This is a genomic window from Bacillus sp. ISL-4 (assembly GCF_018613275.1).
Lineage (GTDB): Bacteria > Bacillota > Bacilli > Bacillales > DSM-1321 > Peribacillus > Peribacillus simplex_E.
Genome location: NZ_JAGGQN010000020.1, coordinates 1 through 230,686, shown reverse-complemented (window position 1 = coordinate 230,686; position 230,686 = coordinate 1). Strand labels below are relative to the sequence as shown.

The window sequence follows — 230,686 nt, the reverse complement described above, 5'->3', positions numbered from 1 at the left end:
TTTCTACTAATAATCGCAGATTCCGTAAAGCGAAACTTCTTGGATATAAGGTAATGTCCTTTAGCTTATCAGGCATTTACATGATGACGAGGTTTATGACCCTTGCCGTGTTGGTGATAGGAGCTTGGCTAACATTTCATGGGCAGCTCTCTTATGGTGAACTGGTTGCTTTCGTCTTATACGTTAACGTATTATTTAAACCGATCGACAAAATCAGTGCGTTGATGGAACTCTATCCAAAAGGGATGGCTGGCTTTAAGCGTTTTACGGAACTTCTGGATGTCGCGCCTGATGTCGTGGATAAAAAGGATGCAATAGAAGTAACCACCCTTTTGGGCGATATTTCCTTTAAAGACGTTTCTTTTAACTATGAAGATAAAAAGCCGGTTTTAAAAGGTATTGATCTAACAGTTAAAGCGGGTGAAACCATCGCTTTTGTCGGGCCTTCAGGAGCCGGGAAAACGACTATATGTTCATTGATCCCACGATTTTATGATGTTAATGCCGGCTCGATTTCCATTGATGGAATTGATATTCGTGAGATGACGAAAAAGTCATTGCGATCACAAATTGGCATTGTCCAGCAAGACGTGTTTCTTTTTACAGGAACTGTAAAAGAGAACATTGCGTATGGAATGCTTGACGCATCGGATGAACAAATTCAAAAAGCCGCAAGGAAAGCCCATTTGGAGACTTTCATTGAAGGCCTTCCGGAAGGCTATGAGACTCAAATAGGTGAACGCGGCTTAAAATTATCGGGAGGACAAAAACAAAGGATTGCAATAGCAAGGATGTTTTTGAAAAATCCGCCAATATTAATTCTCGATGAGGCAACCTCTGCACTCGATACTGAAACGGAAAGAATAATTCAGCAGGCTCTTACTGAACTAGCTGAAAACAGAACTACGTTAATCATCGCACACCGTTTGGCAACCATTCGAAACGCTGACAAGATCGTGGTAGTAACGGAAGAAGGAATTGCTGAAGAGGGCGGTCACGATGACTTACTTAAACAGGGGGGCATTTTTGCCAATCTGCATCAATTACAATTTCAAAAATGATAAAAAGCTATATGTCCTCACAAGGACATATAGCTTTTTAAATAGAATAGGGTGGAGTTCAATCAATAATGATCTCTATAAAAACATAATTTTCAATTAATATTTCTATGAACAAATTGAGGCGAAATCTAATAGGATAGCCTATAACAATAGGATTGGCTGTGCATACAATAAGGGTAGACGGTGAGGCCATAAACCAGAAAAGATTAAGGAGTGTAAATCGTGAAAGTAATGACTATTTTAGGGACTCGACCTGAAATCATCAGATTAAGTCTAATTATAAAGAAACTGGATCAATATGCCGATTCACATATTCTAGTGCACACTGGACAAAATTTCACCGCATCCTTAAGTGAAATATTCTTCCAACAGCTAAAGGTACGAACCCCTGATTATGTCTTGTTGAATCAACAGCAAACTCTTGGTGAACAGTTAGCGGCCATATTTAAAAAATTAGAGGTCATCCTATTAACTGAAAAGCCCGACAAAATATTAGTGTTGGGGGATACAAACTCCGGACTCAGCTCTATCTTAGCAGAAAGAATGGGCATACCGGTTATTCATATGGAAGCAGGGAACCGTTGTTTTGACTTGGAGGTGCCTGAGGAAAAAAATCGTCGTATTATTGATGCTGTTTCAAGCTTTAATTTACCATATACTCCTCAAAGTAAAGAAAATCTCTTGAAGGAAGGTATCCCGAGTAACAAAATATATTTATCGGGAAACCCCATTTACGAGGTCTTGAACCATTACGATAATGAAATCGAGCAAAGTTTAATCTTGGACAAAAGGAATTTGGATAAGGAAGATTATTTCCTCGTTACCATTCATCGTGCCGAAAATGTTGACCATGAAGACCGTTTGCTGGAGATAATGAAGGGCATTAATTTAGTTGCCGAAACCTATCAAAAAAGAATCATATGCAGTTTACATCCCCGGACAAAATCCCGCATTGAACTCAGTCCCAAATTAGAAGTGCATCCATTAATTGAATTTCATGAGCCATTTGGTTTCTTTGATTTCGTAAAACTTGAAAAAAACGCTTTTTGTGTGCTGACCGATAGTGGAACCGTTCAAGAGGAATGTTGTTTGTTCCATGTACCGACAGTTACGATACGAAAAACAACGGAAAGGCCAGAAACCATTGAGTCGGGCAGCAATATGTTATCAGGAATTGACGCTAAACAAATCGTCAATTGTGTGAAGGTTATGGTTAGCCAGCAAAAAGACTGGACTTTTCCAGAAGGTTACGACCATAAAAACGTTTCAGATAAAGTACTTAAAATAATACTGGGAGGCCATGAAATTGATTAAAGATCGAACAATCTTGGTAACAGGCGGTACAGGCTCATGGGGATATGAATTGGTTAAGCAGTTATTAGATTTTGAACCGAGTGAAATACGGATTTTTTCAAGAAATGAGTCCAATCAATTTACAATGAAGCAAGAGTTTGATAATAATCCGAAATTACATTTCATAATCGGGGATGTAAAAGAGAAGGAAGCTTTATTGGAAGCTTGCCAAGGTGTTGATTATATTTTCCACTTGGCAGCGTTAAAGCATGTTCCTGTATGTGAAGATCAACCCATTGAAGCTTTAAAGACGAACGTAATTGGAACACAGAATGTTATAGAAGCCGCTATAAGCTGTAATGTACATTCGGTTGTAAACATTTCTACAGACAAGGCATCGAATCCATCCAATTTTTATGGTCTATCAAAGGCAATGGCCGAAAGACTGATCATACACGCTAATACATTAAACACCAAAACAAGATTTGTTTGTATCAGGGGCGGAAACGTGCTGGGCACAAATGGAAGTGTCATTCACGTTTTTAAAAAGCAAATTGAAGAAAAGGGAAAAATCGGGATAACCGACTTAAACATGACGAGATTCTTTTTAACCATTGAAGAAGCGATTAAATTGGTATTTAAGGCAACCTTTGAAAGCATTGGCGGAGAAATTTTCGTAATGAAAATGCCGTCCTGTAAAATTATTGATCTTGCCCAAGTATTAATGGATGCTTCTAATAAAGAAAATGTAGAGGTTGAAATTCTAGGAATAAGACCAGGAGAAAAAATCCATGAGATCCTGCTTTCAGAATATGAGAGCACAACGGCGATTGCCTATGACGATGAATATTATGTAATACTTCCATCCATTCATATAGATGGGATAAAAGAACATTACTCTAAATACCAGCCGGTTAGTTTAGAAGACTATAACTCTGGAACAGGACTAATGGATAAAGCCCAGATTAAGGAAATGTTAAAGCAAGGGGGCTTTATTTAACATGAAGGTACTAGTCCTTGGTGGACAGGGGATGGCAGGCCATGTAATAAAAGAGTATTTCACACAAGGCCCGAATTATCAGGTGACATATACGTCAAGGGATCCGAATGATAAAAATGGTCTATATCTGGATGTAACCGATTTAACGAGTCTAGAGGAAATCATCGATAAAGTTAAACCTGAAATTACGATTAATTGTATCGGCATTTTAAATGAGCATGCTAGTGATAATACGAAACTCGCTTTTCAGGTTAACAGTGTTTTTCCCCATCAGCTTGTTAAATTGACCGAACGCAATAATGGAAAATTGATTCATATCAGTACAGATTGTGTATTTTCTGGTATAAAAGGTGATTATACTGAGGATGATGTCCCCGACAGTTCCACAATTTATGGCCAATCAAAACATTTGGGAGAAATCATTAGTGAAAAACATTTGACTATACGGACCTCCATAATAGGCCCGGAACTAAAAGAAAATGGAATTGGTTTATTTCTTTGGTTCATGAAGCAAAAGGGAGAAATAAAAGGATACGAAAAAGTGCTATGGAATGGTGTAACGACTCTTGAACTGGCTAAGGCACTGGACACGATGATTCAAAAGAACATTACTGGGTTGTATCATCTGGGTTCAGACGAAAAGATTTCTAAAGCGGCCTTATTAAAATTGATTTCTGAAATCTTTGAAAAAAATGATGTGGAAATCATTCCGAATTCAAATAAAGTTCTGGATCGAACCATAAAGAATAGTAGATCTGATTTTAAATACCAAGTTCCAACTTATGAAAAGATGTTAGTAGAATTAAGAGAGTGGATGAGATATCAAAAAACATACGGACCGATTGGTTAACTTAAGTATTAACCAACTTATATAGGCCTGATAGGCTTAAGTGGAAGAACCTCACAAAATAAATAATGTAGAGAATCTTATTATTTATTTGTCTATAGTGGCTTTCTTTAGGGTGGAAATCTGAAAAAAACCAATATTAATGGTCAGGATAGGTTGAAATATGCTAATGACCATTAGTATATTACATATGTTAATTATCAAATGCATCGATAAATTACTTTGGATGAAATAGATTAAAGGTGTATTCAACGTTCCCCGGGAACTTAGAAATACATTCTTTATGCTGATGGTGGCTCACAATATACAGGAAGTGAATGTACTTCGTCTTTATTAAAGTAGGAAGAAGTCTACCAAGTTTAATATCTAGACTTTTTATACACCAAAATTAGCGGTTCGTCCACCCCTTAGGATTTTAAAATATTCGATTAGTTTCATTCCATAAAATAAATTCATGACAAATTTTCAGGTTCTCCGGATGGAATAGGAGAAAAAACCGCTTCCTAGTAATTAGAAACGGCAATAATAACATATTTTTTTGCAATTTTTCAATGTTTTAAGGGGATCTTAGTTTGAATGATTAAATTGTCCATAAAGGAAAAGGTTTCATCAAATTTATATATTGAAATACTAGTTCAATATTTTAGTTGTGGTGTCATAAACTAAGCGTTGAAGCTAATGCCGCTTAGTATCGTTTTCCAATGATGATTATTCGAATTCCAAATATCATCGTTAGGAAGTTCAATAACACAGACTTTACTTAGGGGCCAATTGTTTTCAACAATGCCGTTTACATTGGCATGTTTGATAACGAAGGATAACCGCCTTAATAGGTAAGCGAATTCTTATCTGTTTTAAAGTGAAGCCTATATTGTAATGCTCGTCCAACTGGCCTCCATTCAGCTTTGAAAAAACAATTTAAGACCTTATGCAGGAGTAGTAGTGGCACATGTGAAACGGCAAAAATCTATATAATTTAGAAACTGAACGATTGTTAGCATATAAAACATGCTAATGAGTAAGGAAAGGATAACAGGCTATATTAACCCATCTCCAGCTTTTATGAAGTGATGGATGTAAAAGCCTAATCTGCCCGTTCACCATTTCCTTACGCTCATAAGCTGTTCTGACCTGTGTATGAAAGTTTATTTGTTCCAGCTAACTTGTGCATCGATTAATTCATTCACATAGTTACAGTAAAAATGCATCACCATAAACTAGGAAATGAAATAACAACATTCTAAGACTAGATAACATTTATTAAATGGAGACTTATTTAGAGAATTACGATAAGGAAAGGATCGTCTTATTGTAACTACATCTTACTCGAGAAGGAATAGGTTTCGGATAACCCTTGGAAAATATCAGTCTTTGGATACCAATTCAGTAATTGCCTTGCTTTTCTGTTAGCAAGGCAGCTGTTTTTAATATCTCCTGTTCTTCCAGCTGAATGGACTGTATTCACTTTTGAACCATGAATTTGTGTTAGCATTTCCAAAAGTTGATTTACTGACGTTTTCTGTGCAGTGCTGACCTGGATCGTTTCTTGATTTCCTCGATTCACTGAAGCGATGTTAGCATGTACTATATCTTTCACATATATAAAATCACGAGTTTGTTCACCATCACCGTGAATGCTTAAAGGCATTCCCTTTTTGAGCTTTTCTAAAAAAACCGCGACCACTCCGCCTTCCCCTTTTGCCGTTTGTCTTGGCCCATAAACGTTTCCATAACGGAGAATCGTATAGGGGAGCCCATAAAGTTGATTAAACAAGCGGATATATGATTCAGCAGTCAGTTTTGATAATCCATAATAAGAAATGGGTCCTGTCAGGTCATCTTCGGAAATCAAGTCTTTCTGTAAATTTCCATATACCCCTGAGGTAGAGGAAAAGATCAGTTTACTTACAGCCGATTCATGACATGCCCGAAGAATATTAATCGTTCCATTTATATTCACATCAGCATCATATTGCGGTTCGAGTATGGACCGGCTCACATCCGCCTGTGCAGCCAAGTGGAAGACGATATCTGGCTTTTCTTTAACAATGATCTGACCAGCGACCTCGCTGCATATATCTTCAGTATGGATGATGGCATTGGGATGTACATATTCCATGTGTCCGGATATCATGTTATCCAATACATGTACCTCGGCACCATTTAAGATAAGTTCTTCAACTAGATGGGAACCAATGAACCCAGCCCCACCTGTCACGATAGCCTTCATACATCATACTCCTTTTATATGTTTTTAGTATTGTATGTTTTACGGTCAATAATGGCCTAAACAGTTACCTAGCCCTTTCTAAAAAAGAAAGGAAAAAGAAAAGATGCTGACGCAATCAAGGTGTCAGCATCTTTTCTGCAGAATTATTTATTTCTTTTTTTGCGAAGTGCATTTTCATATACACCTAACACCTTTTGGACAGCTTTATCGGGTGACCAATGTTTCAGCCCCCATTTTTGGGCATTAAATCCAAGGGTTTTCATATAGGACTCATTCTCCAATAAATAATTGATATGCATGGTTAACATCTGTTCATCCCCGGCAGGTGATAATACACCTGTAATTCCATGTTCGATGATTTCTGGTACTCCACCCACATCACTGGCAATGACAGCTTTTCCGGAAATTTGCGCTTCTATTACAGACAACGGTTGATTTTCCATCAAAGTTGGGAGAACTAAGATATCCGATATGGATAACAAATAAGGAACATCATCCCGTCTTCCCATAAAGATCACATCACTTTTCAAGCCCGCTGCTTTGCTTTGATTTATTAATTCTTCTAGCATAGGGCCGTCCCCAACTATCCAACAAACCCAATCATTTCGACTTTTTTTTAATTGAGAGAGTGCGCCTAATAAATGATGCACTCCTTTAAACTCAGAAAGCCGACCAGTATAAATAATCACTTTCTTGTCGGTTGGGCGTTGGATTGCAGTTTTTTCATCCATTCTTTTAAGGAAGGATTCAGTATCGTAACCATAGTGGTACACTTTAAGTTGTTCTGCAGGTACATGAAACTCGCTCGTTAAAGTATTTTTTAGCCATTCATTTGCCACGATTGTAATTTCAGCATAAGTAGCCCCTTCAAATTCGAGTTTATCAAAATATACGCAAGCTAGGTTGGATGTTGGGGTTTTATGAATGTGGGTGACATAATGCTTCATCTCATGAGCAACGCAGCCATGAAGGGTAGCGACTAAAGCTGTCGTGTTGGATTTTATCCGATTTATGCAAACTGTCGAAAAAACATCTTGAGTATGAATTAAATCGTATTTTTCCAATCCTAAATTACGGACACCTAACTCATAAAAATAACGAAGAAGCTCATAATATTTGACCACAGGATCTACATGTTTAGATGAGTAGTTTTGTTCTAATAATTTTGCTGTACGTAGAGGAATCAGTTTATCTTTTTCTATCCTTCGATTTTCATTAATAATGTGTACATAGTTATGGCCTTCACCATAACCTAGTAAGTCGACCTCATGTCCAAAAGACTCAAGCTTTTCTTTTAATTGCTGCATATAGTTCCATACCCCACCCACATGTGGAGTTATCCAAAACGTGGCAAGCAATATTTTCATGAATATATCTCCCATCTGTTAGTACTTAGAAGTTCATCAAATTCATGTACTTTTTTATATAAGTATTCAGGAAATATACTTGTGATATAGACGGATGTCTTCTTAGCATAATATACTTGATACAGAATATTTTCAAATGAAGAAAAGAACTAAAAAAGAGTGACTGCTAAGACATTCATGTTTGTTCTGCAAGTATCATAATTATAAAAACCTGGAAAAGCTTTTATTCTCGCTTTGTAAGTGATTGAAAAGAATATGTATTTATTAAACTAAAAAAGACAAAAAAACAGCGAGCTCCTGTAAAATAATGTTACGGGCTCGCTATATATTGTTTGCGGCGTTAAGGCTTTCAGGGCCTGTACGAGTTGGTACCAGAACTATTCCTCCTGGTATACTGATGAACGCTTGATACACTAAACTTCCGGGGTTAGGTGGTCTATAGTCAGCACCAGTTACAGTTATTATTCTTCTAGAAGCAACTCCTAATGCACCGATAACTGGTGATGTTTCTGTTGCTGAATAGACAAGGACACGTTCTGGTCCTAGGCCTCTATAAATTTCAATGGTAATAGGTACGGCAGCAGTAACTAAAGAGCTAATAGCAATGGTGGCGGTGAATTGAACTCGAAGGTTAGGTCCAGCACCTCCTGTGGTTAGGCCTAGTGTTGCAAAAAGCGCGGGCGTTGAGGAAAGTGGTATTGCGATCCCGCCACTGATACTTATGTTCTGCGATATTTGAGCGTCTAAAAATGTTCCCATAATGTACACCTCTTTTCTAATAGTATATTCTAATATATTAATAGGATTCTGTTTTTGTATGGACAAGTTTTCCTTTTATTTAAAAGATAGTAATAATTTTATTTAATTGATTGATTGATTGATTGATCTTTGGTCTGGTAATAGTCTCATTTATACTTTCTTAGAATAATGCAATCAATACTAAAAAGAGGGCGAGCTCACCAAAAGGCGAAAACTGCCCGCCAGAATCCCTTATCCGATTTGTTTCTAATTAGTTATGCTAACATAAGAACCAAGCTTCTCATGAGCTTAATAGCTTTTGTTTTTCATTTTGAAATTCTTCTTCAGTAAGATAACCTTGTTCTTTCAATTCTGCTAACCTCTTAAGATCCTCAATATGATTGGAACTATTTATTGGGATATAATTAAACAACACCAATATTTGATTTGTACCTGTGCGATCAAGCACTCGATACCCTTGCTTTGCTTTTGTCGCTATTCCTTCACCATTTGGCATGCAGTACCCATTAACTTCGCAACTGCCATCATCTCTAACTAACAGTTTTCCTAACAGACCTATGGCTATCCATTCAGGTCTGCTACTGCGAGGTTTGTATTCAACGGCAGCATCCCAATCAGGGTTTAATACAGGCTTAAGTTCTGTACGTTTCGGCACGACTACATTGCCTCCAGCGTCTAATACAGAAGGAAGTATGGTTTCTTCGTACAAAATTTCACCCCATTCTGTAGTCAAGTACTTGTGTTTCCATCGAAGCTCTCCACTATCAGCTAAGTAGGCGGGGTTTGCGCTTGATATTCCCAGTATAAAATCATCTTGACCATTTGCTATACGCACTTTATCCTTTTCCAATGAAACGAAGTACCCGAATTCGATGGGGTTTCCATCTGTCGTTTCGAACATTTCCGCATAATCTGCTGCCGGAGTGGTGAAGGTTCCGTCAATTTTTACATTTCCGTTGCTTAAAATTTTGGCAGCCAAACCAGGCGTTGAGGCATTAATGCCATTTGCCAGGTACCAAGAATACGGCAGCTCGTTTGCTGCACCGAATTGTCCCATGACATGGACGCCTTCCAAAAGGTTCGCATTAGTTGATTGTCCCTCCGTGTGGGAGAAAAAACCAGACGCAACCGTGTTAACACCTTCAGCATGAGAGGTAAAACCGCTCGCAATGTTAAGAGCACCTTCAGCGTGGGAATTTTGGCCGAGTGCTTGAGTCTGGTTTCCTTCGGCATGAGAAAGGTCGCCTGAAGCGGTAGTACGCTGCCCCTCCGCATGCGCAAAAATTCCACTGGCCAATGTCAAGTTTCCTTCGGCATGAGACGCCCTACCATTAGCGGCCGTTTGGTCACCTTCTGCATGCGAGGATTCTCCTTGAGCCCTTGTACCTTGTCCCTCCGCATGTGAGACAAGCCCACTGGCGACCGTATTTTCCCCCTCAGCATGAGATGCTATTCCCGATGCAGTCGTTAGATTTCCCTCTGCATGGGCATGTAGGTTCAAGGCCCGTGTGTTCGATCCCTCGGCGTGGGAGGCATAACCGGAGGCTAAGGTTGAGCTACCTTCCGCATGGGCCGTATTTGCACTTGCTCTCGAAAAATATCCCTCAGCGTGGGAAGCCACACCTTCCGCCAACGTAGTGGAACCTTCCGCGTGGGAAGAACTTCCATTAGCATTGGTCAAAAATCCTTCTGCGTGGGAAGCCAGCCCCGTGGCTGACGTGTTAGCCCCCTCCGCGTGAGCCACACCAGCTGTCGTTTCGGTCTGAAACCCTTCTGCATGAGAAGCGTCCCCACCTGCAATTGTATTACTTCCTTCGGCATGTGAAGCCACCCCATTTGCTATTGTATTAATCCCTTCAGCTTCTGAACAAATTCCAATTGGATTTTGATTACATCCATTCGCCATTATTTTATCTCTCCTTAGTATAAGATTTGTAATTCCTCGTTAAGTGCACCAACATTTAAATGAAATGCTTAAAATATTGTGGCCTTTTCATTAAATATGGTGAAAATAATCTGATTGTAAAAAAGTTCATAACATACCTGTTTTTATGATAGCTACTAAATGTTAAAGAATGATTATTATACAGAAGAGGTAGTAAGAAATGTTTTCGTTATTATTGTATGTATCAACTATATATCGATATGGACTAAACATTCATTTGCGGTGCCTTTACATTTGGACTACTGTGAGTACGCTTTAGTGGAATATTATCCTTTAAAGATATTTTAATAATTAATAAGTCACAGCAGAATTTGCCCTTTTCTTATTAGAAGGAGAGAGCAGCCCATATCAACTGGTGGGGGGGGGCATATTGTAATATAGAGGCAGCATTGTGATGCACCAACGATTAATAAAAATTGTTATGTATTGGAAGAGATTGAAACGGTCGAATGATGAATTATGAGTATTAAGTGAGTTATATGAGTTGAGGGCCTTTTAACCATGAGATGATTTAAGACGAATATTAACATCATTAACGATTGGATGAGAAATCTATGAATCAACAAGGAAAATTAATAATCACAGGGGCTAGTGGGTTCACAGGTCGACATGCATGCACACACTTCCTGAAATCAGGATTTGATATTACGGCAGTTTCAAGAAAAAAGATGAATATCGAAGGTAGGATACATGCAGAATGTTGTGATCTGACAAATGGAAACGATGTATATAACCTTATCAAAAGGACCAAACCTCAATACCTTCTTCATTTAGCTGGACAGAACCACGTTGGGGAATCATGGTCGGAACCCGTTTCAACCCTGGAGGCAAATACCATGTCCACTGCATACTTAATTGATGCCATCCGTAAAGAAAGTCCGACTTGTAAAATCGTGATAGTTGGCTCAGCTCTTCAAATTGATCCTAGCTCCATCTCATCAATTCCCCATCCTTATAGTTTAAGTAAAACCCTTCAAGTACTTATTGCACAATCATGGGCAGTTTTATATAACATGGACATCATCATTGCAAAACCATCCAATCTAATTGGACCTGGATTATCCAATGGTGTTTGTTCCATTTTCGCAAAAAAAATTGCAGAGATGGAAAAGAAGGGGATGGAAAAGGTGCTTGAGGTCGAAAATCCAAAAGTCCAACGTGATTTTCTGGATGTAAGAGATGCAGTGAGGGCTTATGATCTTCTTTTGAAAAGGGGACAGCCTGGGGAAACGTATGATGTTGCTTCAGGTAATAATCGTTCTTTAGGAGAAATCATTGAAGGCTTCAGGTCGTTAACAACAGGTGATATTAAGGTGAATTCACAACGAAATGATCTAACCGAACATAAAGTGGCCAAGGACCCTATAAAGCTAGTGAATTTAGGGTGGAAGCCAAGTATCCCACTTGAATCATCATTAATGGACACCCTTACCTTTCAGCGCGGTTTAAAGTAAAAGTGCTGAAAATCAAATGAAGGCGTTGGTAAAATACTTTATCTAAAATGTTTTTAAGGGGGGTAGGCAATGGAGCCGAAAGTATCAATAATTATTCCATTTTATAATTGTTCCTATATAGATAAGGCCATTCAAAGTGCGCTTGATCAAACATATAAGAATGTAGAGGTCATAGTTGTAGATGACGGTTCGACAATTTTCACAGAAAAAATCCAGCCGTTCTTGGAAAAAATCCGTTACTTAAAAAAAGAGAACGGAGGAACAGCTACAGCATTGAATCATGGGATACATGCAGCTACGGGAGAATATATCGCTTGGTTAAGCTCGGATGATTATTTCCTGCCTGAAAAAATTTCTAAACAAGTGTCTTTTATGATTAGCCATCAAGCAGAAGCAAGTTTTACAAATTATGATTGCATTGATAACGAAGACCAATTGTTATTTTCTTGGTATGGAAAACGCTTTACAGACATCAATGAAGTGTATCGTACTTTTTTACTTTATAATGCAATAAATGGTTGTACTGTTATTATAAAGAAAACCGTTTTTGAGAAAGTTGGTTACTTTAATCCTTATCATCGCTATACACATGATTATGAAATGTGGCTGCGTTTATTGGTAAATGGTCATAAAATGTATTATTTGGATGAAGCCTTAACGAAATTCAGGATACATGAAGAATCGGGTACATGTAAATTCCAATCGGAAATGCAGGAAGATATAGTTACTATTGAGAGCTATTATCGACCACTTCTTATAAAAAATATGGAAAAATTATAAGAGCAGGCTTTTATTTTGATATGAAGAATGGAGGAAATCATTTATGTCTGAAGAGTATCTGGATATTTTTATGCATGTCCCCAAAACAGGAGGAACGACCTTAAGTGCAATCTTTAGAAAACAATATAAAGCTAATGAAATATTCGATCATGACTCTTACGAATTCAAGATTAAAAAAGTTGATCAATTAGGGGTAGAGGAAAAGAGAAAAATAAAAGCTGTAGCGGGTCATTACAATTATGGAATACATCAGCATTTTTCAAAACCCTCTAATTACTTTACGATGTTACGTGATCCAGTTGACCGTGTCATATCCTTATATTACTTTTTACAAAACTATCATCCAGGATATGAGAGAGTAAGAGACATGACTCTAGAGGAATTTGTATTAAAAGATCCTGAAGCCCAAAATCATCAAACAATATTGGCATGTGGTGATCCTGAAAATCCTGACATTACAAAAGCCAAAGAAAACTTAAAGACATTTACTGTGGTGGGAGTCACTGAGTTGTTCAATGAAACACTTTTTTGCTTAAAAAAGGAATATGACTGGGGTGATATTCATTATACAAGAAAAAATATTACTAAAAATCGCTTGGCCAAAGAAGAAGTGCCATCAGGGCTAATAAACTTGATCAGAAAATATAACGCAATGGATTTGGAATTATATGATTATGCAAAAAAACTTCTTAATCGAAAACTTAAATCACTTACAGTAGACGAACAAAAGCAATTGGAAAAGTTTAAATTGGAGCAGAGTGCCTTAAACTAGTTCCTGATTGGACAATCAAATAAGAAACCGCCGAAATGAAAAAATTCCGGCGGTTTCTTTTCACTTGCAGTCTACTCCCAAGGATTTCAGCATATTGATGAAATTTTGAGCATACAAATCTGGACTAAAATGAGTTTTGACGTGTTCAAGGGCATTTGACCGGATACTTTCCCTTATTGCCTTGTTATTCATTAATTCTTTTGCCTCTCTGACTGCATTATCGATATTTCCTAAAGTGTAAAACTTTCCCGTTCGATTATGAATGATTGAGCTCCTTACCCCATCGGAATCCGTCGTCAGAACAGGGCATTTACAACTCATCGCTTCAAGCAGTGCGTATGGGGCTCCTTCCACTTTTGAGGTAGAGCATAAAAAGCCTCCTGAATCTCCGATTAGGGAATAATAATTGGCCATTTTGGAATTAGGGACATTTGAGTGTACAGTAAGATTTTTGCTCAAATTTAATTGTGTAATTAATCTTTTAAATTTCACTCTTTCATTAGGGACACTTAAAGTGGGATCTTCAAACATAAGTAACTGTAAATTTGGATAATAATTGTGAACTAGTTGATACCCTATTTGAAGAAATTCCCTCCAATTTTTGTTATCTTCAATTCTGCCGATCCATGCAATTTTCCTAACGCCATCTAAAGGTAATGATCGGTATGAGAACTGACTTGTATCAAAACAATTATTGAAACTGAATTTGGGAACTGAAGGGTAAAGTTCATCTAATAATTGCATGATGTGTGGAGTTTTTGGATTAAGAAATCCATCAGCATAGGCATTGACCTGTGGAATGGCATTTGAAAGCGCTCCTCTTGCTACATGTTTGGGACCGTATCCTTGAATTTCTAATATCATCTTTCCATTATAACCCAAGGCTCTAAATCTTGCTAAAGCTTGGAAATCTGAAACGACAACGACAGCGCTATATTTTCCATCCTCTAAAATTTTTTTGATTTCGCTATCATTGTTCGATATAAATGTTGGTCCAATGTGAACATTTAAAAGTTTTTGTTTTCTTTTGTTTTCATAATAAAGAAAATGAGCATTTATATTGAATTTTTTTAGAGCGGCAAATCGTTGTCGGTTTAAGGTTTCCACCCCACCGCTTGGAACGTAAAAAACAAACAGTATATTCATTCTTCCTCCTCCTCAAACAAAATGAAGCATCAGGACTATGGGATAAGGTTGAATCATATTAAGGCAACAAGGTTCTATTGATTCATCCTTTTTAAAGAAATTTAAACACATGAATTATATATATGATTCGACGGGGCGATTATATCTAAGTTATTCAGATTATACTTCCCATTTTAATTCTGGTTCATGTCATATGAAGGAATATTACATATCTTAATAAGATAGAAATAAACATAAGAATGAAAATACACAATGAGAAAGTGTTTGTATAGAAAATATAAAGCTGATTATTAGGAAGGCGGTTCACATATGTCAAAAGTATCTATTGTTGTTCCGTTTTATAATTGCCCCTACATTGATGAAGCATTGGAAAGTTTGATGAACCAAACATATAAAAATATTGAAATTATCGTTGTGAATGATGGCTCTACAAAATATTCAGATAAAATCACTCCGTATCTTGATAGAATTATATACATCGAAAAGGGAAACGGTGGAACAGCGAGCGCATTAAATATGGGCATCAAAAATGCGACAGGTGACTATTTTTGCTGGCTCAGTTCAGATGACATCTTTTACCCTGAGAAAACAGAAGTTCAATTAGACTTTATGAATAAAAATCGAGCGTTATTTAGTTATACTTCCTATTATTGTATAAATGAAAATGGGAAAGTTATCACCCCTAGTTTAGGTATACATCTGCCAAATAAATTAGAATTAATTAAAGCAATGAGCAAGGGAAATGTTATTAATGGCTGCACTGTAATGATAAATAGGAAGATATTTGATCTAATTGGAGTATTTGATGAAACACTTCCATATACCCACGATTATGATTTATGGTTAAGGATAGTACAAAAATTTGACATACAGTTTTTGTCTCAACCTTTATTACTTTATAGGGTTCATCCACAAATGGGCTCGAACAAACATGCAGTTAGTATCAAAAAAGAAACTTTTCTCGTTGTTAATCGACACCGAGCTAAAATGAGACAATTAATGTTAAAACAACTTAGAAAACAATAATTATATAGATTTAATATGCCACTAGCCTTGATTCGCTATAGTCGGAAGTCCTTGTGTTTAAACAAGGGCTTTTTTTCTATTTTAATCGAAGAAATTAAATTATTTTTTTTACTATCAGGTTAGGAAATTAAGTCTGTTTAAGCTGATGAATTCAGGAATGGTTGGCCATAGCCATTCGAGGGGAAGCGTTTAAGTGAATTTTTTGACTTAATATATAAGTCTATAGCAAGTAAGTGTTTTTTTGCATAGCATATAGAAATCAATCCCTCGCATTTCCAATATGTGGTTATTGTTTTTTGAACATGTTCTTTTAATCTAGAAAAATCAATATTTTTTGTTAGGTATTACTTAAATCAAATATAAGACGAGCATCCGTATTATGTTGATGCTTTTTAAAGATACCTCCAAAAAATGTATTATTGCAATGCGTATAGGATTGTCTACAATGCGACAAAGCACCTTTAAGATATAAGAATTACGTATTTAATAAAAAAGGAAATCGTTTTGTAGGAGGATAACATGAGAAAGCTCATCATATTCGCATTTATCGGTTTTTTGGCTCAGTTAATTGATGGATCCTTAGGTATGGCATATGGGGTTACTTCAACATCGCTGTTGTTGACATTTGGAATTGCACCTGCAGTGGCTTCTGCATCCGTACATTTGTCCGAGGTAGTGACTACTGCTGCTTCTGGTATATCTCATATGAAATTCGGGAACGTTGATCGTCAAGCGCTTTTAAAATTAATCATTCCTGGTTCAAATGGGGCATTTGCAGGGGCGTGTTTTTTGAGTAATTTACCAGGAAATATAGTAAGACCTTATATTTCAATCTTTTTGTTTATTCTTGGCGTATATGTACTTTTTCGTTTTTTAAATATTTCTAAAACAAGAAATGAAAGAAAATCAATTAATATATCAAGAAAAAAATCAATCGTTTTGGGGTTAATAGCTGGATTTGCAGATGCCACCGGTGGGGGAGGGTGGGGCCCGATTACAACTCCAGTCCTATTATCTCAAAATGGTGTTCCTGCTAGAAAAGTAGTTGGTACGGTGGATACGAGTGAGTTTGCTGTTGCTGTTTCTGCAACGTTGGGGTTTCTTATTGCATTAGGTTGGCAGGAAGTGAACTGGTTTTGGGTAATTGCACTTATGGCAGGGGGAATCATCGCCGCACCCATCGCTGCCTGGATCGTTACTAAATTGCCATCTTATTTATTGGGAGTCCTTGTAGGGGGATTCATTATTCTGACGAATGCACGAACGTTGATTAACACTTGGACGTTTCTTGATCATTGGTCTTCCGTTATTTATATGCTCATATTAATTGGCTGGACAGTATCATTAGTGTATGTCATCCGAAATAATAAAAATCCTGTTCCATAATGAAAAAACAAAGGGGAGATAATATGGGTCAAGATGAGTATATCCATCATCATTCATTTTCCATTACAAAAGAACATAGACAAGCTTTACATGGACATAAAAGCTTTATTCTTTGGTTTACAGGTTTATCAGGTTCAGGTAAATCAACCATAGCGAATATGGTCGAAGGAAAACTTCATGAGAAGGGGATCTCGACATATATTTTAGATGGAGATAATTTACGGAATGGATTAAATGAAGACCTTGGTTTTAGTTCTGAAGATCGCAAGGAAAATATACGCCGAATAGGGGAAGTTGCCAAAATTTTTATCGATAGCGGGATAGTGGTATTAGCCACGTTTATTTCGCCTTATATTAGTGACCGAGAAGATGTCCGAAAAAAGGTACAAAAGGGTGAATTTCTTGAGATTTATGTCAAATGTCCTTTAGAAGCCTGTGAGAAACGAGATCCCAAAGGGTTGTATAAGAAAGCGAGAATAGGAGAGATCACTCTATTCACAGGGATTTCAGCCCCTTATGAAGAACCGGTAAACCCTGAAATCATGATTGAAACCAGTCAATATTCTATTGAAGAATGTGTTCGGCAGATTATGAACTTCTTAAAAGATAATGGGCATTTAGGAGATGTAAATATTTAGGTCTGAAAAAGAGACAATGGATCGTACAAATGATAGAGGTGTTATATATGGATGACCAAAGAACCATCATTGAACCACATGGCGGCAAGCTTATTAATCGTGAATTAACAGGAATTGCCCGTAAAGAATATTTGGAAAAGTGTAAATCGCTTTCGTCCCTGAACATCTCAAAATGGATTATTTCGGATATTGAGATGATTTCAAATGGTGGATTTAGTCCACTTATTGGATTTATGGGGGAAAAAGATTACCAGAGCGTCTTAAAATATATGCATCTGGCAAACGGATTACCATGGACGCTTCCCGTTACGCTTCCTGTAACAAAGGAAGATGCGAAGAGTATAAATGTGGGGGATGAAGTTGCTCTATATAGTGTTGAGGGAGAACTGTCCGGGATCATTCAGGTAGAAGAAATGTTTGAATACGATAAACAGGAGGAAGCTACACTCGTTTATAAAACAAAAGAATCTAACCACCCTGGGGTCAAAAAGCTATTTGAGCAAGGGAATGTGTATATTGCTGGTCCTATTTTCCTGGTAAATAGGCCTTCACATAAACCGTTTGAAGAATTTTATATGAGCCCAAACGAAACTAGAAAAATGTTCACCGACTTAGGTTGGAGTACTGTGGTCGGGTTTCAAACTAGAAATCCAGTGCATCGAGCCCATGAATACTTGCAAAAAACGGCATTAGAAACGGTTGATGGGCTTTTGTTGAATCCTCTTGTAGGTGAAACGAAAAAGGATGATATACCTGCAGATGTACGGATGGAAAGCTATCAAATTTTATTAAAATATTACTATCCATTGGACCGAGTCCGACTTGCAATTTATACAGCGGCCATGCGTTATGCAGGTCCCAGGGAAGCCGTCTTTCATGCGCTTGTTCGAAAGAATTATGGTTGTACACACTTTATTGTCGGCCGTGATCATGCTGGGGTAGGAAACTATTATGGAACGTACGATGCACAAGAAATTTTTAGCCAGTTTGACCCTATGAAAATAGGTATTAAACCATTGTTTTTTGAACATAGCTTTTACTGTGAAAAGTGTATGAATATGGCTTCGTTGAAGACATGTCCTCATTCTGCTGATGATAGGTTCATTTTAAGTGGAACGAAAGTCAGGGAAATGCTTCATGATGGTCTTACTCCACCACCTGAATTTACTCGCCCTGAGGTGGCAGAAGTACTTATTAGGGGCATGAACCAAAAAGGGTAGGATAACCAAAAGGGACACAACTACTATCCTATCGAATCTCATCCGAGGAAGTCCTTACAAAGGGTTTATTTAGTCCTTGTTAACGTGCTGTATCCCCCTTCAATCTGAAAAGCCGTCTGTATTTTAATATTACCGCACCAAATCATATACTTATAAGCTCATATTTCTTCGCGGTGGTTAATTGGCTACCCTCATTATTCAAATAACTTTGTACAACCTGTATATTTAATTTCTCTGAATAAGTTTAAAAATGTATCCCCTTTTTTAGGCATAATAAGATCCATCCAAGTAGTAGTCTAACATCCATGTTCGTTTTACACTGTCTAACTAAGGGGATAATAATGTCATGCGGAAGCGGAAGTAGAGAAATATATTTTAAAAATTGATGATATTCAAATCCCATAAAGCTAGTGATTTATCCGTATAGTTCATTTCTCCTTCCGTACAATTCTCATTAATAACCAAGATAGGTTTTGGAAAGTTGAATGGCTCAATCTCTAGATTAAGAGGGCGCCAGCTTCCTGTCCTTATTTCATGATTAAGCGAAAGGTTAGTAAATGTAGTCGTTAATAAATATCTCGACTGGCTTGCTTTAAAATTGTTTAAAGCTAAATGAATATCAGAAAAACTAAAATGTACGAGGCAATCTCGACAGAGGATTAAATCACCTGTAGGCAGACGATCTTTTGTAATGTCCATACGAAAAAACTGTACATTGTTTAATGGATATTCTTTTTTATTTCTTTTTATTATCTCATCGACGATATCAATCCCAATATATAATTCTGTATTTTTGTATATTTCCTTCATCCAATTAAAATCACCACATGGTGCATCTATCATTTTTTTTATCTGAAGTTGTTTTATTATGCTTGGTAATTCCTGAATGAGTGTTTTGGTTTGAGTAAGTGATGAACCCGTACCAGATACAGACTCATAGTTTCCCCACATGTTTTTCTTATAAATATTTGTAAATAACTCTTTCATTTACATTCTCACCTTTCATCATTTTGAATTATTTAGAAAGGGATTATAAAAACGACATGACTCTCTTAGGGAGATAGGGCGCTTCTTAAAACCTAGAAATCTATATTAAATTTGGCAAAGTACCAATCATCATCATATTTTCGTTTTTGAAAGTAGGCCCGTCGCTGCTTTTTAACTCCATCTAGGAGAACTTGGGATTCAATAGGGTTTGCTTTTACATGGATCATGAGTTTTTTGCACTTTTGTATGCGATGAGTATTAAAGTGAGAGTAGGCCATCCTTAATAAATTATAATAAACTTCATCATAGCTAACTTCGTAGGGGTGAGTTTTTCTGAATAAATGGATTATTTTTAAATTAGGCAGAACGTGGCAGCGAAATCCAAACAGCCATAGCTTAATAGAAAGCTCTACATCTTCATGTCCCCAAGTTTTAAATCCCGTTTCAAATCCGCCCACATCTTCAAACACTTTTTTTGAGATAATAAAACATCCTCCGGGTAATACGGCAGTTTCAAAGAGGCCATTTTGTTTAGAGTTCCATTTAATTCTAAGGTTTGACTTTAAGGTCTGACCATAGCCGATGAAAACGGAATTGCCAAACGAAGCGATTGCTGGGGTTACTGCATCTGATTTTCCAGTAAGGAGGGGTTCTACAATATGATCGATCCACAAATCTTCAAACTGTAAATGAGCATCGCAAAAAATCAGGAATTCACCAGAAGCTTTTGTTGCCCCTAAATTTCGTGCGTTTGCAGCCCCAATTCCTTCAGTTTCAAAAAGTTTAACCTGGTTTGCGTGAATATAGGTATTAAGGAAATCACAGCAATCATCTGAAGATCCATCGTTTATAATAATCACTTCGAAGGAATAATGTGTATCAACAGAAAATAATGAATCAAGAGTGTTTTTCACGTTTTCCCCTTCATTTTTGGCAGGGAAAATTATTGAAATTAAAGGATGAGTTTTCACTTCGTTTATCTCTCCTTTTGTAACGAATTTTTCATTATTAAAATAGATCAAGGACAGTGAAATAGATATTAAGAGGGGGATTATCACAATCCTTGATCTGCGGTTGCAAGTAGTCGTTAAGTTTTTGTTTGTTGTTTAGTTAAAGTGGTAGTACATATACTATAAATAAAGGTTATTATTGATGTTTTCTAAAATTCTTAAAGGGATCTATCGCTGTTTTTTGCGCTCCAGAATGTAAATTATATAAAGGATGATTTTTATAAAACATATCTAATGAAAATGAATCTGTATTAGTGTTTTTAAATTTAGAATCTGGGTAATCTTTTTTCTGATACGATGACATTATCCCTGAATTGTAATTTTGTTGAGTTCTATCATTTTCTGTGTAACTCGGTTTATTTTGGGGAAAGATTGTTTGACAATGTGATGTTTGCATTTTAAAATTTTGGCTTGTAGTTTTTTGTTGGATTGTATCATTCGTGAATCGAAACGCATTTGGTTGATTAATTACTTCTTTGTTATTTGGCGAATTGAAATTCCCCATATTTACACGAGTATTTCCAACTTGCTGTTGAATTCCATTATTATTAAAAGGTTTTTCCATTTTTCTTTTTGGTTGCAAATAATTTTTTTCTTGTTCTTGAATATATTTTGCCAGTTCATCTTTATAACGGATTTCTTTTTCTTTTTGATCCTCTACCATTTTATTTATGGTTTCTATTTTTTGAATATAATTAAATTCTTTTTCTGTAAAATCTGTTATGGATTCGGTTAAGTTCTTAATTTCCTGTTGGTGTTGCTTTTCATTTTCCTTTAGATTGTTAATTGTCTGTACTAAATTATTAATTTCCACTTTATAGTGATTTTCTTGCTCTGAAACAAGAGCAATCATTTGCTTTAAATGATCAACTTCTTGTTGATGTTGATTTTCATTTTCCTTTAAATTGATAATCGTCTGTTCTAAACTTTCAATCTCCACTTTATAGTGATTTTCTTGCTCTGAAACAAGAGCAATCGTGTGATTTAACTGATCGATTTCTTGTTGATGTTGCTTTTCATTTTCCTTTAGGTAGTTAATCGTCTGTTCTAAACTTTCAATCTCCATTTTATATTTATTTTCTTGCTCTGAAACAAGAGCAATCGTGTGATTTAACTGATCGATTTCTTGTTGACGTTGATTTTCACTTTCCTTTAGATTGTTAATCGTTTTCTCTAAATTATCAATCTCCACTTTATAGTGATTTTCTTGCTCTGAAACAAGAGCAATCGTGTGATTTAACTGATCGATTTCTTGTTGATGTTGATTTTCATTTTCCTTAAAATTAATAATCATTTGCTCTAGGTTTTCAATCTCGGCTTTATATTTATATTCTTGCTCCGAAACAAGAGCAATCGTGTGATTTATCTGATCGATTTCTTGTTGATGGTGATTTTCATTTTCCTTAAAATTAATAATCATTTGCTCCAGATTCTCAATCTTGGCTTTATATTTATTTTCTTGCTCCGAAACAAGACCGATGGATTGATGTAAATGATCAATTTCTTGCTTGTAGTGGTCTTCTTTTTCGGTAAGTCGGTTGTTAGCTTTTTCTAAGTTACCAATGTCCACCTTATATTGACTTTCCTTTTCCGATAGATGGTCGATTGTCTGAACATAATTTTCAATTTCATGTTTAAAGTTTTCGATAACTTGTATATGATGATTTTCCTTTTCGGAAAGTTCAATCATGGCTTTTTCTAGACTTTCAATCTCCACTTTATATTTATTTTCTTGTTTAGATACAACGCTAATCGTTTGATTTAACTGATCGATTTCTTGCTGATGGTAGTTCTCTTTTTCCTTTAAATCTATAATCATCTGTTCTAAATTTGCAATGTCCACCTTATATTGACTTTCCCGTTCCGATAGGTGGCCGATCATTTCATTAAAATTTTCAATTTCATGTTTAAAGTTTTCGGTAACTTGTTTCTGCTGCTCTTCCTTTTCGGAAAGTTCTGTCATGGCTTTTTCTAAATTATCAATCTCCACTTTATATTTATTTTCTTGTTCAGATACAGCGGTAATCGTGTGATTTAACTGATCGATTTCTTGTTGATGGTAGTTCTCTTTTTCCTTTAGATCGGTAATCATCTGTTCCAAATTCTCAATGTTCACTTTATATTGACTTTCCTGTTTAGATAGTTGGTCGATCGTTTGAGTATAATTTTCAATTTCATGTTTAAAGTTTTCGATCATTTGTTTATGATGATTTTCCTTTTCGGAAAGTTCAATCATGGCTTTTTCTAAATTATCAATCTCCACTTTATATTTATTTTCTTGTTCAGATACAACGCTAATCGATTGATTTAATTGATCGATTTCTTGCTGATGGTAGTTTTCTTTTTCCTTTAAATCTATAATCCTCTGTTCTAAATTTGCAATGTCCACCTTATATTGACTTTCCTGTTCCGATAGGTGTCCGATCATTTGAGAATAATTTTTAATTTCATGTTCAAAGTTTTCGATAACTTGTTTATGATGCTCTTCCTTTTCGGAAAGTTCGATCATGGCTTTTTCTAAACTTACAATCTCGGCTTTATATTTATTTTCTTGTTCAGATACAACGGTAATCGTTTGATTTAATTGATCGATTTCTTGCTGATGGAAGTTCTCTTTTTCCTTTAAATCGGTAATCATCTGTTCCAAATTTGCAATGTTCACTTTATATTGACTTTCCTGTTTCGATAGGTGGTCGATCGTTTGAGTATAATTTTCAGTTTCATGTTTAAAGTTTTCGATAACTTGTTTATGATAATTTTCCTTTTCGGAAAGCTCGATCATGGCTTTTTCTAAACTTACAATCTCGGCTTTATATTTATTTTCTTGTTCAGATACAACGCTAATCGATTGATTTAACTGATCGATTTCTTGCTGATGGTAGTTTTCATCTTCCTTTAAATTGTTAATTGTCTGTTCTAAATTTGCAATGTCCGCCTTATATTGACCTTCCCGTTTCGATAGGTGGTCGATTGTCTGAACATAATTTTCAATTTCATGTTTAAAGTTTTCGATAACTTGTTTTTGCTGCTCTTCCTTTTCGGAAAGTTCGATCATGACTTTTTCTAAACTTTCAATCTCCACTTTATATTTATTTTCTTGCTCCGAAACAAGAACGATGGATTGATGTAAATGATCAATTTCTAGCTTATAGTGGTCTTCTTTTTCGGTAAGTTGGTTAATAGCTTTTTCTAAGTTACTAATTTCCAACTTATATTGACTTTCCTGTTCGGATAGGTGGCCGATTATTTGAGTATAATTTTCAATTTTTTGTTTAAAACTTTCGATCATTTGTTTATGGTGATTTTCCTTTTCGGAAAGTTCAATCATGGCTTTTTCTAAATTTTCGATCTCCAGTATATATTTATTTTCTTGTTCAGATACAATGCTAATCGTTTGATTTAACTGATCGATTTCTTGTTGATGAAAGTTTTCATTTTCCTTTTGATCCATAATCATCTGTTTTAAATTTGCAATGTCGGCCTTATATTGACTTTGCAGTTCCGATAGGTGGTCGATTGTCTGAACATAATTTTCAATTTCATGTTTATAGTTTTCGTTAACTTGTTTCTGCTGCTCTTCCTTTTCGGAAAGTTCGATCATGGCTTTTTCTAAATTTTCAATCTTCACTATATATTTATTTTCTTGTTCATCGGATACAACGCAAATCGTTTGATTTAACTGATCGATTTCATGTTGATTGTATTTCTCTTTTTCCTTTAGATCGGTTATCATCTGCTCTAAATTTTCAATGTCCACCTTATATTGACTTTCCTGTTCGGATAGGTGGCCGATCATTTGAGTGTAATTTTCAATTTCATGTTTAAAGTTTTCGATAACTTGTTTATGATGATTTTCCTTTTCAGAAAGTTCGATCATAGCTTTCTCTAAATTTTCAATGTCCACCTTATATTGACTTTCCTGTTCGGATAGGTGGTCGATCCTTGAAATGTAATTTTCAATTTCATGTTTAAAGTTTTCGATAACTTGTTTATGATGATTTTCCTTTTCAGAAAGTTCGATCATAGCTTTCTCTAAATTTTCAATGTCCACTTTATATTGACTTTCCTGTTCGGATAGGTGGCCGATCCTTGAAATGTAATTTTCAATTTCATGTTTATATTTTTTAATATCTTGTTTATGATGCTCTTCCGTATCTAAAAGAGTTTTTTCTAAATTATTAATCTCCACTTGATATTGCTTTTCTTGATCGTTTAAAAGATCAATGGTTTTTATAAGTTGATTCATTTCATTTTTATAATTCATTTCTTTTTCATTAAGAGAATTAATGGTTCCTTTTAATTCTTGAATTTCGTTTTTGAAAGTATTTTGCTCTTGAAAATAAAACATGACTTTTTCAATTAATTTCTCAATTTCTAAATTAATGCTTTGTACATCTAAATTAGTTATTTTTTTATTTACTGGAGCAAGAAGTGATTTCACCTCTGAAAGCCCATCCGCCATTTTTTTAAAACCTTCATCGCCGATCTTTTTGAATTCCTCATCTTTTACATTTTGCTTTTGGGCGGACTCATAATCTTGAATTTTCTTTTGAAGAGAAGCAATTTCCCCTTGTAATATTTTATTCTTATCTGCAAGTGTTTTTATGTCATTTTTGTTCTTTTCGTCGTTTGTTTTGGTTCCTTTAACGTACTGTAGTTCGGTCTTATATTTCTTTATTTCTTCTTCTAATTTCTGAACCTTGGTTTCTGCACTCTTCCTTTCATGTTCCTTCCGATTGATTAGTTCTTGATATGTTCTTTGTTCATTTATCATTTCTTCATTGTGTTTTATTAATTTTCTTATTTTCTTTTTACTATAATCCACTTCGTATTCATTAACTTTTGATTTGTATAGGGAAAGTTCAGATCTAAGGTGAATGATCATTTGCTGAAGTTGTACTGGAGTTATTTTATTCAATTTACTTTTTTGTATTTCATTGGCTTTTTCATCATCTGTATACAAAAATAACCACTCCTTATTTTTGATCACGTGTGAACAGACTGCAATCTCCCGCCATTACCAATAAGGAATCAATTAGACAGGATGAGATTCAGCTACTGTAAATGACCAAGAAGTTCCTATGCGGAGATGTTTATCAAGATTTTTATGGGTGTGGTAACTTTATATGGAGCACTAGTTCGTGAGAGTATAGGTGTTGCTTCGTGATAAGGAACACAGCGACACCAGGGGCATGGTAGACAAAAGTAAATTCCTCCTCATAAAATTATCATCTTGAAAGAAAATCTTGAATTTCTATTTTTCAATATTCATTTGACGGGTTTTAAATCAAACACCGATCCCTTTAAAATGATTCCATAATAGTTATATGTCCCGTATTTCAAATTGGTGATTATATTTATTATCTTTTTAATTCCCTCACAATTTCACAAACAATTTAAGACTGCTATGTTTATTCTTTATCATTTCTTCATTACTCTTACATATCATTAATATTGAGTGATATAAGGGGTGTGATGAACAAGCAGCAAGGTATTATTTTATCCTTTCGAAAACCAAATCTGTAACAGGATTAACATAAAGGGGGATACATAAATGGATTTTAGAGTAGAAGTTGGAGATAAGGAGGCAGGAACCATACCTTATGAGTCTCTCCCGGCATTTACTTATCTTTTTAGGGAAATGGGTTTTGATGTGCAGCCAGATACTGAAAATCAGAAAGTACAATTATGTTCTGCATTGCATGGTAAAAGAATTGTACTTTCTTCCGATTATGATGTTAAACATAACACCTTTAGAAAGCACCTTCTAGAAAGGAAGGTACTGGAGTATATTCAAACATTCCTTTCTGCATGTGGGGCAAAGGTGATTCTTATAGATGAAAAGATGGAATCAGAAAGGGCAGATTTTCATGTATACTTATCACTCTTTGAAATTCCAGTAATAAAAGAGCCCATTCTTGAATTAATTCATAATTCGAAATCAACTAATAAAAGGTTATTGGATATTTTTCATTATGAATGTACAAGAACTGGAACAAAATTTAAATCTAATGAAGTAGTTAGAGGCGCAAATAACCCGTTTATTAATATACAGATAATGTATCCTGTTATGGCGGAAGAAGATTTTTGGAAAAAATTCGGTGAAAAATATGCGATGTCCATAACAATAGGAATATTAGCCAGATTTCAAGAAAGTTCGCCTTTATCTGCTTTGTCATTAGTTCCAATTGAAATTTTCTCAAACATGTTTGTTCCTTCCCAAAATACTCGGTTAAATTTGGAGCCAGCCCTGCAAAAAGAAAAAAGGTTACCAGAAAAGAAAAGGTTTTTATTAAAGAAACCAACTATTAATAAAAGAAAAGAAGCCGAAGTGTTTTTAGATTATCATATTTTTATTGAAGAACTTGAAGAACGTAACAAAATCAAGCTTATCGGAAATCTTCATATTAAAAATATAGGTACGGAAGTTTTGCGGAATCCAGTTATCTGTCTGCGTTCCACCCCTTCAGAAAGTATAAAAATATCCGGGCAAATATTGCCGCCGAATGTTGCCGATACTTTGGGGGTAAAGAAAAATGAAGAAACAAAAGGGTGGAAATATATGAATGATGAATGGTTTGAAGAAATGGAAAAGGGTGAAACCTGGATATGTCCCATTCAATCTAAAAATATTAACCCTAGGCAAACAGAATCTTTAACTAACTTACAAATAAGCGTCCTTCAACCTGTAGAAAACAGCAATATTCGTGTAGAAGCTTTTGTGTTTTTTAAAGAACAAGATCTTGAAATCAGTTCAAGTAATCAAATTTCCTTATTATTAACAAAGAAACAATAATGTAAAAGGGTAAATGGCAGAGCATATGAGGGGTGGAAGTGGGGTGGTTGAAGGGAATTATCACTTTGAGAAATACTTATTGGATAATATGAAAGTGATAAAATTATTGGACCAAGCGATAAAACAGAATAAAGGCTTTTCTCTTGCCCGATTTGGAATAGGTGAAATAAGCTATTTAAGCTGGCCAGCCAATGGATTATTAGTTCAAGAGTTTAAACGGTATGAATCTTATGCGGGCGTATCCAATTCACCAGAAATAATTAGGAGGGAATTGGTCAGGTCATTGCGGGATACAGACATTGCTGGTTTGATAGCTCCTTGGAGACTGGATCCTTGGGCAAAACAAACTCGAAATGTACTTAAACAACTGAAGTTCATGCCTTCGAAAGCTTGTTGTGCTTGGATCATGCAAAGTCTCTTAGGCGAGGGGGAATTATGGCCATGGCTGAGTAATAAGAAGGTATTTCTTGTTGGACGTCGTTCAAAAGAAGCAGAAATCGTTTTTAAAGAACAAGGGGTGCAAATTACTGGCAGTATAGATTTAAATGGATATGCAGAATTAAGTGGAGTGCAAAATGAGCTACAGTCTAATCAGGAATGGGAAATGGCGTTAATTTCTGCCGGGATTCCGGCAACCATTTTAGCTCCAAGAATTGCAAAATTGACCCAGAAGGTTGCCATTGATTTCGGGCATGCCCTTGATATGATTCTTGATGGAAAAGAATACAAACATTCTGACCTAGTAAAAAAGTGGAATGATCAGTTTTCCTAAATAGGAAACAAAAACTAAATATAATCCTTGTAGGGAAATAAATATAAAATAATACTCGCAGATTCAACCTTGAATTCATAAGGATGAGGTGCGAGTATCTATTTGCACTAAATTCAGTTTACGAATTTTAATTGTATCGGAAAGACGTTTTTTCCTGTTAGTTGGAAACACTTTAATTCAGGGGTCGAATTTGCAAACGAAATAATAAGGTGAGCTACCTCTGGGTAGTTATTTAAGGAAATATCTCCTTCTGACGGATAAGCACAATCTGTTGGATGGGAATGGTAGATGCCAATCAAATCTTCATTCCTCCTATCGATAAGTTCAAATACATGACGAATTTGATTTAAATCCATCGAGTAGGAAAAGGAGCTCCTATTGACATTTTCCATTGGCCAAATGGTTTCTGCGACCCCATTTTCCCCCGAAAGCAGCCCACAGGCTTCATAAGGAAGTTCTCGTTTGCAATGAGAAATCAATTTTTGCCTAACTTGATTGGTGATGTAAAAAGCACCGGATGTTAAACTTAGATCATTTGTTTTTTCCACAGCAACCTTTTGCTCGTACTGGCCGAACCTGAAGGGTAGAGGGAGTGCTTGGTTGTTGTTGTTGAGCGGGCTGCTGGTTGGAAATTCCTAATTTTCTTCTTACTTTACGTCTTAGCTTATCAGATGCCATTTTTTTCTCTCCTTTTATAGGTATGTTCTATAAATATGAAAACATGAATCCTTATGTAACCTAATAATTAATAAATGGGTCGCCTAAAATCCGGGATACATGTACTAAGTGTTGAAGTAAATAATAATTTCAGATTTTCCAAGTTTCTTTACAAAAAAAAACCGAGAGAGTATCATCCCTCGGGTTTTTATTTTTATACAGGAAAACGATCGCAATCTCCTGCTTCAACCTCTAATCCAGGATTAGCCACTTCTGTCAGAGCAATAGTGACAGTTGAAGTTGCGCCAGTTATTAAAAGTGTAGCAGTATCTCCTAAAGGATCAGCATCAGCTAGAATAAGTGTGAATGTCGCGTTTTCTGGTACACCTCCGGCTGGTGTTATAACACCAGTACCAGTTACAGTAAGCCCAGTTACTACTCCAGCAGCATCTGTAGCACATGTAGGCTGGTTAAAGTCATTGGCTGTAAACGTGAAGCTTTGGTCAATATCAGCTTCTCCTGGGGTTCCAGTAGGAGTAGGAGTAGGTCCTAATGTATCGATGTAGGTAACTTGAATCCTACTACCAGAAAGGGTACATTGGTCACAAACCAGGGCAGTCAAATCTAAGTTTCCTGATGTTGAACCACCTAGACCGTCCTCAAATACAAGGATGGTTGCTTCGCCATCGAATTCTGCTGCACCTTGGCAGTCACAGTTCAATGTTGGGAAGAAGGTCGGGCATTGTTGAGGGAATCGTGGTGTTGGGCACACGAACCCTTCTTCTTGAATTGGAATGACAGGACGTGGTCCACAGAACTTAGCCTCGACCTCTAGCTTAACCTCAGCCTCGACTTGAACATCTTTACACATGGTCACATCAAGTACAACCATGTCACCAAGCATTTGATTTAAAACAACTGTACATTGAACATCGAAAATATTACAGTTGATTTCTGTTCCCTCTGGGAAGCATAGGATTACTTCATCCATGAAACTAACAGGTACTACGAAATTACACCCTGGTAGTGGTTCTCCATTGCAAAAGAATTGAACGCGGATATGGACATGGAAGGCAAGGGAAACAATTTGGGCACCTGGAACAGTAGGAATGTTAGCTGGAATGGCTCCGATAAAATCACAGCTTCGTGTACCAGCTACTTCCGAACAAGTAGCTGTTATCGTATTACCATCATGACGTGCATCTTCAATTGCTGCAAAACATGCCTCAGGTATTTGAACTTTATTGCGATCACGATTTGTTAGAACAACCCAGTCATATACTTTAGTAACACGAATACATTCAGGTCCGATGGGGTTCGGTACCACTTGTCGGCCCTGAATAGATTTGACGTTCCTTTTTTTCATCAAACATCTTTCCCTTCAGTATCAGGTTTTGAACACATTAACATACTATGGGGATATCTTTTTATGGGTACATTTTTCTTGGAAAATGGGCTAATAAAATTTCGGGATTTATAAATGTATATTTATATAATCAAAATTCAAATCATAAAATATTAAAAGAAAGATTAGGAGGTGAATAGGTGTTGGCTATTGAATGGCTTGATTTTATTATATTAATATTGGCTACCTTCCGGTTAACTCATTTAATTGTCTTTGACGAAATCACTTCATTCATCAGAAAACCTTTCTTGACTGCCACCATCCAAGAAAATGCCTCTGGACAACTGGAGGAAATCATTGAAATAAAAGGATCAGGACTTCGTTATTTCATGGGTTCGCTTTTAAGTTGTTATTGGTGTGTAGGGTTCTGGTGTTCCCTTATTACTGTACTTACTTATTATTATTTTCCTGCTGCTTTTCCAATCTTACTGGTCTTAGCTGTGGCGGGAGGTGCTGCTTTTATTGAATCTAAAGTATGAAAGTGCAGTTTCCCTAATCGTGTAGAGGTAGACAATGAAAGCATAATGAACAATTATGTAATTTGATTAGCGGATATAGTTATTCAGACTAATATTGTATGCTGATCATCATAAAAGTGCTTTATAGACAGAGAGGCTTATATTCTTAGGTTAAAGTTTAGTCAGCTTGGTGCAGTGTTGTATATTGATAGCAAGTACAAGGGGCATTAAGTTCTATTGTAAAGCATCAGGGAAGCATACGATTGATTAAAATCCATTCGATACGAATGGATTTTTTTAAAATAATAGGAATTGAAGGGGAATATAAAGTGGAGGAAAACTTCATTAAAAATACTTGTCGGCCGAGATCATTCGGGTGAGGCAATTATTATGTCCTATGATGCCGAAGAAATCTTTAGCCAGTTTGACCCGCTGAAAATAGGCATAAAACCCCTGTTCTTAGAACACAGATTTTCTGCAAAACATGTTTGAATATGGCTTCCCTGAAAACATGTCCCCATAAATATAAAGATTGGTTTAATTCGAACCAAAGTCCAGGAAATGCTCCGGAAGGGACTTATCCGCCAGTTCAAGAATTCCAGTTAACATCATTTTTAGTTTGGATTGTGATTATTTGGTATTTTGGTTATTCTTTATTAAACGGACTGAGCAGGATAGTTAAAGTACAGTTATTGAAGATTCGTAGATATTAAGGGAATATAACGAATTGGAGGAGGATTAATGAAAGCGATCGTGTACACGTACGGTTCTCCCGCTGTTCTTCAAATGAAAGAGGTAGAAAAGCCTGCTCCTAAGGAAAATGAAATACTGGTAAAATCGGAAGCAGCAATGGTAACAATGGGGGTTATTCGGTCACGGAGCTTTACAGTCCCCCCTCTCTGTTTGGCTGACTGCTAGGATAATAATGGGATTAATGCGTCCCAAGAAATCCATATCGGGCTTGGAGTTATCTGGGGAAGTTGAGTCAGTAGGGAAAAAATGTCAAGTTGTATAAAGCAGGTGACCAGGTTTTTGCAGCTTCCCAAGTGGGATATGGTGCTTATGCCGAGTATAAGTGCTTGCCTGAAGACGGGCCAGTTTCCATTAAACCTATGAATTTATCTTTTGAGGAATCTGCAGCCATTGCAATTGGGGCACGTACAGCATTGTTTTATCTTAGAAAAGCTAACATTCATAGTGGTCAAAAGGTTCTTGTTTATGGTGCTTCAGGAAGTGTTGGAAGTTGTTACAGAGGTTTGCAGTACCGCGAATGTAGAATCTCTTGGAGCCGATAAGGTCATCGATTTCACTTCCAGATTTGGTGAGACCTATGATGTTATTTTTGAAGCGGTAAACAAGTGTCCGTTTTCAGCTTGTATGAAATCGCTAAAGAAGGACGGAACCCACCGTACCGGTACCCGGTGTTCGAATGCTATGGACTAAATTGACAACCATCAAGAAGCTGATATTGAGTCAAAATTCACTGTAAACCCCCGAAGCTCTAAACTTCCTCAATGAACTTGTTGAAGCTGGGAAGTTAAAAGTGGTCATTGACAGATATTATGCGTTTGAAGAAATAGTTCAAGCCCATACATATGTAGAGAAAGGACACAAGAAGGGAAATGTCGTAATAACTATGGAGCATTACAGCGAATCCTAATAAATGATACAAGATAATAAACAAGCTCTTATAAAGCTAAAGGGTGCGTTCTAATTATAAGGTTAGCCGGTTTATACTGGGTTGACCTTTTTTAAAAATGGAAGTCTGATATATCAGTAGTCAGGGTATTACTTACGGGTGTTGCGCCACAAATTTATTGAGGAGAGGCCCTGATTGGAAAGGCGATGATTTATTAAGAGGAATCTAATTTTAAGCAAAGGGAGTGGAAAAATGTTTCCTATATTAGAAACTGAACGGTTGATCTTGAGAGAATTGGTGGAAGGTGATGCATTAGAAATATTAAAATGCTTTTCTAATCCAGAGGTATTACGATATTATGGGCAAACTCCATTAACAAATACAGATCAGGTGAAGCAAATCATTAGGAATTTTTCAAAGTATTTCGATGAAAAACGAGGTATTAAATGGGGAATTGAATTGAAAGGGAAGGATGGAATCATTGGGACAATTGGATTTCAAGAATGGTCTCATGAACATAAAAGAGCAGAACTAAGCTATGCACTTTTCCCAAATGAATGGGGTAACGGTTATGCAACAGAATCTGTCAGTAAGGTGATTTCTTATGGTTTTAAAGAGCTTGACCTAACGCGTATTGGAGCTATTGTTTTTATTGAAAATAAAGCATCCAATAAGTTGTTGACAAATTTAGGTTTCAAAAAAGAAGGGATATTGAGAAATTATATGTACCAGAATGATGTTTCATTTGATACCAATCTATACTCTTTAATAACGGCATATCCTCAATAAAATAACAAACTATAATGAAAGCTTCACAGACTAAGGGGTAATTGTTAACTGTTTTATGGGAATCAAAAATGAAAATTCAGATATATATTTAAAAATTCATTGTTTTCCTGTAAGATAACAATATATAAAAAACCTGTCGACTTGTCGACTTACTTAGAAAACGTGAGGAAAACATAAATTATGGAATTCGAAAAAAGTCTTGAAAAAAGTTGGAGTAATCAACAAAACGCTGGTTTAACAGCATATTTAAAGAAAATGAAGGGCGAAGCTAGAGAAAAAGACAGAATTGATTATATGGATTCCTTTGTTTCAGCTATAGGTGGACTCATTGCTATTATCATTATTAGTTTTATAGCTGTCTATTTAGGATATCCTATGGCATTAGCTCCTCTTGGGGCGAGCTGTGTTATTGTTTTTGGTGCGCATAAAAGTCTCTTGTCACAACCCCGTAATGTTATTGGAGGACATATAATCTCTACAACTTCAGCCCTTATCATTTGGAGCATCTTTGGTAAAAGCCTATTCATTATCGGTCTGGTACTGGCTATTGTATTAATTATAATGACTTTTACCAAAACCGTTCACCCACCCGCAGCGGCTAGTGCACTCGTTTCGATCAATTCTCAAGTTGGTTGGGGATTCCTGATTCCGATTGTAATAGGTACCTTATTATTAGTTTTTATATCGATGATTTATAATAACTTATTTCAAACTAGACAGTATCCAAAACACTGGTTATGAAAAACCTATTTCATATACTGTATATGTGACTGTTTTATAGCTCCCCGCTTATTGTAATGACTACTTTACTTCAATAAGCGGGGAGCTGTGGCTTTTCTTACTAATAGAATTAAAAACCTTACTTACCATCATATTACATGGAAAATAGCGTTTGATAATGATTTGCTAAAGCTTGATGGGCAGTGGTAAAATCCCAGTAAAAAAGGTGAATGTTCATGTCTGAACCAGTAATAGAAGATTCTTAGCAAATCAGTTTGCAAAATATTCGCCATCACTCACAGCATATCCATTTAGGAATTGAAATTCTTTTCGTTGGACGGAATGACTGATCACATGTGTTGGCCGTTCTCCTGAAAATTTAAAGTTTTTGAACAAACAAGCCTGTATCTACCTTGGATCAGGCTTTTATGTATATATAGAAAATTAATCACGAGAGATATTACGTTTATAGACTTTGAATAAAAATCATGCTTGAATCTGCGATTGTCTAGAATTCTTTTTGAAAATCACCTTCGTTTTAAAATGTGAGAACAAATAACAGCCTATAATCACAATACCACTGCCAATTCCTTGTACCCACGTCATTTTTTCACCTAATAATAGAAAGGCTAAAATTGCAGTGAAAATAGGATTAAAATTCAAGAAAATACCTGAAGTTGTTGTACCTAATTTTTGTACACCAATGTTCCAAAGTACCATACATGCTACAGTTGAGATAACGCCTGTATATAAAATAGATTGGATGAAAGAAGTATTTATATTAGTCACTGTAAAATTAGAAAAATTAAACGGAAGAAGGACTATAAGTCCAAATATACCAGAATATAATGTAGACATCATGGGTGTAGTTGTTATCATGGCCCATTTGCTACAAACGGAATATATTCCCCAAACACATACAGCAGCCATCATATATAAATCACCTGTATTAAATCGTAATGAAAGAAATAGATCAATATTGCCTTTTGAAAGGACAAGTATTACGCCAATAAGCGAAAAAAACATAGAAAACATTTGTAGAATATTAATTCTTTCTTTTAAAAAGAAAAATGAAAAAACAGCGATTGAAATCATGTTTAATGTTGATATTAATCCAACATTCGTGGCGGATGTTTTCTCTAATGCTGCAAATTGTAAAAGGTTAAATAGAACCACACCAGTAATTCCCATCAAAATTAAAGGAAGGATTGCAGTTCGAGGGGGAAATATCTTTCTTTCTTTCCACCATACAATTGGTAAAAGACAACTAATAGCAATGATCCACCTTAAACTCGTCAAAGTTATCGGAGAAGCATGACCGACAAGCGATTTTCCTACGACAAAGTTCCCGCCCCATAATAAACTTGTTAAAAGTAATAACGAAAAATAATAATACTGCATATCTTTTTGCTCCTTTTCATCTTTCACAGTTTAAGTGAAAAAAGATCGAAGCCATTGTGCACAATGACATTTCAATTTTCATAATTAATTACTGCTAATTTTAACATTATAGTTCGTTACTTTATATATTATTTTGTATAATAGAAGAAACTTAAAATAATATTAAAAAATATTACTGATATACAGAATTAAATTAAGTTTTGCTATTGGGATGATACTGTTTTTGGAACAATTGTAAAAGGAGTGACTATAAGTGGAATCTATCGTAAGCAAGGTTCTAGATAATGTTGATATTCAAATTTTAGATTTACTACAAAAGGATGCACAGTTAAGCAACACTGAGCTTGCGAAGCGTGTCAAGTTATCTCCACCAGCTATACATTCAAGGATAAAACGTTTGGAAAATGAAGGATTTATTAATGGACAAGTAGCAATTTTAAACCAGGAGAAGCTAGGTTTTGATTTATTATGTTTTATTTTTATGAGTACGAATATACATCAAGCTGAAAAACTGGAAGTTTTGGAGAAGGCATTAGCTTCTATGTCAGAAGTATTAGAGTGCCATTGTTTAACAGGTGAGTATGATTATCTTTTAAAAGTGGCTAACAAAGATCGGAAGGAATTAGAAATATTTATTAGAAAGCTAAATAAACTAGGCATAACAAGAATTCAAACTAGCCTAGCTCTCAGAGAAATTAAATATTCAACAGTTTTACCCATATAGAAAAAAAGTCCCGTTCGTAAAAGTACACTTTTACGAACGTTTTTTGATAGAACTAGAGAGAGAAAAGTAGAAGAAGGAGTAAAAAAATGAAGTCCTTAAATTTGGAAACATACAAGTCTGCAGCATGGATCAAAAGGAAGGACCGCAACTTCAGGCCATGAGATAAAAGGGGTTGGATAAAAAAACTTGTCAAAAAAAATAGCCTTTGCAAAAAGAGAACATAGGTTATTTATTCATGGTCAAGTTATATGAGTAGATATAAATCCATTTCTAAGTTGAACTATAATGTTCTCTCTAAATTTTGAACGTCTTTTGATTTTGTTAAGGAGCGATTATAGATTGGATACTAAGGAACGACTCTGTCTTTCAATAATTACATATCAACATCACTAGAAATACTAAGCTTATGATCAATCCCCGATAAAATCATTGCTCTTATAAAATCATTATATGCTCAACTAGTTTAAGCACTGAGCCGTGCATCGATTAAAAAGCAGTACACTTCTTTCGGAGGGCACTGCTTTTTTAAATTTCTCCCGTTTATTATGATTTTTTAATCAGAAAATCGGTATTGAAGACTCGCTTAATGAATCATAAAGTTTATTTACTTAACAAAATTGCTTCTGCGTTACTCGGTTGAAGAGCTATTTGTAGTGCTCTTTTTTCTTCATGGTTTAAAGGGACCAATGGTAAGCGGACACCTCCAACATTTAACCCCCGCATATTTAATGCTGATTTTACCGGTGTTGGGTTTGGAGCAGCAAATAATGCTTTCATAATTGGAAGAAGGTTACGATGTGCAGTGGCAGCACCTTGGGCATCACCATTTTTAAAGCTATTGATCATTTCTTGCATTTCATTACCAATTATGTGTGAAGCTACCGAAACAATGCCTGTTCCACCGATGGCTAAAACCGGTAATGTTAACCCATCATCGCCGCTGTACAATGTAAAATCGCTAGTTGTTTTGCTGATGATTTGTGCCATGGCATCTAAGTCACCACTTGCTTCTTTTACTGCCACGATATTGTTGATTTTTGAGAGGCTAACAATCGTCTCTACTGACATGTTCACAGCACTTCGTCCTGGGATATTATAAAGCATTACCGGCAATGATGTTGAATGGGCAATAGCACTAAAGTGCTGAAATAATCCTTCTTGAGAAGGCTTGTTATAGTATGGGGTAACGAGCATGATTCCGTCGACTCCTGCTGCCTCTGCTTGTTTTGTTAAGCTGATGGAAGCCTTCGTGTTATTTGAGCCAGTTCCAGCTATGACTGGAACTCTTCCATCAACAACTTCTACAACAATTTTGAATAAATCGACTTTCTCTTCTGCAGTTAATGTAGGAGACTCTCCAGTTGTACCAGCTATTACTAATCCATCAGAACCATTAGCAATTAAATAATCTACTAAAGTTCTCGTAGCATTAAAATCAACCTCATCATTATGATTAAACGGGGTAACCATTGCGGTTAAAACTTGGCCAAAATTCATAACTTCACACCCTTTTGTATAATTTTTTAAAAATTCAGAGGTGGATAGGGCCATTCAGGAGTAAACGCAAAAAAGCAACAACGAGGATTCGCTGCTGCAGTAGAAACAATATTTATCAAAAAAATGTTTCAGCGCATTAGATAGCCCTCCATATAGTTTCCTATATGACAGTCCTGCATTTATTCAATAGCAGAACCAGCTTCAAGAACATGAGATTCTTTCCGCTTCGGCAAATTCCCCTTTCCACAATAGTCATAGGATCTCATTCTCCTCAAAATGTGTACTAATGGTCTTTGCTCCTCTATCCTCACTTCAAAAAGTATGAAGTAAGAAAATATTTAATTGACTGTAATATAACAAGGAATCCTTTTTATTGCAAGGCCAATTTAAAATATTTTTTTAGAATACATGGATAACCATGGGGATGAATACGGTATAGGGGCGGATTCTTCTTTTTTAGTATTATGTAATCTCAGCATTAATAGTTTATAAAACAAACTGTATGAAAAGTTTCACTCTTTTATAGTCAGTTTTACAATTGATATATCTTATAGAAAATTAGTATTTATCTTATGAATACTTAGAATAATGATCAAGGTGGGGAGGACAACATGATAAATATAAAATTAACAAAGGAAAGAAAAGATATGAAAATCCGTGACGTTTGGGAAGCAAGAAAACGGATCGCTTCAATGTAAGGAGGACTCCATTGATTCATTTATTCTATCAAAATTGAAAAGGATGGCCATTGCTTACATCAAGCTAATGTTAACAACCTATCCAAAGATAAAATTATCTGTCGTCCAATAAAAACTGATCCGAAACAATTGCTTGCACGAGGAAAACAAACCGGAGGCTTTCGATAGCATTGTAGCTGGCAATTTTACCAGCGAGTATGTTGTTGAAATTGGAAGTAAATCCGTAGCCAAACAAGATCAAACTGATTGCTTTCATTCCTTTCAGGATTGGAACGAGATACTTATAAACAGCATACGTCGTTCCAAATCCATGAGATGGAATGATAAAAGCCATTAAGATTCGAGGGATTGTTAACAAAGAAAATTGATCAGGCATTGAACGGCGAAATGTACCGTCCATAGCAGGCAAAAGGAGAAAAGATGTCAAAAAACGCAATTCCACCGAGAAAAGTCGTTAACAGGAAGTTTGCATTAATAACGACCAGTGTTCGCAGAAATAATGAGAGCCCCGCTTGAAGAATAAATACCTGCTTTGGCCAAAGCATTATACGGATCTAAATTCCATAATTGTGCCGTATAGCAGGACGTCTGACCTTTCATTATCCATCCGTTTCCACCGGAACTAGCACAACTTGTAAATGCTCTCTTGGTCGTGCCATTATAACTTGTCAACCCAAACATTTGCATAATAATCGTAAGGAGCAGACGAATAATACTTTAAGTAACCCCACGCCGTATGACAATAAGCACTTCCTTTTAGCTGAACATATCCAATTTTCACACCGTTTTTATAAATATATTCCGTTTCATAAGTGATTGGGATTTAGAAACACAACCTGTCGAATAAGGGTTTGTATTATCGTAAGACAAGGCAAATGCTTTATTCATTGGTGCAATCGCAAAAAACAGTCCAAAGACAAGCGTTATTACCATCACAATATTTAATAATTTTTTTATAATAACCTCTCTCCTTTCCTTCTTCTAGACTTTACCATATGAAAATTGGTTTTTTTATGTACTGTGGAATAATTTACCATTTGTATAAATATTACCATTTTACGAGTAACTACGTAGTTAAGGGATAGTTCCCCATTCCCAGCAAGCAAAGGCAAATCATTACCACAAGCGAAAAATTATCTTAAGTTTTCCTTCAGAATCAATTTAAGTGAACGGAAGGACTATTGGCCATAGGTATTTTTTGATTTTTTAATATTTAAATTACACTGAGCCAATATTTTATTAATAATGTAAAGTTACTATTTTAATTGGTAAACCACATAAAAATTTAAAAACGAGGAGGATATTTGTCTTTTTGCAAAATACTTACATTATTAAAGCGGCTAAACGATAAATAGGGGGAATTGATTTTGAAAGCGAAAAATAAATTTGCTGCAATGCTGACAGTTGTAACGGTAGGATTAACAACTTCTTTATCAAATGTACAAGCATTCTCGGAATCTTCAAATTCAGATAATAAACGTAAACCCGAGCTCGTTTTTCCTGTAATCAGTGATGTACATATAGATGATGGATCAAGTGATGATATGAACAAGTTTAGAAAAGCCATGGATCAATTAAACAAAGCTGCGCCTAAACAGGATGCTTTTGTTGTCGTTGGGGATTTAACGGACTATGGATACGCTACTGAATATGATAAGTTCTTCTCCATTTATAATGAGAAGAAACAAGGCGATGTCCAATCCATGTTTACAATGGGAAACCATGATTATTGGAATGGACTTTCAGTAGAAAAAGCACAAGATCGTTTTCTCGAGAAAACAGGAATGGATTCTCTTTACTATCATAAAAAAGTAAATGGATATGATTTTATTACGTTAAGTCCGGAAAATGGCAATACGCATGGTTTATATTCTGTTAATCAAATTAACTGGTTAGGCGAAAAGTTAGCTGCAGCAGAAAAAGAGAATCCGGATCAACCAATCTTTGTTTTTCTTCATCAACACATTAAAGACACTGTGTATGGAAGTGACTTATGGGGAACTCAGGAAAATAAAGAACTTTTATATGATACATTAAAGAAACATCCACAGGTTATTACATTTTCAGGCCATTCTCATTATCCACTTGAAGACCCTAGAACGATTCATCAAAAAGACTTTACGTCTGTTGGCACGTCTTCTGTAAGTTACTTGGAATTAGAGCCGGGCAAACTTCAAGGGTTTCATCCAGAAGGATATCAGGATATTAGTCAAGGTATGATTGTAGAAGTTTATAATAATGAAGTTGTCCTTAAAAAACGGGACTTTCATAAAGACGATTGGACAGGAAAACCATGGGTAATCAAAAATCCTTCTAAAAAAAGGAACTTTAAATATACAGACGATCGAGATCAGTTACCACCGGTTTTTGCAGGTAAAGACAAGGCATCGATTGTAAAAGAAAAATCGACACTAAAAAGTTTAAATATTACATTTCCACAGGCAAAAGATAACATGCTCGTACATTCTTATCACATTACAGCCAAAAACAAGGAAACAGGGGAGTTAGACGCAGACTTCACCGCATTTTCTGAATTCTATATTGATCCTGTTCCAAAGAATTTAGAGTTCCCTGTAGCTGGTCTTAAGCCAGGTACGGATTATGAAATTATGGTACAAGCACTAGATTCATTTAACAATAGCAGTAAAAAGGTGTTACTGGCTGAAGGCCAGACAAAAGCCCTGGAAATGGTCGCAGCACATGCTTCTCCTTATTTAGTAACGGCAGGTGAATCGACTACACTCCAAGTGAAGGTGAAAAATTATGGAAATGATAGTGTGAAGGGGAAAATTGAAGTTGATGCACCTGAAGGGTGGAGTGTGGAGCATAATGAACTTGATTATGAGCTTTCGGGAACTGAAGAAAAAATGTTGCCAATTAAAGCTACACCTAGTAAGGAAAGTTCCGGTTCATCAAAATTCACGTTTACTGCTTACGAGGGCGGCCAAATAATTGGCTCCAAGAATATAAATGTATTCGTAAACATGTTGCTTGGAGAAAGTTTTGACCAATTAGAGTCTGCATTAAAGCCAGCAGTGAATGAAAACATTCCAAGTTCTATTCTCGGTTGGAGCCATGCAGCCCCTAACGGCTGGTCGGTTACAAATAGCTCAAATATGCCAGCAGGTACAATGGAGTGGCAAGGTTGGAGCTTTACAACAAAGGATTTTTGGACAAAAGCAGAAGACCAAGATCGTAACAAATTTGAGCTTGGTCAAGGTGTTATAGCTGTAGCGGATCCTGATGAATGGGATGATAACGGTTCACCATCATCAAAAGGTTTTTTTGATAGTACATTAACTTCACCTTCTGTAAAAGTTGATGGTGCAAAAGATCTGTACTTAGGATTTGCATCCCATTATAAACAAGAAGGAACACAAACAGCTGAAGTAACTGCTGTCTTTGATAATGGGGAAAAACAACAAGTTCTCGTTTATGACAATAAAGCTGCTTCCGATAATAAAAATGGACATGTTTTGAATAAGTATGAAGTTAAATCGATTAAGGTTCCTGAAGATGCTTCTTCGATGACAGTACATTGGAGAATGTATAATGCGAAAAATAATTGGTTTTGGTCGATAGACGATATTAGATTGGATGACCAAATGATCGTTTCACCATCTGAATGAGAAGAACAGGTGAACTTTTCTTAAAATTTGTATTAGTAAAAAGCGGACTTTCCTTAAGGGATAAGTTCGCTTTTTCTTTATTTATAATGGTTTATCACTCATTTATTTCGTATCTTTGTTAAGATAATACATCAAAATGAAGGTATAGTTATTAATTTATAAATCATTGAAGTGCGGCTTTTTTTAACTCTTGGATAATTTATAAACCATTCAATTATTATAAAGGGAGGATGAAAATCAATATTTTAACAAATCAAATCTTCGGGTGGAGTTTTTATTCCTTTAGTCTTTAAACTATTGGTAAGAGAGGTTCATAATGAAAAGATCTCAATATTAATAGTGAATTGTAATTTTTCAAAAGAGAAAATAAGATATAAACCTATAAAAATGGAATATATCTTTTGAAGGTAGTGGACGGGTTAATAAACTTACTAACAAGGAAAAAAAATTAAACAGTCAATACCACTTTGATAAAGCTCAAGTTCAAATAAAAAAAATAAATTCTTAAAGACAGATTTTTCATCAGGAAATACAAAATTCCCGACTAAAAGTTCAATTAAAAAGAGTAAGGGAATGTATTTTTAAGAAAACCTGGTTTTGTATGATTTTCAATCCTATAAATATCCTAGTATAGAAAAAAAAAAATTTTCTTTTCCGTTCTCATTCTATAAATCTTGACTGGAAGGATGAAATTATTACATGTTATACCTCTAAATATTAATTAGTGAAATAGAGGATTTGTTAAATTGTTATAAAATTCAAAAAATGGTTTGACATTAGTAAAAATGGAAGCTTATAATCAACGTAAGATTTCAAATTCAAAAACCGAGTTTTATATTATAGAACAAATTAACCCTTCATTTTATTAAAAGTAATCGTTTAAAAAGTCATGAATCAACTTGAAAAATGTAATTAGAGGTGAAGTGTTTTCCTTACTCCGAATAAAACAAAAACGGAGTTTTATATTATAAAACAAATTAATTTTGGCTTATACAAGGGTGAGGAGAAATTATTAAGATCAGTCATAAATGATAACGCTTACAAAAAAACTTTAGGGAGGGTTTTTATTGAAAAAAAGAAAGTTTTTTGTATTCTCGACAAGCTTAACTCTTGCAACGGCATTACTTTTATCAGGATGTGGTGGAGGTGAGGGAGAAAAGACCAGTGGATCTGGAGTTGAAAAGAAAACAATTAAAGTGGCAAATTATTTTGCTGAAAACCACCCTCAAAACATTGCCTTGAGAGAAAAATTTAAAAAAATGGTAGAAAAAGAGAGTAACGGTGAACTAGAGGTTCGGATTTATGCGAACAGTACATTAGGTGCAGAAAAAGAATTTTATGACGGCGTCAGAAACGGAACGATTGAAATGGGTGTTCCAGGACTAATTATGCAGTCGGACATTCCGAAAATGGGTGTTCCGGAATGGCCCTTCCTATTTAGAGATTACGATCATGTAAAGAAGGTATTGAATGGACCTATTGGAGAAGAATTGACAGAAGAGCTTGATCCAAAACATGGAGTGACTCCGCTCGCATGGAGTGCAAATGGATTTAGGATGTTTTCGAGTAATCGTCCAATTAAGAGTATGAAAGATTTTGATGGACTTCGACTCAGAATGCCGAACATTCCGAATTACATAAAATTAGGTGAATCATTGGGGGCGAACGTTAGCCCATTACCTATTTCAGAAGTTTTTACCGCACTTGAACAAAAGGTGGTTGATGCTCAAGATAATCCCATTGCCACGCTGAGATCCTCGGGGTGGAATGAAGTTCAAAGTGATGTATTAGAATCCAAGCATATGTTCAGCCCCAATATTTACATTATTAATAGCAAATTCTATAAAGGGCTAACAAAGGAGCAACAAAAAATCATACAAAAAGCAGCAAAAGAGTCGGCAGCATATGAGTTTGAATTGATGGAAAAAAGTTATGAAGATGACAAAGCATATCTTAAGGATAATGGAATCAAATTCACTACGCCTGACGAAGACTTTTTAGAAAAAATGTTAAAAGCATCTCAACCTGTTTATGATGACGTCTTTAAGGAAAATGACTGGGCGGAGGAGCTCGTCGGAAAAATAAAAGCAGAATGAAGCAGGCGCTCTAGATAGGAAGGGGGAGATGTATAGGTGAATAAAATATCCAGAATCTTGGAAAATTCATTGAACATTATTATGGCAGCTGCTTTAGCAATAATGGTCGTACTCGTGTTTGGTAATGTAGTTCTTCGTTATTTCTTTAATTCAGGAATTACTTGGTCAGAAGAAATGTCAAGGTATCTCTTTATTTGGTTGACGTTCCTCGGCGCCATCGGAGCTTTCAAAAACAAAGAACACTTAGGTGTCGACATGGTCATTAAACGGCTCCCGAATAAAATGAAAAAAGTGGTACTTGTTATTAGTGATTTGATGATGTTATTCGTTCTTATCTTAATCCTGGATGGAAGTTGGAAAATGACTATGATAAACATTGATAGTGCTGCACCGGCCACTGGAATGCCACTGGCTTTTGTATATGGTACAGGTATTCTTGTAAGTATTTCAATGGGCAGTATGATCATTTTCAATTTGTATCGGATTTTCTTCAATAAAATTAAAGATGAAGAATTGGTGATGATAAGTGAGTCAGAAGAGCTAATTTCCCTCCATGCTGATGATTTTGAGTCAGATATAAGGATAGTTAAGGAGGAGAAGCAGGGATGATAGGTGTATTTGTCGGATCTTTACTGGGAGCCATGGGACTTGGAATACCTATTGCATTTGCCTTACTTGTTAGTAGCGTAGTCCTTATGTACTTTCTTGGTATTTTTGATAGTCAAATTATCGCACAAAACCTAATCAGTGGCGCGGATAACTTTCCTCTAATGGCCATACCGTTCTTTATGCTGGCAGGAGAGGCGATGAATCGGGGCGGTTTATCACGGCGTATCGTTGAGATGGCAATGAATTTGGTTGGCCATATCAAGGGAGGCCTTGGCTATGTTGCGATCATTGCGAGTGTGTTGTTTGCGAGTTTATCAGGATCTGCTGTTGCCGATACGGCAGCGCTTGGGGCTATATTAATTCCAATGATGGTGAAGTCCGGTTATGATGTGAACCGTTCAAGTGGGTTGATTGCATCAGGTGGTATCATTGCCCCGATCATTCCGCCAAGTATTGGCTTTATCATTTTCGGTGTCGCGAGTGGTGTGTCCATTACAAAGCTGTTCATGGCAGGAATCGTTCCAGGTATTTTACTAGCGGTTGGACTTACGGTTACCTGGGCCATTGTTGCACGAAAAGATAATGTCGCCGTTAACCCCCGAGCTTCAACAAAAGAAATACTTACTTCTCTTCGTCAAGGCATTTGGGCTCTATTCCTGCCCGTCATTATCATTGGCGGATTGAAATTCGGTTTATTTACACCTACTGAAGCGGCAGTGGTGGCTGCTGTCTATGCAATATTTGTCGGTCTTGTAATCTATCGCGAAATGAAAGTGAAAGATTTGTATGAGGTCTTTGTTCATGCAGGAAAAATGACGAGTGTTGTCATGTTTCTGGTCGCTGCAGCACTCGTGTCATCCTGGTTGATAACTGTAGCCGATTTACCTCGTCAGGTAATTGGATTGCTGGAACCATTTATGGATCATCCATTCCTTCTATTAATAATGATAAACCTATTGGTTATCGTAGTTGGAACTGCTATGGATATGACACCGACAATCCTTATTCTAACACCTGTCTTGATGCCATTGGTGGTCGCTGCAGGTATTGATCCAGTTTACTTTGGTGTCCTGTTTATCCTGAATAACGCCATCGGTTTACTTACACCACCTGTCGGAACCGTTTTAAATGTCATGTGCGGCATAAGTAAGATCAGTATGGAAGATATCATGAAGGGGATTTGGCCATTCTTGCTCGTTGAAGTGATTGTATTGATCTTGTTGATTTTGTTTCCTTCCTTAGTGCTGGTTCCTCTAGAATGGTTTACCTCCTAAAGGAATTTATCAAGTAATTGGTCTGTATGCTGATATTCATCTTATTTAATAGGAGGAAAAAGAAAATGAATAATTTGTTCAAACGTTTGGCGGTTGGAGTTTTACTGCCTTCATTACTACTATTAAGTGCTTGCGGAAGCGGACAAAATGAAAGCGCCTCAGCTGATGGTATTCAGAAAAGAACAATCAAAGCAGGGATCGGAAATAGTAAAATGCATCCACAAGGAAAAGGAATGGAGAAATTTAAAGAACTGGTTGAAGAAAAAAGCGGGGGGAAAATGAAAGTCCAAAACTTTTTTGATGCCACCCTCGGAGATGATCAGAAAATGACAGAAGCTCTTCAAGGTGGCTTACAGGAAGTAACTGTTCCTTCAACCTCACCACTTGTTGGTATGATTAAGGAATTTGGAATTTATGACTTCCCATTTGTCTTTAATAATGAAGAGGAAGCTTATAAAGTACTTGATGGTGCAGTAGGAAAAAAACTTTTGGATAAATTACCGGAACATGATTTAGTAGGTTTGGGATACTGGGAAAATGGTTTCCGAAACTTAACCAACAGCAAACACCCTGTTAAAACGGCTGAAGATTTCAAAGGGCTTAAACTTCGTACCATGCAAAATGAAGTGCATTTAGATGCATTTTCAAAGTTAGGGGCGAATCCATCGCCGATGGCCTTCTCAGAAGTATTTACTGCATTAGAAACAGGCACTGTTGATGGTCAGGAGAATCCACTCGCAACAATTCAAACGCAAAAATATAATGAAGTGCAAGAATACTTAAGTCTTACAAATCATGTTTATACACCATTTGTATTCCTTGTAAGTAAAAAGTTCTGGGATGACCTATCAGAACAAGAGCAAGAAATCATGAGTGAGGCCGCACAAGAGGCTGGAAAGTATCAACGGGAAGTTAACCAAAAAGAAAATGAAAAAGCCCTTAAGTATCTAAAAGAAGAAGGAATGAAAATCAATGAAGTAGAGCCGGAAGAAAAGGAAAAAATGAAGAAAATCATCCAACCAGTGACGGACGAATATGCTCGAAAATTCGGGCCGGATCTTGTAGAGGAAATGATGAGCGAAGTTGAAAAAGTACGCGGTAAATAATCCAGACTGTTTGGAGGATTGAAAATGGATATTATCTCTGAACTTTTACGTGAAATCCAATTACCGAAAATGGTCAAAGTGAGGCAGAAATTTCGTACACCTCAAATCGCTGATGTAGCTGGTGAGGTGAAGAAGGCGATAAAAGAAGCAGGTGTCTTATCAAGAATAAATGAAGATGACAGGGTGGCAATTGCAGTAGGAAGCAGAGGGGTAGCGGACCTTCCTACTCTAGTAAGAGAAACGGTGGCTGCCGTTAAGGAGGCTGGTGGCAATCCTTTTATAGTCCCTGCAATGGGAAGCCATGGGGGTGCTACAGCGGAAGGACAAATCGATGTGTTGCTTCAGCTGGGTATTTCAGAAGAATCGGTTGGAGCGCCAATAATGTCATCGATGGAAGTTATTCAACTGGATGAATTGCCAAATGGGCTCCCTGTCTATATTGATAAGCTTGCATATGAATCAGATAAAATCATAGTCATTAATCGGATAAAACCACATACGGCATTTCGTGGACCGGTTGAAAGCGGACTAATGAAAATGATTACAATCGGTTTAGGCAAGCAAAAGGGAGCCGAAGCTGCACATGCATACAGCTTTAAGTATATGGCGGAACATGTCCCTGAAATGGCGAAAATTTCCTTAGCGAAAGCTCCTATCATATTTGGTCTTGCGACTATTGAAAATGCCTATGATAAACCAGCGAAAATCGTCGCAGTCCCAGCAGAGGAACTGGAGGAAGTGGAACCGGGACTATTGCTTGAAGCAAAATCATTGATGCCAAAAATCCATTTCGATTCGATCGACGTACTTATTGTAAATGAACTCGGAAAGGATATTTCGGGAGATGGAATGGATCCGAATATCACGGGTAACTTCGCCACTCCATATGCTACCGGGGGGCCAGAGGTTAAACGGACCGTTGTACTTGGACTTACTGAAAAAACTCACGGTAATGCAAACGGCATCGGCATGGCTGATATGACGACGAAGGCCGTCATGAATGAAATTGAGTGGGAAAAAGGCTATGCCAATGCACTCACAAGCACAGTGACAGATGTAGTAAAGCTCCCGATGTTTTTAGATACGCAGGAATTAGCTGTTAAAGCTGCTATCAAAACGTGCAATGCCTTCGATTTGAATAAAGTGAGAGTGGTAAGAATAAAAAATACGCTTGAAATCAGTGAAATTTGGATTTCTGAAAGCATGATGGAAGAAGCTTTAAAAAATAAAAATATAGAGCTCCTTTCAGAACCAGAAGAATTGGCACTAGACTAAAAACCCTCGTTAATATTTTAAGAGAATGTAAGAATTCATTTGAAATCAGAAAAGGAGTGCTGAAATGACACACCTATATCCACTTATTGATAACGAGATAAACCCTTACCGCGATAATGTACAGGGAAAAGCAAATGAACCCATTACGGTTGCGGGTTTGTTGGATCGTTCGAAGCTGACGCTTGGCTCCACATATGAAGGGGGGAAGCCTGATTGGACGCTTGAAGAAATTTATTTGCGGCTCGAGAGGAATGCCCCGCGTATCGCAATTATCGGTGGTTCGTCCGATCATCCGGCCCACATAATGGATTACCAAACGTCGGCACGGGCAGCAATACGCATCTGGCAAAACGGCGGCGTGCCGTTTCATTTCTCGACACCGGTAATGTGTGATGGAACTGCGCAAAACAATCAAGGAATGAGTTACTCTCTCCAGAGCCGAAACGCGGTTGCACAAATGGTTGTCAACCAGCTAGAAGCTCACAGTTATCATGGTGCATTCGTCATTCAAGGGTGTGATAAGCAGCCTCTTGGTGTTGTAAGTGCACTCGCACATGTTGATCGTGTTCGCCGAAACCGTGGTGAAGCCCCCTTTTTCGCAACATTCGCACCTGCTCACGTATTAGAAGGCGGTTCGATTCCAGCTGACGTGATCGAGGAATTGGAAACTCTTGCGAAAAAAGCGGAAAGTAAAGGAGCTAATGATGTAGCCGATGATTTACGAGATACGATGGCATATATATTGCAATGTTCATCGAATACTGCATTTCAGGGCGTGTTTGAAAGGGCGTATGAAAGAGGAATATTGACGAAGGAACAGCATAAATATTTTGAAATGAGACTTGCTGTCGCAACATGTGACGGGCAGGGCGGTGTATGTGCCTTCAATGGTACGGGGAATAGTTCACGTCATTTAGTGGCAGGCATGGGTCTCGTTCATCCAGCCGTGGAGCTGTTAACCGATCCACCAACACAACGCCAGATTAACTCGGTGATTGATAGCTTCGCCGGCATGATAAATGAAGAGCGCTACGGCGTGGCCAACATTGTCGCTGCGAACATAAAAAATGCAATCCGTATTCACAGCGCTTCGGGCGGTTCTACTAACTTAATGATGCATATTGTCGCAGGCATGCTTTATGCAGGATTCAAATTCAGCTTATGGGACCTTGACCGAATTCATCATTCACATCCAATTCCTGACTTATTTGATTACAGTTTGACAGAAGGAAGGGACATTTATTCACTTGCGATGCAGTGTTGCAGCGGGACAAGCAGAGGAATGGAAACACTTTTTTATGAACTTATCGAGAATGGTGTACCAATGGATCAGGATGCGCCGACCGTCGCAGCAAAAACCTGGAAAGAACGTCTTGCGATTACAAGTAGCCTAAAAGCGGTTAATGTAAAGAAAAATCAGGTCATTTTATCCAATCCAAGCCGTGGATTCAGCGGTGTTGATGTTTTAAAAGGAAACTTCTTTGAAAGCGCCGTTGTAAAAATCAGCGGAATGCCGACACCACAGCTTGACCAATTCGATGATAAGCTTGCATTTATCCTTTATTACGAAAATGAAGATGATGCAAATAAAAGCCTGCTCGATTCAAATCTGCTTTCAAAAATAAAAGAGCAAAAGCTTTTCGAACATAATCTATTGCTTGAATCTCTTAAATACAACAATGAGCCGGAATGGTCTCTTCTAAAAACTGCTACATATGGGGAGTTATTTGACAGGATGGTTGAAGAGGGCACATTGAAAATTGCGGTCATTATCTCAGGGCAGGGGCCAGTAGCATTCGGAATGCCGGAAATGTTTACACCAATGCAACACATCAATGCAAATCGTGTTATGAAAAAAATCGCCACAATCATTAGCGACGGCCGCTATTCAGGAGTCACATATGGTGCTGCTATAGGACATATGACACCGGAATCGTATGAAGGCGGCGGCATTGGTTTACTTAAATCAGGGGATGTAATTCACCTTCAGCTTCGTGATCGACGGATTGATTTTGTGAATGCTACTCAACTTCATTCAGGAAAGGTTGTTCATGAATTTGCGGATCATTTTAAAGAAGAAAGACAATCATTGGCAGCTGAACGCAAGCAGCGGATGAAAGTTAGACAAAAAATGGTTGCTGCCAGCAACAGGATGTTTGGACATACAGATGCAGCAAATGGTGTTGTCCCAATAGCTGTCATTGAGGATGCGGTACTCGATTATGAACAGGATATTTTACTTCAAGGAAAAAAAGTAGAAATAAAGTGAGGAATGCTCGTCATAAATCCGATAATATAAAGGTAGACAGAATAAAAGGAGTGAGGAACGATGCCTATCATCCAATCGGTGGAGCGTGCCTTGAAAATATTGGATTTATTTGATGAGCGTGAGCGCGCACTAACTATCACAGAGATAAGCAAGCGAATGAATTTACATAAAAGTACGGTTCATTCACTATTAAAAACCTTACAGGAGCATCACTATATTTCACAAGGCGAAGAAAATGGAAAATACTCGCTAGGGTTAAAGCTTTTGGAGAGGGGAAGCGTTGTTGTGACCCATCTCGATTTGCGCAACGTAGCAAGAAAACATCTTGAATGGCTTTCAGCAACAACGAATTTAACGCTGCACCTTGTCATATTAGACGGTCAGGAAGGTGTCTATGTCGATAAAGTGGAGGGCACAGGGGTAACGGTCCTCTATTCCCGTATTGGCCGGCGTGTTCCGATTCATACGAGTGCTGTTGGCAAATCTCTTGTTGCAACCAAAACGGACAGTGAACTGGATTTGCTCTTGGACGGCTATGATTATACGGGTCCTACCGAAAGATCGATTAGATCCAAGGAGCAGTTTTTAGCGGAAATCGAAAAAGCACGCATTAATGGCTATTCAATGGATAATGAAGAAAACGAACCGGGCATTTACTGTCTTGCTGTACCGATAAAAGATTATTCAGGAAAGGTAATCGCTGCAATGAGTGTATCGATGCCTGCTTCGAAAGTAAATGAAGAAACACATGAGTATTATGTACGTCTCTTAAAGGAATGCAGCAGTAAAATTTCGCAGGAGCTCGGTTATGAATATCAAAAAATATAAATGAGGCCTGCCATTTAGGAGGGAACTAAAAAATGAGAATTATTCGCTATGTAAAGGAAAATAAGAAACAACTTGCTGCCGTGACAAACGAAAACAATGTGGTGGACCTTCCATTTACGGATTTTATGTCGTTGATTACAGCGGCACGCCATGATAACAGAACGGCGTTTGACATTGTAAAACAAATTGTCTCCGAAGGGAAAAAGCGGCCATTGGAAGGTCTTCAATTAACAACGCCTATCGATGCACCGGAAGTATGGGCATCTGGCGTTACGTATAAGAAAAGCAAGGAAGCACGTAACTACGAAGCAACACAAGGAAAGCTGGACCGCCAAACTTTCTATGACAAAGTTTATGATGCTGTGCGTCCTGAGATTTTCTTTAAATCGACTGCAGCAAGAACCGTGGGCCCGAATGATCCGGTATACTTGCGTTCTGATTCAAAATGGCAAATTCCGGAGCCGGAGCTTGGTCTTGTCATCGATAAAGAGGGAACGGTACTCGGATATATCGCAGGTAATGACATGAGCTGCCGTGATATTGAAGGTGAAAATCCGCTTTATCTTCCACAGGCAAAAGTATGGAAAAACTCTTGCTCCATTGGACCGGCCATCTTGTTAAAAGAGGCTGTTCCGGATCCATATGAGCTTAAAATCATGTGCCGTATTTATCGAAATGAAGAAAAAGTATTTGAAGGTGAAGCGAAAGTAAACCAACTGAAACGAAAATTGGAAGAGCTTGTCGACTATTTAGTCTTAGATAACACTGTTTTTGACGGATCAGTGTTACTTACAGGTACATGCGTGGTTCCGCCAAATGAATTTACATTGAAAGGCGATGACCGAATCGAAATCGAAATACCAGGGATTGGAGTATTAAACAACCCGGTTATCCAAAGTAAAGCAGTTCAAACAATTTAAGGGGTGACAAAATGGGCGAGTACAAAACACTTTACTTAAGTACGAAAGATAGTGTAGCTGTCGCTTTATCCGAAATCCCTGCAAACACATCGGTCGTTGTGAAGACAGACCTTGAAGAACTTGTCGTACCCATTCTTGAACCGATTCGTTTTGGACATAAGTTCGCAGTCAAAGCCATCGAACAAGGAGCAGACATATTTAAATATGGGGAAGTCATAGGGGCAGCCTCAGCTTTTATTCCCGCTGGTGCACATGTTCATGTACACAATTTAGAAGGTAAAAGAGGAAGGGGTGACAAAATTGCTGAATGAAAAAATGCAGTTTTGGGGCTACCGCCGTCCGGATGGTCGCGTCGGAGTCCGGAATCATGTACTGATTTTGCCAACGATAACATGCGCAACCCAAACTGCACAGCGCGTCACAGAATTGGTGAGCGGAACCGTCACATTCATTCATCAGCATGGCTGTGCGCAAGTGGGCTCTGATTTTGATCAAACGGCCAGAACCTATGCGGGAATGGGGATGAATCCAAATGTATATGGTGTCATAGTACTCGGCCTTGGCTGTGAAACACATCAGGCGCACCGTATTGGAGATGAAATTGCTAAATGCGGTAAACCAGTGGAAACTGTATCGATTCAGGAACATGGCGGCACTCTTCAAACCATTGCCGAAGTAGCTAAAATTGCGGTCAAAATGGTCCAGGATGCCTCAATGGTGCAACGGGAATTATGTGATTTTAGCGAGCTGATTGTCGGCACTGAATGCGGTGGGTCTGATGCATGCTCTGGCTTATCGGCTAACCCGGCAGTCGGACGTACAAGCGATTTGGTTGTTCAGCAGGGGGGAACCGCAATATTAGCGGAAACGACTGAACTTATCGGTGCAGAGCATTTGATCGCTAACCGGGCGGCAAACGACCAGGTAGCCAAAAAAGCTTATGCGGTTATTAAAATGATGGAAGACCGCTCGATTCAAATGGGCGTAGACATCCGCACCGGAAATCCGAGTCCGGGAAACATTGAGGGAGGTCTCAGCTCAATCGAAGAAAAATCACTGGGGGCAGCGACAAAATCAGGCACAACCAGGCTGGAAGAGGTCATTGATTATGCCCAGGTGCCCACAAAAAAAGGGCTCGTATGGATGGATACGCCTGGCCACGACATTGAGCAATTGACGGGTATGGTCGCAGGCGGGGCCCAAATCGTTCTCTTTACAAGTGGAAGAGGGACGCCAACAGGTTCTCCTATAACACCCGTCATAAAAATCTCAACTAATACACCAATGTTTGACAGGATGAATGAAAATATGGATTTAAATGCAGGTACGATTGTTGATGGTTTAGAAACCGTTGATGAGGTGGGAAGTCGCATCATGGAAGAAATTCAACATGTTTCAAACGGAAAACTAACAAAAGCGGAGATCTTAAAGCAGCATGACTTTGGTATTTGGAGAATTGGACCGACATTCTAAAACGAAAAAGGAGCTAAAGATTATGATATCAACTACATTTGCAACGAAGACATATAAAAATTTCATTAATAATGAGTGGGTGGATGCATCTTCTGGAAATACAATCAAAAGCATTAATCCTGCGGACAAAGAACCGGTTGGCTACGTTCAAAGCTCAACCGGAGATGACTTAAACAAGGCTGTAGCTTCTGCGCATAAGGCAAAGAGGGATTGGCGCAGGCTCGGGCAGTCTGCACGTGGGCAAATCCTTTTCAAAACGGCCAATATATTGGAAGAAAATCTAGATGAAATTGCCGAAACCATGACTCGCGAAATGGGTAAAACGTTACCTGAAGCAAAAGGGGAAACGGCACGAGGTGTTGCGATCCTCCGTTACTATGCTGGTGAAGGGATGCGGAAAGACGGCGATGTTATACCATCATCCGATAAAGATGCCCTCATGTTTACAAAACGCTCCCCACTTGGTGTTGTCGGTATAATCACGCCATGGAACTTCCCGGTTGCAATTCCCATCTGGAAAATGGCTCCAGCTCTTGTATATGGCAATACAATCGTATGGAAACCCGCTACGGAAGGGGCCGTTACAGCAGCGAAAGTCATGGAGTGCTTTACCAAAGCAGGCTTCCCTGAGGGTGTTGTGAATTTTATTACCGGTAAAGGATCAATCATTGGCCAGGGGCTCATCGATCATCCGCTTTTAAATGCAATCACATTTACAGGTTCTGAAAGTGTCGGTCAGAGCGTCGCAAAATCAGCTTCCGCCCGCGGCATAAAATATCAGCTTGAAATGGGAGGCAAGAATCCAGTCATCGTGACGAAAGATGCAAACATCGTCCAAGCAGTCGAGGCGGTCATCAACGGTGGATTTCGTTCCTCCGGCCAAAAATGCACAGCTTCTAGCCGTGTTGTTGTTGAATCATCGGTCTATGATGTATTTAAACAAAAACTAGTTGAAGCAGCATCGAAAATAACGGTTGGCAACGGCCTTCAAGAGGGAATTTGGATGGGCCCCTGTGCAAGCGAAAGCCAGTTCAATACGGTGAAAGAGTACATTGAAAAAGGCAAGCAGGAGGGCGCAAAACTTATATATGGCGGGGAGATATTAACTGGTGGGGACTATGATGGGGGCTTTTTCATTACACCAGCGATTTTTGAAGATGTGACGACGGATATGGTGATTGCGCAGGCAGAAATTTTTGGACCAGTTATCGCGCTTATGAAAGCTAGCGATCTAGTCGAAGCGATAGACATGGCAAATAATACGAAATACGGATTGAGTGCTTCAATCTTCACATCAAATATTAGCTCGATTCTGGAATTCATCGATGAAATTGAGGCAGGGCTTGTCCGTATTAACGCAGAAAGTGCGGGCGTAGAGTTGCAAGCCCCATTCGGAGGCATGAAAGCATCGAGCACGGGTTCGCGAGAGCAAGGTGAAGCGGCGAAAGAATTTTATACAGCCATAAAAACGGTTTTTATTAAAGGTTCTTAATAAGAGTAAGAGAGGTTTCCATGTTTGAAAATCTCTCTTTCTTCCAAAAAAAAACAATGCGAGGTGCTTGATGAAAATCATAAAAATTTCTTTATACAAAGTTCCACCCCGCTGGCTGTTTTTAAAAATCGATACGGATGAGGGCATTTCCGGCTGGGGAGAGCCTGTCGTGGAAGGGCGTGCTGAAACGGTTAAAGCAGCAGTTAACGAATTGACCGATTATTTGATCGGGAGAAATCCGAACGACATTGAAGACATCTGGCAAACACTTTATCGAGGTGGATTTTACCGTGGGGGGCCAATTTTAATGAGTGCCATTTCTGGCATTGAGCAGGCACTATGGGATATAAAAGGAAAATACTTCAATATTCCTGTATACCAAATGCTCGGCGGTAAAGCTCGCCAAAAAATTAAAGTGTACTCATGGGTCGGAGGAGATCGACCAGTGGATGTCGTTGCTGCTGCAATCGAAAAACAGAAAGAGGGCTTCCTTGCTGTCAAAATGAACGCATCAGAAGAAATGAATTACATAGATAGCTTTTCGAAAGTAGAGGCGGTCATCGAACGCGTTGCTTCAATTAGGGAAGCGGTTGGCAAAGACTTTGGCATTGGTGTGGATTTTCATGGAAGGATTCATAAAACGATGGCAAAGGCGATTGTGAAAGAACTTGAACCGTACCATCCAATGTTCATTGAAGAGCCGGTGCTTCCGGAAAATAATGAAGCACTTCGTGAGATTGCCTGGCATACTACGTGCCCGATTGCGACGGGTGAAAGGATGTATACACGCTGGGGCTTTAAGCAGCTTCTTCAAGATGGTTATGTCGATATTATTCAGCCGGATCTATCCCACACAGGTGGTATTTTAGAAGGGAAAAAAATTGCCGCGATGGCAGAAGCCTATGATGTAGCGATCGCTCCGCACTGCCCGCTCGGTCCGATGACTCTCGCTTCATCAATTCATTTGGACGCAACGACACCGAATTTCATTATTCAAGAGCAAAGCCTTGGTATTCATTACAACGAAGGCGTGGACATTCTCGATTATATGAAAAATCCAGAATTATTCGACTATGAAAATGGTTATGTGAACATTCCGGATAAACCGGGTCTTGGGGTGGAAATCGATGAGGAAAAAGTGAAGCAGGCAGCAGAAACCGGACATGATTGGAAAAACCCCATTTGGCGTAATGAAGACGGGAGCATCGCTGAATGGTAATAAAAGGAGGAAAAACAATGGACTTTCATGGCATCATTCCACCGGTAGTCACCTTATTTGATGAAACGGGGAACTTAGATATGGCGCTGAACAGGAGCTATATCGACCTATTAATCTCACGGAATATAGACGGTATTTTATTGATGGGAAGTTCAGGTGAGTTCTCATCGCTTACAACAGAAGAAAGAAAATTATATGTACGCGAAATGATAAAGCATATTAACAACCGAGTGCCTGTTATGGTCGGGGTCGGGCATACCGCATTAAAAGAGGTGCAAGAACTGACTTCTTATGCAGAAGAGCATGGAGCGGACGGCGTTCTCGTAGTCAACCCATATTACTGGAAGCTGTCTGACGAGCAATTATACCGACATTTTTCCAGTGTAGCGAATCATACTAATCTGCAAGTTTTCATTTATAATATACCGCTCTTGACAGGTCAAAATTTATCAATCGAATTGATTAAAAAATTAGCTGAAGATCATTCAAACATTGCAGGTATTAAAGAGACGGTCAGTGATTTCGGGCACCTTCGTCAAGTGCTGGCGGAAGTGAAGAAAGTTCGCAGTGATTTCCGCGTCTTCTCTGCTTTTGACGAGCACTTGCTTCCGGCTCAAATGATTGGTGCAGCGGGAAGCATTAATGGAAGCGCTGTCTTTGCGCCGGAAATTTCCGTTGATTTATATCAATCGTATCATAAAGGTGACCTTGCTGAAGCACAGAAAAAGCATCAAGTGATTTCAAAACTGATGGATGTGTACAATTACGGTCCGACATTTTTTACTGCCATGAAAGAAGCAGTTCATCAGCGCTGGTTTGACGTTGCGGCTGGACACCGTGCACCATGCGACGTATACCCTGCTGATTTGAGTGACAAAGTAGCTGCTCTTTTAAAAAATATAAATATGAAAGAAGGCGTCCAAAAATGAAAGAATCACGAGACTTGCTCGAACGATTAGGCTACCCATCAACTGATCTTAAAGAGCTACCTACATCAACGAAAACATTTCCAGACGGTGCTCAATACCGCATTGAACTCCCAAGCGTAGAAGGTCCAATAGCACTAAAAGAAACATTGAAAGAAATTGACAGACTCGGTCTGACTATTCACCGAATATCTCAAGGCAGCGGTATCATGCTTCAAACGGATGAAGAAATTATAGAAATGTGTAAAATGACAGCAGAGCGAGGCATGGAACTGAGTTTGTTTGTCGGTCCCAGGGGTTCATGGGATGTCAGTGCGGGACCGCTTACGCCAGGAGGCAAATCTCAGGGAATCCGCCATGAGGGCTCCGATCAGCTTGTTTATGCCATGGAAGACCTGAAAAGAGGGGCTGCACTAGGTCTTCGCGGTGCGTTAGTTGCGGATGAAGGACTCCTTCTTTTAACGAAAGAAATGAAAAAATACGGACAGCTTCCGGAAGACTTTGTTGTTAAAGTATCGGTTCAAATGGGTTCAGCCAATCCAGTATCCGTCAAATTAATGGAAGACATCGGTGCGGATACCTACAACGTGCCACCTGCATTAACGCTGTCTAAACTTGCAGCGATCCGACAATCAATAGACATTCCAATTGATTTATACGTTGAAGTTCCGGATACCTTCGGAGGCTTTCTTCGCTATTATGAAATACCGGAAATAATTCGTGTATTGGCGCCTGTTTACATCAAATTCGGTCTTCGTAATCACCCAGATGTATACCCCTCAGGGAAACAATGGGAAAGTACGAACATCTCACTCACAAAGGAACGTGTACGCCGTGCCGCAATTGGTATTCAAATGATCGAACGATACTATCCAGAAGCAAAAACATCGAAACTAGGTGCAAAAGGACTCGGAATTGCGAAAATTGAAAAGGCAGCAGTGAAATAATGATATTAACGTGAGGGATCCCGTCTGATATTTACGTATTTATTACTAAAAAGGAGTTGAGCCCAAATGTCCTTTAAAATATTATTAACGGATTACGAATTTGAACATTTGAAATATGAAGAAGAGATTTTTCAAGAAAGCGGTCTTGAAATCGAATTCATCAAAGCGCAATGCAAAACTGAAGAAGAAGTAATGGAGCAGGCAAAAGAAGTGGATGCAATTTTAAATCAATATGCTCCTATCTCACGCCGAGTTATTGATTCGCTTGAAAACACGAAAATCATTTCCCGTTACGGTGTTGGCGTCAATACAATTGATCTCAATGCGGCTAAGGAAAAGGGGATTACTGTCGCCAATGTACCAGATTATGGCATGGAAGAAGTATCGAATCATGCATTGGCACTTTTACTTTCTTCGGCGCGGAAAGTAACACTGTTAAACAAGGAAGTGAAAAAGGGTAACTGGGACTTTAAGGTGTGTGTCCCGATTCATCGCTTTAATGAGCAAACTGTTGGGGTTCTAGGCTTTGGCCGGATTCCGCGCCGTTTCATTGAAAAGGTGAAACCGCTCGGCTTTAAAACTGTTGCTTACGATCCTTTCGTTTCGGCAGCAGACATGGCTGCGGTTGGGGTTCAAAAAATGGATCTCGACGAAATTATAGCAGAAGCCGATTATTTGTCGATCCATGTGCCCTTAATTGATGATACATACCATCTGATCAATGAGGAGCGCCTTAAACAAATGAAGAGAAATGCGGTTATCATCAACACGGCACGTGGACCGATAATCGATGAAAAAGCACTTTCTGATGCACTTGAAAAAGGGGTAATTGCAGGTGCAGCACTTGATGTGACAGAGAATGAGCCGGTCAGCACCGATAGCCCGCTGCTAACAATGGACAATGTCATCATTACACCGCACAGCGCCTGGTATTCAGAGGAAGCAATGGTTGAACTTCGTCAAAAGGCAGCGAGAAATATCGTTCAGGTGCTAAACGGAGGATTAACACCATACGCTTTGACTTAGGAAAGGGGAAAAATATGAAAATAGCGACTTTTTCCGTACAAACCGAACAACACATCGGTCTTGTTAAAAATGATCAAATTATTAGTTTAACGGCTCTCGGTCCAGAAGAATTTCCAGCTTGCATGAAAAAATTCATAGAACGAAGCAGCGAGTTAAGAACACGTGCTGAACAGTTAATTGAGCAACGGGTTAATGACGATGCAATATTCAATCTGTCAGAAGTAAAAATCCTGCCGCCAATCGCAAAGCCGGATAAAATCATTTGCGTAGGACTTAACTATTTTGATCATTGCAAGGAAACGGGGATGGAGCCTCCTGAATCACCGGTCGTTTTTTCAAAATATGCAAATGCCATTGCCGGCCATAATGATGCGATTGAAATTCCAATTAATTCAACCGCGGTCGACTTTGAAGCAGAGCTTGCGTTTGTCATTGGAAGAGAAGCGAAACATGTATCAGAAGAAGAGGCAAATGACTACATCTTTGGCTATACAATTATGAATGATATTAGCGCCCGAGACTTGCAATTTCAGGATGGCCAGTGGTCGAGAGGCAAAACGGCGGACACATTTGCTCCATTTGGTCCTGTTATCGTGACACAAGATGAAGTGGGTGACCCCCACAATCTAGCGATTTCGCTTGAATTAAACGGTGAAATTATGCAGGATTCAAATACAAGCAACCTAATTTTTACGGTTCCGAAAATCATATCATTTTTATCACAGTCCATGACACTAATGCCAGGTGATTTGATTGCAACTGGCACGCCACCAGGCGTTGGAATGGGAAGGAATCCGAAAATCTGGTTGAAAAACGGTGACCGGATGAACATCAGCATTGAGAAGATCGGTACGCTTTCTAATCACGTAATAGCATGACAAGAGAAAGAAGGTGATGACATGGATGTTGTAACCATCGGAGAAACAATGACGATGTTTACCCCGAATGAAGAAGGTCCACTTCGCCACGCCCGATCTTTTTCAATGAAGTTTGGCGGAGCGGAATCCAATGTCGCGATCGGGTTAAGCCGCCTCGGTCATAGGTCACGCTGGATAAGCCGCCTCGGCGAGGATGAATTTGGCGATGCCATGCAATCGTTCATTCGCGGAGAAGGCGTTGATGTCTCTTATGTAACAAGAGACCCTGTTGCGCCTACCGGAGTCTTTTTTAAAGAATTCAGAAGGCTGAATGATACTAGAGTTTATTATTACCGGAAAGATTCGGCAGCTAGCAAAATGACGGCGGATTTACTACCTGATCTTGCCATCCAAGACGCAGCTTATCTCCATATTACCGGAATTACCCCTGCACTAGGGAATTCGTGTCAGTCGCTCTTGGATAAAGCGATCCGCATTGCTAAAGAAAACGGAACAAAGATCGTCTTCGATCCGAATATTCGCTTGAAAATATGGCCTGATGAAAATGAAGCACGTCACATCATAACAAAGTACGCCTCGAAAAGTGATATCGTCATGCCTGGGGTGGCCGAAGCCGACTTTTTATTCGGCTCCCATACTCCGGAGATGTTTGCCGATCATTTTCATGAACTCGGTGTCGAAACCGTTTTACTTAAATTGGGCAAAGAGGGCTCTTTAATTTCAGCCCCGTCTGTACCGAAAACATACGTTCCTGGATTCTATGTGGAACGGGTCGTGGATCCCATCGGGGCTGGTGATGCTTTTGCATCCGGTGTACTTTCCGGCCTGCTTGATGGACTGCCGCTAGATGAAGCTGCAAGGCGTGGAAATGCCATGGGAGCAATGGCAACGATGGTAAATGGCGATGTTGAGGGTTTGCCGGTCCGTGCCGACCTCGATTTGTTCATGAGTGGCGGCGCTGATGATGTGACGAGGTAGAAAGGTGGAAAAAATGACTAAACTTGAAGAGCTTAAACATGGGAAGCTGGTCGCCGTCATTCGCGGTGCACGCCCAGATCAAATTATACCAATCGCCCGGGCCCTGAAAGAGGGCGGCATCCGAACGCTAGAAATAACAGTGGAAACTCCCAAGGTGTGCCATTTAATTGAAAGAGTGAAAGAGGAGTTCGGTGATGATATCATAGCCGGTGCCGGTACAGTATTGGATCCTGAAACGGCCCGTGCGGTCATCATGGCAGGGGCAGAATTCATCTTTTCTCCAACCGTCAATGTCAAAACGATTAAAATGGCGAAGCGCTATGGCGTTATTAGTATCCCTGGTGCGCTCACACCAACCGAAATATTGACTGCATATGAGCATGGAGCTGACATTATCAAAGTTTTCCCGGCAGATACACTGGGTGTTAGCTACTTTAAAAATCTTAAAGGACCGCTTCCTCACATTCCCCTTATGCCAACTGGCGGTGTAAACCTTGACAACCTTGCATCTTTTTTTAAGGCAGGGGCCATCGCGGCGGGACTTGGTGGTTCATTGATCAATCCTACGAAATTGATTACAGGTGAAGATTACACCAGGCTGACAGGAACGGCAAAAAATTTTTCAGCTATCGTACAAAAAAGCTAAAGCAATCCGTCGCTTATATGAATTTCAGTCCAATAGGCGCTGGGAATGAAAGCATGACTGTGTTTATTTCCTCCTTTCTTACCAATTTGATGTATCTCTTTCAATCTTTTAGTAGTCCATCAAGGGTGTTATTGCTGGTGGACAGTAGATAAATTCAGACAAACCAGAAAGGGGAAAAATGCTATGTTACTAGAAAAGTATAGAAATCTGCAGAGGATTCTCCAAAAAATGGAGTCGGTTGTGGTCGCTTTTTCAGGAGGGGTGGACAGCACTTTTTTGCTAAATGTTGCTATTGCTACTTTGGGTTATGATAATGTGTTAGCCATTACAGCAGATTCGGAAACCTATCCGTCGAGTGAGTTGAAAGAAGCCATTGTGCTATCAAAATGGATTGGTGCCAACCATCGAGTCATTCAGACATCGGAGTTGGCCATTCCTGGATATTCAGAAAATAATCAGAATCGCTGTTACTTTTGTAAAAGTAGTTTATTTGACCACCTGCTTCCTATTCTTGAAGAAAATGAATTTAATAATATTATTTATGGCGTCATTGCTGATGATGCTAACGAATTTCGTCCAGGTATGAAAGCAGCTAAAGAAAAAGGAATCAGGGGACCTCTTCTAGAAGCCGGTTTATTCAAAGAAGAAATAAGAGTATTGTCCAAGCAAGCCGGTTTGCCAACCTGGGATAAACCATCATTCGCTTGCCTATCTTCACGCATTGCATATGGCGATATCATTACGAAGGAAAAATTGACGAAAGTGGATAAATCAGAAGCATACTTAAAATCATTGGATATTCATCAGGTAAGAGTCAGGACGCATGAGGATACTGCCCGAATTGAAGTTGAACCCGTTGATATGCCGCGAGTGCTCCAATACCATGTGGCGATCACGAAACGACTGAAGCAATTTGGTTATAAGTATGTATCAATGGATCTCACGGGCTATACAAGCGGAAGTATGAATATAGCACTTAAAAAGGAAGAGAAGTTATGATTGATGATATTTTAGAGCAGGTTCAAAATGGTTCATTGACAGCAGCTGAAGCAAAGGAAAAACTTGCATCATATGAAAATTTAGGGTTTGTAAAAATTGATCATCATCGTAAAAGGAGACAAGGCTTTCCCGAAATTGTGTTTGGAGAAGGGAAAACAGCTGCGCAAATTTTAACGATTGTACAATCACTGCGGACAAGGAATGATTCTGTGCTTGTGACTCGTATTTCTCGGGAAAAAGCAGTATTTGTACAAAAAGAGTGCAGTGAATTTGAGTATAACGATATGGCACGGACACTTGCTTGGGTTAAAGAAAAGCCTAAATCCGTTGGTTCATATATTGCAATTGTGTGCGCCGGGACATCAGATTTGTCCGTTGCTGAAGAAGCTGCCGTGACGGCCGGAACACTAGGTATTCCAGTCAGGCGTATATACGATGTTGGTGTTGCTGGGCTGCACCGCCTCCTTGATAATATAGACGAGATACGAGGGGCTACCGTATCAGTTTGTGTAGCGGGGATGGAAGGGGCACTCCCAAGTGTGTTAGGAGGCCTTGTCGCGAATCCAATTATTGCTGTTCCGACAAGTATCGGTTACGGTGCCAATTTTAACGGTTTATCTGCACTTTTATCAATGCTTAATTCATGCGCATCGGGTGTAAGTGTGGTGAACATCGATAATGGATTTGGTGCAGCCTACAATGCAGCGATTATATACAAACTTGTACATAAAAAGGAGATCAATGATGATGAGGACATTATATTTTGACTGCTTTTCCGGCATAAGCGGAGATATGGTTATTGGTGCGTTGATTGATGCAGGTGCAGACCCTTTACAAATGGAAGAAGAGTTAAAAAAGCTGAATATAGATGAAGAATATAATCTGTCATGGGGGAAAGTCGTCAAAAATGGCATTACGAGTACTAAATTTGATGTCATTCTTACCAGTAAATCAGAGCAACCACATGAACACAGCCACAGTCAAGGACATGAACACAGCCACACTCATGAAACCGAACCCAACCATAGCCATGCACCTCACAATCATCATGGTAGCCGCACCTACAAACAAATTGTAGAAGCCATCAATGAGGCAAACCTTAATGAATCGGTAACAAACATGTCACTCGCCATATTTAAGAAGATAGGTGAAGCGGAAGGGCACATACACGGGCTTCCGCTTGATAAAGTTCACTTTCATGAGGTAGGAGCTGTAGATTCAATAATAGATATAATCGGGGCTGCAATTTTAATCGATCAGCTAGGTATTGAATCAGTTCAGTCATCAGCCATTCCAACGGGATCTGGACATATACATATTGATCACGGTGTATATCCGGTTCCTGCACCTGCCACACTTGAAATATTAAAGGGGGTACCGATTGCCTCAAACGTTATTCGTTCCGAATTAGCAACGCCGACCGGTGCTGCCATCGCTGCGGTTTTAGCTGAAAAATTTGGCACGCCTCCAACCATGACTGTCGAATCGATTGGCTATGGTGCGGGGACAAAAACATTTGAAAATCATCCGAACGTTCTTCGCATTATTATAGGGGAGATCCAATGAAGCACCCACCTGATCATGAGCATCTTGATGGACAAATGGTAAAAATGGAAGTGAATCTAGATGATATTTCCGGTGAATGGCTTGGTCATGTAATGGATTTGTTGTTTGAATCAGGAGCGAATGATGTATTTTATACCCCAATCTTCATGAAAAAAAATCGACCGGGGGTGTTATTGCAACTTCTCTGTTCACAGCAGGAGATTTCGAAAATCAAGAAAATATTATTTGCTGAAACGACGACTCTCGGTATACGCTACTATCCACTTACCGTGCACAGGCTCGAACGATCTTTTTTACATGTAGACACACAATGGGGGCAAGTGACGATAAAGAGAGGGTACCATGAGGGCCAACCCATACAGCAGGCACCTGAATATGAAGATTGCCGTAAAATTGCCGTTCAGAACAATATACCTCTTAAAAGGGTGTATGAAGAAGTATGGAAGTGTCTCGGTGAGGTGGTAGAGAAATGAGCTTGGTGTCGATTCTTACATTAGGATTCCTATTGGGGATAAAGCATTCGTTAGAGCCGGATCATGTTATTGCAGTAGCAACCACGGCAGGAAAAACGAAAAAATTATCTCGGTCCACTCTAATGGGGGGTATTGGGGAATAGGGCATACATGTACGCTGTTTCTTATAGGTATGCTATTCATTTGGATGAAAGGGGAAATTCCAGAGTCGTTAAGCATGACGCTGGAATTCGGCGTTGGTATTATGCTTGTTATGCTAGGGGCGAAAAGTTTATTTAAAGCTCGCCCTGATATCACGAACGACAAAGATAGATTTCGTCCTTTTTTGGTGTCTGCTTTAATTGGGTTCGTCCATGGTCTCGCGAGCAGTGCCGCAATGGTCATTCTAACTATGTCGACCGTAAACGGTATAGGTGAAGGATCCATCTATATCATTATATTTGGCGCAGGGACGATAATTGGCATGCTGTGCTTTACAACTTTACTAGGCATACCGTTTGCTTTGAATGGAAAGGATATCGTTTTAAACCGAATCTTCATCAAACTGGCGGGAGCTTTAAGTTTTGCATTCGGACTTTATTATATATACAAATTGGGTGTAACAGAAGGCTTGTTTGCAATCTGGGCTAATTGATTTGCTTTATAAGCATGACTGGAATCTCAGGCTGTCTGTGACCCATAGACAGTCTCTTTTATATTTATTAATATATTAAAACCAATAGTAAATAAACAATATGTCTTCAACGAGGTTTCTCAGAAAGAAAAGGGCCACAGCTGACAAAAAGGCTTGTCATAATGGGCATATTTCAATGGACATGTCCATGTGAATTTAGGGGTGTTTTGTAACGGATATGTATCTCCAATTATTATTCTGAAAGAATGTTTCAAGTGTTTAAAATCATCTGAAGATGGAGGAGAGGGTGGACAAAATATAATAAGACCCTATGACACTGCTAAGCCATTAAGATGGTAGTGTTATAGGGTCTCTTATTCTGGTACGAAGAAAGTTATTGAATCTCTAGGGGCTGCCGTTGCCGCTAGGCAGATATACGTTTATTTTTCCTTTGTAGAATCCATATTTCAATTGCACCGGAGCCAAGCAATACCCCCGAAACAATAAAGATGAGTCCAATGAAATGTGCAGGCACAATGGCTTCATTGAGGAAAAATGCTGCCCCTAACAAAGAGAATAAGGTGTTTAAGTTAAGAAAAATGGATGATTCGGCTGCGCCTACCTTACCAATGGCATAATTATAGCTCATGTGCCCGAGGGCAGTGGCAAAAATGGCGGAGAAAATGAAAGCTCCCCAGATGGAGGGTGGTGCAGCTGCCAGTGAAGATAAGCCCTCTGGTTCCTTCCATAAGCTGATGGCAAAAAGAATAAAAGACCCGATCAGCATCATGTAGCCGGTTAGTAATCGTGGATCCATTGTTTTTGAGGCTTTATTGATAAGTATGAAACTTAATGCCTGTGAAAGTATGGAAAGTAAAATATCCACATCCCCCAGATTAATAGAATGAAGTCCTCCACTTCCTGCCATAACGGTAAAACTCACACCTAGGGCACCGCATATAAAGCCAAAAAGCCTAATTAAAGTGGGCTTTTTACGAAAGAATATCATGGTTAAGATGACAGTCAGAATTGGCCCCATGCCCAAAATCAGTCCAGCATTCGATGCAGAAGTCTTCGTCAATCCCTCAGCTAAAAAATAATGATGAAAAACGACACTCAAAAGTGCTCCTCCAAAAACGTAAAAAAGTTCACTTTTTTTTGGAAGGCGTATTAGTCCAAAGAAGAAAAGGATAAGAATGACTATAAGAGAAGCAGTGAAAATTCTCAAAGAGGTTATTGTTACGGGCTGTGTATTCGCAACTAAAATTTTAATAACTGAGACATTTAACCCCCATGTTATCATTATTCCGGTAAGTAAGATGTAAATTTTCAAAAAACTCATTCCCAAAAACAACCTTTCATACTTATTTAACAATTGATATATTATACAACTTTCTCCAAATTAATAGCAAAGAGTTAAATTTGATTGAAAGCTCTTGGATGAAAATCAGAATCTCTTAATCATTAAAAAAAGAGGGAAGGAATAAGTCCTTCCACTTTACCGTAATATGGTTTTTTTATCATAAATTTGGCTGAAAAATAATATGAAATATATCGAATAAAAATAAAATTATAAATTATCAAACTTTTCTATTGTTTTTGGTAGGGTTTTCATTTACAATTTCCTTATGATTTACCAAACCGGTTTAGTATTTTACTAAATCGATTTAGCTAAAAAATGTAATGAAAGTGATATGATCAAATATTTTTGTTTTTATTTGTGATTGTTCGAAAGAAGGAGGTACTGTATTGTCATCAAAATATGGTGTTTTAACGCTCGGCGACGCCATGATTACGCTAAATCCGGAAGAGACAGGACCTTTAAGATTCGTTAACCGTTTTGAGCGAAAAGTAGGAGGCGCTGAACTGAATTTTGCGATTGGCTGTGCAAGGCTTGGCATGCGGGCAAAATGGATAAGCCGCTTAGGCAAGGATGAATTCGGTAAAGTTATATATAATTTCGCTCGTGGGGAAGGCGTGGACATGAGTGATGTTGCCTATGTAAATGGATATCCAACATCTCTTAACTTTAAAGAAATCCGGGAAGATGGTTCCGGAAAGACATTTTATTACCGTTATCAATCTCCCATTTTAACTTTAAAGCCGGGAGATATAACAGAGAAGATGTTTGAAGAGATTGATATAGTCCACCTTACTGGAGTATTTTTGGCTATAGATCCTAAAAATGTGGATATTGCCAAGAGGGTAATGGATATTGCAAAACAAAAAAATATACCTGTTTCATTTGATCCGAATATCCGCCTAAAGCTATGGTCCATCGAGGAAGCAAGATCAGTATATTATGATATTTTTCCATATGTTGATATTTTGCTTACAGGTTTGGATGAAATAAGATTGATCATCGGAACTGACTCTAAAGAATCTTTGGTGGAATTCGCAAAGGTGAATGATATTGATCAGCTTGTCATTAAGGACGGGAAACATGGTTCAAAACTATATACCAAAAATGATTGGCATGAAAAAGAAGCCTTCCCTGTTATACCTGTAGATACTGTTGGTGCGGGCGATGGTTATGATGCCGGTTATATTTACGGATATCTTCATGGCTTATCAATTGAAGAAAGATTGACATTCGCAAATGGTGTAGGAGCTCTTGTCACCACTGTGGCTGGGGACAATGAAGGATTACCATATTTGGATGAAGTAATGCCTTTCATACAGAATGAGGCTGTTATAGAAAGATAGATGACTGAAAGAAATGAGGGGGATAAATGGCAACAGTAACGATACAAGCCGAGGAAGCAAAACGATTAGTCATACAACAGCTGACCAAAGTGGGTTTAAATGAAGAAAATGCCGGGAAAATCGCGGAAGTATTGGTTCATGCCGATCTCAGAAATGTCAATTCCCATGGTGTCTTGCGAACAGAGCATTATGTGAACCGTTTACAGGCAGGAGGAATAAATCCCGATGCCCAGATTTCCTTCCAAAAGACAGGGCCCGTTACCGGTGTAGTTGATGGAGATGATGGATTTGGGCATGTGATTAGCGACGTGGCCATGGACCATGCAATCGAAATGGCTAGAGATAATGGCGTGGGCATGGTGACTGTTCATAATAGCAGCCATTGCGGGGCACTAAGCTATTTTGTTCAAAAAGCCGCTGATGCAAAGTTGATTGGCATCGCGATGTCACATACCGATAAAATTGTGGTCCCGTTCGGAGGAAAAACATCATTTCTTGGTACCAACCCAATCGCTTACGGAGTTCCTGCCAAAACGAAGAAACCCTTTATTCTTGATATGGCAACATCCAATGTTGCGCTGGGGAAAATCCTCCAGGCACGTGAAGAAGGAAAGGAAATCCCTGAAGGATGGGGAGTGGATGAAAATGGAGCTAATGTCACAGACCCGAATAAAGTCGTTTCCCTTTCCACTTTCGGAGGCCCGAAAGGCTATGGTCTATCCGTAATTGTAGATGTGTTTTCTGGATTATTGGCCGGTGCGGCATTTGGCCCGCACATTGGAAAAATGTATGACGACCTTGATAAGAAACGGAAGCTTGGACATTATTTTTGTGTAATTAATCCTTCGTTCTTTACGGATACTGATATATTTTTAGAGCAAATGGATCAAATGATCGAAGAGCTGCAACAGGTTGAACCTGCTCCAGGGTTCGATCGCGTATATGTACCGGGTGAGATTGAACAAATCAATGAAGAAAAAAACCTGAAACAAGGTATTACGATAGCATCAAGTGTTTATGAATTTCTTACAAAGTAGGTGGGGAAATGAAAGCGGTTCAAGTACGGAGAGCTCATGAACTGATCATTCAAGAAGTGGAAAAACCTCGTATTTCAAACTCGACGGATGTCCTTGTGAAAGTAAAAAGAGTCGGGATTTGCGGATCGGATATGCATATTTATCATGGTACGAATCCTCTTGCTACTCTGCCGCGTGTCGTTGGGCATGAAGTAGCGGGAGAAGTTGTGGAGATAGGTCAAGGTGTCGCGGGCATAAAAGTGGGGGACCACGTTGTTATTGAGCCCATCAGTTATTGCGGGGAGTGTTACGCCTGCCGTAAAGGCCGCCAAAATGTTTGTGAAAAACTTTCCGTTTTTGGGGTACATGAAGATGGTGGGATGAGGGAATGGTTCGTCCTTCCGGAGAAACAATTACATGTTGTGGATTCCGCTTTAGCTTGGGAAGAAATAGTATTGGCTGAGCCATACACAATCGGCGCACAGGCCGTTTGGAGAGGCGAAGTGGAGGAAGGGGAAACAGTGCTTATCCAGGGAGCCGGGCCTATTGGAATTTGCATATTAAAGATGGCAAAGCTTCAAGGAGCATCAGTGATGATCACGGATTTAAGTGATGAGCGTTTGGAATTCGCTAAAGAAAGCGGCGCCGATATCACCGTCCATGCTGGAAAAGAAGATGTTCAAAAACGAGTGGAAGAATGGACGAATGGCGAAGGGGCCAACGTTGTCATTGATGCAGTATGCTTACCGATGACATTCGAATTGTCTTTCGATGTCGTGTCAACGGCGGGGCGGATTGTCGTACTCGGTTTTGATGAACGTCCTTCATCGGTTTCCCAGCTACCAATCACAAAAAAGGAAGTATCGGTGAAAGGATCTAGATTGCAAACCAATCAGTTCCCAAAAGTGGTAAAACTTTTAAATGAAAGAAAAATCAGACATGAAGGTTTAGTTACCCATACATTTTCGCTCGATGATATCCAGGAAGCATTTAATTTTGTTGAAAATCATCCAGAACAAGTTCGAAAAGCGATCATCGTTTTTAATTAAGGGGGTAGGAGTTATGGATAAACATTCAATCATACATCGAATAACGGAAACGAAAGTTGTAGCTGTTATCAGGGGACAGGATGCAAAGGAGGCGGCACAACTTTCTAAAGCAGCTGTGGAAGGCGGTATTCAGGCAATCGAATTGACGTATACAACACCGGGAATTGAAGAAGCTTTCAAAGATCTGCAAAATACGGATGCACTATTAGGAGCAGGCTCGGTACTTGATTCTGAAACGGCTCGGCATGCGATTTTAGCTGGCGCCAATTTTATCGTCAGCCCCTATTTTGTCAATGGCGTAGCCGAACTTTGTAATCGATACGGCATTCCCTATATGCCTGGATGCATGACAATTAGAGAAATGGCTACTTCATTGGAAGCAGGTTGTGATGTTTTGAAGTTATTTCCGGCAAACCATTTTGAACCTTCTTTCATCAAGTCGGTTAATGGTCCACTGCCCAATGTAAGGATCATGCCAACCGGCGGAATTAATTTGGATAACATGAAGGACTGGCTGAATGCAGGCGCGGTAGCAATCGGGATCGGCAGTGACTTGAACAAAGCCTATCAAAATGGCGGCTATGAAGCCGCAGTGGAATTAAGCCGAAAATACATGCAAAAAATTGCGGAATAATGGAGGTGCATGATGAACATTACATTTAGATGGTACGGTAAAGACAATGATACCGTTACACTGGAGCACATTAAACAGATTCCTGGAGTGAAAGGAATTGTCTGGGCACTTCACCAAAAACCTGTTGGTGAGGTATGGGAAAAAGAAGAAATTCAAGAAGAAATTGAGTATATCCAATCATTTGGTTTTCACACGGATGTCGTAGAAAGTGTAAATGTCCATGAATCGATTAAATTGGGTAATGAAGACCGCATGATATATATAGAGAAATACAAAGAGACGATCCGGAATCTTTCGGAAGCTGGAGTGAAGGTCATTTGTTATAACTTCATGCCGATCTTTGATTGGACTCGGACGGAAATGTTCCATCCTTTGAAAGATGGCTCAACTGCCCTGTTTTATGAAAAGGCGAAAGTGGATACGTTAGATCCTCAAGATTTAATTCGTACTGTAATGGAAGCTTCAGATTTAACTTTACCAGGTTGGGAACCAGAAAAGATGGATAGAATCTCTGAATTATTCGAAGCTTACAAAACTGTGGACGAAGAGCAGCTATGGGCGAATCTTGAAATATTCCTAAAAGAAATATTACCTGTTGCAGAGGCTTGCGGTATAAAAATGGCAATACACCCGGATGATCCGCCATGGTCCATTTTTGGCTTGCCAAGAATCATCACCGGTGAGTCGAGCTATGAAAAACTGATCTCGATTTCGGATTCACCATCGAATGCGTTTACCTTGTGTACAGGATCGATGGGGGCAAACCCTGAAAATGATATGGTCCAGGTGGCTAAAAAGTATGCAGACCGTTCACCTTTCTCCCATATACGCAATGTGAAGATTTATGAAAATGGTGACTTTGTGGAAACATCCCATCATACCCAGGATGGATCGATCAATATACAGGGCGTCGTGGAAGAATTGAATAAGCAAAATTATACTGGTTATGTCAGACCGGATCATGGCCGCCATATATGGGGTGAAGTTTGCCGCCCAGGTTACGGTTTATATGACCGAGCATTGGGAATCATGTATTTGCTCGGATTATGGGATGCATATGAAGCTACTAAATTAGGTGAAAAATCATGATTCCCATTCATGAAAACTTATCGAACAGGGTGGCAGTTATCACTGGAGGCAGCGGTGTTTTATGTTCCAAAATGGCGGTGGAATTGGCCCGTCATGGTGTCAAGATAGCTATATTGAACAGAACGGCGGAAAAAGGGCAAGAAGTGGTCGAACTCATTGAACAAACTGGGGGGACTGCGATTTCCATTGCAGCAGACGTTTTGGATAGAACCTCATTGGAAAATGCAAAAGGGAAAATAATAGAATCGTTCGGAAGAGTGGATCTATTAATAAATGGTGCGGGAGGCAATCACCCTGATGCCATTACAGCTCCAGAGAAATATGGGGAAGAAGCAGAAGGAAAATCCTTTTTTGATTTGGATGAAAATGGTTTCACTCAGGTTTTTGCCAGTAATTTCACCGGTGCATTTTTGGCCAGTCAGGTTTTTGGGAAAGAGTTATTGCAAGTGGAAGCACCTGTTATCGTGAATGTATCTTCCATGAGCGCCTACGCTCCAATGACTAAAGTACCAGCATATAGTGCTGCCAAAGCTTCGATAAATAATTTTACCATGTGGATGGCTGTTCATTTTGCCGAAGAAGGTTTACGGGTGAATGCCATTGCTCCAGGATTCTTTTTGACAAAGCAAAATCGGGATCTTTTGCTTAATGAAGATGGCAGCCTGACGGCAAGATCTAATAAAATCATTACTTCAACACCCATGAAGCGCTTTGGGCAGCCTGAAGATTTACTTGGTACATTGCTTTGGCTAGTTGATGAATCCTATTCGGGCTTTGTCACGGGAATTACGGTACCAGTCGATGGGGGCTTCATGGCATACTCAGGTGTCTGAATTCAGGTCCAATAAAAGGCAAACAAGTGACCGTGAGTAAATTAGTTCCATGGTATGGGAAATTGACTTTTTTACTGCATTAGAAGGTGATTGTAAAGCTTTCCTTATTATAATAGAATATTCCTTATATATCTAAGCCATTTTGGTAATAGAGAATTGAAACCACACGATAGGAATGAATGAATTGAAAACCATTACAATTACTGATGTCGCCAATCACGCGAAAGTATCAAAAAGCACAGTTTCCCAATACCTGAATAAACGTTACGAATATATGAGTGAAAAAACCAGGAAAAAGATTGAAGAAACAATAGAAGAGTTAAACTATCAGCCTAATATAATAGCACGCAGTTTAAAACAAAAGTCCACTTTTACCGTTGGGGTGGTGGTTGCCAATATCCTTCACACGTTTTCAACTCAGGTTATTAGAGCTATAGAAAACTACTTTTATGAACAAGGGTTCCATATTATCGTATGCAATGCAGATGACAATCCTGAAAAGGAAAAGAATTATATTGAAATGCTAAGAGCTAAACAAGTAGATGGGATCATCATATTCCCCACAGGGGACAACCTTGATTTATATCAACGTATGAAGAGTGATCATTTCCCGATTGTTTTCATGGATAGGACGATCGAAGAATTGGATATTGCAACAGTCATGCTCGATAATCACCTTGCTTCCAAGTTAGCGATCGACAGATTTATTGAAAAGGGTTATAAAACCATTGCAATCATAACCACTTCAATAATACGTGATATCAGTCCTCGTATCGAACGGATCCAAGGGTACAAGGATTCACTCGCGACACATGGGATACCATTCAATTCTGAATATATTAAAACAGTGAACGCAGATGAAATTCCGGTTGCACTTTCAGAATTTTTCGAATTGGAAAAGCCGCCTCAAGCCATTTTGGCAGGAAATGATATCGTACTTAATGAAGTGTTGCGTTATATGAAACAGCACGAAATCAATATACCTGGTGACATAGCGGTCATAGGGATCGATGATGTGCCCTATGCTAGTTTCTATACACCGACCATCACAACGGTTAATCAGCCAGCCATTGAAATGGCCAACTTGGCAGCGGAGTTACTGCTTAGTCAAATCAATAAAACAGGAATAGAGGATACAAGCGTGCATCGCTTGAAACCGACTTTGCTTTCAAGGAATTCTTGCTAGAACCGGATGTAAGAATTCCTGTGCAAAAGAAAGCGCTTTTTTACGGGAATTCTAAACCGATTTAGTTAAAGGTCATATAGGCTTTACTCTTGGTTATTAAATGGAAACGTTTCCAAAAATGCTGCTGCATTTATTGAAACGTATAGGGGGGTATTTTATGTTTTCAAATGGTAGAGGAATGGTTATCGTTTTCTTGTTCTTGGCAGGTGTAATAAATTATCTGGACCGATCTGCACTGTCCATTGCAGCTCCGTTCATCCAAGATGATTTATCCTTAACAGCAACACAGATGGGGATTATTTTTAGTAGCTTTTCAGTTGGTTATGCCATATTTAATTTCCTTGGAGGAATGGCGTCCGATAAATGGGGTGCAAAGATCACGCTTTTCGTGGCGATGATCGTTTGGTCTTTATTCAGTGGTGCACTTGTACTTGCTGTCGGTTTTGCAAGTATGATAATCATCCGCATACTGTTTGGGATGGGCGAAGGCCCTCTTTCTTCAACCATCAATAAAATGGTGAATAACTGGTTCCCAGCGAATCAGCGGGCATCTGTCGTTGGTTTGACGAATAGCGGGACGCCGCTTGGTGGCGCGATTGCAGGTCCTATAGTTGGATTTATTGCCATCTCATATGGATGGAGAGTTTCTTTCATTGCCATTATGGTGATTGGTCTTATATGGGCGATTTGCTGGTGGAAGTTCGTTAAAGAAAAACCAAAAGAGTCAAAAGAACAGAAACATACGGGAAAATCTTATGTCGCGGCAACATCGGAAGGAAAGGTGAAATTCACCTTTTATTTAAAACAAAAAACGGTTTTATTTACAGCTCTAGCCTTTTTTTCTTACAACTATATTCTCTTCTTTTTCTTAACTTGGTTCCCAAGCTATTTGGTGGATGCACGCGGCCTAAGTGTAGAAAATATGAGTATCATTACAGTGATTCCTTGGATTTTTGGATTCATCGGACTTGCTTTGGGTGGATTCGTGTCGGATTTCTTCTCTAAAAAATTCGCTCAAAAAGGTGTTTTATTCTCACGTAAGCTCGTGCTAGTAACATGTTTGTTCTTATCGGCGGTATGTATCGGTTTTGCCGGACTTGTATCCACAACGGTCAGTGCGGTAACGCTTGTCGCACTTTCCGTCTTCTTCCTATATTTGACTGGTGCCATTTACTGGGCAATCGTCAACGATGTTGTCGACCCTGGTAATGTTGGATCTGTTGGAGGTTTTATGCATTTCTTGGCAAATACAGCAGGAATCATCGGACCGACGTTAACAGGATACATTGTCGATACCTCAGGCACATACACAGTTGCATTCTTGCTTGCAGGTGGATTGGCCATCGTTGCATCGCTTGCAGTCATCCGTTTTGTACGACCGATAGTAAAGCCTGCGTAATAGATTGTTAGAATGGAAGTGTCTCCCAAAGGAAATATAAGGGAAGACACTTCCATTTTTCATGTTTACTAGGCATGCTTAGCGCATCCGATTTTCTTTTCGAAATGTTGCAGGTGTTTTTTCATTGTATTTTTTAAAGGTGCGAAAAAATTGGGGCATGCTTTCAAAACCACACATCTCAGCAATATGGGCAATGGTGTGATTCGTTTCCAGTAAAAGTTCCTTTGCCTTGATGATTCTTTTCGTATTTAAATATACTATTAAGCCAATTCCAGTCGTTTCCTTAAAAACTCTGCTGAAATGAGCGGGACTGACCAAAGCTTTTTGTGCAAGTGTCGTCAAAGTCAATGCTTCATCGATATGTTCATTAATATAAATTAAAATATCTTTAATCCATCCTGAACTATAGCTATTGCCCTCTGGTATATCTTCTTTGCCATTTATCCGGGTACGGTATAAATCAAGTATGATTTGATGAACGGTCAGCAAACAAGCATGCCTCGAGCCCATTGATTGGCTAGTGGTTTCTTGCAGGATGAGTTGTAGCTGTTCCTCCATCTTTACTTGTTTATTTTTCGGCAATGATATTTTATAATTCTTACTCTTTTTTGTCAGGTCAAACAAATGTAAATATGAAAAAGAATCATCAACCATATCTTTATATATCAATGTGGGACTGAAAAAGATAATGGTGGAGGTAACAGGGTCGTCCTTATTGGGTAAAGCCCTATGAATTGTATTATTAGAAATCAGGAATACATCCCCTTGCTGCATATCATAAAACACATCACCAATAAAAAAGGTCCCCTTACCGTTATAAACATAAACAATTTCATAATAGTCATGCATATGATCGGACAATTCATTCTGGGGACTTTTCGTATCCTGATAGACAAAAGAAAATGGGAAGAGTAAATCATGATTTAATATATTATGAATTTTTTTCATTTCGTTCATCTCCTGAAAGTATAATACAACAAGAATGAGTATATTTATAGCAAAATATGCAATTTATATTTCAAAAATTGATGTTAAAATTGAAATAGATTTAAAAATTAAAAAAGTTCAAGCGGAAAATGAAAGGGCTTTCGGAATGGATTGGCGTTTGGTTTTGAACGTCTTCATTCATGATAAGGAGGGGACAAAATGAATAAATTTGTTCAATTGCATTCAAATGATGATGTTGTTATTTCCTTGGAGGGGATTCATAAAGGACAGAGCCTCCAGATTCAAACGGAAAACAGGGGAATGATCCATATAAAGGCAAGTGATGACATTCCTAAAGGGCATAAAATGTTAGTGAAACCGATAAAACGAGGGGAGGATGTAATCAAATTCGGCTACTCGATCGGAAAAGCTAAAGAAGATATCTCAATTGGCGATTGGGTTCACACCCATAATCTAGCATCCGGTTTGCATGGTATATTGGATTATTCCTATCAACCTAGCAGTCAACATACAAAAGAGCCAAGTCAAGATCATACCTTCCAAGGATATATCCGTGAAAATGGGGAAGTGGGTATCCGGAATGAAATCTGGATCATCAACACGGTTGGTTGCATCAATAAAACATGTGAAATTCTCGCTAAAATGGGAAATGAGCAGTTTAAGGATCGACAAATCGATGGGATTCATCACTTTTCCCACCCATACGGCTGTTCTCAATTGGGAGATGATTTGACACATACACAGAAACTTTTAGCTGCCTTGGCTCAACATCCAAATGCAGCAGGGGTTTTAGTTGTTGGGTTAGGATGTGAGAACAATCAAATCGAAGCATTTAAAGAGGTCATAGGCGAATTTCCTCCAAATCGCATTAAATTTTTAAAAGCCCAGGAGGTTCAAGATGAATTGGAGAGCGGCTTACGTTTAATGGGAGAATTAGTGGAATATGCCGAAGGATTCGTACGCAAGCCCGTACCGGTTTCAAAGCTGGAAATAGGCCTGAAATGCGGGGGTTCCGATGGTTTTTCAGGCATTACTGCTAATCCATTGGTTGGTGCGGTTTCCGACCTTATTGTAGAAAATGGCGGGACCACGATATTGACAGAGATTCCTGAGATGTTTGGAGCGGAAACGATATTGATGAACAGGGCAAGAGATGAAGAAACCTTCAATAAAATCGTTGGCCTTATTAATGATTTCAAACAGTATTTCATTCGCCATGATCAGGAAATTTATGAAAACCCTTCACCTGGAAACAAGGAAGGCGGCATAAGTACGCTGGAGGAAAAATCACTTGGGTGCACGCAAAAAGGCGGCCATGCGACTGTAGTGGATGTTAGCCCATATGGTGAAAGGGTAGTGAAGCATGGTTTGAATTTAATCAATTCTCCTGGAAATGACCTGATTTCGGTGACGGCTTTGGCAGCAGCAGGTGCACATATCGTTCTGTTCACTACGGGAAGGGGAACACCATTTGGCGGACCGGTGCCAACCGTGAAAATAGCAACGAATTCAGATTTAGCCGATCGTAAAAAACACTGGATTGATTATAATGCAGGGCAATTGATTGAAGGTCAAAAAATCGAGGAATTAAAAGACGATTTATTCCAATACATTCTTGAACTTTCATCAGGTAAAAAGAAAACGAATAATGAAAAATTCGGTTATAGGGAGATAAGCATCTTTAAAGAAGGCGTCATTCTCTAACAGGTGTACATATCTATTAAGATACTAAAAAGGAGTGTTATTCAATGAAAAGTATTGTTTGTGAACAACCTTTTGAATTTAAGATGATCGAGACGGAAAAACCGGTTCCAAACTCAGGCGAAGCTTTGGTTCGTGTGCGGCGAATAGGAATTTGCGGTACGGATATTCATGCCTATGGTGGTAATCAACCCTTTTTTAGCTATCCTCGAATACTTGGACATGAATTATCCGGTTATATTGAATCCATACCAGAGAATGAATCAGGGCTGAATGTCGGGGATCAAGTATCGATCATCCCCTATATGGAATGTGGAAAATGCCTGGCTTGCAGAAGTGGGAAAACGAACTGCTGTACGGATATGAAAGTTTTGGGTGTACATTCTGAAGGCGGCATGAGTGAGTGGATGACGGTTCCTTATAATCATTTGGTGAGAACAGAGGGTCTTACACTTGACCAATCCGCAATGATAGAGCCATTAAGTATAGGGGCTCACGCAGTTAGACGCGCTGCTATTCAAAAAGGGGAATTTGCACTGGTAATTGGTGCTGGTCCAATTGGCTTGGGAGTCATGGCATTCGCTAAAGAACAGGGTGCGAAGGTGATCGCAATGGATGTAAATGATGAACGCCTTGCGTTTGCTGGCCAATGGGCAAATGTCGATTATACGTTGAACGTTTTGGAGAATCCAATGGAGGAATTAGCCCAATTGACAAATGGAGATATGCCAAGCGTGGTATTTGATGCGACAGGTAATGCTAAGTCAATGATGGATTCATTTAAATATCCTGCTCACGGCGGAAGGCTGATTTATGTTGGGCTAGTTAAAGCGGATATTTCCTTTAATGATCCTGAATTCCACAGTAAAGAGCTTACATTAATGGGAAGCCGTAATGCAACAAGGGATGACTTTGATTATGTCGTGAATACGCTGAAGAATGACAAGCTGGATATGGGTCCGTATATTACACACCGCACACATTTGGATGAAATGATCAATCAGTTTGAAGGGTGGTTAACTCCTGAGGCTAAAGTGATCAAGGCTATCGTCGAAATTTAAGCATTACGTATCCTGTCATAAGGGCAACCTCTTAAATCGCACTCTGAATTGGATATTTCAATAAGAAAGGTGTTCTTTGATCATGAACATAAATAAATGTCAGCTAAAGAGTCTGAGTAAAGCTACAAGAGCTGTCAAATATTCACATATGATGGATTTTCCCATAAAAGTATTGCAGATTGGGGAGGGGAATTTTCTTCGAGGCTTCTTCGATTGGATGATTCATGAATGTAATAAACAAGGTCATTTCATGGGAAGTATTGCAGTTACCCAGCCTCGCCGCGCCGGGAAAGGGAAAATAGAGGAAGTGAAGCGGCAAGATGGCCTGTATACATTAATGTTACGTGGTTTTCACCAAGGGGAGAAAATGGAACATACAGAGATCATTTCCGTTTTTTCGAAGGTAATTGATCCATATGAAGATTGGGTGGAATTTTTAGCGTTATCAGAAAATCCTGAATTGGAATTTGTAGTTTCCAACACGACTGAAGCAGGGCTCAAATACCAGCCGATTCCTTTGGAAGAAGGAAAGCCAATTGAATCCTTTCCAGGAAAACTGACTGCTTTTTTGTATCATCGTTATCTGCATTTCAACGGAGATGCGAAAAAAGGACTGATCATGCTGCCTTGCGAGCTTTTAGAGAGAAATGGTGATTCATTGAAGCAATGCGTTCTTAAGCATTGCAGGGATTGGGATTTACCAAAGCCATTCATGAAGTGGGTGGACCGGGACAACCTATTCCTAAACTCGCTTGTAGACCGTATCGTTACAGGATTCCCAGCCAGTGAGTCGGACAAACTATTTACGGAATGGGGATATAAGGATACTCTGCTAAATACGGCAGAACCCTACCATTTATGGGCTATTGAAGGTGACCCTTGTATTGATCAACGTCTTCCTTTACAACAAGCAGGCTTAAATGTACGTTGGGTAAAAGATTTAACACCTTATCAAATGAGGAAGGTACGGATTCTTAATGGTTCTCATACTTTGATGGCTCCTTTAGGCATTTTATCTGGAATGGAAGAAGTAAAACAGGCAATCGATCATCCGGAATTCAATCAATTTCTGAGCAATGCCATCGAAAAGGAAATAATTCCTTCATTACCTTTTGATCAAAATGAGATGATGTTATATGGGGAAAGTGTTCTTGAGCGATTTAAGAATCCTTTTGTACATCACCTCCTGGCCGATATTTCGCTGAATAGCATTTCGAAGTTCAAGGTCCGTCTCCTGCCTACCTTAGAGGAATATCATAAGGCGCGAGGCAGGCTGCCTGACTGTATCGTTCGAGGTTTTTCAGGTTTGATCCGATTTTATAAGGTTCACGAAGTGAAGGGGAGTTATATTGGTAAAAGCTTTGCGGGTAAAGTCTATGTCGTTAAAGATGATATAAAGACAATTGAATTTTTCAAGAAACAATGGCTTCGTTATGATAAGGGGGAAATCCCGCTTAGACAATTGATAGAAGCCACCTTAAGTAATCAATATCTATGGGGGAAGGATTTGAGCGGTATCCCGAACCTAGGAAACGAATTATGCCAATATCTAGAAGGAATGATTGATGGAGATTATCCGTTTAAAGGATTCGGGCAAAGTTAAGTTCATGAATATCCTGCATATCTCTCATTTTTTTCTTTATTTTATTTGTATTTTTGGTATACTGAATTAGTGATATTTTTTCTTGGTAGTTTCCTAATGGAAAGATATTAAAAGAGTTACATATTCTTTATTCCCGTGAAGGGGAGTAGCGTCAGGTATAACCTGAAATAAAGTCGTCATTACGTGGGAATCCCACCGGCTTTATTGGCCTAATTCATTTAGTGCTTAGCGAGACCTTTGCCATTTATGGCAGAGGTCTCTTTATTTTTGTATAAAGGAGGAAATAGTGTTGGATTTTTTTACAGGTGAATTCATTTCAGGACTTTTAGCGATCATTATGATAGATTTGGTTCTAGCCGGTGATAATGCGATCCTTATTGGATTGGCTGCAAGAAAGCTTCCAAAAGAACAGCAAAAAAAGGTGATAATTTGGGGAGCGGTCGGGGCAATAGTGATAAGGATCATTGCAACGCTGCTGGTTGTTGTACTTTTAGAGGTACCTGGACTGCATTTAATAGGCGGATTACTTCTTGTATGGATTGCTTATAAGCTCCTTATCGAAGAAGAGGATCATGATTTGAAGCCTGCAGATTCGATGTGGGCTGCCATAAAAACGATCATTATTGCGGATGCTTTGATGGGATTGGATAACGTCCTAGCGGTTGCAGGTGCATCACATGGTAACTTCACTTTAGTGGTGATCGGTTTACTTGTTTCCATCCCAGTAGTGATGTATGGAAGTACTTTGATCCTGAAACTGATTGAACGTTTCCCAGTCATCATAATAGTTGGTGCGGGAATACTAGGTTGGACAGCTGCTAAAATGATTGTAGCTGAACCCTTCATGCAAGACTATTTTGCAAATCCCTTCATTAAATACGGATTTGAAGCGATAGTGGTGATTGGAATCCTGGTTGCCGGGACTTCAAGACAGAAAAATATTGAAAAAGAAAAAGCAAACAGAGAAAAAATGCAAATCGAACGTAATGGATAATGGACACAGAGAGACCTTTCGAAAATGAAAGGTCTCTTCTTTTTGTCTAAGCCCTATAAGTTACAAAACAAGCAAAAGGTGTACCAAAGTCCACACTTTGGTACACCTTTTGCAAATATTCAAGGAAACGATAACATGCATTACAATCACGATATCTGAGCCGAATGATCTTATGGAGCGTTCACTCTTTTATTTAGTTTAAGTTAATCCATACACTTTTGACTTCCGTATAATTTTCCAAAGCATAACTGCCCATTTCCCGACCAATTCCACTTTGTTTAAAACCGCCAAATGGAGAAGCTGCATCAAAGGCGTTATAGCAGTTTACCCAAACTGTACCTGCTTTTAATTCATTGGCCACATAATGGGCTTTTTTTACATCTTGTGTCCATAAACCTGCAGCCAAACCATATTCTGAGTTATTTGCACGGTTTATCACATCATCCAAATCATCAAAAGGCATTGCAGCTACAACAGGACCGAAGATTTCTTCTTTAGCGATCGTCATTTCATCTTCAACGCCTGCAAATATTGTAGGTGCTACAAAATAGCCCTCTCCTTGTCCATATTTGCCCCCTGTAACCACTTCAGCTCCTTCAGACTTTCCTTTTTCAATATAACTGCCCACTCGTTCCAATTGTTTACTGGAAACCAATGGCCCTATCTGTGTAGATGGATCAAGACCGGCCCCTTGTTTAATGTTTTTTGCATGAGACACTAAGTCGGCTACCACATTGTCATAGGATTTCTTTTGAATGTACAGGCGGGAACCGGCACAGCAAACTTGTCCTTGATTAAACATGATGCCCATTAAAGCACCAGGAATGGCTTTACTCATATCTGCATCCGGTAGAATGATATTAGGTGATTTCCCGCCTAACTCCAACGAGATTTTTTTCACAGTTCCCGAAGCTTGGCGCATGATCATTTTCCCTACTGAGGTTGAACCGGTAAAGGCAATTTTATCGACATCTGGATGGTCTACAAGCGGTGACCCTGCTGTTTCCCCAAATCCAGGGATGACATTGAGAACGCCAGGAGGAAAACCGGCTTCAAGCGCCAATTGACCTAAATATAATGCTGAAAGCGGCGTTTGCTCTGCTGGTTTTAAAACGATCGTACATCCGGTTGCAAGGGCTGCGCCTAATTTCCATGCAGCCATAAGAAGAGGGAAATTCCATGGGATGATTTGTCCTACCACTCCAACTGCTTCATGTCGGGTATAATTGAAGTAATTCCCAGCAACAGGTATTGTTTGTCCTACTATCTTAGTTGTCCACCCAGCATAATAGCGGAAGTGATCAATTGCAAGGGGGACATCGGCATTAGTGGTTTCGCCAATTGGCTTGCCATTATCCAAGGTATCCAATTGTGCTAACGCCTCTTTATGTTCCTCCATGAGGTCCGCTAATTTATAAATAAGGCGGCTGCGTTCCGATGCACTCATTTTTTTCCAAGGACCGTTGTCGAATGCCTTCCGGGCTGCTTTGACTGCTTTATCTACATCTTCCGGACCTGCTTCACTCACGACCGCTAAAACTTTGCCGTTTGAAGGATCGAGAGTCTCAAAGGTTTTTCCTGAAGCAGCTTCCACCAATTCCCCATTAATCAAAAGCTTTTTAGTGCCCTTCAAGAATTCTTGCACCCGTGGATTAAGTTTAATAGTTTGTTCCATGTTAATACCCCTTTTCATTTGGATTTTAAGTTCGATATCTGTTCAGACAATGGTGTTCCTCTAAGTAAAGGATCAGGTATGATCTTATGTTTTTGATACAATTCTCTTTGGCTGCCTTGCAGCAAGTCAGAATATTTTTAAAAACTGGATTACTTGATTCTTTCCCCCCTTATCAAAAGGAATCAATTTCTCGACATGTAATTATGCAAGACTTATGCCATAACAAAAAATCGATGAAACCAGTTAAAAGATGGTAGAGCGATATCGGAAGGTGCCATACTGTTCCATATTGGAACAGGCAGGTGTTCCAATATGGAACAAAAATGTTTAGCAGTTCGTATAAGTCCGTTTTCATTTTGGTGAATATCTGAATTTTCTGTTATAATTAAAACTGTATGAACGAACCCTGAATGCTCTGAAACTTTGAATTATATATAGTTTCATTTATGAAATTGGATAAAAAACAGTAGCAGATTTACTCGATTATACATACGGGAGGATTATCAATGTCTGTTAATATAAGCGCGGATAAAGGAACCATACCGGTATTTATTCAAGAATCATGGCAGCGGTGCATTTCGAAGGGACTTCAGCCAAGCATGATGGATAAGGAAGATATGCTTGGTGCATTTGAGTTGGCCGAATACCACGATCGATATGCGGAACTCCTGCACCATTCTTCCCCCATTTTAGAAGAAGTTTATCGCTCGATTAATGGTTTGGAGTCCATTTTATTACTTGCTGCTCCTGAAGGATATATCATCGAAACAGTTGGGGATCCAGCTTTCATTCGCCATGCAGATAATGTTTCTTTAAGGAAAGGGGCCAATTGGCTAGAGGAATCAAAAGGAACAAATGCAATAGGAACAGCCATAGTAGAGAAAAATCCTGTATTGATTCATGGCAGTCAACACTTTCATCAGGATAACCATTTCCTCACTTGTGCTGCATCGCCCATTTATCACCCTGATGGGCATCTGCTTGGTGTTTTGAACTTAAGCAGTCATCAACAAAATTATCATCCTTTTTCCATTAGCTTAGTTCAAAGGGTGGCTGATAGCATCAAACAAGCACTCTTATTGTCCCATACACAAAAAAGGGAGAAAAACCTTTATTTTATATATGATTCATACCCTGATCCGTTAATTACCCTTGATAAAGAGGGGAAAGTTACAGATCTCAATTTAGCGGCGTCACATGTTATCGGCACTTTGAAAAAACCGGTATCGAATATAATATCAGGAACAGATCCACTTGTTTTGGAACAGAGGGTTTCAATTAAAGACCAGGAATTTTTAGTGCAAACACTAGGCGAAAATATGGAAAATCAATCATCCGTGATCGTTCGGTTAAAAAAACAAAAATTGATTGATGGTTTAACAACCAATCGTTATCAATTTACAGATATACTAAGTAACGATCCGCAAATGAATCAAACCATATCCATTGCTAAAAGAGCTGCAGCTCTTGATATCAGCCTGCTGATCACTGGAGAAAGCGGAACCGGAAAAGAACTGTTCGCTCAATCCATTCATGGGGTTAGCTTAAGAAGTGATAAGCCATTCATCGCCATCAATTGCAGCGCAATTCCCGAAAATTTATTGGAAAGTGAGTTATTTGGGTATGAAAAGGGTGCCTTTACTGGAGCAAAAAGCGGCGGGCATAAGGGGAAGTTCGAAGCTGCAGATGGCGGAACCCTTTTTTTGGATGAAATCGGGGACATGCCGCTCCAAGCTCAAGCGACTCTGCTCCGAGTGCTTCAGGAACGATGTGTGACGCGTGTCGGCGGACATGCTTCCATTCCAATCGATGTAAGGGTCATCGCCGCCACCAACAAAGACTTACAAAAAGAAATTGAAGCTGGAGAATTCCGTGCAGATCTATTTTTTCGCCTTTGTGGATTATCATTAAAACTTCCAAATCTGAGGAGTCGCAAAGATTTATTGCTGTTAGCAGAATACATTTTAGTGGATTTACCTTATAAGAGCGAACATACCGAACTAACTAATGAAGCTAAAACATTCATTTTGGAATATTCATGGCCAGGAAATTTCCGTGAATTGCAAAACGTACTGGGACAGGCTGCATTCCTAGCTGATAATGGCCCGATTACAAGGGACCTGCTTGTGGCACTTTGTCCTGTTTCTTCCATTACAAATGAGGAAGGGGCAAATGACGATCAAGAACCAAGAAACTTTCAAGAACAAGAAACCCAACTTATCAGAAATACATTGAAACGAACAAATGGAAATATCAGTAACGCCGCGAAACAACTCGATATCGGCCGAAATACGCTTTATAGAAAAATGAAAAAATATGGAATCAAACTTCAAAAGTAAGAGTTTCTTAGTATATATATAAACATGAATGATGAGTTTCCATTTTATGAAAATCTCAGATTCCCGACCTGATTTGGTCGGTTCTTTGGTATCGCAAGTAAACATATGCGGACCAGCATACCTTGTCTCCTTATAAGCTACATTTCACCTTAAAAACAATAAATAATGAAGTGCAGAAAATCAAAATCTCATATAGAATGATGTTATTGATATAGTATCTAAAATTCCGTAAGGGGATGTGTGGTCAATAGTATGGAGTTGTCATCTGAACATAAGAAGTATAAAAATGTATTGATTCAATATTTGGAAGAAAATGAATCTGTGTTTTTAAATGAATGGAACGAGACTATTAAGATCAATGAAATAGACCCCTACAAAGATAAGATTAAAGAAAATGGTTATGGGATGTACTCACTGGTCATCCAAACGTTCAAGGAGGTATTGTCTGAAGAAGTGCTGATAAAATTGGCTTACCAGGTTGCAAAAGAGCGACTTGAAGCAAATATCAACATTGGGGATTTTCTATATAATATCAATTTGGGGAGAAATATCATAATCAAAAATCTATTTGGGGCCAATATCCCAATTAATTATATGCAGAAATTCATTAATGATATCAACCTGCACTTTGATATGTTCAGCTACCATGCAGTAACGATATATACGAATCTTACAAATGAATTGATTGAGGAGAAAAAGTCTTATATTAGTGAAAACCACAAAGATAAATTAGCGGTACTGGGTCAGATATCATCAAGCTTTGTACATGAGTTCCGAAACCCTCTTACAGCTATCATGGGGTTCAATAAATTACTGAAAAGGGAGAACCCGGGCTTGAAATATTTAGATATCATTGATTATGAATTAAATCAGTTGAATTTCAGGATAACCCAATTCCTCCATACCTCTAAATCAGATTTTAATGAGGAACAAAGAGAGGAAATTTCCGTGTTGAAATTAATTGAAGAAATTCAAGAACTGACTTATGCAAATATTGTGGATGCCAGTGTTAATGTGGAAATAGATATTTTTCCAAACTTCGTCATGACAGCGAGCAAGGATGGGTTAAAACAAGTGTTCTTGAATCTTTTTATTAATTCCATTGATGCCTTAAAGGATAAGGAACATCCAAGAATTTTGAGGATAAACTCTTTAATTGAGGCGAATGAAAGAATAATTAGAATTTCAAATAATGGACCGGCCATTGCCAGTGAATTGATTGAATCTATTTTTGAGCCCTTTGTCACAACGAAAGAGTTAGGAACGGGAATTGGATTATACGTATGTAAAAAGATCATTGAAAGTAATGCTGGATATATGAATTGTGTCTCCAATGAAGATTTAACCACATTCAGTATCCATTTTCCCTCAGTTCAGAACGAATTTATAAGGGTTTAATACATATCATATAGTGACATTACATAAAGCATTAAATACTTATCGATATTTTTGGAAGCTTGTACATAGATTTTTGATTAATAGCGGAAGGAAATTCTAGGTTTTCCTGTATTTACAAAAACATTCTCAGTGAAAATAAATCTATTTGGAAGATGCCAAGAAATCATAATATGGATTTTAGCATCTTTTTTTTTTATCCCTGCTATTTTTCAGTATATATATGTGTCGAAATTTTAAAAGAAAGCAATTAAATTGTCATTTTTAATTCGATTGTGGATCAAAAAGGATCGATAATTAATATATGAATCATAAATTGGATTGATGATTCAATAATGAATCGTTTTAAATTCATAATAGCGTTAAACCCCATTAAAATAACTATCCTTTTTTTGGCATGGATATTGCTTTTATAATATATGATATGTATAAATTTTAATGAAAGAGGGTGTTTTTATAAAAAAAGAAGAGTGAGGAAAGAAATAATAGAGCTGGTTAACCATATTTTTACATAAAACGACATCGCGCAACAAAAAGCAAAGTGCAAAATCAACAAAGATCATCATTGTACCTTCCGTGTATTTCGTTGAGGGGCTGAGGTAGTGAAAAGGGAGTATAAATAGAAAAGCGGTTACGGTTAATAGAGTTTGCTGTGCAATATACATATACCGATTGTGAATTTGGCCTCATTTAAAATTAATGATGAAACGGGGATAGGACTGTAAACATTGTTTTTGACTGAAAGGTTTCTACTAGGGTACCCATGAGCAGTGGTTTACTGCTTACAAAACGGTAAATTGACAGTTTTAAAGGATGGTGACAATAGTGGCACTTCAAACAAATGAATTGAAACACGGTCTCAAGACCAGGCATGTCACAATGATTTCTATTGGCGGGGTAATTGGGGCAGGACTATTTATCGGAAGCGGAACAATAATCGATTCAGCAGGACCTGGTGCTATTTTATCGTATATAATCGCAGGATTGATGATCGTGCTAATAATGCGTATGCTGGGTGAAATGGCTGTGGTGAATCCTGATAGCGGATCCTTTTCAACATATGCACATCAAGCATTTGGTCCCTGGGCCGGATACACGATAGGCTGGTTATACTGGTTCAACTGGGTTATCATCATGGCCATTGAAACTACGTTATTGGGTACTATGATTCATGATTGGTTTCCTGGCATACCTATGTGGGCTGCCAGTCTATCTTTTCCTATATTAATGACGGTTACGAATATCTATTCAGTCAAAGCTTATGGGGAATTTGAATACTGGTTAGCTTTCATGAAAGTGGCTGCCATTGTAATATTCCTCTTCCTGGGCGCCGCCATGATTTTCGGATTTGTTCCAGGATTCGATTCACCAGGCCTCTCAAACATTACAGGGGCTGGAAAGTTTTTGCCAAATGGTTTTCTGCCTGTCCTCCTTAGTGTGATATTCATTACCTTCTCTTTATCAGGAAGTGAAGTAGCTGCCATTGCTGCAGGGGAGTCTGAAAATCCTGAGAAAAATATTATTAGAGCCATAAACAGTGTTGTATGGCGTCTCCTTCTTTTCTTTGTTGGTTCAGTGACTGTGTTGGTTCTCGTAATCCCCCAGGGGGCTGAAGATTTATTAAAAACCCCCTATGCCAGTGTATTTGATATGGCAGGCCTCCCGGCAGCGGGTCAAGTCATGAATATCGTAATCTTCATTTCATTGCTTTCGGTTTTGAATTCAGGGCTATATACAAGCTCTCGTATGTTATATTCTTTAGCAAAAAAAGGTGATGCACCGAAAATCCTTTCCCGTGTGAATAAGAGGGGAATCCCGATATGGGCGTTAATGGCAAGTGTTTTCTTTGCTTATGTGTGCACGACATTTAAATTTGTTTCCCCTGATAAATTGTTTGCTTTTCTCGCTAACAGCTCGGGAGGAGTCACTATGATCATGTATATCTTTATCGCCTTTTCCCATCTGTATTTGCGGAAAAAGAAGGAAAAAGAAAATCCAGGGACACTCAAAGTGAAAATGTGGCTATTCCCTTATTTAACCTACGCGACTATTGCCGTATTATTTATTATATTCGTTGCTCAGGCATTTATTGATTCCATGAGATTGCAATTCTTTCTTACAACCCTTCTCACGATTCTAGTTATTGGGTCATACTTTCTGTTTTATCATAAGAAAAACGTAATTACTCCTGAACAAGAAGGAAAACTAAAAAAAATTCACGTTAAGGAAGGGTAAGGAATGTAGTCTTTTTTGTCCGATTATAGAAAGAAATGATTGACTATTCAAATAAAAAGGCTGCTCTTAGTGGGCAGCCTTTTTTGGTTCCAAAATTTAACGCATTATTTTAACGGGGGGAAATAAAGCGTGTTCGGAATTGTGACTGCCATCAACCCATAATGATACTCATTCATTTGCAACTTTGAAATCCTTTGCTAGAATATAATCTATAGAAAAGATTAGGAGTGGTGACTGTGGCTGAAACTCCAGCTGAAGATTTGATTCATTATATTGCACCAAAAGGAGAGTATATCCCTTTTTTAGATGATACGGACTATATCGCTAAAGGATTGGAATGGAAATTATTCACTGCCCGTTCGGTAAAAAGAGAACTATTATACAAAAGCGGCAGTTTTCAAGCTAAAGTCAAATTGGCAGGCTATGAACAATATGGAAATGGCCTAGACACTGTAGTTGTTGAATTTGAAAATGGAAAGCTTAGTTGCATTCACCCTTCCTATTTAAAGGAAATGCAAAGCACCAGTTTCGGAAAAGAATTGTTGAGTGGACCGGTTACCGAAACATCCGCAGATTCAAGTGAAACTGAGCAGGTGATGGAAGCACCAATTACGGAAAACTCCGATCAGCTAAGTGCAGAACCAAAAAAAGCAAAAACCAAAACTAAAAAGACGACTGCAAAACCTAAATTGGACTTACCTGGGGAAAAAGTGCATTTCACTGCAACGGTCAAGGAGTTCACGGCGAAAATGAACCATTTCACTGGTGAAGAAGATGAAGTCATACTCTTGGAGAATGTCATAGTGACAACGGAGCCTGAATTGACTATCGGCGATGCTTGGTGTGGATATAGCAAGACATTAAAAAAAGCTGAGCTCGAAGAAGGGGACGCAATCGAATTTGATGGAAAAGTGGTCGACAAAAAATATAATAAAGAAATACGGTATAAAGTTAATAATCCATCTAAGTTAGTGAAACAAGAGATGTAAGCTTAACGCAGAAGGTCTTGAATGAAAGGGAGTAAGCCGCCGCTTACTCCCTTTTTTGTTGCTTTAATCAGTTTTCAAAAGAAATGAATGCGTTCATGTGAACTTATTAGAATAGATGAGTCCATTCCTGGAATATATTCGTTTGTGGGAATTACAACTTATGACCATTCACCAATCGTATAGTTAAGGGTTTCGCTTATGTGGTTTCATATTTTCCAGTGTTGGGGATAATACATTATGATAATGGATTTATAAAAAGAGTAGGGGGGTTATTATATGAAAGAGTTATTTCGGTTATTAAAACAAGGTAATAAATCGGCGTTCATTGCTGCCTGTGTGAATAGTATCATCGCTGTGCTAAAGGGGATTGCTTATTTCATGACAGGCAATGTAGCTATGTTTGCTGAAACTTTACATACTTTGGGCGATGCTGCGAATCAGTTTTTCGTATTCATTGGATCCGCACTAAGTAAAAAGTCACCAACTGATCGATTCCCTGATGGTTTTGGACGTTTGGTTAACCTCGTATTATTAGGGGCAGTATTGGTTGTCGGGATCATGTCTTATGAAACGATTAAAGAAGGGTTCCATCACATTTTGCACCCTGTAGAATCAACTGGTATCCTTATTAACTTGTCTGTCCTTTCGTTAGCGGTTGTGTTGGAATCATATGTATTATTTAAAGCGATGAAAGAAGTGGTGCATGAGACTGGAATCGAAGCTAAAGGAGCAGCCGTCATATTTAAGAGCTTCGCTGGTTTAAAAAGAGCAAAACCGGCGACGAAATTAGTATTCATGGAAGATATGGTAGCAACCGGTGGTGGGGTACTAGCGATAATTGCCATTTTATTAGCAAACTTCACGCCCTTCATCCAAGCGGAAGGCGTTGCTTCCGTCATGATCGGTCTCGGTATGTTCTATGTGGTTGGTAGGGTATTTCTTGATAATGCTGCAGGTGCACTTGGGGAAGCCGATATTGAAATGCGACAAAAAATTGGAACTATGGTCATGGATGATCCAGACGTAAGGGATATACAGAAACTGGCCGTAATAAAAGAAGGGGAAGACTTTCATGTTGAACTTGAAGTTGAACTTGATCCCCATATTTCAATCGCCCAGGCGGATGACATTAAAGATCGGCTGTTTAATGAGATATTCAAGGAAAGAGGAGTTACGGATGTCATTATAGAATTTGATGAAAATGATGGTATCCCAATATGGGAAGGTCAGATAAAAAAAGAATTGAATGAAATGAAAAAAGAAAGGGAGTAGACGATGTTTAGAATGGCAGAATATAAAGTGGCCGGATAAAGATATTTGGTTGATTATAAAAATCATGAAACGAATGGCAATGCCTGTTCAATTATTCACGTACTTTCCTTGCGTATGCATTATAAGCTATCATGGACTTAGTTACATAAAGAAGGATTATGGAAGGGTGAATAAGAATGAAGGAACAAGATATTAAGCTGGTTGCACTTGATATGGATGGCACGCTTCTCAATAAGGCTGGAGAGATATCCCAAGAAAATCGGAGAGCGATAAAAGAAGCAGAAAATCAAGGGATTTTTGTTGTATTGAGCACAGGAAGATCCTACGCGACATGCAGTGATTTTGCAAAGTCAATGGAACTCCAATCATACCTCATTACCGTTAACGGAAGTGAAATATACGATAATCAAGGAAAACTGGTGGAAAGGAATATCGTCGATAGTGAGTCCATACAATGGATGTGGGAATTAAGCCAAAAACATGGTACACATTTTTGGGCAATTAGTTGCGATAATATATACAGGGCTGAAATGCCTGAAAAAATCCATGATTCGCAATGGCTTAAATTCGGTTTTGATACAACTGATGATGACGTCCGCAAAATCATCATGGATGAACTGGTATCAAAAGGAAACTATGAAATAAGCAATTCTAGCCCAACGAATATTGAAGTGAATGCCATGGGCGTCAATAAAGCGAAAGCGATAAAGCTTGTATGTTCATTGCTCGATATTACGATGGATAATGTTATGGCAGTAGGTGACAGTCTTAACGACCTTGCAATGATTTCTGATGCAAAAGTGGGTGTGGCAATGGGAAACGCCCAAGAAATTGTGAAAGAAAAAGCAGATTGGGTTACAGCAACAAACGAAGAAGATGGTGTGGCTAAGGCCATTCGTAAATGGGCGCTTTCAAATTGAATCGAAACTGTATGTGGGATTATTCCATATACAGTTTATTTATTGAAATGGCGCTTCATGACAAGTTAATTCAGCTGCTGAATTAATTTCTTGAAAATTGTGTATTTTAGAAGTATGATAATCTTGTAGTGTTATATTTTGGTAATATATTAAAATGGGAGGTTTCATAGATGACAAGAAGTTTGCCTGAACAGTGGTGGAATCAATTATCTTTACCAGTTATCTCAGCACCTATGTTTTTAATATCCGGTCCTGAGTTAGTGAAAGAATGCTGCTTGAATGGGGTGATTGGCTCTTTTCCAGCACCGAATGCGCGGCCGATCGAGATACTGGATCAATGGATGAGTGATATAAACGACACATTGATTGCAGCAAAGGATAAAGAACCTGGCTCAAAGATTGCTCCATGGGCAATGAATATGGTTGTCCACCGTACATATAGCCGTCTTGAAGAAGAGCTGGAATTGGTCAAAAAGCATCAGCCTCCCATCGTCATTACATCATTAGGTTCACCAAAACATGTGGTGGATGTCGTACATAGATATGGCGGGTTGGTCTTTTCAGATGTCAGCTCGGTGGATTTTGCAAAAAAAGCTGCGGAATCAGGTGTGGACGGATTGATCTTGGTTGCTGCGGGAGCCGGTGGTCATGCTGGTGAGATAAATAGCTTTGCTTTCGTGGACAGCGTAAGGACATTCTGGGACGGAATCATTTTGCTTGCCGGATCCATCAGTACTGGTCACAGTATCTTGGCAGCTCAGGCTGCAGGAGCGGATCTTGCATATATGGGTACACGTTTTATCGTGGCTAAAGAGAGCAGGGCCAATGATGAATATCGTGAAATGCTTGTCGATTCTGATCATGATGACATCATCTTGACTGATGCATTTTCAGGGGTTAATTGTAATATGCTGAAACCGAGCATCAGAAAGGAAGGATTGGACCCAGAACAATTAGCCAAAAAAGAAAAAGTCGATTTTGACAGCATGTCCAAATCATCTGAATCTAAAGCGTGGCGTGATATTTGGTCAGCGGGTCATGGCGTAGGGGCGATTAAAAAAATAGATACCGCCGCCGGCATCATAAAACAATTAGAAAAAGAATATCAGCAATCCTTAAAGAAACTGACCGGGCAGGCGGAAAAATTAAAAGGCATTATATCAAAATGATTTGTAAGCGCTTCATTTGATTATGCTAATATAGCTAATTAAAAGGGTATCCACAATGGATACCCTTTTTTGCCATGAAATATAGAGGGAATTTTATCAGCCGATGATAAGGTCTAAATCAGTAAAAAGGCAATCTTTAACAGGATATAGAGAGATAAATAGTGGATATAGGATGTAAGACAGTGAAAAAATATTGATAAAAGAATGGATAAATGTTATATTATTTTCGTGATAATGACCGAATGAACGATATAGTCATTAATTATTGTTTGCATGAAAAGTAATATATATTAAAGATTAAGATAGTGAATTTTAAATATATATTGCAGAAGCAAATGAGTAAAAATGTATTCTTCAATCCGTTTTTCACCGAGATAGATTAAATAAACGGCATATTCGTCGTATAGGAGGGCTTGGTAGGCGTGTTAAATTCTTTAAAGGGTGAATTTTTAGCCATAATAAAACATCCTATGATACTCATTTCCATAATAGGGATCATACTGATTCCTTTATTATACAGCGGCACTTTCCTGTGGGCATTTTGGGATCCATATGGTAAGGTGGACCAATTGCCTGTTGCCATTGTCAATATGGATGAGGGTGCGGAGTTCAATGAATCAGAACTTACAATAGGAAAAGATTTAGTCAAGGAGTTAAGGGAAAAGAAGGATTTCGATTGGCATTTCGTCAGTCAAAAAGAAGCAAATGAAGGCCTGGAAAAACAAGATTATTACATGAAAATAGAAATCCCGAAAAACTTCTCCAAAAATGCAACGACCTTACAGGAGGACAATCCGGAAAAACTTGATTTAATTTATACGTCCAATGAAGGGTTCAACTATATATCCACTAAAATGGGTGACGCAGCTTCAGAGAGAATCAAAGGGGAGGTTTCGTCAGCCGTTACGAAAACCTATGCGGAGTCAATGTTCGATAATTTGAACGAAATGGCTGACGGACTCAAAAGTGCCAGTGACGGAGCTGGAGAATTGAAAGATGGAACAGATACAGTGAAGAGCGGATCAAGTGAAATGGGTGAAGGGATTAACTCGGCTAAAGAAGGTTCCAAAAAAGTCGATGAAGGAATTGATTCCCTTCATTCAGGTTCTGTCGAAATCCATGAAAACCTGGAAAAATTAGCTGAAAAATCATTGACCTTTTCGAATGGGGTCGGTTCGGCAGCTGCTGGATCAAAAGAACTCAATCAAGGGTTACAACAGTTTAGCTCTGGTGTTGGACAAATGAAAGATGGGCAATCCGAGCTCTTGCAAGGAGCCAAGAAATCTGAAGCGGGTACTGGTGAATTGGCGTCTGGACTGCAACAGTCATTAGAGGGTTTCAATCAAATCGAAGAAAAGCTGCCCGCTTTGACAGAGGGAGCAAATGGTGTAGCTGCTGGAGCTTCCCAACTTTCAGGTTCATTGTCTGAATGGAGTGCAGCATCGAACGAAGCAAAAGCTGGGGCATCTGAAGTTTCGGCAGGTTTGGATGAGGTAATTTCCGGATTGAAACAACAATCAGAAGCTACGGATGATCCTGCAGAGAAAGCACGTTTGGAGGGAGTGATTACTTCTCTAACCCGCATCAGTGAAGGTAGTAAAGGAGTATCTGAAGGAGTAGGGAAACTATCGGCAAGTGCAACTGAAATTGCCAAAGGCTCAAATAGTCTTAGTGCTGGTGCTAATCAGTTAGGTGAAGGCACAAGTGCAATAAGCGGCGGTTTCACTCAATTGAAGCAAGCTCAGGATAAACTCGCCAATGGGGCGGATGAACTGAAAAATGGTCAAGGTCAATTGGTATCTGGCTTGACAACATTTGGCGATAGTATAGATTCAGCACAAAGTGGGCTTGGACAGTTAACCGAAGGCAGCAAAAACTTGGTAAGTGGACTTGATCAGCTTGAAGATGGCTCCAAGCAATTATCAAGTGGAACCTCACAGATTTCCGAAGGTTCGAAAGGTCTGGTTACAGGAACGGATAAGTTGAAGGAAGGTTCATCCAGCCTTACTAGCGGAATGGGAGAACTGGCGAATGGAGCCATTAAGTTACAAGATGGAATCGCCAAACTTTCAGATGGATCTGCAGAATTACATGACGAATTAAGTGATGGGGCAGACGAAGCAGGTAAGATAAAGTCCAATGAAGAAGTATATGACATGTTTGCAAGCCCAGTTAAAGTGGATAAATTACCAATTAATAATGTCCCGAACTATGGCACTAGTTTTGCACCATATTTAATTTCATTAAGTTTATTTATCGGGGCTATCGTTCTGACGATCATTTTCCCGTTAAAAGATCCTGCTGTTAAACCTGCGAGTGGAGTTAGCTGGTTTATTAGTAAATACAGCGTCATGGCACTCATAGGAATCTGTCAAGCCATATTGGTGGACTCGATTTTAATTTTAGGTCTTGGAATCAATGTTACGAGCCTGCCGCTATTTTTTGCAGTAAGCATTCTTGCTAGCTGTACATTCATGGCAATCATTCAGTTCCTGGGTTCGGCCTTTGACAATCCTGGCCGGTTCATAGCATTATTGATTTTGATTCTTCAACTGACCAGCAGTGGCGGAACATTCCCAAATGAATTAGTTCCTGGCTTCCTGCAAGGATTCACACCGTTCCTACCGATGACATATTCTATTAATGCTTTCCGTGCAGTCATTTCAACAGGAGATTATAGCTTCATGTGGCATAATCTTGGCATATTGGCCATATTCCTCGTTGTGGCATTAATATTATCACTTCTTTACTTTATTTATCGGTATAAGAAATTGAACGGCGCATTAAATGAAAAACAGGAAGAAGCAACTGTATAATGATCAAAAAACAGCGACCCGTCATGGGTCGCTGTTTTTTAATAAATATCAGGTAATAAGTGAAATGCAGGGAAATAAAAGTGCCCCTAAAATAACACCCATCGTAAAGAAATGTATTCCTGTTCTCATGGAATGAGCAATTTGCGATAAAACTTTGGTGCAGCCTATACAATGAAGTAATTATGCAATCAGTTATACCCTTGTCTTTTGAGAAGCAGGTGCATATTTCTTCATTGGATTTTTTGCTATGACTTCCTTTAAATAAGGATGGCCAGAAGGTCCTGGTTTTCTCATGAGTTCCATTAGGTAAGATATATCGTCCATAGCCCTGTGTGTTTGGAAATTTGTGATATTATGTGCCTGCAGTAATGTTAAGAGTTTACTATTCTCAAATCCGTATTGCTTCCAAGGTACATTCCGCATCGTACAGAACCACTTTTGATCATTGATTTCCGGATACATTTGGTAAAGGAAACTTCTATCGAAAGATGCATTATGTGCAAAAATCGAATCGGTACGGGCAATGAAGGATTTAATTTTTTCATCGTGAAAACTTTTTCCTTCCACGGAGCTGTATGGAATTCCATGAATTCTGTAGGCTTGATCATAATTCCTCCTTGCTCCATAGGAGAGAGGCTCCCTTAAAAATGATTCCTGGTCAATAAGATTAATAATTTCCCCTGTTTCACTGCTGTATGTAAAGAGTATAAGAGCAAGCTCGATGATTTCATCTGAAGAGGGACGTAAACCAGTTGTTTCTACGTCAAGCACTAAACCTAATCTATTAGACAATTTTTTTTCCTCCAGTTGGGTTACATTCTTATATTATAGCTGACATAGGATAGCTATTGAAAGTGTAATGATTGTTTTAAAGTAGCATTTTTAACTTGAAAAGGAATAGTCATTCCTGAAAAATGATTGGTAGAGCAAGAGAGAACTAACAAAGCTAAAAAAAAGATAGAACATTGCTTTTTTCAAAGCAATCTCTATCTTTTTTTATCCATTGAAGTTCATAAGCATTGCAAAATGCTTTCCAATTCATCTTCGGCAATTCGTATGAATTCTTCGTTTTTTTGAAGACTGAAAATGTTCTTGGATTGTTTTATATAGTGCAGTCCTTTTTCAGGTTGATGAAGATGAACCAGATTCTTACCAGTTAATAGATGGAGTTCCGCATATAAATATAATGATTCTTTCGAATTACAAATGTTGATCCCTTTAAAGGTATAATTTAATGATTCCTGATAATAATGAAGTTCAGTCAATGTTTGAGCCAATCCATGAATGATCTTCAAGATAATGGTACCTTCCTGATTCACATGGGGAATATTCTCGATAAATTCCAGTGCTTCATTGAAGATGTTGATGGCCTCTTCATAATTCTTCGTTTTAAAATGGATAATTCCGATACTATTTAAAACTTCTATCTCCTGTTGATGAAGAATGACCCGTTTACCCATGGTTATCTGAATGGCCTCATTCAATAATTCTATGGCCCTTTGTTTGTCATTGTACAAATAAAAAAAAGAGATACCTTCATGCCATTTCAAGAATTGATAAAACGATATCGATTTTTCCGGTGCAGTTGCCATTTCTTTTTGGACGATTTCATAAATTGCTTCATAATTACGTGTGCGTTTGTATTTGTTAATCAAAAGTTTAATGGTTTCTATGTAATTATAAATCGGTTCATTTTTGGTGGTGAAGAAATACGGCAGGTCAACTTTAAGTTTATCCGCAAAAAGTGCCAATTCATCAATGGTTGGAGAAGTGATGCTTCTTTCATAATCTGACAGGGCATTAGGTTCACATATATCCCTAGCCAGTTCTTCTCTTGTAAGATTTTGTTTTATTCGTAATTCGTTGACAGAGCCAACCTCTATTTTCATTACAATTGATCCTTTGTACCTATGTCTAGAATTCTATTTTAACATAATTTTATTTTTATAAGAACGATAATTGAAAGATAGTATGATATAACTACTTTACTTGTGTTCCTAGAGTATTCATCCAACAAAAAAAAATGAAGAACGACTTTTTATTGAAGCGAAAAATGCAAGACGTCTTTCTATATAAAGTGAAAAGTCCCCGCATATTTTTGCTTGGAGTCTCTAATCCCGGATAATAGCAAGCTTTAGATTTGGAATATAAGGATAAAAAAAGGAGGCGGCAATCTGCCGCCTCTAACGTTTTTAATTTCCAATGAATTGCTGGGTCCAATAGTGGGTGTATTTCCCACCTGTCACATGCCCAATTCCAATATGTGTATAGTTCTTGTTCATGATATTGGCCTTATGTCCAGGGCTGTTCATCCATGATTTCATGACAGCATCCGCACTAGGTTGACCTGCTGCGATATTTTCCCCTGCGTACTTGTAACTGATCCCAAAGGATTTCATCATTTCGAAAGGCGATCCATAACTGGGGCTTGTATGATTGAAATAATTACTATCTCGCATATCCTCGGATTTCAGAATTGCTACGGTAGAAATGGCTGTATCCATTTTAAGGGAAGGGAGGCCAGATTTTGACCGTTCTTCGTTCACTAAACTAAGGACCTGCTGTTCAACAGATTGACTTTCTTCGCGATTATCTGTGGTGTTGGACGTTGGAAGATTTATGATTTGCCCGATTCGAATTTGATTTGCATCGTTTATAGCAGAGTTCGTTTTAAGTAATTCGTCAATGCTGACATCATATTCAGTAGCAATTTTCGTTAAGGTATCTCCTTTTGCCACCTCGTATGTATTGGCTCCCAGCGCAACTTTTGGAGATAATAGGGATAGCGACAGTGCTGATAAAAGGATGATTTTCTTCATTTTGGTTCCTCCTAGTAGAATATCTGGATTGGAAGTATAGTATGCTATAAAAATAGTTTTGTGTAAAATTAGCTCATTAACATTCTTTATTGGAATGGGAAAAAGGTATCGAATGGGAAGATGATGTTAAGGGTCCATATAACCCGGAATTGTGTTAAGGGTAACCAAAATTATAGGGCTTTTTGATAAATCGGAAGAATTATTTCATGTAGATAAAGAATCATTTTACGTTTGCAGGCCATATTTGTCAGGGGAAATAATAATAACATCAAAACGATATAGTTATAAGGAACTATGAATGATGGATCCATTAAATTGTCTTAAGGGTGGAGCTTGAATGGATTTAAAGTCAGGGAAAGTGTTTTGGAAAAGATACATTTGAAGCTAGAAAATATCCAATGTTGGAAGAGAATCTTTCATGTGATGTTTGTATAGTAGGGAGTGGTTCATCGGGGGCACACTGTGCCTATTTTTTTTGCAGAGACTGGCCTGAATGTCGTCCTGGGAGCTTTTTTTGGAGAGACCCATGATGGTTTACCGAGGATAGGAGAATGTATCCTAACCATCCAAATTGCTATTTCTTATAAGGTTATGGCGGAATGGGACGGTTTACAGTGTCATCCTTTCCCATATCATCAGCGATTTGATTACAATGGGAGGACATAAGGACTCGGCATTGTATGTTAAGGAAATGGATTTTTCAAAAAGTATTGTCCATTAAGACAGGTATCTCTTCTTCACGAATAGAATAAAGTAGACAGCTGAAAATACCGGGGGGATTCTTTGATGTGTTTTAAGGAATTGGAAACAGAAAGGCTGCGTTTAATCGAAATAGGTCACCATCATGCTGAGAGTCTGTTCGAAATTCTCTCTAAAGATGAAGTGACCAAATATGATGGAATAGAGAGTTTAACCCGAGTTGAAGATGCCTGCCGCTTAATCGATTCGTTTAAAAGTGCTTATATAAACAAACGTGGGATGCGGTGGGGAGTCATTTTAAAGGATTCAGGCAAATTCATCGGTACTGTTGGCCTGAATCAATTGAGCCTCGCGAACAAACGCGTCGAAATAGGATATGAAATCCATCCTGAATATTGGAGGAATCACTTTACGTCTGAAGCCGTCAACGAAGTATTGCGCTATTGCTTTGAAGAATTGGGACTAATCAGAATTGCGGCTTTAACTTTCAAGGATAATATTGCATCCAGAAACCTATTGAAGAAATTTGGATTCAAAGAGGAGGGCAGTCTTCGAAGTTATCTATTTCTTCGGAATCAATCCCATGATGCCCTTGTATTTTCCTTGTTAAGTACAGAGTTTTGCCAGTTAAGACAACAAAGTATTCAGGGATTAAATAGATTATAGTTTAGTATTAGAACATTGCAGCTGGCCAATAGTGCCAGTTTTTTATTTGTGGAATATCTATCTCCCGAGGATCAATTTAAATCACTAAAGGACAATATACATATTTTTCATGTTAAAATAGAGTTCGGATTCATTAATCAGTCCGGATGGACGGACATAAAAAGGAGCAAAATCATTGTGAAGATACTATTTCCGTTCCTTGCGGTACTAGGCGGCATCACCATTGCCATACAAGGACAAATCAATGGTGGATTAGGGAAAAAAGTGGGGGTTATTGAAGCTTCTTTCATTTCGTTTGGGATCGGGACACTCGCTTTATTATTTATTGTTTTGTTCGCGGGAAATGGAAACATTTCTGCCATCGCGTCTGTTCCAAAATGGCAATTGATAGGCGGACTGTTAGGGGCTATTTATGTCATTGTGATAGTATTGGTCGTCCCTCAGATTGGAGTGGCACCTGCATTGGTCGGGGTTATCGCAGGCCAGATACTGATCGGGGCAGTCATTGACCATTTCGGTTTATTTGGAGGTGTACGAATCCCATTGGATTCGAAAAAGGTAGCAGGCATTTGTTTACTTTTCGTGTCATTATATTTATTTAATCATAAATGAGGAAGGGTCATTATTCATTGGATTTGCCACGTACATATAGGTGAGAAACTGATGGAATATCTCTATTCCTACATAGTTATTATCCGTTATTTGGGGTTTACTTGAAAATAACTCAATATTTTATTGAGAAAAAATATTATTCTACTAAAATATATTATTGAATTGGGAATGGTTTACTAGGAAAGTGGTCTTAGTAACCAACCTGGCTGGAATTATTGGAATATTTAGAAAGAATAGACGAGCGAACTTAAATGAATACTGTCATAAAGGTGTTTGAAAAAATCACTGGAAGTCGGAAGTCATTTTACATCAAATAGGTTATCATTTCTTTTTACCTAGTATCTAGATCGAATTGATTAGCAAATAATTACTATCTTGTGAAAAAGTACTCATTGGTTTATTGATTTTTTGATTTATTCGTAATATACTTAAAATTCAACATCTTTAATTCGAGGTATAGTACCCTTAGCGAGGTTGAAAAGAGGGTGATTTTTTACTAGTAAACTGCATTAATGCGTTTTTTAGGGAGAAATACAGATTTATGCAAACGGTTCGCTAGTTGTTTTTGGTGAATTCCTGCAATGAAGGCTTCTAACTTTCCTCGCTGACATTATATGTACTATACGGAAGATTAATAGGTGCTAGAAGGATAATCTATTAAATGGGAATATCCTAAGAAGAGGGGGAATATTTTTTGAAAAAGTCTAAATTTTCAGTGCTTGCTCTTCTTATGGCCATCATGCTTATGCTTGCGGCATGCAACGGCGGTTCGAAGGAAACTTCGAATGAAAAAGAAGGCGGCTCGGGTGACTCATCCGGATCAAAAGTATTAAACGTAAACAACTCAAGTGAACCTGGTTCGCTTCACCCTGCAAATGCGCAAGGTACTCATGAATCATGGATCCTTGAACATACGTTTGAGGGACTGACAAAGAAAACAGAAGAAGGCAAAATCGTACCTGGTTCTGCAGAATCATGGGAAATCAGTGAGGATGGATTAACTTGGACATTCAAATTGAAAGATGGTTTGAAATGGTCAAATGGAGATCCGCTTACAGCCAATGACTTCGAATATGCTTGGAAATATGCTTTGAAACCGGAAACAGCTGCTGATTATGCTTACCAACTTTATTATCTTAAAGGCGGGGAAGCTTACAACAGTAAGAAAGGGAAGGAAGAGGACGTAGGCGTTAAAGCGACAGACGATCATACATTAGTCGTTACTTTGGAACAGCCTACACCATATTTCCTTGACTTGACTTCTTTCTATACTTTCTATCCAATCGATAAAAAGGTACAGGAAGAAAATCCAAAATGGGCTTTGGATGCAAAAACACACGTTTCAAACGGTCCGTTCAAATTAACGGAGTGGAAACATAAAGAAAGCCTGAAAATCGAAAAGAACGAAAATTACTACGATAAAGATAAAATCAAATTGGATGCGGTTAACTTTGCTCTAATTGAAGATGAAAACACAGCATGGCAAATGTATCAGAGTGGCGAATTGGATATTGCTTATCCACTGCCAGTGGACGTGCAAGGCCAATTGGTTAACTCTGGAGACAAAGAATTTAAAAACGGCGCAGAACTTGCTGTTTACTATTACAACTTCAATACGGAAGTAAAACCTTTCAACAATGCAAAGGTGAGGAAAGCGCTTTCAATGGCTATTGAACGTAAGAAAATTACCGAAAATGTTGCTCAAGGCGGTCAACAGCCTGCATTTGGTGTAGTCCCTCCGGGAATTCCTGATGCAACTGGTGATTTCCAGGAAAATACAGGTGACCTGTTTAAGGAAAACGTAGCTGAAGCAAAGAAATTGTTAAAAGAAGGTCTTGCTGAAGAAGGCATGAAAGAATTACCTGAGTTTTCAATTTTGTATAACACGTTAGATTCCCATAAGAAAATTGCTGAAGCCGTTCAAGGGATGTGGCGTGATAACCTAGGTGTTGAAGTGACACTTGAAAATGCAGAATTCCAAGTAAAGCTTGATCGTGAAAAAACTGGCGACTTTGAAATTTCCCGTGCAGGATGGGTTGGTGACTATGTTGACCCGATGACTTTCATGCTTTGGGAAACTGACGGGGCCTATAATGATGCAGGTTGGTCCAACAAAGAATATGATAGTTTATTAAAAAAGGCAAAATCTACAATGGAACCAAAAGAACGTATGGCTGCTTTACATAAAGCAGAGGAAGTTCTGATTGAAGAAATGCCGATCCTTCCGGTTTACTTCTATACAAAACCATATATGGTTAAATCGAATGTTACTGGAGTCTATGCTCCGATTAACGCTTATCCGAACTTTATTTACGCGGATAAAAAGTAAGAGAGTGATAAAAGTGAAATGGGAGGTATGTCCGATTAAGGACATACCCCATTTTTCAATTGCGAATTTGAATATTTCATGAATTCATTTCCGTTTTCAACTCCTTAGAAAATCGATGATTGGGGTGATTACCATGTTGAGATATACATTAAGTCGTTTTAAATGGGCGATTATTACTTTATGGGCTGTTATTACATTAACGTTCATCATAATGCATACGATTCCGGGAAATCCATTTGCGAAAGAAGGAGCTATGCCTCCTGCTGTTTATGAAAACCTTCAAGTCCACTATGGATTGGACAAGCCGTTGTTGACCCAATATGGGAATTATTTATTGGAAGTCGTTCAATTTGATTTTGGTCCATCTTTGAAATCCTCATCCATATCAGTGAATGATTACATTTTGAAGGGTTTTCCAGTGTCCTTGCATTTAGGGGCGCAAGCTTTGGTGATTGCCATCTTCTTTGGGCTCATCTTGGGTGTAGTGGCTTCGTTGAAACGAAATAAATGGCCTGACTATCTATCAATGGTCATTGCCATCGTAGGGATTTCCGTTCCAAACTTTATTTTGGCGACTATTTTAATCAATTATTTTGCAATAAAATGGCACATTTTCCCGGTAGCTACATGGGCGACATGGCAGCATACCATTTTACCATCCATTGCCCTGTCAATGATGCCGCTTGCTTTCATCGCTAGATTAATGCGGACTAGCATGCTCGAAGTAATGGGGCAGGATTATATATTGACAGCAAAGGCAAAAGGATTGAAACGAAGCGGTGTCATAATCAAACATGCGATTCGGAATGCGTTATTGCCGATTATTACGATTCTAGGTATCCTTACGGCTAATATCGTGACAGGAAGCTTCATTATTGAACGTATTTTTGGTATTCCGGGCATGGGAGATATGTTCGTAAAGGGAATTTCCAACCGAGACTACCCGGTCATTCTTGGCTCCACAATTGTGTATAGTGCAGTGCTTATCCTATTGATATTCATAGTTGATATAGCCTATACGTTGATTGATCCAAGAATTAAAGTGACGGGGGAGAAAAAATAATGGCAGATAAAATGCATTTTACTGAAGATATGTTCCAACCCGCAGAAGGAAACTTTAAGGAAGCTGAAAAAATTGCAAGACCAACGGTTTCATACTGGTCTGACGTCTGGCGTCGGTTTAAAGAAAATAAGCTGGCGATGACGGGATTTGTTCTTATAATCCTCTTGGTCTTGATGGCGATTTTTGGTCCATATATTAACGGATATACTTATTATGGACAAGATTTCGAGAAAAAGAATCTTAGCCCAAATAGCGAGCATTGGTTTGGAACGGATTCATCAGGAAGGGATCTATTTACGCGAGCTTGGTATGGTGCGAGGATATCCTTGTTCATTGGATTGATGGCAGCGCTGATCGACTTTTTAATTGGTGTCCTTTATGGCGGGATTTCAGCCATTCGCGGTGGGCGCACAGATAATATCATGATGCGTTTTGCTGAGGTGATCTATGCGATCCCATACCTATTGATGGTTATCTTAATGATGGTCGTATTAAAACCTGGTATTCTGCCGATCATCATTGCGATGTCGATTACAGGGTGGATTCCGATGGCTCGACTGGTACGTGGACAGGTTTTACAACTAAAAGAGAATGAATATATCCATGCAGCAACCATCTCTGGTGCTAATACGAGCTGGACTCTTAGAAAACACATGATTCCAAATACAATGGGACCGATTCTTGTCAATTTAACGTTGACTGTACCTACGGCGATTTTTGCCGAAGCTACACTAAGCTTTTTGGGACTTGGAGTTCCAGCTCCTCAGGCAAGCTGGGGAACATTGACAAGTGATGCCTTGGGAAGCATTTTGGTAGGGAATTTCTATCAACTTTTAATCCCGGCAATATTGATCTCCTTAACTATGTTCGCGTTCAATGTAGCTGGTGATGGACTGCAGGATGCCCTGGATCCAAAACTACGGAAATAAATGAGTCCTAACATAAAGAATTGATATTACTAGAATAGGAGGGACGATGATGGAGAACCTATTAGAAGTGAATGATTTACACATCACCTTCCATACTTATGCAGGAAAAGTGCAGGCTGTGCGCGGCGTGAACTTTGAAGTGAAAAAAGGGGAAGCCGTCGCCATTGTTGGGGAGTCCGGATGTGGCAAAAGTGTTACTGCGAAATCTATCATGAGATTATTGGAAACACCTCCAGCAGAGTATGGAAAAGGGTCAATAAAGTTCGGCGGTAAGAACCTGCTGAAAATGAGGGAAACGGAAATGCAGAAGATTCGCGGAAATGAAATTAGCATGATTTTCCAGGATCCGATGACTTCGCTCAATCCAACGACAAAAATCGGCAGCCAGATCATGGAAGGTATTTTAAAGCATAATAAAAACATGTCCCGGAATGATGCATATGAACGGGCGTTGGAAACGCTCAAACTGGTAGGTATTCCTCAGCCAGAAAAAAGGATGCAGCAATATCCGCATGAGTTTTCAGGTGGTATGCGTCAAAGGGCGATGATAGCAATGGCCCTTGCTTGTGAACCGAAATTGCTGATTGCCGATGAACCTACAACAGCATTGGATGTAACGATACAAGCGCAAATTTTGGAACTGATGAAAGATATCCAACGAAGAATGGATACTTCCATCATTTTAATTACTCATGATTTAGGTGTGGTTGCGGAAACTTGTGAACGGGTAGTCGTCATGTATGCAGGCAAGGTCGTGGAGACGGGGACGGTAGAAGCTATATTTTCAAACCCGCAGCATCCATATACAAGAGGCCTGCTTAAAACGGTGCCAAGGCTCGATATGGAAAAAACGGCTCCGTTGGTTCCGATTATCGGATCACCACCGGATTTATTGGATCCGCCAAAAGGGTGCCCATTTTATCCAAGGTGTGAATCAGCAATGAAAGTGTGCAAAGACCATGATCCGGAGCTTGAAGTAGTGGAAGAAGGTCAGACAGCCGCATGCTGGCTGCACCACCCAATGGCAAAGGCAGCACAGGTACAAGCACCGACTAATGTATAAAGGAGGAGAACCAATGGTTTCACTGAAAAATAAGGCCGTAAAAGAAATGACAGACAACGAAAATTCTCCTCTTGTTGAAATAAAGAATCTGAAGAAGTACTTTCCTATTGGTTCTCAATCGCTGAAGGCGGTAGATGGTTTGGATCTCAAAATCTATCCAGGGGAAACTGTCGGTCTTGTTGGGGAAAGCGGTTGCGGTAAATCGACTGCAGGTCGTACAATCACTCGGCTTTATGAACCGACAGATGGAGAAGTTCTTTTTCAGGGGAAAAATATTTTCGATTACAAACCTGGGGAAATGTCACATATCCGCCGTGAAATACAAATGATTTTCCAAGATCCCTACGCATCCTTGAACCCAAGGATGAAGGTGGAGGAATTGATTGGGGAGCCACTTGCCATTCATGGGATATCAAAAGGTAAAGAGCGAAGAAAACGGGTGGAAGACCTGTTAAAGCTGGTTGGTTTAAGTCCGGAACATATCACTCGTTTTCCCCATGAATTCAGTGGTGGACAACGCCAGCGTATTGGAATTGCAAGGGCTTTGGCTTTAAATCCTAAATTCATCGTTTGTGATGAACCAATTTCTGCCTTGGATGTTTCGATACAGGCTCAAGTGGTCAACTTATTAAAAGAGCTTCAAAAAGAAATGGGATTGACTTATTTATTCATCGCTCATGATTTATCAATGGTCAAGTATATTTCAGATCGCATTTTAGTCATGTACCTTGGAAGAATGATGGAACTTTCGGATAGTGATTCTTTAACGAAAGATCCGCTTCACCCATACACACAGGCCTTGCTTTCTGCAGTGCCGATACCAGACCCGACTATTAAACGGGAAAGAATCGTACTTAAAGGCGATGTACCAAGTCCCATCAATCCGCCGAGCGGCTGTGTATTCCGAACTCGCTGCCCTAAAGCGATGGAGATATGCTCCAGTGCTGTACCTGAATGGAAAGAACAAAAACCAGGGCATTTCGTTGCTTGTCATTTATATTGGTAAACAAAAAAACCAGTTGCATTCGCAACTGGTCTTTTTTTACACATTTATGTAAAATATTTTTAGAATAGGAGCGATTATCCTGAAGATTTAAATTATTTATCAGTATGTCAAAATAAATTACTAGGAATCTGAAAATAAAACATATAATATGTAATTATATGTAAAAATTAACTTCTGTAGAATTTTTTCAATTTGTGAGAGAAGGAGGGACTGTTATTGTATTCCACGATAACTAGTGAAATCGTCGATCGTGTCATGATTGTTACTCTTAATCGTCCTGAGAAAATGAATGCTTTCAATGAAAAGATGTGTGAGGAGATGATTCACGCTTTTAATGAAGCGGACGAAAATGATGACGTACGAGCCATCATTTTAACTGGCGCTGGGGATGCTTTTTGTGCTGGCATGGATTTGGAAAAAGGTGCAGAAACCTTTATGGATCACACTCCTTTGGTTGAATATCGCGATGCAGGGGGAATGTTGTCATTACGGATTTTTGAAATGAAGAAACCTATGATAGCGGCCATTAATGGAGCGGCAGTCGGGATAGGCATAACAATGACTTTGCCCATGGACATTAGAATTGCTTCATCAAATGCAAAAATGGGCTTTGTATTTGCGAGGCGGGGGATAACGATGGAGGCTTGCAGCGGCTGGTTCTTACCAAGGCTTGTCGGAATGGGTAAAGCTTCCGAATGGATTTTTACCGGCAGGATGATTGCGGCCAGTGAAGCATATGAGGGAAGGTTGGTAAATAAGATCGTCGAGCCAGAAGAATTGATGTCGGCTGCAATGGAAATCGCAACAGACATTGCGGAAAATACATCTTCCGTCTCTGTGACGCTATCCCGGCAGTTAATGTGGACGATGCTCGGTGCAAACCATCCTGTTGAATCACACAAAATAGAATCGAAAATGATTCATTGGACCGGAAAACAAGCGGATGCATTAGAAGGGATTGAAGCTTTCCTCGAAAAAAGGAAAGCAGAATTCAAAATGAAAAGCAGCACTGATATGCCACCGTTTTATCCATGGGGAACAGACCGAACATATGAAGTGGAAAAGAAATGAATGGGGTAATATCAGGGAATCCAGGGCTTCGAAAGTGCTTGATAATTTTTACTTTTCGGATAAATTAGGGTTTCTATTCCTAGTGTGTTATACTGAGTTTACCATTTACTAAACTTGTTTCATGTTCCCTATTCCTTGTGAATAGGGTTTTTTTATGATTGTTTTTTTAATCAAAAAAAACAGACCCTACAAGTAGGGTCCGTTATATATTGTATTTAAAATTACGCTTTTTGAACGTTAGTAGCTTGGGGTCCACGTTGACCTTGCTCAACTTCAAAAGTAACTTCTTGACCTTCGTCTAATGATTTGAATCCTTCGCTTTGGATAGCTGAGAAATGTACGAATACATCGTCTCCGTTTTCGCGTTCGATGAAGCCAAATCCTTTTTCTGCGTTAAACCATTTTACTTTACCTTGTTCCATTGTTGTTGCCTCCTAGTGTGAATCCACACATTGTGTTACTACCCTTGCTCAATCATTAGACGAAAAGTTTTTCACTTATCAATCTTCCCGAACAAAAATAATTCTTTTTAAATATAACAGATAATGTCGGAATCTGCAAGCTAACAAAGGAAGATTATTTATATGTTCACAGACAATGAACAATTCTTGATACCCTTTTTTGTAATCAAGCAAATTCGTTGAATGTTTTTTTACATTTAGATAGTTCTTTAAATTCGGCATGAAAACATCTAAGCCTTTGGTCGTAAAATTCCGTATTTCCGGATGTGTGCGGCGTGATGATTACATTGTTCAACTCCCATAATGGGCTATTCTCAGGAAGTGGCTCCGTTTCAAACACATCAAAGTCCAGCACCTGCAATATCTTTGTCCATAAGCGCGTGAACCATTCGTTTTGAATGACGGGATTACGCCTTCCTATATTAATGAAAAAGTGGTGCGCTTCATTAACTTGAATTCTTTTTTCCCGAACATATTCTGTGTTTCTGGGGTCAATGGTAATATCAGGACAATATAATCACACCTAGGAAGAAAATCATTCAATTGCTTTTGTGTGAACATCTCATCTACAAATTCTTCTGATTTACCGGAATGACGCATTCCTAAAACGGTCATCCCAAAAGACTTGGCAATTTTTGCGGTTTCTTTCCAATTTTTCCGAAACCGATGATTTTTTCATGAATTTCCTGCTTCATATGTGTGATGCCAAGTCTTCGCCTGCTGTTGATTACTATATTTATTTACTTTGTTAAGGCAAGCATTAACCCGAAATCATTTCTGAAATGAGATACGCATGAACGCCGTTTACCAGGGGTAATGCATTCACTCCGGCGCTCCATGTCTGGATCCATTTTACATCGCTTGTATCATTTTTTTCTGGAATTATTAGTAAGTTTCGATAATGTTTCAAAGGGGAAAGCGATTGCTTAACAATCTTGCTATAATACTAGTAATAAATGGAATGGGGTGTGATCATGAACGTGAAAGACATATATGGACAGCTGCCTACAATGGAATCAAAACGCTTGGTTATGAGGAAAGTCACCATGAATGATGCCGAAGACATGTTCGCTTATGCATCCAACAGTGAAGTTTCCCGTTACGTCACATGGGAAGCTCATCGTTCCCTATGTGATACAAAAGATTTTATCCGATTTATCCTACAAAATTATGAGGATAAGAAAATTGCTCCATGGGGCATAGAACACAAGGAAAGTGGTAAGTTGATTGGTACGATTGATTTTGTTACATGGCAGGTTGATCATCATAGTGCAGAAATCGGGTATGTGCTTGCACCCGAATATTGGGGGAGTGGCTTGATGACGGAGGCAGCCCAAATGATAATCGCCTTTGGCTTCGAAAATATGAACCTAGTTCGAATCCAAGCACGGTGCTTCGTTGAAAATTTGGGTTCAGAGCGAGTCATGCAAAAGGCTGGTATGTCTTTTGAGGGAATCATAAGAAAAGGAATGTTTGTTAAGGGAAAGTATCAAGACCTAAAGCTATATTCCATTATAAAATGATGGCTGTGAAGTCTGCTGATCAAAGAGAAAATAAAAGGAAATATATATCGGCTTTGAAAGCCTGAATTTCTGCTCATGATTATTATGAATATGGGAGAATCAAAAACAAACAATATGTGCAAATATTGAATCAAAAACTATACAAAACGTCTAATGTAAAAAGTCGATTTGAAAAATATAATGAAACTATGAAATCGTGTTGAAATGGAGGGTATATTAATGGCAGTTATCAATGATGTAGAAACGTTGAAAAATTATATCGGTGGAAAATGGGTGGATTCCACAACCTCGAAACATGAACAAGTGCCTAATCCGGCAACAGGAGAAGCATTGGCAATCGTTCCCCTTTCAACAAAGGAAGATGTAAACCAAGCGGTGCAGGTTGCTAAAAAGGCTTATAAAGAATGGAAAAAGGTGGCCGTTCCAAAAAGAGCTCGCTTCTTATTCCGTTACCAGCAATTATTGATAGAACATTGGGATGAGCTTGCAAAGCTGGTCACTATCGAAAACGGAAAAAGCTATACAGAAGCATATGGTGAGGTTCAGCGTGGGATTGAATGCGTGGAGTTCGCGGCAGGTGCGCCTACCTTGATGATGGGCAGTCAGCTACCTGATATTTCCCCAGGCATTGAATCTGGCATGTATCGGTATCCAATGGGTGTCGTTGCCGGGATTACGCCGTTTAATTTCCCGATGATGGTGCCATGTTGGATGTTCCCGCTGGCAATTGCTTGTGGAAATACGTTTATCTTAAAACCTTCAGAACGGACACCGCTCTTAGCCAACCGTCTTGTGGAATTATTGACAGAAGCCGGAGTTCCGGATGGCGTTGTCAATATTGTCCATGGTGCCCACGATGTCGTGAATGGGATTTTGGAACATGAAGACATTAAAGCGGTATCATTTGTTGGATCCCAGCCTGTCGCAGAGTATGTGTACAAGACGGCAGCTGCCAATAAAAAACGTGTCCAGGCTTTATCAGGAGCGAAAAATCATTCAATCGTCATGCCTGATGCGGATTTGGATAATGCGGTAACGAACATAACGAATGCCGCTTTCGGATCTGCAGGCGAGCGCTGTATGGCTGCATCAGTGGTTGTTGCGGTGGGGGAAGTGGGAGATTCGCTTGTTGAGAGATTAAAGGCTGCAGCGGATGATATCAAGATTGGAAATGGAATGGATAAGGACGTTTTCCTGGGACCTGTGATCCGTGATACTCATAAAAAGAGAACAGAACAATATATTGAAATCGGGGAAAAAGAAGGAGCTGTCCTCCTTCGTGATGGCAGGAATGAAGGCGATCAGGAAAATGGCTATTACGTTGGACCGACATTATTTGATCATGTGAAAACAAATATGAAAATATGGAAGGATGAAATTTTTGCCCCTGTCTTATCCATAGTTCGGGTTAATACCCTGGAAGAGGCAATCGAATTGACCAATCAATCCGAATTTGCCAATGGTGCCTGCCTCTATACGGATAGTGCAAAAGCCATCCGGGAATTTCGCGAAGAAATTGATGCAGGTATGCTTGGTATTAACCTCGGGGTACCCGCACCAATGGCATTCTTTCCATTTTCCGGATATAAAAGTTCATTTTATGGAGACCTTCATGCCAATGGGAAAGACGGCGTTGAATTTTACACTAGAAAGAAAATGTTGACAGCAAGATACTGATAGGAAAGTGGGGGTCGACACAAATTGTGTTCGGCCTTCATTTATACATTATTTTAGGAGGAATGTAGCTTATGCAGGTTGAAAAACAGGGTCAGGATCTTAAAGCGATGGATGGTAAATATGTATGGCATCATATGAAAGGGGCTGAATCCAGCCCTGAAGCAATGGTGATTAAAAAAGGGCAAGGAGCATGGATAACGGATGTTGATGGGAATCGTTTCCTGGATGGGATGTCAGGTTTATGGTGTGTCAACGTTGGTTATGGCCGCACGGAACTGGCTGAAGCAGCTTACGAGCAGCTGAAGGTACTTCCTTATGCCCCTTTAACGAATAGCCACATCCCGGCCATTAAGCTAGCAGAGAAATTAAATGAATGGCTTGGTGGGGATTATGTGATTTTCTTCTCTAACAGCGGTTCAGAAGCGAATGAGACTGCTTTTAAAATTGCGCGGCAGTTTCATCAGCAAAAAGGTGAACATGGACGTTATAAATTCATTTCCCGTTATCGCGGCTATCATGGGAATTCAATGGGCGCCCTGTCAGCTACCGGGCAGGCGCAGCGAAAATATAAATATGAACCACTCGCCCCAGGATTTCTTCATGTATCACCGCCAGATTCTTACCGAAATCCAGAGGATGAAAGCGGTGAAAAAAGTGCAGCGGAAATTGAACGTACCATTACATGGGAATTGAGCGAAACGGTGGCTGCGGTCATCATGGAACCAATCATCACTGGGGGCGGAATTTTGATGCCGCCTGATGGTTATATGAAACGTGTAAAGGAAATTTGTGAGAAAAATGGTGTCCTTCTCATTTCGGATGAGGTCATTTGCGGGTTTGGTCGTACTGGTAAGAAATTCGGATTTATGAACTATGATGTAAAACCAGACATCGTAACAATGGCTAAAGGAATCACGAGCGCTTATCTGCCATTATCCGCTACAGCAGTCAAACGTGAAATTTATGAAGCGTATATTGGCTCAGACGTTTATGACCGCTTTCGACATGTAAATACATTTGGAGGCAATCCGGCTGCCTGTGCCCTTGCTTTGAAGAACATTGAAATATATGAAAATGAAAAACTTATAGAACGTTCTAAGGAGTTAGGTCTACGCTTTCTGCGAGAGTTTGAAGAAATCAAATCTCATCCCAATGTTGGGGATGTACGTGGGAAAGGTTTATTGGTAGGCATTGAACTAGTGGAAGATAAACTGACAAAACAACCAATCGAACTTTCCAAAATCAATAAAGTGATTGCATCATGCAAAGAAAAGGGGCTGATCATAGGTAAAAATGGTGATACAGTAGCAGGTTTCAATAATGTCCTGACTCTTGCTCCCCCACTTAGTATAACTGAAGAGGATTTTTCATTCATCATAACAACGGTAAAGCGAACGCTAGCTGAACTATGAAAATAAGGTGATGGTAAAATACTGAAAATTCGGCATTTAATCAAGTTTCTGTATATAACTGCTGATACTCACTATTCATTTAAGAAAGATCGCATCCATACTTTGCTTTTTAAACGAGACTGCTGCGTTTAATTTTAGCACCGTTCAGAAATTTGAACGGTGCTTTTTGCAATGATCTAGGAAGAATAAGTGGAAAAGGATTCTATTGCGAACTTAGGGGACATTTTGGAATCGTTTTCCTTGCTTAGTTATAGCGGATGTTCGAAAATGGAATGATAAGGACTGGCAGAAAATCAATACTATCAGGCAGAAGAGGTGAGGGACATGAATAATGAAGATATAACAAAAAAACTGACATTACATATCCCTGAAATTTTAGGGAGTGGAAATTTTTCTAAGTATGCTGTATTGGTACCGCTTATAGAGAAAGAAGATGGAATTCATGTTCTTTTCGAAGAGCGTTCACACAAACTGAGAAGGCAGCCGGGGGATATATGTTTTCCGGGCGGGAAGATAGACAAATTGGACCATGATGAACAGGCGGCTGCGCTAAGGGAAACATATGAGGAACTTAATTTGAGAAAAGAAGATATCGATAATGTCTTTCCAATCGATTATTTGGTATCTCCATTTGGGATGATTATCTATCCATATGCAGGATTTGTTCGTAACCATCAACGGATAATACCTAATCCAGCTGAGGTAGAAACCGTTTTTACGGTCCCGCTATCCTTTTTCATGGAAAAACCGCCAGAGATTTATCATGTCAAATATAAGGTGGAACCGCATGACAACTTCCCCCATGATTTAGTCGTTGGCGGGGAGAATTATAAATGGCAGCCAAAACAGATGGAAGAATATTTTTACTTATTTAATGATCGGGTAATCTGGGGAATGACGGCGAAAATCCTTACCCATTTTATTGAAATTCTTCGTTAGACCCTTCTAAAGGACCTTTTTTTCTCGATGGATTTCTATTAAACTAAAATTATGGTAAAAGTTAGGTTTTAATAGAAGCGGGGGATGAGTGGATGAAGTATAGTTTTGAAGTACTTGAAAAAGAACGGGAAATGGCAATGGCTGCACTTGTGAACTTCAATGAAAACCGCGAATACTATGATGAAACCAAAGATCAGGAACTTAAGCTAGCATACTATAAAGATGGTTCCTTGGACCGGGAAGGATTGAAGGAGCTACTTGTGGCAACCCATAAGAACCAGCTGAACTACTCACCACATCGTCATGTTTACCCTTGGGTGGACTTACAGGAAAATGGCCAGTTGAAAAGTCTGTATTCCGGTAAAGGGATGGATCCTGTACGAGTAATTGAGGAAGATATCCGTATACTAGAATTGGTGTCAAGAGGCATAGAATCAACAAATACGGAGAACATTCTCGTTAATTGTGAACATGTCGTACCTCAATCATGGTTCGCTAAAAAAGAACCGATGAGGGGGGATTTGCATCATCTATTTGCCTGTGAACCAACTTGTAACAGTAGCCGGAGTAACTATCCGTACCATGATTTTCAGGATTATATCCCTGAGAAATCGGCTGCCGGTATAAAAGCGGGTTGCGGGAAATCAGAGGAGGGTAAATTCGAGCCTGAATACGGAAAAGGCATCGTGGCGAGGGCTAATTTGTACTTTTTACTCAGATATGAGGGCATCATCGATAGCGGCAATATTGACCTGGAGCTGCTTATGGAATGGCATCGGCTTTTTCCGGTCAGCACTTATGAAAAACATAGAAACCAGGCTATACATGAAATGCAGGGTAATCGTAACCCATATATAGATTTTCCCGAAATGGCGGAGAAATGGAATTAATGAAGGATAATAAAAAAGGATTGAAGCTGTGGTACAAGCTTCAATCCTTTTTTATTATCGATTATAAGAATTTTACGCAAACAGGGAAGGGAACTTGAACATCTTTTTGCAATAATGTTAACTTTCCGTCATGTTCATTCCGGGAATATAGTGTCAGGTTTCCTGATTGTTCATTTGAAGCGATCAGAAATTTTCCGCTAGGATCCAATGAAAAATCACGTGGCCAATGTCCTTCGGTAGAAACCAGTTCCACGAATGCCAGTTTACCAGTTTCTTGATTGATTTGGTAAACGGCAATACTATCATGTCCGCGGTTCGCGGCATATATGAATTGCCCGTCATCAGTAATATGAATGGCGCTTCCTTGGTTATTTTCCTTGAAATCTTCCGGAACGGACCGAACCGTTTGTACTTCAGAAAAGCTTCCGGTTTGACTATCGAAGCTCAAAACAATGACTTCTGGTACAAGCTCTGCCATAACATACGCAAATTTTCCGTTTGGGTGGAAGGTCAAATGCCGTGGTCCGCTGCCGGGAGCAACAGATAAGCTGTTTACTTCTTCCAAAACCCCATTATCTATTTTATAGGTTATTACTTTATCTATTCCTAGGTCGACTACAGCAATGAACCTTTCATCCGGTGTGAACCCGGCGAAGTGAGTGTGCGCTTTTTCCTGACGTTCTTCATTCGGTCCTTGACCCTCATGCTGAACAGTGGATGATACGGGCAAAGGGGTCGCATCGTCATGAAGCGGATATGATTCAATCACGCCTTCTCCATAACTGGAAGTGACCAAGACCTGTTTCTTGCTGTCGACACTTATATGGCAGGAAGAGCCATTTGGTGTCAGTTGTTTGCCCAAGAAGGTAAGCTCACCTGATTCTTCCTTGATCGAATAGGCTGAAACTCCACCGCTGCCCGCTTCTTTTAAAATGGCGTAGAGATTCTTCTTGTCCTGGCTGATGGCGACATAAGTCGGATCGGTTAATTCTGCTGCAAGTACCGGTGTACTGAGTTTTCCTTCTGCTGTATCTAAAGTGAAGCGGTAAATACCTTTGCTGTTTCCTTTTGTGTAAGTGCCTATGTATCCAATTATGGTTTGTTGATCATGTTTTGCCATATTTATCTCCTCCAAGAAAGATTTGTGTTTAATTTTATTTTAACATAGATGATACCCATTATATCCTTTTCCCCGTTTAAGTAGAGTTGGAACCTGATTCATATAGAAATTACTGGGATGAGAAGAAAAAAACCCCTACTAGGGGGTCAAGTTTTATCGACTGGCTTTGATGCTTCGATAGGAATATACCTAAACTCAGAAACTGAAAATAAACCCTGATCCGTCAGTTTAATTTCAGGGATGACAGGCAACGCCAAAAATGCAAGTGTAAGGAAAGGGTTGAAATGCCTGTTGGCACCCAGTTTCAATAGGGCTCCATCGATTTTTTTCAATGAACGAACTACATCCATATAATTCCATCCGCTCGTCAATCCAGCTATCGGAAGGGGAAGTGAAGCGAGTATTTCCCCATTTTGGATTACGGCCAATCCCCCCTGCATTTTTTTATTTCATTTGCTGCCATAAGCATATCTTGATCATTCGTCCCGGCAATGATCAAATTATGTGAATCATGAGCTACTGTCGTGGCAATTGCGCCTGAATTCAAACCGAGCCCTTTGACGATTCCTAGACCTACTTGTTTGGTCATATGATGCCGTTCAATTACAGCAAGTTTTATATGATCAACATGTTCGGAGAACCGGAATAGCCCATCCTGATTCAGTGTAACCGGTTCAATCGAATGCTTTGTAATCAAGCTGTTTGGAGTTATCTCAATAATATTAGCGAACTTATTTTTAAAAGGTATCGCCAAATCATTCTCCGTTATTTCATGAAATTGAACGGAGTGCTTCAACCCGTCGTCAATGACCTGTTCCTTTTCAGGTGGAAAGTTAAGTAAACGATTATTTTGAACGATAAGCTTTCCCTCTTTAAAGACCGAGTGGATGATGACTGAATCAAGATCATCCAATATAAGGAAGTCTGCCTTGTATCCAGGTGCTATGGCACCAGTTTCTTTTAAGCCAAAACATTCAGCTGCATTAATGGTCGCCATTTGAATGGCGGTAATTGGCGGGACACCTGTTTTTATGGAAAGTCGAACGTTGTGATCGATACTACCTTCAGATACAATATCGTCAAGGTGCCGGTCATCGGTGACGAATAAACAACGGCGGGAGTTCTTCTCATTAATAACTGGAATCAGGTTTTTTAAGTCTTTGGCAACGGTACCTTCCCTGATCATAAGATACATTCCTTTACGCAGTCTTTCTTTTGCCTCTTCCGCTGTAGTGCATTCATGATCCGTTTTAATGCCTGCACACATATAAACATCGAGCTGTTGTTCGGATAATCCTGCCGCATGGCCATCGATGCTTTTGCCTAGTCTATTAGCATCGTATATTTTTTGAAGCATATCCTCCTCCGTATGTGAAACGGCCGGGAAATTCATGACTTCGGCTAAACCGAGCACTCTCGGGTTTTGATAAAACGGAATTAAATCTTCACTTCTTAAGACAGCACCAGAATGTTCAAACTCCGTAGCAGGTACACAAGAAGGCATCATGAAGTAAAAGTCAAAAGGAAGTTGATCGGATTGATCAATCATATATTCCATGCCCATTTTGCCAGAAACATTGGCAATTTCATGAGGGTCTGCAATAATGCTGGTCACACCATGTAAAAGGAGGATTTTTGCGAGTTCGGATGGCCTTACCATCGAAGATTCAATATGGACATGGCCATCAATGAATGTAGGGCACACGAATTTTCCTGCTGCATCTATTTCTGAAATACCCTCATAACGCCCAATTCCAGCAAAAAAACCATCGACGATAGCAATGTCGCCTGTATAGATATCACCATTGAAAACATCTATGATTTGTCCGTTCTTAATGACGCAATCTGCAGGCGTTCTCCCTGCAGCAACGTCTATTCTCCTTTTAAGTAAGTTTTTTTTCATATGCGTAACCCCTTTGGAAAAAATATAACCGGTTAATATTTCAATTTTTCAGTATTGGTTTCCCATGTTCGGAATGGTAATTCGTGGTCATTAAAAGACAGTTGTTCCATTTTTATCGTGCGTTTTTCCATTGGCAGGGCAAGTTCCTGGTATATAAAGTGATCATCAAAGCCAATAAGTGCAGCGTCTTCTTTAGTACATGCGTAATAAATGGCTTTTGGACGTGCCCAATAAATAGCACCGATGCACATGGGGCAAGGTTCGCAGCTAGTGTAAATTTCACAATCTGTGAGCTGGAAGCTGTCGAGATTCCTGCATGCATCACGAATCGCCTGCACTTCGGCGTGAGCTGTAGGATCATTGGCCGTTGTCACATTATTACATCCTCTGCCTACGACTTTGCCATCTTTAACGATTATAGCACCAAAAGGTCCCCCGTTCTTTGCCACAACATTTTCATATGCAAGCCGAACAGCCATCTCCATGAATTTTACATCCACTAAAAAACACCCCTTCATATATTAATAACCAAAAAGTGTTGATGTTACGTTTATTAACGTAAATATAATAAACAATATACCATACGCATTGGGAAATAGAGTGTTATTTTCTGAAAATAAAGAAAATTCATTTTGCGTTAGAATATATGACGTGCAATCAAAAGTGGTTTAAAAGAATTTTTACAAATAATTATAAAACTGATATTGTTAGAAGAAAATCATTAGAATTATGAAGGTGATATGCATGGGGTTTTTGGGAGTTCTTTTACCGATATTCGGTATATTTGTTTTAGGTTTCATCGGTCAGAAAAAGTTTAAACTTGATACGAAATCGATTTCCACGATGGCATTATATTTAATGTCACCTTTCCTTGTATTCCGAACTTTTTATTCCGCAGAATTTACGATTAATTATTTTTATCTATTCTTATTCACGATAGTACTTTGTCTTTCTCTCATTCTGGTAGTCTACATCATATCTTTTTTCCGCAATTATACAGTCACTGAAACAAGCGGCATGATATTGGCATCGGCATTCATGAATAACGGGAATTACGGAACACCTGTCATTTTCCTGTTATTCGGAGCCGTAGGACTCGATTATGCAATCATCCTTATGGTGGGACAGCAGTTAGTGATGTGCACGATAGGCATTTATTTCGCAGCAAAGGGCAGCCCGGAAGGTAACGGAGTCCAAACAGCGATTAAAGCAGTATGTCGGATGCCAATTGTTTATGGAGCCATTGCGGGTACAGTATTTCAGTTCGTTAACATACCTTTAAGCAATTCGGTTATGGAAGCTATTAATCTTGTTGCAAATGCAGCGATCCCAACAATCATGATTACACTGGGAATGCAGCTGGCCAACATTTCCCTGAAAAAGATTGCCTATCGAAAGCTATCAGTTTCGCTGCTACTTAAACTTGCCGTTTCACCAGCCATTGCCTTCCTGTTATCACTTACCTTACCAGTGGGTGAAATGGTCAGGCACATCATGATCATCGTAGCTGCCATGCCAACGGCGGCCAACACTACGATGTATGCGCTCCAATTCAATACGGAGCCTGAATTCGTATCAAGTGCTACTTTCATAAGTACATCATTAAGCCTGATTACGCTTCCAATCATCTTTTTCTTTGTATTATAGAAGATTATGATTCTAATTATATGGGCAAACATATGATATGCACGAAGCAGAGGATTCCTAGCTGATTAAAAAACGGGATCCGGACAGAGTGCATGTATTGCCCTTGATGACCAAAACTTGGGCTAGGTTCACATAGCGGTTAGTAAACGAACTTAAGGACTTGGATTTATATGTTGATTGGGAAAAGATCTTCAACAATTCATTTATATTAAAGGGTGAGCTTGTTTAACTGGCGTTTACTTTTTTAAATGCTGTATTTGATTGGAGGGGTATTGTGTTCCAGACTAAAATTAAACTGATTAATACTGGAAAGATTGATGCCATTTTAAAGGAAATCGTTCTGAAAACCTATGAAGAAGCACTAGAAGAAAAACTCTTGCTATGCATGGAGTGCGGGGATGTCGATTTTTATATCGTGTATTCAAATAACGAGGAACTTCAAGCTGCGATTAATGAAAACTTTGAAATTGATGAATGTGGCGAAATCATGAAAATAGATGAACATCAGGAGCTTATGGATGATTTATTCGATTATTTCTTGATCATACATAAGGAAAGTGAAATGTTTGATTATTTTCCAGCAGGTTCATATACTCTCGGTGGGGAAATCCGTGAATCGGATACGGATATGCTGGCGCCAAGAGGTTTATATTCAGCGCCATTTGAAGATGCGTTAAAGGAATGATGAAAAAGACAGCAATAGCTGTCTTTTTTTTCGTGCTGATTTACAAAAGCTCGTTGTGCTTACGGGAAATAAATGATTTTTTACAAAAAGAGGGAATGGTTTGGGGATTAACAGTTTATACTTATCAGTTTTATGAAATATAGCAATAATATCATGGAATATGATATCATTTTTAACAAATTAAAGTTTTAATGGTAATTTTAAGAAAAATTTTATATAATAAAAAGTGTGAATATTGAATATATTATTTAAATTACTAGTTTAAAATAACAATAAAATGGTCGTTTTACTATCACTCTCGAAATATTGGGAAATAATATTGCAAGTAAGATTTATACATAAAGTTTGATTCGAGTTAGGAGAATGCTATATTACGCTTTTATAATTCTGATTATTACAAACTTTCAGTTTTGGAAGATTGATTATGGGCGGGGGGCTAATTATGATAGTTTTTGACCGAGTGAATAAGTTTTATGGCGATTTCCATGTATTGAAAGAGATTAATCTTACAATTAAGAAGGGGGAAGTGGTAGTGGTCATAGGACCGTCCGGATCAGGGAAAAGTACACTGCTTCGATGCATTAATCGTCTAGAGACCATTTCGGAAGGTTCCCTTTCCATAAATGGTTCAAATGTAGCGGATAAAAAAACGGACATAAACAAACTCCGTCGGAATATCGGTATGGTTTTCCAGCATTTTCACTTGTATCCTCATAAAACCGTGCTCGAGAATATCATGCTTGCCCCCAGGAAGGTTTTAGGACAATCCGAAGAGGAAGCGAAAAAGATTGCACTAAAGTATTTGGACAAAGTGGGGATTGGAGATAAAGCGAATTCATTTCCTTCCCAGCTTTCAGGTGGACAGCAACAACGGGTAGCGATTGCCAGAGGTTTGGCAATGGGGCCTGAAATCATGCTATTTGATGAACCTACCTCAGCCTTGGATCCAGAAATGATCGGCGAGGTACTGGATGTGATGAAAGCCCTTGCCCATGAAGGAATGACGATGGTGGTGGTTACGCACGAAATGGGATTTGCCCGTGAAGTAGCGGATCGAATCGTATTCATGGACGATGGCAGGGTTTTGGAAGAGGCATCACCGGCTGAGTTTTACGCCAATCCTCGTGAAGAGAGGGCTCGTTTATTCCTTAGCCGTATATTAAATCATTAAATAAAAAACAGGGGTGAATTGTATGTTGAAGAAAAAGAAATGGTTAAAATTATCTTTGCTATCATTACTGGCTGTCATCTTATTAGCTGGATGCGGCGGGGGGAATGATTCAGACAAAGCTGAAGAGGGTGGAGGTAAAGACAAAGAAAAAGATGTTCTCGCACAAGTGAAGGAAAAGGATAAGATCGTTTTTGGGGTGAAAAATGATACAAGGCTATTCGGACTGAAAAACCCTAAAACTGGAGATGTAGAAGGCTTTGATATTGATATCGCCAAAGCTCTTGCGGCAGAAATCCTTGGTGATGAGAATAAAGTTGAATTTAAAGAAGTGACTTCTAAGACAAGGATGGCATTATTGAATAATGGTGATATCGATGCGATTGTAGCGACCATGACGATCACGGAAGATCGTAAAAAAGAAGTTGACTTCACTGATGTTTACTTCGATGCCGGACAATCTTTGTTAGTCAAAAAGGGCAGCGATATTAAAGATATTGATAGCTTAAAAGGGAAAAAGGTATTGGCCGTCAAGGGCTCTACTTCTTCCATAAATATCCGTGAAAAAGCTCCTGAAGCACAAGTGCTTGAATTTGAAAACTATTCCGAAGCGTTCGCTGCACTTAAATCCGGACAAGGGGATGCTTTGACCACGGATGATTCCATCCTTTATGGAATGGCGGATGAAGATCCAAGTTATGTACTTGTTGGCGGTACATTTACGGAAGAGCCTTATGGAATTGCCGTGAAAAAAGGAAATGCTGACTTTGTTGACGAGTTGAATAAAGCCCTTAAGTCACTTAAAGATTCAGGCAAGTACGATGAAATCCATGATAAATGGATTAAACATTAAACATTTTAGCAAATGTATAAGGGAAGCTGACCTTAAATAACATTTGAACATTTGTCTGTGAGGATGAGCGTTTTGCTCATCCTTACTAGTTAAAGGAGTGTACGCCGTGCTTGATTTCTCCATTTTAACAGAGAACCTGGATATGTATTTATTAGGCTTTAGAAATACGATCATGTCGAGTCTGATTGCGTTGATAGCGAGTTTGATTCTTGGTGTGCTTATTGCTATCATGCGGATTGCGCCGGTAAAGCCACTAAACTGGCTGGGTACCGCCTATGTCGAGTTCATTCGGAATATACCGTTATTGATCATTACCTTTTTCCTCTTTCTTGGTCTTAAACTAAGCGGTCTATACGCAGGGACATTGGCCTTGACCATTTACACTTCATCTTTCATAGCTGAGGCAATTCGGGCGGGCATACTTTCCGTGCCAAAGGGTCAAATGGAAGCTGCCCGTTCATCAGGTCTGACATATGGGCAGGCAATGAGGCTCGTCATATTGCCACAGGCCGTTAAAATAGTCATACCTCCTTTAGGGAACCAATTTATCAATCTAGTTAAGAATTCTTCCATTTTAGCCGTCGTAGCAGGACTCGATCTTATGTACCACGGGGATTTGATTTCTTCAAGGACATTTGTCGTGTTTGATGTGTACATTTTCGTTGCAGCGTTTTACTTAATACTTACCATTCCTTTAAGTTTTGGCGTTGGTTATTTGGAAAAACGTCTGGCTAGGAGTAATTGAGGGAGGTATATGATATGGATTTTGCAGGTGCCTATACACCAGATAATCTAAAGTTTTTATTAGAAGGATTTTGGGTAACGCTCCAGGTAGCTTTTATATCCATTATTCTAAGTTTCATTATTGGCGGGCTTGTAGGTATAATCCGTTATGCAAAGGTGCCGGTGTTATCACAAATATTAGCTCTGATTGTAGAAACGGTACGTAATTTACCGCTGTTATTAATAATATTTTTTACGTATTTTGCTTTGCCGGAGGTGCGAATTAAACTGGAAATCATTCCAGCAGCCATTGTTGCCTTGACAATTTTCGAGTCTGCCATGCTTTCTGAAGTCATTCGAAGTGGGCTTAAATCGATTGATAAAGGCCAAATGGAAGCTGCCCGTTCATCAGGCTTGAGCTATACACAGGCATTGATACATATTATTCTGCCCCAAGCGCTGCGCCGCATGGTTCCTCCTATTGTCAGCCAATTCATTTCATTATTAAAGGATACCTCTTTAGCTGTTGTCATCTCTTTACCGGAACTGACTCATCATGGTCAAATCATATATGGACAAAGTCAAAAGTACTTAATACCTATTTTGATCCTGGTGGCTCTCATGTATTTCATTGTTAACTATTGTCTTTCTTTGGTAGCCCAGAGACTTGAATTGAAACGAACCTAAGAAAACGACTCAGAAATGAGTCGTTTTCTACTTGTCTACAAAAGGAGGTTCGGATTGATCCCATCTCACCTCGGACCATGGTTATAAAAGAAGACATTGATATTCTCATGTAATTTTTACTTTTTTTAATAGGGATGAGTCCCCAACCAGCTTGAAGAATTTGCGACACAACTACCGAATAACTGGCTAGATGAGACACCGCTAGATGCTTGCGGCGAGAAGGATTGGCAGACAATGGAAAGGGAGCGGATTTCTGAAATCATCTGGAATATTAGATGTATAAGTTCACAAAAAACGAATCTTTTCCTTTTACTAACCGTATATATAAAGGAAGAAAGAAGGTGGAATATATGTCGGAAATCAAACAAAGCAATAGCAAAGCGATTGTAGCATTGATCATGGGGGTATTATCACTGTTAATTCCATTCATAGGCATCATATTAGGTATTCTAGGTTTAATATTTGCATCGAAGAGTAAACAAGAAATTAAGCTTACTGGTGAATCTGGAAATGGATTAGTGACAGCTGGAAAAGTGTGCAGCATTATTGGAATAATCTTGAATGTTGTCGTGATCCTGATCTTCTTTGTGTTTTTTTATTTCGCAGTAAGTACGGACATAACAACCTATTGAATGTAACTTGACAAACAAAGAAAAGTAAATTAAACCTATAAAAAATGGAAATTCATGTTATAATTAATTTAAAAATCTAAATATTGTATGAAGGGATGATATTTTGACCATTCAAATCTTTGAGTATCCAGCCGTATTCTATTATGAAAAGCACCCGTTGATTATCGATTCTTTCTCCGTTCAAGTTTGTTTCCCGGATTTTAAGCGAGAAGGTATTATTTCTTCCGTTAGCGGTAGGAATCGGGTAGATGCCTTAGCTTGTGCTCAAGAACTGTTGGAAGCCATGGTCGAACATTTTATTCACGATGAAAAAACAATCCCGGATGCAAGTGAAATGGAAAAGGTGAATCTGGATAGGGGAATTAATATTTGTGAGGCTGCACCCTTCAGGATTGAAATAGAAAATATCACATATGAAAAATAAAAAAACCTTGCCGATTAGGGGACAAGGTTTTTATTTGTATTTTTTTACATTCAATGAACATTTTGTAACCCGAAATGTCAAACCAAAATTAGTACATGGTTTATTATTTTTTGAGTAAGCTGAAGTCGACGGTGAAAATGATTCCACTGTAAACTTGAAAAACCATCATTACCTTAAAAGGAATGATGGTTTTTTGTTTCGCTTGAATCCCTTTAATTATTTTTTATTTTTGGGTAAAGGATATTGCGTTCTTTATAACGAATATGTATAGTATAGGTAACATAGGTAAAAAGTATCAATAGTTATATATTTTGGAGGTGTATGTGTGAAATATTATATAGCATCAGACGAAAAAAATATGAAGCAAGTAAGGTCATTGATCAAGAAATTGACTTCAAAAGGGTTTACTTGTGTGAATGACTTGAATTTAATTACGAATGATGAGAAAAACCAAATAACGGACGACATTGGAGAATATGAAAAAAAGGGGATTGAGGAAGCCGACTTCATGCTGATCTTCCTAACAGCAGGAAAAGGTAATCTATATGAGCTTGGATATGCTTTATCTTTAAATAAGAAAATTATTGTGTATTCACCCGAGAAAGACAATTATCATATTAATAAAAAATCAATATTTCATAATCTGCCCGAGGTTACAATCTGCAGCGGGACCTTTTATAAGCTGGTTAAAATGATACATACGCTTTCTCCGGAAGGATCTGAAAAAGACTCATTGCATCTAAAATGAATGTCAAATGTAAAATTTAAAGGATACCCTCTAATAAAATTTCTTTTGAACGAAGTGTTTAATGTATTAAAAAATGAGGGTAAAGACCATTAAAAAAAGGGAGAGGACTGTTTTGGCCATTATTGATATCGACCAATTATTGTCAGCCACTGAAGCGATTGCAGAAGAGTCAGTTCCATTCCATCTTGATACATTTGACATCGATCAACTTTTAGATAAAACGGATTATTGGAATTGGTAAGGAAAAGCATGCCCAGAGAGGATGTGCTTTTTTTCTGATTGAAAATAACCTGATTACCAGTATGAAAATAATACATGTAATCAGGCAAGTGAGGATAATTTAGATAAAGTTAAAAACGGCGTCCTTTTACGAATCCTAAAATCACAAACATCGCGATGGTACCAATTACAAAAATTGCTTTAATGGATGTTAAGAGAATTTCATCGTACATTTGTATTACCTCCTTGTATGTAATGACAATGCGATTATGATTAGCTGTTGATGTATAAATTATAACATAAAGTCAATAACTGATGGTGGGAAATTAAAGACGATATGGGTAATAATGTATAGGTTGTACAATTAAAACATAAAAAAAGATATCCTCTAAACAGTGGATATCGGTAATGAAATTTATTTAAGTCCAAGCGCTTTTTTCGTTTTTGGTCCGACGACCCCATCGGAAGTGAGTTTTTTGGATTTTTGAAATTTCTTTACAGCAGCTTCAGTATTTTTTCCAAATGACCCATCTACTCCTTTAGTGCTATATCCAAGATTAGTTAATCTTTTTTGCAGTTCAATTACTTGGGGGCCACTGCTTCCTTTCTTCAGGGAAGCGTTGGTATTTACGGGTAGGCTCACAGATCCGATCACTTTATATCCATTCGTGGCAGCTATGGTGGCAAATGATTTATTCGAACTGGCAATCAACACTACAGTGTTCATTTTCACCCTATCGTACAGCCATTGAACATCATTGTTATACATACGAATACAACCGGCACTTATATATTTCCCAATGGTGTTAGGATCATTATTGCCGTGTATTGCGTACGTATTTCCTGGTGTATTCCTTGCATTGATCCCCAGCCATCTTTTTCCTAGAGGGTTTTTTGGGTCTCCGCCTCTAATGTTGCCTTTATAATAGGGACGATTCACAATCTTTGTCACTACCTTGAACTTTCCTTCAGGAGTGTAGGAGGCTTTCTTTCCTGTCGCCACGCTGAATACCCTCACCAAATTATCATTTTCGTAATAGGCAAGCTGATTATTGGCTTTATTGATGATAATCAGTTGTCTTGCTGCCGCATCTGAAGTATTACTGAACCCAACAAAACTAAAAGCGAATAATAATATAAATACAATTAATTTTTTCAAATTTTTCCCCGTCCCTCTTTTAAGCAACCTACATTTACACATATACTATCCTATGCATGAAGTGAAGCTAGAGTGACAATTTTTTAAAGTGGGGGTAGACTAAAAATGTGTAATATTAAATCCAGAGCACTTTCTGCTTTTTGGCATACCCAGAAAATGATGGGCACTATTTTTGGCCATATTACATACATTATTGAAGTGAAAGCGGAGGTGGGAAAGAATTGTCACGCCTAAAGGTGGAGGACTATCTAGAACAAGGCATCCATGGTCCAAAAGAAATCAAGCCTGGTGAACGTAGGGAATTTCTGGGCACATTACGGGAGCGCGTCGTCATCGTCCTAAAAAAAAGGCAAGTCTTTGAAACGAATGTATATCCGGAGATAGAGCAAATGATGAAGAAGCATCCCCGTTCAAATTTGTTTTTAAATGGTCAGATGGACTATCAATATATAGGGAAATATATAAAATTGGCAATGAGTCATAATATTCCTTACAAAATTGTCCTAAACAAAGAGCATAACTCCGATTTGGGTCTGGTATTAGCAGAAATTAATGCCATAAATAAAGAAGAAATTTATATCGAGAAGCAATATCATGCCCAGCAAGTTATTAAAAAGAAAAGCTTCAAAGCATTTTTCAAACGCTGTATTAAAAAATTATTAAACAAACGTTGATAGAATTATCAACGTTTTTAGTTTGTCTACAAAAGGAGGCACGGAATGGTCTCACCCCGAACCATGATTTTAAAACAAAAATAGGTTACCCTTCTTGTTACGGTTTTATGAAATCAACTGGAACTTTTATTGGGGGTTTGTAAAATTTGAACTTTCATTTCCACTCCAGGCACTCGCTTTTCGCGGGCGGTCCGGGGAGCCTCCTCGGCGCTCTTTGCCCCTGTGGGGTCTCCCTTGGACGCGTTTTCCCCGCAGGAGTCTCGCACCTTCCGTTCCAATCAACTGAATTAGACAATTCTAATGGTTTTTAACTGTTTTAAACCCTCACTAGATTGAAGAATTATGCGGCACTCCTCCCTAGTAACAGGCTAACCATGCCTCCAAAGACGCTTGGCAGACAGTCGGCGAAAAGGGAGCGGATTTGAAATCAATTGGAACTTTTTTGAAAGAAAAACTGCAGGCAAACCCGCTTCTCATAGAGGTTGTCTACAATCTAAAACGTTGATGGGAAAAAATACTTCTAATAGGAATACTTAGGATGGAGCTCCTTAATTAAAGTGCGTAGACAACTATTCTTGTTTATGTAACCCTTTTCCGTAATCTATAAAACTTCCTGAAATTCCCTATAATTGTTTTTACTACGGAATAAGCGGGGATAGCGATTAAAATGCCAACGAAACCGTATATTGATCCTGCAGCAAGCAGCAATAAGATAATGGTAAGCGGGTGAATGTTAAGCCGTTTTCCCATAATATTCGGTGTAACCAAGTGCCCTTCGACCTGTTGAACAACGGTAAGGACAATGAGTACTTTCACTGCCAACCCAATGTCTTGCTGTAAGGCAATGAAAAGGGCAGGGATGATGCTTATTAATGGACCAAGGAATGGTACAACGGTAAAAATCATGGCTAATATGGCTAATACGAGTGCATAATCGAGACCGATAATCAGGTAGCCGATATACATCAAAGTCCCAATGACGATTGATATGATAAATTGACCGATAATATAAGTTGAAAGGGCTTTATCGACGTCTTTTAAAATCGTGTTCCCCTCTGATTCAACATCGTTCGGTATATATTTTAATAGAAATGGTCTTAATTTATCTCCATCCTTCAAGAAATAGAATAAAATGAATGGTGTAATGACCAATACTGTTAATACACTAGTGATCGTGGAAAAAATGGTATTGACATTCACTAATAGTTTTTCCGAGTAATCTTTCAAATGCGTGACCGCTTTTTCTTTTATAACTTCCATATTAACCATGCCAAAATCATTTTTTTCAATCATCACTTCAGATTCTTTAGAGAATTCCTTGACTTTGCTGGGGAGGTTTTCAGATAATTTTTGAAATTGGTCCACGATTACAGGACTTCCAAAGTAACTTACCATCCCAATCATGCTAAATATAATCAAAAACACGGTGAAGATGCTAGCTGACCTCGGGATAAATTCAGTTAATAAGTTAACGACCGGCCGTAATATATAGTATAAAAGCCCAGCCGCAATAATTGGGAAAAACATGGCAGCAATGATTTTTTGTAGCGGCAGCAGAACGTAATCAATCTTACCTAGTAAAAAAATAATTAAAATGATCAAAATGGTCGCGCATGCATATTTGAAAAACGGTTTATTGATCCACAAGACTATCCCCCCTAATTCCATCTCTTACTTGATTCCCTGATTTAGCTTAATGTTAAACTATATAACTTGTTCAAATGTTTGGTGCAAAACATGTTATAATGATGAACGTTTATCATTCAACTTTAATTCGATTGTAATGGTTAAATTTAGAAATGGTCACAACTGCACGAGCAAAGGTTCCGGAGGGGATGACATAATCCATAAAATCTCCGGATGTGCTTCAGTTCCAAAAGATACACCGTTATGGCCATAAACAAACTAAAAAAAGGCATCATCAAAGGTAAATTCCGATTAGGGAAGTTTACTTGATAATGCCTTTTTGCAAGGTTTTAAATTAGGATATTTTACTAAATGTGTTCGATACTCCTTGTTTATGTTCACTTTGCATTTTTTTAATGTCGAGACGCAGCCAAATGGAGATGGCGAATGCTATCGTAATTAATGCTGCGAAAACGTAGAATACCGGGATGTAACTGTTCGTACTTTCCCTGATTGCAGTAACCAACATTGGTCCGCAAACCCCGCCTAGTGACCATGTAGTTAAAAGGTAACCGTGGATGGCCCCAATTTCCTTAGTTCCAAATAAATCCCCGGCAAATGCAGGGAGATTTGAAAATCCTCCTCCATAACAACTAACGACCAGCAAGATGAGACCTTGGAACAATAGTGTATTTGTAGTCGTTGGAAGTAAAAGGAACGCTCCGATTTGAATGATGAAGAAAATGACAAAAACATTTGGACGTCCAATATAATCAGATGCTGCTGCCCAGCCAAGTCTTCCTCCGCCATTAAAGATTCCCATAATGCCGACTAATGTTGCTGCACCTGCTACCGACAGACCTACAACGTCTTGGGCCATCGGTGAAGCTACCGAAATCATCATGATCCCTGCACTTGTATTTATCAATTTCATGGACCATAACATCCAGAAGTGTTTAGTTTTAACCGCTTCTTTTGCAGTTAATTGCCTTAGGTCTTTCTTCAGTTCTTTCTTACCGGACTCAATATCTTTTTTCATTCCTTCAGGTAGCCAGTTGGCCTTTGGAGGTGCAATATAGGATGCACCTAAGAACATCAGTATGAAATAGCCTGCTCCTAAAATATAATATGTAGTATAAATGCCAACGGATTCCATAAGGCTTGCAGCTACTGGAGCTGTAATGAGAGCTCCGGCACCGAATCCTAATACTGCCATTCCTGTTGCCAATCCCCGGCGATCTGGGAACCATTTGACTAAAGTGGATACTGGTGAAATGTACCCGATCCCCATGCCAAGTCCACTTAAAACCCCATATGTCAATAGGTAAAGCGGAAGTGAATCGACCATTACTGCTAAACCGGAACCGGCTTGTCCTAAACCGAATAATACAGCTGCGACCATAGCTGACTTTCTTGGACCATTTTTTTCCACGAATTTACCAAAGAAGGCTGCGGAAGTTCCTGCAAGCGCCATCATTATTGTGAATGCTAACGTTACTTCAGTTTCTGACCACCCCATAGTCTCAACTAAAGGTTTTTTGTATACGCTATAGGCGTATGCACCACCAATGGAAAGGTGAATGGCGATAGCTGATAAAGCGATTAACCATCTGTTTTTTGTCATGTTGTTACCCCTTTTCTTCAAAAATAAGAAAGTTGCATGCGTTTTATCTATAATATCTAGTTTTGCATGCGTTTTATCTATCTTGTGGGATAAGTATATAAGATTATTATTTAGTAGTAAACTACTAAATAGAATTTCATGAAAAATTTTCCTATTTATTCCATTGGATTAAAATTGGAAATGGCACGAAAAAACCACTTTATGAATCAGTATAAAAAATGATATATTTTCTTAGGTTTTATAATATACATATAAGTTTTAGGTATCAGCTTTAAGTGTTTTTAGAGCACTTGTAATCACGAACCTCCTGCACATCATTTTTATCAATTTTTGGTTATAAAAGGGAATGATTGAATGTACTTAAGGTGCCATGATGGAATACCTAGAAATATTCTCATTGGCTTTATTGTAATTATTTTGTTAAAATAAACTAATATTTACGAGCTCAAGTTATCTTAGCGAACTATCGGAAGGGATATTTTTTGAGAGGTTTCAGGAATAAATCATTCTTTTTTCAGGAATCATAGTCTGGAAATCAAAAAAATTCCATTTATTTTAAAAAAATTCCGAAAATTTCGTCTTAAAGGCTTGAACTATGATTCCTGATAGGAGTAAACTAATAAAAGATAGATTTTATGGAAGTGAAATCTTGTAAATTTAATCAACAAGGGGTTTTGGTAATGAAGGAACATGACATGCAAATCACGCTTAGTACAACAAAGAAAGAAAAACCACAGGCGGACCAGCTTGAGTTCGGTAAGCAGTTTACCGATCATATGTTTATTATGGATTACACACAAGGGCAAGGGTGGCATGATCCAAGAATTGTTCCTTATCAACCGCTCTCATTAGAGCCATCAGCTATGATTTTTCACTATGGTCAATCCGTTTTTGAAGGATTGAAGGCATATGCAACATCAGAGGATGAAATTATCTTATTCCGTCCGGAAAAGAATTTCCAACGCTTAAATAGTTCAAATAGCCGATTATGCATACCTGATATCGACGTTGATTTTGCGTTGAAGGCCTTAAAGACTTTAATTAGCGTTGATAAGGATTGGGTTCCTCAGTCAGAAGGGACATCCTTATATATCAGGCCATTCATTATAGCTACTGAGCCATATCTAGGAGTTTCTCCATCGGATAAATATCAGTTCATCATAATCATGTCACCAGTGGGCTCGTATTATAAAGAAGGCATTCATCCAGTTAAAATTGCAGTGGAGTCAGCATTCACACGTGCAGTTAATGGAGGTACAGGAGAAGCCAAAACGGGCGGTAATTATGCATCGAGCCTAAAAGCCCAGGAAGTATCCGAAAAGATGGGTTATGCTCAAGTTCTTTGGTTAGACGGAGTGGAGAAAAAGTATATCGAAGAAGTTGGAAGCATGAATGTTTTCTTCAAAATTAATGGTGAAATCATCACTCCTGCTTTAAATGGAAGTATCCTTCCGGGTATTACTCGTGATTCCATTATCGAATTGCTGAAACATTGGGGTCTTCCCGTGTCGGAAAGACGCATTTCGATGGAGGAAGTCCATGAAGCCTATAAATTAGGTCAATTGGAAGAGGCCTTTGGAACAGGTACAGCAGCAGTCATATCACCAATTGGTGAATTTTTGTGGAATGGTGAAGAAATGGTTGTTCAAAGCGGGGAAACTGGCGAACTTTCTAGAAAGCTTTATGATACACTGACAGGTGTTCAAACAGGTAAAGTCGCAGACGAGTTGAACTGGACTACGAAAGTTGAAGAAAAAGTGACTCAATGATACTTAAACAAAAAAAACCTTCTTTGAAGGTTTTTTTTTGTTTTCACATAATCATTTTGTGTCTTATGGCAACCGCGACGGCCTCTGTCCGATGATTCACTCCCAATTTCCTGATTGCAGAAGAAATATGATCTCTGACGGTAAATTCACTAACGCTCATTTTTGGTGCCATTTGCTTTAATCCCATTCCATTGGCTAAATATTGAAGGACCTCCACTTCACGTTTGCTTAGAAGGTAACTGGGAGGGTCGGAATCCAATGTTGAACCGACAGCCAATTTTAAATAATGGGAAAGCTTCATTAAATCATTCTTGGTAACAGGCTCGGTGGCATGAATGGGGTCAACCAACACTAAACCGATGGCCATGTCATTCACGATTATCGGAATGATCGCCAATGAAGAGATGGAAAATCTTTTAACGTATTTTGCAGGTATGGAAGATTGCGCATGCTGAATGGTTAAGTATATGGGCTTATTATGGATGACTGCTTGGTGGAGGGGGTATATATCATGAATATTTTCTTTAACATTATGTAATGAAAAGGTAGCTTCACTTGTACATGCACATATTCCTTCACCCATGCCTGTTAAATATGAGTAACTGAATAAAGATGCTCGTTGGAATGAAAAAAAATCTACACAGCCTTTTACGATCATTTGTGATTTAATTGCCATATCTTTTTGATGGGAAATCTTTTTTACATGATTCATTAGGGTTTCCTCAAGCATTCGACTTTATTCCTCCCTACATTTTCAGTGCTAGGATAAATGCTACTAATATCTTACAATATAATGAAAACTCTTACAAATTAAATAGAGTCTTAGAGATTCAAAACTTTAAAGTTCATAATTTCAAGGAGGCATTACCATGAAAAGAATGAATTTAACGACCACCAGCAGAAGTTTTAGAGAAGGTTCCCTACCATTTAAACTTTATCAAAAGGCTAAGAAATTCGGTATATGGAATCCTCGTGACATTGATTTCAGCCAGGATAAAGAAGATTGGAAGTCATTTACTGATATTGAAAGGCAAGTGTTATTAAGGATCATTTCCCTTTTTCAGGGCGGAGAAGAAGCGGTGACTTTGGATTTGCTGCCGCTCATTATGACGATAGCAAAGGAAGGCAGGATCGAAGAAGAAATGTACTTAACGACATTCCTTTTCGAGGAAGCGAAGCATATGGAGTTCTTTCGTTATACGTTAGATCAAATAGGTGAAACGGGTGATTTGACGGTTTATCACTCAGACACTTATAAATCGATTTTTTATGAAATATTGCCTGAAGCGATGGAGAGACTTTTATCCGATCAATCCCCTGAAGCATTGGCGGAAGCAGCCACTGTTTATAATATGTTTACCGAGGGTGTACTTGCAGAAACTGGATATTTCGGGTTTTATCAGACTCTCGAAGCTAATAAAATGATGCCAGGTTTATTAAAAGGCGTGGGTCTGTTGAAGAAGGATGAATCACGCCATATTGCTTATGGGACCTTCCTGCTACAGAGAATCATCAGTGAACATCCACATATCTTTAAACAGGTTGAAAAGAGAATGGAGGAACTTTCACCACTGGCCATCGCGTTAAATACGGAGGGATATAATCGGTTCGGAAATCCATTTGATAATGACCAACAAGCTATATTGAATTTTACCATGAAACAATTATCAGTGCGGATGGAGATTTTAGCCAGGGCAAAAGGAAAGGGGATTGAAGAGATCTATCAAACTAACGAAATGGAATATGGGGTTTTGTAAAGCCAATAAAAGAGACAAGCTTATTGTCCATTTTACATTTGCTAATGGGCCATCAGAAACTTGGTAGCAGGGCATGAACAATTCTTAATAGCGAATATAGACTAATATATCTGAGGTGAAATTTTATGATGGTAAACGCTCATTCGAATTTTTGGTTAAGGTCTTCAGTTTACAGTGGCACTAACACTCGTTCACTCATTCCGGACCTATTCAATGGTCTCGGGGCCAAAAGGATTCTACTCGTGAGTGATGCGGGCTTGGAAAATGCAGGTGTCGTTAAAAAAGTTGCCGAAACTTTTGAGCAACAAAAATTAGGTGCCAGAGTTGAAATAGTTGGACAGTTTCTGGATGTTACACAAGACGCAGCTAGTCAATGTGTAAACGCAGCATTGAAATATGCACGCAAAGTGAATGCCGATGCCATACTTGCCATTGTTGGAGGGAGTGTCATTGATACAGCAAAAGCATTGAAATTCGGATTATATAAAGGAATTACGGATATAAATGATTCGATACCAAGCGGTTATCTGTATGAGGGTTTTTCAAAAGCCCAATCTATGAATATCCCGCATATTTCCGTAGCCACAACAGCAGGGACCGGTTCTGAAGTATCCCCGATCGCGGTCATATATAATGAACATAAAAAAGTCAAAATGAATATATACAATGTTTTTTTAAGTTCGGATGTTGCCATTCTAGATCCCGAATTAACAGTCGGACTGCCGTCTGACATTACGGCGTTTACTGGTGCAGATGCATTGACACATGCAATTGAAGCAATCGTTTCACCTGCAGCGACATCAATAACCGATGCATATGCATATCAGGCCATTCGAGTTATTGAAAGAAACTTACCGAGGGCCGTAAAGGACGGAACGAACATTGAGGCCAGAATGGAAATGCTGCATGGAAGCATGATGGGAATCACTGCATTTTGTAGTGCACTGAATGCGATTCCGGTTCATAACTTTGCCCATGCATATGGGGCGTTATTCCGTATTCCGCACGGATTGGCCAATGCCGTGTTATTACCGGTCGTCATGGAATCAACCTCGGATTTATATCTTCCAAAGGCCCATTTGATAGCCGAAGCCTTTAGTGTGAAAATACATGATGAAGATTCAAAAGGGATCTTAGCAAAAGTGGTAGAAAAGCTCCGCGTTTTCTTATCTGATCTTGGGCTGCCCTCCGATTTCAGCGCATATGGAATTAACCAGTCAGATATGGGAAGAATTCTTAAAGCAGTAATGACGGATCCAGCTGCCACTAATTACCCGATGTCAGAGGAATTAATAATGTCAGTAGTTTCAAGAGTTTCAAGAGTTTCACCCGTGAGAATTAATTAATACTAAAAAAGCCAGCCCATAAAGGTTGGCTTTTTTGCGTTGTGTAATAATTGCCATATGTTAAGTCCCGAAATTTTTCGTTCAGTCAGTTCGTTTCGATATATGATCTTTTAAAGGAGCAACCCCAACCGGAATCGACTCTTGTTAATGTTTTTTTCCTAAGTTCTCCTGTGCCATCTTTATAAGTTCCTTGACCATTCCTCCGCCTAACTTTCCGCCTATTTTTCCATTCTGCTTGGATGTCAGTTCACCGTTATAATCTTTTTTCAGGGGTACGCCCATTTCTTTTGCTACTTCAAACTTTGCTTCTTCGGGGTTCTTTGTACCAGCAACTTTGGCTTTTAAATCATCGAGTCCTTTTCGCGCTTCAGATACTAAAATTTTCCTTCTCCTTGCCAATTTGCATCACTCCTATTTTTTTCTTAGGTTATCCTAATGTAAAGAAAATGATTAATATGCAGATCGAAAGTTTTTTACTTGGAATCCCGATGAATCGGGAGGCAGTCATAAACTCTTAAATAAAGAAGTAAATATATAGGATGCGATTGATTGAGTTTATTTGCAGTCCGAAGAAGTTTTAGTTTATTTAAAGCGGGTAACATATAATAAAATGATTTAAGGAGAAAAATGATGCTGACTGCTAATTCAAGTTTGTTAACAAAAGAAGATATGACAAATCCCGATCGAGTGCCGCAATGGTTAATTAAGGAATATCAAACATTCCATAATACAGTGACCGATAAAACCTTCCCTTGTTATTTTGGTATGAAAGCTGAAAATAAAGGGGAACTTCGTTATGCTTATATCACACAGGAAGATTGGTCCAATCTCCCAAAAGCAGTGGAAAGCTTTCTTGATTTATTTCAGGAACCACCATATATCAGGCATGGCCTTTTTGTCTTTATGGAGCCTGAATCGATAGAGGGTGATATAGAATTTTACCGTAAAAGGTTTTGGGATATCCTGCAATACCTGCATAAAGCGGATAAAAAACCTTGGCCAATTGAAAAGCCGAAAGATCCCGAGCATTATTTATGGGACTATCATTTTGCAGGGGAACCAATCTTTGTCTTTGGTAATGCACCTGCTTATAAAAAGCGTAAAACCCGAGATTTAGGAAATAGCCTTGTACTTGGATTCCAACCCCGGATGATCTTTGAAGGCCTGGAAGGAACGGAAAAAGGCGGAATCATGTCGCGTGAAAAGGTTCGGGAACGAGTGGAGAAATGGGATAACCTCCCTAAACATCCTGATATCAGTCACTTTGGAGATGTAAATCATAATGAATGGAAACAATTTTTCATAGGGGATGATATAGAACCGATAAAAGGTAAGTGTCCCTTCCATCATAAAGGGTTAACTTAACCGAGAGCAAATTGCTCTCGGTTTTTTCGCATCTTACTTTTCTTACTTAGAAGGCATCGGGGATAAAAAATCAAGGCGTGGAAAATACGTAAAATGTACATTTGAAAATAAAAAACATATCTCTTGCCTTATTGGATTTTCAGTTTTATAATGTGAAAGTAGCAATTGCAGTTAATTCGAGATATATGGATTAAATGCTATTTTTAAAAACATACAAAATTAACAATTGGGGGAACTAAAATGTCTAAAGTATTATTTGTTAAATCAAATGACCGCCCTGCGGATCAAGCTATTAGTGTCAAAATGTATGAAACGTTTTTGAACACATATAAGGAAGCAAATAGTAACGATGAAATAACTGAATTGGATTTATTTAAACTGAACTTACCTTACTACGGAAATACAGCAATTACTGCCCTATATAAACGCAGCCAAGGTATGGAATTGACTGAAGAAGAAGTGAAGATTGCCGATATCGTGCAACAATACTTGAATCAGTTCCTTGCTGCCGATAAAGTAGTATTTGCCTTCCCGCTATGGAATGCAACGGTTCCGGCACCATTGGTCACTTATATTTCTTATCTTGCTCAAGCGGGAACTACATTCAAATATACAGCTGAAGGCCCAGTCGGCTTAGCTGGAGGTAAAAAAGTGGCATTACTTAATGCACGCGGATCCGATTATGCATTGCCTGGAATGGATGCTGGCGAAATGGCAGAGAAATACGTAACGATGAATTTAAACTTATGGGGCATAACAAACCCAGAAACAGTTGTTATTGAGGGACATAATCAATACCCAGATCGCTCACAGGACATCGTTGCAGAAGGATTGGCGAAAGTTGCTGAAACTGCAGCAAAATTCTAATTATAAAAGCGGAAACCAGTATGTATTTTTAGCATACTGGTTTTTCTATGCAGATTTTTCTGAAAGTCGATTATAATAAAGAGTAAGCCTATAAGCATGAAAGGAAGTGCAGACAATATGCAAACGTTTAAATCACGTGACGAAATAAAAATAGAAGAAACATGGAACTTAAAGGATATTTACGATGATCAGTCTAATTGGGAAAAAGATTATCAAGAAGTCCTGAAGATGACAGAAAAATTAAAAACTTACGATGGACATATTCAGTCGGCTCAAGATTTGTTCGAGTATTTACGATTAAGTGAGGAACTTGGGTACATTTATAACAAGCTATATGTTTTTGCCATGCTGCAAGCGGATTTGGATACACGGGTAACCACATCACAAGCATTACTGGATCGGGCTGGTAAGTTAGGGCAGAAAATAAGTAATGCTTCTGCATTTTTCATGCCTTTTCTTTTGAGCCTGGAAGAACAAACATTAAAAGGGTACATAAATGAAATCGAGGGTTTGAAATATTTTGAGGAGGATCTACTGGATTCTTTCCGCTATAAAGCCCATGTGTTAACGAAAGAACAAGAAGAGGTGCTTTCCCAAATAGGCGAAGCCTTTTCAGCACCTCAAAAAACGTTCGGGATGATAAACAATGCTGATATTAAATTTGGGGAAGTTACGAATGAAGACGGCGAGAGGGTAGAGCTGACTCGAGGATTGTATTCCAAATTGATTGAAGACGATGATCGCGATAAAAGAAAAGAGGCCTATTTCGCCTATTATCAGCCATATATACAATTGAAGAATACAATCGCTTCCACACTTTCCACAGCAATCAAGAATAATGTGAATCTGTCAAAACTAAGAAATTATCCATCTGCCTTGGAAAAATCATTATTTGGAGATCAAGTTCCAAAAGAGGTTTATGATAATTTGATTATGTCTACTAAGCAAAATATCGGACCCATGCATAAATACATTCATTTAAGAAAAAAATTGCTGGGTGTAGAAGAATTGCGTGCCTATGATTTAAGTGTACCATTAGTAGAAGGCGCTAAAGAGGAGATTTCTTACGATGATGGTTTTTCTTTGATGTTGGAGGCGCTGAAACCTCTTGGCGAAGAGTATATCACAATCCTGAAAACCTTTAAGGAAAAAAGGTATATCGACGTCAGGGAAACACCTGGAAAACGTTCAGGTGCTTACAATATAGGACTTTATGGTGTTCACCCATTCATCTTATTAAATCACCGTGATGACTTAGACAGTGTATTTACACTTGCACATGAATCTGGACATGGCATGCATTCATACTATAGCTCAAAATACCAACCGCAAATAAGTGCTGGGTATTCCATTTTTGTCGCTGAAGTTGCTTCCACTGTGAATGAAATCCTTTTGATTCGCCATTTAATTAAGACTACAAAAGATGTACAGAAGAAAAAACACTTACTTAACCATTTCATAGATAGTTTTAAAGGAACATTCTTCACACAGGTGATGTTTGCGGAGTTCGAAAAGATCGTACATGAAAAAGCTGAAAATGATGAACCTCTAAATGCAGAGGTTTTTAATACGGCCTATGAATCGATATTTCGTGCTTATAATGGAGATGAAATAATTTTCGATGAAGAAGTGAAGTATGGATGGTCACGCATCCCGCACTTTTATCGTCCGTTTTATGTCTACAAATATGCTACTGGTTACGTTTCAGCCATTACTATCGCTGATAAGATCCTTTCTGGGGACAAAAAAACACTTGAAAGTTATTTGACTTTCTTGAAAAGCGGGAGTTCTGATTTCCCATTGGAGCTGCTTAAGAAAACAGGCGTAGATTTAACTAAACCTGATCCAATCGAAAATGCAATGAAGATTTTCAGTGATCTGGTCGACCAATTCACTGATTTGACAGAAGGCTAATCTAAACCATTTCTTCCAAAAGAGCCCATGGTATGATGTTATAAAAAATGCTATAGTTAAAACATTGGCGTAGGAAAGGCCCAATCAATAGATTGGGCCTTATTTTATATGCTTAAGAAATAGGTAATTCGCGAAAAAAGTCATGGTGACAGCGTTATTTTAAACATCGGAGCCTAGCCAATGGGCCAGTTTCTTTGTATTTCAATGGCATATTTTGTGAGGAAAGTGAAAAATGAATTCGACAGTAAATTATATAAAAGAATGGCAGCAGGCACTTCAACTTGAGATCCTGCATTTGAAAAAGTATGGCAGCACAAAATACCTGGTTTCAAACGGCCATCTGCTTACAAGTGATGGTTCTTTCAATTATTACTTTGAAACAGGTTCATCGATAAAAATCCCTGTCGGTTCCCTTGTTCGACTTGAATGGGGAGGGATTAAACAGGATGGAAGAATCCTTTCATCAGAGGGGAAAAGTATAATCATTGTTTTTGATCGTTCGTTAGGCGATATGATCGGTGAAGCCTTTTTATACCATGATCCTTGGGAATTGCTGGAACAACTGATTGTCCGCTTGGATGAAATCAAGAGAAGCAAAAGGAAAAGGCTTCGGATCAAGCGCCTGATGGATCCGTCCATGCCGCAAAAACATCCTTTAAATGAAAAACAAAGCAGTGTGAAAGAATTATATGCGCGCTCGAAGTTCAATCCTGTCACTTTTGTTTGGGGACCCCCTGGTACAGGAAAAACCTATACATTGGCTCGTACAGTAGCCAATCATTATTTACAAGATAAAAAAATTCTGGTTTTGTCACATAGCAACCAGGCTGTCGATGTTTTGATGGCTGAAATTTCATCATTCATTAAAAAGAAAGATTGTTTCAAAGAAGGCGATGTGCTTCGCTATGGATCTCAAATCGGTGAATCACTAGCCATTCATGATGATATTGTTACAGGGCAATTATTAGGTAAACATGAACCGACATTAGTTAAAGAAAAAGAAGAGCTTGGCGAAGAGAAGCGTCTATTAAAGTATGATTTGGCAGGGTCATTCAGTGAAAGGGATACAGATCAATTAATTGAGATAGAGAAAAAGCTGGCCAAAGTCTTGGAGAAAATCCGCCAAAAAGAGATTCAATTCGTAAAAGAAGCAAAAGTCATCGGGACGACCTTAGCTAAGGCCGCAAATGATGAAACGGTTTATCAAAAAGAGTATGATCTGGTTATTTTGGACGAAGCGAGTATGGCTTACGTACCTCAGGTAGCTTTTGCTGCAGCGTTAGCCAAGCATATTATCGTTTGTGGTGATTTCAAACAATTGCCACCTATAGCTTCGGCTCGTGATTCCCTCGTGAAACTTTGGCTGAAGGAAGACATATTTCATCGGGCCGGTGTCGCCCAGTCTGTTGAAGAAGGAGAACTCCATCCTCATTTATTCCTATTAAAGGAACAGCGCCGCATGCATCCGGATATTTCAGCATTCACTAATCGTGTCGTCTATAACAATTTTGTTGGCGATCATAAAAGTGTTGCGACTAGCAGGGAGGACATAATGCTGTCGGAACCGTTTGCCAATAAGGCAGCAGTACTTCTCGACACTAGCTTAGCAGGGGAATATTGCATCACTGAACGGACATCCCACTCGAGAATGAATTTATGGCAATTGCTTTTATCTTTTCAACTGATTCATGAAGCTTATATGGGCGGATCAAGGTCAATTGGTTATGTTGCCCCTTACCGTGCTCAGGCAGACTTGATGGAAAAACTATTGGATGATTTATATGAGAAAGAACGGCAAACGGCGGATATCATCGCTGCAACTGTACATCGTTTCCAAGGAAGTGAACGTGAGATGATGATCTTTGACACTGTTGATAGTTATCCGCAAAACAGGGCTGGAATGTTATTGACAGGGAGAGAAAGTGAGAGGCTCATTAATGTGGCCATAACAAGGACTAAGGGTAAGTTCGTACATGTATGTGACACTTCATTTGTTAACAAACACGTTTATCGCAGCAAAACACTTCGTCAGCTTGTCGATCATCAAATTCAAAATGATCAAATTGTATCGAAGAAAGACATTGGAAAATGGGTTAAACACCAGCACCCGAGATTAAAATGGATGCATGCCCGTAAATTAGGGGATTTTCAGGAAGATGTTGAATCAACAAAACAAGAGATGGTTATCGCTGTTCCGGATTTGAACAGTTTGTCAGAAGAATGGCAGCAATATTTAATGAAACGAAACCCTGCAGTGAAATTGACGATCATTTCAGCAAAAAGAAACCCTGATATCAGCGCTGATCATTTTATTTCTTCACCTGTTTCCTTCTCCTTTATCATCTTTGATAAAAGAGTTGTCTGGCTAGGTTTGCCCGTAGAGTCCAATAATCGGGTCCAGCCCCCATTTATAGCGGCTCGTTTGGATTCGCAAATAATGGCGGATGAAATACTATCTCAATTCAAAAAAAGTGAATAACTTCGGAAAGGCCCTTAAAAAGGGCTTTTCTTCATTTACATTTATTCCAAAAAAAACCTCGCTAGAATAAATGATGAAATGACCCCTTAAGTCACCCGCGCAATTAATGTATTAAACCAAACACCTCGCTAGAATATACTATTAACTTTTACTCCCTAATTTAGTTTCAACTCCTTATAATTTCCGTTAAAGGCTGCAAACTAAAATAACAAAGCAAGCGTTTCAAGCGACTTTCGACTAGTTATGATTTACCATTAAGTTACGAAAGCCAAGAAAGGCGGTAACAAAATGAAACTGAGCATTTTGGATCAATCCCCAATTGCATCCGGACAGTCAGCACAAGAAGCATTGCAGGCATCATTACAATTAGCGCAAGAAGGGGATAGACTTGGTTATAGCAGAATCTGGTTAACTGAACATCATGATCTGCCGGGATTGGCCTGTTCCGTTCCAGAGGTTTTGATAAGCTACATTGGTGCACAAACAAAAAATATCCGGATTGGATCAGGGGCAGTGCTGCTTCCGCATTATAAGCCATATAGGATAGCAGAGACTTATAATATGCTTGCAACACTTTTCCCAGGACGGATCGATATAGGACTGGGGCGTGCTCCTGGTGGATCTGCCGAAGCAACGATGGCATTATCCGATAATTTTCTTCAGAATGTTTACAAAATGCCAGAACTTGTTCAAGAACTGTTGTATTTTCTAAGAGATGAATTTCCGAAAGAACATCCTTTTTCAGATGTCTCTGCTGCTCCTATCCCAATGGTACCGCCTGAACCATGGATATTGGGAACAAGCGGGAAAAGTGCAAAACTTGCCGCTGAGAATGGCACTGCATATGCGTTTGGTGAATTTATGAGTGAAAGTGATGGCGTACAGAGTTTTTATCAGTACCGTGAGGACTTTCAAACAAAAGGGTTACTTAAAGCGCCTAAAACGATCGTTACGGTTTCGGCCATATGCGCAGAAACAGAGGAACGTGCGAAAGAAATAGCTCTTAGCAACATTCTTTGGAAAATTCAAAGTGGACAAGGGGAAAGAAAGCAGGTTCCAAGTATAGAAGAAGTAAGGAACCATGATTGGACTGAAAAAGAAAAAGCATTGATGGAAACCATAGATAAAAAACTGATTTTTGGTACCCCTTCACAAGTGAAGTATCGGCTTTTGGAGATTCAGGAGAAATATCAAGCAGATGAAATCATGCTGATAACCATCACTCACAAGTTGGAGGATCGGCTTAATTCGTTTCGTTTGATTGCCAAGGAAATTCTTAACAGTTAATCCGTTCGAGCATTTTATGTGCATTTTGTGTGCATTTTCTATATGATGGCTTTGCGTCCAATTAATCATAATTGAAAGAAAGAAGATGAAGATATGAATGCTGATCAACATGCAAAAAAACTTAGCGACATTTCTTTTTCCGTTCTGGATCTGGCTTCTATCGTTGAGGGTGGTACAGTTTCGGGAGCTTTTAAAAATACAGTAGAATTAGCTAAACATGCGGAGCAATGGAATTACAACCGTTTCTGGGTTGCAGAACACCATAGCATGCCTGGGATTGCAAGCTCTGCAACGTCAGTGCTTATAGGCTATGTTGCAGGTAGGACGGAAAGAATTCGTGTGGGATCTGGAGGCATAATGCTACCGAATCATGCACCGCTGGTTATCGCAGAACAATTTGGAACATTGGAAGCAATGTATCCTGGTAGAATAGATTTAGGACTGGGGCGTGCTCCGGGAAGCGACCAATTTACAGCCATGGCACTCCGGGGTGATGTACGTAATAACGGACAGGATTTTCCTGAACAATTGGCACAGCTCCGTAGCTATTTAGATGCGGATTCTAAACATAATCGTGTTCGGGCCATACCTGGCGAAGGACAGGATATCCCGATTTGGCTGCTAGGTTCAAGCGGCTTCAGTGCAGCATTATCAGCACAGCTGGGATTACCATTTTCATTTGCAAGCCATTTTTCCCCTGAAAATACTCAACCAGCTTTAGCTCGTTACCGCAATAATTTCCAACCATCCGACGTTCTCGATAAACCTTATGTCATGGTTGGTATCAATGTATTTGCAGCTGATACTACGGAAGAAGCGCAAAGGATTGCTACATCTTATCAACAGCAGTTCTTGAATTTGATCCGGAACACGCCTGGTCAACTAGCTCCTCCAGTTGATACGATGGAAGGCATTTGGACAGAATATGAAAAGGCCATTGTCATGAAGCAGCTGAACGCTTCCATTATAGGAAATCCAAAAGAGGTTAAAGAGCAGTTGCAGTCATTTTTAAATGAAACACAGGCGGATGAAATGATTATAAACTCTGCCATTTATGATCAGGATGCACGCCTTCGTTCTTATGAAATCATTGCAGAAGTTACTGGAATGAAATAAGTGTCAAAGAATGAGCTTGCAGATTACGTGTCTGCAAGCTTTTTTATAAAATACATACCGATTGTCTTCATAAACAAAGTTAGGAGAGAAGAATGAAACGAGAAGATCCTTTATCCTTAATATTTCACTTCACAGATAAACAAGGTGACAGCCGGCCTCTTTATTTTACGAACCCGAAAAAAGTGTTCACCGCCCATTCAATTGGGGATGTCCTTCCCCAATTCCAAAAAGTCCAGGAAGCGATTCAACAGGGGCATTATGCAGCGGGATATGTTTCCTATGAAGCTGCCCCTGCTTTTGAAAAATCTTTTAAAGTAAAAGATGGAGCCAAGATGCCGTTATTATGGTTCGGGATTTTTGATAAACCGGAAGAAGAATTACCTAAAAAAATGACCGGGGCTTTTAATTTAGCTGAATGGCAATCAGAAACGGATTCCAATACCTATCATTCCGGGTTTCAAAGAATAAAATCCGAAATCGAGAAAGGCAATACATATCAAGTCAATTATACGATGCGTTTACAATCCCAGTTCGAAGGAGATGACTTCGCTTTCTTTAATCGCTTGAAGAGAGCCCAACGCTCGAACTATAGTGCATATTTGAATGTGGGGACACATCGAATCCTATCGGCTTCACCCGAGTTGTTTTTCCGTTGGGAAGATGGTCAGCTGATTACTCGTCCAATGAAAGGAACGGTAAAACGGGGAACGACACTGAAAATGGATCAGCTCAATGCAGACTGGTTAGCAGCCTCGGAAAAGAATCAAGCTGAAAATTACATGATTGTGGACTTACTCAGAAATGATTTGGGAGTGATTGCAGAACCTGGAAGCGTCAAGGTTCCGCAGCTTAAGGCAATTGAAAAATATCCGACCGTTTGGCAAATGACATCCACGATTACAGCCGATACGAATCCCGAAACAACAATCATTGATATATTCAAGGCCCTTTTTCCATGTGGATCGATAACAGGTGCACCTAAAATAAAAACGATGGAGATCATCGCTGATATCGAGAATTCACCACGTGAAGTTTATTGCGGTGCAATCGGGTTTATCACCCCTGAATCCGAAGCCGTTTTTAATGTACCGATTCGTACAGTCGTGATCGATGAGGCAACAGGGAAAGCTGAGTATGGAGTTGGCGGGGGAATCACTTGGGATTCCGAGTTATCGGAAGAATATGACGAAGCTTTTTTAAAAGCCAAATTATTGACTGTGGAAAAGCCTGCTTACAAACTATTGGAATCGATGAAACTCAAGGATGGCGAATATTATTTGTTGAATGATCATATCGATCGGATGAAACAATCCGCTGATTACTTCGATTACCGATTCTCTGAATTGTATGTAAGAGATCGACTCCAAAAGTATGCAGAATTAAACCATGGGACGTTGCAAAAGGTAAGGGTACTACTTAATGAAAATGGTGAAATTGAAGTCTCTGGACAAGCAATCAAGCCCCTTGATTCAGAATTTAAGGCCATCTTGGCTGAAACTCCAATATCAAGTGCAAATCCATTTCTATTTCATAAGACCACCAATCGTGATGTATATGAAGGCTTTCAAAAGAATAATCCCGACTTCCAGGATGTTCTGCTTTGGAATGAAGAAGGATTCATCACCGAATTCACGAACGGAAATGTAGTGGTGAAGTTAAATGGTGACCTCTATACCCCTCCTGTGGACTCAGGTCTCCTTGCTGGAACATTTCGTCAAGACTTGATCAGGAAGAAGGAAATCAAAGAAAAACCCATTTCAAAGGATGACCTAAATAATGCTGAGGAAATTTGGTTTATTAATAGCGTGCGAGGGAAATTAAAAGTGAATTTAACTTTCTAAGCTGATTATTCGTAAAAAGTGAAAATTGAAATCTTTATTGCAGTTTATGGAATGCTTGCGAGTGATGAATACAAGGAGCTTTTAAAAAAATATTCGATTGCTGACGATTCAACCGGAAATTAGGCATGAATATTGGAATACATTCGGCAGGAGTCTCGCAAATTTCTTCAGCCTATTGTGGCTTCATCACAAATAAAAGTCTTGTATTAAAATCATGAAAGTGACCTCATCTTGTTCGACAAAAAAAGAAGTTCACGACAGTGAACTTCTTTTTTTTATAAACCCCATGAGATCAATAAAAGGTGAATGGCCTTTTCCAATTCGGATTCAGGGATTCCTGCAAAGCCCAATATGATTTTTGGAGGGTTTTCGTCTTTTTTTTCAATAGAATATGTCGATAGTCCATAAATTTTAATATGATTTTCATTTGCCTTTTGAATAAGTGTCTCTTCATCCATGCCGTTCTTAACGATGAGGACGATATGCAATCCTGACCGTTCACCAATGATCTTTATTTGCTTATGTGGTTTAAACAGATCAATCACTTTATCCAATTTGCGACGGTAAACTTTCCTCATTCGATTCAAATGCTTTTCGAAATCCCCTTCCTTCATGAACTGTGTCAACACATGCTGATCAATCCGAGAAACGGTGGAATGGTAAAAAGATAATTCCTGTTGATGGATTTGTAACAATGGAGCGGGAAGAACCATATAACTGATTCGAATCGATGGCATCAATGATTTGGAAAACGACCCTAAATAAATCACCTTATCACCAGCATCCATACTTTGTAAGGAAGGAATTGTTTTTCCACTATAACGAAATTCACTATCATAATCGTCTTCGATAATATAGCGGTTTGTTGCCCCTTGGGACCAGTTCAACAATCGCGTCCGTCTGTTAACGGATAGGATCGTCCCATTGGGAAAGTGATGTGAGGGAGTGACATACACGACGTCGATCTTTGAATCTTCAATTTGGTTAACCTTTACGCCTTCTTCATCAATTTGAAGGGGATGGACTTCGTTTGGGTAGCTGCGTAAAATCCGGTGAATCAAGTGATACCCAGGATCTTCAACACCATAGATGGCATTTTTATCGAATAGAAGGACAAGCTGCTGCAATAAAATCTCCATTCCTGCACCAATGATAATCTGTTCGGGAACACATTGTACACCACGTGCATGATACAAATAATGGGCAATTTCACATCGTAATTCATATTCCCCTTGAGAATCCCCCAGTAAAAGAAGATCTTGATGTGATTCATCGATTTTGCTTTTCGTGTATTTTCTCCATTTTTCAAATGGGAAGTGTTCCGTGTCAATTTGGCTGGGATGAAAATGATACAGCAATTCACCTTCTTTATGATTGTTTTTTTCCAAGGATACTTGGTTAGTTTGTGTATACTCTAAATCCTCGAATGTTTGAATATAGTACCCTTTTCTTGGGATGACTTCAACGTAACCTTCAGCAGTCAATTGTTCATATGCAGTCTCGACAGTATTTTGACTAATCTGAAGGAACTCTGCCAATTTACGTTTGGAAGGCAATTTTGTACCGTAAAGAAGACGGCCATCAATGATTTCTTTTTTAATATGTGAATATAATTGCTCGTACAAAGGTATTTCACTTAACCGATTTAAATCACAAGAAAGCATATTCATTTTGTTTCCCCCTTATTTTTAAAAAAGTGCTGACCCCATTAAATTAATTAAAACTGACACTTTCAATGTGGTCAACTATTTTTTATACTAAATCTAACAAATCTAAAAAATGCAAATATTAGGGGGAAAAGAAATGGAAAAATTATTAGGAACAGACACAGTAAAAAGAGGAATGGCACAAATGCAAAAGGGTGGCGTAATTATGGACGTCATTAATGCAGAACAAGCAAAAATCGCTGAAGCATCAGGTGCTGTCGCTGTCATGGCATTGGAAAGGGTTCCTTCCGACATCCGTGCGGCTGGCGGGGTAGCAAGAATGGCAGATCCGCGAATCGTTGAGGAAGTAATGAATGCTGTATCCATCCCGGTCATGGCTAAAGCAAGGATTGGCCATATTGTTGAATCAAGGATTCTGGAATCCATGGGAGTGGATTATATCGATGAAAGTGAAGTGCTGACTCCTGCTGATGAAGAATACCATATTCTAAAAAGTGATTTCACCGTACCTTTCGTTTGTGGATGCCGTGATTTAGGCGAAGCTGCACGCCGTATTGGTGAAGGAGCATCAATGCTTCGTACAAAAGGAGAACCAGGTACTGGTAATATTGTGGAAGCTGTGCGTCATATGAGAAAGGTACAGTCACAAATTCGTAAAGTGAGCATCATGAGTGATGATGAATTAATGACAGAGGCAAAAAATATTGGAGCCCCTTATGAAATTTTAAGAGAAATCAAACGCACAGGTAAATTGCCTGTAGTTAACTTTGCAGCTGGCGGAATTGCCACTCCAGCAGATGCAGCACTGATGATGGAATTGGGAGCAGATGGCGTTTTCGTGGGTTCTGGTATTTTTAAATCTGAAAATCCAGAAAAATTCGCATCGGCAATCGTTCAAGCTACTACATATTTCACCAATTATGAATTGATTGGCCGCCTATCCAAAGAGTTGGGCAGTGCAATGAAAGGAATTGATATTTCCAAACTAGCTCCGGCAGAACGGATGCAGGAACGTGGATGGTAATATGATAACTATTGGTGTTTTGGGATTACAGGGAGCAATTGAAGAACACTTGAACCAAATCAAAGCTGCCGGCGAACAAGCAATTATAGTAAAAAAACCGGAACAGTTGCTGGAAATCGATGGCTTGATCATTCCAGGCGGAGAAAGCACTACGATGAGGAAGCTAATGGATCGTTATGGATTTATGGAACCGATCAAAACTTTCTTCGAAGGTAAAAAACCTATTTTCGGTACATGTGCAGGGATGGTATTGGCGGCCAATGAATTGACTGGCGATGAGAAGGCCTATCTTGGACTAATGGACATTTCCGTGAAACGGAACGGATTTGGACGTCAACGGGATAGTTTCGAGGCTGAACTATCAATCAAAGGAATGGAAGACCCTTATAAGGCTGTATTCATCCGGGCGCCATTTGCTGATGGAATTGGAGAAGGTGTAGAAGTATTGGCTGTTTATGAAGAGAATGTAGTGGCTGCAAGACAAGACCATGTCCTTGTCAGTGCGTTTCATCCAGAATTAACAGGTGATGATCGTTTTCTGCAACTTTTCATTGAAATGGTGAAGACCTCCGTAAGTAAGGTCGAATTGAAAACCTGCTAAACAAATGAAGCTGTCCTATTAATAGGACAGCTTCAATTTTTAAATGCTCATAACACTATAAAAATACATATTGCTTGGATTCAATATTCTTTACTTTTATAATGAAAAAAGTAAGTAACCACTTACATGCTTTTTAGTGGTGAGAGGGGAATGGAAATGACAGCAAGAGTTGCAGTTATTACAGGAGGAGCAAGCGGAATTGGCCGAGCAACATGCTTGAAATTCGCAGCAAAGGGGGACAAGGTCGTCGTTGCGGATTTTAATGAAGAAATGGGACAGGAAACTGTTGAACAGATAAAAGCGGATGGCGGAGAGGCCATTTTTGTTAAAACGGATGTTTCTAAGCAGGAAGATGTTGAATCGTTAATCCATAAAGCAGTGCAAACATATGGAAGGATCGATATCATGTTTAATAATGCCGGCATTGGTGCAGGCGGTATGATCCTCGAACAAGATATGGAGGGTTACTTCAAAACGATTGGAGTGAACCAGCACGGAGTTGCCTTTGGAATCATGGCAGCAGGACGGAAAATGAAGGAGCTAGGTAACAAGGGAGTCATTATAAATACCACTTCCGTGTTTGGCTACTTAGCTTCCCATGGGACTTTTGCCTATCAGGCAACTAAAGGCGCTGTAAGAATGATGACACAGACAGCAGCTTTGGAATTGGGTGCTTATGGCATACGCGTAGTGGGCATTGCGCCAGGCGGGGTTGACACTCCTATCATACAAGGCTATAAAGATATGGGAATCATCGATAAATTGAATGCGAGTCAAATGCGCGGTAAATTAATTAAGCCAAAAGCCATTGCAAATGCCGTCTATCTATTATCGTTAGAGGAAGCGGATGCGATTAATGGAAGTGTAGTCATGGTCGATGATGGCTATGCATCTTTTAAGTGATTTTCTGAAAAGGAAAACATCGTCCCAATCAGACGATGTTTTCTATTAATGATATATGGGAATATTGAATTCTAATAGATCAAAGGTAATATGTTGACCGATTGATACCATCGAGATATCATGGAAAATAGATTGGTGAAACCGGTCTTATCTTTATAAAAGAAGGTTGATATTTTTGAAAAAAGGGCAGCAAACCAAAGAACGAATCATAAATGTAGCCCGGACTCTTTTTGCCACTAAAGGTTTTGACATGACAAGAACGAATGAAATTGCCTCTGCATGCAATGTTTCCGAAGCTACTATTTATAAATACTTTGACAGCAAAAAAGATTTGCTTTTGGCTACAATTACCCCTAATGAAAAAGAGGAATCCGAAGATGGGACTAGCCATCTATCTACGGATGAACTAGTGGAGAATCATGTTTGCACCATGATAAAAAAAATTCTTGAAAATAAAGAACAGTTTTCGATATTATTTAGGGAAACACAATTCGATCAAGATATTTCAAAGCAATATGTAGATCAGATTTTCAAGCCAAATGCCAAGCATATTGAAATACAGAAGAGAATAGATAGCGGAGAGATACAATATATCTCTGATATTATCCTATTTAATGTAGGGATCATTTCTTTTACATTGGCATTATCCACACATTATGAGATCCATCAACAAAAAAAGGAGCCATATTTTACTTCTGAACGAATTAAGAGCATTGCTCAACTTTTGGTATATGGTATTCATGGTAAACAAAATCATACATAATGAAACGGTCATATTGAAGGGCATGAGCATCAAGCCGCAAATATGACCGTTTTATTTTCATTCAGAGTCGATGAAGTCAACTAGTGAATTCATTAAACCCCAGTGTAAGATTTGACTTATATTTTTCAGACTATTACGATAAATGCATACTGCACGAAATGCTTTACGAAGATTTTATCTTTAAATCATGTAACATGGGAGGGGTATTAAATGAGTGATATCGTTATTTTATCAGGAAGTCCTGCTATACCTTCAAGAACGGACATTTCACTAAAACATATTCAATCATTAGTCGAAAAAGAAGGATTTACCACAGCTTATTTCTCAATTACGGATTTCTCAGCAGATGATTTATTTCAAGGGAAATATAATAGCGAAGATATCTTAAAGCTTTCAGAGAGAATTCAAGCAGCTAGAGGAATCATTATTGGTTCACCGGTTTATAAGGCTTCTTATACAGGTGTATTGAAAGCCTTGATTGATTTGCTGCCAGAAAGTGCTTTTAAGGGTAAGCCAGTTCTGCCAATCATGATTGGTGGAAGTAACAGGCATCTATTGGCGATTGACTATGCGCTTAAACCATTAATTTCAATATTAAAAGGCGAGCCGCTGCAGGGCATTTATTTTGTTGATAAGGAAATAGATAAACAGAATTCAGAAAAACCGATTAATGATTCGCATTTAATTGATCGCGTCCAGAGTCAAGTTCAAGAATTTGTAGAAGCGATACAGTTAAGAAATTAATGACTTCAAGTAATCCCCTCTTCAAAAGGACAGAAATTCAAGAATTTTTTTAAAGTAAGGATATACGTCAATAATAGGCTTTTTATGAAAATAGACTTATTTTTTTGGAGCCCTTATCTAAAAAGACAAGTCTATTTTCTTATTTATATGAACATAAAATCATAAATTGAATAGTGTGTATAAAAATAACAGTTCATCCATAATATTAAACCAAGTTATTTTATAAGAAAACTCCATTGACAAGGATTAAATATATGTTAATATTTAAAATAATAAAACTTATCCAGAGCGACGGAGGGAATTGGCCCTTTGAAGTCCAGCAACCTGCATGATGGATGCAAGGTGCTACCTCCAACAAAATGTTGATCATTTTGGAAGATAAGGTAAAGATATTTACCTTGGGATCTTTCCATCATGGAAAGATTTTTGTTTTTTTGAAAAATTGCAGGCAAACCATAACAATGTAAGGTTGTATGGAATTATATAAATCTAAGAAATTTTTTTAATCAGTGTTGAAAATAAAATATTCGCGGATTTTCTTAAAGGAGGAACTGGTTTGGAAAAAGAGAATCAGCTTGAAGAAATATTTGAACGACTTCAAGAAATGCTTAATTCAATGAAATATGGATCCATTACACTTATTGTCCAGGATGGTAAAATCATTCAAATGGAAAGAAATGAAAAATTAAGAATTAAATAAGGTATCTGCTGACTAGAAAAACTAGAGGCGGGTTTAACTGATATAAAGAGAGTATTGGTTAGATTCGTCTCTTTTTCCTAGAATCAAATAAACTGGGGAAGATTAAAACGGATATTGATTAACAGTACTCTAACCTGATACAGCAAGTTTTTAGAGGGGGCTACAAAGTTGGCTGGATTAATAAACTATAAAAATTTCAATTTAGGGGAATTCCCTGTATTTCCTGAAGACAGTGAAACAAAAGGTGCTTTGGAAGTTCTGCAATGGGCGAATGACCATTATGGAAGCAAACTGATTTATGCTTGCAGTTTTGGTATTGAAGGCATCGTGCTTACGGATTTATTGGCGAAGGTCAACCCTTCGGCAAAAATTGTTTTCCTTGATACAGATGTTCATTTTGAGGAGACTTACCAATTGATCGAGCAAGTGAAAAAGCGCTATCCAAAGCTTTTGATCGAAATGAAGAAACCTGCTCTGACGCTTGAGGAGCAAGCAGCGGAATATGGGGATGAATTATGGCTTAGTGATTCCAATAAGTGCTGTAACATCCGTAAAATCATCCCGCTTACCGATGTGCTTTCAACGGCAACAGCCTGGCTTTCGGGACTGCGGAGGGAGCAATCCGAAACAAGGGCTTTAACCGAGTATATCAATAAGGATAATAAGTTCAAGTCAGTTAAAATATGTCCACTCATACATTGGACATGGAAAGATGTTTGGCGCTACGCCCACAAAAACGGACTTCCATATAATATCCTGCATGATAATGGATATCCGAGCATCGGATGTAAAACGTGTACAGCACCTGCATTCAATGCAGATGATTTACGCTCAGGCCGTTGGCAAGGAGCCCAAAAAACGGAATGCGGATTGCATTTATCATAAATAAATAGAAACCATAGGGGGAATTTAGCATGACAATCAGTTTACCGCACGGAGGAACATTAATTGATCTTTGGGAACCAAAATATGATTTTAGTAAATTAACAAAATCAATCGAAATCGATGAAATTGCTTTAAGTGATCTTGAATTGATAGGCACTGGTGCCTACAGTCCGATTAAAGGATTCTTTACAAAAAGTGACTATGAGGCAGTGGTAAAGGATATGAGGCTTAGTAGCGGGCATGTATGGAGCATCCCGATTACGCTGCCTTTGACCGAAGAAACTGCAGAAACCCTTACTATAGGTGATGAAGTAACGTTGACTCATGAAGGTGAAACATACGGGGTTCTCACCGTTTCCGATATTTACACTCCGGATAAGCAATTGGAAGCGAAATTAGTATATCAAACGGATGATGAAAAGCATCCCGGAGTGAAAAATTTATATAACCGCGGTGATGTATATGTCGGCGGGGAAATAAAGTTGATTAAGAGAATAGAGCGTCCGCTATTTCAAGCTAATTATCTGGACCCAGTCGAGACAAGGAAAGCTTTTGCTGAAAAAGGATGGGAAACGGTTGTTGGTTTCCAAACGAGGAACCCTGTTCACCGTGCACATGAATACATTCAAAAGACAGCATTGGAGATTGTCGACGGCTTATTCTTAAATCCTCTCGTAGGTGCCACTAAATCCGATGACATTCCGGCAGATGTAAGAATGGAAAGTTATAAAGTGCTGCTTGAAAAATATTATCCTAAGGATCGCGTCTCTCTTGCAGTTTTCCCTGCTGCCATGCGTTATGCAGGACCTAGAGAAGCCATTTTCCATGCGATGGTCCGTAAAAATTATGGTTGCACCCATTTTATCGTCGGACGTGATCATGCGGGTGTGGGCGATTATTATGGCACATATGATGCTCAAAAAATCTTTGGGAATTTTAACGCCGATGAGTTAGGGATCACGTTATTATTCTTTGAACATAGTTTTTACTGTAAAGCATGTGGCAATATGGCTTCTGCTAAAACTTGTCCGCACGGCAAGGATGACCATGTCATCCTGTCTGGAACGAAGGTAAGGGAAATGTTGCGTAATGGAGAAATTCCTCCTGCTACCTTTAGCCGTAAAGAGGTCATCGAGGTGTTGATCGAAGGTCTAAAAAAGAATGAAGTTTTTAACTGATTGGACATAAATTGAAGGATCACATGAAGAGGGGGATTATTATATGAGTAAAAGTACGAATGTCACTTGGCATGAAACGTCATTGACCAAGGAGCTCCGCCGGAAGCAAAACGGGCATGAAAGCACAGTTCTATGGTTTACAGGGCTCTCGGGATCCGGAAAATCAACGATTGCTAACGCGGTCGCTAAAGAGTTATATAATCGGAATATTCGAAGTTATGTTTTGGATGGTGATAATATCCGCCACGGTTTAAACAAAGATTTAGGTTTTTCTGAAGAGGATCGAACCGAGAATATTAGGCGGATCGGTGAGGTTTCCAAGTTATTCGTGGATAGTGGGCAGTTCGTATTGACCGCCTTCATATCCCCATTCAGGGCAGATCGGCAGATTGTACGTGATTTACTCGAAGAAGGGGAGTTTATTGAAGTATACATAAAGTGTCCGATCGAAGAGTGCGAAGTGCGTGATCCAAAAGGTCTTTATGACAAGGCGCGTAAAGGAATCATTAAAGATTTTACCGGAATCGACTCTCCTTACGAAGAACCAGAACAACCGGAGATCATTTTAGAATCCGACCAATACAGCATTGAAGAGTGCGTTGAACAGGTAATCGGCTATTTGACAGCAAAGAAAGCGATCTAATCAAGGAGGAAACATAATGGTTTACGAGAAATTTTGGTCGGGAAATCCACTAATCGCTAAAAATAAAACGGAAATATGGAAATTGGAAAAAGACGGATTGAAGATATTCGATGATATTCCACATTACGCTGCAAATGGTTTTGATTCCATCCCTAAAGAGAATTGGGATATGTTCAAGTGGGCAGGTCTATACCTGCAACGGCCAAAAGAAGCTGGTTACTGGATGATGCGTGTCGTTATTCCCGGAGGTATCCTGACTTATGATCAACAGATAACTCTAGCTAACATCGCTAAAGATTATGGGAGGGATGTATATGATATTACAACCCGTCAAGCCATTCAATTCCACTGGTTGACCATCGAACAAGTCCCGGATATCTTAAACCGTTTGGATAAGGTTGGATTGACTACGGCCGGTGCATGTGGTGATATCACACGTAATATCATCGGTAATGCATTGGCAGGCATCGATCCTGACGAACTTTTTGATACACGCGAAGTACTTTATGATGTATTTGAGTATTTCCGCCTTAACGAAGACTATTCGAACCTTCCTAGGAAATATAAAATGTCCATAAGTGCTAATATCCATAATGCTTCAAATGCTGAAATCAACTGTGTTTCATTCAATCCAGCCACTAAAGTAATTGATGGAGTAACGGAAGTTGGTTTTCACGTGAAAGTAGGCGGTGGGCTATCCTCCGTTCCGATGCTGGCAGAAGAACTTGACTTATTCATTTTACCTGAAAAAACAGTCGAAGTAGCGGCCGCCATCACGACGATATTCCGTGACTTTGGGTACCGTGAAAAACGTCATCGCTCGCGTTTGAAATTCCTTGTCGCTGATTGGGGTCCTGAACAATTCAAGGAAAAATTGCTGGAGTACACCGGTCCGCTTCCTGAAAAGGGTGAAAGTGCGGTGAAAGGATGGAATGCAGGCTATTTCTACGGCATCCATAAACAAAAGCAAGATGGTCTGAACTATGTTGGAGTCAATATACCAGTTGGTCGTCTAAATCCAGACGAAGTGATCGAGTTTGCCGAACTTGCGAAGAGATATGGAAATGGTGAAATCCGAAACTGTAATTCTCAAAATCTGATCATTCCAAATGTGCCGGATGCAAAACTTGAGGAATTAAAACAGGAATCCATCTTTGAAAGATTTCCATATCAACCAAAAAAATTCATTGGTTATTCCGTTTCTTGTACAGGCATCGAGTATTGTAACCTGGCACTCGTTGAAACAAAAAAACGAATGAGGACCATATCTGAATCATTGGACAAGGAAATAGATCTCGATGTACCTGTAAGGATGCATATGGTCGGTTGTCCGAATAATTGCGGTCAAAGAGCCATCGCTGAAATAGGGCTTCAAGGCATAAAAATGAAAAACCAGGACAAAAAGATGGTCGAAGCTTTTGAGATATACGTCGGAGGAACGCTGAATGAAGGCGGTAAGTTCAATGAAAAACTTAAAGGAAAAGTGGAAGCTGAACAGCTCTATCATGTTCTGAAAGAACTGATCCTATTTTTCAAAGAAACAAAACTCCTATCAGAAACCTTTCTTGATTTTGTGGAAAGGGTAGGGATATCGCAGTTACAAAGTAAGCTTGATGATATATTAACGGAAGTGGCCGTTTAATAGGGGAAGGTAAGCAATCCATGAATCTATACCGTTTCGAAGTCACTATCAAGGAAAAACCAATCCATGTCATCATTGTTGCCGATTCGGATGAAAAGGCGTTTGAACTTGTTGATATCGAGCTGGAAAAACATTTTTTGAAAATGCCTGAAGTGGATGACATCTCATTATATGAAAAAAAGAAAATTAAAAATGGAGCAGGTTTCGTTTTATCGGAATTCGAAACGATTCTCTAAGGGAAGGCAGGTTGCATAAATGGGGAAAGTATATCTAGTAGGAGCCGGTCCCGGAGATCCAGATTTAATTACATTAAAAGGATTAAAATGCATTCAAGAAGCTGATGTCATTTTATATGATCGACTTGTCAATAAAGAACTTTTGAATCATGCAAAAGACGGTGTAGAGCTGATAAATTGCGGTAAACTACCGGATTATCATTTATTGCAGCAGGATACCATCAATCGGTTCCTGGTCAAATATGCAAAAAAGGGGAAAATAGTCACCCGTTTGAAAGGCGGCGATCCATTCGTCTTTGGGAGAGGCGGGGAGGAAGCGGAAGCCCTTGCCAAAAGTGGCGTGAGCTTTGAAATCGTTCCAGGAATTACGGCTGGAATCGCCGCTACAGCTTATGCGGGAATTCCAGTTACACATAGGGACCATGCTTCATCTTTTGCAATTATTACCGGTCATCGGAAAAAGGATGAAGAGGACAATATCAAGTGGGAATCCCTTGCAAAAGGAATCGATACATTAGCCATTTACATGGGTGTTAAAAACCTGCCATATATTCAAGGAAAACTATTGGAGCATGGAAAAAGTCCAGAGACTCCTGTAGCCCTTATTCATTGGGGGACATTAAAAACGCAAAAAACAGCTGTCAGTACTTTGGCTAATGTAGTGGAAACGGCCAATAACGAACAGATTTCGAATCCTTGTATGATAGTCGTGGGCGATGTCGTTAATTTACGAGAAAAAATCAAATGGTTTGAAGGAAAACAAACCGAAAATTTGTTGGCGAATGAGGCATTTTAATGGAAGCCATTTTATATATTTGCCATGGCAGCCGTGTTAAAGAAGCTTCAGCCCAAGCCATTGATTTTATTAAAGTTTGTATGCAAGCACAACCAAATTCCATTCAGGAGTATTGCTTCTTGGAATTGGAAACTCCTACGATTGAAGAGGCGTACGAACGATGCGTACAAAAAGGTGCGACGAGAATCATTGCCATTCCAGTTCTATTGTTAACAGCTGTACATGCAAAACATGATATTCCAGTCATATTGAACAAAATGAAAGAACGGTACCCTGCCGTTGACTTGAAATACGGAAGGCCAATTGGTGTCAGTGATAAAATGGTTGACATTTTAGTAGAACGGTTGGAGGAAACAAATGTAAGGGTTACGGAGGATTCCTTGGTTTTATTGGTTGGAAGGGGCAGCAGTGATCCCGACGTGAAAAGGGATTTGTCACGATTGGCCGATTTGCTAAGGAACAGGTTTCCAAAAATCCGTGTGCAAGAGTGTTATTTGACAGCTGCCACACCAAGCTTTGGAGAAGCATTGGAATTCGCAGAGGAATCTCGACCAAACCTAGTATTTATCATTCCTTACCTATTGTTTACCGGTCTCTTAATGCAGTCCATCGAAAATGGAATAAAGAAGATTCAAAAAAAGGGTAAGCAGAAATTCATACTTTGCCGATATCTAGGTTATCACCCAAAGATTGAACAAGCAATATCGGAACGAATTCATGAAGTGAGTGGGGAGGGAGCTTATGTATCCAATTACGCTTAATATTGAGAACAGAAAGTGTATCATCATCGGCGGTGGTAAAATAGGTTACTTTAAAGCGGGCCCATTATTGGAAGCTGGTGCTGAAGTGACCGTCGTAAGCCCCGAGATTTGCACAGGTTTTCAACGGTTGGAGAAAGAAGGTAAGATTCAAGTTTTACTTAAAGAAGTGGAAGAAAGTGACTATAAAGATGCGTTTTTAATCATCGTTGCAACAAATTCGACTGAAGTTAATGAACGAGTGTACGAGAGTGCATCCAAAAGTCAGTTGGTGAACGTAATCAGTAATCATGAGCTGGGTAATTTTCATATACCGGCGACATTGAATAGAGGCATGCTTTCAATAAGTGTTTCTACCAATGGAGCAAGCCCAACACTCGCAAAAAAAATTCGGAATGACCTAGGTAAAGTATATGATGAATCATATGAAGAATATCTTGAATTCCTTTTTGAAGCAAGGATGATTATAAAAAATGGTTCATTTTCAAAAGAGGAAAAATCTAAGTTACTGAAAGATTCAATAGAGGATATTTATAAATATTCCCTGAAAGAAAGATATCGCTTTTTAGCTAGGCTTTTACCAGTAGAAACCGAAGAAAATATATCATTGGGCTGATCAGAAAAACTGAAGGCACCTAACCAACATGTCATTTCATTTTGGTTAGGTGCCTCTTTGTGTCTTAATGGAAATCTAAATGATTTATACAGGCAAACGGTTCCATCGGGTGATGTTATATAGGTTCTATTTTAATGAAAAAAGGGGAATGTCATGAAAAAGTTAATCGTTTTGGCCTTTATCGGGTTTTTAGCCCAATTAATCGATGGTTCGCTTGGAATGGGGTATGGAGTGAGTTCCACGTCCTTATTGCTGACATTCGGGATTGCTCCTGCAGTAGCATCAGCATCCGTTCATTTATCGGAAGTAGTGACCACAGCAGTATCCGGAGCTTCACATATAAAGTTTGGGAACGTGGATAAAAATATGGTCTATCGCTTGATCATTCCAGGTTCAGTTGGTGCATTTGTAGGTGCATGTTTCCTGAGCAACCTGCCAGCCGAATTAGCTAAACCATATATTGCTATATTTTTATTTGGCCTTGGTGTATACGTTTTATTCCGCTTTTTATTTATTTTTAAACCGTCGAAGGAAAATGAAATCGTAAAGCCATTGACCGCAAAACAATCCATTCCGTTAGGCCTTTTTGCAGGCTTTTGTGATGCAACAGGCGGAGGCGGTTGGGGACCGATTGCAACGCCCGTTTTATTGTCAAAAAAAGGCATGACGGCGAGAAAAGCCGTAGGGACTGTAGATACGAGTGAATTCGCCATTGCTTTCTTCGGAAGTCTTGGTTTTATCATTTCGCTTGGATGGGAAGCTGTCAATTGGCTTTGGGTCGTAGCGTTGATAATTGGTGGAGTGGTTGCCGCACCAATTGCAGCCTGGCTCGTCAGGATGCTTCCTGCTCAATTAATGGGTGTTTTAGTAGGTGGTTTCATTATCTTAATCAATGTAAGAACATTATTAGCTACATGGATTCCGGTTGAAGCCCATATATTTATCTATACAGGCATCGTGATTATATGGCTTTCTGGAATTCTTCTTACCATCAATAAGATGTCCAATGCGAGAAAACATGATCATATCGAACAGCAGCAGAATGTTTCCTGATTCCCGAGTTTGAAAGAAGCGAATATACACAAAAGCATATTCTGAAACGTAACTTAAAAACTCGTAGGTACATAAATACCTACGAGTAAAGTCATTTGCCAAATTGGATTCCTCCTTTAAAGTTGTTGCTGTTTTAATAAGGGTTCTTGATCCTATTTAATAGATTCATTTATTTTCTGGCCCCATTTTTTTTACTGTCTTAATTATCGTGAGATTTAAGCTCCCAGTCTATTCTCCTAACAAAAGAAATCAATAGTATCCCCTTTAATAAAGTCAGCCATCGTAAGAGATTTGAATAATTTTAAAACAGCAGCAGAACCATTAATTTATGGCCTGCTTTAAGTTCAAATGATTGAATTGTACTTTCATATAATATAATAAGCGGTATTATATTTTTTTTACTATCGAATTTAAATCCCTGCCTTTTTGAACACCGGCATTTGGTTGATGGAGGCTTATTCACCGTCCAAAATATGAGAGATTTCCACAAGAAATAGCGGGTCTTTCGCACATTGCTTCCAAAGCAACCCTGCTCGTACCTACAATTGGTCTGCAAGTGCACTTTCACATTCTCTTGTTCCCCAGTGAAATGAATGAACTCTTACTTACATGAAAATTGGATGCTAGCAGCTACATGCTTTAATGTGCATTAGCGGCTGTCGTTTCCGACGGTGATTACAAGAAGATTGTGGATATCCTTTAATTTTGAATTCCTGCATGCTTTGATTAATGGCATGCAGGTTTTTGCTTTATGCCGGGTTGTCCTGGCAAGTATAGATTTTGGCATTCAGTGGATATTCATTTTTCTTCTTAATTCCAACGAAAGGGAATGGGGAGAGATATATGTTTACCGGTTCACTAACTGCAACCGCGGCATTTGTAAACTGTAAAAAGCTTTTATAACTAATTTTTGGAAGTGTGTGACGTGAAGAGTTATGAACGGAATTTTTTAGGATCAATAGGTTTTGTAATATTCAATTTGTCATGTTTTCAACCATATTATTTAGCTATCATTGTTTATTCTTTTCAAAACGTTTTTAGTTTTTGAATATAAGTTGTGAAAATGACGGAAAAGGTAGTTAAATATATTTCAGTTTTGTACAATGATTAAATAGAAAATTTTAAAAGGAGTTTTAATATGGAAGGCATCTCTGATCATTTAAAAGAAGATTTGGATATTTTGTTCGTAGGTTTCAATCCAAGCATTCGTTCAGGCGAGACTGGCCATCATTATGCGAATCCAAACAATCGCTTTTGGAAAATCCTCTTCGAGTCCGGGTTGACACCAAGGAAATATGAACCAACTGAAGACTCGTCTTTACTGGATTTAGGTTATGGTTTTACCAATATCGTTTCCAGGCCTACAAAGGGTGCGGACGAAATCACTAAAGAAGAGTACATAAAAGGAAGGAAGCAATTAAAAAGGAAAATTGAAAAGTATAAACCTAAACTCGTCTGTTTTGTAGGCAAGGGTGTCTATCAAGAATATCGTCAATTACGAAAAATCTCTTGGGGGCTGCAAGAAGAGCCTTCATTGAATGAGACCATTGAATTCGTTGCCCCTTCTTCCAGCGGTTTAGTTAGAATGCCGATAGAAGAGATCATCGAAATATATAGTGAGTTGCCAATTCTGCTTGGCAAGCTGAAAAGCAATTGAAGGAACTTATTAAAACAAGGGTGGAATTATATGAGTCAGGATAGTGCTGAATGGAAAAACGATGGATTTTCCGAGGTCAATAATGGGGAAGGCTTTTGGCAAGGAGTAAAGGATTGCATTCCGACATTATTGGGATACCTAAGTATCGGTTTTGCTGCAGGGGTCGTCGAAAAAACGTCAGGATTAAGTATGATTGAAGTGGCACTTATGTCGCTTTTACTCTATGCAGGGTCTGGTCAATTCATAGCTGCGGGGATGATAGCTGCAAGTCATCCAGTATCGGCCATAATTTTCACGATTTTTTTTGTTAACAGTCGTCATCTATTACTTAGTGCTGCATTGGCTCCATATTTCAGGCAGCAAAGTTTGAAACAAAACCTGATAACCGGAGCTTTATTAACTGATGAAACGTTTGGAGTGGCCGTCACAACGGCACAGAAGAGGAAACAACTTGATTTTCAATGGATGTTAGGTCTGAATCTTGCAGCCTATTTAAATTGGTTCATTGCAAATATGGCCGGCGGTTTCTTTGGCCAATGGATTCCAAATCCCGAAAAATATGGGATGGACTTCGCCCTGCCAGCGATGTTTATTGGCCTTTTAGTTTTGCAAATATTAAGTAAAAAGGACTTTTTTATTGATCTTGCAGTTGCTTTTAGCAGCATATTAATCGTTGTTGCAGTAAGTTTCTTCTTTCCTGGCAGTACTGGCGTCATAGTGGCAACTGTTGTTGCTTCAACGATAGGGATGGTGATTGGCAGGTGGAAATAAGCGGATATATCCTTGCTGTCATTGTAGGGATTTCGATTGTAACTTTCATACCTAGAGTCGTTCCTTTGATACTGCTTAGTAAAATGGAGATTCCAAAGTGGGGCATCGATTGGCTAAAGCATGTCCCAGTGGCTGTAATGGCGGCGTTGTTGGCTCAAGAACTTCTATTATCGGAACAGGTCTTTTCAATTAAGGATAATGCGTTGAATTTGGTCGCAGCTTTACCAGCTTTCCTGGTTGCCATTTTTACGAGAAGTCTATTGGGTACGGTCATGATTGGCGTGCTTTCCTTGATGATATTACGATTTTTCTTTTAATAAATACTAAACATTTAAATGATAGGCCGATATAACCAGTAATGGATTGCCATTACTGGGTTTTTATTTTCCAAAGAACATATGTTATGACCGGCAGCTTTTTGAGTTGGTTTCGGTTAGGCAAATGACGCTTTTTAATGAACATTGGAAGCTTGATTATCAAAAAGGGGAGTGATTACATAAACTAAGGTGAATGTACTTCTGAAAAATTGTGTTGGTTAGATAAATTGAAAGCGCTTCTAAATGAAAATGAAACAACGAACGTTTAGAAAATGAGAGTCTGTCAACAATGGGAATAAGCAAATTATTATGGAGGTGCTCAATTAATGAATGTAAATGGTGCACTAGAGGTTCTTGATCGCATGCGGCTTCCTAATGGCGCATATACTGCAAGCGTTTCCGATGATTATAATTTTGTCTGGATAAGGGATGTCGTTTATACAGTATTGCCTTTTATAAATGATCCATCCAATCGTTACGAGAAAGCATATCATGCTTTATTCGACTTATTTCAATCCTATGAGTGGAAGATAGATATTCATACGGAACAGAAACCCCAGTTTCTATTTGAACATATCCATGCAAGGTATTCCACTGAGCTTAAAGAACTGCCCGATGAGTGGGGCCATGCCCAAAATGATGCGATAGGTGCCTTTTTATGGGGTGTCGGTGAAGGATATAGGCAGGGTAAAAAGGTGATGAGAAATCAACGTGATTTACAAATTGTACAAAAGTTGGTCAATTACTTGGAATGCCTGCAATATTGGCAGTCGGAAGATAACGGGATGTGGGAAGAAAATATAGAAATCCACGCTTCAAGCATAGGTGCATGTGTTGCTGGTTTGAATTCTGTCAAAATGCTGGTCAACGTCAAGGAAGAACTGATTAAAAAGGGAGAAGAAACCCTTCGTTTCTTGCTTCCAAGGGAAAGTTATTCAAAAGAGACGGATTTAGCCCTTTTATCCTTAATTTATCCGTATCGGCTGGTAGACCGTGAAATAGCACTTAAAATATTGAAAAATGTCACAGAGCGCCTTGAAAGAACAAATGGTTGTATAAGATATGAAAAGGACCTTTATTATAATGACGGTCAAGAAGCGGAATGGTGTTTCGGGCTTCCGTGGTTGGGCTTATGCTACCTTGAACTTGGAATGATGAACAAAGTTAAGGAATATATAGAGAAAACGAAGATGATCATACCGGAAAACTGGGAAGTACCCGAATTATATATAGGAGGCAGTAATATTCCAAACAAGAATACTCCTTTGGCATGGTCAGTCTCATTATCCTATTTATTTTTGACGAAGACTTCCTTGATTCGAACTGAACAAATAACATGAAGCATTCATACATGATACCTTAAAGCTCTTTCCAAAAAATAGGAAGAGCTTTTATTGGTATAATGATATTTTTACAATAAATGTCTATTTTCCTTAAAAAAATGTTTTAATTTACAAAAAAACGGCTATTTATAACAATAACTTCACCTCCATTTGAAGGATTAACATCATTTTCATCGAATATATATAATAACTGGGTAAGGATAGGTAAAATACTATCGAGTTAATACTGATGGAGGGGTTTTATTGAGTACAATTATGGACCAGCTGCAAGAGATTTATCCAAGCGATTTAGATTTGTATTTGTTTCATGAAGGCACCCTTTATGAAAGCTATAAAATGCTTGGGGCACACATTGTAACATCATTAGGTAAAGAAGGAGTACGCTTCGCCGTTTGGGCCCCCCATGCCAAGCAAGTTTCAGTAGTCGGTAATTTTAACAATTGGGACGGAAAAGATCATGCGATGAAACGGATCGAGCGATCAGGTATCTGGGTGTTGTTCGTACCAGGACTACAAGAAGGGGAACTCTATAAATACGAAATACATACACCTGGAAATAAACGAATCCTAAAAGCCGATCCATATGCCTTTTATTCGGAAGTCAGACCAAATACAGCATCGGTCATTAAAGGGCTGGATAATTTTGAATGGCAAGATTCGAAGTGGATTGCCGATAGGAAAAAGGAAAATATTTATCATAAACCCATGTCCATTTATGAAGTGCACCCAGGAACATGGAAACAGAAAGAAGATGGCGAATTTTATTCGTACCGTGAATTGGCTGATAGATTGATTGATTATGTGATTGATAATAGTTTTACACATATTGAAATCATGGCCATAATGGAACACCCATTTGATAAATCGTGGGGATACCAGGTCACGGGCTATTATTCTGTTACCAGTCGTTACGGCTCACCGGAAGATTTTAAATATTTAATAAACCTTTGCCACCAAAAGGGCATAGGTGTAATTCTTGACTGGGTTCCCGCCCATTTTTGTAAAGACGCGCATGGACTTTCCCGTTTCGATGGTACGCCTCTCTATGAGCCAATTGATCATACTAGAGCAGATCGCCCGTTATGGGGGACATACAACTTTGATTATACCAAACCGGAAGTAATCAGTTTCCTTATATCAAATGTAATGTTTTGGATGGATGTATACCATATTGATGGGATTCGTGTCGATGCGGTATCGTCAATGGTTTACTTAAATCATGATAACCCATTGCCGGTCAAGCTGAAAAACCAGTTTGGCGGTGAGGAAAACCTGGAAGCCATACAATTTTTGCAAAAACTTAACGAAGTGGTTTTCAAGAAATATCCCAATGCATTAATGATGGCTGAAGAAGCAACAGACCGGCCACTTATAACTTCTCCTACCGATATAGGCGGCCTGGGCTTTAATTACAAATGGAATATGGGATGGACTAACGATATCCTTCGTTATATGAAACTTGAAACGGGGGAAAGGCCAAATCATCATAGTCTCTTAACATTTTCATTTTTCTATGCTTTTTCAGAAAATTTCGTCTTGCCCTTTTCACATGATGAAGTGGTTCATGGCAAGAAGTCTTTATTGAATAAGATGCCAGGGGACTATTGGCAGAAATTCGCTAATTTACGGTTACTCTTTGGGTATTTCATGACACATCCAGGAAAGAAGCTTCTATTTATGGGCGGTGAATTTGGCCAGTTCATAGAATGGAAAGATGAGGAACAATTGGATTGGCTTCTTTTGGAATATGAATCCCACGAAAATCTGGCCTATTACTTCCGTACCCTTCAGGATTTTTATAGGCAATCATCTTCCCTTTGGAGACTGGATCATGTCCAGGAGGGATTTGAGTGGATAGATCCGAACAATAGTAAACAGAGTATCATTACCTTTATGAGAAAAGGCAAACGCAAAGGCGATTATTGCATTGTTGTCTGTAATTTTTCTGCGCAGGCTCATGCTCAATATCAAATAGGCGTACCATCCCAGGGTAAATATATAGAGGTTTTCAGCAGTGATTCAGCAGCTTTCGGAGGATCTGGTCAGATCAATGAAGAACCCATTAATGTCAAAAAGGAACCATACCATAATCAACCATTCAGCATGGAAATAACAGTACCTCCATTAGGCATTTCTATTTTTATGAAGCAAACAAAAAAAAGACGGGGGAGAGTGAACGAATAATGGGAGCGAAAAAATGGATAGCAATGTTATTGGCAGGAGGCCAGGGTTCAAGGTTAGGTGAATTGACAATCGGTTTGGCAAAACCAGCTGTTCCCTTTGGCGGTAAATATAGAATCATCGATTTTCCATTAAGTAACTGCACTCATTCTGGTATTGATACGGTTGGGGTACTGACCCAATACCAGCCATTGATTCTAAATGATTATGTTGGAAATGGCAAAGCTTGGGACCTTGATCTGGATGTTGGCGGAGTTTCCGTACTTCCTCCTTATCAAGGGAAAGAAGGCGGTGAATGGTATAAAGGGACGGCAAACGCTGTTTATCAAAATATCCAGTACATTGATAACTATGATCCGGAACATGTACTGATTCTCTCCGGTGACCATATTTATAAGATGGATTACAGTAAGATGCTGGATTATCACATCGAAAAAAATGCAGAGGCAACCATAGCTGTCATTCAAGTGCCGTGGCAGGAAGCAAGTCGTTTCGGGATCATGAATACCAATGATGATGATAAAGTCACTCAATTCGATGAAAAACCAAAGTATCCAAAGAGTAATCTCGCTTCAATGGGAGTTTACCTTTTCAAGTGGAAAACCCTAAGAAGGTATTTAATAAATGATGAAAAGGATGAAAATTCTTCCAATGATTTCGGCAGCAACATCATTCCAAAGATGCTTGAAGACCGAAAAAAGCTATATGCCTATCGTTTTAATGATTATTGGAAAGATGTCGGAACGGTCGAAAGCCTTTGGCAGGCACATATGGACTTACTGGAGGATACGCCAAATTTTCAGTTGGATGATCAGCAATGGAAAATTTTTGCCCGCAATGCAAATCATCCGCCGCAATATATATCACCGGATGCCGAGGTCAGTCAGTCGCTTATCAATGAAGGGTGCATGATACATGGGAAAATTGAACATTCGGTTTTATCTTATAATGTACAGGTTGGCTATGGGTCAACCATAAAAGATTCAGTCATCATGCCTAATGTCACGATTGGTGAAAACGTTCATATAGAAAGAAGCATCATTGCCAGCAATTGTGTTATAGAAGATGGTGCCATAGTTGGCAATTCAGCGATTACATCCGATATTACCTTAATTGGTGAAAATCAGACCATTAACAATCCAAACAAAAAAAAGATTACTCTTAACTAGAAAAAGGGGACGATGCTATGGAAAATGTGTTGGGTATTATTAACTTAATCAATGAAAGACAACATTTAAAAGAGCTGACTGCTCACCGAAATGTAGCATCTGTGCCATTTGGTGGACGCTACCGTTTGATTGACTTTACGATGTCGAATCTCATTAATGCAGATGTATCAAAAGTAGCCGTTTTTCCAAAAGAAAAGTATCTTTCAGTTATGGATCATCTTGGCTCAGGTAAAGAATGGAACTTGGCTCGGCGTTCAGGAGGCTTATACATCTTGCCCCCTATCCATCCGGATGAAACGGTAACGGGTGATATGAAACAATTTTATGATCATCTTAGATTTTTCGAACGTGCAGAGGCAGATACTGTCATCATTTCCCCTGGAAGCCATGTATGCAAATTGGATTTTAATGAAGTGCTTGATTATCACAAAAAACAAAAAGCGGATATCACGGTCGTATATAAGGATTATGTAGGGGAATTGATTGAAAAACCAATCTATCACACTTGCTCGGTAGATTCGGATGAAGATATTACTGACATTAGCTTTTATACCATCCCTAGACCTGGTGACCATGTTTGTCTTGAAACCTTCATCATAAGTAAAACGCTATTGGTGAACTTGATCAAAAGCTGTGTTGCCAGTGGGGAATATGACTTTTTGAAAGACGCTGTGAAAGCAAATCTGCATCGTTTTACAGTCAAAGGCTATAATTTTACTGGAGATATGCCATTCATCCATTCCATTGAAAGCTTTCATTCCAGTAATATGAATTTCCTGAACCCTTCGGTAATCCGTTCTTTCTTCGGGGATACTTGGGATGTTTATACAAAAATCAAACATGAGGCACCGACCAAATATTCAAGTTCTTCGAAGGTTACCAATTCATTGATAGCCAACGGTTGTGATATTGAAGGGACTGTCGAAAACAGTATACTATTCCGTGGGGTAAAGGTGAAAAAGGGTGCGATTATAAAAAATAGTATCATCATGCAAAAAGGCGTGATTGAAGAAGGGGCCATCGTTGAAAATATCATAACTGATAAAGAAGTGAGAATTACTAGTGATAAATCAGTTATTGGTTTAAAACAGCCTACAGTAATAAAAAAAGCGGAAGTAATTTAATAGAGGAGGTGCGGCAATGAATGTTGTATTTGCTGCTTCAGAATGCGCCCCTTTTATAAAAACGGGAGGGCTCGGAGACGTTATAGGCGCGCTCCCGAAAGCGCTGAAAAAACAGGGAGTCCATGTAAGTGTCATCCTTCCTAAATATGGGGATCTTCCTAACCAATTCAAACAGGAATTGGAACATATGACGAGTATTGAAGTTCCTGTTGGTTGGCGCCAGCAATTCTGTGGCATCGAAAAACTTGTTGCTAATGGAATTACATATTATTTTCTGGATAATGAATATTATTTCAAAAGACATGGTAGTTATGGTTTCTTTGATGATGGCGAAAGGTTCGCCTTCTTTTCCCGTGCAATTTTAGAGGCTTTACCCTATTTAGAAGAAAAGCCGGATGTCATACACTGTCATGATTGGCAAACGGGCCTTGTCAGCGTTTTGCTGAAAGCTCATTATAGTAACCATCCATTCTATCAGGATATTAAAACGATATTTACTATACATAATTTACGCTATCAAGGAGTTTATCCTAAAGCTGTTTTAGCTGAATTACTCGATTTGAGTGAGTTATATTTTAATATCGATGGTCTTGAATTTCATGGAAATGTAAGTTATTTGAAAGGCGGCCTAGCTTTTTCTAACATTGTCACAACTGTAAGCCCAAGTTATGCGGAAGAAATTCAAAGTCCTTATTTCGGGGAAAATCTGGATGGGTTTTTACGCAAGAGAAATGGTGACCTTAAAGGGATTATCAACGGAATCGATTATGAGGAATATAATCCGGCGGCAGATGAATATCTTGCTGTTCCATTCGATTCCTATGAGGGTAAGATGGAGAATAAGCGTCAGCTACAGGAATCGCTGAATCTTCCTGTAAATGATGGGGTCCCGGTTATATCCATGGTAACCAGGCTTGTTGATCAAAAAGGAATTGATCTTATTCTCCATGTTTTTCATGAAATGATGAACCAAGGAGTTCAATTCATTCTTTTAGGTACGGGTGATGAGCAATATGAATCGTCATTCCGCCATTTAGCTGACCAATATCCAAATCAGGTTTCAGTCAATACATATTTTGATGAGGGTTTAGCAAGACGGATATATGCAGGTTCTGATTTATTCCTGATGCCGTCACAATTCGAACCATGTGGTATCGGCCAGCTTTTGGCGTTGCGTTATGGTACTCTGCCTTTAGTGAGGGAAACTGGCGGACTTCGGGATACGGTCATACCGTTTAATCAATTTACTGGTGAAGGCAATGGCTTCAGTTTTACGAATTATAATGCACACGATATGCTTCATACAATTGAGCAATCTGTTGGTCTGTACAAATTCCAGCCGAAAAGATGGAGGAAAATGGCCGAAAGTGCAATGAAGTTAGACTTCAGTTGGACATCATCTTCCTTAAAGTATATTAAACTGTATGAAAGTTTGATTCCTGTCATGAAGTGATAATTGGATAGGTAATACACAAAGCACTTGCGAATATTTTTTTCGTAAGTGTTTTGTTTCTTTTACCATCAAATATGGGTATATGTATAGATATATATATAATATTGCTGTGTAGGAGAATGAAAAGATGAAAAGAAGAAGAATGGAATTTGTATTTTTATTTATTTTAATTGCTTCAGTCTATATGATCCTATTCACTCAAGTTAGCTTCGACGTGAAGCTATTTTTTATTGGATTATATATTTTAGTCATGTTTATTACCATATTTTCACTCATGCTTGAAAATAGATTTGCTCACGAGACCCTTTTGTGGATGTATGTGCTCTTGTTTTTCCCGGTATTTGGATATGTATTTTATCTATTCTCAGGTCAGCTCTATTTAAAGGGGTATTTATTTCGAAGTAAAAGGAAAAAGGATCGTGAAGAATGGAAGAGTCTTGTCACACAGGTATCATCTCCAGATTTATCGTTCTTGAATAATCATCAGCAATCATTTGCAGCTTTTGCCAAAAATGCTTCTGAGACCATCATTAGTACATCATCGCAAACGGAAGTATTGAAAAATGGTAATGAAACGTTTACAGAAATCATAAAACAGTTAAAAAAAGCTGAGAAATTCATCCATATTGAATATTATATTTTTCGTTCCGACAGGCTTGGTACTGAAATTATAGATATACTTATTGAAAAAGCAAAAAATGGTGTGGAAGTTTTATTCATTTTTGATGCGGCCGGAAGTTTAAGCCTTTCAAATAATGAAGTTAAACGGATGAAAAATGCCGGGATAAAAGCATATCCATTTTCGCCACTGAAACACGGATTTTTTAATCAAAAGTTTAATTTTAGGAATCACCGTAAAATCATCATCATAGATGGGGAAGTTGGCTTTGTTGGAGGTTTAAACGTAGGAGAGGAATATTTGGGCCGTAATAAAAACATTGGCTTTTGGAGAGATACACATATGGTACTTAAAGGTGAAGCGGTATTTATGCTTCATACTGTTTTCCTTTTGGATTGGGAATATGTCAGCGGGGAAGATGTATTGCAAGAACGTCCAGAATTCAAGAATAAAGTGGAACAAGGGGATGGAGCCGTTCAGGTGGTAGCAAGCGGACCTGATACACAACAGGGAATCATGAGTGATTATTACTATTCACTTATCACAAACGCGACTGAATCAATCTGGATTGCAAGTCCATACTTCGTACCTAATCAAGCGATTAAAGCAGCCATTAAACATGCCGCAATTAAGGGGATACAAGTTAGGCTTATGGTTCCGGCAGTAAATGATGGGTTTTTAACCCAATATGGGAGTCGCTCCTATTTCGGGGAGCTGCTACAATTCGGTGTAGAGGTATACTTGTATAAAAAGGGTTTTCTACATCAGAAACTTATTATCGTTGATGGTGATATGGCTTCCATAGGAACGGCAAATATGGATATGAGAAGTTTTCATCTGAATTTTGAAGTCAATGTCTTTCTTATGGGCAGCCGTTCCATTGAAGATCTCATCATTCATTACAAAGAGGATATGGGGGATAGTGATAAACTTGATCCTATCGTTTATAACAGGCGTGGATTACTGGAACGTTCAAAAGAATCATTTGCCAGATTGTTTTCGAATGTACTCTAATGGGAAAAAAAGCAGATAAATAGTATAGTTGAAATGTAAAGAAATTAATTGGCCATAAGGAGAATTAAAGAAAATATGAAATTGGTTTCCTGGAATGTGAATGGAATAAGGGCTTGTGTAAAAAAAGGATTTTTAGATTACTTTAAAGATGTGGATGCAGATATTTTTTGCCTTCAAGAAACTAAGCTACAAGAAGGGCAGATTTCACTTGAGTTGGAAGGGTACCATCAATATTGGAATTATGCATTGAAAAAAGGATATTCCGGTACAGCCATTTTCACGAAGGAAAAACCGCTTTCCGTGAAATATGGTGTAGGGGAGCTGAACGAGGAGCCGGAAGGCAGGATAATAACACTGGAATTCGAGAAATTTTATATGGTGAATGTATATACACCCAATGCAAAAAGGGATTTATCAAGGCTTGATTACCGTCTCGAATGGGAAGATGGGATGATAAATTATCTTAAGGAACTGGACGTGGTGAAGCCGGTTATCTTTTGTGGGGACCTTAATGTCGCGCATTCTGAGCTTGATTTAAAAAACCCAAAAACCAATATTGGGAATTCTGGTTTCACTAATGAAGAGCGTGGAAAGATGACTGATTTACTTGATGCAGGGTTTATCGATACTTTTCGCCATTTTTATCCGGACCGGGAAGGTGCCTATAGTTGGTGGTCATATATGGCTAAAGTGAGAGAGCGGAATATCGGGTGGAGAATCGATTATTTCATTGTTTCAAAACGTTTGGCAGATTCCTTAATAGAGGCTAACATTCACTGCGATGTCATGGGCAGCGATCATTGCCCTGTTGTCTTGGAAGCAAATTTCTAAATCGAATAAATCCGGTTAAATGGGGATACTATGGTTATCCAAATTCAACAGGAGGTTAGATTATGAACACATTTATCGTGGGCTTTCATCAGGAAGATAATGTAGACAGCATGCAAGTGCAAAAATTGACGTCGGCTGAGTTTGAAAAATCAACATCACGCGGTTTTCGTAGATTATTTGAACTGGATACAAATATCGGGTATTTCGTTTTTTTTGATGCTGAAGATGATGAAGGTGATTTATCCCATCTGGTTTTACAGTATGAAGAAGATAGTCAGGATCCAAGTGATTGTTACTCCTTTTCTAAAAATGATTTTTATGAGTTCATGGCACTTTATTTACAAGGGATGGATGAAGTGGAAGTGGAGAATGAAGAAGATGATGACAATGAAGAGTATGGACCAATACACCATCTTGCCCATTTGATGTTTCATATTGTTGAAGAAGGAAAATCCGTAAAGCCATAATGGACGAGTAATGAGATGAAAGGTACTTGTGAGCTTTGTGACAGGGATGAGATAGAACTGACCATCCATCATTTAACACCTAGAGAATTAGGCGGCAGCCATTTACCCATTGCCTATCTCTGTAAATCTTGTCACAAACAGATTCACGCCCTGTATTCAAACCGAGAGCTGGCCATCCGGCTGAATAGCGTGCTATTGCTGAAAGATGATGAAGAATTAAAAAAATACTTAAAGTGGATTAAAAAACAACCGATAACGAGGGCAGTGAAGATCAGAAAATCAAAAAGGAAATAATGCAAAAGCCCATCTTGAAAAGATGGGCTTTTACATTTCATTCAGCTTGCTTTATTTTTCAACCGGTCCAATAAAAATCCACCCTTAAAATAACGTGGTTCATATGAAATGATGAAAGCCTTAGGTTCAAACTTTTCAACGGTTGCTATCAATTCTTGTTCCCGATTGCGTTTTGTCAAAATTTCCATACGATAACGGTTGCTATCCCTGCCCTCGCCCGTATAAAGAGTTACACCAAATCCGTTGTTCCTCAGTGTATCTACCAAATGTTCATTTTTGGTTTGAGTATTAACGGTTACATTAATAAAACCGATGGCAAGTTTTTGCTCAATTTTCGTACCAAAAATTATTCCGATTCCAAAACCGACTGCATATACAACCATGGCGAGTATGCTTTGGTCACCGCCAAATACTAGGGATAAACCAAAAACGTATATTAACATTTCTGCTATACCAAGTATCGAGGCAAGTATGGTAATATTTTTTACTAAGAAAATGGTTCGCAACGTGTAAATCGGAACATAAATAAGTTGTAATAGTAGAATCAGAAGTATTTCTTTCACTTGAGCACCTCACCAACATCTTCCAGTTTAATTAGACGTTTCAACTTGGGGATTGTTCATTCCATAAGTAACATCTTTCATAATCTAACCACAATATAATAGTGGAATTCAATGGGGAATATTATGTATTTTTTGTGTCATTTCCATCGAAACAGAATTAAAATCCCATAATATTTTTCAATATTCTTTTTTTGAATAATTTGGTATCATTATCCTTATTAATTCATATGGGGGAATGATGATGTTTAATTATGATGGTCGGATATTCAAAGCTAAAGTCAATTCTGAAAATGGAGAAGTGTCAGGAAATACTTCCTTCCACTATTCACAAGAAGGCTCAATTCTTTCAGCAAGTTATCAGGGCGGAGAGATTGTTAAAGGGACTTTAATAGGGCTTGTCAATCTGGATGGAACTCTGGAATTCAGGTATAATCATATCAATGAAAAAGGAGAAATAAGAGGAGGCAGCTGTCTTTCCACCCCTGAAATGTTGCCTGATGGAAGGATACGTTTGCATGAAAAATGGAAATGGTCAGATCTCGAACAGACTGAAGGACATTCCATCATTGAAGAAGTGAAGAAATAACAATTTACTTAGAGGGGTTTGAGGACAATTACTACTATTTGTTTAGTACGGCATGGTCAAACAGATTGGAATGCACTAGGGAAGCTGCAGGGGCAGACTGATATTCCTTTAAATGAACTCGGAAAGATACAGGCACGGCAATGTGGTGAATTTTTGTCAAAAGATGATTGGGATGTAATTATTTCAAGCCCTTTAAAAAGGGCAAGGGAAACGGCAGATATCATTTCGCATTATATTGAAGTCCCGGTTATTGAAAAAATGGAATTCATTGAAAAGAATTTTGGCGTCGCTGAAGGAATGACAGCAGCTGAAAGGGAGTCAGCATTCGTGAATAAAGAATATCCAGATCAAGAAATTCAGGAATCTTTACGAAACAGACTGATGAATGGACTCCAGGAAATTCAGAAGGAGTATCCTGAGGGGAAAGTCATACTTGTTGCACATGGAGCCGTCATTCATTTTATTTTACGCTTGATGTCAAATGAGTCAATCGTATCCAACGAAATGCGATTGTTCAATGCATGTTTGAGTACGATTAGATTTGAAGTCGACTCTTGGATAATTAATGATTTCAATCAAGTAAATCATTTATCTTAGTCGTATTATGCTCGGTTATCGTTAAAAAGGATATGGTTGATAGTAAGGTGCCAATTATAGAAAGAAGGGAATCATGACTAATAAGACGGCATTGATTTTAGGGGCTACAGGTTTGGTTGGCACCCAGTTGGTTAAAGAGCTAAGCAACAGCAAAATCTATAGTGAAATCCATTTACTGACAAGAAGCGAAATGAAAATCACGGATGCCAAGTGCATAGGCCATGTGGTGGATTTCGATAATTTATCCAAGTACGCCGGTTTGTTCAAAGTCAGCGATGTTTTCATTTGTTTGGGTACAACGATCAAAAAGGCTAAATCGAAGGAAGCTTTTCGTAAAGTGGATTATGACTATGTTATCGAAGCAGCTAAAATGGCAAAGACAGCCAATGTTGAAAAATTACTTGTCATAACGGCAATGGGAGCGAATTCCAAATCAAAGTTTTTCTACAGTCGTGTTAAAGGCGATGTAGAAGGAACAATACAACACTTGGAATTGAATACTGTACATATATTCCGCCCTTCCTTACTTCTTGGAGAACGCAAGGAATTCAGGGCAGGTGATAAGATTTCTGGGCTGATAAGTAATTTTGCTAAATATGTCTTTGTGGGCCCTATACGCTCATATCGTGCAATAGAAGCAAACAAAGTAGCTGCTGCAATGTACGCTGCGGCCCAAACGACGGTAAGAGGATATCATTTTTATAATTCTGATGAAATAGAGACATTTGCACAAAGAGAAACTATTAATCAGTGAAACGAGCCTTCAATAGGCTCGTTTTTTATTTATTTGCAAATTTTGATCCCTGCTAATAAGGAAAAAGGAACGGATGAACATTTGCTGCTGAAAAAAGGAGTGGAGTGTAATAGAGGTGGAGAACCAGAGGAACTTGGTAAAGCAAGAACAATAGGGACCTGAAAAGTCAATCTATAGAAATCCGTGATATTATTCTTCCGGATGAAACTTGATTGTAACAAGGATTTCCACTACAATTTGTAGTGGGAGGTGGTAAAGGATGAATATTAAAAATTTTAAATATGATGAAGTTGGATTGAATCGTTTCTTTGGTCCATTGGAAGCTAATATCATGGAATATTTATGGGGTAAAGATGAACAGAGTATTAAATCGGTTCAGCAATCATTGGAACTTGACAAACCTATCAATTTCAACACAGTAATGACCGTCATGAATCGTTTAGTAGAAAAAGGCATTCTTGAAAAGAGGTCTGAAGGGAGACTTTCATTATTTCGCCCGGTGCAGTCCAAAGCGGAGTTTTTAGAAGAGCAGTCAAAGAAACTGACTGAGAATTTGCTGGATGAATTTGGTGGGGCGGTTATAAGCCATATGCTGGATGCCATGAAAGACGCTGATCAAGGTTTAATTGAAAAATTGGAACAAAAAATCCAATCGTTAAAAAAGGATAAATTATAATGTGGAAGAGAAAGTCTTATTTTGTGATAAGCCTGAGCCTTTTAATTGCCTGTATAGTATGGTGCCAAATGGGAGCGTTTTTAGTACATATCTTTTTTGGTGTGAATATTAAAGCCAACTTTTTTAAATTTTGTTTTAGTTTATTCAAGGAAGATTCAGTATACTACTTTGTGGTCGTCACCCTGCTCAGTATAATAATATCCTATAGTATATTGAGCACATTATTCAAAATTGCAGAGCAATACTTCTTATCCAGAAGATTTAAACAAAAGCTTTTTCTTTCAAAAAACGTTGATATGACAAGGTCCATAAATGAAACATTCAATCGGGTCAACAAAGATATCTTAGTTGTGAACACTGAAAAGCCTCTTGCGTTTACGCTTGGTTTCAGGCGGCCTTTCATTGTGTTCAGTACTGGTTTAATTCGATTATTGGACTTAGGTGAACTAGAAGCGGTAGTGGAGCATGAAGCCTTTCACCAAAAAAAATACGATCCGCTGGTAATCTTTATTTTACAGTTGATCTCAGATGGGTTATGGTTTGTCCCACTGACAAAATGGTGTCATAAAAATTACAAAATAATAAGTGAATTATCAGCCGACGAAAATGCGATTAATAAAATGGGGACTGAATTAGGCATAAGTGCCGCTTTATTGAAGTTAATTAAATATGGTTGCACTGATAAATCCTCTCCTGTTCTTGTCCACTTCTCCAATGAATCAGTTAACTATAGACTTCAGCAATTAATTGATCCCCATAAATCAATTCCTTTGAGGGCTGAAACTACCACGATTTTCGTTTCAATTTATGTTTTGGTTTTACTTCTGGGGATGACTATAGTGATTGTCGGATGACTTTCACTTGATTTTTTTACCACTTTACACTACACTTTGTAGTGTGAAATAAAAAAAGGAGATGTGACATGAATAAACAAGAGATCGGTACCTTTTTATTAAGAGTTATGTTGGGAATTTCATTTTTCTTGCATGGTTTGTCAAAATTCAAAGGTGGATTGGAAAACACTGCAGGATGGTTTCAAAGTATAGGCATTCCAGGATTTATGGCCTATGTAGTAGGTGTTATTGAATTGGTTGGAGGAATTGCTTTAATTATAGGTCTTGGAACAAGAATAATTTCTGCCCTCCTTGTTTTCATCATGGCTGGAGCAATTGTTTATGTGAAATTCCCAGCAGGTTTTATGGGGAATGGAGAAGGTACAGGGTACGAACTGGATCTCGTTCTTATGATTATTGCACTTCACCTAGTAATGAATGGAAGCCGATTCCTATCTATAGACTCTAAATTACCAAGCCTTAAAAAAGGACAAGATTCAGAAATGATAGCAAGTTAATTAGGATAAACGATATCCCAAAAAATTAAACACTTTTTAAACAGTCTTTAGGCATGAAACCGGCAATCTACTGGGGTCATGCCTTTTTCTTTTCTCCTTGTTCTTGTTTGAAATGCTTCATGGTTAGAAAAACCGATAATAAATCAAATCAGATTTTGGTAATCAAAAGTAGTTTTCCATGAGTGCATTATCGTAAAATACTTTGCGAAATGACAATACTGCAAGTCTTGACCAAACACCTTGGAATTTTCAATTCAACGGTTAACATATAAAAATTGATAGTTTTCAGTAAAATTCCATTGACGAACAAATGTTCCTTGTTATAAAATGCATTCATGGGTAATAATGGTATAGTGGTTATTGCCACTGACCAGCTCAAAAGGAAGCTTGGAAATTTCTCAAGCTTTGTAAAAAATCAAAGCAAAAGGAGCTATTTAATTATGACAATGCGATTATCTCCATATTTAATGATGAACGGAAATGCAAAGGAAGCGATCCAATTTTACGAAAAAGCATTGGATGCAAAAGTCGTTTTTAATCAAACTTTTGGAGAAATGCCAGAAAACCCAGAATTTCCTCTGCCAGAAGAAGCAAAGAATCTTGTGGCACACGCAATGTTAAAGGTTGGGGAAACGGACCTCATGTTTTCCGATACGTTTCCAGGTCGAACCAGTCAATCTGGAGATCAAGTCACAATCTGTATTTCAATTAATGATATTGAAAAATCAAAACGAATCTTTGAAACTTTGTCGCAAGGTGGAGAAGTGAAAATGCCGCTGCAGGAAGCTTTTTTCAGCCCTGCTTATGGGATTGTATCAGACAAATTCGGCGTAACCTTTCAAGTTTATACAGAGGGTCAACAATAATTTTCTCTAGATAAATAATATCAACATGGAAATAGCGGCTGTTTTAGTGTCTTTTAGTTGCAACTTAAATCGTAATTGATGAATAAATAAATCCCAATTTCTCATTTATATCACTGAGAGATTGGGATTTTTAATATTGGAATTTCCTTAACGTTGTAAATCCACTTATTGCTTGCGGTACTCCTTATGGGATTATTGGTATGATTCTTATCTCTTTTCATATGCAGCCAAAAATCATCCCGCACGGTAGATAGCATGTAAGATAACATCATGTTTATGTATAATGTAGTGTTCGTTCTCACTATCCAATGATCCAGGATTCAATCTGAGTGTATATATTGCTCATAATAACTGTACTCCACCATTGATATCATGACTTTAGTAGTTACCGATAATTTATTTCTGGTTTCACACTTTTAATTTTGATACCTAATCGTTATCTCTCTGTGATATTCGTCATATATTTTTCATCTATTTGTTCTTTGTTTAGAAAATGGCTATGCTATTATTTAAAACATTGACATACAAATTAGTCGCATTCGTTGAAAAATAGATTCCTTTTAATAGGCTATTATCATTCGAGTAACATTACATTGCGTAATAAGGGGAAAGGGGGAACAATGTGAACACAGATCAAGCTTTCAACCTGTTAAAGGATGCGGGAGAAACAGAAAGTAGCAGTATACAAACTGTAAGACGCTGGCTTCGTGAAGGTAAGATTAAATATGAGGGAGGAAACAAGAATAGAAAAACCGGTTACATAATGGATGGCACAGATCAAGCATTTGAAATGTTAAAAGATGCAGGAGTAACAGAAAGTAATAGTGTACAAACTGTTAGTCGCTGGCTTCGCGAAGGTAAGATTAAATACTCTGGAAACGGAAAGAGAGACAATGGTTACATAAGCGAGGGCTCAGCTTCAAAGCTGGCTATAAATGATATCATAGATCAAAATAAGGACGAAATCATACACCGATTAAAATTAAAAATACAAGCTCAAGATAAGCATATAGAAGGTATTGAAGAACTTCATGAGACTGCAAAAAGAATATTGATGCAGCAGAGGGATATGTTCAAAAAGGAAGTTGCCATACTAAAGAATGAGAAGAGTGAATTACAAAATGAAACAAAGGATTTATTAAAAGAAAATATTGAATTACGTAATGAATTGATAATATTAAAAGAAAACATCAGAAACAATTACAATATTGACTCCACTATTCAATCAAATGATTATAGTGAAAAATTAGGGCTTTCTAAAACGGCGAGCAATAAAGAAGTATTAGCAGAATATAAAGGGTTATTAAAAATAACTCATCCAGACCATAATGGCAACGCGAAGGTATTTCATTATATTAAGACCGATTACAATAATTTTAGAAAAAGTACTAAGGGTAAATGAATGGTGTACTCAGGAATATTGGAGTTCAAAGAGACCAACCAGTGTAAATTTAGACTATTGATCATTCTTTTTTTGATTTCATCGTTTGGCCATTTTTAATAAACAGAATCCTAATGAACAAATAGGTGCCTAATAAACAAAGGCACCTAAAATTGAGGTTTTTAAAGTCAATCGTTTACACATTATCAAGCTGCAGACTATTTTTGTCTCCTCATCCATTGTGTTGCAACCCATTTTTCACCAGTGATAACGGGTGCTCCAGCGTGTAGAGTTAGTTCGTTTAGATTTTTGTCGTTATAGAAGTATTCGAAATACACAGCCATTCCCTTTCGCGGGGACACTGAAAAATTCAGTTTAGGAAAAAAAGTTTCTCCCCCATGCTCCACATCATTTAAGTACATGATGATTGTGCTAATTCTATTGTTTTTTGCTGCTTTACTTGAGGATGTAAAAAAATCATAATGAGCTTTATACTCTTGCCCAGGAGTATATTTAAGAATTTGAATACCATCTCCATGTTCAATGGGTATATTCATGATTGTTGAAATCCTTTTTTCAATTTTGGTAATGATGTCATATTCATTTTCTTGAAAAAACATACTACTGCTCGTTCTTATCTCATTTACTTCGTGTTTAACTCCAATTTTGGAACGATTCATTCTGTCTTTTGACAATTCAATAAGTCCGTCACATTCTTCGTCACTCAAAACATTCCCTAATATTACAATTAGTGGTTCATCTATTCTAGCAATTACATTAATTTCTCGGTCTTCCGTTTTGATTTTATTTCCAATATGATTAAAAATAGTTTGTTCTTTACTTATTTTATTTTCCACCGTCAACTTTCATCGACTCCTAATAGAATGAATTTTCCGAACAATTAGATTAAATTACTACTGTAAGCGTTTTACTATGTTAATTATACCATGAACCTTGTTATATAACTGTTACATAGTTCTTGCTAACAGTGCTCCGATTATGAGGTGGACCAGTAAAAATTACTGGTGATCTTGCGATTGACTATGACAAACTCTAATCTTTTACATAAAATATAGTAAGCTCACAATATGCACAAGTCACTTTATAAAGATATTCATGTGAGTATTTTCACCAAAATTCATACGTGAATTTATTTTCTTCTGTTCAAAAAAAGAAACATATTTTCTTTTGTAATAAGCTGCTCAAGAAACTTAGAGAAATGAAAAAAGGAAATGGATGATAGGAAATGTGAAGGAAGTGAACGAAAGCGGAGGACTTTCAATCTATCAGTGTTACTAAAGGGATTAAAAAGGTAGATGTAATAAAAAATCCGTACTTCGTTTCCGCTGAATGGTAAGGGGTCGCAAGGGGCCGTTTTAAAAATTTCTTCAGACAAATGTGTGAAAATTTGAGCAAAACAAGAATGTGCCATTAAAGAGGGGGGGAATTGCAAAAGGGTCTTCCACTATTCCACGGGTTTATGAGGTGGGGCAAAACTATAAAGTTTACCAGAATGGATGCCTATTTGCGCCACATTATTGTGTAACTAAAGATGAGGAATTAAAAGTAATTGATCATTATAGCTCCTATACAAGGAATCGAAACAGGCCAGATTCGATATTCAAAGTTTTAAAAAAGTTGGGTCTATTACCATTGTCCTTGGAAGAGTTAAAAGAAATAGATCCCGAATCCTATATGGAATGGAAAGATTTATAGATAAAAAAGTAACTCCTTTAAAGCTAATAAGGAGTTACTTTTTTCTGGGGAAAAAACCAGCGTTATCTTGGATTGCTATGATGCTGGATGATACGATCAACGATATCTGGCAATTTGATTTTCTGTTCTAAAAGAAACTTGTAGAGAGCATCTCTATCCTTCGTACTCACATTCCACTCTTTTGGGAGTGATTCAATCACTTGATAGATCGATTTGTTCGGCAATTTCACTATTTTTTCAATATACGATGTAAGCTCTGTGTGATCATCGAGAAGAGAGAAGGCCCATTTATAAAAAGGCCAATGGTAGTTATATACCGGTGTTTCTTTCAGCGTTTGAGCTGACCATTGGTAACGTCCCGGAAAAACTCTGCCATGATCAATCATATGGACATAATAGCCACCATCACTGAGATTTTCCAAAATGACATTCATCGTACCTCGATCAGAGTTATTTACCCATTGGTCGAATACCGTTATACCGGCTAGCATATCCCGGTTTTTAACATCCGTCTTAGTGGGAGGATTCTCTCTAACATTTTCGAAAACTGTACTGTTTTTAATATAAACACAGCCATATTGGTATCCAGAACTATAGTTGTATATAGTGGATTGTAATTCAGGAGTTTTCTTGATAAATTCTTCCGGTATATATACAAGATCAAATGGGATAACGGGAAGTGAAAGGAGCTCTGCCAATTTGCCGATCAGGTATTCATTGACCACTTCTTTTTCTCTTTCTTTCTTAGTATCGAACCACTTCACGACATATTCTTTACCATCGCTGAAAAGAATGACATGTGCGGTTCCGCCCCTTAATGTTTGTACATATCGAACTGGATATTTTGCCATATCACTTTATCTCCTTTAAAAATATTTGTCTAGCTCTATTTCTTTTTTACCTTGTCTTTTTTATTAACCATATTGCTCTTGCGTTGTTCGATGAAATTGGTTATAAGATTCGGTAAATGACCTTTTGTTCTAAAAGAAATTTATACAGCGCTTACTTTACTCTTTCGGGAACCCGCCCTCTACAGGGATAGTTTGGGTAACTTCATAGTTGATTCGTTTGGAAGGGGTACAATTTTTTTAGCATAGAGAAGCCCCAACGGTTAGTTTTTTGGTAAGGGATATCGTATTTCATATTCTGGGTAAGCGTTTTTTCAGACCAATGATATCCAACCAAACATGTTCCATGATCAATCAAATGGACAAAATAGCACCTTCCTGTACTACAATGAAAATTGCTTATTGTCCGATCTCGTGTATGGGTATTTTGAACTAAATTTGTATTTTTTGGAATGTGATTTAGGAGTACTTTTATGAATTATCTGGGATATATACTAGTCCGAGGGGGACAAAAGGAGGAAGAAACATCGCTATTCACTGAGCACATAATCATTTACTTTGACTATGTCAATTAACTCCGTTATTTTTTTCCATTAAGCTGTATAGCCTTTGTTGTTCGATGATTTGTTTTTTTAAATCAAAATTATCATCAATAACCTGTCTTGCACTTCTGGTATATCTCTTCCATACTCTTGGATGACTCAGGAAATATTTTATACCTTGAGCCAATTTTATATCATCTTTCTCAGGAACAAGGTATCCTGTTTTTTTATGCTCAATCAATTCCGGGATCCCTCCATGAAAGGTGGAGATGACTGGTAAACCGCTTGCCATGGCTTCTTTTAATGCATTTGGGATTCCTTCTACATCGCCATCTTCGCCCGTTTCACTGGCAAGGCAAAAGAGATGGGAATCTTTTAATTCCTTGGAAATTTGGTTAGAATCCATTGGCCCCCTAAGAAAAACGTGTTCGTTTAATTGGTTTTCATCAATGAAAACTCTTAGTTTCTCTTCATCTTTGCCTGTCCCAATGATGTGCAGTGTCGTTCTTGGGTATTCTTGATGAATCCGTTGAAAAGCCTTTAAAAGCGTAAAAAATCCTTTTTTCTCGACAAGCCTGGCTACAGACAAGATTCGGATTTCACCTTCTTTAGGTAGGGAACGTTGGACATATGGGTATAAATCTAAATCTAGACCGCCATATAATACATGTATTTTATCTTCTTTAAATCCTAATTTTTTTAATTCATCTGCAAGAAAATGGCAAACAGCAAAACAACCTGCTCCATGTTTTACTAAACTTTGATATCGGAGGACATTTTTGCGAAATCTATTATATGTTTGAGTGGATGAATCACGTCCCCGAAAATGCACAATCAAAGGAATATCATATTCTAAAGCTGTTGGAAGAATATCGATGGAATGTTTCCCTTGATGAGCGTGAATCGCCACGACATTTTGCTCCTTAAGGAAGGCTCCAAGGTCTTGAATTTCGTTCAAATTAAAATAATGTTCAAACTGATATTGAACATTGTCGCTATTTGGGTAAGGTCCTATAACAATAGGCCGATATTGATCCAACATAATGATCTGATTGTACATAAATCCTTGATTTATTTTAACAGGTTCTCTAATGTAAAAAGCGATTGTCTTCACTACTTCAATCACTTCCTTCCCTCTGAAATCAAATTTTCGATAAAACTTTGAAATATTTGTCGATCTCGTTCAGTTAATTCTTTCGGAAAGGAGGCCCATTTAAAAAATTGAACCTTTTGTATCTCTATATCATCAGGTTTTAAATCTCCGCTGAGTATGTCTTCGGTCACGTAAGCAATGTTGACTGAAAAGTATTGATCACCATAAGGCAGCTTCGTAAAATAGTCCTTCCCTGAAAAAACGCCAATTAATTGAAGGTTACCGATGTTAATTCCCGTCTCCTCCAAAATTTCACGCCTGCATGCCTCTTCCGCAGATTCTCCTAATTCGATAAAGCCGCCCGGCAATTTCCATATTTTATCGGATTGCACCATCAGAAAACGGCTGTTCTGATCGATAACCAAAACGGTAACCCCAGTAAGTATCAAAGCTCTGGTCCCAACGAGATCACGTAAATCTTCAATGTATCCCATCTCAAGTCTCCTTTCTGATCATTGATCATTTTCTTTCTGGTTATTCCTCTTTTTTATTAAATGCAAAATGGAAAGGACTTGAAACGGACAAGTACATATATTTGTATGTTTTTTGTGAAGTTTTTAATTGTACGTATATGAGCATAAGCACTGAAGAAATGCTGGGAAAAGCTTTCCTTTAGGACCTTTTCATCATTAAGAACCCTGTAAAAGAGGGTATGACTTAATTTTGTGAAAAAGTGTGTTATTAACCTAAAGCAACTAATCGATGATTTCATATTATAGGTTATGGTTATTAAAAAGAAGAAAAGAGGTGCAAGATTAGATGGATGATTTTAAATCAATAAAGGTTGAGAGAATAGAAAAGAACGGTAAAAAGGGACTTATTATTCATAATCCAACCAGATTAAAATTAATTGGGGAAGGAAGTCAAGGTGCAGTTTTTCAGCTTGATGAAGATCTTTGCGTAAAAATTTATGTCAATCCCAATGCAGCAACTAAAGAGGGGAAAGCACTTGAAGCAGCGAAGGAAACTCATATTGTTCCGAGGTTATATGAAGTCGGACCAAACTATGTCATTATGGAGTATTTAAAAGGTCCCAATCTAAAAGATTATTTGAAAGGAAAGCAAGATATACCCGAATCGTTTACAGAACAAATCATAATGATTCGAAAGGAACTAAAGAGAGTTGGATTTAGTAGAATCAAGACCTCAATCGGACATTTTGTTGTAACAAAGGGAAATGTGCTGAAAGCAATCGATCATTCAGATGGCCTCACAATGAATGACCCATATAATCCGAAGATGTTTCGTGATCTAAAGAAATTGGGGTTATTGGATTCATTCCTGGAACAAGCAAAGAAAATCGATCCTGAATCATATGAAGAATGGCAGAAAAATATCGATTTTAATGCGATATAGGAAACCTATCCGATAGTAGGTCAATATGGGGGAATTGGCTTCCGCAAAGGCTCTAACCGGTGCAAGTATGGCATACGTCAAAAAAATTTATGATGTATTCCTCACAAAACCAATTATGTTGTACAGGCAGGAAAAGCTAAAAGAATAAAGTCGATTCTTTAACGTAAAGGAGTTCGACTTTTTAGGATGAATTCTCTTAGACTATAAAATTCGCGAAATGCGCAGTATGCTTTGTTACTCCCGTTCGTAATGTACACGTTCGGGAACGGAGGCGCTTTTCCTGAACACCCATTGTTAACGTTCGTAAAAGTACGAACGTTTTGAGTACGGCATTTATATTTTTTAAAAATGAAAACGCTAAAATGTCTTTAGTACATTGCTTGTTTCTTCTTCGGTAATACCTATGTAGTGTAGAGTGATAAATGGATGGGAATGATGCAAGATCGGTTGCAGCATGGCAATATCCTTATAGGCTTTGTAAAACCAATAGCCTAACGTTTTTCCGAAAGGTATGGTTGCCGACATGTTCCGCGCCAATGAACTCTGCGGTCTAATTAACTGCTGGCAGCCTGAGCAGGATAAAATGGGGTGTCCCTTTCTTAAATGGGAATAAGTTAGGACTCTAGACGTGTTGCATATAATCATAGACCTCCTGGAAGCAATTCGCGATATTCATGTCGCGAATTTTTTCCGTTTTGCCTTCTTTGTTCCGGCGAATTTTATTTTTTTGCTATAAGGTCTGGAATCTATAGTGTGGCAAGTCAAAAAAGGTCCCCAACCCGTAGCCAAGTCTCATATACTGTAACGAACGTAAAAAACGGCAGTTTTAAGGACGAATTACAATATTCGTAAAATTATATTTTTATAAACGGATAACGATTTTTTCTTTTATAAAGTGTTTTTTTTAAATTTTTTTGCAAGGTGGTATAAGTTTAACGTCCATACATGACAAACGCTCAGTCATTCAAAGGTGTGTTGAATACCTATAAAAAGAATGGTGATAGTTGTTTATCTATTTAAGATCTCTGTCCAGGGAAATAACAAAGTACTCATGTATGGATTCCTAAATAAAAAGAGAGCTCATTTTTTCCAAACACCCCTAATATTACACCAACCGTTTTCCCATTAAAGGCTGTACCGTTCTTTTTGGCTTCCATTACCCTTGAAGAATTAGACCTCGCTCCCAGCAACAATGCTGAGGCAGAGAAGCTTCAATTTGTTTTAAGGACACACCAACTAATAACTTCTTTGATTACGGTGGATCAATTGTTGTCCCTTCATTGACTTTCACGGCAACTACTAATACAGTTCCAAGTTGTCCGAGTAGCACTGTGAAAATAACGTGCCAAGGAATACCGACACCCCTGGTATGTTAGGTGCTCCTCCTGCGTACACCATCAATGTGGACGATACAAATTAAAAGAACATTGCTGTAATTATATCGGAAACGGCAACACATACATGTCGACAACAACACTAGGAAATGGCGAAATAGCTATCACCGATTGTCCGTAAACTGGTTCTGCAACAAAAGAATTTCTAGAAACATAAAGGTGAATATGATGTCAATTGAGGAAACGATTTTACTTTACACAATATGAAATTCAAGTATGCTTCCATAACAATAAATAGTGAAAAAGGTGGGAACCTAATGGGTGAAAATGATCGAAAAGATAAATACAAGGAAGACGAAATGAAGAAATTTAAGAAGGGTCAGAAAGATGATAAAAAGCATGAAGACTTTAACCGTATATTTGAAAAAATTCAAGTCCAACTCCAACTCCAAGAACAACAACAGAAGGAATTTCAGATTCAGCTTCAGAATCATTTAATTAAACAACAAGATGAGACTTTAAATAAAATCCTACACGAAATAACGAAGATTTTACAACCACTAGAAAATATTCAAGCCCGACTCCAACTCCAAGAACAACAACAGAAGGAACTTCAGATTCAACTTCAGAATCAGTTAATTAAACAACAAGATCAAACTTCAAATAAAATCTTACATGAAATAACGAAGATTTCACAACCACAACCCCTCCAGTTAAAATCGCCTTTTAGCATAATCGATACACTTGATTTAGATTTAGATGAAAAGGCGGAGATTGCAATGTTTATAGCAAATAGCAGTAGTAATAATAAAAATGAAGATGAAACTGAATAAAGAAGAAGAGGCTGAAATGGCCCCTTCTTTTTTATTTGAAAACTAGTATAGTCGCCACCCAATACTACTGTAAAAAGGTACGGTTTCTTTACGTATCTTTCATGGTTCTCTGTTCATGAAAGTACACACGTTCGGGAACGGAGGCGTTTTCGCCTGAACAGCCATTTTTAACGTTCGTAAAAGTACGACCTAGTTTTAAGAACTTACATTAACTTTTACGAACGTGTTGAATGCGTCATTTTTTAATGAAAACGCTAATGTTTTTAGTGTATTGTTTGTTTCTTCTTCAGTAACACCTTCCTATGTAGCGTATGGTGACAGAAGGTTGGAAATGATGCCAGGATCTATCGCGTGGTTAGTCGGAGCAAGGTCCCCGGCACGGAGGCCCGGTTTCACAGTATTGCCCAATCCTGTTCGACAAATGTACATCCCTAATTATTTGAGTTTCTTCAAAAGGGTAAGGAAACCAACTTCAAATATATCGAAGTAGTTGGTGTAGGGAGTTTTCCTGCAGAATTCGAAACCTTTGCGTCGAGGGCGCCCATGGGACCAGCCGATGGTTGTAAATGGTGCGGATTGATTCATTGTAAAAGTATCCAATATGCCAAGTTTTGCTCTTCATTTACGGAGAAAGTAGTAGTGTTGCCTTAACCCCTACTAAGATGATAAGAGTTGTTGATTTAGGTTAATAAACTTGCCTAAACTATATCCATTTCAACATATATCGCACTCATAGTTATCACGCCTGAAAACCATTTAATTAATAATGGAAGGGGAGGAGAATAAACCTCCCTTTTTATGGTTTTCTTAAATATTAGATTAAGAACTTAATAGTAAAACTCCCCCCTCAAAATCATGAATACAGTCCATCATATATTTTGATATAAAGGGGAACGGAAGGTATTAAAACCCCTTATAAATTTGGCACTAAAAAAGGGACTTGCGATCCCAATTATATTAATTAATGAAATTGTTGCCCTCATTTCTGACAGCTGGAGTTTTTCAAAGAAAGAAAAAAAGGAAATCGTTCGCCTGCAATGCCGCTAAAAAAGCTCACAGTGTTTTATCCAAATCGTATTTTCGACCCTTACACCAAAACCATGATAACTCCATTGCATAAAAAGTGTAATGGAGTTTTTAATTTGGCACTAACTGTCAGGTTACGACGCCCGTCCACATTCAGTTTGGGATTCTTGCATGTATAGCCTACTGGTCCCCGTTAAATAAAAAAGAACTAATTGGGCTACTAACTAGACCGGAAGTTGTCCTAATGCATATAAAGGATTAATGAATGACAAAGGGAGGCAGCTTATGAAAATCCGAAAAGCCATTATTCCGGCCGCAGGCCTTGGGACCCGATTTTTGCCTGCAACAAAAGCACAGGCTAAGGAAATGCTGCCGATTGTTGATAAACCAACGATTCAATATATTGTTGAAGAAGCAGTAGCTTCGGGTATAGAGGAAATTATTATCATAATCGGTAGAGGAAAAAGATCAATAGAGGATCATTTTGATAAATCCTATGAGTTGGAAGATGCACTTTTAAGAAAAAATCAGCTAGATATTTTAGAGGAAGTTCAGAAAATATCTAGTTTGGCAAATATCTATTATGTCCGCCAAAAGGAACCGATGGGGCTAGGACATGCAATTCTCTGTGCTAAAAGCTTCATTGGAAATGAACCTTTTGCTGTTTTGTTAGGGGATGACATCGTTATGTCTAAAACACCCTGTCTGAAACAAATCATCAGTGTTTTTGAGTATTGCAACAGTTCCGTCGTAGCTGTTCAGAATGTACCGGAAAATGATGTCAGTAAATATGGAATTATTAAGCCAAAAGGGACAATGATTGAGCCTAACCTTTTTCATATCGATTCTTTGGTGGAAAAACCGAAAAGGGAAGAGGCTCCTTCAAGATATGCGATAATGGGGCGTTATGTTTTTAGACCTGAGATTTTTGAAACACTATCAAAGCTTCCCGTTGGACATGGTAATGAATTACAACTTACTGATGCCATAAATGAGCTAAATAAGCAACAGGCCGTATTAGCATATAACTTTGAGGGAAACCGATATGATATTGGTGATAAAGTTGGATTCATTAAAGCAACAATCGACTTTGCTTTACGCAGGGATGATATAAGAGATGAGGTACTTTCCTATTTAACGGATGTAAATAAGAAAGAAAACCTTCAGATTATAAAGAGAGAGCTTGAATAATATGAAAATAGCCGTTTTGGGTACAGGTTACGTCGGGCTTTCCACTGGTGTTTGTTTGTCCGAAATAGGGCATAGTGTCATTTGTATCGATACAGATGAACAGAAAATTAAAAGTTTACGTCAAGGGGTTTCTCCAATATATGAACCGGGTCTGGAGAATTTGCTTGCTCAAAATGCCGCAGCGGGCAGACTGCTGTTTACAACATCTCATCGAGAGGCGCTAAATGGTGCCGAGATTATCATCATTGCCGTAGGTACACCGCAAATGGAGGATGGGGGAGCAGATTTATCGTATATCGTGCAAGCCGCGAAGGATATCGCTGCGAACCTAGTGCAGAGTTCAGTAGTCGTTATAAAGAGTACTGTGCCAGTTGGTACGAATGATTTTATTAAAAAAATTATGGAAGAACTTTGTAACGATAAGGTCACCTTTAATATGGTTTCAAATCCTGAATTTTTAAGACAAGGATCAGCCGTTATGGATACGATGAAAGCAGATAGAATCATCATCGGTTCTGAAAATGATGAGGCGGCTAAGAAAGTCCAAGAAATGTATCGTCCTTTAAATGTACCATTTATACTAACAAGTATTAGGAGTGCTGAAATGATTAAGTATGCTTCTAATGCCTTTTTGGCGACTAAGATTAGCTTTATCAATGAAGTTGCCAATTTATGCGGAGCAGTAGGTGCAGATGTTAAAGATGTAGCAAAGGGAATGGGAAAAGATAAAAGGATTGGAGAATCTTTTTTACAGCCTGGTATTGGTTATGGAGGATCTTGTTTTCCAAAGGATGTTAAAGCGTTGCTTCATACTGCCAAGTTAAATGGAGTACATTTTTCCCTGTTAAAAGAAACAATAGCGATTAATGATTTTCAACAGGAAATCCTTGTAACGAAAGCGATAAATCGCTTGGGGGATTTAAAAGGGAAAAAGGTTGCAATGCTTGGTCTTGCTTTCAAGCCAGAGACAGACGATATGAGGGAAGCTCCATCCATCAAAATTGCGCGTTCATTAACCAAACTTGGGGCAGAAGTGGTAGCTTATGATCCGGTGGCAATAGAAAATGCGAAGAAGATATTAGGGGATACAATTAGATTTGCCAGCTCAGTCAGCGAAGCGACATTGGATGCGGATGCTGTATTTATTGTTACCGAATGGAATGAGTTTAGACAATTAGACCTGGAGAAATTGATGAATACAATGAGACACCCGATTGTTTTTGATGGCAGAAATTGTCTTGAAGAAGATCGAATCAGAGCGTGCAAGAAAATTGAATATTACCCAATAGGAAGACCAGCAATTGTTATTGGTATGACATAAAGTGAAAACATTTTCTAACACTTCATTAACCCGAACATGATTCTTAAAAGACATATTTTAGGTTCAAACTGGCAATGCAGCACCTTTGATAGTTCTTGGGTGCTTTTTTATATTTCTTTAAATGGAAGAAATATTTTCATCGATCCATTGTTTGCAAATGATCTTGTGTAATGGCACTTACTTCAATCCACCCTTTGTATTAGGCAAACGCACACTCTCTGCCATTTAGCTTTACTGTATGTTATTAGTCCATGCGTACCTAAAGAGTCCTGCATAATATACTTGAAAAGGTCCAGGGAATTTGCTTACTATGCATGAAAGGAGATCATTTATTTGCACACAGTTATGCATCTGAATTTAAGAGTCGACCCGACCCAATATATCTCACAGATTCGAGAAGTTCCTAATTATGATTATATCCATATGGTACGACAACCTAAGTATATGATAGATCTTTCCCTTTTGAATGAGAAAGTTCATTATCTCAATGAAATTTTCTCACCGAAAGAATATGTGAAAAGAAATAATATCTCCCTCTTACATGCTCACCATGGTCAATTAGGGATGTTATTACTTCCTTTTAAAGAGGAAACAAACATTCCGTTGGTAACTAGTATAAGAGGCAGGGATGCAACCCTAGCTAATCAGCCCATTGGCTATCTAGATAACATGAAAAAGCTATTTGATCGAGGTGAGCGTTTTTTACCAGTTTGTCAGTATTTGGCAGATAGGTTGATCGCTTGGGGTTGTCCTTCAGAAAAAATCAGAGTGCTCTATGGGGGCGTTGACCTTAACGAATTCAATTACCGGACTCCCCATAAAGGGGGCTCTCAAAACATTTTATCCATCGGTAGGTTGGTGGAAAAAAAAGGACATCACATCTTAATGCAAGCTTTTCAAAAAATAAGAGGTAAATTTCCAAATGCAACCCTTACGATTATCGGAAGGGGGGAGCTTGAAGAACACCTCATTTCATTGGCAAATGAACTTAATTTAGGTGACTCTTTTCGTTTATTGAATCATCTCCCTAAAGATCAAGTACGAGAACAAATGACTAATGCGGATATATTCTGCGCCGCAAGCTTAGAAGCTGCCGATGGAGATGTAGAAGGTATACCTAACACATTAAAAGAAGCTATGGCGATTGGGGTACCAGTGATTTCGACCAATCATGCCGGGATCCCTGAATTAATAACCAACAATAAAGAGGGGGTTTTAGTACAAGAAAACAATGTAGATGAACTGGCAGATGCTCTTGAATTCATGCTAACTAACAGAGAGATATGGGAAACATATACAGTAGCTGCTCGTCAAAAAGTCGAACAAAACTTTAACCTCGTCCATCAGCTTCAACAACAAGCTGAATTTTATGATGAACTTGTAGCCCCTTATAAAGTAGGTAAACAATATTCAGTAACAACTCGCCAAATAGATAAAAAAACCCTTAAGAAAACTCCACAGCCTCAGCAGCAAGGCAAGTATGATGGCGAAACAATTGCGCCTAGAAAAAAAGTCGATTTAGCCAGAAAAGCCCTTATTTATATGCAACAGCTCCAACAGCTTCCAGAGCTTAAAGAGCTTAAAGAGCTTCCAGAGCTTAAAGAGCTTCCAGAGCTTCAACAGCTACAGCAGCTTCCACAACTCCAGCAGCTCCAACAGCTCCAACAACTCCAACAGCTCCAGCAGCTCCAACAGCTCCAGCAGCTCCAACAGCTCCAACAGCTCCAACAGCTCCAACAGCTCCAACAACTTCAACAGCTTCAAGAGCTTCCACAGCTCCAGCAGCTCCAGCAGCTCCAGCAGCTCCAACAGCTCCAACAGCTCCAACAGTTTCAGCAGCTTCAACAGCAGACAAAAGATAAAGTCAAAGATGAACTTGTAGCATCTAATAAAAATGACAAAAAAGCTAAAATTCAACAGAAAGCTAAATATGAAAAAATAGCATCTCGTAAAAAAGAAAAAAAGGCTCAAAAAGCCGAAAAAGTCAAAAAAGCCCTTAATAAAATTCCACAGTTTCAATATAAGCCCATAGATGAGCAGTTAGGAGGAGATCATGGAGGATTTTAAAACCATTACTGTAACCAAAGGTGAAAAATCTTTGGAAATTCACAATCCCACTACCTATTCGCTGATTGGAATGGGTGCTCAAGGTGCAGTATTTAAACTTTCAGAAGATAAATGTGTAAAAATCTATTCAGACCCCGTACAAGCGAAAATGGAGGAAGAAGCTCTTAAAGCTGGAAAACATCTACCCTTTATGCCATTGGTGTATGAAACAGGTCCAAACTATATAGTCATGGAATATTTTAATGCGCCAACCTTAAAAGAATATCTGAGAAATTGTACGTATATCCCTGATTCTATAGTAAAGAAACTTCTCTATATATTAAAAGAATTAAAACAAGCAAAATTCACCATGATAGATGCTCCCCTACGACATATTTTTGTCGTTGGTAATGAGGAACTTAAGGTGATTGACCATGTAAATTCCTTTAAAAGGATGCACCCTGTACCATTAAAATTATTAAGAGATTTAAAAATAATCCTTTTAAAGGAATCTTTTTTAGCCCAAGTGAAAAAAATTGAACCGGACACCTACAATGAGTGGGAGGATTATTTCAATCAAAATAGTTTGGACTTTAGAAACATTCCCGTCCTCTCAGGAGGGTCAGGTAATGGAGTAAAAGTGGATAGCGCTATAACACAAACTCTCATTGGAAAAGGGCATCAAGGTGCTGTTTATCGAGTGTCTGAAGACGCATGCGTTAAACTTTACGGAAAAACTGAACATGCCAATCAGGAAAAAATGGTTCTTTTATCAAGTCAAGACTTGCCTTTTATCCCGAAAGTCTTTGAAACAGGACCAAATTATATTTTAATGGAATATCTATTAGGACCAGATTTAAATACGTTTCTTAAAAAACAATCTGTACTTTCTGAGGACATAACAAGACGATTACTCAATATATTAAAAACAATGGAAAAATCAGGTTTCAAACAAATTGATGCCCCATTACGGCATATTATCATAACCAGGAATGGTTTTAAATTAGTCGATCATGTGTACTCGTTTTCACGTGAACAAAAAAGGCCACTCGAGTTATTTAAAGACCTGCGAGAAAGAAATTTTTTAGATTCTTTTTTGGAACAAGTGAAGGCGATAGATCCTGGTACGTATGCTGAATGGACAAAAACGCCAATCCCATTAACTGAAAATGATAATAAGCTTGTATAGTCATAGTTATGTAACTGGAATCTAACGAAAAAAGGTATTACGCCTATTTTGTTGAGGTTTTAGTTATCACAAAAAAAGAGCATATCAAAACCTATGATGATTTTGCTTTCAACGGTTTCCAAGATTGTTTTAGCTTAAACTTCATTCGTAAATGCTTGTTCTTAGCGGGTATAAGAGTGAAAAACTCATAAGGCTTAAAGCGAAAAAGGATATCATGTCATTCGTGAATTACGAATAAAACGTACGTAAGTCTCTCCACAATGAAGATGTTGAGTTTGCTTCCTCTTTATATCCGTCATAGTGAACTTTGTTCTGTTGCTGTAAGGGTCAAAAGTATAAATATATAAATAATGCTTACTCGTGTTCCAAAAAGGTGTCAAAATCCTATTGTAATAGAAAGGATTGGAATTAATGTTATGAACATTTTAGTAACAGGGGCTGCAGGATTCATTGGTTTCCATTTAACAAAACGTTTGTTAACCCTAGATATCAATGTTATAGGAGTAGACAATATTAATGATTATTATGATGTTATTTTAAAAAACAATCGACTCAAGATATTAAAAGAAAACCCTGATTTTGAATTCCACAAATTGGATTTGTCTAATAATGAAAAGTTAAATCAATTATTTAAAGACAGAACCATTGATATAGTCATCAACTTAGCTGCTCAGGCTGGAGTACGTTATAGCATAGACAACCCGGATTCTTATGTTAATTCCAACCTGGTTGGATTTGTAAATATCTTAGAGGTCTGTCGACAAAATAATGTAAAGCACTTAATTTATGCATCTTCCAGTTCTGTATATGGAGCAAATACAAATATCCCCTTCTCAACCAAAGACCCAGTGGATCATCCAGTGAGTTTATATGCTGCCACTAAAAAGTCTAATGAATTAATGGCTCATACTTATAGTCATTTATATAATATTCCAACCACAGGACTCCGTTTCTTTACGGTGTATGGTCCATGGGGGAGACCTGATATGGCTTATTACTCTTTTACTAAAAATATTATTGAAGAGAAAACAATAAAGGTTTTTAATAATGGAGATATGAGAAGAGACTTTACTTATATTGATGATATTGTTGAAGGAATAATCCGATTACTTGATAAACCACCGGTTTATAATACTGGATGGGATCGAGCTAACCCTGATCCAAGTTCAAGCTATGCTCCATACAAAATTTATAATATCGGTAACAATAATCCCATAAAATTAATGGATTTCATTATCACATTAGAGAAACTAATTGGAAAAAAGGCAAAAATAGAATTCTTACCGATGCAACCGGGAGATGTTAAGGAGACATATGCAGATATTGCCGATTTGCATGCTGATGTGGGGTTCTACCCTTCAACAACAATAGAACAAGGTTTAACTCATTTTGTAAATTGGTACAAAAAGTACAATAAATAAGGAAAAAAGAAGCAGTGAATTTTACTAAGTGGGATTTTAGTGGATAAAAAATAATGATGGAATCTCTGCTTCAGTCAGAAAGGTAAAAAAAACTTCAAACACCTCTATTTGATAAGAATAACAAAAGATAAGGTAATGGCGTCAGGCCTTGAGAAAAAATAACCGGCATAGGTCAAGTTTCAATAACGTTGAAAACAATCAAACGATCCACCATCAAATATAGCTGTCATTGACGCCATTTATTTTTTCTTGTTTTTTAAAAAATCCTTGAGTTGGTATGAAAGGGCAATTAACGAATACCATTAAAATTAGAAAATGTCTATGTGAAAACGATAAATGGAGACAGATTCGATATAAGTAGATTTGAAGTGTGCATGGCAGTACAGTTCAAAATAAATAAAAATATAATGTGTAAAAATCCAAAATCAAAAAAAGAGAAGGGTAAATAACATGCATGCAAAAAGATTAATTATAAATCTGTAAGTTAATAAAAGGAGAAAGTAATTTGAACCCTGAAAATATGAAAACACCATTGGAAGCTCTTAAGGAGTATATAGATTTTCTCATGAGGTACCTTACATGTAAGTCTACAAAAGATCCTCTATTAAAATTAAATCCTCTGTTTGAAAACTACTTTAACGTTTGTTCTGAAGACCTACCATACAAAGATATATATATAGCTGATTCCATGTTCACTCATGAATTTCACAAGCAAGTGAAACAAATTGGAGAGCAAGGAAAAATAAAAAAATTAGGCAATTATCAAGAACTATTAGTTTTAGCAGGACGCGAGAAGAGCAAATATGAATTTCTAGTAAAAGGGACTGAGGCAGGATGAAAACCATTGCTTATTTTGTAAGTGAAAACATTAAAACACACCAACGTTTTATATATAATCAAATCGTAAAAATAAGTAGCTATCGCTCAATTGTAATCGGCCCATTCGAAAATACCAACCATACAGAATTCCCCTTTGAAAACTACTATAATTTAAACAAGATTAAAGATCTAGAAAATTTCTTCAAAGAACAAGAAATCATAGCCATTCATGCTCATCACGGAAGACATGGACAAGAAATTTTGCCTGTATGTGAAAAATATAATATCCCATTGATTGTTAGCATTAGAGGGCGCGATGGTTCTGACAGACCAGAAATTTTTAAAAAAAATGCTAAGCGATATTCATCATTAATTAAACATGGTGCACATTTTTTTCCTGTTTGCCAATATCTTGCACAAGGATTAAGAAGTTTTGGAATTCCGGACGATAAAATTCATGTGTTATATGGTGGTATCGAATTGGATCTTTTCGCCTATTCTACCCCCACTCTACCTATAGAAGGCGAAATAAGAGTTTTATCTGTAGGTAGACTTGTAGACAAAAAAGGATTTATTACTCTTATAAAAGCATTTAAAAGGATTTATAAACAATATCCAAATGCTAAACTGCATATTATTGGAACAGGTGAAGATGAGAATAAAATTAAATCGGTCATTACAGAATTTAACCTTAAAGATGCTGTGATTCTTAGAGGAGCTATGGATTCAAAACAAGTTTCGAACGAATTGAAAAAAGCTCATATCTTTTGCCTTGCAAGTCAGACTGCTAAAAATGGTGATATCGAAGGCATTCCTAATGCCTTAAAAGAAGCAATGGCTAGCGGTTTACCTGTCGTTTCCACTCAACATGCGGGAATCCCTGAATTAATTGAACACCAGAAAACAGGATACCTAGCTCCAGAAAAAAATGATATTGAGTTAGCGAAAGGCATACAATTCTTTTTAGAACATCCAGAGGTTTGGAACGACTATACGGAAAGAGCACGGAAAGTCATTGAAGAAAACTTTGATATCAATAAACAAATTATGGAGCAACAAAGATTATATTCTCTCGTTAATACAACGGAAACGGAACAGAAAACGGAAACGGAAACGGAACAGAAAACGAAATAGAAAACGGAAACGGAACAGAAAGCGGAAACGGAACAGAAAGCGGTAAACGAAAAGAAAACGAAAAAAAAGAAAAAATAAATCAAGTAAGGAAAACTTAAAAACAGTTACGAAAAAACAAGCCGGATACCCAATAGTTTATTATTTAAGAGGAGTGTCATGGGTTATATTGAATATCTACGAAGTTTGTGGGAAAATGCAATTGATTTTAATAGGGGCAAAAGTATTAATATTTAATCCACTTGTGCAGATTTCATTACAATTTCGAACAGATACAAAAGTACGGGGATTACCAGGGGGACGTATGGAGTAAGGAGAATCATTAACTGCATTGCCAGAAGTAAAAGAAGAAACAAGTTTAACGATTGGTGGATTACAATTTTAAAAAGTTTTATCAGGCTTGAACTATTTTTTTGATCAATTCTATTCTGTTAACGCTTATTATAAAACAAATGAAATTATCGAAGGAACCTTAAAACCGGATGGTATAGAGGAAAGTGCTGTACAATTCTTTCCAATAAACAGCTGCCAAAAGATATGGATCCCGATATCATAAAAGAAATTTGTAATTATTCAAGATTTCGCAACTGAATTTTTTCGAAACCAGCCGTAATTTTTCGCTCTTCTTAAAAAAGCAGTAATGAAGAACAAATGACGCTCTTTCCAAAGAATTGGTTGGGAATATTAATAAATCGTAATCAACAACTTTGGAGGGAGGACATTTGGTTTTCATACTCAATTGATCTCCTACAATGTGTACTAAGATCAAAGGGTAAAGAAATGCCAAACAAAGCAAAACTGGAAGGAGCTGTATTTTAATGGGCTGGAAGCATTTGTATGATATTTGGACAAGTTACCCCAATTTAAATCATGAAATACGTTTATTGCTTGAAGAAATGAAGGATGATGAAATAGTACTTGAAGACGCCTTTTATAAAAATTTGGAATTCGGGACGGGTGGTATGCGAGGGGAAATTGGTCCAGGTACGAATAGGATGAACATTTATACCGTGCGAAAAGCGACTGTAGGACTTGCTGAGTATATTCAATCGTTTGGAAACGAGGCAAAATCAAGGGGAGTCGTAATTGCATACGATTCAAGACATAAGTCTCCCGAATTTGCATTGGAAGCAGCCAAGACTTTGGCAACAAAGGGAATTAAGGCTTATTTATTTGATGAATTACGGCCTACCCCACAGCTCTCTTTTTCCGTACGTAAGCTGGGTGCATTTGCCGGTATCGTCATTACAGCAAGCCATAATCCGCCTGAATATAATGGTTATAAAGTGTACGGATCTGACGGGGCACAACTACCTCCCGAAGCGGCGGATCAAGTCATTAATTACGTGAATGCGATTGAAAGTGAGCTTTCCATTGTAGTTGAGGAAGAAGAAATCCTAAAGGACAAAGGACTCATTCAAATCATCGGGGAGGAGATGGATACTGCATATAATGAGCGTTTGCTCACTATTCCGGAAAATCCAAAGTTAGCAGACGAAATCGATGTAAAGCTCGTGTTTACACCGCTTCATGGTACAGCTAATAACTCAGTAAAACGTGCCTTGCATGATCTAGGATATCGGAATGTCCATATTGTTAAAGAACAGGAAATGCCCGATGCTAACTTTCCTACTGTTAAAGTGCCTAATCCAGAGGAACATGCTGCTTTTGAATTGGCCATTGCACTTGGAAACCGCGTCGACGCTGATTTATTGATTGCCACCGATCCGGATGCGGATAGGCTCGGAATTAGCGTGAAAAATAATGCTGGAGATTATGTCGTATTAACAGGCAACCAAACAGGCGCTCTCTTTTTGGATTATATAATTTCACAGAAACAAAAGAAAGGGACCCTTCCAGAAAGTGGAGTCGTATTAAAGACAATCGTGACTTCAGAAATAGGAAGGGCGATTTCTGAGCAAAATGGTTTAAAAACCGTAGATGTTTTAACTGGATTTAAATTCATTGCTGAAAAAATCAATGAATACCACACAAGTGGAGAACATACTTTCCTGTTTGGCTATGAAGAAAGCTATGGATATCTAATCAAAGATTTTGCTCGAGATAAGGATGCCATACAGGCTACTATTCTGGCAGTGGAAGTCTGTGCCTATTACAAAAAGCAAGGCAAAACGATGTACGAAGGTTTACTGGATGTTTTCGATAAGTATGGATATTACTTGGAAGGTTTGCAATCGTTGACTTTAAAAGGAATTGAAGGTGCCAGACAAATTGAAGCGATTCTCAATGAATTCCGTGAAAATCCACCAGATCAAATCTCTGGTCTTCAAGTAGTGGTTCAAGAGGATTATCTCAGCAGGAAAAAATACATGTTTGCGTCAAATAGGAAAGAGGCCATCAAGCTCCCAAAATCGAACGTATTAAAATACTTTCTTGAAGATGGCACATGGGTATGTTTACGACCTTCCGGAACAGAACCTAAAATTAAATTTTATTTCGGTGTTAAAGGAAGCTCGATGAAGGAAGCGAAAGGGAAATTATCCATCGTTATGAAAGACTTTATGCGAAGTATCAATAAAATGCTTTAAATAAGGCATTCAGAGATCTTCATAAAAAACCAGGGTCAGCATTCATTGTGTAAAGAAATGCGGACCCTTTTTTGTCTATCATTAGATTAGTATTGTTTTCTAAATCTAGCACACAGCCTTTCGGAGTCATAAATCCTCTACTAGAAATCAAGATTCCGGTAGGTCGTCCTTAGGCCTTTCCGCGTTGAATCCCAACATGGTTTGGGTAAGGGGGTGTGCGTGTTAGGTTATATGGGGCTGATGCTGATATTTATTACTATTCGACACTAATTGGAATATTGAGCATATAATATACTATTCCAATCCAATTCTCCAAATCCCCCCTAAATAGTAGCCTTGCTGATACCGTATGACGTTACGTAGTACAGTTGTACAGGCCCTAGGATGGACCTTATGAAAGGTGCTAAATGGGGAGGGTTTTTTAAAAGGGTCCTTATTGACGGTCATGGTGAGGCCATCCCCGATGAGAAAAGTCAAATAAGAAAAGAACTTTTAAAGATGAAGTCTTAAAACGTAAAACTAGAACATTTAACATAATACATAAAATCAACATTCAAACAAAAGAACTTCCCCATATTTAACTATTGCATAGTATTGTTATAAAGATATATTTTATTTAGCTTGCATACCCCGAACTGGTTCCATCCTGGAGACTTGCCGAAATTACTAAAGTTTCTTAACTAGTGGTGGTGATCATTGCTCTTTTTACCCTCTACAGAGCCTAATTTGATATTTGTCAAGCACCTTTTTAATTTGATTATTTGTCTAGCTCATTCTTCAATAATACTTCTGCGATATGGAGCAAGCTTACGCAATTCTCGCTGATTTCGATCAGGGACAGCTTTCCTATGTTGTGCGTTAACAACTAATAATTCCATTTCGCAAGCTTTAATTAAGTTCATGAAAGGTTTCCAATACCACGTCTGTGCTTTCATATTGTTGCTGTGATTATTGAAACAGAGTATTAAATTTTAAATCATAGAATAAGTATTAGAAGTGAAACGGTGCTTCGTTAGTTATTTTTTTCATCTTGTATTCGTTTTATCTCAACTTTCTTCCTTTTTATTATTAGGGAATAGACGTTTTTTCGAAAAAAGATAATTTCAATCTCATGAACTTTTTTTAAAAAGACCTTAAATTTCTTTCCTGCTTATAATAATACTCAAAGGTGAGTGAACATGAAAAATATAATAAAAAGAAAAATGATAAAAATACTTAGTGGAAACAAGGAAATTAGATTAACCGTTCAAGTTGCAGATACTCAAAGAAAAAGAGAAAAGGGCTTAATGTTTGTTGGGAAATTACCCGAAAATGAGGGGATGTTATTTGTGTTTTCAGAAGAAATATATGGTGGCTTTTGGATGAAAAACACATTAATTCCTTTATCTATTGCTTTTCTTGACTCAGCTGGGGAAATTCTGAAAATACTTGATATGGAGCCTTGTAAAGAGTATATATGCCCTACCTATGATCCAGAAATATCATATCATTATGCAATTGAAGTGAATCTTGGATGGTTTGAAAAGAATCAAATTAAAGTAGGGGATTATGTTAAACTTGGTTGATTTCATATCATCTCACCTCACCTTTAGTTCTTAGAGGTGAGTTTTAAATGGATATTTTTGTTAATGTTACTCGAGAGATTGTCAAGAATTGTACTTAAACAAAATAAGGTGCTTTAAACTTTATTACCAGGAGCTGTTCAGCAGCTCCTTTTCTTATGCAACTAGAGAGGCAGGTTATTTGAATAAGGACTATCTATATTTAGATCATAATGAGGGTAAAATAACCAAAATAATTGAAAGAGGTGTTGGTATGAAACAAATTGTTTTGGGCATATTTATTATCTTAACTTTTGTCATTTCTCCTATACAAACAAATGCAACAACTTTGCCTTGTAGTATCGTATTGGATCCAATTGATAAAAAGCTTACAAATTCAAAGGGAACAGCATTGGTTTATAAAGTGCAGTTGCGCCCACCAAGTTTTGCACGAACGAATATAAGTATTCTTGGGGTACACCTTCCAGAACCATCTTCTTATGGGAATTACGATAGCTATGAAGGTTTTGCTTTTATACCAGACGAAATTAGTTGGCGTTTCAGCCTTTATCCTACTCCAGAAAAAGATAGTCCAACTTGGGCTGGAAGATTTGATGAAATTACAGCGAAGATGGAAAATGTAGAAGTGCATGTGCGTCTTTCTAATTCAAAAACTGAAAAATTGGGACCCACTATATTAAGAAGTAATATCAAAAACTGTAAGTAGCTATGGAACTAACGGATACTTTCGTATTCTAAGGTCGTCCAGTAAAATTACTGGTTGACCTTTTTTTAATAGAATCTATTTTATCAGTAGCCAGGGTAGGACATACGGGTGTGTGGGACTTAATCCCGTGAAGTAAATTGTCCGCCAGAAACATGTTTAAGGCTGGTTGTACTTAGATTCGAATAACAAGCGAAGCTATGACACTGCATGGAGGAATTTGGTTAGTAAGTAGAGGAGGAAAATTGGAAGGTTTTTTTATTGTTGTTAAAGGAATATCCTACTTCAGAGGCGGTATTACAGCTGGAGAAAGTAGACTAGCAGAGAGTATTATTGAGTTCTGTCCTAACAACTTTTGAAGTAGCAGAATGGTCAAGCAACTCATTCATCATAAAGAAATATTTAGTTGATACACATGAAGAAATGAACCTTTTATTCAGTAATATGATTTCGGTATTTTGTGAAAAGACATTTGGTCAGCCACCGGAAAGAATAGAGATATTCTCGCTTATGGAAGGTAAAATAGAAACTTATATTCCTACCTTGAAGGATGTTTCGGATGGAATGGAATATCTCAACATAATCAAGAATCTTTTACAAGAACCCAAAAAGTATTTGAAAACGGATTCCTTAACAGTTTGCAAAAGCTGCTCTTATCAAAAAAGATGTTATGAAGGTATGAATATAAATCAAGAAAGATTTAATTAGTCAATAATCTTGTTCAGAAAATCCAGGATTATAGCGATGTGGACAAAGTTGACGGTGAACAAGTACTTAAATTTTAACATCTTGCGTATATAAAGGATGATTTAATATTAAGCGGGTTGCGATTAGGTAATTAATTCTAATAGAATAATATGATAAGAAAAATTCAATGGAAAACCTGCCAACGTGTCAATCGTTGCCTGTATTAATAAGTTGCTTCATTGGAATTACGTACTTTTAAAGAGAATTTTGCCTGATTAACATAAACAGAGAAAAACCCTTCCAAAAAGTTTTTGGAAGGGTTTTTGGGCAGGTTTCTTGTATTAAATACCACATTGTTTCACTGCTGCAATTTCACTACTCGTTTATTATACCATTGCAGGTACCATAGGAAGCATACCAAGGCGCTCAAAGCTTCTCTCTTATGCTAGTTTCGTTTGTTTTTGGTCTAAGCGATGACTTAGGAAAGTTAGAAGACTTGCAAAGATAGCAACCAACCCACCTACCAATGTAACACTCATCAAATTTCCCTGATGGTAAACAACTCCGCCTAATGCAGAACCAAAGGCGATACCGACATTGCTTGCTACTGGCATCAGTGAAGCAGCTAGTCCAGTAGCTTTTGGTTGATAAATGCCGGCAAGATCTATCAAATAAAGCTGGGTAGATGTTGTTAAAAGGATGGCCATTAATGACATCAAGCTAATATTAACCAATCCAAAGATTAAGTTATCTGTGGTCCAATATAAACTGATCAGAACAATTGCTTGAACGAGAAAAACAAACCGGAGGCGTCCGATAGCATTGTGGCTTGCAATTTTACCCGCGAGTATGTTACTGAAAATGGAAATAAATCCGTAGCCAAACAAGATCAAACTAATTGAATTACTTGGTGCTTCCATTCCTTTCAAGATCGGAACAAGATACGTATAAACGGCATACGTTGCACCAAATCCAAGAGATGGAATGAAAAAAGCCATTAAGATTCGTGGGTGTGTTAACAAAGAAAATTGCTCACGCATTGAACTGCGAAATGTACTGTGCATAGTAGGCAAAATGAAAAAAGATGCCAAAAACGCAATTCCACCGAGAAAAGTAGTTAACAGAAAGGTTGCATTCCAGTCGTACCAATCAGCGATGACAGTGCCTATTGGTACCCCAATAACATTTGCAAGAGTAAAACCACCGAAAACGAATGATATAGCAAGTCCACGTTTTGCGATTGGCATGGTTTCGCTTGCAACAATCATGGCAAGCGAAATTAAAACTCCTGTTACGATCGCGGTCATCATCCGAAGAGCAAGGAGCATGATGTAGCTCGTCGAAAATACGCACAAAGCATTCAGGATGATGAACGAACCTATCAAAAACAACATCCATTTACGTTTTGGAAAATGGCTTGTTGCCGACATCACGAGTGGTGTCGCAATGGCAAACGTAATCGCAAACGCAGAAACGAGTGTACCTGCTTTTGCATTTGTAATATGGAGACTCGAGGAAATATCGGTTAAGATCCCGATGATAACAAATTCGCTTGTCCCGAGAACAAATGTTAATAAAGTAAGTGTTAAGATGAGTAACCAATGTCGCTTGGATAATTCTGTGTCGTGCATAAATACCTCTTTTCTTAGATGAATGTAAATGTGTCACAGGGTAGATAAACAATCTAACTATCATAACATAAAAAATATTTATGAGGAAAACCCTTGCTTAGTTATCGTTTGTTATTTCTTACTAAAAAGCTTGTACCCGAACACTAATTTTACTGTAACCTGTTTTGTCAAAACGGTTTAAAGGGAAAAGCATAAGGACCTTGATGGTTAATGAAAATAAGCAAAAAAAACAAACGGGAACAATGGAAAAAGAAAGTTAAGGATAATCTGAAGAGGGAAGCTGTCATAAATATCTTAGAAAAAACGGGAGACCTAGCATGCTAAAGTCAATAATACTTACACTTTAAACATCAGTGATGGAAGGATGATAAGGAACATATAAATGGGAAGTCTGTTGTCATTAATGGAAAAAAACAAGTCAAGAAATTCTGGTGTTAAGTTAATTTCAAACACCTTATGTGAAAACGGCAACATTGTAGGTATGTAACTTATAAAATAACCGAACCGGAACGTATTATTCACTTTGGCTTTTACCCGAATTACATGACAGATTCATGTTACTAACGGTTTTAATTCGGGGTATATTTCTTCTTTCTGATCTCATACTAAAAATAAGAAGGAGGGGTATCCATGGCAAAACGAAAAAAGAAAAATGATGCAGACCAAAAGAACAAACAAGGATTCAATTCAAGCAAAACTGATTCAGAATTTTCTCAAGAATTTGGCAGTGCAAAAGCTAATCAAGCACATAAAAATAAAGCAAAAAAAGAAAAAGCATCTAAAAATCAAGGTGAGTGGAAAGGCATGCATTAATTAATACTTGCTAGACTCGAACTGATGATAAGTGATGACTGCACCGAGTACAAAGGGTAGAGGCTTTTCATGCTTTAAACTGTTTACTGAACTTTATGTAAAGGAGCTTATTTAGATGACTCAATCTAAGCGACAAGAAGAACGCCAATGGAAAGATCGTAAACAATCGCAGAATCCACATGGTAAGGTTAAATCATTTGAACAATTAGCTGAAGGCATGGGCAAAAATGAATCTGAAAATAAGTAAAACTGCTTAAGAATGAGAGGCTATCCCAAAGGGTCAGAGGCCCACATAATAGTGAGATCACTTCCTTGGGGGTACCTCTCTTTGTCGTTACCCATGCTAAAAAAATGGTTGAATTAAATGTAAAAGGAACTATCGTTAATACAGCATCAATCTATGGAACATGGCAGCTGTTGGAAGCTTTAATTACAACGCAGCTAAGGCAGCTGTGATTATAATGTCTAAATCTGGGGCATTAGAGTTAGCTGAACACGGTATCCGAGTTGTAGGGGTTGCTCCAAGATTCACTGATACGTCAATACTTGGTGACAATGAAGAAGTGAAAAATGCTCTAGCTGCACAGCATATGCGGGGAAGCTCATCCAACCAACCGAAGCAAGTGGCCAGCGTAGTTACGTTCTTGTTTAGTGAAGGAGATAGCGAAATTAATGGTCAAACAATTCCTGTTGACGATGGTTTCCTAAGTTTCAAATCTAAATAAGAATTTCTTTAAAAAAGACTTAATGGTGTAAATTCAAAAATTCTCGATTTTACACTGTATTTTTATGTATTTATAGTGAATCAGTTTTTTAGGTAGAATTGTATACCGACTCAAATAGGAATGTAACCTTCCTTTTAGAGCAGTCGTGTGATTGTGATTAGTTTATTGAGGGAGGTTCGAACTGTACTGTTTGTATCCTTTGAATAAATTACTCCTGTATAAGCCAGATTATTAACATAGGAAATACGGGTGATATAAATGAGGGTACATTATGAACCAAGCTGGTGTGAATGAAAAGTATAAGGTATCGCCATTCTATGTGTTTTTTTTACTGCATTCCATGCAAACAGGATTAGGCGTGTTGAACTTCCAAAGAGATTTAGCCAAGGCGACGGGGACGGATGGCTGGATCTCCATACTCCTAGCCGGACTGATTGTTCATATATTAATTTGGATTATATATAAGATTTTCAGTATTGTTCCCGGTGATATCATTTCTGCTAATAATAATGCATTGGGTAAATGGGTTGGGAATTTCTTTAGTCTCTTATTCATTCTGTACTTTTTCGCCCTTGGAATGACGATCATAATCGGCTATATAAATGTCATTCATGTTTGGATGTTTGAAGAGGTACCTTCTTGGGCATTTGCTTTGGTTTTCCTGGTCCTGATTTATTACATCATTACGGGAGGGTTCCGAACCATTACGGGTATTGCCTTTTTAAGTGTAATTGTTTCATCCTGGCTTTTATTTGTACCTCTATATGGTTTTAAATACGCTGATTTCACCAGTTTTCTCCCTGTTTTCGATCATACGTTAATCGAAATAATGAAAGGAACCAGAAGTACTTCATTATCAATGCTTGGTTTTGAAATGATCCTGATGTTTTATCCGTTCATCAAAAATCCTGAAACATCACAAAAATATGCTCATAGAGGAGCCTTGACTACTACGTTATTGATCCTATTACTTTATTTTGTTTCGACAGTCTTTTATTCACAGGACCAGTTGGTCCTTACCCTATGGCCAACACTCTCATTGACCAGTGTCATTGAATTTCCGTTTATTCAACGTTTCGAATACATAACTGTTTCTTGGTGGAACATCGTTATTATATCTAACATGGTCATTCCTTTGTGGGCTGCCAGCAGGGGTGTCAAGCGCTTATTCAACGTCCAACAAAAGTATCCCTTATGGGTAATGTCCATAATCATACTACTCGTCAATATATTCTTTTTCGATGTCGATTCCTTATTTATATTAAATAAATTGATCAATCCATACAGCGTGTCCTTCCTTGTTTTATACTTGCCTCTTCTTTTGGTTTTACTAAGCATAAAAAAGCGGAGGAAGCGTTTATAATCCAATTATCATTTATATAAAAAAAGAATTAATAATATGTAACTCAGACAAAACTCGAAGAAAAGAGAGTTTGCCTGCATTTTATTTTATTTAAAAACGTTCCAGTTGATTCCCGAAATAAGCGACATTTCCGCCGACTGTCTGCCAAGCCTCCTTGCCGGTAATGTTGATAATTACCTCCACAAAATCGTGAAATATAATATTACTTTAAACAGGAGTTGCTTTGGCAGCTCCTTTTCTTATGGAGCAAACAGGGCAGGTTAGTTAAAGGAGGGTATGAGGGGCAGTTTAGTTCAATAACTGGATATTGTCTTTTAAAGTATAATATTGGTAGATATCCAAGGTAATACTGTTGGAACTTGAAGAGAAATTTGGACCAATGTTAGATGAAAACAACCAGTTACCACAACTTAAAGGCATTTCCCTGGATGTACTCATAAATGATATCATGGCGATGTTATAAGCATGATTAAATCTTTATGCTACCAGTTAACAGATAAACAATTAAATCAACAAGTTGAATATGAAAATGGTAACGAAGCCACTAGGGGTATTTGGCACATAGTAGATCATAATTGATATCATCAAGCTCATATTAGCCAACTGCATAAATGGTTTAGCCAAAGTAGAGATGTTCGTTTTTTGTGACGGGTGCTTTACTTCAATAAGGGAGATTGCTGGGGGCAGCCTTTTCATTGTTGATGAACCAATGCACAATAAATGTGGGGTGAATTATACTTGAAGTCATTTCAACTAAACGAAAAAACAATATCCTTTTTATCGAAATATCAATTATTTGAGGATGATTTGATACAACAAGTTCAGTTGCAGCACCGTTTGGAATTAGTAAAAGCATTTGGGATTCAAAAAGGAATGCGTGTATTAGAAATAGGTTGCGGGCAGGGGGATACAACCGTTGCATTAGCCGACGCAGTAGGAGAAAACGGATGTGTTGTCGCAATAGATATTGCTAGTCCCGATTACGGAGCACCGTTAACTTTAGGTCAAGCAACAGAACGTATTAAGAAATCTCTAATAGGAGAACGTATTGACTTCCATTTCGAAATGGATTTTGATTTTTTTGAATCAACTATACCATTTGATGTGGCAGTATTATCCCATTGTTCATGGTATTTCAAGCAACCAGAAGATTTATTGAATTACTTTAGAAAAATTCGTGGTTTAGCAAAACATATATGTTTTGCAGAATGGGACCTCGATTTTACCTGCATTACGCAACGTTCCCATTTTTGTGCAGTTTCCATTCTGGCATTGTATTCAAACTTCGTAAAGAATGAAGGAAATATCCAAAACTTGTTTCATAAAACTCAAATACACCAGCTACTCCAGCAAGCAAATTTTGAAGTGGTGAAACAACTTACAGTCGATGCAACCTTATTACAAGACGGTCAATGGGAAAAAAGTTATGCAAATAGTATACGTGCAGAATTTATTAAAGTTCCTTCCATGATACAAACGTTGATAACTAGTTATTATGAATTGATGAACACATCAAATGGAAATGAGAATTCATTAAATAGTTTCATTGTTTGTGCAAAGTAATAAGTTCCTCATTTGAAGAAATGCATTTCGGAATTTGTATGAATATACTGCAACTAACGAGATAAAGATCCGGAGCTTCCGTATTGATTGCTTTTTTGGTTATAGAATTAACAGGTGGTTCAGCTCCACAAATAATTAAATTAGGACTGCACATTTTAGAAATGTCTAAAATGTGCAGTCCTTTTCATATTAACTGTTGCGCTAATTTAACCTTAATATAAAAAAGTGTTTGTTTTAGAAGGTGATTCATTTATTTTGTTGTATTTTTAATAATTGGTAGATTAATTAAAAATATAGAAAAAAATGGAGGTAAATTCACATGTTTAACAATTGGAAAAAAACACTAATGGCTGGAGTGATCAGCTTATCCTTGCTAGGTACAGGGTACGTCGGTCACGATCTGATCTCCTCGCAAAACGTCTCGGCTGAACCGGCATCAGAAAAGGCCCCAGGGCATTTGAAAAAAGTCGAGGCTTCCCAGCTTGATGAAATAATCAAACGTGGATACATTCGGGTAGGAATGACCGGCGACTACAAACCTTTTACCTATTTGAATCCGGAAACAAATGAGTATGAAGGCTTTGACGTGGACGCTGTCAGAGAACTTGGCAAAGACCTTGGTGTGAAGGTGGAATTTGTCGCTACCACATGGCCTGCGATGTTGAATGACCTGGAAGCGGACAAATTCGATATCGCAGTGGGCGGTGTGACTCGCAATACAACGAGACAAAAAAGCGCTTATGTATCCCAAGGTTACCTTTCATTCGGTAAGGTGCCTTTAATTCGCAAAGAAGATAAAGACAAGTATCTTACCATTGAGGATATTAACAAGCCATCTGTACGCATCGGCGTAAATCCAGGCGGAACAAACGAAGAATTTGTCCGTCAGTATCTAAGTAAAGCTAACGTAACCGTTGTAGAAAACAACCTTGATATCCCACATCTTGTTGCAGATGGTACGTATGATGTCATGATCACTGACACAGTAGAAGCAATGCTGTATGCAAAAGCTGATCCCAGACTGTATGCGGCTCAAACTGACAAACCATTCACAAACAGTGAAAAAGGTTATATGATCCCGAGAGGTGATTTCATTTATGCAAGCTACTTGGAAATGTGGATGGATGAAATGAAGGTACAGGGAAAATTTGATGCCCTCTACAAAAAGTGGATGGAATAGAATATAGAGGTGTGTGGTCAGTTTTTAGGGTAGATTTTTTTGTAAAAATAAAAACAGAAGAGTAAGTTACTTCTCCTTTTTCTTCAGGAAGTATAGGGACGGGTTAAAGGAAAAAGGAACAATTCTATCTATTAAGAAATAAATAGAAAAAATTTGTTTCGGATTATTTCGACTGTAAAAGAAAGATGAAGGAGGAGTACTCATAGAAAAAATACCTGTTAAAACTTTAAAGAAGATAGAAGAGGACATTAAAAATAATGATTTAGGAAAAGCAAGAGATAGAATACACGGGTTAATTATCACCTTTCCAGATGAATTAGAACTCCGTAAAAAGTTAGGCGATATTTATTTTGCATTAAAATATCCCTCGATGGCCGGTCGATATTGGTATCTAGAAAAGAATAAGACACCTGAAATGGTAGATGCGTGCATTCAGTTCGAAAAATCCATGGGTAACGATCCTAATAGAATTGCCAGAGTTCTAAAGTTTAAAGGAGATAGTGAAATTATAAAAGGACTGCAAGATCAGGCAATATCTCCTATACAAAATAAAGTTAAAGAAAAATTGACGGAAGAACCTGATGAGACATTGGAGGATAAGTTAGTTACTATTGGGTGTATCACGATATTAATATTAATCATTTTCTTTACATTAATCGGAATTTACACTCTCTTTAGCTGGATTTTTTGACCCCTGGAATCGTTCTTCAAGAAAGATATTTATAGTAGTTGTTCTTCAGCCAACAGTCCTTTACTTCATTACCAGGAGCTGATCAGCAGCTCCCCTTTTGCAACAAACGAGGCAGGTTAGTTTAACAAACAGGATTTAATTTGCGGGTTAAAGAAAGTCAGATTAGGGGGATATTTAGATGTCAAACAATGAAAATGAAGAAATGCTTACAGGAGGGAATGTCTCTAACGTTTATCGTTCGGGAGATACTGTGCGACGGGAATTGAAGCCAGAAAGTCCTAAAGTTCATAAGCTATTAAAGCATTTGGAGAACAAAGGTTTCAGTTATGCTATGCCCCAAAGTTTTTAGGTATTGATGAAAAAGGAAGAGAGATATTATCATTTATTGAAGGAGAAGCTGGTATTCATCCTCTAAAAGAATACATGTGGTCTGATGATGTCTTAATGGAAATAGCGAAAATGCTCCGTCTTTATCATGATTCTGTCAGCGATTTTTCATTTGATTTGACTATGTTAAATCGCTGACCACTACTTTTTTTCTTTTTCTTGTAGAAATTCCCGATTTAATTCGTTAGCCTGGTCTGATTCGTTACATGAGGTCTTTTGCGGTTTGTACTGAGCGACTGTATAAGAGGAAACAAGCCCCTGTTCATTCATGATCCGGCCAATTCGCCTTCTGGAGACCATAAGGCCTCTTTTCTTTAATCTTAATCTTACGTGTTCCGTACGCCTTACGGTTTTTATTAAAAATGTCTAAAATAGCGTTTGTGACATCGTCTTCTGAGGTTTGTTCTTTTGCTTATTAGTAGTAATAGGTGCTTCGTGAAAGCTCTAGGACGCCACACATTGCTGATACCGAGTATTTATCTTTGTTCCGTTTGATGACATTTACTTTCGTCCTACTATCAGCGCGGCTTGCTTTAAAATATCATTCTCCATCTGTAACTTCTTCAGTTCTTTTCGTAGTTTAATAAGTTCTTGTTCCTCAAGAGAACGGTTATCTTTTTCTTTAAAAGAACCTGTGTTTTCACTCTGTTGTATATACCGGTCTAAAGAAGAAGGAGTAAGTTCATATTCTTCAAGAGCCTTACGGTTTTTCCCATTTAGATAGAGTCTCTGTCCAGATAAGTGTAGAAGATTCAGGGCAGGATTTACATTTTGTAGGTAAAGGGAGTCGATTGAATGGGATATGTTCGTGAAAAATTAATGATCACGACAGAAAGGCTCGTCCTTAGATTATTTCAAACATCCGATGCGACAGCGGTTGCGACGCTTTGCAATAACTATAATATTTCAAACATACATTGTATCTGCCTTATCCGTATAGTTTAAACGATGCATTGTCGTGGATGGAGCACCATTACGATAATTTTATGGCGGATAAATCGTATGAGTTCGCGGTAACAGACAAAGAAACTGGCGAATTATTTGGAGCAATTGCGTTATCGAACAATAAACGTTTTAACCATGGAGAAATAGCCTATTGGACTGACGAGCCATATTGGGGAAATGGCTATGTGACAGAGGCAGCGCAGTCGATTTTACAATTTACTTTTGAAGAAAAGAAACTGCACAAAGTGTTTGCGCGATATTTTCCATCGAAACTTGCTTCGGGGAAAGTTATGGAGAAGATTGGTATGAAAAAAGAGGGAATTTTAAATGAACATGTCATAAAAGACAGTAAATATGTAGATTTAGTATATTACGGAATTATTAATGAAAATGATGAATAATTAACATGCGAAATTAAGAAGTGGGGGCGATTATTACTTATTCTCCATTCGAAAAAATAAGAGTATTCGAGTTTCATTTCGAATACACTATTAATTGAAGAAAATCAACTAAATTGGAAGGTGCCTGGCACTTCTTTTCTTGGGACTGACCCAAATGTCGCTAACTCTCCTAAAACCTTACGGCATGTCCGTGCATCATGCCCGCAAAGCTTCCGTGTCAAACCGGCTATCATTATACCTATTATAATGCATATTCATTAACTAGCTAGCTAAGATTCTACTTTTTATAATTAGTTTAAATTAGCTACAAAAAAAGTATAGAAAATCCGATAAATTTAGAGGTGTTTTTAATTTCATCACCATGTCAAGTGGTGAATTGTACCTACCATAAGATAGCATCTGGGTTTTTCTTAATAGTTTTTATAAAATTATAATAATTCCGATTATTCTTGTGAATTAACTTTTATTAATCTATAATAAAGTCGATGGAAAAAAATGGGGGGTATCGATATTGAAGAAAAAGTTTATTGTTCCTGCAGTTCTATCGTCAGCGTTGTTGGTAGGTTCTATCCCAGCCGGTAATGTATTTGCGAAGCCGGTTGATTTGAAGGTGGCTAGTAGTGTACAAGCTTCTAAAAAGTGGAATGAGAAGGCAAGCGTTCCTGTTTTTGTGAAGGAGCGATTTGCTGAGAAATTCTCTTCTAGCAACCCGTCCAATGCACTAAATTATTTAAAGAAAAACGAAGGTAAAACCGGAATTAAAAATCCAGATAAAAACCTAAAAGTAAAAGATTCACAAAAAGATAAACTCGGTATGACCCACGTTCGCTTTAATCAATCAATAAATGGAGTGAACGTAGAAGGATCCGAAGTTATTGTTCATTTTAATACGAATAATGAAGTCGTATCCGTCAACGGAAGAGTAAATCAGGCGATTGCCGATGATGATGCGGTGGACACGACTGCCTCCTTAAGCAGTGATGCAGCACTAAAGCAGGCACTATCATCTGTCAATGCCCCTGAAGAGCTAACGTATAAGCCAGCTTCTGAGCTTGTAGTCTATCCTTTTAAAGGAGAGAATCATACAGCTTATAAAGTGAATGTTAACTTCATGGGGGATGAGCCTGGCAACTGGTTTGTCTTTGTGGATGCAAACACGGGAGAAATCATCGATAAGTATAATGGTTTAATGCATGCTGATGAAATGAAAACACAAAAAGGTGCTGGAAAAGGGGTACATGGTGCTCACAGGGAATTACATATTACCCAAGTGAAGGAACCTAAATCTGGAACTCAGTTTGCGTTAGCTGATTACTCTCATAATGGTCTTGATGGAATACTTACGTATGATGCTAAAAATGATAATAGTTCCAGTAATGATACTCTATATGTGGGGAATTCTGCTGCATTTATCGGAGACTATGATCGGGCTCTTGTCGATGCACACTATAATTCGGAAAAGGTATATGATTATTACCTTAATGAGCATGGCCGAAATTCTCTTGACGGTGAAGGAATGGCAATCATTTCTAAGGTCCACTATGGCAATAATTACAACAATGCATCCTGGAATGGGCGTTGGATGACCTATGGGGATGGTGACGGTGAGTTCTTTATTTCACTATCAGCCGGTCTTGACGTTGCTGCCCACGAAATGACTCATGGCGTCATCACTCATACAGCAAATTTAGTTTACCGCAATCAATCTGGAGCACTAAACGAATCATTTGCTGACGTCTTTGGTGCACTTGTTGACGACGATGATTGGGAAATGGGTGAGGATATTATGGCACCAGCTGCTAAAGCTGACGGTGTAACGAGATTGCGCAGCTTGAGTAATCCAAACAGTGTTGTAGTAAGTAATGCGGAAAGAGCTGCATATGGCAGTGGAGTCTATCCCGCTCATATGGATGAATTTTATCACATGCCAACTTCGGTAGATGGCGGCGGTGTCCATGTTAACTCCTCGATTACAAACCACGCTGCATACTTGATTGGTCAAGAAATTGGAAGGCACAAGTTAGGACAAATCTACTATCGTGCAATAAGCGTTTATTTAACGCCAAATTCCGATTTTAGTGACGCTCGTAAGGCTATTGTTCAGTCTGCAATTGATATTTATGGTGAAGGCAGCAAGGAAGAGGCTGCAGCTGCTGCCGGATTTGATTCGGTGGGAATTTACTAAGTATATAATTGGATCCGCCCGCAGGAATCAATATTTTTAGCGGATTTTAGAAGAATGTTGAAGTGCGTTTTATGTTCCCCCCAGAATAAGAGTTTGGGGGATTTTTTGTTATGGTCTCGCCAGCAGCCCATGTGTTGCCAAATACACTCTGGACACGTGGAGTGCTGTTCACTACTTGTAAGGAAAGATAAATAAGAGATGTAACAGTGATTAAAGAGCCTTTTGTAAGGCTCTTTAATTTTATTAAGTATAGAGGGTTTTAAATAGATTGCTTATATTAACAATACATAGATAAATACTGACCTCTATGCTGCCAGAGATGGACATTGTTTCGGGTTATAACAGATTCAGTTTGAGAATTCCATTTCTGGTTGTGGTGGTTAAACCATTGCAATAATACACCCTAATCGCATCGCTAATTCGTTGTCTTTGAACTACAGTAAATCGGTTATCAACATCAAAATAAACAAATGGAGGTAAATTCGTGATGCCGTCTGATTGAGGAACAGGAATTTGCATCTCCGTATAGGTTAAACTAACTGACCAAGGCAATCCTGCCTTTCTTGACCTAACAATTAGGGGGCAGTTCAATTTAAGTCTTGTTTTTCTAAAATGATTTTCTTGACTTTTGCAAATCCAAAATATCCAGTTTAGATACGAATTAAACTTCTAATACTAAAGATAACTTTTATTCAGTTAGGACATTTGATAAAAGTTGGAATTTTTATAAGAGGTGATGCGAAATTGGAAACATTTTACCATACATTCTTGATTTTTGTTGTAGGATATTTATTTTTAAGGTTGAGTGGAAAAAAAGCAGTAGCTCAAATGCACTCTTTCGATTTATTATATATCCTTGTCCTTACCAATATCATCAGTACCCCAGTAGAGGTTAATAATTTGGGAAAGGCTATTACCTATGCTGGAATCACAGTAATTTTATATAAAATTTTTATACGTTTATCCTTACATAATAAATTAAGATGGATCTTATATGAAAGTCCAACGGTATTAATTCAAAACGGGGATATTGATAAAAAGGGGTTGAAAAAGGTGCGTATGCCAATAAATGAATTATTGGCACATTTAAGAGTAAAAGGGTTTACCGATACTCAAAACATTGCCATTGCAGTGATGGAGGAAACAGGAAGTATTAGTATTATTCCCAAGTCGGACTACCGACCAGTTCAACCTAATGATATAAATTTAAGTATCAAGAAAGAATATCTTCCTATCCCACTCATACTGGACAGTCAAATTGTTTACCATAATTTAAAATATCTACAATTAAACCAAAGTTGGCTAATTAACGAGCTCGAAAAAATGGGTGAAAAAATAGAGAATATTACATTAGCAACTTTTTTAGAAGATGGAAAGTTATTTATAGATAATAATGAAATTAAGGAACATAAAAGCGATCCTTATTACTACAAGCCAGGGAGAGATAATTAATTACAGGGAAGCCTTAATAAAGTAAAGTATTTGGAACAGTTGAATTACTTTACTTGTTTCCTGGAGCTGGCTGGTCAACGCCCTTCACCAGATGGCGATGTCCATTGGCCTCTGTTGTATAAAAATCATAATAATGAACATGCATTCCATTTCCTACAGGAATAGCGGGGTCGGAGTATGCCTGGTAATAGTAAGTATGGCCATCTTCATAGACAACATATCGTTCCGTGTAATGCACATGGTTATCATCTTTACTCATAACAGGAGGAGAAGTTACATCTAAACACTAATGAACATGGCCAGCATCAACAGATGTATAGTCAACAAATCCATGATTATGGTTTGGCACAAATCCTTTGAATAAAATCATCCTTTCCTACCATCTATCCACTGAGGGCGCTCCTCTTCAGTATGGTCGCCAAGAACTCCGCCTTTAAAGCACTGCATGCATACTACACGTTTTATAGTCTTGTATCATTTGAAGCACGGATTAGTCGGCAAAGCAACTAAATTACGGGCAAGGACCCTGTGGGGCAGCATGGCTGACATCCACCTCATGGAAAGGTTGGACGAAGGAATTTGAGAGCGAAGACTCTGTGAGGCATGGGAGGGTTGACCTCCATGAGAAATGTGGACATCCACCAGTGCAATCATAATTTAACTCATTCGCCAATTTATGTAAGTGAGTGGCTCATGACTATAAGTTCTTTTGCTTCATATTTCTAAATTTATCCTTATTAGAAAAATCGAACCGGATAAAATAGGCATAAACCTAATATAACTTACTATGAAATACTGAGAAAAACGAAGAAAACGGGAGTTTTTGCTTTCTTCATTGAGGGAGGTTAGTTCCACAAGAAAGTTTGTAGCACGGGAGAGATAAATGATAAAAACAAAGGAAAAACCGTTCAGTTTTCTGAACGGAAACACTCCGGTTTTTTATAGCAAAGTCCACTAAAAATAAGCCAGTTGATTTTAGAAAACCTTCTGGAATTTTTTGCGTAATCTATTAGATATACAAGAGTTAGAAACCATAATATGTACATTTTATAAATGATTAACTTTCTACATTTATCCTCCTTTGGTGAAGCAAAGAGAATTGTTTCGCTAGAAAAGTCGGAGTATATGGCATATCATTTTGAAGCCACGAAACGATTGTGCCTATTAAAGCTGAAGTTTCATACCATATCAAAATGTCTTCCTTTACAATTTCAGTTAGAATGTGGGATGACCTTCCGCTTTCCTCTATCTTAGTAACTATCCTTTCCCTTAAAAACATTGTTAGACGTTCTCTAAAGATAGGGACTTTCTTAGAAGCCAGAAGGTTCTTATAAAAATTCGAATGTTCAGCTATATGCTCAAGTAAATTTTCGACTATTTTCCAACTATTCTCCTCAGAGGATGTCTGGTCCGTTGGTGTATTACAAAAAATAGTTGAAATGTCTTCAATCATATCGTCTGCCATCTTTTCCAACATATCTGGAATATCACGATAATGTAGATAAAAGGTAACACGATTGATGGTTGCTCTCTCTGCCAATCGATTAACCGTTATTTTTTGCACATCCATTTCCTCAAGTAGTTCAACAAATGCATTTTTAATTAATTGTCTTGTACGGAGTATGCGAGGGTCTGTGTGAAGCTTTTTCTTTTCCATCAGTCTCTTTCCTTTCTTATCAAATAGTAAGCTACACTTCATAGTGTTACGTCGTATTTCTTCTCGATAAACAACATAAACCTTATTTTTGTAAATTAATATACACTTTTTGGAATTTTGTAGCTTGAAAACATTTTAAATTGTACTTATAATCTCATTTATACATTGTAAATTATACAACACAGTGTAAATTTAATCCACGATAGATCGAGAGGATGTATGAAATTGAGTAAGAATTCAACAATCAAAAATTCTATCAAAAAGGGACCAATCATGTTTGTGTTGATAATAGGTGCTTTCCTTGCCACGTTTAATCAAACAATCATGAGCGTTGCCATTCCGGAATTAATGAATGATTTTAATATTAAAGCTTCAACAGCTCAGTGGCTTACAACAGGTTATATGTTGGTGAATGGCGTTTTAATTCCTATTACAGCCTTTTTAATCCAGAGATTTTCCACTCGTCAATTGTTCCAAACTTCGATGATTATTTTTCTAGCCGGAACGATTGTTTCTGCAGTCGCATCCAATTTCCCTGTACTTCTGACTGGGCGGCTGATTCAAGCAGCCGGTGCTGGCATTATTATGCCTTTACTCATGAATGTTGTGTTATCCCTTTTCCCGCCAGAGAAGAGAGGATCTGCTATGGGTTACGTCGGGTTAGCGATTATTTTTGCGCCTGCAATTGGACCAACACTTACCGGCTATGTTCTTGAGACATTTCCTTGGCAAGCCATGTTTTATGGCATGATTCCATTTACAATTATTGTTATCATCTGCGGTTTTATTTATCTGAAAAATGTATCAGAACCTGTTCATTCCAAGGTAGACTTTATTAGTGTATCCCTTTCAACCATCGGATTTGGTGCTTTAATGTACGGCTTCAGCGAAGCAGGCAATGCTGGTTGGTCAAGTACAGAGGTAGTTGTTTCTCTAGTTATAGGAATCCTGGCCCTTGTCCTGTTTACTTGGCGGCAGCTGATCTCCAAAAATCCGCTACTGAATCTCCGAGCATTTAAATACAATATGTTCACCTTGACTACCCTTATAAGTATAGGTGTTACCATGATGATGTATGCAGATATGATGCTGCTTCCTCTGTACCTTCAAAATGCCCGCGGTTTTACTGCATTGGAGTCAGGAATACTGATGCTTCCAGGGGCACTCCTAATGGGGTTACTAAGTCCTGTAGTTGGAAAGCTCTTCGACCGATTTGGAGCCAAATGGCTTACTATTATTGGTATAGCAATTATTATCATCTCAACCTTTGGCTTTATAGATTTGACGGACTCGACCAGCTACACGTTTCTCATTGTGATGTCTACAGTTCGTCGTATTGGGATGGCTATGTTCCTTATGCCTGTACAGACTGCAGGTTTAAATCAATTACCATCCAGTCTTTATGCACATGGTACAGCTATTTCCAACACTATCAGACAAGTAGCTGGCGCAATAGGTACTGCACTACTTGTGACAGTAATGACAAACAGTACAAGTAATCATCTTCAGGACTTAGCCACGGGAGGAGCACGGGGTGAAACACAACAACATATGGTTATGGAAGCTTCTATCCAGGGGATAAATGACGCATATTTTGTTATTCTTATCATCGGAATTTTTAGTTTATTGCTTTCCTTCTTTATCAAACGTGTTAAGAACGCTTCCGAAGGAAGGCAACATAATTTTAAAGAAGCCAGTAAGAATTTAAGAGGCAAATCCACAATATAAAATATGTATAGAGGAAATGGGATGTTATTTAAAACTTAAAGATTATCATCCTGATAGTTTTTAAAAGGTATTTTTAGGTCAACAAATAATTCCTTGGACAATATTTAAACAAACAGATGACTCCCGTAAAGGGCACAATGAGAAAGGAAGGTTGTCATGAATAATTCAGATCGAAACTTACCAGAGAAATCCATATTGGACGTGTTTAGTGGTGAAAGTGGTGAAAGCCCATTTCCGATATTCGCTAAGATGCGGACAATGGGAGCCGTTATTCCTATCCCGTCTCCGATTAGTGGGATGGATGGCCAAGCATGGATGGTTACGCGTATGGAAGAAGCAATGCAGGTGTTAAAAGATCATGCCCGCTTTACTGTAGACGGGGGCTCCATCAATGGTAATAGTGATATCAGGCAAAAAAATGCTGATCCATCTGCTCCCCCTACCTTCCTTAACGCAAAATCCATGCTTTCTGTCGATGAACCCGATCATCGACGGTTGCGCAGGTTGGTGTCCAAAGCCTTTACGCCCAAATATATGGAAAGCTTACGCCCTTGCGTCCAGGAAATTGCTGACGAATTACTTGACCAGGTACAAGATAAAGGCGAGATGGACCTTGTCAAGGACTATGCCTATCCCTTACCAATCAACGTCATTTCTCACATGCTTGGGGTGCCTCAAACAGATCAGGTTCGGATTCGGGGCTGGTCTGAGGCCATCGCGCACGGACTGGGCCTAGGAAGACAAGACCCGGGGGTAGCAGAGCGGATACGAGACTTCGGGGAATACATCGTGCAGCTTGTCGCCGACAAACGTCAGCATCCTGCAGATGACTTGATTAGTCAGTTGGTTGCCATCGAAGAGGAGGGAGATCGACTCGACGAAGCGGAACTAATCTCGATGATCTCGCTATTGATCTTTGCCGGTCATGAGACAACCTCGAATCTGATTGCTACGGGCACTTTGATGTTGCTGGATCATCCTGAGCAACTGGAAATGGCAAAAGCCGACCACAGTCTCGTTCCTGCAGCTGTGGAAGAACTACTGCGCTTCAATGGGCCTGCCACAATCGCGGGACCACGTTTTGCCACTGAAGATATCGAGCTAGCAGGGCAACAAATCAAAAAGGGAGATATGGTTATTCCCGTATTAAAATCAACGAATCGGGATGAGCTCCAGTTTACGGATCCAGAGGGGCTGGACATTACGCGCACAATCAAACGTCATCTCGCCTTTGGACATGGCATTCATATGTGTTTGGGGGCGCCACTAGCCCGTGTGGAAGGAGACGTTGCGTTTTCCACCCTGTTGAGACGCATGCCCAACCTACGCCTCAGCGTCCCTCGGGAGAACGTCAACTGGCACTTCATGCTGAGTTCACAGGGGTTAACATCCCTGCCCGTCGCTTTTTAGTGGAGAGAAAGAACTCCCTACTTGACGGGTGTAAGTTCAAAAGCCAACCTTTCAAATTTTCACTGAAAGCCAAAACTAAAGTACTGATAAAGAGCTGCTCAAATGATGGGCGGCTTTTTTTATGGCCTGATTTCAAAAGCGGGGATACAGATACCAAAAGGTACAGTTATTGTTGGGTAATTTATTCTATATATAAGTAAACAACAAGTAGCCCCAAATACGTTTACGATTAGAGTATTTAGGTCCCATTAAAAAAAGATGTATAGACTTTTTGCAGTTTAAAAATCGTCTTTTAACCTATTCATTTTTTTTAATGGAGACTAGGAAGGTCAATGTGGTTATTCTGAGGGTTCACTTCTTTGCAGACCCTGAGGTTCCATAATTGTTAATCGTTAATTTTACATTGTAGTTGACCGGGGTTTCACTGAATGTTTGGTCCCAATCCTTTTTGACCTTCTTCCATACTTTTGGGTTCTCAATTCTCAATTGATTTCCGAAGCCAGCAACGTCCACTTGGTATTCTTTTTGCATTTTTTCTACTACATTCCTTACCAAGCGTTTCACTTCTTCCTCAGATGATTTTTCCACTTTTTTTAGAAAATCATTGTTAAATGGATTTCCCGAAACCACCCAATTTTCAGATAGCCTTCCCTCTGATTCAATGTTTACATCAAAAGAGATGTTGTTTCCATTAACTCGAGGTTTAATTCTGCTTTTCATGGACTCTATCTCATACACAATCTGCTGACCAGTCTCTTTATCATAGCTTTTCACTACACCGCCTTTTCCCTTGCCTGTAATCCACGTTACGCCTTCTAGTTCTTCCTCATTCAAAAAGCCAGTCATTTTGTGTGTCTTTCCATTGATCACAGCAGCTCCAACAAATTTGACTTCCCCATTCACTGATAGTACATTTTGCAACAGAAAACTAGATCCTGATTTGATCTTGCTTTCTACTTTAATAAGCGACATAGGAGGCAAAATCCTCGCTGTTCGATAGGTATTTTCTACAATGCCAACCAGACGAAACGCTGGAATTTCTCCTGCTGTCTTTGTTTCCAGTGTCTCATTTGCTTTTCCTATACTAATGAGCACAATACAGCTTGGTCTAATTTCATTATCACGAAGAACTTGATCAAGTAAATTTCCCAATTTAAACGATTTTGCAAGATCTTCACCTATTACAATCACTTTCATATGAGTACTTGTTATGGGATTTTCAATTTTTAATGAGAGTTCACGAATCATCTGATGGACGGAATCTCCAGTTTCGGAAATATTCATATAAGATTTTTGTTGTGGTCCGGCTTGTTTAGTTGTTGAACTTGCAACTTCTGGAGTGATAAATTGATAGGTTGAAGTAATCAGGTCTTCTTTTGAATAATATCCTTCCTTTTGTCCATTTAACTCTTTCTCAATGATGGACTCCTTGCCTTTATCGAATGCCAAACCTATACCTAAACTTTGCTCTTCAATTTCACGAGTGCTCCAACATCCTGTAAGAGATAAGAACAAGAGAACGGAGAGTGAAACGAAGAGGGGCCGTATATTGATTTGTGATTTTTTCATACTTTCCTCTTTTACTCTTGAGATAATAAGCAGGGGTAGCGGGAATAAACCGAATAACAACAATGAGCCATTGCCGACGGAATCTCCAAGTTTTAAAAGGTCATTGATATTTTTCGGTATCATGGCAATCATATAAAATCGGAAGCAAACTATAGATACTTGTGTGAATCCTCTTTTTCGAAAGTAATAAATCAACATGATTTATAATGTGCTGCTTCAAAGAATAGTATGCATGAAGTAATAGATATGAATAATTTACAAAAAATCTCACGTTATTACACACTATTCGAGATGAAAAAAACCTAAATTTAGCCTTGCTTTTACTCTTTTTAAAACTTGCGTTAAAGCATATAAAAAACCACTCTCAGAGTGGTTTTTTAATCTCGCATTGCTCCTGCCTCTCGGGAAGTCATTGCACCTTGTCCTTCGCTTACATCTTTTTGGATTTCTTGTTTTACTTTTTGTGCATCAGTTCCTGAAAATCCTGGTTTCATAATTGAACCCGAATTCTTTTTAGCTTGTTGATCCTGTTGCATACAAGTCCTCCTTATTCCATTGTTTAACACTCTTATTATTCACGAATGGTACTCAGTATATCCAGAGGATTTGAGCGGATATTAATACTAAAGGGGAAGGTTAGTTCCATAAACGTAGCAACAGTGTTATGAATGAATTTGATACCCGGTGTTTTTTTTATCACACAAAAAAACGCTCTCCTTTCCAGCGTTTTTCCCATAATACATGCTCTATTCTACTTTTCTTTTGTTTAAAAGCCATTTTACCCCTAAAGATAAAATGAACAATCCACCAGCAGCAAGTGACACAGACGAGATTAATTCCTGTCCTGTCAATGAAAGGGCTTTTGCCAATTCGACTGAATATGATAGGGACGAGGCTGTCATTAGTTTTGATAGTGAAGCAATCAGGATAAATCTGCTGAAAGATACTCCGCCTATCCCCGATCCGAGGCATATGATTTCATCTGGGAGAATCGGGATAACGAACAGAAGGAAAAGGATAGCCGTTTCATTTTTTTGCACATATTTCTGGTAGCTTTGCAAGTGCTTTTCTTTTACTAATCTTAATGCAAGCTTTTGCCCACCAATCCTTGCTATAAGGAACATGACTGCTATTCCGGAAATAGTTCCGAAAAAACTTAGATAAGTTGCGGTGAATGAGCCAAAAACTGCACTGCCTGCAGGAACCGTTAAAGCTTCAGGTAAGGGCAATACGATTGGCTGAAGGAAACAAATAAGGAGGAAAAGGAGTTTACTTAAGAAGGGGTTTCCTCCTAAAACGCTCCCAATACCGATCCCGTCTGTCAGAATCAAAAACTTTGTTGTATAAAAAATCAGACAGACAATAATCAAAAAAATGCTCAAGTACACTAGTGCGAGGCGTGTAAGTTTTAAATAGTTATCTTTTTTCATGATTATCAAAACAAGATTATTAGACAGAATGCTTATTAAAATGACTGTAAATATAACTTTATATATTGTCAGCAGCGATGGCAAAAACACAAAAATGCACATGGCTACAAAAGCGCCCATCAATAAATGCGTCCACAGCTCAGGTTTCTTTCCAAGAATCACAGTATTCTTTCTCCCTTTAAGTGAATTTTATTTGTATGATTAAGTGTACTGACAAAGCCAACTTAAGAAAACAGAACTGGGGTTTAATTGAAAGTAAGACCTGAGGTTTAGAATCCCTACTAGGACACGGGCGAGTTTTCCACATAGTTTCATGATAGATTTCATTTTCTTAATCTTCTTCACATTGACATTGTTGGAGTGTAGGACTTTAAACTCAGGGTTATTCATCACCAGACTCTTGGTCGCAAGGAAGGTTAACGCCGCAGTAGTGATCTTCCATGTTTGGAAAGGACAATTTGGCTTTTTCACATCCCGGAGCTTGCCTCAGCGAGATGCAATCGTGCATGACGAAGGAGCGCAAAGCCGAAAAATAACGAACTACAGGAATGCTATAGGGGCAGGATAGTTCAACAAGGAATTAGAATGAGACTTCATCCTGGAACTAGCAAGGAGTAAGAGGTGTTATAGGAATGGTTGTGGTTTTAACTAACATATTGCTACTTGGGGATTTGAACGTAAAGTTCAAAAAGACGAAAGGGATATATCTTTATTTGCAACCCTTTGTCTTACGTTAGTTGACTTTTCTATTGTTCATTTCTTTTCATCCAGACGTTATATTAACGGAGTCCATACACAAAAAGCCTTAGATTCTATTGAATTCAAGGCTTTTCGAAATATAACCTTATTTCCGCTTGACTTTTTTATTCCATTACTGGAACCTATTCCCACACTTGATAAAGTATAGTATCATGAATAGGTATTACAAACAAGGAGGGGATATGACCAAAAGCCATGCAAGCTAATGTCAATCCATTTCAAAAAGTACTAATTTCGAAAGTACACGAAAAGATTGACTTCAATCAGATCGCTTACTGACGAAAAAAGAAAACGCTATCTTCAGAACTATTTACGACAATTTATTCATTGGATCGATCACACTCCTGTTCTAGTTTAACAAAAGGAGATTATCAGTTTTAGATAAACTTCTTTTAAGTTTCATACATGATATAAAAGGTATTAGATGGGGAATTGTTACAAAAACAGAAAATGAATCATCGGAACAATAGGATTATTATGCTTGAAGTCCGCAACATGAAACGTGAATAAATAGGCTAAGGGGTTCATCCGTATTATTAGAGAATAGGATATATACCGGAATATTTTTTGGAGGTAGAAAAATGGCAAAAATTACTGTAGGAACTGAAAATGACACACCGATTGAACTATATTATGAGGATCATGGTACAGGGAAGCCGGTAGTATTAATTCACGGTTGGCCATTAAGTGGCCGATCTTGGGAATATCAAGTTCCTGCTCTCGTTGAGGCTGGATACAGAGTCATAACTTATGACCGTCGAGGGTTCGGGAACTCTTCTCAGCCATGGAACGGTTACGATTATGACACATTCGCTACTGATTTACACCTGTTACTAGAGCATTTGGATCTCCAAAATGTGACACTGGTCGGATTTTCAATGGGGGGTGGAGAAGTAGCCCGCTATATCGGAACTTACGGAACAAATAGAGTAGAGAAGGCTGTATTTGCAGGAGCTGTACCACCTTTTCTTTACAAGTCAGCAGAACATCCTGAGGGAGCATTTGATGATGCAGTCATTCAAGGATTAGAAAATGGAGTGAAAAATGATCGCCTAGCATTTCTTGATGAGTTTACGAGAGGATTTTTTGCTGCTGGAGATCGAACTGACTTAGTCAGTGAACCATTCCGACTTTACAATTGGGATATTGCAGCAGGTGCATCGCCTAAAGGGACACTAGATTGTATTTCTGCTTTCAGCAAAACGGATTTCAGAGGGGATTTAGCCAAGTTTAATATACCTACCCTTGTTCTTCATAGTGATTCAGATGCAATTGTTCCATTTGAATATAGTGGGAAGCTGACACATGAAGCAATTCCTGATTCAAAGGTAACTTTAATAAAGGGTGGTCCACATGGGTTCAATGCAACACATGCCAAAGAATTTAATGAAGCACTGCTAACATTTTTAAAGGGCTGATTACAAATGAACGAAAATTGTTGCAAACTGATCGATAAAAAACGTTTTTTTTGATGAAATCAACAATGAATATAAAAGAGCCACTTTATTAATGGGTGCGTTTGTTTATTAAGGAAGACAAAAAAGGTCAGCATTTTTTATAAAAGAACAAACCAATTTAATAGTAATATAAGGGCATGTTTTGATAATCTTTTTTCAAAACATGCCCTTTCTATTTATTCATTTATCTTCTTGTATTGATTTGATCAAACTTATTTTCAAAGCTACATAATAAATTTTCCTTTCAATCTACTTATCTAATTCATTTATTATACAACTTAAATTTTACAAACAAAATCCACTTAAAATAGCATTTTTAATTGTCTACTATGAGTGTACTCAAAATTCACATTTTTAAATGGGTGTTATTGTAACATTGTGTTAATAACTAATGGATTGGTTTATTTATTAAAGTTATTTCCCCGAATTAATTCAACGCATTATACAATAAATATAATTAATTCCAAAATATTCTAAATTAATATTGTTTTTTCGTTTTTAAAATTGTAACTTTTTGGATTCTTATTCGATTAATAAATGAACATAAAAAAAGGAGGGGTATTATTGCTTGATAAAGGTAAGTTAGACGAAAGTATCGAGATAATATATAACAGGTATTATCGTGATGTCTATAAGTTCTTAATTTGTTTTACTGGAAATCAAAACGATGCTGAAGACTTAACCCAAGATGTTTTTATACGGTTACTCATATCTCAATCTAAATTTAACAGGCAATGTACATTAAAAACGTGGATTCTTTCTATAGCAAAACACGTAGCAATTGATCATCACAGAAAAAAAAGGTTTTATTCTGTATTTAAAGAAAGCTTTTTTAAACAACTTGTTTCAAATCGAAAAATTCCTGATGAGATTCTACAAGATAATGAACGTACAAAAATATTGCAACAGGCTATACAGTCATTAAAACCTATGTATAGAAGCATCGTTATTCTAAGGGGTATAAATGAATTTTCCATTAAGGAAACCGCAGTAATATTGGAGTGTAATGAAACAAAAGTCAAGGTTGATTACCATAGAGCATTAAAAGTATTAAGAAAGAAACTTACTGTTTCCATAGAGGAGGTTTTCGAGAATGCAAAATGATAATGAAATTTTTGGAGAGATTAAACACTCCCCCGATTTAAATCCAAGATCAGAATTTGTAGATGATACAAGACAACTACTAATTAAAAAAGCTAACCATATAAGCAAAGTAAGTAAAATAAAGAAACTTTCTTATTATTGGTCCGTAGCTATTGCTACAGTGGCAATAGCTGCGTGGACTTTTCTTTTTGGAGGAAATCAGTATATTGTAAAATCTTATCATACTGTAATGTCAGCCATTCCTAAAAATAATGAGGAAAGCATGACTGCTTCAAATAAAAATCCTTCTGTATTTATTTACCACACCCATACCACGGAATCCTTTACACCGTTACTTGAAAATAAAAACATAGATGAAGCATACGATGAGAATAAAAATATTACGATGGTAGGTGCAGAACTAACTAGTGAATTAAAGAAAAAAAATATTAATGTATTGCACAGCACCACGGATTTTCACAGAATACTTCGTAACCGTGATTTAGATTACTCAAAAATATACGATATTTCAGGGAAAGAAGTACAAACTGTTCTTGATAAAAGTAAGAATTTAAAATTAATTATAGATATTCACAGAGATACTCAACTAAAAGATGCTACAACCATTAGAATAGATGGAAAAGACGTAGCCAGTGTGTCTTTTGTTGTCTCGGAAAACAGTCCTAATTTTAAAGAAAACCGAAAAATCGCAAATCTCTTTCATCAAAAATTAGAAAAGAAGTATCCTGGACTTTCTAGGGGAGTCTTACTGAAAGAATCACAAACAAAAAATCCTTATAAACAAAAATTTTATAATCAAGACTTATTTGCGAACTCACTTCTCCTTCAAATTGGAGGGGTAGAAAATACAATTGACGAAGAAAATAGGAGCGTTGAATTACTAGCAGAAATTATAGATGAACTACTAATGGAACTTCATTAATAAAAATTAACCATAGATATAACACCCGTCCTTACCTCATATACTAAAAATTTTATCATTCAACCCTACAATAAGTCTTATTGAACGAACGGGTGCGTTAGCTAAAGATCGGAGCTGTCTTTAA

General features: G+C 38.2%; 201 protein-coding genes, 8 pseudogenes and 2 riboswitches (1 of these 211 cut by a window edge). Of the genes and pseudogenes, 164 read left to right on the top strand and 45 right to left on the bottom strand.

Annotated elements, in window-relative coordinates; translation table 11 throughout:
- The 4 genes from J7J00_RS16645 to J7J00_RS16630 all read left to right on the top strand — a co-directional run.
- Positions 1-1,061, top strand: the 3' portion of a protein-coding gene (locus J7J00_RS16645; protein ID WP_214792304.1) for an ABC transporter ATP-binding protein. Its footprint begins 655 nt before the window's first position; 1,061 of the gene's 1,716 nt are visible here — the last part of the coding sequence; the start codon falls outside the window, past its left edge; its stop codon occupies positions 1,059-1,061.
- Between the two features lie 222 nt (positions 1,062-1,283).
- Positions 1,284-2,375: a non-hydrolyzing UDP-N-acetylglucosamine 2-epimerase gene (wecB, locus tag J7J00_RS16640; protein ID WP_214792302.1), complete on the top strand. Its 1,092-nt coding sequence runs from the start codon at positions 1,284-1,286 to the stop codon at positions 2,373-2,375.
- On the top strand, positions 2,368-3,354 hold the full coding sequence (locus tag J7J00_RS16635) for a polysaccharide biosynthesis protein (RefSeq protein ID WP_214792300.1): 987 nt from the start codon (positions 2,368-2,370) through the stop codon (positions 3,352-3,354). Before wecB ends, J7J00_RS16635 begins: the two co-directional genes overlap by 8 nt.
- Position 3,355: 1 nt before the next feature.
- Positions 3,356-4,204: a dTDP-4-dehydrorhamnose reductase family protein gene (locus J7J00_RS16630; protein WP_214792298.1), complete on the top strand. Its 849-nt coding sequence runs from the start codon at positions 3,356-3,358 to the stop codon at positions 4,202-4,204.
- A gap of 1,312 nt (positions 4,205-5,516) precedes the next feature.
- Here the strand turns inward: J7J00_RS16630 and J7J00_RS16625 are convergent.
- From J7J00_RS16625 to J7J00_RS16610, 4 genes are all read right to left on the bottom strand, one after another.
- Positions 5,517-6,431, bottom strand: coding sequence for an NAD-dependent epimerase/dehydratase family protein (locus J7J00_RS16625; protein WP_214792296.1), 915 nt, complete (start codon positions 6,429-6,431; stop codon positions 5,517-5,519).
- Between the two features lie 143 nt (positions 6,432-6,574).
- Positions 6,575-7,798 (bottom strand): glycosyltransferase family 4 protein, encoded by a 1,224-nt coding sequence (locus J7J00_RS16620; protein ID WP_214792294.1) that lies wholly within the window; start codon positions 7,796-7,798, stop codon positions 6,575-6,577.
- 321 nt (positions 7,799-8,119) lie between these two features.
- Positions 8,120-8,557: a hypothetical protein gene (locus tag J7J00_RS16615; RefSeq protein ID WP_214792292.1), complete on the bottom strand. Its 438-nt coding sequence runs from the start codon at positions 8,555-8,557 to the stop codon at positions 8,120-8,122.
- A gap of 280 nt (positions 8,558-8,837) precedes the next feature.
- Positions 8,838-10,463 (bottom strand): peptidase G2 autoproteolytic cleavage domain-containing protein, encoded by a 1,626-nt coding sequence (locus J7J00_RS16610; protein WP_214792290.1) that lies wholly within the window; start codon positions 10,461-10,463, stop codon positions 8,838-8,840.
- Between the two features lie 593 nt (positions 10,464-11,056).
- Here J7J00_RS16610 and J7J00_RS16605 point away from each other — a divergent pair.
- From J7J00_RS16605 to J7J00_RS16595, 3 genes are all read left to right on the top strand, one after another.
- The gene (locus J7J00_RS16605; protein WP_214792288.1) at positions 11,057-11,956 is read left to right on the top strand and encodes an NAD-dependent epimerase/dehydratase family protein; all 900 of its coding nucleotides are present in this window, start codon (positions 11,057-11,059) and stop codon (positions 11,954-11,956) included.
- A 69-nt stretch (positions 11,957-12,025) separates the two neighbouring features.
- Positions 12,026-12,736 (top strand): glycosyltransferase family 2 protein, encoded by a 711-nt coding sequence (locus J7J00_RS16600; RefSeq protein ID WP_214792286.1) that lies wholly within the window; start codon positions 12,026-12,028, stop codon positions 12,734-12,736.
- Between the two features lie 43 nt (positions 12,737-12,779).
- Positions 12,780-13,508, top strand: coding sequence for a sulfotransferase family 2 domain-containing protein (locus J7J00_RS16595; protein WP_214792284.1), 729 nt, complete (start codon positions 12,780-12,782; stop codon positions 13,506-13,508).
- Positions 13,509-13,568: 60 nt separating this feature from the next.
- Here the strand turns inward: J7J00_RS16595 and J7J00_RS16590 are convergent, their stop codons facing one another.
- Positions 13,569-14,654 (bottom strand): glycosyltransferase family 4 protein, encoded by a 1,086-nt coding sequence (locus tag J7J00_RS16590; protein WP_214792283.1) that lies wholly within the window; start codon positions 14,652-14,654, stop codon positions 13,569-13,571.
- Positions 14,655-14,963: 309 nt separating this feature from the next.
- Between J7J00_RS16590 and J7J00_RS16585 the strand changes: the two genes are divergently transcribed.
- From J7J00_RS16585 to sat (J7J00_RS16570), 4 genes are all read left to right on the top strand, one after another.
- A complete protein-coding gene (locus J7J00_RS16585) occupies positions 14,964-15,680 on the top strand; it encodes a glycosyltransferase family 2 protein (protein WP_214792281.1) in 717 nt (238 codons plus the stop codon).
- 519 nt (positions 15,681-16,199) lie between these two features.
- A complete protein-coding gene (locus tag J7J00_RS16580) occupies positions 16,200-17,066 on the top strand; it encodes a sulfite exporter TauE/SafE family protein (protein WP_214792279.1) in 867 nt (288 codons plus the stop codon).
- A gap of 23 nt (positions 17,067-17,089) precedes the next feature.
- The gene (gene cysC / locus J7J00_RS16575; RefSeq protein WP_214792277.1) at positions 17,090-17,704 is read left to right on the top strand and encodes an adenylyl-sulfate kinase; all 615 of its coding nucleotides are present in this window, start codon (positions 17,090-17,092) and stop codon (positions 17,702-17,704) included.
- A 47-nt stretch (positions 17,705-17,751) separates the two neighbouring features.
- Entirely contained in the window at positions 17,752-18,924 is a 1,173-nt protein-coding gene (gene sat / locus J7J00_RS16570) for a sulfate adenylyltransferase (RefSeq protein ID WP_214792275.1), read from the top strand.
- Positions 18,925-19,299: 375 nt separating this feature from the next.
- On the opposite strand, the gene J7J00_RS16565 is transcribed toward sat (J7J00_RS16570), so the two are convergent.
- The 3 genes from J7J00_RS16565 to J7J00_RS16555 form a co-directional block, all read right to left on the bottom strand.
- Positions 19,300-19,911: a class I SAM-dependent methyltransferase gene (locus J7J00_RS16565; RefSeq protein ID WP_214792273.1), complete on the bottom strand. Its 612-nt coding sequence runs from the start codon at positions 19,909-19,911 to the stop codon at positions 19,300-19,302.
- A gap of 92 nt (positions 19,912-20,003) precedes the next feature.
- A complete protein-coding gene (locus J7J00_RS16560) occupies positions 20,004-20,891 on the bottom strand; it encodes a glycosyltransferase family 2 protein (RefSeq protein ID WP_396020567.1) in 888 nt (295 codons plus the stop codon).
- A 166-nt stretch (positions 20,892-21,057) separates the two neighbouring features.
- On the bottom strand, positions 21,058-25,884 hold the full coding sequence (locus tag J7J00_RS16555; RefSeq protein ID WP_214792269.1) for a coiled-coil domain-containing protein: 4,827 nt from the start codon (positions 25,882-25,884) through the stop codon (positions 21,058-21,060).
- 591 nt (positions 25,885-26,475) lie between these two features.
- On the opposite strand from J7J00_RS16555, the gene J7J00_RS16550 reads away from it, so the two are divergent.
- Both J7J00_RS16550 and J7J00_RS16545 read left to right on the top strand, forming a co-directional pair.
- Entirely contained in the window at positions 26,476-27,717 is a 1,242-nt protein-coding gene (locus J7J00_RS16550) for a hypothetical protein (protein ID WP_214792267.1), read from the top strand.
- Positions 27,718-27,805: 88 nt separating this feature from the next.
- Positions 27,806-28,489, top strand: coding sequence for a GT-D fold domain-containing protein (locus J7J00_RS16545; RefSeq protein ID WP_214792265.1), 684 nt, complete (start codon positions 27,806-27,808; stop codon positions 28,487-28,489).
- Between the two features lie 113 nt (positions 28,490-28,602).
- Here the strand turns inward: J7J00_RS16545 and J7J00_RS16540 are convergent, their stop codons facing one another.
- Positions 28,603-29,037, bottom strand: a complete 435-nt coding sequence (locus J7J00_RS16540; protein WP_309487184.1) for a M67 family metallopeptidase — start codon at positions 29,035-29,037, stop codon at positions 28,603-28,605.
- 323 nt (positions 29,038-29,360) lie between these two features.
- Positions 29,361-30,512, bottom strand: a complete 1,152-nt coding sequence (locus J7J00_RS16535) for a BMQ_0737 family morphogenetic spore coat protein (RefSeq protein WP_214792263.1) — start codon at positions 30,510-30,512, stop codon at positions 29,361-29,363.
- A 179-nt stretch (positions 30,513-30,691) separates the two neighbouring features.
- Between J7J00_RS16535 and J7J00_RS16530 the strand changes: the two genes are divergently transcribed.
- From J7J00_RS16530 to J7J00_RS16515, 4 genes and pseudogenes are all read left to right on the top strand, one after another.
- Complete coding sequence (locus J7J00_RS16530) at positions 30,692-31,030, top strand: DUF1360 domain-containing protein (protein WP_214792261.1); 339 nt, start codon at positions 30,692-30,694, stop codon at positions 31,028-31,030.
- 720 nt (positions 31,031-31,750) lie between these two features.
- Positions 31,751-32,669, top strand: a pseudogene (locus J7J00_RS16525) (NAD(P)-dependent alcohol dehydrogenase).
- Between the two features lie 231 nt (positions 32,670-32,900).
- Positions 32,901-33,437, top strand: a complete 537-nt coding sequence (locus J7J00_RS16520) for a GNAT family N-acetyltransferase (protein WP_214792259.1) — start codon at positions 32,901-32,903, stop codon at positions 33,435-33,437.
- A 180-nt stretch (positions 33,438-33,617) separates the two neighbouring features.
- The gene (locus J7J00_RS16515) at positions 33,618-34,178 is read left to right on the top strand and encodes an HPP family protein (protein ID WP_214792257.1); all 561 of its coding nucleotides are present in this window, start codon (positions 33,618-33,620) and stop codon (positions 34,176-34,178) included.
- Positions 34,179-34,643: 465 nt separating this feature from the next.
- On the opposite strand, the gene J7J00_RS16510 is transcribed toward J7J00_RS16515, so the two are convergent.
- Complete coding sequence (locus J7J00_RS16510; RefSeq protein ID WP_214792361.1) at positions 34,644-35,558, bottom strand: DMT family transporter; 915 nt, start codon at positions 35,556-35,558, stop codon at positions 34,644-34,646.
- A 253-nt stretch (positions 35,559-35,811) separates the two neighbouring features.
- Here J7J00_RS16510 and J7J00_RS16505 point away from each other — a divergent pair, with 253 nt between their 5' ends.
- A complete protein-coding gene (locus J7J00_RS16505) occupies positions 35,812-36,282 on the top strand; it encodes an Lrp/AsnC family transcriptional regulator (RefSeq protein WP_098369458.1) in 471 nt (156 codons plus the stop codon).
- Between the two features lie 600 nt (positions 36,283-36,882).
- Here the strand turns inward: J7J00_RS16505 and dapA are convergent.
- The 3 genes from dapA to J7J00_RS16490 all read right to left on the bottom strand — a co-directional run bounded on the left by dapA (position 36,883) and on the right by J7J00_RS16490 (position 39,413).
- Positions 36,883-37,779, bottom strand: a complete 897-nt coding sequence (gene dapA, locus J7J00_RS16500; protein ID WP_214792255.1) for a 4-hydroxy-tetrahydrodipicolinate synthase — start codon at positions 37,777-37,779, stop codon at positions 36,883-36,885.
- A gap of 133 nt (positions 37,780-37,912) precedes the next feature.
- Positions 37,913-38,091: riboswitch (Lysine riboswitch) on the bottom strand.
- A gap of 480 nt (positions 38,092-38,571) precedes the next feature.
- Entirely contained in the window at positions 38,572-38,877 is a 306-nt protein-coding gene (locus tag J7J00_RS16495) for an MFS transporter (protein WP_214792253.1), read from the bottom strand.
- Positions 38,878-39,254: 377 nt separating this feature from the next.
- A complete protein-coding gene (locus J7J00_RS16490) occupies positions 39,255-39,413 on the bottom strand; it encodes a hypothetical protein (RefSeq protein ID WP_214792251.1) in 159 nt (52 codons plus the stop codon).
- Positions 39,414-39,844: 431 nt separating this feature from the next.
- Between J7J00_RS16490 and J7J00_RS16485 the strand changes: the two genes are divergently transcribed.
- From J7J00_RS16485 to J7J00_RS16370, 24 genes and pseudogenes are all read left to right on the top strand, one after another.
- The gene (locus J7J00_RS16485) at positions 39,845-42,106 is read left to right on the top strand and encodes a metallophosphoesterase (RefSeq protein WP_214792249.1); all 2,262 of its coding nucleotides are present in this window, start codon (positions 39,845-39,847) and stop codon (positions 42,104-42,106) included.
- Between the two features lie 1,067 nt (positions 42,107-43,173).
- Positions 43,174-44,202 carry a TRAP transporter substrate-binding protein gene (locus J7J00_RS16480; RefSeq protein WP_214792247.1) on the top strand — a complete coding sequence of 343 codons (1,029 nt, stop codon included), beginning with the start codon at positions 43,174-43,176 and terminating at the stop codon, positions 44,200-44,202.
- Between the two features lie 57 nt (positions 44,203-44,259).
- The gene (locus J7J00_RS16475; protein ID WP_309487183.1) at positions 44,260-44,811 is read left to right on the top strand and encodes a TRAP transporter small permease; all 552 of its coding nucleotides are present in this window, start codon (positions 44,260-44,262) and stop codon (positions 44,809-44,811) included.
- Positions 44,808-46,085, top strand: coding sequence for a TRAP transporter large permease (locus J7J00_RS16470; protein ID WP_214792245.1), 1,278 nt, complete (start codon positions 44,808-44,810; stop codon positions 46,083-46,085). Before J7J00_RS16475 ends, J7J00_RS16470 begins: the two co-directional genes overlap by 4 nt.
- A gap of 65 nt (positions 46,086-46,150) precedes the next feature.
- A complete protein-coding gene (locus J7J00_RS16465) occupies positions 46,151-47,191 on the top strand; it encodes a TRAP transporter substrate-binding protein (RefSeq protein WP_214792243.1) in 1,041 nt (346 codons plus the stop codon).
- 24 nt (positions 47,192-47,215) lie between these two features.
- Positions 47,216-48,466, top strand: coding sequence for a nickel pincer cofactor-dependent isomerase, group 22 (locus J7J00_RS16460; protein WP_214792241.1), 1,251 nt, complete (start codon positions 47,216-47,218; stop codon positions 48,464-48,466).
- Positions 48,467-48,530: 64 nt separating this feature from the next.
- The gene (locus J7J00_RS16455) at positions 48,531-50,735 is read left to right on the top strand and encodes a dihydroxy-acid dehydratase domain-containing protein (RefSeq protein WP_214792238.1); all 2,205 of its coding nucleotides are present in this window, start codon (positions 48,531-48,533) and stop codon (positions 50,733-50,735) included.
- 60 nt (positions 50,736-50,795) lie between these two features.
- Positions 50,796-51,563 (top strand): IclR family transcriptional regulator, encoded by a 768-nt coding sequence (locus tag J7J00_RS16450; RefSeq protein ID WP_214792235.1) that lies wholly within the window; start codon positions 50,796-50,798, stop codon positions 51,561-51,563.
- Between the two features lie 32 nt (positions 51,564-51,595).
- Complete coding sequence (locus tag J7J00_RS16445; RefSeq protein WP_214792233.1) at positions 51,596-52,483, top strand: fumarylacetoacetate hydrolase family protein; 888 nt, start codon at positions 51,596-51,598, stop codon at positions 52,481-52,483.
- A gap of 11 nt (positions 52,484-52,494) precedes the next feature.
- A complete protein-coding gene (locus tag J7J00_RS16440) occupies positions 52,495-52,794 on the top strand; it encodes a UxaA family hydrolase (protein WP_214792231.1) in 300 nt (99 codons plus the stop codon).
- A gap of 4 nt (positions 52,795-52,798) precedes the next feature.
- Positions 52,799-53,956 (top strand): UxaA family hydrolase, encoded by a 1,158-nt coding sequence (locus J7J00_RS16435; protein ID WP_214792355.1) that lies wholly within the window; start codon positions 52,799-52,801, stop codon positions 53,954-53,956.
- 22 nt (positions 53,957-53,978) lie between these two features.
- Complete coding sequence (gene gucD / locus J7J00_RS16430) at positions 53,979-55,448, top strand: alpha-ketoglutaric semialdehyde dehydrogenase GucD (protein WP_214792229.1); 1,470 nt, start codon at positions 53,979-53,981, stop codon at positions 55,446-55,448.
- A 70-nt stretch (positions 55,449-55,518) separates the two neighbouring features.
- On the top strand, positions 55,519-56,667 hold the full coding sequence (dgoD, locus tag J7J00_RS16425; RefSeq protein WP_214792227.1) for a galactonate dehydratase: 1,149 nt from the start codon (positions 55,519-55,521) through the stop codon (positions 56,665-56,667).
- Positions 56,668-56,684: 17 nt separating this feature from the next.
- The gene (locus J7J00_RS16420; RefSeq protein WP_214792225.1) at positions 56,685-57,596 is read left to right on the top strand and encodes a dihydrodipicolinate synthase family protein; all 912 of its coding nucleotides are present in this window, start codon (positions 56,685-56,687) and stop codon (positions 57,594-57,596) included.
- Positions 57,593-58,540, top strand: coding sequence for a U32 family peptidase (locus tag J7J00_RS16415; protein ID WP_214792223.1), 948 nt, complete (start codon positions 57,593-57,595; stop codon positions 58,538-58,540). The genes J7J00_RS16420 and J7J00_RS16415 overlap by 4 nt, the downstream gene beginning before the upstream one ends.
- A gap of 66 nt (positions 58,541-58,606) precedes the next feature.
- Complete coding sequence (locus J7J00_RS16410; RefSeq protein ID WP_214792221.1) at positions 58,607-59,566, top strand: C-terminal binding protein; 960 nt, start codon at positions 58,607-58,609, stop codon at positions 59,564-59,566.
- A 14-nt stretch (positions 59,567-59,580) separates the two neighbouring features.
- Positions 59,581-60,444, top strand: a complete 864-nt coding sequence (locus J7J00_RS16405; protein WP_214792220.1) for a fumarylacetoacetate hydrolase family protein — start codon at positions 59,581-59,583, stop codon at positions 60,442-60,444.
- Between the two features lie 21 nt (positions 60,445-60,465).
- Positions 60,466-61,422 carry a sugar kinase gene (locus J7J00_RS16400; RefSeq protein WP_214792218.1) on the top strand — a complete coding sequence of 319 codons (957 nt, stop codon included), beginning with the start codon at positions 60,466-60,468 and terminating at the stop codon, positions 61,420-61,422.
- A 13-nt stretch (positions 61,423-61,435) separates the two neighbouring features.
- A complete protein-coding gene (locus J7J00_RS16395; protein ID WP_214792216.1) occupies positions 61,436-62,068 on the top strand; it encodes a bifunctional 4-hydroxy-2-oxoglutarate aldolase/2-dehydro-3-deoxy-phosphogluconate aldolase in 633 nt (210 codons plus the stop codon).
- 183 nt (positions 62,069-62,251) lie between these two features.
- Positions 62,252-63,067 carry an ATP-dependent sacrificial sulfur transferase LarE gene (larE, locus tag J7J00_RS16390; RefSeq protein WP_214792214.1) on the top strand — a complete coding sequence of 272 codons (816 nt, stop codon included), beginning with the start codon at positions 62,252-62,254 and terminating at the stop codon, positions 63,065-63,067.
- Positions 63,064-63,834 carry a nickel pincer cofactor biosynthesis protein LarB gene (gene larB / locus J7J00_RS16385; protein WP_214792212.1) on the top strand — a complete coding sequence of 257 codons (771 nt, stop codon included), beginning with the start codon at positions 63,064-63,066 and terminating at the stop codon, positions 63,832-63,834. The genes larE and larB overlap by 4 nt, the downstream gene beginning before the upstream one ends.
- On the top strand, positions 63,815-64,633 hold the full coding sequence (gene larC, locus J7J00_RS16380; protein WP_214792210.1) for a nickel pincer cofactor biosynthesis protein LarC: 819 nt from the start codon (positions 63,815-63,817) through the stop codon (positions 64,631-64,633). The genes larB and larC overlap by 20 nt, the downstream gene beginning before the upstream one ends.
- Positions 64,630-65,106 carry a nickel pincer cofactor biosynthesis protein LarC2 gene (gene larC2, locus J7J00_RS16375; RefSeq protein ID WP_286201403.1) on the top strand — a complete coding sequence of 159 codons (477 nt, stop codon included), beginning with the start codon at positions 64,630-64,632 and terminating at the stop codon, positions 65,104-65,106. The genes larC and larC2 overlap by 4 nt, the downstream gene beginning before the upstream one ends.
- A pseudogene (locus J7J00_RS16370) lies at positions 65,103-65,740 on the top strand (urease accessory protein UreH). Before larC2 ends, J7J00_RS16370 begins: the two are co-directional and overlap by 4 nt.
- Positions 65,741-66,143: 403 nt before the next feature.
- On the opposite strand, the gene J7J00_RS16365 reads toward J7J00_RS16370, so the two are convergent.
- A complete protein-coding gene (locus tag J7J00_RS16365; protein ID WP_089363384.1) occupies positions 66,144-67,061 on the bottom strand; it encodes a DMT family transporter in 918 nt (305 codons plus the stop codon).
- 407 nt (positions 67,062-67,468) lie between these two features.
- Here J7J00_RS16365 and J7J00_RS16360 point away from each other — a divergent pair, with 407 nt between their 5' ends.
- The 8 genes from J7J00_RS16360 to J7J00_RS16325 all read left to right on the top strand — a co-directional run bounded on the left by J7J00_RS16360 (position 67,469) and on the right by J7J00_RS16325 (position 75,631).
- Positions 67,469-68,425, top strand: a complete 957-nt coding sequence (locus J7J00_RS16360) for a sugar kinase (protein ID WP_214792208.1) — start codon at positions 67,469-67,471, stop codon at positions 68,423-68,425.
- A gap of 26 nt (positions 68,426-68,451) precedes the next feature.
- Positions 68,452-69,462, top strand: coding sequence for an ureidoglycolate dehydrogenase (allD, locus tag J7J00_RS16355; RefSeq protein WP_214792206.1), 1,011 nt, complete (start codon positions 68,452-68,454; stop codon positions 69,460-69,462).
- A gap of 8 nt (positions 69,463-69,470) precedes the next feature.
- The gene (locus J7J00_RS16350; protein WP_214792204.1) at positions 69,471-70,490 is read left to right on the top strand and encodes a zinc-binding alcohol dehydrogenase family protein; all 1,020 of its coding nucleotides are present in this window, start codon (positions 69,471-69,473) and stop codon (positions 70,488-70,490) included.
- A gap of 13 nt (positions 70,491-70,503) precedes the next feature.
- The gene (locus J7J00_RS16345) at positions 70,504-71,124 is read left to right on the top strand and encodes a bifunctional 2-keto-4-hydroxyglutarate aldolase/2-keto-3-deoxy-6-phosphogluconate aldolase (RefSeq protein ID WP_214792202.1); all 621 of its coding nucleotides are present in this window, start codon (positions 70,504-70,506) and stop codon (positions 71,122-71,124) included.
- Between the two features lie 12 nt (positions 71,125-71,136).
- Entirely contained in the window at positions 71,137-72,213 is a 1,077-nt protein-coding gene (gene uxuA / locus J7J00_RS16340) for a mannonate dehydratase (protein ID WP_214792200.1), read from the top strand.
- Positions 72,210-73,046 carry an SDR family oxidoreductase gene (locus J7J00_RS16335; protein WP_214792198.1) on the top strand — a complete coding sequence of 279 codons (837 nt, stop codon included), beginning with the start codon at positions 72,210-72,212 and terminating at the stop codon, positions 73,044-73,046. The genes uxuA and J7J00_RS16335 overlap by 4 nt, the downstream gene beginning before the upstream one ends.
- Positions 73,047-73,230: 184 nt before the next feature.
- Positions 73,231-74,232, top strand: coding sequence for a LacI family DNA-binding transcriptional regulator (locus J7J00_RS16330; protein WP_214792348.1), 1,002 nt, complete (start codon positions 73,231-73,233; stop codon positions 74,230-74,232).
- A gap of 157 nt (positions 74,233-74,389) precedes the next feature.
- Positions 74,390-75,631: an MFS transporter gene (locus tag J7J00_RS16325; protein ID WP_214792196.1), complete on the top strand. Its 1,242-nt coding sequence runs from the start codon at positions 74,390-74,392 to the stop codon at positions 75,629-75,631.
- A 78-nt stretch (positions 75,632-75,709) separates the two neighbouring features.
- On the opposite strand, the gene J7J00_RS16320 is transcribed toward J7J00_RS16325, so the two are convergent.
- Entirely contained in the window at positions 75,710-76,579 is an 870-nt protein-coding gene (locus tag J7J00_RS16320) for an AraC family transcriptional regulator (RefSeq protein WP_214792195.1), read from the bottom strand.
- Positions 76,580-76,613: 34 nt separating this feature from the next.
- Here J7J00_RS16320 and J7J00_RS16315 point away from each other — a divergent pair, with 34 nt between their 5' ends.
- From J7J00_RS16315 to J7J00_RS16295, 5 genes are all read left to right on the top strand, one after another.
- On the top strand, positions 76,614-76,781 hold the full coding sequence (locus J7J00_RS16315) for a hypothetical protein (protein ID WP_214792193.1): 168 nt from the start codon (positions 76,614-76,616) through the stop codon (positions 76,779-76,781).
- Positions 76,778-78,283: a UxaA family hydrolase gene (locus tag J7J00_RS16310; RefSeq protein ID WP_214792191.1), complete on the top strand. Its 1,506-nt coding sequence runs from the start codon at positions 76,778-76,780 to the stop codon at positions 78,281-78,283. The genes J7J00_RS16315 and J7J00_RS16310 overlap by 4 nt, the downstream gene beginning before the upstream one ends.
- Before the next feature lie 44 nt (positions 78,284-78,327).
- Positions 78,328-79,341: a zinc-binding alcohol dehydrogenase family protein gene (locus tag J7J00_RS16305; RefSeq protein ID WP_214792189.1), complete on the top strand. Its 1,014-nt coding sequence runs from the start codon at positions 78,328-78,330 to the stop codon at positions 79,339-79,341.
- Positions 79,342-79,423: 82 nt separating this feature from the next.
- Positions 79,424-80,944 carry a tagaturonate reductase gene (locus tag J7J00_RS16300; protein ID WP_214792187.1) on the top strand — a complete coding sequence of 507 codons (1,521 nt, stop codon included), beginning with the start codon at positions 79,424-79,426 and terminating at the stop codon, positions 80,942-80,944.
- A gap of 289 nt (positions 80,945-81,233) precedes the next feature.
- Positions 81,234-81,938, top strand: a complete 705-nt coding sequence (locus J7J00_RS16295; RefSeq protein WP_214792185.1) for a TerC family protein — start codon at positions 81,234-81,236, stop codon at positions 81,936-81,938.
- A 193-nt stretch (positions 81,939-82,131) separates the two neighbouring features.
- On the opposite strand, the gene J7J00_RS16290 is transcribed toward J7J00_RS16295, so the two are convergent.
- On the bottom strand, positions 82,132-83,613 hold the full coding sequence (locus J7J00_RS16290) for an aldehyde dehydrogenase family protein (protein WP_214792183.1): 1,482 nt from the start codon (positions 83,611-83,613) through the stop codon (positions 82,132-82,134).
- A 506-nt stretch (positions 83,614-84,119) separates the two neighbouring features.
- Between J7J00_RS16290 and J7J00_RS16285 the strand changes: the two genes are divergently transcribed.
- The 8 genes from J7J00_RS16285 to J7J00_RS16250 all read left to right on the top strand — a co-directional run bounded on the left by J7J00_RS16285 (position 84,120) and on the right by J7J00_RS16250 (position 96,748).
- Complete coding sequence (locus J7J00_RS16285) at positions 84,120-85,952, top strand: sigma-54-dependent Fis family transcriptional regulator (RefSeq protein WP_214792181.1); 1,833 nt, start codon at positions 84,120-84,122, stop codon at positions 85,950-85,952.
- Between the two features lie 252 nt (positions 85,953-86,204).
- Positions 86,205-87,350: a histidine kinase N-terminal domain-containing protein gene (locus tag J7J00_RS16280; RefSeq protein WP_214792179.1), complete on the top strand. Its 1,146-nt coding sequence runs from the start codon at positions 86,205-86,207 to the stop codon at positions 87,348-87,350.
- An 813-nt stretch (positions 87,351-88,163) separates the two neighbouring features.
- Complete coding sequence (locus J7J00_RS16275) at positions 88,164-89,582, top strand: amino acid permease (RefSeq protein WP_309487189.1); 1,419 nt, start codon at positions 88,164-88,166, stop codon at positions 89,580-89,582.
- 236 nt (positions 89,583-89,818) lie between these two features.
- The gene (locus tag J7J00_RS16270) at positions 89,819-90,571 is read left to right on the top strand and encodes a hypothetical protein (protein ID WP_309487182.1); all 753 of its coding nucleotides are present in this window, start codon (positions 89,819-89,821) and stop codon (positions 90,569-90,571) included.
- 276 nt (positions 90,572-90,847) lie between these two features.
- Entirely contained in the window at positions 90,848-91,843 is a 996-nt protein-coding gene (locus tag J7J00_RS16265; protein WP_214792173.1) for a cation diffusion facilitator family transporter, read from the top strand.
- 176 nt (positions 91,844-92,019) lie between these two features.
- On the top strand, positions 92,020-92,763 hold the full coding sequence (locus tag J7J00_RS16260; protein ID WP_214792171.1) for a Cof-type HAD-IIB family hydrolase: 744 nt from the start codon (positions 92,020-92,022) through the stop codon (positions 92,761-92,763).
- 170 nt (positions 92,764-92,933) lie between these two features.
- Positions 92,934-93,932 carry an NAD(P)H-dependent flavin oxidoreductase gene (locus tag J7J00_RS16255; protein ID WP_214792169.1) on the top strand — a complete coding sequence of 333 codons (999 nt, stop codon included), beginning with the start codon at positions 92,934-92,936 and terminating at the stop codon, positions 93,930-93,932.
- 422 nt (positions 93,933-94,354) lie between these two features.
- Entirely contained in the window at positions 94,355-96,748 is a 2,394-nt protein-coding gene (locus J7J00_RS16250; protein WP_214792167.1) for a YhgE/Pip domain-containing protein, read from the top strand.
- A 192-nt stretch (positions 96,749-96,940) separates the two neighbouring features.
- Here J7J00_RS16250 and J7J00_RS16245 read toward each other — a convergent pair whose 3' ends face one another.
- From J7J00_RS16245 to J7J00_RS16235, 3 genes are all read right to left on the bottom strand, one after another.
- Positions 96,941-97,540, bottom strand: a complete 600-nt coding sequence (locus tag J7J00_RS16245; protein WP_098369506.1) for an exonuclease domain-containing protein — start codon at positions 97,538-97,540, stop codon at positions 96,941-96,943.
- 218 nt (positions 97,541-97,758) lie between these two features.
- Positions 97,759-98,637 (bottom strand): helix-turn-helix domain-containing protein, encoded by an 879-nt coding sequence (locus tag J7J00_RS16240; RefSeq protein ID WP_214792165.1) that lies wholly within the window; start codon positions 98,635-98,637, stop codon positions 97,759-97,761.
- 303 nt (positions 98,638-98,940) lie between these two features.
- Positions 98,941-99,567: a CAP domain-containing protein gene (locus tag J7J00_RS16235; RefSeq protein WP_214792162.1), complete on the bottom strand. Its 627-nt coding sequence runs from the start codon at positions 99,565-99,567 to the stop codon at positions 98,941-98,943.
- 786 nt (positions 99,568-100,353) lie between these two features.
- Between J7J00_RS16235 and J7J00_RS16230 the strand changes: the two genes are divergently transcribed.
- The 8 genes from J7J00_RS16230 to J7J00_RS16195 all read left to right on the top strand — a co-directional run bounded on the left by J7J00_RS16230 (position 100,354) and on the right by J7J00_RS16195 (position 109,005).
- On the top strand, positions 100,354-100,932 hold the full coding sequence (locus tag J7J00_RS16230; protein WP_214792160.1) for a GNAT family N-acetyltransferase: 579 nt from the start codon (positions 100,354-100,356) through the stop codon (positions 100,930-100,932).
- 177 nt (positions 100,933-101,109) lie between these two features.
- The gene (locus J7J00_RS16225; protein WP_214792158.1) at positions 101,110-101,544 is read left to right on the top strand and encodes a DMT family transporter; all 435 of its coding nucleotides are present in this window, start codon (positions 101,110-101,112) and stop codon (positions 101,542-101,544) included.
- 694 nt (positions 101,545-102,238) lie between these two features.
- On the top strand, positions 102,239-103,873 hold the full coding sequence (locus tag J7J00_RS16220) for a peptide ABC transporter substrate-binding protein (RefSeq protein ID WP_286201401.1): 1,635 nt from the start codon (positions 102,239-102,241) through the stop codon (positions 103,871-103,873).
- 133 nt (positions 103,874-104,006) lie between these two features.
- A complete protein-coding gene (locus J7J00_RS16215) occupies positions 104,007-104,936 on the top strand; it encodes an ABC transporter permease (RefSeq protein WP_214792156.1) in 930 nt (309 codons plus the stop codon).
- Positions 104,936-105,865 carry an ABC transporter permease gene (locus J7J00_RS16210; RefSeq protein WP_214792154.1) on the top strand — a complete coding sequence of 310 codons (930 nt, stop codon included), beginning with the start codon at positions 104,936-104,938 and terminating at the stop codon, positions 105,863-105,865. Before J7J00_RS16215 ends, J7J00_RS16210 begins: the two co-directional genes overlap by 1 nt.
- A 49-nt stretch (positions 105,866-105,914) precedes the next feature.
- Entirely contained in the window at positions 105,915-106,928 is a 1,014-nt protein-coding gene (locus J7J00_RS16205; protein WP_214792151.1) for an ABC transporter ATP-binding protein, read from the top strand.
- A gap of 13 nt (positions 106,929-106,941) precedes the next feature.
- Positions 106,942-107,934 carry an ABC transporter ATP-binding protein gene (locus J7J00_RS16200; protein WP_377412043.1) on the top strand — a complete coding sequence of 331 codons (993 nt, stop codon included), beginning with the start codon at positions 106,942-106,944 and terminating at the stop codon, positions 107,932-107,934.
- Between the two features lie 216 nt (positions 107,935-108,150).
- Positions 108,151-109,005: a crotonase/enoyl-CoA hydratase family protein gene (locus J7J00_RS16195; RefSeq protein ID WP_214792149.1), complete on the top strand. Its 855-nt coding sequence runs from the start codon at positions 108,151-108,153 to the stop codon at positions 109,003-109,005.
- A gap of 221 nt (positions 109,006-109,226) precedes the next feature.
- On the opposite strand, the gene J7J00_RS16190 is transcribed toward J7J00_RS16195, so the two are convergent.
- Both J7J00_RS16190 and J7J00_RS28900 read right to left on the bottom strand, forming a co-directional pair.
- On the bottom strand, positions 109,227-109,427 hold the full coding sequence (locus J7J00_RS16190) for a cold-shock protein (RefSeq protein WP_029714163.1): 201 nt from the start codon (positions 109,425-109,427) through the stop codon (positions 109,227-109,229).
- 205 nt (positions 109,428-109,632) lie between these two features.
- A pseudogene (locus J7J00_RS28900) lies at positions 109,633-110,066 on the bottom strand (NAD(P)-dependent oxidoreductase).
- Positions 110,067-110,440: 374 nt separating this feature from the next.
- Between J7J00_RS28900 and J7J00_RS16175 the strand changes: the two are divergent.
- The 5 genes from J7J00_RS16175 (at position 110,441) to J7J00_RS16155 (ending at position 115,907) form a co-directional block, all read left to right on the top strand.
- Complete coding sequence (locus J7J00_RS16175) at positions 110,441-110,989, top strand: GNAT family N-acetyltransferase (RefSeq protein ID WP_214792145.1); 549 nt, start codon at positions 110,441-110,443, stop codon at positions 110,987-110,989.
- Between the two features lie 219 nt (positions 110,990-111,208).
- Positions 111,209-112,666 (top strand): CoA-acylating methylmalonate-semialdehyde dehydrogenase, encoded by a 1,458-nt coding sequence (locus tag J7J00_RS16170; RefSeq protein ID WP_286201400.1) that lies wholly within the window; start codon positions 111,209-111,211, stop codon positions 112,664-112,666.
- A gap of 71 nt (positions 112,667-112,737) precedes the next feature.
- Positions 112,738-114,078 carry an aspartate aminotransferase family protein gene (locus J7J00_RS16165; protein WP_214792143.1) on the top strand — a complete coding sequence of 447 codons (1,341 nt, stop codon included), beginning with the start codon at positions 112,738-112,740 and terminating at the stop codon, positions 114,076-114,078.
- A gap of 324 nt (positions 114,079-114,402) precedes the next feature.
- Entirely contained in the window at positions 114,403-115,017 is a 615-nt protein-coding gene (locus J7J00_RS16160; RefSeq protein ID WP_214792142.1) for an NUDIX hydrolase, read from the top strand.
- 92 nt (positions 115,018-115,109) lie between these two features.
- On the top strand, positions 115,110-115,907 hold the full coding sequence (locus tag J7J00_RS16155; protein ID WP_214792140.1) for an endonuclease I family protein: 798 nt from the start codon (positions 115,110-115,112) through the stop codon (positions 115,905-115,907).
- A 61-nt stretch (positions 115,908-115,968) separates the two neighbouring features.
- Here the strand turns inward: J7J00_RS16155 and J7J00_RS16150 are convergent, their stop codons facing one another.
- From J7J00_RS16150 to J7J00_RS16140, 3 genes and pseudogenes are all read right to left on the bottom strand, one after another.
- Positions 115,969-117,027 (bottom strand): lactonase family protein, encoded by a 1,059-nt coding sequence (locus J7J00_RS16150; RefSeq protein ID WP_214792138.1) that lies wholly within the window; start codon positions 117,025-117,027, stop codon positions 115,969-115,971.
- 146 nt (positions 117,028-117,173) lie between these two features.
- Positions 117,174-118,930, bottom strand: a pseudogene (gene ade / locus J7J00_RS16145) (adenine deaminase).
- A gap of 32 nt (positions 118,931-118,962) precedes the next feature.
- Positions 118,963-119,448: a nucleoside deaminase gene (locus J7J00_RS16140; RefSeq protein ID WP_214792136.1), complete on the bottom strand. Its 486-nt coding sequence runs from the start codon at positions 119,446-119,448 to the stop codon at positions 118,963-118,965.
- 226 nt (positions 119,449-119,674) lie between these two features.
- Between J7J00_RS16140 and J7J00_RS16135 the strand changes: the two genes are divergently transcribed.
- The 10 genes from J7J00_RS16135 (at position 119,675) to J7J00_RS28150 (ending at position 126,738) form a co-directional block, all read left to right on the top strand.
- A complete protein-coding gene (locus tag J7J00_RS16135; RefSeq protein ID WP_214792339.1) occupies positions 119,675-120,577 on the top strand; it encodes an AEC family transporter in 903 nt (300 codons plus the stop codon).
- Positions 120,578-120,851: 274 nt separating this feature from the next.
- Positions 120,852-121,262, top strand: a complete 411-nt coding sequence (locus tag J7J00_RS16130; RefSeq protein WP_214792134.1) for a hypothetical protein — start codon at positions 120,852-120,854, stop codon at positions 121,260-121,262.
- A gap of 442 nt (positions 121,263-121,704) precedes the next feature.
- Complete coding sequence (locus J7J00_RS16125) at positions 121,705-122,433, top strand: amino acid ABC transporter ATP-binding protein (RefSeq protein ID WP_214792132.1); 729 nt, start codon at positions 121,705-121,707, stop codon at positions 122,431-122,433.
- A gap of 22 nt (positions 122,434-122,455) precedes the next feature.
- Complete coding sequence (locus tag J7J00_RS16120; protein WP_214792130.1) at positions 122,456-123,283, top strand: transporter substrate-binding domain-containing protein; 828 nt, start codon at positions 122,456-122,458, stop codon at positions 123,281-123,283.
- Between the two features lie 106 nt (positions 123,284-123,389).
- A complete protein-coding gene (locus J7J00_RS16115) occupies positions 123,390-124,028 on the top strand; it encodes an amino acid ABC transporter permease (protein ID WP_214792128.1) in 639 nt (212 codons plus the stop codon).
- A gap of 14 nt (positions 124,029-124,042) precedes the next feature.
- Entirely contained in the window at positions 124,043-124,693 is a 651-nt protein-coding gene (locus J7J00_RS16110) for an amino acid ABC transporter permease (RefSeq protein ID WP_098369524.1), read from the top strand.
- Positions 124,694-124,968: 275 nt separating this feature from the next.
- Positions 124,969-125,325 carry a DUF4190 domain-containing protein gene (locus tag J7J00_RS16105; protein WP_286201399.1) on the top strand — a complete coding sequence of 119 codons (357 nt, stop codon included), beginning with the start codon at positions 124,969-124,971 and terminating at the stop codon, positions 125,323-125,325.
- A 103-nt stretch (positions 125,326-125,428) separates the two neighbouring features.
- Complete coding sequence (locus J7J00_RS16100) at positions 125,429-125,749, top strand: hypothetical protein (RefSeq protein ID WP_214792126.1); 321 nt, start codon at positions 125,429-125,431, stop codon at positions 125,747-125,749.
- 298 nt (positions 125,750-126,047) lie between these two features.
- Positions 126,048-126,497 carry a nucleoside 2-deoxyribosyltransferase gene (locus tag J7J00_RS16095; RefSeq protein ID WP_309487188.1) on the top strand — a complete coding sequence of 150 codons (450 nt, stop codon included), beginning with the start codon at positions 126,048-126,050 and terminating at the stop codon, positions 126,495-126,497.
- Positions 126,498-126,609: 112 nt separating this feature from the next.
- Positions 126,610-126,738: a hypothetical protein gene (locus J7J00_RS28150; RefSeq protein ID WP_260398137.1), complete on the top strand. Its 129-nt coding sequence runs from the start codon at positions 126,610-126,612 to the stop codon at positions 126,736-126,738.
- A 393-nt stretch (positions 126,739-127,131) separates the two neighbouring features.
- On the opposite strand, the gene J7J00_RS16090 is transcribed toward J7J00_RS28150, so the two are convergent.
- Positions 127,132-127,875: a L,D-transpeptidase family protein gene (locus J7J00_RS16090; protein ID WP_286201398.1), complete on the bottom strand. Its 744-nt coding sequence runs from the start codon at positions 127,873-127,875 to the stop codon at positions 127,132-127,134.
- A gap of 221 nt (positions 127,876-128,096) precedes the next feature.
- Here J7J00_RS16090 and J7J00_RS16085 point away from each other — a divergent pair, with 221 nt between their 5' ends.
- Positions 128,097-128,549, top strand: a complete 453-nt coding sequence (locus tag J7J00_RS16085; RefSeq protein WP_214792120.1) for a YueI family protein — start codon at positions 128,097-128,099, stop codon at positions 128,547-128,549.
- A gap of 579 nt (positions 128,550-129,128) precedes the next feature.
- Here the strand turns inward: J7J00_RS16085 and J7J00_RS16080 are convergent.
- Positions 129,129-130,196 carry an AI-2E family transporter gene (locus J7J00_RS16080; RefSeq protein WP_214792117.1) on the bottom strand — a complete coding sequence of 356 codons (1,068 nt, stop codon included), beginning with the start codon at positions 130,194-130,196 and terminating at the stop codon, positions 129,129-129,131.
- A 334-nt stretch (positions 130,197-130,530) separates the two neighbouring features.
- Entirely contained in the window at positions 130,531-131,799 is a 1,269-nt protein-coding gene (locus tag J7J00_RS16075) for an L-lactate MFS transporter (RefSeq protein WP_214792115.1), read from the bottom strand.
- A gap of 680 nt (positions 131,800-132,479) precedes the next feature.
- On the opposite strand from J7J00_RS16075, the gene J7J00_RS16070 reads away from it, so the two are divergent.
- Entirely contained in the window at positions 132,480-133,568 is a 1,089-nt protein-coding gene (locus J7J00_RS16070; RefSeq protein ID WP_214792113.1) for a branched-chain amino acid aminotransferase, read from the top strand.
- A gap of 43 nt (positions 133,569-133,611) precedes the next feature.
- On the opposite strand, the gene J7J00_RS16065 is transcribed toward J7J00_RS16070, so the two are convergent.
- Positions 133,612-134,298 (bottom strand): response regulator transcription factor, encoded by a 687-nt coding sequence (locus J7J00_RS16065; RefSeq protein WP_214792112.1) that lies wholly within the window; start codon positions 134,296-134,298, stop codon positions 133,612-133,614.
- Positions 134,299-134,437: 139 nt separating this feature from the next.
- On the opposite strand from J7J00_RS16065, the gene J7J00_RS16060 reads away from it, so the two are divergent.
- Both J7J00_RS16060 and J7J00_RS16055 read left to right on the top strand, forming a co-directional pair.
- Entirely contained in the window at positions 134,438-135,325 is an 888-nt protein-coding gene (locus tag J7J00_RS16060) for a R2-like ligand-binding oxidase (protein WP_214792111.1), read from the top strand.
- A 125-nt stretch (positions 135,326-135,450) separates the two neighbouring features.
- Positions 135,451-136,671 (top strand): iron-containing alcohol dehydrogenase, encoded by a 1,221-nt coding sequence (locus tag J7J00_RS16055; protein WP_286201397.1) that lies wholly within the window; start codon positions 135,451-135,453, stop codon positions 136,669-136,671.
- Between the two features lie 144 nt (positions 136,672-136,815).
- Here J7J00_RS16055 and J7J00_RS16050 read toward each other — a convergent pair whose 3' ends face one another.
- Positions 136,816-137,070, bottom strand: a complete 255-nt coding sequence (locus J7J00_RS16050; protein ID WP_076369546.1) for an alpha/beta-type small acid-soluble spore protein — start codon at positions 137,068-137,070, stop codon at positions 136,816-136,818.
- Between the two features lie 231 nt (positions 137,071-137,301).
- Here J7J00_RS16050 and J7J00_RS16045 point away from each other — a divergent pair, with 231 nt between their 5' ends.
- The 7 genes from J7J00_RS16045 to pabB all read left to right on the top strand — a co-directional run bounded on the left by J7J00_RS16045 (position 137,302) and on the right by pabB (position 147,540).
- Complete coding sequence (locus tag J7J00_RS16045) at positions 137,302-138,036, top strand: YqcI/YcgG family protein (RefSeq protein WP_214792109.1); 735 nt, start codon at positions 137,302-137,304, stop codon at positions 138,034-138,036.
- Positions 138,037-138,276: 240 nt separating this feature from the next.
- Positions 138,277-138,903, top strand: a complete 627-nt coding sequence (locus J7J00_RS16040; protein WP_141994436.1) for an FMN-dependent NADH-azoreductase — start codon at positions 138,277-138,279, stop codon at positions 138,901-138,903.
- Between the two features lie 117 nt (positions 138,904-139,020).
- Positions 139,021-140,817 (top strand): oligoendopeptidase F, encoded by a 1,797-nt coding sequence (gene pepF, locus J7J00_RS16035; RefSeq protein WP_214792107.1) that lies wholly within the window; start codon positions 139,021-139,023, stop codon positions 140,815-140,817.
- A 232-nt stretch (positions 140,818-141,049) separates the two neighbouring features.
- Positions 141,050-143,296 (top strand): AAA domain-containing protein, encoded by a 2,247-nt coding sequence (locus tag J7J00_RS16030; protein WP_214792105.1) that lies wholly within the window; start codon positions 141,050-141,052, stop codon positions 143,294-143,296.
- 288 nt (positions 143,297-143,584) lie between these two features.
- On the top strand, positions 143,585-144,583 hold the full coding sequence (locus J7J00_RS16025; protein ID WP_214792103.1) for an LLM class flavin-dependent oxidoreductase: 999 nt from the start codon (positions 143,585-143,587) through the stop codon (positions 144,581-144,583).
- 93 nt (positions 144,584-144,676) lie between these two features.
- Complete coding sequence (locus tag J7J00_RS16020) at positions 144,677-145,699, top strand: LLM class flavin-dependent oxidoreductase (RefSeq protein ID WP_214792101.1); 1,023 nt, start codon at positions 144,677-144,679, stop codon at positions 145,697-145,699.
- A 92-nt stretch (positions 145,700-145,791) separates the two neighbouring features.
- Positions 145,792-147,540 carry an aminodeoxychorismate synthase component I gene (gene pabB / locus J7J00_RS16015; RefSeq protein ID WP_214792099.1) on the top strand — a complete coding sequence of 583 codons (1,749 nt, stop codon included), beginning with the start codon at positions 145,792-145,794 and terminating at the stop codon, positions 147,538-147,540.
- Between the two features lie 275 nt (positions 147,541-147,815).
- Here pabB and pdxR read toward each other — a convergent pair whose 3' ends face one another.
- The gene (pdxR, locus tag J7J00_RS16010) at positions 147,816-149,210 is read right to left on the bottom strand and encodes a MocR-like pyridoxine biosynthesis transcription factor PdxR (protein ID WP_214792097.1); all 1,395 of its coding nucleotides are present in this window, start codon (positions 149,208-149,210) and stop codon (positions 147,816-147,818) included.
- Between the two features lie 133 nt (positions 149,211-149,343).
- Here pdxR and pdxS point away from each other — a divergent pair, with 133 nt between their 5' ends.
- The 27 genes from pdxS (at position 149,344) to J7J00_RS15875 (ending at position 174,989) form a co-directional block, all read left to right on the top strand.
- Positions 149,344-150,231 carry a pyridoxal 5'-phosphate synthase lyase subunit PdxS gene (pdxS, locus tag J7J00_RS16005; protein ID WP_214792095.1) on the top strand — a complete coding sequence of 296 codons (888 nt, stop codon included), beginning with the start codon at positions 149,344-149,346 and terminating at the stop codon, positions 150,229-150,231.
- A 4-nt stretch (positions 150,232-150,235) separates the two neighbouring features.
- A complete protein-coding gene (gene pdxT / locus J7J00_RS16000; protein ID WP_309487187.1) occupies positions 150,236-150,832 on the top strand; it encodes a pyridoxal 5'-phosphate synthase glutaminase subunit PdxT in 597 nt (198 codons plus the stop codon).
- Between the two features lie 156 nt (positions 150,833-150,988).
- Complete coding sequence (locus tag J7J00_RS15995) at positions 150,989-151,735, top strand: SDR family NAD(P)-dependent oxidoreductase (protein ID WP_214792092.1); 747 nt, start codon at positions 150,989-150,991, stop codon at positions 151,733-151,735.
- Between the two features lie 175 nt (positions 151,736-151,910).
- The gene (locus tag J7J00_RS15990) at positions 151,911-152,498 is read left to right on the top strand and encodes a TetR family transcriptional regulator (RefSeq protein ID WP_141994428.1); all 588 of its coding nucleotides are present in this window, start codon (positions 151,911-151,913) and stop codon (positions 152,496-152,498) included.
- Between the two features lie 210 nt (positions 152,499-152,708).
- Complete coding sequence (gene ssuE, locus J7J00_RS15985) at positions 152,709-153,242, top strand: NADPH-dependent FMN reductase (RefSeq protein WP_214792090.1); 534 nt, start codon at positions 152,709-152,711, stop codon at positions 153,240-153,242.
- A gap of 276 nt (positions 153,243-153,518) precedes the next feature.
- Positions 153,519-153,627: riboswitch (SAM riboswitch) on the top strand.
- A gap of 171 nt (positions 153,628-153,798) precedes the next feature.
- Positions 153,799-153,942, top strand: a complete 144-nt coding sequence (locus tag J7J00_RS15980) for a YezD family protein (RefSeq protein ID WP_141994426.1) — start codon at positions 153,799-153,801, stop codon at positions 153,940-153,942.
- 180 nt (positions 153,943-154,122) lie between these two features.
- Positions 154,123-154,827 carry a phosphoadenylyl-sulfate reductase gene (locus tag J7J00_RS15975; RefSeq protein ID WP_214792334.1) on the top strand — a complete coding sequence of 235 codons (705 nt, stop codon included), beginning with the start codon at positions 154,123-154,125 and terminating at the stop codon, positions 154,825-154,827.
- Between the two features lie 29 nt (positions 154,828-154,856).
- Positions 154,857-156,005, top strand: coding sequence for a sulfate adenylyltransferase (sat, locus tag J7J00_RS15970; RefSeq protein WP_214792088.1), 1,149 nt, complete (start codon positions 154,857-154,859; stop codon positions 156,003-156,005).
- Positions 156,006-156,048: 43 nt separating this feature from the next.
- Entirely contained in the window at positions 156,049-156,648 is a 600-nt protein-coding gene (gene cysC / locus J7J00_RS15965; RefSeq protein WP_061463380.1) for an adenylyl-sulfate kinase, read from the top strand.
- A 16-nt stretch (positions 156,649-156,664) separates the two neighbouring features.
- Positions 156,665-158,290 carry a nitrite/sulfite reductase gene (locus J7J00_RS15960; protein WP_214792086.1) on the top strand — a complete coding sequence of 542 codons (1,626 nt, stop codon included), beginning with the start codon at positions 156,665-156,667 and terminating at the stop codon, positions 158,288-158,290.
- Positions 158,291-158,310: 20 nt separating this feature from the next.
- Complete coding sequence (locus J7J00_RS15955) at positions 158,311-158,526, top strand: DUF3906 family protein (protein WP_076369513.1); 216 nt, start codon at positions 158,311-158,313, stop codon at positions 158,524-158,526.
- A 19-nt stretch (positions 158,527-158,545) separates the two neighbouring features.
- Positions 158,546-159,322 (top strand): uroporphyrinogen-III C-methyltransferase, encoded by a 777-nt coding sequence (gene cobA, locus J7J00_RS15950; RefSeq protein WP_141994423.1) that lies wholly within the window; start codon positions 158,546-158,548, stop codon positions 159,320-159,322.
- Complete coding sequence (locus J7J00_RS15945) at positions 159,322-160,083, top strand: sirohydrochlorin chelatase (protein WP_141994422.1); 762 nt, start codon at positions 159,322-159,324, stop codon at positions 160,081-160,083. Before cobA ends, J7J00_RS15945 begins: the two co-directional genes overlap by 1 nt.
- Positions 160,064-160,696, top strand: a complete 633-nt coding sequence (locus tag J7J00_RS15940) for an NAD(P)-binding protein (protein ID WP_214792084.1) — start codon at positions 160,064-160,066, stop codon at positions 160,694-160,696. Before J7J00_RS15945 ends, J7J00_RS15940 begins: the two co-directional genes overlap by 20 nt.
- A 153-nt stretch (positions 160,697-160,849) precedes the next feature.
- Positions 160,850-161,749: a sulfite exporter TauE/SafE family protein gene (locus tag J7J00_RS15935; protein ID WP_214792082.1), complete on the top strand. Its 900-nt coding sequence runs from the start codon at positions 160,850-160,852 to the stop codon at positions 161,747-161,749.
- Between the two features lie 1,138 nt (positions 161,750-162,887).
- Positions 162,888-163,406 carry a mismatch-specific DNA-glycosylase gene (locus J7J00_RS15930; protein ID WP_098369556.1) on the top strand — a complete coding sequence of 173 codons (519 nt, stop codon included), beginning with the start codon at positions 162,888-162,890 and terminating at the stop codon, positions 163,404-163,406.
- Between the two features lie 30 nt (positions 163,407-163,436).
- Complete coding sequence (locus J7J00_RS15925; RefSeq protein WP_214792080.1) at positions 163,437-164,177, top strand: AzlC family ABC transporter permease; 741 nt, start codon at positions 163,437-163,439, stop codon at positions 164,175-164,177.
- A complete protein-coding gene (locus J7J00_RS15920) occupies positions 164,168-164,494 on the top strand; it encodes an AzlD domain-containing protein (protein WP_141994418.1) in 327 nt (108 codons plus the stop codon). The genes J7J00_RS15925 and J7J00_RS15920 overlap by 10 nt, the downstream gene beginning before the upstream one ends.
- A gap of 326 nt (positions 164,495-164,820) precedes the next feature.
- Positions 164,821-165,834 carry a glycoside hydrolase family 15 protein gene (locus tag J7J00_RS15915; RefSeq protein WP_214792077.1) on the top strand — a complete coding sequence of 338 codons (1,014 nt, stop codon included), beginning with the start codon at positions 164,821-164,823 and terminating at the stop codon, positions 165,832-165,834.
- 258 nt (positions 165,835-166,092) lie between these two features.
- Positions 166,093-168,021, top strand: a complete 1,929-nt coding sequence (gene glgB, locus J7J00_RS15910; protein ID WP_214792332.1) for a 1,4-alpha-glucan branching protein GlgB — start codon at positions 166,093-166,095, stop codon at positions 168,019-168,021.
- A complete protein-coding gene (locus tag J7J00_RS15905) occupies positions 168,021-169,187 on the top strand; it encodes a glucose-1-phosphate adenylyltransferase (RefSeq protein WP_286201395.1) in 1,167 nt (388 codons plus the stop codon). The genes glgB and J7J00_RS15905 overlap by 1 nt, the downstream gene beginning before the upstream one ends.
- Positions 169,188-169,204: 17 nt before the next feature.
- Positions 169,205-170,311: a glucose-1-phosphate adenylyltransferase subunit GlgD gene (glgD, locus tag J7J00_RS15900; RefSeq protein ID WP_214792075.1), complete on the top strand. Its 1,107-nt coding sequence runs from the start codon at positions 169,205-169,207 to the stop codon at positions 170,309-170,311.
- A gap of 16 nt (positions 170,312-170,327) precedes the next feature.
- Positions 170,328-171,764 (top strand): glycogen synthase GlgA, encoded by a 1,437-nt coding sequence (gene glgA, locus J7J00_RS15895; protein WP_214792073.1) that lies wholly within the window; start codon positions 170,328-170,330, stop codon positions 171,762-171,764.
- A 127-nt stretch (positions 171,765-171,891) separates the two neighbouring features.
- Complete coding sequence (cls, locus tag J7J00_RS15890) at positions 171,892-173,397, top strand: cardiolipin synthase (RefSeq protein WP_214792070.1); 1,506 nt, start codon at positions 171,892-171,894, stop codon at positions 173,395-173,397.
- Positions 173,398-173,472: 75 nt separating this feature from the next.
- The gene (locus J7J00_RS15885; protein WP_214792068.1) at positions 173,473-174,228 is read left to right on the top strand and encodes an exodeoxyribonuclease III; all 756 of its coding nucleotides are present in this window, start codon (positions 173,473-173,475) and stop codon (positions 174,226-174,228) included.
- Between the two features lie 62 nt (positions 174,229-174,290).
- Positions 174,291-174,695 carry a cytosolic protein gene (locus J7J00_RS15880; protein ID WP_214792066.1) on the top strand — a complete coding sequence of 135 codons (405 nt, stop codon included), beginning with the start codon at positions 174,291-174,293 and terminating at the stop codon, positions 174,693-174,695.
- 15 nt (positions 174,696-174,710) lie between these two features.
- On the top strand, positions 174,711-174,989 hold the full coding sequence (locus tag J7J00_RS15875) for an HNH endonuclease (RefSeq protein WP_214792064.1): 279 nt from the start codon (positions 174,711-174,713) through the stop codon (positions 174,987-174,989).
- Between the two features lie 41 nt (positions 174,990-175,030).
- On the opposite strand, the gene J7J00_RS15870 is transcribed toward J7J00_RS15875, so the two are convergent.
- Positions 175,031-175,552, bottom strand: a complete 522-nt coding sequence (locus J7J00_RS15870; RefSeq protein WP_034306915.1) for a DUF2179 domain-containing protein — start codon at positions 175,550-175,552, stop codon at positions 175,031-175,033.
- Positions 175,553-175,793: 241 nt separating this feature from the next.
- Between J7J00_RS15870 and J7J00_RS15865 the strand changes: the two genes are divergently transcribed.
- The 8 genes from J7J00_RS15865 to J7J00_RS15830 all read left to right on the top strand — a co-directional run bounded on the left by J7J00_RS15865 (position 175,794) and on the right by J7J00_RS15830 (position 181,784).
- Positions 175,794-176,138, top strand: coding sequence for an avidin-fold protein (locus J7J00_RS15865; protein ID WP_141994412.1), 345 nt, complete (start codon positions 175,794-175,796; stop codon positions 176,136-176,138).
- A gap of 27 nt (positions 176,139-176,165) precedes the next feature.
- Positions 176,166-176,735, top strand: coding sequence for a histidine phosphatase family protein (locus tag J7J00_RS15860; RefSeq protein WP_214792327.1), 570 nt, complete (start codon positions 176,166-176,168; stop codon positions 176,733-176,735).
- A gap of 73 nt (positions 176,736-176,808) precedes the next feature.
- Positions 176,809-177,489 (top strand): NAD(P)H-binding protein, encoded by a 681-nt coding sequence (locus J7J00_RS15855; RefSeq protein WP_286201393.1) that lies wholly within the window; start codon positions 176,809-176,811, stop codon positions 177,487-177,489.
- A 259-nt stretch (positions 177,490-177,748) separates the two neighbouring features.
- The gene (locus J7J00_RS15850; protein WP_214792062.1) at positions 177,749-178,165 is read left to right on the top strand and encodes a BlaI/MecI/CopY family transcriptional regulator; all 417 of its coding nucleotides are present in this window, start codon (positions 177,749-177,751) and stop codon (positions 178,163-178,165) included.
- Positions 178,165-179,019, top strand: coding sequence for a M56 family metallopeptidase (locus J7J00_RS15845; protein WP_309487181.1), 855 nt, complete (start codon positions 178,165-178,167; stop codon positions 179,017-179,019). The genes J7J00_RS15850 and J7J00_RS15845 overlap by 1 nt, the downstream gene beginning before the upstream one ends.
- 68 nt (positions 179,020-179,087) lie before the next feature.
- A complete protein-coding gene (locus J7J00_RS15840) occupies positions 179,088-179,516 on the top strand; it encodes a DoxX family protein (RefSeq protein WP_214792058.1) in 429 nt (142 codons plus the stop codon).
- 440 nt (positions 179,517-179,956) lie between these two features.
- Entirely contained in the window at positions 179,957-180,382 is a 426-nt protein-coding gene (locus J7J00_RS15835; RefSeq protein ID WP_214792056.1) for a VOC family protein, read from the top strand.
- A 622-nt stretch (positions 180,383-181,004) separates the two neighbouring features.
- Entirely contained in the window at positions 181,005-181,784 is a 780-nt protein-coding gene (locus J7J00_RS15830; protein WP_214792054.1) for a hypothetical protein, read from the top strand.
- Between the two features lie 197 nt (positions 181,785-181,981).
- Here J7J00_RS15830 and J7J00_RS15825 read toward each other — a convergent pair whose 3' ends face one another.
- The 4 genes from J7J00_RS15825 to J7J00_RS15810 all read right to left on the bottom strand — a co-directional run bounded on the left by J7J00_RS15825 (position 181,982) and on the right by J7J00_RS15810 (position 186,456).
- Positions 181,982-182,626 (bottom strand): 2OG-Fe(II) oxygenase, encoded by a 645-nt coding sequence (locus J7J00_RS15825; RefSeq protein WP_214792052.1) that lies wholly within the window; start codon positions 182,624-182,626, stop codon positions 181,982-181,984.
- Positions 182,627-183,541: 915 nt separating this feature from the next.
- The gene (locus J7J00_RS15820) at positions 183,542-184,330 is read right to left on the bottom strand and encodes a HipA family kinase (protein WP_214792050.1); all 789 of its coding nucleotides are present in this window, start codon (positions 184,328-184,330) and stop codon (positions 183,542-183,544) included.
- Positions 184,331-184,894: 564 nt separating this feature from the next.
- Complete coding sequence (locus J7J00_RS15815) at positions 184,895-185,995, bottom strand: glycosyltransferase (protein ID WP_309487180.1); 1,101 nt, start codon at positions 185,993-185,995, stop codon at positions 184,895-184,897.
- Positions 185,992-186,456, bottom strand: a complete 465-nt coding sequence (locus J7J00_RS15810) for an NUDIX hydrolase (RefSeq protein ID WP_214792048.1) — start codon at positions 186,454-186,456, stop codon at positions 185,992-185,994. The genes J7J00_RS15815 and J7J00_RS15810 overlap by 4 nt, the downstream gene beginning before the upstream one ends.
- Positions 186,457-186,781: 325 nt before the next feature.
- Between J7J00_RS15810 and J7J00_RS15805 the strand changes: the two genes are divergently transcribed.
- Positions 186,782-187,378 carry a serine/threonine protein kinase gene (locus tag J7J00_RS15805; protein WP_214792046.1) on the top strand — a complete coding sequence of 199 codons (597 nt, stop codon included), beginning with the start codon at positions 186,782-186,784 and terminating at the stop codon, positions 187,376-187,378.
- A 357-nt stretch (positions 187,379-187,735) separates the two neighbouring features.
- Here J7J00_RS15805 and J7J00_RS15800 read toward each other — a convergent pair whose 3' ends face one another.
- The gene (locus J7J00_RS15800; protein ID WP_214792044.1) at positions 187,736-187,915 is read right to left on the bottom strand and encodes a site-specific integrase; all 180 of its coding nucleotides are present in this window, start codon (positions 187,913-187,915) and stop codon (positions 187,736-187,738) included.
- A 609-nt stretch (positions 187,916-188,524) separates the two neighbouring features.
- Here J7J00_RS15800 and J7J00_RS29045 point away from each other — a divergent pair.
- The 14 genes from J7J00_RS29045 to J7J00_RS15740 all read left to right on the top strand — a co-directional run bounded on the left by J7J00_RS29045 (position 188,525) and on the right by J7J00_RS15740 (position 205,211).
- Entirely contained in the window at positions 188,525-188,662 is a 138-nt protein-coding gene (locus tag J7J00_RS29045) for an alpha-helical endospore appendage domain-containing protein (RefSeq protein WP_483861519.1), read from the top strand.
- Positions 188,663-189,029: 367 nt separating this feature from the next.
- Positions 189,030-189,545, top strand: coding sequence for a hypothetical protein (locus tag J7J00_RS15795; protein ID WP_214792042.1), 516 nt, complete (start codon positions 189,030-189,032; stop codon positions 189,543-189,545).
- 921 nt (positions 189,546-190,466) lie between these two features.
- Positions 190,467-190,592 carry a hypothetical protein gene (locus tag J7J00_RS28145; RefSeq protein ID WP_286201391.1) on the top strand — a complete coding sequence of 42 codons (126 nt, stop codon included), beginning with the start codon at positions 190,467-190,469 and terminating at the stop codon, positions 190,590-190,592.
- A gap of 264 nt (positions 190,593-190,856) precedes the next feature.
- Positions 190,857-191,762 (top strand): UTP--glucose-1-phosphate uridylyltransferase GalU, encoded by a 906-nt coding sequence (gene galU / locus J7J00_RS15790; RefSeq protein ID WP_214792040.1) that lies wholly within the window; start codon positions 190,857-190,859, stop codon positions 191,760-191,762.
- A 1-nt stretch (position 191,763) separates the two neighbouring features.
- Positions 191,764-193,083, top strand: a complete 1,320-nt coding sequence (locus J7J00_RS15785) for a UDP-glucose dehydrogenase family protein (protein ID WP_214792321.1) — start codon at positions 191,764-191,766, stop codon at positions 193,081-193,083.
- Between the two features lie 345 nt (positions 193,084-193,428).
- The gene (locus tag J7J00_RS15780; RefSeq protein ID WP_286201390.1) at positions 193,429-195,150 is read left to right on the top strand and encodes a glycosyltransferase; all 1,722 of its coding nucleotides are present in this window, start codon (positions 193,429-193,431) and stop codon (positions 195,148-195,150) included.
- Positions 195,137-196,318, top strand: coding sequence for a hypothetical protein (locus J7J00_RS15775; RefSeq protein WP_214792036.1), 1,182 nt, complete (start codon positions 195,137-195,139; stop codon positions 196,316-196,318). The genes J7J00_RS15780 and J7J00_RS15775 overlap by 14 nt, the downstream gene beginning before the upstream one ends.
- Positions 196,319-196,734: 416 nt before the next feature.
- The gene (locus J7J00_RS15770; protein ID WP_214792319.1) at positions 196,735-197,739 is read left to right on the top strand and encodes an NAD-dependent epimerase; all 1,005 of its coding nucleotides are present in this window, start codon (positions 196,735-196,737) and stop codon (positions 197,737-197,739) included.
- Between the two features lie 505 nt (positions 197,740-198,244).
- Positions 198,245-198,577 (top strand): hypothetical protein, encoded by a 333-nt coding sequence (locus tag J7J00_RS15765; protein ID WP_214792034.1) that lies wholly within the window; start codon positions 198,245-198,247, stop codon positions 198,575-198,577.
- Positions 198,574-199,692 (top strand): glycosyltransferase, encoded by a 1,119-nt coding sequence (locus J7J00_RS15760; RefSeq protein WP_214792032.1) that lies wholly within the window; start codon positions 198,574-198,576, stop codon positions 199,690-199,692. The genes J7J00_RS15765 and J7J00_RS15760 overlap by 4 nt, the downstream gene beginning before the upstream one ends.
- 815 nt (positions 199,693-200,507) lie before the next feature.
- Positions 200,508-202,238: a phospho-sugar mutase gene (locus J7J00_RS15755; protein ID WP_214792031.1), complete on the top strand. Its 1,731-nt coding sequence runs from the start codon at positions 200,508-200,510 to the stop codon at positions 202,236-202,238.
- Between the two features lie 1,178 nt (positions 202,239-203,416).
- On the top strand, positions 203,417-203,803 hold the full coding sequence (locus tag J7J00_RS15750; RefSeq protein WP_214792029.1) for a DUF192 domain-containing protein: 387 nt from the start codon (positions 203,417-203,419) through the stop codon (positions 203,801-203,803).
- A gap of 250 nt (positions 203,804-204,053) precedes the next feature.
- Positions 204,054-204,506: a YoqH family protein gene (locus J7J00_RS15745; protein WP_214792317.1), complete on the top strand. Its 453-nt coding sequence runs from the start codon at positions 204,054-204,056 to the stop codon at positions 204,504-204,506.
- Between the two features lie 441 nt (positions 204,507-204,947).
- Positions 204,948-205,211 (top strand): hypothetical protein, encoded by a 264-nt coding sequence (locus J7J00_RS15740; RefSeq protein WP_214792027.1) that lies wholly within the window; start codon positions 204,948-204,950, stop codon positions 205,209-205,211.
- Between the two features lie 419 nt (positions 205,212-205,630).
- Here the strand turns inward: J7J00_RS15740 and J7J00_RS15735 are convergent, their stop codons facing one another.
- Positions 205,631-206,821, bottom strand: coding sequence for an MFS transporter (locus J7J00_RS15735; RefSeq protein ID WP_214792025.1), 1,191 nt, complete (start codon positions 206,819-206,821; stop codon positions 205,631-205,633).
- A gap of 630 nt (positions 206,822-207,451) precedes the next feature.
- Here J7J00_RS15735 and J7J00_RS15730 point away from each other — a divergent pair.
- From J7J00_RS15730 to J7J00_RS15700, 8 genes and pseudogenes are all read left to right on the top strand, one after another.
- Positions 207,452-207,634 (top strand): hypothetical protein, encoded by a 183-nt coding sequence (locus tag J7J00_RS15730; protein ID WP_214792023.1) that lies wholly within the window; start codon positions 207,452-207,454, stop codon positions 207,632-207,634.
- A gap of 115 nt (positions 207,635-207,749) precedes the next feature.
- Entirely contained in the window at positions 207,750-207,881 is a 132-nt protein-coding gene (locus J7J00_RS28140) for a DUF6254 family protein (RefSeq protein WP_220127011.1), read from the top strand.
- A 160-nt stretch (positions 207,882-208,041) separates the two neighbouring features.
- Positions 208,042-208,359 (top strand): SDR family NAD(P)-dependent oxidoreductase, encoded by a 318-nt coding sequence (locus J7J00_RS15725; protein WP_286201389.1) that lies wholly within the window; start codon positions 208,042-208,044, stop codon positions 208,357-208,359.
- Between the two features lie 271 nt (positions 208,360-208,630).
- Positions 208,631-209,722, top strand: coding sequence for a GerAB/ArcD/ProY family transporter (locus J7J00_RS15720; RefSeq protein WP_214792021.1), 1,092 nt, complete (start codon positions 208,631-208,633; stop codon positions 209,720-209,722).
- A 738-nt stretch (positions 209,723-210,460) separates the two neighbouring features.
- Complete coding sequence (locus tag J7J00_RS15715; protein WP_286201388.1) at positions 210,461-211,285, top strand: SAM-dependent methyltransferase; 825 nt, start codon at positions 210,461-210,463, stop codon at positions 211,283-211,285.
- 319 nt (positions 211,286-211,604) lie between these two features.
- The gene (locus tag J7J00_RS15710) at positions 211,605-212,465 is read left to right on the top strand and encodes a transporter substrate-binding domain-containing protein (RefSeq protein WP_214792017.1); all 861 of its coding nucleotides are present in this window, start codon (positions 211,605-211,607) and stop codon (positions 212,463-212,465) included.
- Positions 212,466-212,667: 202 nt separating this feature from the next.
- Positions 212,668-213,156: a DUF6584 family protein gene (locus tag J7J00_RS15705; RefSeq protein WP_396020566.1), complete on the top strand. Its 489-nt coding sequence runs from the start codon at positions 212,668-212,670 to the stop codon at positions 213,154-213,156.
- 178 nt (positions 213,157-213,334) lie between these two features.
- A pseudogene (locus J7J00_RS15700) lies at positions 213,335-213,651 on the top strand (aminoglycoside phosphotransferase); the annotation flags it as partial.
- 16 nt (positions 213,652-213,667) lie between these two features.
- On the opposite strand, the pseudogene J7J00_RS28135 reads toward J7J00_RS15700, so the two are convergent.
- Positions 213,668-214,299 (bottom strand): annotated as a pseudogene (locus J7J00_RS28135) (IS3 family transposase); the annotation flags it as partial.
- Between the two features lie 39 nt (positions 214,300-214,338).
- On the opposite strand from J7J00_RS28135, the gene J7J00_RS28645 reads away from it, so the two are divergent.
- From J7J00_RS28645 to J7J00_RS15685, 4 genes are all read left to right on the top strand, one after another.
- A complete protein-coding gene (locus tag J7J00_RS28645) occupies positions 214,339-214,488 on the top strand; it encodes a hypothetical protein (protein WP_309487190.1) in 150 nt (49 codons plus the stop codon).
- A 17-nt stretch (positions 214,489-214,505) separates the two neighbouring features.
- Entirely contained in the window at positions 214,506-214,889 is a 384-nt protein-coding gene (locus tag J7J00_RS15695; protein ID WP_309487186.1) for a GNAT family N-acetyltransferase, read from the top strand.
- A 511-nt stretch (positions 214,890-215,400) separates the two neighbouring features.
- The gene (locus J7J00_RS15690; protein ID WP_214792015.1) at positions 215,401-217,074 is read left to right on the top strand and encodes a M4 family metallopeptidase; all 1,674 of its coding nucleotides are present in this window, start codon (positions 215,401-215,403) and stop codon (positions 217,072-217,074) included.
- A gap of 705 nt (positions 217,075-217,779) precedes the next feature.
- A complete protein-coding gene (locus J7J00_RS15685) occupies positions 217,780-218,526 on the top strand; it encodes a DUF421 domain-containing protein (RefSeq protein WP_214792013.1) in 747 nt (248 codons plus the stop codon).
- 49 nt (positions 218,527-218,575) lie between these two features.
- Here J7J00_RS15685 and J7J00_RS15680 read toward each other — a convergent pair.
- Both J7J00_RS15680 and J7J00_RS15675 read right to left on the bottom strand, forming a co-directional pair.
- A pseudogene (locus J7J00_RS15680) lies at positions 218,576-218,909 on the bottom strand (YmaF family protein).
- A 674-nt stretch (positions 218,910-219,583) separates the two neighbouring features.
- Positions 219,584-220,183: a TetR/AcrR family transcriptional regulator gene (locus J7J00_RS15675; RefSeq protein ID WP_214792011.1), complete on the bottom strand. Its 600-nt coding sequence runs from the start codon at positions 220,181-220,183 to the stop codon at positions 219,584-219,586.
- Between the two features lie 219 nt (positions 220,184-220,402).
- On the opposite strand from J7J00_RS15675, the gene J7J00_RS15670 reads away from it, so the two are divergent.
- Positions 220,403-221,911, top strand: a complete 1,509-nt coding sequence (locus J7J00_RS15670; RefSeq protein WP_214792008.1) for a DHA2 family efflux MFS transporter permease subunit — start codon at positions 220,403-220,405, stop codon at positions 221,909-221,911.
- Positions 221,912-222,067: 156 nt separating this feature from the next.
- Positions 222,068-223,321, top strand: coding sequence for a cytochrome P450 family protein (locus tag J7J00_RS15665; protein ID WP_214792006.1), 1,254 nt, complete (start codon positions 222,068-222,070; stop codon positions 223,319-223,321).
- Between the two features lie 351 nt (positions 223,322-223,672).
- On the opposite strand, the gene J7J00_RS15660 is transcribed toward J7J00_RS15665, so the two are convergent.
- The 4 genes and pseudogenes from J7J00_RS15660 to J7J00_RS28130 form a co-directional block, all read right to left on the bottom strand.
- On the bottom strand, positions 223,673-224,890 hold the full coding sequence (locus tag J7J00_RS15660) for a Ger(x)C family spore germination protein (protein WP_214792312.1): 1,218 nt from the start codon (positions 224,888-224,890) through the stop codon (positions 223,673-223,675).
- 377 nt (positions 224,891-225,267) lie between these two features.
- Positions 225,268-225,426 carry a hypothetical protein gene (locus J7J00_RS15655; protein ID WP_214792004.1) on the bottom strand — a complete coding sequence of 53 codons (159 nt, stop codon included), beginning with the start codon at positions 225,424-225,426 and terminating at the stop codon, positions 225,268-225,270.
- Positions 225,427-225,636: 210 nt separating this feature from the next.
- Positions 225,637-226,482, bottom strand: coding sequence for a TVP38/TMEM64 family protein (locus J7J00_RS15650; RefSeq protein WP_309487179.1), 846 nt, complete (start codon positions 226,480-226,482; stop codon positions 225,637-225,639).
- 39 nt (positions 226,483-226,521) lie between these two features.
- Positions 226,522-226,847: pseudogene (locus tag J7J00_RS28130) on the bottom strand (hypothetical protein); the annotation flags it as partial.
- 813 nt (positions 226,848-227,660) lie between these two features.
- Between J7J00_RS28130 and J7J00_RS15645 the strand changes: the two are divergent.
- The 3 genes from J7J00_RS15645 (at position 227,661) to spoIIP (ending at position 230,562) form a co-directional block, all read left to right on the top strand.
- On the top strand, positions 227,661-228,497 hold the full coding sequence (locus tag J7J00_RS15645; RefSeq protein WP_214792002.1) for an alpha/beta fold hydrolase: 837 nt from the start codon (positions 227,661-227,663) through the stop codon (positions 228,495-228,497).
- A 603-nt stretch (positions 228,498-229,100) separates the two neighbouring features.
- Positions 229,101-229,640, top strand: a complete 540-nt coding sequence (locus J7J00_RS15640; RefSeq protein WP_286201387.1) for an RNA polymerase sigma factor — start codon at positions 229,101-229,103, stop codon at positions 229,638-229,640.
- Positions 229,630-230,562 carry a stage II sporulation protein P gene (spoIIP, locus tag J7J00_RS15635; RefSeq protein ID WP_214791998.1) on the top strand — a complete coding sequence of 311 codons (933 nt, stop codon included), beginning with the start codon at positions 229,630-229,632 and terminating at the stop codon, positions 230,560-230,562. Before J7J00_RS15640 ends, spoIIP begins: the two co-directional genes overlap by 11 nt.
- Positions 230,563-230,686 lie beyond the last annotated feature (124 nt).

Excerpts from the sequence above, each read along its gene's own strand:
- J7J00_RS16135 (WP_214792339.1), top strand. The coding sequence starts at position 119,675 with ATGGGGTTTTTGGGAGTTCTTTTACCGATATTCGGTATATTTGTTTTA.
- J7J00_RS16325 (WP_214792196.1), top strand. The coding sequence starts at position 74,390 with ATGTTTTCAAATGGTAGAGGAATGGTTATCGTTTTCTTGTTCTTGGCA.
- J7J00_RS15655 (WP_214792004.1), bottom strand. The coding sequence starts at position 225,426 with ATGCAACAGGATCAACAAGCTAAAAAGAATTCGGGTTCAATTATGAAA.
- glgB (WP_214792332.1), top strand. The coding sequence starts at position 166,093 with ATGGACCAGCTGCAAGAGATTTATCCAAGCGATTTAGATTTGTATTTG.
- J7J00_RS16450 (WP_214792235.1), top strand. The coding sequence starts at position 50,796 with ATGCCTATCATCCAATCGGTGGAGCGTGCCTTGAAAATATTGGATTTA.
- J7J00_RS16620 (WP_214792294.1), bottom strand. The coding sequence starts at position 7,798 with ATGAAAATATTGCTTGCCACGTTTTGGATAACTCCACATGTGGGTGGG.
- uxuA (WP_214792200.1), top strand. The coding sequence starts at position 71,137 with ATGAACATTACATTTAGATGGTACGGTAAAGACAATGATACCGTTACA.
- J7J00_RS16230 (WP_214792160.1), top strand. The coding sequence starts at position 100,354 with ATGTGTTTTAAGGAATTGGAAACAGAAAGGCTGCGTTTAATCGAAATA.
- J7J00_RS16160 (WP_214792142.1), top strand. The coding sequence starts at position 114,403 with ATGAATAATGAAGATATAACAAAAAAACTGACATTACATATCCCTGAA.
- J7J00_RS15745 (WP_214792317.1), top strand. The coding sequence starts at position 204,054 with ATGAAACAAATTGTTTTGGGCATATTTATTATCTTAACTTTTGTCATT.
- J7J00_RS16155 (WP_214792140.1), top strand. The coding sequence starts at position 115,110 with ATGAAGTATAGTTTTGAAGTACTTGAAAAAGAACGGGAAATGGCAATG.
- J7J00_RS16605 (WP_214792288.1), top strand. The coding sequence starts at position 11,057 with ATGAATCAACAAGGAAAATTAATAATCACAGGGGCTAGTGGGTTCACA.
- J7J00_RS15735 (WP_214792025.1), bottom strand. The coding sequence starts at position 206,821 with ATGCACGACACAGAATTATCCAAGCGACATTGGTTACTCATCTTAACA.
- J7J00_RS16410 (WP_214792221.1), top strand. The coding sequence starts at position 58,607 with ATGTCCTTTAAAATATTATTAACGGATTACGAATTTGAACATTTGAAA.
- J7J00_RS16260 (WP_214792171.1), top strand. The coding sequence starts at position 92,020 with ATGAAGGAACAAGATATTAAGCTGGTTGCACTTGATATGGATGGCACG.
- pepF (WP_214792107.1), top strand. The coding sequence starts at position 139,021 with ATGCAAACGTTTAAATCACGTGACGAAATAAAAATAGAAGAAACATGG.
- J7J00_RS15675 (WP_214792011.1), bottom strand. The coding sequence starts at position 220,183 with ATGGAAAAGAAAAAGCTTCACACAGACCCTCGCATACTCCGTACAAGA.
- J7J00_RS15855 (WP_286201393.1), top strand. The coding sequence starts at position 176,809 with ATGACTAATAAGACGGCATTGATTTTAGGGGCTACAGGTTTGGTTGGC.
- J7J00_RS15840 (WP_214792058.1), top strand. The coding sequence starts at position 179,088 with ATGAATAAACAAGAGATCGGTACCTTTTTATTAAGAGTTATGTTGGGA.
- J7J00_RS16365 (WP_089363384.1), bottom strand. The coding sequence starts at position 67,061 with ATGAGTTTTTTGAAAATTTACATCTTACTTACCGGAATAATGATAACA.
- J7J00_RS16420 (WP_214792225.1), top strand. The coding sequence starts at position 56,685 with ATGGACTTTCATGGCATCATTCCACCGGTAGTCACCTTATTTGATGAA.
- J7J00_RS28645 (WP_309487190.1), top strand. The coding sequence starts at position 214,339 with ATGGGATATGTTCGTGAAAAATTAATGATCACGACAGAAAGGCTCGTC.
- J7J00_RS15660 (WP_214792312.1), bottom strand. The coding sequence starts at position 224,890 with ATGAAAAAATCACAAATCAATATACGGCCCCTCTTCGTTTCACTCTCC.
- J7J00_RS15930 (WP_098369556.1), top strand. The coding sequence starts at position 162,888 with ATGGAAGGCATCTCTGATCATTTAAAAGAAGATTTGGATATTTTGTTC.
- J7J00_RS15770 (WP_214792319.1), top strand. The coding sequence starts at position 196,735 with ATGAACATTTTAGTAACAGGGGCTGCAGGATTCATTGGTTTCCATTTA.
- J7J00_RS16165 (WP_214792143.1), top strand. The coding sequence starts at position 112,738 with ATGCAGGTTGAAAAACAGGGTCAGGATCTTAAAGCGATGGATGGTAAA.
- J7J00_RS15845 (WP_309487181.1), top strand. The coding sequence starts at position 178,165 with ATGTGGAAGAGAAAGTCTTATTTTGTGATAAGCCTGAGCCTTTTAATT.
- J7J00_RS15795 (WP_214792042.1), top strand. The coding sequence starts at position 189,030 with ATGGGTGAAAATGATCGAAAAGATAAATACAAGGAAGACGAAATGAAG.
- J7J00_RS16405 (WP_214792220.1), top strand. The coding sequence starts at position 59,581 with ATGAAAATAGCGACTTTTTCCGTACAAACCGAACAACACATCGGTCTT.
- J7J00_RS16300 (WP_214792187.1), top strand. The coding sequence starts at position 79,424 with ATGAACATAAATAAATGTCAGCTAAAGAGTCTGAGTAAAGCTACAAGA.
- J7J00_RS16335 (WP_214792198.1), top strand. The coding sequence starts at position 72,210 with ATGATTCCCATTCATGAAAACTTATCGAACAGGGTGGCAGTTATCACT.
- J7J00_RS15645 (WP_214792002.1), top strand. The coding sequence starts at position 227,661 with ATGGCAAAAATTACTGTAGGAACTGAAAATGACACACCGATTGAACTA.
- J7J00_RS16460 (WP_214792241.1), top strand. The coding sequence starts at position 47,216 with ATGGATATTATCTCTGAACTTTTACGTGAAATCCAATTACCGAAAATG.
- J7J00_RS15940 (WP_214792084.1), top strand. The coding sequence starts at position 160,064 with ATGTATCCAATTACGCTTAATATTGAGAACAGAAAGTGTATCATCATC.
- J7J00_RS28140 (WP_220127011.1), top strand. The coding sequence starts at position 207,750 with ATGACTCAATCTAAGCGACAAGAAGAACGCCAATGGAAAGATCGTAAA.
- J7J00_RS15865 (WP_141994412.1), top strand. The coding sequence starts at position 175,794 with ATGTTTAATTATGATGGTCGGATATTCAAAGCTAAAGTCAATTCTGAA.
- J7J00_RS15725 (WP_286201389.1), top strand. The coding sequence starts at position 208,042 with ATGGCAGCTGTTGGAAGCTTTAATTACAACGCAGCTAAGGCAGCTGTG.
- J7J00_RS15935 (WP_214792082.1), top strand. The coding sequence starts at position 160,850 with ATGAAAAAGTTAATCGTTTTGGCCTTTATCGGGTTTTTAGCCCAATTA.
- J7J00_RS16265 (WP_214792173.1), top strand. The coding sequence starts at position 90,848 with ATGAAAGAGTTATTTCGGTTATTAAAACAAGGTAATAAATCGGCGTTC.
- J7J00_RS16290 (WP_214792183.1), bottom strand. The coding sequence starts at position 83,613 with ATGGAACAAACTATTAAACTTAATCCACGGGTGCAAGAATTCTTGAAG.
- J7J00_RS15960 (WP_214792086.1), top strand. The coding sequence starts at position 156,665 with ATGGTTTACGAGAAATTTTGGTCGGGAAATCCACTAATCGCTAAAAAT.
- J7J00_RS16030 (WP_214792105.1), top strand. The coding sequence starts at position 141,050 with ATGAATTCGACAGTAAATTATATAAAAGAATGGCAGCAGGCACTTCAA.
- J7J00_RS15995 (WP_214792092.1), top strand. The coding sequence starts at position 150,989 with ATGACAGCAAGAGTTGCAGTTATTACAGGAGGAGCAAGCGGAATTGGC.
- pdxS (WP_214792095.1), top strand. The coding sequence starts at position 149,344 with ATGGAAAAATTATTAGGAACAGACACAGTAAAAAGAGGAATGGCACAA.
- J7J00_RS16615 (WP_214792292.1), bottom strand. The coding sequence starts at position 8,557 with ATGGGAACATTTTTAGACGCTCAAATATCGCAGAACATAAGTATCAGT.
- J7J00_RS16625 (WP_214792296.1), bottom strand. The coding sequence starts at position 6,431 with ATGAAGGCTATCGTGACAGGTGGGGCTGGGTTCATTGGTTCCCATCTA.
- J7J00_RS15760 (WP_214792032.1), top strand. The coding sequence starts at position 198,574 with ATGAAAACCATTGCTTATTTTGTAAGTGAAAACATTAAAACACACCAA.
- J7J00_RS16120 (WP_214792130.1), top strand. The coding sequence starts at position 122,456 with ATGTTGAAGAAAAAGAAATGGTTAAAATTATCTTTGCTATCATTACTG.
- J7J00_RS15820 (WP_214792050.1), bottom strand. The coding sequence starts at position 184,330 with ATGGCAAAATATCCAGTTCGATATGTACAAACATTAAGGGGCGGAACC.
- J7J00_RS16255 (WP_214792169.1), top strand. The coding sequence starts at position 92,934 with ATGACAAGAAGTTTGCCTGAACAGTGGTGGAATCAATTATCTTTACCA.
- sat (WP_214792275.1), top strand. The coding sequence starts at position 17,752 with ATGGATGACCAAAGAACCATCATTGAACCACATGGCGGCAAGCTTATT.
- J7J00_RS15955 (WP_076369513.1), top strand. The coding sequence starts at position 158,311 with ATGAATCTATACCGTTTCGAAGTCACTATCAAGGAAAAACCAATCCAT.
- J7J00_RS16110 (WP_098369524.1), top strand. The coding sequence starts at position 124,043 with ATGGATTTTGCAGGTGCCTATACACCAGATAATCTAAAGTTTTTATTA.
- J7J00_RS16610 (WP_214792290.1), bottom strand. The coding sequence starts at position 10,463 with ATGGCGAATGGATGTAATCAAAATCCAATTGGAATTTGTTCAGAAGCT.
- allD (WP_214792206.1), top strand. The coding sequence starts at position 68,452 with ATGGCAACAGTAACGATACAAGCCGAGGAAGCAAAACGATTAGTCATA.
- glgA (WP_214792073.1), top strand. The coding sequence starts at position 170,328 with ATGAATGTTGTATTTGCTGCTTCAGAATGCGCCCCTTTTATAAAAACG.
- J7J00_RS15925 (WP_214792080.1), top strand. The coding sequence starts at position 163,437 with ATGAGTCAGGATAGTGCTGAATGGAAAAACGATGGATTTTCCGAGGTC.
- larC2 (WP_286201403.1), top strand. The coding sequence starts at position 64,630 with ATGAAGCACCCACCTGATCATGAGCATCTTGATGGACAAATGGTAAAA.
- J7J00_RS16125 (WP_214792132.1), top strand. The coding sequence starts at position 121,705 with ATGATAGTTTTTGACCGAGTGAATAAGTTTTATGGCGATTTCCATGTA.
- J7J00_RS16190 (WP_029714163.1), bottom strand. The coding sequence starts at position 109,427 with ATGGAACAAGGTAAAGTAAAATGGTTTAACGCAGAAAAAGGATTTGGC.
- J7J00_RS16055 (WP_286201397.1), top strand. The coding sequence starts at position 135,451 with ATGATGGTAAACGCTCATTCGAATTTTTGGTTAAGGTCTTCAGTTTAC.
- J7J00_RS16285 (WP_214792181.1), top strand. The coding sequence starts at position 84,120 with ATGTCTGTTAATATAAGCGCGGATAAAGGAACCATACCGGTATTTATT.
- J7J00_RS16550 (WP_214792267.1), top strand. The coding sequence starts at position 26,476 with ATGGATTTTAGAGTAGAAGTTGGAGATAAGGAGGCAGGAACCATACCT.
- J7J00_RS15785 (WP_214792321.1), top strand. The coding sequence starts at position 191,764 with ATGAAAATAGCCGTTTTGGGTACAGGTTACGTCGGGCTTTCCACTGGT.
- J7J00_RS16400 (WP_214792218.1), top strand. The coding sequence starts at position 60,466 with ATGGATGTTGTAACCATCGGAGAAACAATGACGATGTTTACCCCGAAT.
- J7J00_RS16045 (WP_214792109.1), top strand. The coding sequence starts at position 137,302 with ATGCTGACTGCTAATTCAAGTTTGTTAACAAAAGAAGATATGACAAAT.
- glgD (WP_214792075.1), top strand. The coding sequence starts at position 169,205 with ATGGAAAATGTGTTGGGTATTATTAACTTAATCAATGAAAGACAACAT.
- gucD (WP_214792229.1), top strand. The coding sequence starts at position 53,979 with ATGATATCAACTACATTTGCAACGAAGACATATAAAAATTTCATTAAT.
- J7J00_RS16520 (WP_214792259.1), top strand. The coding sequence starts at position 32,901 with ATGTTTCCTATATTAGAAACTGAACGGTTGATCTTGAGAGAATTGGTG.
- J7J00_RS16070 (WP_214792113.1), top strand. The coding sequence starts at position 132,480 with ATGAAGGAACATGACATGCAAATCACGCTTAGTACAACAAAGAAAGAA.
- J7J00_RS16315 (WP_214792193.1), top strand. The coding sequence starts at position 76,614 with ATGAGTATATTTATAGCAAAATATGCAATTTATATTTCAAAAATTGAT.
- cobA (WP_141994423.1), top strand. The coding sequence starts at position 158,546 with ATGGGGAAAGTATATCTAGTAGGAGCCGGTCCCGGAGATCCAGATTTA.
- J7J00_RS16240 (WP_214792165.1), bottom strand. The coding sequence starts at position 98,637 with ATGAAAATAGAGGTTGGCTCTGTCAACGAATTACGAATAAAACAAAAT.
- dgoD (WP_214792227.1), top strand. The coding sequence starts at position 55,519 with ATGAAAATCATAAAAATTTCTTTATACAAAGTTCCACCCCGCTGGCTG.
- J7J00_RS16535 (WP_214792263.1), bottom strand. The coding sequence starts at position 30,512 with ATGAAAAAAAGGAACGTCAAATCTATTCAGGGCCGACAAGTGGTACCG.
- J7J00_RS15740 (WP_214792027.1), top strand. The coding sequence starts at position 204,948 with ATGATTTCGGTATTTTGTGAAAAGACATTTGGTCAGCCACCGGAAAGA.
- J7J00_RS16415 (WP_214792223.1), top strand. The coding sequence starts at position 57,593 with ATGAAAGAATCACGAGACTTGCTCGAACGATTAGGCTACCCATCAACT.
- J7J00_RS16585 (WP_214792281.1), top strand. The coding sequence starts at position 14,964 with ATGTCAAAAGTATCTATTGTTGTTCCGTTTTATAATTGCCCCTACATT.
- J7J00_RS16580 (WP_214792279.1), top strand. The coding sequence starts at position 16,200 with ATGAGAAAGCTCATCATATTCGCATTTATCGGTTTTTTGGCTCAGTTA.
- J7J00_RS15915 (WP_214792077.1), top strand. The coding sequence starts at position 164,821 with ATGAATGTAAATGGTGCACTAGAGGTTCTTGATCGCATGCGGCTTCCT.
- larE (WP_214792214.1), top strand. The coding sequence starts at position 62,252 with ATGTTACTAGAAAAGTATAGAAATCTGCAGAGGATTCTCCAAAAAATG.
- J7J00_RS16280 (WP_214792179.1), top strand. The coding sequence starts at position 86,205 with ATGGAGTTGTCATCTGAACATAAGAAGTATAAAAATGTATTGATTCAA.
- J7J00_RS15835 (WP_214792056.1), top strand. The coding sequence starts at position 179,957 with ATGACAATGCGATTATCTCCATATTTAATGATGAACGGAAATGCAAAG.
- J7J00_RS16235 (WP_214792162.1), bottom strand. The coding sequence starts at position 99,567 with ATGAAGAAAATCATCCTTTTATCAGCACTGTCGCTATCCCTATTATCT.
- J7J00_RS15805 (WP_214792046.1), top strand. The coding sequence starts at position 186,782 with ATGGATGATTTTAAATCAATAAAGGTTGAGAGAATAGAAAAGAACGGT.
- cysC (WP_214792277.1), top strand. The coding sequence starts at position 17,090 with ATGGGTCAAGATGAGTATATCCATCATCATTCATTTTCCATTACAAAA.
- J7J00_RS15665 (WP_214792006.1), top strand. The coding sequence starts at position 222,068 with ATGAATAATTCAGATCGAAACTTACCAGAGAAATCCATATTGGACGTG.
- J7J00_RS16510 (WP_214792361.1), bottom strand. The coding sequence starts at position 35,558 with ATGCAGTATTATTATTTTTCGTTATTACTTTTAACAAGTTTATTATGG.
- J7J00_RS16105 (WP_286201399.1), top strand. The coding sequence starts at position 124,969 with ATGTATAAGTTCACAAAAAACGAATCTTTTCCTTTTACTAACCGTATA.
- J7J00_RS16470 (WP_214792245.1), top strand. The coding sequence starts at position 44,808 with ATGATAGGTGTATTTGTCGGATCTTTACTGGGAGCCATGGGACTTGGA.
- cysC (WP_061463380.1), top strand. The coding sequence starts at position 156,049 with ATGAGTAAAAGTACGAATGTCACTTGGCATGAAACGTCATTGACCAAG.
- J7J00_RS15880 (WP_214792066.1), top strand. The coding sequence starts at position 174,291 with ATGAACACATTTATCGTGGGCTTTCATCAGGAAGATAATGTAGACAGC.
- J7J00_RS16060 (WP_214792111.1), top strand. The coding sequence starts at position 134,438 with ATGAAAAGAATGAATTTAACGACCACCAGCAGAAGTTTTAGAGAAGGT.
- J7J00_RS16215 (WP_214792156.1), top strand. The coding sequence starts at position 104,007 with ATGTTGAGATATACATTAAGTCGTTTTAAATGGGCGATTATTACTTTA.
- J7J00_RS16200 (WP_377412043.1), top strand. The coding sequence starts at position 106,942 with ATGGTTTCACTGAAAAATAAGGCCGTAAAAGAAATGACAGACAACGAA.
- sat (WP_214792088.1), top strand. The coding sequence starts at position 154,857 with ATGACAATCAGTTTACCGCACGGAGGAACATTAATTGATCTTTGGGAA.
- J7J00_RS16345 (WP_214792202.1), top strand. The coding sequence starts at position 70,504 with ATGGATAAACATTCAATCATACATCGAATAACGGAAACGAAAGTTGTA.
- J7J00_RS16150 (WP_214792138.1), bottom strand. The coding sequence starts at position 117,027 with ATGGCAAAACATGATCAACAAACCATAATTGGATACATAGGCACTTAC.
- J7J00_RS15905 (WP_286201395.1), top strand. The coding sequence starts at position 168,021 with ATGGGAGCGAAAAAATGGATAGCAATGTTATTGGCAGGAGGCCAGGGT.
- cls (WP_214792070.1), top strand. The coding sequence starts at position 171,892 with ATGAAAAGAAGAAGAATGGAATTTGTATTTTTATTTATTTTAATTGCT.
- J7J00_RS15750 (WP_214792029.1), top strand. The coding sequence starts at position 203,417 with ATGAAAAATATAATAAAAAGAAAAATGATAAAAATACTTAGTGGAAAC.
- J7J00_RS16565 (WP_214792273.1), bottom strand. The coding sequence starts at position 19,911 with ATGAAAGAGTTATTTACAAATATTTATAAGAAAAACATGTGGGGAAAC.
- ssuE (WP_214792090.1), top strand. The coding sequence starts at position 152,709 with ATGAGTGATATCGTTATTTTATCAGGAAGTCCTGCTATACCTTCAAGA.
- J7J00_RS16210 (WP_214792154.1), top strand. The coding sequence starts at position 104,936 with ATGGCAGATAAAATGCATTTTACTGAAGATATGTTCCAACCCGCAGAA.
- J7J00_RS16140 (WP_214792136.1), bottom strand. The coding sequence starts at position 119,448 with ATGAAGGGGTGTTTTTTAGTGGATGTAAAATTCATGGAGATGGCTGTT.
- J7J00_RS16205 (WP_214792151.1), top strand. The coding sequence starts at position 105,915 with ATGGAGAACCTATTAGAAGTGAATGATTTACACATCACCTTCCATACT.
- spoIIP (WP_214791998.1), top strand. The coding sequence starts at position 229,630 with ATGCAAAATGATAATGAAATTTTTGGAGAGATTAAACACTCCCCCGAT.
- J7J00_RS15810 (WP_214792048.1), bottom strand. The coding sequence starts at position 186,456 with ATGGGATACATTGAAGATTTACGTGATCTCGTTGGGACCAGAGCTTTG.
- J7J00_RS15670 (WP_214792008.1), top strand. The coding sequence starts at position 220,403 with ATGAAATTGAGTAAGAATTCAACAATCAAAAATTCTATCAAAAAGGGA.
- J7J00_RS15885 (WP_214792068.1), top strand. The coding sequence starts at position 173,473 with ATGAAATTGGTTTCCTGGAATGTGAATGGAATAAGGGCTTGTGTAAAA.
- J7J00_RS15710 (WP_214792017.1), top strand. The coding sequence starts at position 211,605 with ATGTTTAACAATTGGAAAAAAACACTAATGGCTGGAGTGATCAGCTTA.
- larB (WP_214792212.1), top strand. The coding sequence starts at position 63,064 with ATGATTGATGATATTTTAGAGCAGGTTCAAAATGGTTCATTGACAGCA.
- J7J00_RS16590 (WP_214792283.1), bottom strand. The coding sequence starts at position 14,654 with ATGAATATACTGTTTGTTTTTTACGTTCCAAGCGGTGGGGTGGAAACC.
- J7J00_RS16595 (WP_214792284.1), top strand. The coding sequence starts at position 12,780 with ATGTCTGAAGAGTATCTGGATATTTTTATGCATGTCCCCAAAACAGGA.
- J7J00_RS16065 (WP_214792112.1), bottom strand. The coding sequence starts at position 134,298 with ATGCTTGAGGAAACCCTAATGAATCATGTAAAAAAGATTTCCCATCAA.
- J7J00_RS16350 (WP_214792204.1), top strand. The coding sequence starts at position 69,471 with ATGAAAGCGGTTCAAGTACGGAGAGCTCATGAACTGATCATTCAAGAA.
- J7J00_RS16545 (WP_214792265.1), top strand. The coding sequence starts at position 27,806 with ATGAAAGTGATAAAATTATTGGACCAAGCGATAAAACAGAATAAAGGC.
- J7J00_RS16515 (WP_214792257.1), top strand. The coding sequence starts at position 33,618 with ATGGAATTCGAAAAAAGTCTTGAAAAAAGTTGGAGTAATCAACAAAAC.
- J7J00_RS15875 (WP_214792064.1), top strand. The coding sequence starts at position 174,711 with ATGAAAGGTACTTGTGAGCTTTGTGACAGGGATGAGATAGAACTGACC.
- J7J00_RS16600 (WP_214792286.1), top strand. The coding sequence starts at position 12,026 with ATGGAGCCGAAAGTATCAATAATTATTCCATTTTATAATTGTTCCTAT.
- J7J00_RS16440 (WP_214792231.1), top strand. The coding sequence starts at position 52,495 with ATGGGCGAGTACAAAACACTTTACTTAAGTACGAAAGATAGTGTAGCT.
- J7J00_RS16075 (WP_214792115.1), bottom strand. The coding sequence starts at position 131,799 with ATGACAAAAAACAGATGGTTAATCGCTTTATCAGCTATCGCCATTCAC.
- J7J00_RS16445 (WP_214792233.1), top strand. The coding sequence starts at position 51,596 with ATGAGAATTATTCGCTATGTAAAGGAAAATAAGAAACAACTTGCTGCC.
- J7J00_RS16040 (WP_141994436.1), top strand. The coding sequence starts at position 138,277 with ATGTCTAAAGTATTATTTGTTAAATCAAATGACCGCCCTGCGGATCAA.
- J7J00_RS16465 (WP_214792243.1), top strand. The coding sequence starts at position 46,151 with ATGAATAATTTGTTCAAACGTTTGGCGGTTGGAGTTTTACTGCCTTCA.
- pabB (WP_214792099.1), top strand. The coding sequence starts at position 145,792 with ATGAAACGAGAAGATCCTTTATCCTTAATATTTCACTTCACAGATAAA.
- dapA (WP_214792255.1), bottom strand. The coding sequence starts at position 37,779 with ATGAATTTTGGCCAAGTTTTAACCGCAATGGTTACCCCGTTTAATCAT.
- pdxR (WP_214792097.1), bottom strand. The coding sequence starts at position 149,210 with ATGAATATGCTTTCTTGTGATTTAAATCGGTTAAGTGAAATACCTTTG.
- J7J00_RS16310 (WP_214792191.1), top strand. The coding sequence starts at position 76,778 with ATGAATAAATTTGTTCAATTGCATTCAAATGATGATGTTGTTATTTCC.
- J7J00_RS15775 (WP_214792036.1), top strand. The coding sequence starts at position 195,137 with ATGGAGGATTTTAAAACCATTACTGTAACCAAAGGTGAAAAATCTTTG.
- J7J00_RS15695 (WP_309487186.1), top strand. The coding sequence starts at position 214,506 with ATGGAGCACCATTACGATAATTTTATGGCGGATAAATCGTATGAGTTC.
- J7J00_RS16435 (WP_214792355.1), top strand. The coding sequence starts at position 52,799 with ATGCAGTTTTGGGGCTACCGCCGTCCGGATGGTCGCGTCGGAGTCCGG.
- J7J00_RS16455 (WP_214792238.1), top strand. The coding sequence starts at position 48,531 with ATGACACACCTATATCCACTTATTGATAACGAGATAAACCCTTACCGC.
- galU (WP_214792040.1), top strand. The coding sequence starts at position 190,857 with ATGAAAATCCGAAAAGCCATTATTCCGGCCGCAGGCCTTGGGACCCGA.
- J7J00_RS16630 (WP_214792298.1), top strand. The coding sequence starts at position 3,356 with ATGAAGGTACTAGTCCTTGGTGGACAGGGGATGGCAGGCCATGTAATA.
- J7J00_RS16320 (WP_214792195.1), bottom strand. The coding sequence starts at position 76,579 with ATGAAAAAAATTCATAATATATTAAATCATGATTTACTCTTCCCATTT.
- J7J00_RS16305 (WP_214792189.1), top strand. The coding sequence starts at position 78,328 with ATGAAAAGTATTGTTTGTGAACAACCTTTTGAATTTAAGATGATCGAG.
- larC (WP_214792210.1), top strand. The coding sequence starts at position 63,815 with ATGAGGACATTATATTTTGACTGCTTTTCCGGCATAAGCGGAGATATG.
- J7J00_RS15850 (WP_214792062.1), top strand. The coding sequence starts at position 177,749 with ATGAATATTAAAAATTTTAAATATGATGAAGTTGGATTGAATCGTTTC.
- J7J00_RS16170 (WP_286201400.1), top strand. The coding sequence starts at position 111,209 with ATGGCAGTTATCAATGATGTAGAAACGTTGAAAAATTATATCGGTGGA.
- J7J00_RS16395 (WP_214792216.1), top strand. The coding sequence starts at position 61,436 with ATGACTAAACTTGAAGAGCTTAAACATGGGAAGCTGGTCGCCGTCATT.
- J7J00_RS15730 (WP_214792023.1), top strand. The coding sequence starts at position 207,452 with ATGGCAAAACGAAAAAAGAAAAATGATGCAGACCAAAAGAACAAACAA.
- J7J00_RS15945 (WP_141994422.1), top strand. The coding sequence starts at position 159,322 with ATGGAAGCCATTTTATATATTTGCCATGGCAGCCGTGTTAAAGAAGCT.
- J7J00_RS15780 (WP_286201390.1), top strand. The coding sequence starts at position 193,429 with ATGCATCTGAATTTAAGAGTCGACCCGACCCAATATATCTCACAGATT.
- J7J00_RS16175 (WP_214792145.1), top strand. The coding sequence starts at position 110,441 with ATGAACGTGAAAGACATATATGGACAGCTGCCTACAATGGAATCAAAA.
- J7J00_RS16025 (WP_214792103.1), top strand. The coding sequence starts at position 143,585 with ATGAAACTGAGCATTTTGGATCAATCCCCAATTGCATCCGGACAGTCA.
- J7J00_RS16495 (WP_214792253.1), bottom strand. The coding sequence starts at position 38,877 with ATGGACGGTACATTTCGCCGTTCAATGCCTGATCAATTTTCTTTGTTA.
- J7J00_RS15720 (WP_214792021.1), top strand. The coding sequence starts at position 208,631 with ATGAACCAAGCTGGTGTGAATGAAAAGTATAAGGTATCGCCATTCTAT.
- J7J00_RS15755 (WP_214792031.1), top strand. The coding sequence starts at position 200,508 with ATGGGCTGGAAGCATTTGTATGATATTTGGACAAGTTACCCCAATTTA.
- J7J00_RS16020 (WP_214792101.1), top strand. The coding sequence starts at position 144,677 with ATGAATGCTGATCAACATGCAAAAAAACTTAGCGACATTTCTTTTTCC.